Source organism: Hymenobacter sedentarius (genome assembly GCF_001507645.1).
GTDB lineage: Bacteria > Bacteroidota > Bacteroidia > Cytophagales > Hymenobacteraceae > Hymenobacter > Hymenobacter sedentarius.
This window is the reverse complement of sequence record NZ_CP013909.1, coordinates 2,004,911-2,234,021: the sequence shown is the minus strand read 5'-3', so window position 1 is coordinate 2,234,021 and position 229,111 is coordinate 2,004,911. Positions and strand designations below refer to the sequence as shown.

The window sequence follows — 229,111 nt, the reverse complement described above, 5'->3', positions numbered from 1 at the left end:
GCCCTCAACCGCTCGTCCAACTCCATTTCGCTGCACATTCCCTGGGACATTCCGCAGGACATTCCGGGCCTGCAGCAGCTGCTGAAAGAGCAAGGACTGGTGATTGACTCGGTGAACTCCAACACCTTTCAGGACCAGAAAGACCAGCCGCACTCCTATAAGTTCGGCTCGCTGAGCCACACCGACAAGGCCGTGCGCGAGCAGGCCATTCAGCACAACATCGACTGCGTGGGCTACGGCCGCCAGCTCGACGCCAAAACCCTGACCGTGTGGCTGGCCGACGGCTCCAACTTCCCCGGCCAGCAGCACCTGCGGCGCGCGTTTCTGCGCACCCAGGAGTCGCTGGCGGCCATCTACGAGGCCATGCCTTCGGACTGGACCATGTTGGTGGAGTACAAGCCCTACGAGCCCAACTTCTACTCGATGGTGATTCCGGACTGGGGCACCTCGCTGGCGCTGTGCCAGGCCATTGGCCAGAACGCGCAGGTGCTCGTGGACCTGGGCCACCACCTTCCCAATACCAACATCGAGCAGATTGTGGCCCGCCTGCGGCAGTTCGGCCGCCTCGGCGGCTTCCACTTCAACGGCTCGATGTACGGCGACGACGACCTGACCACGGGCAGCATTAAGCCCTTCCAGCTGTTTTTGATTTTCAATGAGCTGGTGGACAGCGCCGTCGACCAGTCGGTGCCGGCCGAAGCCGTAGCGTACATGATTGACGCCAGCCACAACGTCAAAGACCCGCTGGAAGACCTGCTCCAGTCCGTCGAGAACATCCTTTCGGCCTACGCCAAAGCCCTGCTCGTGGACCGCGAGACCCTCAACGAAGCCCAGGAAGCCAACGACGTAGTGCGCGCCGAGGAAATCCTGCGCGACGCCTTCCTCACCGACGTGCGCCCGCTGGTGGCCGAAGCCTACCGCCAGAGCGGCGGCGCCCTGAACCCCATCGCGGCCTACCGCGCCGCGGGCGTGCGCGAGCAACTCATTCGCCAGCGCGGCAAGCACAGCGTCTCAACCGGGTTATGAAAAAGGCCATGAAAAAGTCGGTTTATGCGGTATTCGACATTGGCAAGACCAACAAAAAGCTGATTCTTTTCGACGAAGACCAGCAGATAATTGACGAGGAGCAGCACGTGTGTACCGACGTGCTCGACGACGACGGTTTTGTGTGCGACCACCTGCCCCGGCTCACCGAGTGGGTGCTCGACCACTGGCGGCAGCTGCGCACGCATGAGCATTACACGGTGAAGGGCGTGAATTTCACGGCCTACGGCGCCAGCTTCGTGCACCTCGGCGCCGATGGCCAGCCCCTGCTGCCGCTCTACAACTACCTCAAGCCCTTGCCGGCCGAAATCGAGGAGAAGTTCTACGCCGAGCTGGGCCAGTCGCCCGAAGACTTTGCGGCCGACACCTGCTCGCCGCGGCTGGGCCTGCTGAATTCGGGTCTTCAGCTGTACTGGCTGAAATACGCCAAGCCCGAGCAGTACGCCAAGATTCACACCTCGCTGCACCTGCCCAACTACCTCTCCTACCTGATTTCGGGCGAGAAATTCAGCGACTACACCTCCGTGGGCTGCCACACCGCGCTCTGGGACTACAAGCGCAACCAATATCACGACTGGGTGCGCCGCGAGGGCATCGACGAGAAGCTGGCGCCCCTCACCCGCGATTCCATCGCCTCGGTGGTGGATGGCATTCTGGTGGGCGTGGGCATGCACGACAGCACCGCCGCTGTGATGCCTTACCTGGCCGAAAACGAGGAGCCCTTCGTGTTGGTGTCTACCGGCACGTGGTCGGTCACCATCAACCCGTTCAACAGCCGGCCCCTGACTCCGGAGCTGCTGCACCGCGACTGCCTGAGCTTCATGACGCCCCGCGGCGAAGCCACCCGCGCTGCCCGGGTTTTCCTGGGCCGCGAACACGACTTCCAGGTGGAGCGCATCGCCGCCCACTTCCACGTGAAGCCGGATTTCTACCGCTCCATCGTGCTGGCCCGGCCCTACGATGAGACATCTGCCGACTTCAAGCCCGGCTGCATGGCCGGCACCGGCCCCTTCCCCGACGAGCCCGCCGACGAGTGGGACCTCTCTGGCTTCCGAACCGCCTCCGATGCCTACCAGCACCTCATGCACGGGTTGATCAGCATCCTGCTTGAATCCATCCATCTCGTGTGGCAGGGTGAAAAAACCATCTTCGTCGACGGTGGCTTTGCCCGCAACCCGCTCTTCATGCAAACGTTGAGCTGGAACTTCCCGAAAGCGGAAATCCGCACGCTGGAGGTGCCGCAGGCCACTGCTTTGGGCGCCCTGGTGCATCTGGAGCAAGGCGAGGCGCTGAAGAAAACCCACCCGCTGTTTACAGATGAGAATGATTTGCCGCTGGTCACAGCGCAAGACCGCACGGTTTGAGATGTTGAGCTAAAACGTAGGAAGGTCATGCAGAATACGATTTAAAACTAGAATGAAAGTCGCCCTATTCGTCCCGTGCTACATCGACCAGTTCTACCCCCAGGTAGGCGTGGCCACGCTGCAGCTGCTCGAAAAGCTGGGCGTGCAGGCACACTTCCCGGCTCAACAAACCTGCTGCGGCCAGCCCCTGGCCAACAGCGGCTGCGAGCGCGAGGCGCTGCCCATTTATAAGCACTTCGTCAACACCTTTCAGGACTACGACTACATCGTGGCGCCCTCGGGCAGCTGCGTGTACCACGTGCGCAAGCACTTCGACAAGCTGGACCAAACCGACGAAGTCCAGCACGTGCGCGGCGCGGCCTATGACCTCATTGACTTTATCAGCACCGTGCTGAAGGTGGAAACCCTGCGGGGCGCCTTCCCCCACAAAGTGGGGCTGCACCTGAGCTGCCACGGCCAGCGCGGCCTGCACCAGGCCAACGAATCGGAGATGACGCCGGTGCGCGACGGCCAGCTGCGCCGCCTGCTGGCCTCGCTCGATGGCATTGAGCTGACCGAGCTCAGCCGCAACGACGAGTGCTGCGGCTTTGGGGGCACGTTCTGCGTGTCGGAAGCCGGCATTTCGGCCCGCATGGGCCAGGACCGCGTGGCCGACCACGTCCGCCACGGCACGCAGGTGCTCACCGGCAGCGACATGTCGTGCCTGATGCACCTGGAGGGCATTGTGCGCCGGGCCCAGCTGCCGATAAGGGTGATGCACGCCGCCGAAATTCTTAACGGACTCACCGCATGAACCACGCCATCCGCGCCGACAAGTTTTTGCTGGATGCCGACCGCACTACCTGGCACGACGAAACCCTGTGGTTTGTGCGCGAAAAGCGCGACCGCGCCGTGTACGCCGTGCCCGAGTTCCAGGAGCTGCGCGAACTGGCTTCCCAAATCAAAGACCACACCCTGAGCCGGCTCGACCTGTACTTGCAGGAGTTTGAGGCCGCCGCGCAGGCCAACGGCGTGCACGTGCACTGGGCCGCCGATGCCGCCGAGCACAACGCCATTATCCTCGACCTCATCCGGCAGCAGGGCGCCACGCGCATCGTCAAAAGCAAGTCGATGCTCACCGAGGAATGCCACCTGAACCCCTACCTCATCCAGCACGGCATCGAAGTGGTGGACACCGACCTGGGCGAGCGCATCATCCAGTTTCGGGAAGAAGCGCCCAGTCACATTGTGCTGCCCGCCATTCACCTGAAAAAGGAGGACGTGGGCGACACCTTCCACCTTCATTTGGGCACCGAGAAAGGCGAAAGCGACCCGCAGCTCCTCACCGAAGCGGCCCGCCAACACCTGCGGGCCAAGTTCCTGGCCGGGCAGGTGGCCATCTCGGGCGTCAACTTCGCGGTGGCCGAAACCGGCGGCGTGGTCGTGTGCACCAACGAGGGCAACGCTGATTTGGGTGTAAATCTGGCGGCGGTGCACATCGCCTGCATGGGCATCGAAAAGCTGATTCCGCGGCTCACCGACCTGGGCGTGTTTACGCGGCTGCTGGCCCGCAGCGCCACCGGCCAGCCGGTCACCACCTACACCTCGCACTTCACCAAGCCGGCGGCGGGCAAGGAAATGCACATTGTCATCGTGGACAATGGCCGCACGCAGCAACTGGGGCGGCCCGACTTCCGGGCTTCCCTCAAGTGCATCCGCTGCGGGGCCTGCATGAACACCTGCCCGGTGTACCGGCGCAGCGGCGGCCACAGTTATGACTTCACCGTGCCAGGCCCCATTGGGGCCATCCTGTCGCCGAACATTGACATGAAGAAACACCGCTCGCTGCCATTTGCCAGTACGCTCTGCGGCTCGTGCACGGACGTGTGCCCGGTGAAAATCGACATCCACACCCAGCTCTACAAGTGGCGGCAGGTGCTGGGCGAGGCGGGCGAAATTCCCGCTTCCAAGAAGTGGAGCATGAAGTTTATGGGCCGGCTGCTGGCCAGCGCCCGCGTGTACGGTCTTAGCGGGCAGTTTGCGCGCCAGGCCCTGCGCCTGCTGCCCCACGGCCTCACGCACGCGGCCTCGTTCAATGCCTGGGCCGTGGCCCGCGAGTTGCCCGAGCCGCCCAAGCAAAGCTTCCGCGAATGGTACCAGCAACAGCCGAAATCCGTCCCGCAACCCCAGACGCCCCAGGTTACGGTATGAGTAGTGCTTCTCGCAACCGCATTCTCCTGGCGGCCCAGGCCAACAAGCCGGCCGAAACGCCCCTGCCCACCGTACCCGATTTTGGCGGCGAGGCCACGGCCGAGCGGTTCACCGCGGTGCTGTCCAGCATCGGCGGCACCGTCGTGTGGCTCGATGGCTTGGGCCAGTTGGGCTCGACCCTCCAGCAGTTATTCCCGGAGGCACGCAATACAGCCTCTCCCCTATTCGATGCCACCGTGCCGATTCATGCCGACACGCCCACCCACGTGCTCGCCGAAATTGACCTGGCGGTATTGACGGGCGAAATCGGCGTGGCCGAGAACGGCGCCATCTGGTTGCCCGAAGCCAACATGCTGCACCGGGCGTTACCCACCATCACCCAGCACCTGGCGCTCGTGCTCGACCACCGGCGCATCGTGGCCACCATGCACCAAGCCTACGCCCAACTGCCCAGCACGGGCAGCTACGGCAAATTCGTGGCCGGCCCGTCCAAGACGGCCGATATCGAGCAGTCGCTCGTGATTGGGGCCCACGGTGCCCGCAGCTTAGTGGTTTTGCTTTATTGATTTTCAACCGCCAGCTTTCACATTTCGAGATATGGCATCAATTTCTTTGAAAATCAACGTATTAAACAGTAAATGTACGATGTCAAAAAGCGTGCTCACCCGTTTTTATTGCATACCTAACTCCACATCCCGAAGCTCAGTACATGAAATTACTCAAGCCGACCCTTATTATGCTGTGCCTGATTTGTGCAGGGGCATTGGGCTCTTTACGGGGCTATGGCGCGTCGCCTAAACGCGACTTATTCGCGCTAAAAATCTACCATCTGCAAACGAATGAGCAGGCCGACCGCCTGGACCACTACCTGCAGCAAGCCTACCTGCCCGCGCTGCACCGGGCGGGAGTGAGTAAAGTCGGGGTTTTCAAGCAAAATGCGCAGGCAGCAGGCGCGCCGGCTCCCACCGAGCAGCTGGTCTTTGTGCTTATTCCGTGCCGTTCTGCCCAGCATTACACGAAGCTTAATCTGGGGTTGGAGCAGGACAAAGCCTATCAAACCGACGCGCAGGACTATCTGAAGACCGCCTTCGATAATCCGGTGTATACCCGCTTCGAAACGGTGTTAATGCTCGCCTTCACGGGCATGCCCACTTTTCATTTGCCGGCTTTGAAAGCCAGCCCTGCAGAGCGGGTGTATGAGTTGCGCAGCTACGAAGGCGCATCGGAGGCATTGCATCAGAATAAAGTCGCTCAGTTCAACAACGGAGAAATCGGTATTTTCAAACGCCTGAATTTCAACACTGTTTTCTGTGGCCAGGTCATTGCAGGCGGCAAAATGCCCAACCTAATGTATCTGTCGACCTTTGAAAACCAGCAGGACCAGGAGGCGCATTGGCAGGCTTTCAAGAATGATGCGGAATGGAAGACGCTAAGCGCCATGCCAGCGTATGCGCACAACATGCTGCGCATGGATAAGTACATGCTGCACCCGGCTGCTTATTCGGAGATTTAATGGCACCTTCAATGCCCATGGGCTCAGCCCATGGGCATTGAAGGTGGTTCGCTCTACTGCGCGCTAGCTAAGGTTGTATTCCGGCCGCCACTTTTCGATGGTGTGGTTGTAGATGGCCTGGTTGGCTAGGTGGACGGTGCACGCGGCCCGGGCGCCGGTAATAACGTTGGAGTCGGGCATTTTCTTCTCGCTGACCGCCCGGTAAAAATCGTTCAGCGCGTACCAAGAGCCGTCCTTCAGGGGCTCGGCGCCGGTGGTGATGGGAATGCCGCCGTCTTTGTTCCAGGTGATTTTGGTGGCGCCGGTTACTCCGTCTACCGTGCCGTATTGTTTCACGGTCTCCTTCTCGGGGTAGTAGATGCCCTCGTTTACCAGCAGGGAAATGGTGCCCTTGGTGCCTTTCAGCTTAAACAGGTAGCCGTCGCGAGCATTGCCGCATGTAGCGCCAAAGTTGCCCACCATGCCTTCCTGCGCGTAGCGCGCCATTACCTGCACGTTGTCGTAGGTTTCGCGCCCGTCTTTGTAGTAGTCGATGCCGCCGGTCCCGAACACCTCGTCGGCGTGGGTGTCGAAGGCCCAGTTGATAAAATCCATCTGGTGGGAGAGTAGCTCGGCGGCCAGCCCGCCGGAGTACTCGCGGTACATGCGCCAATTGATTTTGCGCTCTAGGCCCGGCTCCGGCACGGGCCGCCGCCAGCTGCCGTTGCGGTCCCAGCGGCAGTCAATCTGCGTCACCTTGCCCAGGTAGCCCTGCTTAATCATCTCCTTGACCCGGTAGTACAGCGGCGAATAGCGGTATTGATGCCCCACTTGCAGCGTCTGGTTGGGCCGCCGCTGCGCCAGCCGCACGAGTTCCAGCGCCTGCGGGATGTCGTAGGTCATGGTTTTCTCGAGGTAAATCTGCTTACCCGCCGCCAAGGCGTCTTTGGCCACCTGGAAGTGCAGGTTCAGCGGCACCGAAATAATCACGGCCTCTACCGTGCGCGAGTCCAGCAGCGCCTGGTAGTCGGCGTAGGGTTTGGCCTTGCCGCCGGGCATGATTTTCTGGGCTTCCTGCAGCCGGAAGGGCAAATCGTCGCACAAGGCCACCACCTCAAACTTATCGGGGAGTTCCTGCAGCACCTTGAGCAGGCCCTTGCCCCGGTCGCCGCAGCCGATGATGCCGATTTTGAGCTTGCCCATGGCGGCCGGTGCCGCGAAGGCTTCGAGCAGCTCGTGGTGCAGCAGCAGGCCGCCGGTGAGCAGTCCCGTTTTCTTGATAAAGTCGCGTCTTGGGAAGTCCATCATTGGGGAGAAAATAACCGTTGAAATCCGGGGGTGGCCGTATCGGCAATGCTGCCGTCGGGGCGCTGATAAATCAAGTAGGCCTGCAAGTGCCGGTGGCGCCGCAGAAAAGATAGTGCTTTCGCGATGCCCATGCCCATGAGGGCGTTGTCGTACGCGTCGGCGGTCAGGGCATCGCGCGCGAGCACCGTCACGCTAATCATTTCATTCTGGAACGGATAGCCGGTTTGGGGGTCAATCAGGTGCGCGCTTTTTAGAGGGCCCCACTGCTTGAACTTGCGGTAGTTGCCGGATGTCGTGACGCCCCCGGCCCGAAGTCGAATAACCTGCTGAAAGCCGGAGGGCTGCACGGCGCTGGTGTCGGGGCGCTCAATACCAATTCGCATGAGTTCCCCACCGGGCCACTTGTGCCCCCGCACCCGGATTTCGCCGCCTAGCTCCACCATGTAATTGCGGATGTGATGGCGCTCCAACAGCGCGGCCAGCATGTCTACGGTGTAGCCCTGGGCAATGCCGTTCAGGTCGATGTGCACGCCGGGCCGGTCTTTCACCAGCGAGTCGCCGCGCAGGTGCAGCTTATCGGAGCCCACCTGCGCCAGCAATCCCTGAATAGTGGCCGGCGAGGGTGGCGCCTCGATGTGCTGGGTGCCGAAGCCCCAGGCCCGGACCAACGGCTCCACGGTCGCATCGAAGAGCCCTTGGGTGTCTTCACACACCTGCAAGGCTTTGCGGACGACCCGCTTTAAGTGCTTGTCGGCCACAATGCCTTTGGGCGAAAGATTAAACTGGTTAATCAGCGAGCCCGGCGCGTAGAGCGAAAGCGAAGCGTCAATCTCGGCGAGCTGCCGGGATACGCTTTCCCCGCTTACGGTGCTATCGGCAGCGTAGTAGGTGATGGCGTACGTGGTGCCCTGGGCATAGCCATTGAGGTGAAAAGGCCGTCGGGCCGCCTCCTGCGGGGGGGGCGATAACCACAGGCCAATGGTGGCGATTATTAAGAGTACGAAGGGCGAATACACGACGCGCTAGTTGCAAACAAAAATGTCTCCCGGCACCGCAGTACCGGGAGAATTAGCCCAGCGAGGCTGGTGGGGCCTGACATTACAGGCACGCAGCAGGCGGTTTAATAATAAAGCAATTTCGGCCATTTGGCGGGCGAACTCTCATGTACCTACCTGCCCGGCTCCAATCAGCCACAACTCTTTCAAACCACTCGACAGCCACTGGTTATCAGGGCGTGAAGGTTTTTTCTTTTTTGAATTCATCAATTATGAAAAGCCAACCCCTTCCGGGAACGTTCCCGGCAACGTTTGCGGAGATAATTCCGCGAGGCATTATCGCATTCGCCATCAGTTCCCCATACCTTCCGGCAAGCTAGCATATCCTTTAAGTAAATTATTTGCTTTGAGTTAAATGCTTAGCTCAAATATTGCGGCAAGCTATATAAGTATTGGCACTTCACTTTTCTTTCACCGGTCACCTTCCAGCCCATGATTAAAATTTACTCTGGCCACTTGCGCAACGTGGCATTTTTCATAATGCTGATGCTAGCCGGGGCCTCTACCGGGGCGTGGGGGCAGCAAGCCGGGTCCGAAATCACTGGCAAGGTGGTGGACGAAAAAGGCGCCGGGCTGCCCGGCGTCACCATTCAAGTGAAAGGCTCCACGGTGGGCACCAGCTCAGAATCCAACGGTAACTTCTCGCTGAAGGTGCCGGACGGGGCCAGCACCCTCGTGTTTTCGTTTGTAGGCATGGGGGCACAGACCGTAAGCATCGACGGGCGCCGTCAAATCAACATTACCCTGAAAGAAGATGTCCGCGCCCTAGGCGACGTGGTGGTGGTGGGCTACGGCACCCAGAAAAAGAGCCAGACCACCGGGGCCATTTCCTCGGTCACATCGAAGGAAATTGCGGAACTGCCGGTGTCTAACGCCCGACAGGCGCTGCAGGGCCGCGCCGCCGGGGTTGACGTAATCCAGACCGGCAGCGAGCCGGGCGGGGGCGTTACGGTGCGCATCCGGGGCCGCCGCTCCATCAACGCTTCCAACGACCCGCTCTATGTTGTAGATGGCATTCCCATTGCCGGGGGCATTGACGACATCAACTCGCAGGACATCGCCTCGATGGAGGTGCTCAAAGACGCCTCGGCTACGGGCATCTATGGCTCGCGTGGGGCCAACGGCGTGGTGCTGGTGACCACCAAACGCGGCAAAGCCGGCAAAACCGTAGTGAGCTACGACGGCTACTATGGCACCTCGAAGGCCCTGGGCCAGGTTGACGTGATGACCGGGCCGCAATACGCCGAGTACAAGCGCGAGGCCTACCGGACAGCCGGCATCTATGACGATGCCAACCCGACGGCTTCCGACAAGAAAATCTTTTCGGCCATTGAGCTCGACGGCATCGCGCAGGGGCGCAGCACCGACTACCAGGCCCTGCTACTACGCACGGGCACCATTCAGAGCCACCAGATTGGCATTCAGGGCGGCAGCGAGAAAACCCAGTTCGCCATCTCGGGCAACTATTTTCAGGACAAGGGCATCTTGAAGCAAACGGATTTCACCCGCTACACTTTCCGGGTAAACCTCGACCATCAAATCAACGACCGGATTCGGGTGGGCGCGTCCACGTTCGGCGTGTACAGCCTCAACAACGGCGCCGACAGCCCCATCAACAACCCGGCCTTCGACGGTTTCCCCAACCCGAGCTACACGGCCCGGGGCTTTCACCCGTTCGGCGGGGCGTTGTCGGAGAACCCGCTCGGCAAGCCGTTTGATGATCAGGGCAACCTGATTTTCCTGCCCACCCCCGACGGCCTGCGCTCCAACCCGGCCGCGGAAGTGGTGCCGGGCGCCAACATCGCCGAAACCAAAACCGTCCGCCTCTTCAACAGCATCTATGGCGAGTGGAAAATTGCCGATGGGCTGAAGTACCGCGTCAACTTCGGCCCCGACCTGACCAACCAGCGGTTCGGGCGCTTCACCGGCACTTACACCAACGCCCGGCGCCTGGGCGCGCCCACGGGCCGGACCGAGTTTGGCCAGCGCTTCAACTACACCCTTGAGAACATCGTCACCTACAACAAGACGTTCAACTCGGTGCACAACCTCGGGCTCACGGCTCTGCATTCCATCCAGCGCGACAACTATGAGACGGCCTTCATCGACGTAAACGCCGTCTCGGCCGAGTCGCAGCAGTTTTACAACCTCGGCCAGGCGGGCTCCTTCAACGCGCCCGGCACCGATTTACAGACCTGGACGCTGCAGTCGTTCATGGGGCGCGTCAACTACGACTACAAGGAAAAGTACCTGCTCACCCTCACGGGCCGCTACGACGGGTCTTCGCGCTTTGGGTCGAACAACAAGTACGGCTTCTTCCCCTCCGTGGCCGTGGGCTGGAATGCCGGCGATGAGGAGTTCTTCAAAGGGCTTTCCTGGCTCGACCAGCTGAAGCTGCGTGCCAGCTACGGCTCCATCGGCAACACGGGCATCTCGCCGTACCAGACGCAGAGCCTGCTGGCCCGCACCAGCTACGCCTTTGGCACCACGCCCGCCTATGGCTACCGCGTGGGCACGCTGGGCAACGACAACCTGAAGTGGGAAACCACCAGCACGGCCAACGTGGGCATGGATTTCAGCCTGCTGAAGGGCCGCGTGTACGGCTCGATTGAAGCCTACCAGGCCGACACGCGCGACTTGCTGCTCTACGACCAGCTGCCCATCTCCAACGGCTTTGACCGGGTGCTCCAAAACGTGGGCCATACCCGCAACCGGGGCGTGGAGGTGACGCTGACCACGGTGAACGTAAACACCGCCAGCGGCTTCAAATGGTCGACGGATTTGCAGTACACCCGCAACCGCGAGGCAATAGTTGAGCTGTTCAACGGCACCAAGGATGACGTGGGCAACAAGCGCTTTATCGGGCAGCCCCTGCAGGTGTACTATGACTACGAGAAAATCGGCATCTGGCAGCTGGGCCAGGAGTCGCAGGCGGCGGCCTTCGGGCAGAAAGTGGGCCAAATCCGCATTAAAGACCAGAACGGCGACGGCAAGATTGATGCGGTCAACGACCGGGTCATTCTGGGCTCAACCATTCCTAAGTGGGCGGGCGGCATCACCAACCGCTTCGAATTCAAAGGCTTCGACCTGTCGTTCTTCATCTACGCCCGCATTGGCAACATGATTCGAAGCGACTTCCACACCAGCACCAACCAGCTGGCCGGCCGCTACAACAACCTGGACATCAATTACTGGACCCCGACCAACCCCACCAACGACTTTCCGCGGCCCAATAAAGACCAGGAGTTCCCGATTTATAACACGACCCTGCAGTACTTCGACGGCTCTTTTGTGAAGGTGCGTAACATCAATTTCGGCTATAACTTCTCGCCGGCCTTTACGCATAACCTGAAAATCACGGGCCTGCGCGTGTACACCAGCATCCAGCAGCCGTTCATCTTCGCCCAGTTCCGCTCGAAGTACAAAGGCATTGACCCGGAAACCTCCGATGCCGTGAGCGCCAGCCAGATTCCTTCGGTCCGGCAGATTACGTTCGGCGTCAACGCAAAATTTTAAGGCCTGCCCCAGCACTTTCAACTCCCTCAGACATGAAGACTTTGAAATCCGGTAATGTATTGCTCGCCGCCGCGCTGCTGCTGCTGGCTACGCCCTCCTGCAAAGACCTGCTGAACGAAAACGTCGTTTCGCAGGTCAGCTCCGATTACATCACCACCGCGGCCGGTTTCGACGCGGGCGTGAAGGCGGTGTACTCCTCGCTGCGCGATTTCTACGGCCGCGAAAGTGGGATGGACGTGACCGTGTTCGGCACGGACACCTATACCTTTGGCTCCGACGGCACTTATAAGTATATGAATCAGTATACTACTCAGCTGGATAGCCGCACGCAGCCCATCGTGGACATCTGGAATGCCTTTTACGTGGGCATCAACACGGCCAACGCCGTGGTTGACCAGGCGCCCAACGTGACCGGCCTCGACGAGGCCACCAAGAAGCGCCGGGTGGCAGAAGTGAAGTTCCTGCGGGCCCACCACTATTTTGTGCTGGTGCAGATGTTCGGCCCAATTCCCCTGGTGCTCGCCCAGAGCACCACGGCCAACAAAGTGGCCACCCGTACCTCGGTGAAAGACGTGTACGCCGCCATTGTGAAGGACCTGGAATCGGCATTGCCGGACCTGACCGCTACCACTTCCGACTACGGCCGGGTAACCAAAGGGGCCTGCGAGCACCTGCTGGCCCGGGTCTACCTTACGAAGGCCACATCTGAAGCCGCCGCGCCCACCGACTACGACCAGGCCGCGACCTATGCCCAGAACGTCATCAAAAACTACACCTACAAGCTGCTGCCGGACTTTGCCAATGTGTTTGCGCAAGGCGCCGGCGAAGTGAACGACGAGGTGATTTTTGCCACCCAATACACCAGCGACCCCACCACCAACGGCATAGGCAACGAAACGCACCTGTACTATGTGATGGAGTACGATGCGCAGGCCGGCATGAAGCGCGACATCTTCTACGGTCGTCCCTTCCGGCGCTTCCGGCCCACCACCTACACACTGAACACCATTTTCGCCGACCGCGTGAACGACTCGCGCTACCTGAAGAGCTTCCGGACGGTGTACTATTCCAACAACCCCGGCACCTTCACCAACCTGTTTGATACATCCAAGCCCTCCATCACGGTGCAGACCGGCGACACGGCCATCTGGCTGCCCGGCGTGGAGCTGACCATGGCCCAGCGGGCTAAGAAGCGTTACCAAGTGCTGGTGCCCAGCCTGTACCGCCCCAACCTGTTTCCGACCCTGACCAAGTTTCTGGACCCGCTGCGGCCCGACCTGCAATACCAGCCCGGCAGCCGCGACTTCCTCATGTTCCGCCTAGCCGAAACCCACCTCATTGCCGCCGAGGCCTTATTCAAAATTGGCAAGACTGCTGAGGCACTGCCCTTCATCAACGCCGTGCGCCGCCGGGCTGCCTTCCCCGGCAAAGAGACGGCGATGCTGCTCACCGCCAGCCAGCTGACCATGGAAACCATCATGGAAGAGCGCGCCCGCGAGCTCCTCGGCGAGATGTTCCGCTGGTTTGACCTGAAGCGCTGGGGCGTGCTGATTGAGCGCGTGAAACTGTACAACCCCGACGCGGCCCCCAACATCAAGGCCGGCAAGCACGAGCTCCGCCCCATTCCGCAGGACCAGATAGACCGCACGGCCGGCGGCGTCGCCGCCTTCCCGCAGAACCCTGGGTATTAACGCTAGGGCAACAACTGGCCTTGCCCCAGGCAGCTTTCGCATTCAAACACCCCTTTTCCCCTAGTGCATTGAAAAAACTTACAGCAATGGCCACCGGAGCGGTGGTGGCTTCGATGGCTTTTATTTACCCCCGGCCGGCCAGGGCCCAGGCTGCCGACTCCTGGCAAAACCTGTTCGACGGCAAGACCCTGAACGGGTGGAAGCGCGTGGCAGGCACCGCCGATTATAAGGTCGAGAACGGCGTCATCGTCGGCACTACGGTAATGAACTCGGGCAATACGTTTCTGGTCACCGAAAAGGAGTACGGTGACTTCGTGCTTGAGCTCGATGCCATGGTGGAAAGCCCGGTGAGCAACTCAGGCGTGCAGACCCGCAGCCACTTCGACACCGAAGGCCACACCGGCAAGGTGTACGGCCGGCAGGTCGAGTTCGACCCCTCGGAACGGAGCTGGTCGGGCGGCATCTACGATGAGGCCCGCCGCCAGTGGCTCTATCCGCTCGACCTGCACCCGCAAGCCAAATCGGCTTTTAAAGTCGGCCAGTTCAACCACGTGAAGGTGGAGTGCATCGGCAACGAGATGAAGACCTGGGTTAACAACATGCCCATTGCTTACGTGGTCGACCCCATCGACCCCAGGGGCTTCATCGGCCTGCAGGTGCACGGGATCACCACCAAAGAGCAGGAAGGCAAGAAGGTCTATTTCAAGAACATCAAAATCAAAACCGCCAACCTGAAGCCCAGTCCCTTTCCGGCCGATGTGTACGTGGTCAACTTCGTGCCCAATTACCTGAATGGGTACGAGAAGCAGCACGGCTGGAAGCTGCTGTTCGACGGCAAAACCTCGGCCGGCTGGCGCAGCGCCAAGGGTACCGCTTTCCCGGCCAAAGGCTGGGAGATTGCCGACGGCACGCTCACGGTGCAGCCCTCGGCTGGCAAAGAGGCGGCCAACGGCGGCGACATCGTCACCAATGCCCAATACAAAGCCTTTGACCTCTCGTTTGAATTCCGGCTGACGCCCGGGGCCAACAGCGGCGTGAAGTACTTCGTGACGCTGAACGAAAAAACCGAGGGCTCGGCTATTGGCCTGGAGTACCAGGTGCTCGACGATGCCCTGCACCCCGACGCGAAGCTCGGGCGCGACGGTAACCGCACGCTGGCCTCGCTCTACGACCTGAAAAAGGCCGACAAGAACCCGCGCTTTATTCACCCCATCGGCGAGTGGAACGTGGGCCGCGTGGTGGTATTCCCCGACAACCGGGTGGAGCACTACCTCAACGGCGCGAAAGTGCTGGAATACACCCGTGGCTCCAAGGAATTTCTGGAGCTGGTGGCCCAGAGCAAGTACCACATCTGGCCCAACTTCGGCATGGCGCCGCAGGGCCACATCCTGCTGCAGGACCACGGCAACAACGTGTCGTTCCGCAGCATCAAAATCAAAGAGCTGAAATAACTAACCTTTCCACTCCTTCATTCTTATGTCAAACGAATCCTCCAATCCGCGTCGCCTTTTCCTCAAGCAAACGGCCCTGGCCAGCGCCGGGGTGATGCTCGCGCCCACCCTGGGCTGGTCGGCCAGCAGCTACCGGCGCATCGTCGGGGCAAACGACCGGGTGCGCGTGGGCGTGGTCGGCTTCTCCGACCGCCACCGCAGCTCGCACATCCCGTGCTTCATGAACCACTACAAAGAGCTCAACTTCGACGTGGTGGGCGTGTCCGACATCTGGAAGCGGCGGCGCGACGAAGGTGCCTCCATCTGGAAAGAGAAGATGGGGCACGACGTGGCGGCCTACCGCAACAACGAAGAAATGTATGACAAGAAGGGTATAGATGCCGTTTTCGTGAGCACCGCCGACTTTCAGCACGCCCTGCACGCCATTGAGGCAGTGAAGGCCGGCTGCGACGTGTACTGCGAAAAGCCCTTCGCCGAAACCATGGAGGACAACCGGGCGGCCCTGAAAGCCATCAAGGCCTCGAAGCAGATTGTGCAGATTGGCTCGCAGCGCCGCAGCGGGTCCAATTACCACGCCGCCGAAGCCTTCATCAAGTCCGGCAAATTTGGCGACATCAAAATGGTTGAGCTGACCTGGAACGTGAACCAGCCGGGCCGCTGGCGCCGCCCCGACGTGGTGCCTCTGCTCAAAGAAGCCGACACCGACTGGAAGCGCTACCTGATGAACCGGCCCGCCGAGGCGTTTGACGCGCGCAAATACCTGGAGTTCCGGCTATTCTGGCCCTATTCCTCGGGCCTGCCGGGCCAGTGGATGAGCCACCAGATTGATACCGTGCATTGGTTTACGGGCCTGCAGCACCCGCGCAGCGTGGTGGCCAACGGTGGCATCTACATGTGGAAAGACGGCCGCAAGAACTGGGACACCATCTCGGCGGTGTTTGATTACGGCCCCCAGAACGACCCGACCAACGGCTTTCAGGTCACGTTCGGCTCGCGCATGGACAACGGCGACGAGCATCCGGCTGAAATCTATTATTCCAACGGCGGCGAGCTGAACCTGAACACCAATACGGTGTCGTCGAAGGGCGGCCTCAACCAGAAGTTCGCCGACGCCATGCACATGAAGCCTTTCCTGCTGCCCGAGTCCAGCCTGTCGGAAGTGGAGCCGGTTATCGCCTCGGCCAATACCGGCGGCGATAAGCTCACCTCCAACCACATCCGCAACTGGATGGAGTGCGTACGCAGCCGCAAGCAGCCCAATGCGCCCGTGGAGGCCGGCTACAGCCACTCCATTGCCACCATCATGACCAACGCCGCCGTGCACACGGGCATGAAGGCCACCTTCGATGAGAAAACCCAGGAGGTAATGGTAGGCGGCAAGCCCTTCAAGTATTAATCCCTCTCCACTCCCACTCCATGAAAAGATTAACCATTCTCAGCGCCAGTGCCCTGCTACTGTTGCTGGCAAGCTTCTCCGAGGCTACGGCCCAAAAAGCGGAGCCGGTGCGCGTGACCAAAGACGCCAAAGCCAAGAAGGTTGACGTGTACGTGGGCAAGCGGCTGTTCACCAGCTTCTTATACCCCGATTCGCTGGAGAAGCCGGTGCTGTATCCGCTGCACGCCGCCGACGGTACCGTGGTGACGCGCGGCTTCCCGCTGAACCCTAAGACCGGGGACCCTACCGACCACCCGCACCACCTGGGCACGTGGTTTAACTTCGAGAACGTGAACGGGCTGGACTTCTGGAACAACTCCTACGCCATTCCGAAAGAGAAAAAGGCCACCTACGGTTGGATAAAGACGGATAAGATTCTGACCACCATCAGCGGTCCCACCGGCGTGCTGGCCTACCACGCCAACTGGACCAACCAGAAAAACGAGGTGCTGCTGGAAGAAACCACCCGCTTCGAGTTTAGCGGCACGGACCGGGAACGCACCATCGACCGGGTGACGACCCTCACCGGCGTGATGGACCTGGTCACCTTTGCCGATGCCAAAGACGGCCTGCTGGGCCTGCGTCTGGCCCACGAGCTGCAAATGCCCACCGACCAGGACCAGAAGTTTACCGACAGCAAAGGCATCGTGACGGTGGTGAAAGCCGGCACCGACAAAGTAGCCAACGGCAACTACCTGACCAGCGCCGGCAAGCGCGGCAACGACGCCTGGAGCACGCGCGGCAACTGGTGCAAGGTGTACGGCAAAATGGGCCGGGACTCGGTCAGTGTCACCATTATCGACCACCCCAAAAACCCGAACTACCCCACCTTCTGGCACGCCCGCGGCTACGGCCTGTTTGCGGCCAACCCACTGGGCGAGAAGATATTTACCAACGGTCAGTCGGCCAAGAACCTGCAGCTAAAAAAGGGGGAGTCGGTAACGTTCCGCTACCGGATTCTGATTGATGAAGGCAGCAAAACCCCCTCGCCGAAACAGCTGAACGCTGCTGCCGCCGAGTTTGCTAGGAAAAGCGTCGCATCCAAGTAGCGCAGGGCGCGGGCCGGCGGTGATTCCCTGGAAAACCTTTCAGCCACCGCCCCAGCTGGCCCGCAGCCCAACTGAAATGGCCCGATAAACGGAGGCTGCGCCACGGCCGTTTATCGGGCCATTTCAGTTGGGCTGCGGGCTGCTATTGCTATCCTCATCAGTGGCTTCAGGCATCGTGAATTTGCCACTTTGGGCATGAAAACCATTAAATCGCGCCGTTTTTGCCGGCAAGAATCAGAGCCCGAGCAAGGGGAATAACATGGGGCGCGGACAAACCGCCGCACCAAGCTAATATAATGCCACCCTTCCGCCGACCCGCAGATACTTTTTCAGCGGCTCCTAGCCATTTTTATGAAATCCTTGTTGGCGCTCCTGATGCTCATGCCCTTGCTGGGCGCTGCCCAGACGGTGCAGCAACAAGGGTATTGGGGGCGCCTGTATCTGAGGACGCGGCTGAGTTCCCGGCTCACGCTGCACACCGAAGTGGAAGAGCGGCGCTTTGCCTGGCCCGACAGGCAATGGCAATTCATCACCAACCACCATCTGCACTTCCGCGCCTCCCCGGTGTGGGATGCCGCCCTGGGGGGCACATACCTGCGGCAGCCCAAGAATGGCGTGAGCGTGCCCGAGCGGCGGGCTTATGAGGAAGTATCGGCCACGGTGCCCTTGCCTAACCACTTCCGCTTTCAAACGCGCCTGCGGGTGGAGCAACGCTGGCTGGGGCAGGTGGTCGCCGCTGAGCTGAGCAACGAGTGGGCTTATCTCACGCGCTACCGCGGCCGCCTGCAGCTGGAGTGGTTGCCCAATACTTCCTGGAGGTTACGGGCAACGAATGAACTGATGCTGAACGGTGGCGCCTTCGACCAAAACCAGACGTATGCCGGAGTAGAACGGCCAATCGGGGGAGGCTTTGCAACTGAGTTGGGCTACATTCACATCTGGCAGCGGCGGCCCGCAAATGCCGGCTACTACGCCCGCGACGCGCTACGCCTTACCCTGGTCAAAGACCTGTCGCTGCTGGCTGCCAAATAACCGGCATCCCCCCAATTGTGGCCACTCCCTTACTTCAACCCACAACCCGCGCCCGAATGAAACCCCTGCTACTGCTCCTTTTTCTCACCGGCTTCGCGGGGTTGCCGCGCTGCTATGGGCAATCAAAGCCTGGCACTGCCCCCATTTTTAATCACGCAGCCGTGTGCGTGCACGACCTGAAGGCGAGCACAGGCTTTTACCGAACGGTGCTTGAGCTTCAAGAAATTGCCAATCCCTTTAATGACGGCATTCACGCCTGGTTCAGCATTGGCCCAAATCTGCAGCTGCATGTCATTCAACGCGACTGTACCCCCATTGTCAACAAGAACATCCACCTGTGCTTCAGCGTGGCTTCGCTGCGTGCATTCATGGGTCACCTCGAAAAGCTAAGCGTGCCCTACACTAACCTAAAAGGCGACAGCAAAGAGCCCACGGCCCGGATAGACGGGGTAAAACAAATCTACCTCCAGGACCCCGATGGGTACTGGATTGAAATCAATGATGCCAAATAAGACTAAACATAGTATGGCATAGATATTTATAGACATTATAACGTCCTGCCAAGCGCATATTTAACAACGACTGGGTTCCTTTCCAGACGTCTTCGGTCGTTTGGCCTGCGCACTAATAATTAGGGTTTCGCAGTCGTGGGCACAGCTGTTTTAACCGTGCGCCATTTCAGGACGTGATACGTAGCCTGGGTAGTCCCCACGTTTCTGATGCTGTGCAACCTATTGGGCGCTTGGAAGATAAGGGAGCCGGGGCCCACGCGCTTGAATTCGCCATTGACCAGGGCTTCTACCGTGCCCTCTTTCACTATCATCAACTCCTCTTCCGGATGCTGATGGGCCGGATGCGCGAATTCGCCCGGATTTAAGGTGGTTGCGTGAATCTCCAGGTTTTCCAGCGTCTCCGTGGGCGAATCGAGGAATTGTCGTTTCTCCCCCACTTTCGTGGGCGTCGCTTTGCTGGCTTTCCACTCGTACACCGAAGAAGGAAGGGTGGCCAGAAGATGTTCGTTGTTGGCCATTATGGCCAGGGGAATGCTCATCAGCAGCGCGGTGAGGGCTACCAGGGTTAGTTCTCTTCTTGTCATCATCAGTATGGAAAATAGAGGATTTGGTACTTGGGCGACTACCAGGAACAGGTTAGCGCCTCGTGCCGACCGGAGGCAGGTGCTTGCTTTAGTCGGCACCATTTGCCCAACTGGCGTTTTCAAGTAAAAAGAAGCGGCCCCCAATGGAGGCCGCCTCTTGGAATTTGGGGTTCACAAAAAAATCTAAAACTTGATATTCTGGCTGTTTTGCACGGCCACGGGCTCCTGGTCCTGGGCGGTGATGTTCACGTCTTTGATGGTCCAGCCAGTGGCGTAGCTAATGCCGCCGGCGGTGGCGGCGGTCATGGTGATGTTGTTGAGGGAGATGCCTTCAAGCAGGGACTTGGGCTGGCCTTCAGCGGAGATGGCGGTTTTGGCGTTCGTCACCCGCACGTTGCTGATGTGCACGTTGCGGAAGTGGGGCATGCCTTTTTCGGCTGGCTCCACTTTAGTCAGCATGGCTTTCCAGTGGGCGGGCAGGGTTGCCTGGGTGTAGCCGGCGGGCAGCGTAGAATAGCTGTAGGCGGGGTTCCAGTTCATGGTCATGATGATGCCGAAGCCCACATCGGCCATTTCGATGTCGTCGACCCAGACGTCTTCCACGGTACCGCCGCGGGTGAGGGCCGACTTGATGCGGATGCCAGTTTTGGTGCCCTTGGCCTTGAGGCGGCGGGCAATGATGTGGCGGATGCCGCCCGAAGTTTCGGAGCCGCAGGTGAAGAGGCCGTCGCCGGCGCCGGCCACGCAGTCCTGAATGAGGACGTACTCGCAGGGGCGGTTCACGCGCAGGCCGTCGGCGTCGCGGCCGGCTTTCAGGCAGAAGTTGTCGTCGTTGCAGTCGATGTCACACTTCTGAATCAGCACGTAGCTGCTCGAGTCGATGTCGATGCCGTCGGTGCTGGGGCCGTGGCCGCCGAGGTTGTTGCGTACCACGATGCCTTCCACGGTCACGTTCTTGGAGTAGAGCACGTGCACCGTCCAGAAGCCCGAGCGCTGCAGGGTAATGTTCTTAATGGTAACGTTGGAAGCGTTGGACACGAGCAGCGCGCGCGGACGCTTGGCGTCGTAGTCGATAATCCAGCGCAGGCCCTTGGGGTCATATTCTTTGCGCATGGCCCAGTACTTGTCCCAGAACACTTTTCCCTGGCCGTCGATGGTGCCTTCGCCGGTGATGGCCACGTTGTCCTGGTCGAGCACGTTGAGCAGAGCAGCGGGCCACTTCATCTCGATGCCGGCCACGCGGGTCTGGATTTCGGGGTAGTCTTTCAGGTCCTGGCTGCCGAGCAGCGTCACGCCCTTATCGAGGCGCAACGTCACGCCTTTTTTCAGGAACAGCGAGCCGGTGAGGTACTGGCCGGGGGCCAGCGTCACGGTGCCGCCCTTTTTGGCCGCGGCGTCAATGGTTTTTTGGATGGCCTGGGTGGCGAGGGTTTTGCCATCGGCCACGGCGCCGTATTTCGAGGCCGAGAAAATGGTTTTTCCGGTCGGCAGGGTCTTGGCGCCTACCTGCTTGGTCCACTCGGGCGAGGTGTCGGCGGGCGCCGGGTTCAGCCACGCAAACAGGGAAATAAGCAGCGTAAGAAGCAGGTTCATAGAGTCGGGAGGCTAAGTCGGAAAGTAGGGAAAGTGACAACACTGACATGATGCGCGGCAGAAACAGATGAAAGAGGACTCCCACCCAATCTTTTTTCCATCCTGCTACGCATCAGTCAGGTTGTATTTCTCACTCACTACACAAAGCTGGCTTCCCCTCTAGCTCAAACCTTCCCGCACCCTCCTGTTATGGCGAAAGACTTTTTCATTCCGGCCCAACGAGTGGGAAGGCCTGCTTTTTAGTCCATGTGAAACACGCATTCCAGCGGCTGCACCACCGGCGAATGGTCGGGGTTGGTTTCCATCAAATCGGCCATGTAGGCCCACCAGCGCTGCATAATGGCGGTAGCCGGCAAGGCGGCCGTGGTGTGGCCTGCTTCCCGCTTCTGCACCGCAAACAAGGTCCTGCTGGCGGCATCGAGGTAAATGGAATAATCGCGGATGCCCGCCTGCTGCAAGGCGGCGGTGAGCTCGGGCCAGATTTCGGTGTGGCGGCGCTGGTACTCGGCAGCCACGCCGGGCTTGAGCTTCATGGTGAAGGCTACTTTATCCATGGCAGTACTTATTGAACGGGTGCGCCCAAGGAAGCGGGCGTGAGGGTGACGGGGCCCAGCAAGCCCGACTCCAGAGGCTCCCACTTTTCGGCCGTGAAGAGGCCGTCGGCGCTGCGGTTTTCCTTGAGCTTGGCGGGCATGTTGGTGTTGTAGAAAATCTTCCAGTCCACGTGGTTTCGGTCCAGGTCGGCAATGCGGTTGGCCATGAGGTTGCTCACCGTCACGGTCAGGGTATTGGTGGGCTGCAGCCGGGACTTGGGCAGGAACACCTGGTAGACCGGCCCAATCAGCGTGCCCATGGGCTGGCCGTTCACCAGCACGCGAGCGCTTTGGGCCACGCGGCCCAGGTCGAGCAGCCAGCCATCGGAAGTGCCCTGGGGCATGGCAAACGTGGTGGTGTAGGTGGCTGTGCCGGAGAACTTCTTGCCCGCCTCGCCGGCCAGCGTGGTCCAGGAGGCCAGCTCACGGGTTTGCAGCCGGGCCGGCAGCTCCGGACCACCCGAAAGGAAGGCCAGGTCCCAGGGGCCGGTGAGGGGCTGGGCCGCGGCGGCGGGGGTTAGGTAGGTGTAGGCGGGGCCTGTTACGGGGCCTTCGTTGGTATCCAGGATGCAGGTTTCACCGGGCGCCAGCTGCAGGTACACTTCGGGCGTGCCCTGGGCCGAGGTGCGCACCGAGGCCATGCCGGTTTGCTCGGTCATGGGGTTGTAGAGGGCCGCCGATTTGGCGGCTGTGTGCAGCGGCACCCAGCCTTTTATGGCCTTCTCGCCCCAGTTGGCCAGGAAGTAATAATGGCCTTTGGCGTGGCTGCGGCGCATAAACTGCAGGCCGTTGTCCACGAGGGTTTCGCGCTTCACGCCGGCTTGGGCCAGCAGCTGGCTTACGTCTTTGCCCAGGAGCACCCGCCCTTTGCCCACGGTGGCTTGCTGCACGCCGGCTTGCTTGGTGGCCGCGAAGTTGAGCTGAGCCAGCAGCTTTTTAAAGGCGGCGCGGCGCGTGGCCAGGCTGCCCAGGCCGGGAACGTCATCGGGCGCCTGGCTTTGCAGCACGATGGTAGCACCGTTTTGGGCCAGCTTCAGCAGCTGCTGCAGGGTGGGCAGCGGCATGAGGTGGGCCTCGGGCACCAGCAGGGTTTGGTAGGTGGCGCCGCCGCTGGTGGTCAGGCCCTTGCCGGCATTTACTACCTGCTGCACCTGCTTGTCGGAGATGAAGTCGTAGCCGTAGCCTTTGGCCAGCAGCATTTCGCTGGTGGCTTCGATGGGCATGCCTTTAAAGCCGTGCTCGATGCCATCGAAGTGCTGGAGCAGCACCTTGCCGGGCCGCGTGTAGGCATCGGAAATGGGCAAGTACAGCAGCACGTCGTTGCTGGGCTGGCCGGCTTGCAAAAACGACTGGCAGCGGGCGGCGTACTGGTTCAGCTTGCCGAAATCCGTCCAGAATGGGTTTTGGGGGTTGAACTCCACGGCGGCGTAAAACAGCCAGCCCGGCCATTTGGCCGCCTGCGGCGAATAGGCAGTGCCGTGGTAAAAGACGTGGTTGACGCCGCCCAGCAGCATGCGGTCGACGGCCTTTTTCACGTCGCTGAGCTTGCTCAGAAAATGGTCATTCTCCCAGGTTGCCGTTTCGGCCGACGTGAGCGGCTTGCCCGTGACGTGCGCGGCCGACGACGCAAACTTGATGCGCGTGAGGTCCTCCCCTTCCGTCTCGGGGATGTCGGTGGCGGCGTACAAATCCAGGATGTTGGCCGGCGAGCCGTGGGCCTGGTTGCGAATCAGCGCATCGTGGGTTTTGGCCCAGGCGCCCCAGGTTTTGGTGTAGTTCTCGAGCAGCAGCTCGGAAATCGTTTCGCGGTAGTCGGTGAGCACGCGCTTGTTTTCGTCCTCGGCGGCTTTGTTGAACAGCGCCGGCAGGTGCTGGCGCAAGTCGTAGCCGCGCCGCTTCTGAAACTCCGCAAACATCAGCGGCGTCCAGTTGGCCTCGCCCTGGGCATCGTCTACCTCGTACGAGTCGTTGAAAAACGCCCGGATTGGCTTCACGTCGTAGCCCTTGAAAGCCTTGTCGAAATACGCCAGGTAATGGTCGGTGGCGGTTTTAGAGAGGTGGTCGATGACGTCGCCCTCGCCGCCGGGGCCGGCCCGCTCCACCTGCTTGCCGTGCCAGCCCTGAAAAAGGGCGTACAGCGTCCAGGTGCCGGTCGGCGCCGTCCAGCTCAATTTGCCATCAGCGCCCACTTTGCTGGTCAGGTCCAGCGTCTGGCCTTTATCCGAATAGGCCATCAGCGTTTGCAGCGGCAGCGGCTTCTCGAAGCGCACCTGGTCCAGCGCCAGGGTTTGCAGGTTTTTATTGGTGGCCACGGGGTCCGAGAGCTGCTTGAGGTCCACTTTGTGCCCCACTGCATTGGCAATGGGCTTTTGCATGAAGCTGACCGGCTCCGGCAGGCTTTCGCCGCCTTTCACCGAGTAGGTGCTGTACGCCACGTACTTCGACGCATCTACCGGCGCCACCCACGGCCCGCCAAAAGGCCAGCCCGAAGCCTGCGCCATGTCGATGCCCAGCCCCAGGCGGGTGGCTTCCGTGAGCGTGTGCGTGAGCATGTCCATCCACTTCGGCGAAAGGAAATCGATGAACTGGCTTTCGGCGCCCTTCACGCCGTAGATGGTCGTGATTTCCATGCCGCCCAGCCCCGCCTGCTGGTACTGGGTGAGCAGGTGGGTGAGGTCGGCTTTGTTTACGGCGCTGCCCTCCCACCACCAGCGCGTCCAGGGCTTGGTTTGCTGGGTGATGGCCGGCCATTTGGGGGCCTGGGCCTGGGTGCTGAGCGAGGCCAGGGTCGCGAGGAAAAGCGAAGGAAGGAGTCGTTTCATACGGGTTGTTCTGGCGGGCGCCTCCCCCCCCGGCCCCCTCTCCGAACAGGAGAGGGGGGGGCCGAACGAAGGTGGACGCAGGATAATCTATATTTTAAAAGGTCGGCTGGCACCCCTCTCCTTTGGGAGAGCGGCCGGGGGTGAGGCGCCCGTGAGCACCACTATTTCAGCTTGTATACCTCGCTGCCCGCCAGCAGGAAGCAGCCCAGGCCGTAGTCTTCAAAGTCGGGTTTGCTGGTGTAGCTCACGGGCTGGCTGTCTTTGGGCTCCTTGCCGGTGCCCTGCACGTAGCCCAGGAAACCGTCTTTGTGGATGCAGTTGGTCACCATGCCTTTCCAGGCTTTGGCGATGATGGGCTCGTACTGCTGGCGGTTGAGCAGGCCGTTGTTGAGGCCCCAGGCCATGCCGTACACAAACAGCGCCGTACCGGTCATCTCCTTGCCGCCGAAGTGCGTGGGGTCGTGCAGGCTCACGTTCCAGAAGCCGTCGGGGCGCTGCAAAGGGGGCAGCGCCTGCATCATGGCCAGGTACATTTGCTCGTATTCGGCGCGGTGCGGGGCGTCTTTGGGCATCACGTCGAGCACGCGCACCATGGCCGCTACCACCCAGCCGTTGCCGCGGCTCCAGTAGCAATCTTCGCCGTTGGGCTCTTTATATGGGGGCACAAAGTCCTTGTCGCGCCACCAGAGTTTGTCCTGCGGGTTGTAGAGGCCGTTGGTGCCGTGCTTGGTTTTGGAGTAGTTGTAGATGCGGTACATCTTGCCGTAGTAAGCCGTGTCCTTGGTCAGCACGCCCAGCTTGGCAAACACGGGCATGGCCATTTGCAGGGCATCAATCCAGTTCCAGTCGTCCACCTTGTCGCTGCTCACCATGGCGTCCACGCTGGCCTTGATGTCGCGCAGGCGCTCGGGCCTAGGGTCTATCTGGTACAGCTCCAGGTAGGTCTGGCCGGCGCACTGGTCGTCGGCATTACGGTTGGTCACGCCGTTGCGGATGCCCCACTGGTGCTTTTCGCCCCAGTCCACGGCGTAGTCGTAGTAGCGCTTTTGCTTATCGGTCTGGTAGAGGGCCATCAGGCCTTCGTAGTACACGCCGCGCGTCCAGATGTGGCTGGGGCGGGCCTTATTCGTCACGATTTCCTTGCCGGTATCGGGCCACTTCTTCATGAAGTAGTCGTTGGTCCGGGTCATGGCTTTGAGCACGGCCCTTTTCTTGGGCAGCTTCTGCGCCTGGGCAGGCTGCAGCGCAAGCAGCAACAGGGCAAAAAGGCAGGCTTTCAGGGTGGGATTTAGCATTGAGTGGGGGTTCGGGTACTGGCCCGAGTTAATGGCCCGTCATGCCGAGCGAACTGACGGTCGATTTATTTCAAAAATTTATAGTGCCGCTTTCGCAATTTCCACGCCGTACACCTGCTCTTCGCCTTCAAAATTGGCCCGAAAAACCAGCCATTTGCCATCGGGCGTGAAGTGGATGTTGGGCTCCAGCTTGTAGCCGTGGTGCTGCATGTTCACCAGTCGCTCGGCCCGAAACTTGTCGCCTTCGGGCCGAAACAGGTTAATCCACATGCCGTCGGGGGCTTTGGCCACTTGCCCGGCGTCGCCGCCGTCGCCGGCAAAGAGCTTCTGGTCGGGCGAAATATTGAAATGAATGGACCACTCGTTGCGGTCCATTTGGTAGAGCTTTTCCTGGCCGGTTTTCACGTTGGCCCCGGCCAGATAAAAGGTCACGCTGCGGGGCTTTTGCAAATCAAACCAGATGGTTTGGCCATCGGGGCTGAAGAACTCGTGGCCGGCAATCTCGCCGTCTACGGTGCGCTTGTGCATCAGCCGCACGGCTTTGGTCTTGATATTGATGTGCCAGATGCGGTCTACCTTGCCCCAGGGGCCTTCGTGGCAGTACATCAGCAAATTGGGGTCGGTGGGCGAAAACTGCACGTGGCCGAGCCAAGTATTCTCCTTGTAGATTTCCTGCAGCTGCCGGGTCTTCGTATTTATCGTGAACAGCGCGTGCTCGACGTGGGCATCGTAGATGCGGTTGAAAAAGTCGGACTTCGCCGGGTATTTCTTGAGGATGTCGCGCGCTTCCTGCCCGGCCATGGAGCCCGCCAGCACGGTTTCATCGGCATTAAGCGAGGTGATGCTGGCCGGGTAATCCCTGGCAAACACGTACACCAGCCGCGTCTTGCGGGTGTCGACGTTGGTGGCGTACACCGTGTCGCGGGTCTGGTAAAACACCTCCCGGTGCCGGGGCGCCACAATCTCGCCGTGCACCTGGGCAAAGTAGCGGGTCACGGGCGTGGTCTGCCGGGTCTTGAGGTTGAGCACGCGCAGCTGGTGGCCCTTGGCGTCGGTGTGGTAATACACCATCAGGTCGCCCTCGCTGCCTTTGGCTTTCAGAAACGGGTTGTTGTGGAAGTAGAAGCCGGCGTTGCTGCCGTCCTGAGGGGTGAGGCGCATCACTGTGTGACCCGTGCTCTGGTCTATCCATTCAGCCGCCGGCATGGGTTTTTGCCCGCCCGTTTCGAGCTTGGCCTGGGCCAGTGCCGGGATACTCAGCAGCGCCAGGCTGCCGCAAAGGACGGTTGCAATTCCGATTCGGGTTTTCATAGCAGGCAGGACAAAGGCAAAAGTGGAACAACCCGGGCCAGCAGCCTTTGCTACCACCGCGCCGGTTCGCGGCCCTCCCCTTTTTCAGCCTGCGGGCAAGCCATGGAGCGAAGAATGCATGCAATAAACCACGCCCGCTATCCCAAACTCTCCTGTACTCTTCGGTGTGGCCCAAGCGTACCCCTTCCCGTTGAGGTGGTCTAGCTAGGCCGCACAGAGTTGGGACGTGGTTTGCAGGTGGGTTTCCAAGTGATTGGGGGCGAGATAGCCGAGGGCCGAATGCCGGCGCTCGGCGTCGTAATAGGCGAGATAATGGCTGATTTCCAGCTGCGCTTCCGTGAGATTGCGGAAGCTGCCGCCGTCGAGTAATTCGGTTTTGAGCCGACTCCAAAAGGATTCAGCGTGGGCATTATCGTAGCAATTTCCCCGGCGGCTCATGCTTTGCACCGCCTCGTGGCGCGCCACTAAGGCCTTGAAGTGGGTAGCGGAGTACTGGCTGCCCTGGTCGGAATGGACGATCAAGCCGGCCGCCGGCTGACGCACGGCCAGGGCGCGGCGGAGCGCCTTGCTGACCAGGGCTTCGGGCATGGATTCGCGCACGTCCCAGCCGACAACCTTGCGCGAGTAGCGGTCCAGCCAGGTGGCCAGGTACAGCCCACCGCCGCCCTGTTTAGGCAAGTAGGTGATGTCGCCCACCCACACCTGATTCGGGGCGGTGGGGGCCGGTTGGCCCAGCAAGCGGTTGGGAGCCGCCCGCACGTTTGGGTCGGAATCCGTGGTGCGGGGCACAAACGAGCGGGGCTGCTGGGCGCGCAGACCGGCGGCGGCCAGCGTCCGTCGAATGCGCCAGCGGCCCACCACGTGGCCTTGGGCCCGCAGTTCGGCCCGCAACCGACGGGTACCATAGCGGGCGGAATGCCACTTAACTGCTGTCCGGACAGCTCCTTGCCAAGCTGGTTCCGGTGCGGGCAGCTGGCGCCGCTGCCACGCGTAGTAGGCGCTGGGGGCCACGTGTAACACCTAGCAGAGCTGGCGCACTGGCACCTGGGCCTGGCGCTGGGCGATGTGCTGGTAGGCGCTCACCGGGTCGGCTGGGCGAAGATGACCAAGGCTTTTTTTAAAATGTCGAGCTCCTGCTCGGCCCGCTTCAGCCGGGCCCGCAGCGCGCGTACTTCCGGGTCACGCGCCACCTCGACACTGCCTACTTCGGCCACGAGCTGCGCTTGCTGCCACCGGTAAAGCAACTTGGGGCTAATGTCCAGTTGCGCCGCCGCCTGCGTGCTCCGGCTTTCGGTTGCCAAGCGAAAGGCTTCGGCCTTGAAGGCATCGTCGTATTTGCGCCGCTTATCCGGCGTGGTCTTGCTCTTTTTTGCGGTCATGACTCAGGAAAATATACGTCCTGCTTCTGTGCACCTCGACTAGACCACCTCACGCGGGGCTACGGCTACGCTGACGGGCACTACCGGGCTGTGCCCTTGCTGCCCATCTACCTGGGCGCGGCCGGCTCGATGAGTGCCTCGGCGGCCGACCTGAGGCAGTGGGTCCGGTTTTTTCTGCACGAGGGCCGCGCCCCCGACGGCCGCGCCCTCTTACAGCCCGCCAGCCTGCACGAGCTGGAAACGGCGCACTCGCCCCTCTCGGCGCGCGCCGGCCTGCGCACGGGCTATGGGTTGGCCAACTACCCCCTCGGTTTCCAGGGCAAGGCCCTGTTCCGGGGCCACGGCGGCGGCATCGGCGGGTTCGTCAGCGCCTTCGGCTACAACCGCGCGCTGGGCGTGGGCTATGCGTTCTCGAACAACGGCGAGCGGGGCGCCCCGAAACTGGAGCAGTTGGTGCAAGCGTTTTTGCTGCGGCAGCTGCCCGCGCCTGCGCCGCTGCCCCGCGTGCCGCTCGATGCCGCCGCCGTGGGGCCGTACCTGGGCCACTACTGTAGCGCCGCCCCGCGCAACGAGCTAAGCGGCTTTGCCGACTACCTGACGGGGGGCACGCACCTGCGCCGGGAAGGGGAGTTCTTGCTGAACGAGCCGCTGCTGGACCCCGCCGACACGCTGCTGCCCACCGGCCCGCTCACCTTCCGCCGCCCGGGGGTGCAAGCGGCCACCGCGGTGCTTACCCGGGACAAAGAAGGCCGGCGGGTGCTGATCGCCACCGGGGGCTCCGCGGGCGGCTACGCGCTGGCGGCCGGGTTCTGGTGGTGGCTGCCCCCGGCCCTGCTGGCGTTGTGCGGCTTGCTGGTTATCACCAGCAGCCTGGCCGCGCTGGTGGGCCTGGTGCGGGTGCTGCGCCGCCGGATTCCGCGGGCGCAGTTGCTGCCCCGCCTGCTGCCGCTGCTGGCGCTGGGCGCGCTGGCCACCACGGCCTGGGCGCTGATCAACTTCGTCGGCCACCTCTCGACGGACGGCTATCCGGGCCTGCCGACGGCCGCGGCCGCTTCGCTGGGGCCGTTGGTCTTCGTGGCCTTCGTCATCGCCGACGTGGGGCTCACGGTGCGGTATTTCGGGCAGTTCCGGCGCCCGGCCGTGGCCTGGTACCTGCTGCTGACCTATGGGGCGCTGGGCTGGCTGGCCGCCGTGCTCGGCACCTATGGCTGGATGAGCTTGCGGCTCTGGGGGGTATGATTACTAATTAAACCGTCATCATGGGCCTTGGCAGCTGGCACATGCGACTTCTGGACCAAACGTTTAACCAAGGCCCACAATGCCCAGCCGAGGGCCGAACTGCATCTTCTTTGATGGTTGTTCAAGTTTAAAAAAACGGTAGGTATAGTACCCAACCAATGAAACTAAGCGGGCGAAGCAAATGTACTTACATAGTACGTACATTTGAGTTATGAACACGCGCCTGATTCGGGTGGGCAATTCCCAGGGGATTGTGCTGCCCAAGAAGTTACTGCAGCAGTATCACTTGGCTGGGGAGGTCGACCTGCGGCCCACTCCCGAGGGCCTGCTCATCACCCCGGTGGCCCCGCCCCGCCGCCAAGATTGGGACGCGCGCTTTCAGCACGCCATTGCCCAAGGGCAAACGCCGGAGGGAGAGCTGCTGGAAGGCTTCGCCGACGACTTCGAGGAAAGCGAATGGCGGTGGTAGGCGTGCTGCGCTTCGAGGTGTGGCTCGTCAACCTCGACCCGACCCAGGGCAGCGAAATCAACAAGACCCGCCCCTGCGTGGTGGTCTCCCCCGACGAGATGAACCGCTACCTGCGCACGGTCACGATTGCCGCGCTCACCAGCACCCGGCGCGACTACCCCTCGCGGGTGGACTGCACCTTCCAGGGCCAGGAGGGCCAGGTCGCGCTCGACCACGTGCGGTCCGTGGACAAGACGCGGTTGGTGCGCCTCTTGGGCGTGCTGCCCAAGGCCACGGCCCAGGCTGTCTGCGAGCGCTTGCAGGAAATGTTTCAGTACTAACCCCTGGCCCGGTGGTGGGCCATTCTGGCACGGCCTGTTCAAAAATAGGAGGATTTGTGCTTGCAGCCAGGCATGGCGCACCTATATTGCCCGTATGATTGCTTCGTCAACCGCCCCCGCTGACCGAGGTTGCTTGCTACGCCCCGCTTTTATTATACGACTCACCTACACACCACTGCTCCATGAAATTCACACCCCTGCTGGTACTTTTCGGTGGGCTTACAGCATTGCTCAGCTTTGCCCCCCGCAAAGAGGACCTTCCGCAGCTCGGCGTGGTGGCCCCACTGAATCGGGACAGCCTGGTTTACGCCAGCGGTTTCCGGCTGCTCGGGGAAACCGTGAGCCGAACGATTTCGCCGGCCTTACCGGAGGAGCAGTTCCGGCGAAACCTGGCCCGGATAAAAAAGGCGAAGTGCAAAGTATACCTCTGCAATGTGCTCTTTACCGGCAACATGAAAATCGCGGGGCCGAACGTGAACGATGCCCGGGTGGTGGCCTATGCCGACAGTGTTTTTGCGAGAGCCCACCAAGCCCGGATCCCTCTCGTCGTTTTGGGCAGCGGGGGCGCACGCCGGATTCCGGACGGCTACGATGCGCAGAAGGCCCAAGCCGATTTTGTGGTCTTATGCCGCCAATTGGCGGTAGCGGCCCAAAAACACGGAATCATGATTGCCATTGAAAGCCTTGAAACGGCCGAAACGAATTTTCTGCTCACGCTCACGTCCACGGCGGCGGTCGTGCGGGCCGTCAACCATCCCAACTTCCGACTGAACGCGGACATCTTTCACATGATGCGCGAGGGCGAGTCGCCGCAAAGCATCATCGATGCCAAAGACTTACTGGTGCACTGCGAAATTGCAGAAAAAGAAAACCGCACCTACCCGGGCGTGCAGGGCGATGATTTTAAACCGTATCTCAGGGCGTTGAGAAAGGCGAAGTACCACGGCCCTATTTTTATTGAGGGCAATACCACCACCCCGGGTGCGGACCTTCCGCGTGCTTTTACGTATCTGACGAAGCAGCTAACGGAAGTGTACGCAGAGAAATAAGTCCGAAAGCCTATGCTTGGTGCAGAAGCCATTCGTCCATGTAAATGGCCTAAATGAAATAACGAGCGGACCGCATTGGCCCGCTTGTTTCCACCCTACACCTCAAAGTGCGGCCGGTCCTTGAACCCCAGCCAATGGCCACCCCAGTGTACCCGCGCATCCGCCGCGCAAATTCGCTCAGTAGCCCAGCTACCCCAGTTCGGCAGCATGGGCAAACCCGTTGCGCCCTGGCGGGGCCAGCAGCAGCTCCGCACCCCTGCTTCACCTCATGTCAAGTCGGGCCGTTCAGGGGCAGATTCACATAGAAGGTGGCGCCTTGGCCTTCTTGGCTCTCCACTGACAAATTACCGCCGTGTCCCTGGGCGACGATGTCATGGCTCAGGGAGAGTCCCAGGCCCGTGCCCTCGCCCGTGGGCTTGGTGGTGAAAAAGGGCTGGAAGATTTTCGCCTGCACGGCCTCACTCATGCCCATGCCGTTGTCCGTTACTTGAATCTGCACCTGTTGGTGCAGCAGTACGGTGCGCACGCCGACCTGGGGCTGGTAGCCGGGCTCGCCTTGCTGCTGGCGCTGGCGCACGGCATAAAAAGCGTTGGTGAACAGGTTGAGCAAGACCCGGCCCACGTCGGCCCCCACGACGGTCACGAACGGCAAGTCCGCTAAGAACTCGGTATTCAGGGTGGCGTTGAAGCTTTTGTCCTTGGCCCGCAGGCCCTGGTAAGCCAGGCGCAGGTATTCGTCGGCCAAACGATTCAAGTCGGTAGAGACGCGTTCGCCAGTGATGGTGCGACTGTGCTCGAGCATGCCCTTGACGATACCTGCGGCCCGGCGCCCGTGGGCGCCGATTTTGCCTAGGTTTTGCGTTAAGTCATCTAAAAGTTCTTCCTCCAAGCCGGCGTCCCCGGCCGTCCCTTTGGCTCGTTCCTCGCGCAGCTCGGCAACCAACTCGGCCGATACGTCGGCAAAGTTGTTGACGAAGTTGAGGGGGTTTTGAATCTCGTGGGCAATGCCGGCCGTTAGCTCGCCGAGAGCGGCCATTTTTTCGGATTGCACGAGTTGGTTTTGCGCCACCCGCAGTTCCTGCAGGGACCGGTGCAAGGCGGTGGTCCGCTGCGTGACCGTGGCTTCCAGCGCCGCATTTTCTGCCCGCAGGCGCCGGGACCGGTAGCTGACGCCGGACCACCTTAAGGCGCTCAGACCGAGCAGGTACAGCAGGTACGCCCCCCACGTGCGCCACCAAGGGGGCCGCACCGTGAACGCAAAGGCGGTGGGCGGACCCCAGGAACCGTGCAGGCCCTTGCTGCTGGCCCGGAACGTGTAGCGGCCCGGCGCCAAGTTGCGGTAATCGGCACTGGCCTGGTCGGTGATGTCGCTCCAGTGCTCGTCGTTGCCTTCCAGCAAGTAGCGGTAGCGGACTTTGGCCAGGTTGTCCAGCCGGTTGCTCACGAAATGGAACGTGACGTGGCTGCGGTTGAAGGGCAGCGACAGCTGGGTTGGCAGGGCGCCCCCCGCTTGCTGGCCTTCCCAACGCACCCCCTCGACGACCGGCCCCTTGGGCAGGCGGGGGCCAAAGTCTTGGGGCTGTTCCATCAAGTCCAACGCGGTGAGGCGGGTGGTGGGTGCGTGCAGGTCGGTTCGGGGCGTGCCCAGGGTTGCCAGTACGTCCGAGACGCCCCACCACAGCGTGCCGGTGCGGGCCAGCAGCACGCCCGGCGTAAAATCGACAAAGGCAAACTCCTCGGGCTTGTCGTAGGAAACCAAGCGCCATGCGGGCGTCGTGGCGCGCGCGTGCGCCACGACGGGCGTGACCACCGTCAGGCCTTTGGCCGTGCCCACATAGAGACAGCCGTCGCGCTCCTGGAGCGACGCGATGTGCAGGTCGGAAAGGCCGTTGGCTAGTGAAAACGAAGTCAGCCGGTCGGTGGCGGCGTTGAATCGGTGTAGGCCACGACCCGCTGTTCCCACCCACATGTTGCCGTCCGCGTCCTCCAGCAGGCAGGTAATCCAGTTTTTGCCAGGGCCGAAGGGGTTGGCAACCAAGCGCACGCTCCGGCCATCGGCACTGACGATGGCCAGCCCATTGTCGGAGCCGCACCACACCTGCCCGCGGTGGTCCTGCGCAAAGGCGAAGAAGAAGTTGGATATCAGACCGCGCCGAAAGTTGGTATACCGGACGGTGCCCTGCCGCTCGTCGAGTACCGTGGGGCCGGCCACCCCGCCCACCCACAGGCGCCCCTGCCGGTCTGCCATTAGGGCGGTGATGACTCCCAAGGTGTCGGTGAGGCGGGTGAGGCGGCCTTGGCGGGTGTCCACCACGTTGAGCTGGCGGCTGCCGCCCACCCACAAGCGGGCCCGGTGGTCGCGGCAGAGCACCCCCACGCTGGAGTCGGGCCATCCCTGGGCTTTGCCCAGGTGCCACTGCTGGCCGCGTGCCGGGTCCAGCACGTCGAGGCCGTCGCCTTGCGAGCCCGCCCAGACCCGACCCTGGCCGTCTTCGGCCAGGGCATAGTACGGGGCCCCGCGACCGGGCAGGCCCTGCTGCCGGCTGAGTTGCCGCGCGGAAAAAAAAGTCCGGTACAAGTTTATTCCTTTGCCGCTGGTGCCCACCCACAGCTGCCCGTCGCGGGCGAAATACATACTCGCCACCAGGTTGGAGCTGAGCCCCCCTTGGTCGACGCGCAGGGGCTTGAGGGTGTGGTGATCGCCGTCGTACTCGTCTACTCCGCCGCCGCCGGTGCCCAAGAACATTCGCTGACCCAGGCCCTGGGCCAGACTCGTTACCCAGTTGTGGCTCAGCCCCTGCCGGGTGGTCAACCGCTGGATAAGGCCCAGTTTTTCGTCGATGATGTACAGGCCTTGCCCGCCCGTGCCCAGCCACAAGCGCCCACGCGAGTCTTCCGCCACCTGCAGGATGTCGCTGGCGGGGGCGGGCAGCACCACTCGCTGGGCTGTGCCGCGGGCGGGGTCGAGTAGCAGCAGCCGGTTGCGGTTGCCGCCCAGCCACAGGCGTCCGTGGCGGTCGCGGTAGAGCGTGTTCACCGTGTGGGAGCCCCAGCCAATGGCCGGGGTCAGGTTTTGCACGGTGCCGGCCGCTAGGTTCACCACGTCGACCCCATTGTTGTGGGCAATCCATACGCGTCCCTGCGCATCTTCCAGAAAGGTACTGGCCCGGTTGCCCGTCAGGCCGTAGTAACCCGAGAGGTGATGCACGGTGCCGCGGCGCCGGTCCAGCACGTCCACCGCGAAACCCGAGTGGCTGACCCAGAGGCGCCCCTGGCTGTCGAGAAAGACCTGGGTGACTTGGTTGGTACTTAGGCCTTGGGTGACGGTGTACGTCTCACAGTAATGACCGTCGAAGCAGCTCAGGCCCTGGTCGGTGCCAATCCACATAGCGCCGGTCGTCGGGTCTGGGCACAGCGAGGACACCGTCGTGCCCGTCAACCCTTGTTCCTGCCCGACCCGCAGCACGTTGGCGGCCGCGGCCCCGGCCGCATCGGCAGGTTCGCCTTTATTTTGCGCGGCCGCCCCAGCGGGGAAATCGGGGCTCCCATTTTGATTTTCGGGATGTGGGCCAGCCGGTAGGTCGTAACCGGGAACCGGCCCAGGTCGAAGGACCATTGCGGCAGGGGAGCTCGGAGGGGGGCGGGCTGCCCACGTCCAGCGGAGTAGCCGGGAGTCGGGCCAGGTCGAAGCGGGAACTGGGGTGTGGCAGCGAGTCGAAACGGGTGGTCACCCAGGTCAGCGGCGTGGGCGTGGCCAGCCGGAAGGGGTGGGTTAGCGGGGGGCGGAACTCCAACTCATCCGCGGGCAGCGGCACGTTGGCCGGGGGCTCGTACAAGCGGTTAAGGCGAGAAGGAGCGCGGCCCAAAAAAGTGAACAACCGGTGGCCAGCAACAACAAGTAGCGCATGGGGACTGAACCACACCGCCAGCCCTGCGCGGAAGTGGAATTAATTAAAGGGAAAGTTGAGCTTTGAACGGGCAAACTACTTCGAAAATACGTTCCTCTGTGCCGTACCCGATGGACCTGCGGGGCGTGCACGTTAACAGGTCTTTCAGGCCACGCCGACGCCCGTCCGCGCCAGGTGACTTGCACTCACTCCCTGCGACAGTTCAGTCAAACGGTGCGAAAAGCGAACGGAGCGAATAGCTTACCCATGCGCAGTGAGCGAGCCGCAGGGATTTGTTGGTGCTTACCGGGAGAACAACCACGTAGGTGCGCCTGCTCACCTGGCCCTCCCTCGGGTCAGGGGGCGAACGCCGCCACGCCCGCGGCCGCGGGCGTGGCGGCGGTGCCGGGGTACTCTGGGTTCGCAATATGAGCGCCGGTGCGGCCGAAAAAACTTGCAATGCCGGAGGATTTATCTTAACTTATCATCCTGTTTTTCAGGCTGGCGCGCCCGAGTTCGTCTCCGTTTCGCTTACGTGGGGGCTTACGGGCATGCCGGCCGCCCAGCCTCGCCAGTTGGCGGGCCGAACCCGCACCCATCCCTTTAGGCCCTACCCCCATGACGCTCCATCGCATCGACCCGGGACTGGCAGCGCTGGCGCTGCTAACCGGCTGTTCCTCCCAGCCGCCGGCGGGCCGCCCGGCCGCGCCCCCCAGGGTCCAACCCCTGACCGTAACCAGCTGCGTGGCTCCCGTCACGGCCGATACCGCGTGGTACACCACGGGCCAAAAAGCCCCGCTGCTGCCCGGCCTTACGGGCCTGACGATGGCCATTAGCTCGCTGCAGCCGGCGGCCGTGGCTTACTTTCGGCAGGGCCTCATGCTGGCTTACGGCTTCAACCACGCCGAAGCCGCCCGCTCGTTTCACGAAGCCACGCGCCAGGATTCGACCTGTGCGATGGCCTACTGGGGCTTTGCCTACGTGCTGGGGCCCAATTACAACGCCGGCATGGAGGCCGATAACTTTGCCCGGGCCTACCGCGCCGTGCAGCGAGCCCAGCGCCTGGCCGCCCGGGCCACCCCCCGCGAGCAGGCGTTGATTGCGGCCTTGGCCCGGCGCTACCCGCCCACCCCGGTGCCCGACCGCGCCGCCTACGACCGCGCCTACGCCGCGGCGCTCGGCGGCGTCTACCGACAATTTCCCGAGGACCCCGACGTGGGCGTCCTCTACGCCGAGGCCCTGATGGACCTGCACCCCTGGGACCTCTGGCAGCAGAACGGCCAGCCCCGGCCGTGGACGGCGGAAATCATCACCACCTTGGAGCACGTGCTGCGGCGCAGCCCCCAGCACGCCGGGGCCAACCACTTCTACATCCACGCCACCGAGGCCTCGGCGCATCCCGAGGCGGCCAACGCCAGTGCCCAGCGCCTGATGCGTCTGGTGCCGGGCGCCGGCCACTTGCTGCACATGCCCTCGCACACCTACATCCGCACGGGGGCCTACCATCAGGGCACCTTGGCCAACCTGCGCGCCCTGCAAGCCGATAGCACCTACACCGCAGCCTGCCACGCCCAGGGCGCGTACCCGCTGGCCTACCACCCGCACAACTACCACTTTCTGACGGCCACCGCCACGCTCGAAGGCGCCAGCCGCCGTGCGCTGCAAAGCGCCGCCCAGCTGGCGGACCACGTGAGCAAGCCCTTGCTGAAAGACCCGGTGCTGGGCCCCTCGCTGCAGCACTTTTACACCATTCCCTACAACGTGGCCGTGAAGTTTGGGCGCTGGGACCAGGTGCTGGCTATGACCAACTTCGACACCACGCTGGTCTACCCGGAGGCCCTGCGCCGCTACGCCCGGGGCATGGCCTGGGCTGGCAAACAGGACTTGCCCCGGGCCCGGCGGGAACTGGCGCACCTGCGCCGGCTGGCGCGGGACACGGCGGCCCTGCGGGGCATTATCTTTGGCATCAACTCCATGCACGCCGTCCTGGCCATCGCTCAACGCGAGCTGGAAGGAACCATCCTGTATCGCCAGGGCCGCTACCCGCAGAGCATTGCGGTGCTGCGCGAAGCGGTCGCCTTGGAAGACCAGCTCAAGTACAACGAACCGCCGGACTGGTTCTTTTCGGTACGCCACCAGCTCGGGCCCGTCCTGCTCGCGGCCCGGCGCTACCCGGAGGCCATCGCCGTGTACGAGCAAGACCTGGCGCGCTTGCCGCGCAACGGCTGGGCCTTGTCCGGACTCTACCAAGCGCAGCTGGCGGCCGGCCAAACCACGCGGGCGCAACACACCAAGCAGGCGCTGGCGGTGGCCTGGCAGTGGGCCGATACCCCGTTGGCGGGGTCCGTCGTGCCGCCGCACTAGCGCCGCTCGTTTCCGAGCAGCAACGGGCACCTTGTGGCTTTTGCCTTCGTGGCTCGTCTACCTAAAGGGTCGAAATCACTCAATGGATGGTTGAAACAGACGAATGAGTTGTTCCTCAATCGCCGCCTCGGCTGCTTTCGACACCCTTACCGACCGGCAACTGCCTGCATGCGCTACAAAACCGGCGTAATGCGCCCCCAGATTCCGCGTGCCAAGGTAATGGAGCAAATACGACGGCCATACCCACTCGCCGTCGGTGTAATAGACGTGCGGAGCAATAATCTCCCCGGTCTGGGCGTCGGAAACGTAATGCATCCACCCGAACACGAGCACTGCCCGTTGCTGGTGGCAGGTAACCACGGCCAACTCTTCCTCTGCTCCCGGCGAGGGTGAGCCGCCGGGCAACGCCAGCAAGTCTTCCGCCACGAGGCAGGGGTCGTGCTGCTGAAGAAAGCCAACGTATTTCATCGCATTCGTGGGCGTAAGCACCTAGGAGCGTCGGAGGAGAGCAGCACAAAGAAGCGCACCAATGAGGTAAGGGGGTTGCGTCCGCTTTGGTTTAAGAAAACGGTCGTGGCTGTTGCAGAACTCGCCAACGGTGAATCTTAAGCGAGCCGACGGAGTCGAGCACGGCTAAAAAGGAGGCACCGCATGCTTTATAGAGGACTTGAGGCAGGACTAACCGGGCAGCGGAGCATCTTGGCGAGTTCTGCAACAGCCACGGTCGTGACGTGAACGCGCTCCGTTCATTCAATGGAGGGCTCACCCTATCCACACCTGAGATTCAACACCTTGGCGTCATGAAAACGTTACTCGCCCTGCTGCTGGGCTTTGGGTCCTTCGCGGGCCATGCCCAAGCGCCCGCCCCCGCCGTGTGGGCGGACAGCGCCATCCACCTGAACGTCGTGCCTAACGGCCGGTATTCCCGCGCGTTCTACACCGTCAACCAAGAACCCCTGACGACGGCCACGGTGACCCGGCTGTTGCGCCGCTACCCGCCCGCCGCCGAAGAGTTGCGTAAGGACCGGGCGCAACGGCGGCTCGCGCTGCTCGGGCTGCTGCCCGTGTTTGTGGCGTCGACCGTCGTGGGCGGCTTGCAAGTCGACCGGCAAAAAAACGTGTCTAGTTCCAACTTCAGCAAAGCTCCGGTCGCGTTTTCTTTTTCACTGGCCGCCCTTTTTGGCAGCCTTTATGTCGGAGCCGCCAACAACCACTATGCCAAGGCCATCGAAGCGTACAACCGGCAGTTTTACTAACGGCCCCGCCGTGTCGGCAACCCACAGGCCACGCAGAAACCCCCGTCGTTTACTCAACCGGTGGTGGCGTAAACGCGCTCCGTTCAGTTGAAGGAGCGACTACGGCTTATTGGAGTCAACTACCACACGGCGGTCGCGGTTGGCCAGCTCCCAGGCCGTGTGGAAGATGAGCTGGTCGCGGCGGGCCATGGCGGGGAAATCAATCAGGTCCACGTCGTCGGTGGGCTGATGGAACTGCGGGTGCCCGCCGGAGTAGTAAAAAATCACCGGCACCTGGTGCTTGGCAAACTGATAGTGGTCGGAGCGGTAGTAGATGCGCGCGGGATCGTTGGGGTCGTTGTACTTGTAGTCCAGGGCCACGGGGTTGTATTTCTGATTCGTGGCCTCGCTGAGCGTGTGCAGCACCGAGCTGAGCTTGTCGTCGCCGACCAGGTAGACGTAGTCGCCCTTGCCCCGGTGCACGCTATCGACGCGGCCCACCATGTCGATGTTGAGGTCAGCAACCGTGTTTTCGAGCGGAAAAACCGGGTGGCTGGTGTAGTACTGCGAGCCGAGCTGGCCTTCCTCTTCGCCGGTGTTGGCCAAGAACAGGATGCTGCGGCGCGGGCCGTGGCCGTCTTTCTTGGCCTGGGCGAAGGCCTGGGCCATTTCCAGCACGCTTACCGTGCCGGAGCCGTCTTCGTCGGCGCCGTTGAACACCTTGCCGTCTTTGATGCCCAGGTGGTCATAGTGGGCCGAGACGACCAGGATTTCATCCTTTTTGTCGCTGCCTTCCAGAAAGCCAAGCACGTTTTCGGTCGTGAAAGGTTCTTTCTTCTCAACCGTTTGCACAATGGCCGCGGCGGGCTTGAAGGACGAGACTATGGGCTTGCCCGCCGCGGCGACTGCCTGCTGGTAGTTGGCCAGGCCGGCGGCGTTGGTGCTCAGCAGCGCGGCGCCCATCTCGGGCGAGACGATGAACAGATTTGGAGGGCCCTTGCGGTCCGGCGCATCCGGGAAAGTCAGCTGTTCGAGGCCGAGCAGGTAAGAAAACGTTTTGGGTACTTGTTCGAATGCCTCCGCAGTGGGCTCAATACAGAATAAGCTCCGCGGCTTTAAGGGCCGAATGGCGACCATTCGGTCCACCACCCCCTGAAAACCCAGGTCACCAAACATCAGCCCGGTCTTATCGTCTTTGCGCAGGGGCTTGCCGTCTTTGCCCGTGGGTTCACCCAGCAGCAGCAAGTCCTTGCCGTGGAGGTCGCCGGCAGCGGCGAAATCAGTATAGCCCGCGGCCTGAATGCCATAGCCGGCAAACACGGGCTGCACGGGCGTGGCCGTGGCCAAGGTGCCATTCGCGACGGCGTAAAAATCCTTATTGAGCACGAACGTCTTGCCGCCGATTTTCACCGATGTGCTCGGGTCCAGGCGCAGTCGGTTCACCGTGAAATGCTGCAGGCACGGGCTGTCCGAATCCTTCACCGGCCCCGTCAGGCCCGGGGCCGTGAACTGCTTGCGGATGTATTCGGCCGCCATTTTCTGGCCCTTTTTGCCGGTTTCGCGGCCTTCGTACTCATCCGAAGCCAGGATGCTCAGGTGCTGGCGTAAATCCTCGGCCGTGATACCGGAAGCATAGCGCAGCGAAAAGTCGGTCGCCGGGGCGGGTGCGGAAGCCGGGGCTGGCGTATGGGCGGTGGCGGTCTTGCCCGGCTTCGCCTTCGTTTTGATTTTAATCGTCGGCTTGTCTTGTGCCATCGCCCAGTTGGCACAAGCCAAAACGAAAGCAGCGGCAAAAAATAGTTTTCGCAACATGAAAAGAGAAAAAAAGGATAACCAGGAAGTTGAAGCGGGCTAGCAAATAGGGGCTTTCATCGAACCTGTTTAGGGTTATGGCCAGGTAGTTGGTTAAATGGGGCCATCTCAGGAAACGGATAATATAGCACGTTAATCGTTTAAAAGCGGCCTCCAGAGCACCGAGAAGGCATCTTGAACGTGCGTTTAGTAAAACGGTCGTGGCTGTTGCACAACCCGGGCAGCAGCCACGCGGCTCGCGCTATTCCACCGAACGAGCACCAAAACGGCCGTTTTCGCCGCTTATCTACTCCCTAACTCCGCAACCAGCGGAGATTTCAGGCACAATGAGAGGTTCTGCAACAGCCACGATCATTTCGTCTTGGCACAATCTGATTCGTTAGCGGCCAAGACGTACATATGCATCGGGATTGGAATAGTAATAAAACAGATACCCTCTTCCCTACCGGTATGACCCAACCCTTACTCGACGCCCTGTCTGCTCTGCAGCGCCAGGAGCAACACCTGCTGGCCTTAACCAAAAAGATGGTGGTCCCGGTAGACGGCCGACCTGGGCTCTCGTTCATCGATATCTACTCCATGGCCATCGTCAACCGGTCGCTGGCGCTCATCGCCGGCTTCAATGGCATGGTTCGCAGTAACAACTACCTTGGCGCAGCGCACGTGGTTCGGCTGCACCTCGACTCGCTGCTCCGCTACGCGGCCTTGTGGATGGTCAGCGACCCGAACGACTTTGCGCGGTCCGTCATGAATGGCACGAAGGTGAATCAATTAAAAGACAAGCATGGCACCCTGTTGCGGGATGCCCACCTGCGCGACGTCGTGGCCGTGCAGTACCCGTGGGTGCTCGATGTTTACAACCAGACGTCGGGGTTCGTGCACTTCAGTCAGAAGCACATCTCGTTTTCCACCATGGCGACCAATCAGGAACTGGGCGTGGTTCAACACTCCATCGCCCGAGGGGACCGGTTCGTCCAGGATGAGTCGCGGATAGAAGGCACCGAGGCCATGACGGCAATTTTGGAGTGCATCGGGGCTCACCTCATTTGGTGGACGGAGTCAAAGCAGACCCCGTAGCAGCAGCCACGCAACAAGCTCAGCACAAGCACATGCCCCTCGTGCGCTCGGCTTCCCAACGTGCTTAAATCAGCCCTTAACACTCGTGTAGAATCAGGACTCTCCTGCAAGCTTGGCTTTGTAACGGGTGTCGAAATCGGCACCTGCGTCTTCCTTGATATCTGTCAAGCCAATGTATCGCGAAAAGGCCGCGAAGCTGCGATGGCCGCTCCAGGGCATGACCTGCTTCACGGAGTAACCCATATCCAAACACAAGGTGCAAAAACTCCGACGGCTGCTGTGGCTGGAGATGAGTTTCCACTTCGGCACCTGGGTAGTCTCCATCCGGTCTCGTTTTTTAGACTCAATGACGACCGGTTCGTGCAGGGCCGGCACCAACTGGCAAAGCTCCTTGATGTAGTCGTTGAACTTTTGGTTGCTGAGCTGGGGTAGCATAAGCTCGCCACCTTGGTCATCGTGCGTATATTTTTCGATGATTTCCCGCAGTTGACGAAAGATGGGCACCCGAACGGTCAGGCCGGTCTTCTGCATCATTATTACAATATGACCCTTTTGAACATGGTTTTTCCGCAGACGAACAAGGTCAGAAAAACGTAGACCCGAAAAAATCTGCGCCACCATCAAATCGCGAACGCGCTCCAATTTCCCAGTAAGCTGGAGGTCCTGCAAGGCCTCAATCTCGTGCAGGTAAAGCACCACCGGGGGTGTTAACAGCTGCGAGTATAAGGGTTTGATTTTTCCGGTTTGAACCCCTGGCGCGCCCTTCTCTTGCAAAAACTGCCGCAACAACCGGACCCGCTTCCCCAGGGTGGAGTTCTTGTAATCATACTTCTTCACCAGCCAGTGCTGCCACTTGATAATGTCTTCGTTCGTCAGGCCATCTAGGACCCAGGTGTATTTATGTGCGGCCTGGTAAGCCTCAATGTTAGCCTGCAGGGTGCGGAAGTTATCACGGGTGGACTTGGCCCAGCCGACATGCTCGTCGATGAACCCCTTCAATACCTCTAGTACCGTCACGGGCGGCACCGGTGCTCCGTTTTGTTGCCCTAGAGCAGCGGCCTGCTGTTGGTAGTTCGCATTCAACTGGTCAATGGTAGGCGGGACGTTTCCGTTCTGCACGTACAGGCTTTTGATCTGCTCTTCTAGGCCGCTCAGTACCTGGCGTAGGTGGATATTATCCTTACCGACGTTGTCGGTCCCATTGGCCCGGATGATCTTCTTGTCGACGTCCCAGTGCTTCTCGTGCACCTTGATACCCGTGGGCACCCGCTTACACTTATTTTGGTAGCGGTACTCAGCGTAGATGGTGACCTTTTTAGTTCGGGCGTCCGGGTTTCGGGTAACGAGTTGGGCCTTCATCAGAGAGGTTGGTTTTTAAAGCAAGTATACGGGCTAGTACCGTATTAGTACCGGAATCTAGCGGAAACGCCTGGAATATTAAGAAGCTCGGCCAATAATAATGCCCTAAAAATCGTAATTAAGGCATTTATCGAGAACCCAGGGCACAAAGGTTCGACTCCTTACACGACCACTTAGAGGCTCAACAACATGCTGTGAATCAGCGAGTTGTTGGGCCTCTTGCTTTTCACGGGACAGCTCACGGGACACCGCTCTTAGAATGCTGCTCCTTATGGTAGCTGTGCACGCTATGTGGCATGATGCGCCATAAGCGGGATGCCCGCCTACTCGGGCAGTGAAACCCTTCCTATTCTCTTTTTTGGATTGGGTGACTTGCTTAATTTCGTGAATGACTGAACGTCCATCCTCGATTCAAGAGAGAAAGGATTTAGCTAATCCTCTCACTCCACCAGTGTTCAAGGTTAGCAGCGAAGGCCACCTGCTGTTATCTCCCGCTTACCTAAAAAGTGCACCGGGGCCCTATAACCTCAGATTTCCAAGTTACTTGGTAACCAAACTCCGCAAGTGGTCACCCGAGGACGTAGCTGATAATTTACAACAGCATTTTCCTGACTGTGACGTTTTAGATTGTAATCTCTTGGACGGGTTGGTAGGAAATCTTCTATCAGAAAAAAGATGGGCAGCTGATAGGCAGGGCAACAGAATTGAACCAGGTGCGGGCAAACGCTTTATAGCAAATGTGGCTAAAGTCAACAAGTGGATTAAAGACCAACGCCAGAGATTAACTAAGGCAGAGGAGGCTCAAAATAGCCACATAACAGCAACGGCCCCATTCAGCGGTTCTGTATCGTCTTTGGCGCTGGCTTTATACATACTTGAGAGAAGAGGGGTCATAAGCCTACTGGCCTACCGTAAAAACAAAGGCAACATGGCAGCATTATGCCGGACCCTTTGCCATGTATTCCCTCCTCAAAATACGTCAAGTAAAGCCCCCTCATTAGCTCTTGAACTCGCATTATCGAAAATTCCGATTGAAAAGCTTGGAGTCGGAGAACTCGATTTTTTGGTATTTGCAGGTCTAGGAAAAAAGAACCAATACCATCACATTAACAGCCTTGTAGATGGTAGCTCAAACATAGAGCTTTCACTACCTATAGAGCTTTTACCTAAAGCTCTACGCCCTGCATAGACACTGTTTATCTTGCACTTACAGTTTATAGAGCGCTAGGTTTGCCCCATTGATTCACCTACCTGGTCCTACAATGGCACACCTTGTTATCCTGGCCGACAGCCCGGAAACCTTCGAAGTACTCCTCCGCAAGACTTTCGCCGAGATGATTCCTCCAGGGGCACCGAAAGTCGACAGCCCCGACTCACTCCTCACTAAAGCGGAGGCATGCCGTGAGTTCGGTATTTCCTTAACTACCCTCACGGAATGGCAGAAGAACGGAATCGTTCCCTTCGTGCGATTAGGGCGTAGGATTTACTTCGAACGCAGCAAAATGTTAGAGGCTGGTCGTAGCCATATTCGCTATCAGCATAGGAAGTAAGCGTCCGCCGGCTACAATCCAGTATTCGCCCCGGGCTTCCGACTGCTCATTTCAGAGTACCCTTGGACGACCTTCATGGGGTGGCCGCTGGCCGCTTCGTATAGCCAGTTCTTGTCCTCGGCCGCGAAGCGGACCTGTTTCCCATCGGACGAGAAGGTAAAGGTGCGGAACGGCAGGCGGGCCGCCTCGTAGCGTTTCCCGCTCGCCGTGCCCAGGGCCGCCGCCAGCTTGGCCGGGTCGAAGGCGGCCGTTTTGGTCTTGCGAACCGGGTCCACCAGAACAAACTCACTGCCCTGCGGCGTGAGCACCCGATACCAGAACCGGTCGCCTGCCAGCCAGGTGGGTGGGCTCGTGCTGCGGTCAACCAGCGGCAGCGCGTTGTACCCCATGAAGCGCTCGGCCCGGGCGTAGTCCTGCGCTGTGAGGGCGGGCAACTGCTGGGCGGATACCGCCGTCAAGAGTCCAATGCTAGCAAGAGGAAGCGAAAGTAAAGACTTGTGCACAGGCTTTGCAGATAATAGAGGTGAAAACAGTCTTTTTTCTGGGTGAAAGGTACTGGCGAAGAGGTCTGCTAGCTAATAGCGCAAGCATAAAACCATGCCCAGCCTACCCGGTCAATCGTGCTGTTGCGTGAGCACACTCAGCACGTGAGCACACTCAGCAGGTGCTTCCGGTAGCGTTTGACGCTCCTTTTGCTGTTCGAATCCTTTCCTTGAACGCAGCTGTATAACTTGCGGGCACCATGCAAATCCTCTTGAGTGGCCTGTTGATGTTCAATCTGCTGTGTTTCCTGCTCTTCGCTTGGGACAAACGCAAAGCACAACGGGGCCAGCGGCGCATTGCCGAAACCACACTGCACCTGGCCACGCTGCCGGGCGCCGCGCCCGGGGCGTGGGCGGCGATGTGGCTGCTGCACCATAAAAACCGCAAAGCTGCTTTCTGGAGCGTGACCCTGCTGCTGACGCTGCTGCAAGGCATGGTGCTCTATTGGACGTGGCCCTCCTTTGGCTGAACGGCGCGCAATTACCTGCGGACCGGTTTTCTGAACAGTGGGTGCTCATTAATTAAGAATACCATGCTGCTCAAAAAACAGAACCTAGCCGGCCGTCGGAGCAGGGACCATCGGGCGGGCCGGGAACCCGAAGGCGGTGAATAATCCCTGCCGGTTCTGGAGCGGGCGGTCCGGTAACAACTGGGCCGGTGCGGGTTGGGCGGATGCAGGGCTGCCCCCGAGGGCCCATTAGTCAACCGCGACCAGCGCTGGTACGGGCCGACGCAGGGGTTGCCAGTGCCCGTAGCTAAGCGAGCGCCACAACCACTCGGCCGGGCCAAAGCGGAAGCGCCGCATCCACCAGTGGCTAAACGCCAGCTGGGCCAGCACCTCGGCGGCACACACGCCCACGCTGGCGAAGGGCCCGATGTGGCCAATCAGCCCCAGCCCCCAGCCGTAGCCGTAGCACAGCCACAGGCCCACCAGGGTTTGCACCAGGTAGTTGGTGAGGGCCATTTGCCCCATCGGGGCCAGCACCCCAAGGGCGGTTGCCCAGCGGGCGCGCAGGGCCAACAGGCCAAACCCTGCGGCATACGCGACCGACAGGGCCAGGGCCGCGGGGTCGCGCAACCCCTTGCTCATCAACACAAGGTACCCGGCCAGGTTGGGGTGGTGGGCCAGCAACGGGAGGTCCACGGCCCGCCGCAGGAGCCCGCCGGCCAGCCCCACCGCCAGCGCCCAGCCAAAAAGCCGGCGCAGGGGCCGTGCGTAAGCGGCGGGCTGCTGGAAGAACCCGGTGCGCATGGCCCAGCGCCCGAAGCAGTAACCCAGCAGCAGCCGGGCGAGGATCCAGCACCCGGCTACCGGCGGCCCCCAGCCGAGCACTTGGTCTTCCCAAAACATGTCCCAGTTGGCCACCAGCGTGGCGCCGTACGAGGGGCCCGCGAAGATGCGAACGAAGTGGGCCATCTGGGCATCGTGGATGGCCGGCGGCAACGCGGGCACCAGCTGCTGCCAGCCCAGGTTCACCACCAAGCCCGTCAAGGATAGTCCCACGCCCCAGCGCAGCAGCGCCCGGTCGGAATAATGGCGGAAAAGCAGCAGGGCAAACCCCACCAGCGCGTACCACTGCAGGATGTCGCCGTACCACAGCAGCAGCGCGTGCACGGCCCCAAACAGGAGCAGAATGCCCAGGCGGCGGGCAAAAAAGCGGGCCCCGTCGGTGCCCCGCGCTTCGGACCGGTGCAGCTGCACGGCAAAGCCCACCCCAAACAAGAGCGAGAACAATCCGAAAGCCTTCCCGTCGACGAACAACTTCGAGAGCTGCACCGTCACTTTATCGACCAGCGGCCAGTGCGCGGCTAAGGCCTCCGGCACTAAGCGGTAGCCGGTAAACCATTCCAGGTTGGCGAAGCACACGCCCATCAGGGCCAGGGCCCGCAGCGCGTCGAGCAGCACAAACCGGTCGGAAGTAGTCACGGGGGCAAAACCACTGGCAACCTGAGGCGATGGCGTATTCATGTAAATCAACTGGTGCTCTAAAGAAGCCAAGCGGAAGCCGCCAGGGAAGGCAGTGCCCCTACGCCCGCGGGAACGACCCTCGGGAAATGCCCTCAAATATAGAATAAAATAACCCCATATAATATACAATGAATTATATTTACAGCCGGTGGTGCGGACCGGCCGTCCTCCTACGCACCTCTTCTCCTTCCATGGACCTGTCCAGGCTACACCGTCTACGAGGACGTGCCCTTGCCTACGCAGGGAGTGCCCCACCAGCAATCTTCTCCCTTTACTACTCCGACCGTTTCGCTGAACGCTATGGTTACCGTACTCGGGTTCCAATAAAGGCTTTGGAAATTTGGGCCGCGCTACCTGGCGTGGCTTGTTCGCTGTAATCAAAGCGAATTTTAGTGCGGTCCTGCAGGTCGATGTGCCCAACGCCATAAACCCCGTGGCAGACGGCATTGCCAACGCCTTGGTTAAACACCAGCCCTTGATAGCCCGCGCTGATGTCCATGCTCGTGCCAGGACACCCCTTGTTGAGATTGACCAAAAAGAGGGCGGGCTGGGAGGGGTAGAGCACGTCCCGCCCCACAAAAATGCGCACGGTGAACGTATCCCGAGGCGCGTCGGTGGTGGCCCCGAGAAATTTGCCTTCGATGGCGGCATGCGGGGCGTAGGGATTCAGCGGCATGACCGTCAGCACCTGGGTCACCGTGTCCACGCCGTCGTCATGCGGAAAACAACGGCGGTTGACTGGTCGGGTGCCGATGCATCGGATGGCCACGGTGCCCACGCTCGTGGGGGGAAACGTCACATTAAACGCCTTTTGCGTGTACACCCGCGGGTCGGTGCCAATCTGCCAGACGACGCTTGAATACGCTGGGGCAGCGGACAGGCGCACGACACTGGGAAAAATGGTGTCGCACGCAAAAAGGGTGTTGTTGATGTTGTTCTCAATCGTGAAGCCAGACGGGGCGGGGGATGCGCCACACGGAACCGGGGCGGGCTCTTCCCCTTTCCGGTGGCAGGCCGCCAAGACCATGCTGGGGATGGCCACGGCCATGAACCACCCGGTGGCACGTGGGGGCAAGAAGAACAGGTTAGCAACGCGCACGGGTAGAGGGGCAAGAATAAACGCCACAAGTATAGCGATTTACTCGCCTTGCTAACCGGCGGGTGCTTGCCTTCCAGCTGTTGGGTTGCGCAACATGCCCGTCATGTGGCCAAAAAACACCCTCGTAGGGAGTTTAGGAAACTCGTCCCCTCGGCGCATTTCGTAAACTTTGATTAGTAGACGGGTTTCTTAAACTCGACAACGGCAGCAAAGCCCCGTTCAAGGCCTTTGCCCAACGGGCCAGCCGTGTAGTTTAGCGGTTCACGAAATGGAGCGTTCGAATTATATGGCATATGGCCTATCTTTCCGCTCATTCCGGTTTACTTCAATTTTTTCTTTTCATGAAACAACGCTACGTCGCCACGTGCGCGGTCCTGTCCGTCCTTGTACTCGGGCTCTTGGCGGTCCCCGCCCGGGCCCAACCCACGTCCCTACGGAAGCCCGGTAACGCGCACCAGCAGGCGGCGGCGCCCACCGTGGCCGCTTCCCCCAGCACGCCGCCCGCCGCTTCGGCCCCGTTGGCCGCCTTGTTTCACGCCTATTCGGAGCAGCAGGCCCAGTGGTTTCCACTCATCGGGATATACGTGGGCGATAACCGCTACAACGACCAGCTGCCCAACGACCAGACCCGCGCCTTTCGCCAGCAGCAGCGGCAATCGTACGGGCAGTACCTGGCAGCGGTACACCAGCTGGACCGCACCACGCTCTCGGCCGACGACCGGGTGAGCTACGACATCTTCGAGTATCTACTGATGGACAAGCTCGATGGGCTCAAGCAAAACAGCTGGATGATGCCCTTCGCGCAGTTCTTTAGCTTGCCCAATACGCTGCCCCTACTGGGGGCAGGCACGGGCGCGCAGCCCTTCAAAACGGTGCACGACTACGACAACTGGCTGGGCCGGGCGCACGGCTTTCCGGTGTGGGCCGATTCGGCCATCGCCAATTTTCGAGCGGGCATGAAGGCGGGGGCGGTGCTGCCCAAGGTGCTGGTATTGAAAATCATTCCGCAGCTGGAGGCCCTGGCCGTGGCCGACCCCGCCAAAAGCCTGTTCTACGGCCCCATTGCCAAGCTGCCGGCCAGCTTCGCGGAAGCCGATAAAGCCCGCCTGACCACGGCCTACCAGCAAGCCATTGCCACCGACCTGGCGGCTACCTACCAGAAGCTCGCCGCCTTTCTCAAAACCGAGTACCTGCCCCAGGCCCGCACTACCGCCGGCCTGGGCGCCCTGCCGGGCGGCACGCAAGCCTACCCGTATTTTGTGCGGGATTACACCACGACCAGCAAAACGCCGGCGGAAATCTACCAGACCGGCCTGCGCGAGGTCAAGCGCATTCAAGCCGAAATAAATGCGGTCAAAAAGCAGGTTGGTTTTCAGGGCGACCTGCCGGCCTTTTTCACTTATATGAAGGATGAGCCGAAGTTTCGGCCCTTCAAAACCCCCGGGGACGTGCTGGCCGCTTACGAAGCCATTCACCAGCGCATGGCGCCCAACCTGACCAAGCTATTTGGCCGCACCCCCAACACGCCGTTTGAAGTGCGGCAGATTGAGGCGTTTCGCGCCGCTTCGGCCGCGGCGCAGTATTGGCCCGGTGCGCCCGATGGCTCTCGGCCCGGCATCTTCTACGTGCCCATCCTCGATGCCACGCAGTACAGCACCGTGGCGTCGAGGATGGAGGCGCTGTTTTTGCACGAGGCCATTCCGGGCCACCACTACCAGTTTTCGTTGCAGTTGGAAAACACCAGCTTGCCCACGTTTCGCCGGACGCCGGGCCAGTACAGCGCCTATTCCGAAGGCTGGGGCCTCTATACTGAAAGCCTGGGTAAGGAATTGGGCCTCTACACCGACCCCTACCAGTATGCCGGCGCGCTGGGCGGCGAGCTGCACCGCGCCATCCGGCTGGTGGTCGATGTGGGCCTGCACGCCAAGGGCATGACCCGCGAGCAGGCCATCCAGTACATGATGGCCAATGAGCTTATTAGTGAGCAGATGGCCACGGCCGAGATAGAGCGCTACATGGCCATGCCCGGCCAGGCGCTGAGCTACAAAATCGGCCAGCTCAAATTACGCGAGCTGCGCGCCAAGTATGAGAAGCAGTTGGGCAATAAGTTCGATTTACGCGCCTTTCATGACCAGCTGCTGGCCGGCGGCGCCATGCCCCTGGCCGTACTCGAGCGCACGATGGACGAGTGGGCAGCGGGGCAGCGGTAGGTCACTCCCAGGTCAATGCTTCCTGCTCGACCCTTCGGCCCCCGCTGCCCCAACCGCGCGCTAAAAGCTATTCGTGCCTGCTAGCAATGACCGCTCAATAAAGATAAGACGCGACCCTTCAGTGTTCACAAAAACGGTTGTGGCTGTTGCAGAACCTTCCGGGCAGCTCATAAACAGCGTAGGTGAACGACGACGGGTGCGAAAAAGGCCCGTGGAATGTACTTTCTGGCGTGATTCAGCACTTCGAGGCCGCGCTAAACAGAATCGCATGGAGTTCTGCAACAGCCACGGTCGTGGCCTAAACGCCCTCTGTTTCGGTAAAGGAGGAATACAATAGCTGATTGGACGCGCTGCCGCTACCTTCGCTCCGGCCTCTGCGTGGGGGCTAACACGCTCTTTCTATGAGGAAAACCATTTATTGTTCCGCCGTTTTGGCCTTATTGACGCTGGCCGGCGCCCCGGCCCGCGCCCAAACGCCCGCGCTGCCGCCCGATACGGTGTACGTAAGCGAAGCCGCGGCGCAGGCCCGGTTTTTGGCCGACACGCTCTACGCCCGCGCGCACTACAGCAAGCGGGAGTATCGCATCCCGATGCGCGACGGGGTGAAACTGCACACCGTGGTGTACGTGCCCAAGGATGCCGACCGGGTGCGCTACCCCATCCTGCTCAACCGCACGCCGTATTCGGCGGGTCCCTATGGGCTAGGACCCTACGCGTGGCGTGGCGTCAGCAGCCTCGTGCACAGCGTTAGCCAGAACACCTTCATGCTGCACGAGGGCTACATTTTTGCGTTCCAAGACGTACGCGGCACCTTTATGTCGGAAGGCGTGTTTGAAGACGTGCGGCCCGAAAAAGACCAGCACCGCGGCAAGCAGGACATCGACGAGAGCACCGATACGTTCGACACCATTGAGTACCTGCTGAAGAAAGGTCCCAAAAATAACGGCCGCGTGGGGCAGTGGGGCATTTCCTACCCCGGTTTCTACACCACGGTGGGGTTGCTCAGCCGCCACCCGGCCCTGAAAGCAGCCAGCCCGCAAGCGCCCGTCACCGACTGGTTCTGGGACGACGACCACCACAACGGCGCGTATTTCCTCGCGGCAGGCGTAGACTTTTGGACCCACTTTGGCCAGCCCCGGCCGCAGCTCACGGCCAAGTGGAACGAGGAATTGAAAGTGCCCGGCAACGACGGCTATGCGTTCTACCAGCGGCTGGGCCCGCTGAAAAATGTCAACGCCCAGCTCTTCCACGGCCAGGTCAAGCACTGGAACGACTTGGTGGCCCACCCCAACTACGACGCCTTCTGGCAAGCCCGCAACCCGCGTCCGTACCTGCACGACCTGAAAGCGGCCGTGCTTACCGTGGGCGGCTTCAACGATGCCGAAGACCTTTTCGGTACCCTGCACACGTACCAAGCCATCGAGCAGCAAAACCCCGGCCTGCCCAATCGCCTCGTGATGGGCCCCTGGGTGCACGGGGGCTGGGGCAGTAGCCGAACCGGGGAGATGGTGGGCAACGTCGCCTACGGCCCCTCGCCCACGCGGTGGTACCAGCAATACGTGGAAGCGCCCTTCTTCAAGGCGTATCTGAAAGACGCGAAGCCCACGGCCGCCGCCCAGCTGCCCGAGGCCATCGTGTTTGAAGGCGGCACTAATCAATGGCGCACCTTCGACGCCTGGCCGCCCAAAGCCGCGCAGGAGCGCACGCTCTACTTCCAGCCCGGCGGCAAAATCGGATTTGAGAAACCGGGTGCGGCCCCCGCGGGCACCGGCTTCGACCAGTTCCTGAGTGACCTCGCCCACCCCGTGCCCTACACCGAAGCCACCGCCCCGGCCATGACCCGCCCGTACATGACCGACGACCAGCGCTTCGCCAGCCGCCGCCCCGACGTGCTCACCTACCAGACTGACGTGCTCACCCAGCCCCTCACGCTGGCCGGCCCCATTCAGGCGTTGCTTCAGGTGGCCACCACCGGCACCGACGCCGACTGGGTGGTGAAAGTCATCGACGTGTATCCCGACAACACGCCCGACGACCCCCGGACCGCACCCGGCGTGCACCTGGGCGGCTACCAGCAAATGGTGCGCTCCGAAGTCATGCGCGGCCGTTTCCGCGAAAGCTTCAGCCAGCCCAAGCCCTTCGTGGCGGGCCAGGTCACCCCTGTACCCTTCACGTTGCAGGATTTGATGCACACCTTCCGCCCCGGCCACCGGCTCATGGTGCAGGTGCAAAGCACCTGGTTTCCCCTCGTCGACCGCAACCCGCAGCAGTACGTCGATAACATCTTCGAGGCCAATGAATCGGATTTTCAAGCCGCCACGCACCGCCTCTATCACAGCCTCGACCATGCCTCGCAGCTGACGGTGAAGGTGCTCTAACGCTCACCAATAACGACTTAATCCACGGAAGTAAAAAAGCAAAGAAGCGAACGAAAGGTCGCCTCTTTGCTTTCCAGGTTAGGGCGCCGCTTGGGTAACATTATTTTCTCATGTGCAGGGATTGTGGAGCGCCAGCCGGCTAGCGAAGCTGTTCACGAAAAGGGTCCGAAAGACAAAGGAGGGTATGTTTAACGCATTACCATTTCACGCTAGGCCCACAAGTTTTTGGGACTAAGCGGGCCGCCCGCGCCGCCGTGGGCTGTCAGCTACCTAATCAATTCGCCCGGTCGGGGGTTATGCATACCTGCCACCCGTCGAACGTCGCCCGATGGCGTCTGTCACGCTACGGCACCGGCAAGGACGTCTCGTTGCGACTTCCGGTAATCGCCCGCCAGGCAGCTGGTTCCAAGGGCTTGGCCCATCTTCCCGCACTTCATGTCACCCGACAATTTTTCTCCGCTCGCCTTTTCCGTTCTGGATTTGGCCCCCATTGCCGCCGACAGTACGCCGGCCGATACCTTCCGCCACAGCCTGGACCTGGCCCGACGGGTCGAACAGCTGGGCTACACGCGTTTCTGGTTGTCCGAACACCACAACATGGCCAGCGTGGCCAGCTCGGCGCCCGTGGTGCTCATCGGCCACATTGCCGGCGGCACGACCACGCTCCGGGTAGGCTCGGGCGGCGTGATGTTGCCCAACCACGCCCCGCTGGTGGTGGCCGAGCAGTTTGGCACGTTGGCCTCGCTGTATCCAGGACGTATCGACCTGGGCCTGGGCCGAGCGCCCGGCTCCGACCAGGTCACAGCCCAGGCCATCCGGGGCAGCCGCTTCGGCGGCGCGCAGGACTTCCCGCGCGACATCCAGCAGTTGCAAACCTACTTCTCCCCGGCCAACGCCACCAGCACGGTGCGCGCCATTCCCGGCGAAGGGCTGGACATCCCCCTCTACGTGCTGGGCTCGAGCACCGACAGCGCCTACCTGGCAGCCGCGCTGGGCCTGCCCTATGCCTTCGCCAGCCACTTTGCGCCGGGGCAGCTCTTCCCGGCCCTGGAGATATACCGCCAGAACTTCCGCCCCTCGGCCCAACTAGCGGCTCCGTACGTCATCGCCTGCGTCAACGTCGTAGCCGCCGACACCGACGCAGAGGCCCAGTGGCTCTCGACGTCGCTGCAGCAGTTCATGCTCGGCGTTATCAAGGGGCGGCCCGCGCCGTTGCAACCGCCCGTCGAGTCCATGCACGCGCTGTGGGAACCCGCCCAGCAACACGCCGTGGGGCAGATGCTGGCGTATTCGTTTATCGGCAGCAAAGCAACGCTCCAACGCGACCTGCAGGAGTTCGTGGACCAGACGCAGGCAGACGAACTCATGGCCGTTTCCACCATTTTCAGCTACGAGGCGCGGGTGTATTCCTACGAGCTGCTCCCCCAAGTACTGCGCAACATTGCCCACTCGCAGCCCGAAGCTGGGCTGGTTAGCAGGGAACAACCAAAGGGAAACAAACGGTAGGCGGTACCCTTGCCGTAAACAAAACGAGCGGACCAGTGAGCCCGCTCGTTTTGTTAATAGCTACCCTACCTGTTCAGCGAAAGGGTGGTGGCTGTTGCAGAACTCGGTGGGCAATTCAGAAATGGTGTTAGCGCGCTCCTCAACGCGTTTAAAAAGCACCTTTGCCTGCTTTTTCGACTTAGTTCGGCTGGTAGGAGCCTTGCTTACCGGTGTTGCCGGGAGTTCTGCAACAGCCACGGTGGTTGAGGCAAATGAGGGGTTAATTGCTAGTACCGTGCAAATTATGCTTTTCCGTATATACGCTTGTACATTTGGGTACTTAAACTCAACTCATTCTGCATGAAGCAACTTCTTCTCCTGTTATTATTGGTCGGCCCCGCACTGGCTCAGGCCCAAACGGTTAAAAACAACGCCATCGTCATTGGCCAAGTCGACAGCGTGACCTCCGCCGTGCTGAAGGAAACGCGCAGGGTGTGGGTGTCTGTGCCTCCCAGCGCCAGCGACCCGACGTTTGCTAAGCAACGCTACCCAGTGGTATACTTGCTCGACGGCGACCGCCATTTTGCTTACACCTCGGACATCATTCAACGCCTGAACGTCGGTACGAGCAGAGTATTTCCGGAGATGATTGTGGTGGGCATCCCCAACACGCTCCGCACGCGCGACCTTACCCCCTCGCGCCCAACGAGTGAAGAGGGCATGTCCCCCGAAGAGCTGAAAACAGCGGGCGGCGGCGAAAACTTTACCGTGTTTTTAGAAAAAGAGTTAATTCCCTACATCGAGGCCCACTACCCGGCCGCAGCCCACCGCACCCTCGTTGGCCACTCGTTTGGGGGGCTGCTGGTGATGAATACGCTGGTGCACCACGCCGCCTTGTTTGAGAATTACGTGGCCATTGACCCCAGCATGGAATGGGATGGCGAAAAGCTCCTCAAGCAGGCCCACGAGGCGTTCGCCCAGCCTCGTTTTAAAGGGCGCACGTTATTTGTTGCCTCCGCCAATAATGCTACCGGCCTGGATTCAGTGCTGGCGGCTAACGACTCAAGGTGGAAGCTGCGCGAAGAGTTGGCCCGCAACCCGAGCAACGGTCTACGGTCGGCCTTCCGTCATTACCCCAACGACACGCACAATTCGGTAACAGTACACGCGACCTACGATGCGCTGAGATACATTTTTCAGCCCTACACGCTATCGCCGGCTGCGTTCATGGCACTCTACACAAATAAGTCAATCGAGGATGGCCCGGCCACGCGGCTGGTGGCCCATTATAAGCGGTTATCGGCACAGGTAGGCTACTCGGTGCTGCCGCCCGAATTCTTCGTCAATAGATTGGCTTATGGGCGTCTGGCGCAGCCAGGGCAAGCCCCGCAGGCGCTGGCTCTTTTTCAGCTGAACCTGCAGAATTATCCCACCAGCCCCAGCGCGCACGCCGGCATGGGCGACTACTACGAAACCCAAAAGCAGCCGGACTTGGCAATTGCCTCTTACACCAAAGCCTTGCAGCTACGGGAAACCCCGTCTATCCGGAAGAAGCTCGCGCAGCTTCAGACTAAAAAGTAGCGGCCACCAGGGAACGCTCCGCTTCAGCGCGGGGCGGTTAGTTGGTCGTGCAATAGCCCCTAAACGCGTGTAACAGGATTTTACCCCCGCTGCGATAACTGGGCCATCCTTAGTATTACGAAGCTCAGCGAGTTCGGCCAAACGGTCCAAATAGCGGACAGGGAGGTTTTAGGGGACTAAATAACTGGATAAAAGAAACCCTATTAGCAACGCCAATAGGGTTTCTCAAGCGATTCAAGCTGTCTTGGAATTCAGGCAGAGAGCTGCAGCACTACTTCAGCTGGAATATGCAAGATGGTATGGAGGCGGCGGGCAAAGTCTAGGTTCATCTCGCGCTTGCCTTTCATTAACTCCGACAGCCGGGGTTCGGTCACGTCCAGGATTTCCGCCAGTTGGCGTTGCCGAATCCGGCGCTTGAACATTTCGACCTCCAAGATGCCCCGGAGCGTTTGGGGCGCGTCGGGCCGGTGGCCTGCGGCTTCTTCATACGCGGTCACGGCGTCCGCCAACGCGGCCAATGCCGGATTGTCGGCCGCATCAGGGGCTTGATTCCACGCAATCAGTTGGTTGATTGCCGCTTCGTGCTCTTGGGCATTGGTAACCCGAGGGGTGGCAGATGGTGCCGTGCGGCGTGCGGTTGGGGACATGAGGAGAGCGGCGATGACGCGGCCAGCGGTTCTAGCGGTAACAGAGGAAAGGCAGGGGCAGCAAGCACTATAACACGGCAATCTGCTTTTTCGATAGTTTGGAATATTGGGCGTGCGTATAGATGCCCCGGATGTAAACCTGTTTGGTCGGGAAGAAGATCATGGCGATCAAGCGGTAGTGGTTGCCTTTGATGTTGAATACATAGCGGTTGTCCGCGATGTAGTCGGTCGCGGGCATGTCGCGCTTCAAGTCGTTCAAGTTGGACCACTGCGCGAATTCCACCTGCGCAAACCAGATGTTCAGTTCTTCGCGTGCTTGGGCATTGGCATTTCCGTAGTCGGTAATGGTTTTCTTACTAAATACTCGCATCCAGGACAAGAGGTGGCCCCTGAACTCAGGGAGAAGAGCGGTGCTTTGTATACCAATGTACACACTGCATGCAGTGTATACACCAAAGGTAATGCTAAAGTTTACCAAATTCGAAATTTGTTTACCATAAACAGAAGCAATGTGGGTTAATACGGCATCTTAGCGACTACTCTCTATTGTAATAGGTGCCCGCGCAATCCTATTCACGACTTGGAAAATAGGCCAGCTAAAAACACAGAACCCCTCACTATCCAGACACCCTGCTCAGTTTAGCGAAAGGGTCCGAATCGCACAAGGAGCGAATTACTGGTGTATTTCGGAACGGGCCGAACGACTTGTTGTGCGCTGCGCTCTTTCCGCTTGATCAGGAGCCGGGAAACCAGCGGCGCATTGGGAGTTCAACCTTCCTCCTGTGGATGCTTGAGCTGAGCGGGTAGGCCGGTTCACGAAGCGGTCACCCCAGCAAGACGGGCGCGTCCTAGAGCGCCGCGGCGATGCGGCGCACGGAGGCCCGCTGCTTATAGTCCGGGTTGAAGTACACGTACCGGATGCGCCCGTTGCGGCCGATGACGTACGTGGCCGGCACCGGCAGCACGTCCTCCGGCGCGCCGTTGGCCTGCCGTAGGTCCACGCCGAAGCCGCGATATTTCTGCGCCGTGGCCGCGTCCACGGTAAAGGCCGTGTGGTAGGCCGTCATGATGGCGAAGCCCCGGTCGTGCACAATGGGAAACGCCGCCTGGGTCTTGGCCACCGTTTTGCCGATGTTCTCCGGGGTTTCGGGCGTGATCACCACCACCTGCGCCCCTTTGGCCGTGAGCAGCTGCAACGAGTCCTGCAGCTGGCTGAGCTGCTTGCTGCAGTACGGGCACCACTGGCCGCGGTAGAAATAGAGGACCACCGTGCCCTTTTTCAGCAGCTGCGGCAGCTCCACGGGGCGGCCGGTTGCATCCTTTGCTTTGAACGACGGGGCCGCCGTGCCCACCGCCAGGGGCTGCGCGGCGCGGGCCGGCGCGGTCTGGCCCCAGGCCGGCGCAACCGCCAGGACAAAAAGACTGATAACCAGCGGGAAGAAGGGGTTTTTCATGGGATGAAAGGAAATTAACAAGCGGGCGCCGCGCGCCGGGGGGCGGGTGTTGGGTCCTGCCCCGTGCCCGGTGCCTGGAAAAGCGCGTTACCCGAGCAGTTGTTTGGCCACGGCTTCCAACGTGGGCCCCACCAGGCTGGGCACCGGGGCCAGCGGGTACTGCGCCTGCCCGGGCCGGGCGATGAAGGCGGCCTGGAGCCCCGCGTGCCGGGCGCCGGCCACGTCCCAGCCGTGGGCCGCCAGCAGCATGGTGTCCGCGGGGGCCACCCGCAGCTGCCGGCAAGCGGCGGTGTAGGTGTCCGGGTGGGGCTTGTAGTGCTTTTGCGGGTCGATGCTCATTAACTGCTCAAAAAAGGGCGTCAGCTGGGCGTAGGCCATCTGCTGCTGTAGAGTGGGGCCGGGCGAGTTGGTGAGCGTCACCATCCGGAAGCCGGCGTGTTGCAGGGCCGTGAGGCCCGGGATGACGTCGGGATGGGGCGGCAGTTCGGCCAGGAGGCGCAGTAGTTCCTGTTTGCGGGCGGCGGGCCGGGCGGACTGGCCCAGGGCCTGGGCCAGCATGTCGAAGCCGGCGGCGCCAATGGCGGGAAAGTCGTGGTAGTGGCCCGTCACCGTGTCCACCAGGGAATACTGCAGCAAGAGGGCAAACCACTGCTGGAAGGCGAACGCGGACCGGAACTCCTGGTTGACGGCCTGCTGCAGCTCACTGAGGTCGAGCAGGGTTTCGTTGACGTCGAAAATCAACAGTTGGGGGCGAGCGGGCGCAAAGGCGGCCATGGCGGCGGGGGAATGGGGCAGGGCCGCGACCGCAGCGGCCCGTGCCAGGGTGGAAACGACCGTGCGGCGGGTTGGCATCTGCGTGCTTACGTAGGTGCGCGGCCCCAGGTCCACGGTTCGGCTATCACTAAAATGATAGTTCTAGTTTAACGTAACGGTCCAAATAGCAAAACAAACCAATTATTGAAAAATTCAAGAGCTATTTTACTACATAGTACTTCCCGAATAAATAAGACCAAAATGGTTACCGGCTGTCCAAATAGGACTCGGTTCATGAACAACTAGTTACCTTGGCTTTTAGGAAAGCGCCCTCCAATCCAAATGATGATGTCGCTTTGCCCCGCCGTTGACTCCTTTTTTGTCCGCATTCCATGAAAAAAGCGTTACTTCTGCTGTTTGCCTCGCTTGTTTTTCAGGGTGCTGCCGCGCAACCCTTCCCGGACACGCTGGCCCGTATAGAGGCCGTATTTGCCAACTACACCGCCCAGACGCCGGGCTGCCAGCTCACGGTGGCCCGCCACGGCAAGGTGCTGGTTTCCAGAGCCTGGGGCCGGGCCAACCTGGAGCACGGCATTCCCCTCACCACCAGCTCCGTTATCGAGGCCGGCTCGGTGTCGAAGCAGTTTACGGCGGCGGCGATTTTGCTGCTGGAACAGCAGGGCCGCTTGTCGCTGGAAGACGATGTGCGCAAGTACATTCCGGAGCTGCCCGCCTATGGCGGCCAGCCCATGCGGCTGCGCCACCTGCTGCACCACACCAGCGGCCTCAAAGACTGGGGCGCGGTGGCCTCCCTCGCGGGCTGGGGCCGGGGCAGCATGTTTTATGGCAACAACGAGGCGCTGGAGTTTATCACGCACCAGAAAACGCTCAATAACCAACCCGGCGACGAATTCATCTACAGCAACTCCAACTACAACCTGTTCGCCATCATCGTGGAGCGGGTGAGCGGGCAGAGCCTGGCCGATTTCACGCGCCAGCATATTTTCGGGCCGGCCGGCATGAGCCATACGCAGTGGCGCGACAACCCGCACCGCCTCGTGCCCAACCGGGCCATTGCTTACTCGAAAGGGAAGGAGGGCTACGAAACTACTATGCCCAACGAGTCCGCGTACGGCAATGGCGGCCTGCTCACCACCACCGAAGACCTGCTCAAATGGCAGCAATTTTACCTGAGCGGCAAGCTCGGCACCGCTCCCCTGCTGGCCCGGCAAACCCAGACCGAGCCGCTCACCAACGGCGCGCCCAATTCGTACGCCGCCGGATTGTTTGTTGAAAAAGTTTCGGGGCAGGACAATATCTCCCACGATGGCATTACAGCGGGCTACCAGGCTTCTTTGGAGATCTTTCCCCAATCGGGCCTTGCCATTGCCCTGCTCAGCAATACTTCGCAGTACAGCATCAGCGGGGTTGCCGCCGCGGTGCGCAACATCTTTGTGCCAACTCCACCGCCTGCAGCCGCAAAAACCACGACACCTTTCAAGCTGTCTGAGGCGAGCCTGACGGCTTACGCCGGCTGGTACCGGAACAGCCGCGATGGCGCCGGGCTGCAACTGGTGCTGAAAGACGGTGAGCTGCTGTCCAACGGCAAATACAAGCTTTTACCCGAAACCGCCACCCGCTTTGGCCTGGGGCGCGGTTTTCTGGAAATGCAGGGCGCCAAGGGGCTGCGCATCATCACCGCAGCGCAGGACACCATCAGCTTCAGCAAAGCGGCGCCGGCGCAGGCGTCCGCGCAGTTCGGCGCCTACGTGGGTCGTTATTTCTCGGAAGAAACGAATTCGTTTCTCCACATTTTTCAGAAAGACGGCAAGCTGTTCCTGAGCCTCAAGCCCCACCAGGAAACGGAGCTCATGCCAACCTACCAGGACGGTTTTGCCAATGCCAGCGGGTTCGCCACGCTGACCTTCGCCAAGCAGCGAAAAAACGGGATGAGCCTGAAGGTTTCGGTGCCCCGGGCCCGGAACGTCGAGTTTATAAAGGTAGCGGAGCCCAAGCAGCCACCCGCCGGCAAAGGACTAGCGGTTGCGGGCAGCTAAAACGCAAACGTAACAAGTAAAAAAAGGCGGCCCCGACCACTTCGGAGCCGCCTTTTTTTTCGCGGCTGTACCTGTTGCGAGGTGGAGGGTGGGGGTCCGACCCTTCTGCATATTCGCAAACCACCTCGGGATGAGTATAAACGCAACGTAGCGGCCATGTCCGTGACCGAACGCCGAGCGGCCGTGGTTGAATTCTCGTTGAGTTACGGGTATTTCGCCGATTACAGCGTGGACGCGCCCGCACGCGTTATCACGCACAAACGGGTGTCGAGTTCCATTCCTCCGTGTGGGGATCCAAGCCAAGCGGTCAGAGTAGCACAAATGCAGTTGGTCAGACACAGCTGGCTAATTCATAAGTTTACTCAAACGGTCGAAAGCGAAAAACGAGCGTTCAGGTTGCCGGTTGGTGAGCGGCGCCGTTCAGGGGCAGGCTCACCGAGAAGGTGGTGCCCTCCCCCTCTAAACTCTCGACCGTCAGGCCGCCGCCGTGGCCTTGGGCGATGATGTCGTGACTCAAGGACAAGCCTAGGCCCGTGCCCTCGCCCGTGGGCTTGGTAGTAAAAAAGGGCTGGAAGATTTTAGCCTGCACGGCCGCGCTCATGCCCGTGCCGTTGTCCCGCACCCGGATGGCGACGTGCCCGTTCACGCGCGCGGTCGTCAGGCTCACAGTGGGCCGGTAGCCGGCCTCGCCGGCTTGCTGGCGCTGCTGCACGGCGTAGAAGGCGTTGCTGAACAGGTTGAGCAACACCCGGCCCACGTCGCCGCTCACCACGCTGATCAGCGGCAGGTCCGGCGCTAGGTCGGTCCGGAGCTCGGCGTTGAAGCTTTTGTCTTTGGCCCGTAACCCGTGGTAGGCCAGGCGCAGGTACTCATCGGCCAGCGCGTTGAGGTCCGTGGGAGCGCGCTCTCCGGTGCTGGTGCGGCTGTGCTCTAACATGCCCTTAACAATGGCCGCCGCCCGTTTGCCGTGCTCGGTGATTTTGCCCAGGTTCTGGGCGACGTCACCCGCCAACTCGGCAGCCTCGACTGTATCACTCTTTGCCAGCGCTTCTTGGAGTTCCACCACCAGCTCGGTGCTCACTTCGGAGAAGTTGTTAACGAAGTTGAGTGGGTTCTGAATCTCGTGAGCAATGCCCGCCGTCAGCTCGCCCAGACTCGCCAGCTTCTCCTTTTGGATGAGCTGGGCCTGCGTGGTTTGCAAGTCAGTCAGGGAGCGCTGCAGCTCACTCGTACGCTGCTGCACCTGATGTTCCAGCGTTTCATTTTGCCGGGCCAGCAGGGCCTGTTTGTCCTGTTCCTGCGCCAGTGTTTGCGCGGAAAGCCTTTCCACTTCGCCCAGCTTCACCAGCAGCAGCTCGGCGCCGAGGGCAAACTCGCGGGCCAGAAACAGCGAGATGGCCAGCGCCGGCAGCAGGCTGGCCAAAATAATCAGCACGTTCCCAACCAGCCAAGCAGGTCCTAGAGTTATCCCCAGGACATTTAGCCCCAGGTTCAGCAGCACCAGCAGTAAGGCGCCGCCAAAACCGGCTCCCACCAGGCGCGCCCCTCGCCGCCGCTGGCGCAGGGCTAGCAGCGTCAGGCGCAGCATCTCGACGTAGCCCAGCGCCCCCAATGCCAGGTAGGCGACCACGTATCCGGGCACAGCGGAATGCGCCAGCTGCACGAGCAGCAGTAGGGCAGCGCCGCTCAGCAGCAGGCTCCCGTATATCCGGCCGGGCCGGAAGTCAAACAGGGCATACACCGACCGCACCAGCCAGCACAGGCTCGCGAAACTGCAGACAAACACAAGGCTCCGCACCCATACGCCCGTGCCGAGGGAGGCAAAGTCCTCTGCGTTGTCAAGGCAGGTAAAAAAACCGGCCGCGGCGCCGGTGAGGGTGTAGCGGGCAAAGTAGCGGTTGGTGCGCTGCGTGGGGTTATAGTAGGAGAAAACCAGATGCAGCAGCGTGAGCAGCACATAGGCGCTGCCCAACCCAAAATAAAGCAGTCGGAAATTCGCACTCTGAGCCTCCAGCTGGTGGTAATGTGGCACGGTGTAGAGACGCGGGCGCAGCAGCGGGACCTGCCCCGTAGTCAGCAGCGGCGACAGCGGCTGGGGCGCTAAGCGCAGAGCCAGCACTTGCTCGGTGAGGCCGCTGCCGGGCAATGCCACAGGCGTGTGGGTGTTGCCGGCCGCCCGCACCAGGGCCGGGTTGGTGCTCAGCGTGCCCCGGCGCCGCAGCAGCTGCCCGTTAAGGTAGATTTCGACGGCGCCTAGCTGCGAGGTAACGAGCTGTAGTTCCCGTCGGCGCAACGAGTCGCTGAACCGAAAGCGCAGCCGCAGCCAGCCGATGCCGGAGCCCAGGCGCGGCGGCAACTCCCGCCGGGGCCGGGTGGGGTTAAGGGTGTCCCAGGCGCTATCATCAAATTCCGGACGGGCCCAGGCCGGATTGTCGCCGGGGTGGTAGCGCCAGCCCTGAGTCAACAACAAGCCGGCAGCGGGCAGTCGGGTTACCCGCAGCACGGTGGTATCGGGGGCGACGGGCATGGCCCGGGCGGGCAAGGCCAGCAGCCAGACGGCGACCAGCAAAAAAACGAAACGCATAAGGACGGGGGCCACGCCGCAAGCCCGGCACGGAAGTGGAAATAAGCATAGTAAAACAGGAAGCTTTCAGTGGGCAAGATACGCCCCAATACGGCGCATGTAATCACCCACTGGGCTGACAACCAAAGGGTCGGAAATACCAGTAATGACCGAGAGCGTGAGTTTACAAAAACGGTGGCAAGGTAAACGCGTAGCGTTTCGGAAAAGGAGCGTTACCGTACCCCCGGTAGCATCTCCTATTGGTTGTTGCGGGCATCAGGCGTTCGCGGCATCTGTTCTGGATTAAGCGTCACGTCCACGTAAAGCGTCGCGCTCACGGCATGGCCCGCGAGTTGGCCGGCCTGCCAGGGCCCCGCCGTGCGGATTAGGCGACGGATTTCCCGTTGGATGGCGGGGAGGAAGCGGCGGTTGGTGGCTTTGACATTGCCGGGCCTGTCGGCGGGAAAGCGGATGCTTCCCAGCTGGCCGGTACGGTCCACGGTGAGGGTGGCGAATAGGTACTGGCGCTCGGCAAGCTCACCGAAGAGCCCGAGTTCGGGGCGCGTGTCCCACCCCCGGGGACGCGGCAAGTGGGCCGTTACGTAGGCCTCCACGTCTTCGACGCGGCCTCGCGGCGGAACGTCCAGGTCCCAGTACCAGTAGTTACGCGTCGGCCACGCCGAGAGAAACCGTTGGTCGGCTTTCTGTTTGAGGCGGTCCAGAAAGGCCGGGCCGTGCCCCCGGGCGATGACGCTGTCCATGTAGTGGGCGTAGCAGAGGTCCTCCAGCGTGCAGTTCATGGGGTTGTAGCGAAACCGGAGGCCGTACCTGCGAAGGAACGTGTCCAAGTCGTCGGCGTACCGGGCCCGCCGGAAGAGGAAGTAGGTGAGCTGCCCGCGCTGGGCATCGGCGTGCGCGCGCCGGAGCTCGGCGCGGCAGGTGGAGTCGGTGCGGTCAATCGAACCGGGAGGGGGAGGGGGAGCCGAGGGCACCGCGCTCACCTCTGCGGGCGGTTGTTGGGAACACGCGCTCAGAAGAAAGAAACACAGCAGCCGAGCAAGGAAGCACAGGGGTTTCATCTCTGCAAGAAAGGGAAAGCGCAGTTGTTTATTCAAACAGTCTGAGTGCTACCCCCAACCACGCCGTACCTTGCCGCCAGGTCATCGACCCGCATCCTGCTGCTCGGGGCCGCGGCCCTGCTGCTCTACTTGGCCTTGCCCTCCGCGCTCCGGGCCGGCTTCGCCTGCCGCGCCGTCGGCTACGAGACAGCCGTCACGGGCCGCGTCAGCGGGCACTGGCAGAGCCGGCACGCGCACGGGTTCTTCCTCGACGGCCGGCGCCGCCCCTCCTACGACTTCCGCGCCTTCGTCCCCGCGCCCGCCGCGGCCCCGGCGGACGAGCAGGACCTGAACCAGTACCTTCGCCCCGGCGACCTGATCCGCAAACCGGCCCACGCCCGCGCGCTCACCGTTCGCCGGGGCGACCGCCTTTCGCACTGGGTGTGTCCCCCGGCCGAAGCGACCCCCTAGATCGCCCGTTCAGGAAAACGGTGGGTTTGCTTCTATTGGATATTGGATACGAATGAAATCCCCAACCCTGCACTTGACTTGCTCCTCATCAACAACGGGTTGAAAACCCCTGGACAACCCCTACCCTGCTATCCGCATCAACGGACTGGCCTGCCGCTCCAGGTACTGAGCAAACTCATCCTGCACCACGGAATCGGTGATTTTCAAGTAGCGGTGAAGCATCTTGTAGTCCTTGTGTCCGGTAATGCGCATGAGTGTTTCCGGTCGCATCCCTCCTTCCAAGGCCAGGGTAACGAAGGTGCGACGGGCCGTGTGGGTGCCCATTAGTTCGTACTTGGGCCGGGTGGTGGCCACCCGCTCGCAGCCCTTGTGTTGACTGGTCGTGGTCGGGGCGTCGATGCGCGCCAGCTTGCCCAAGGTCTTGAGGTGGGCATTAGTTTTTTGGTTGCTTATCACGGGCAGGGCCCGACCATCCGCTCGCCCGGCGTAGCGCGCAATAATGCCTTGGGCAACCGGAGAAAGGGGCACCTTCAACAAATCACCCGTTTTCCGGGTGGTGAGGACCAGCGAATCCTTGGTGACTTGTTCTGCCCGCAAGGCCTGTACGTCGGAGAAGCGCAGCCCCGTCTCGCACTCGAACAGAAAGATGTCGCGGGTCTGTTCCAAGTACGGAATGTGGGCCAGGGGAAGAGCAAAAAGGCGGGCTTTCTCGGCAGCCGTGAGGTACACGACCTCCGGCGCAACGGCCTCCATTTTGCGGAAGCGTTTGAAGTGGGCGTACTCGTGCAACTCTTGCTCGAAGGTTTGTCCCAGAAACACCTTCAGGTTCTTCACTTGGTTGTTGACGGACGCATTGCCCATGCTCATGGTCTTGAGCAAGTAACTTTTAAATGCTTCGCAAAACGGGACGTCCAACGAGGCGAATTCCAAGCGAAGCCGCCGCAGCTTTGAATAAGCAATCAGGTGCTGCCGCAGGGTGTTATAGGACTTGATGGTGGACGGGGCCCGGTCGCGTTTCGCCGACTCAATCCACGTATCCAAATGCTCCAGCAGCCCCGCCGGCGGCTGGGCTTGCTTGCCGGACGTGAAGCGCGCCGCCACGGCGCGCAGGTCCTCCACCGTGGTCACTTTCCCTTTTGCCGTGTGTAGCAGATGGGCCGCTTCGAGTCCTTCGGCCAGTTTCTTCAGCAGGTGGTTGGCATCGGAAAAGCCAGCGTAGTTGCGCCGGTACTTTTGGGCTTTTGCGTCCCATTGTTCGGGCTTCACCGTTAGGGTAGGCAAATAGATTTTTTTTGCGCTGCCCTTCCAGGTAACAAGCGGCATACAGCGCCGTTTCACCCGCTGATTTGGCATCGGTTAGATAGTACTTGGTCCGCAGCATTTGCTATATAGGAAAGTGAGTCGACGAAGGTAGTCGCGGTGTTGCCACGGGACAAGTCACGGGACAAAACTTCCGACTATAACTAGTCATTCCTGATTCTAACCGCACCCAAAAATGCCATTACAGGCAATAGGAGAGCATTATATGGCGTAAGGCAACAGGTGACAACCGGAAGTGGGCAGTCCTTACACGACCACCAAAAAGGCCCTTCACGCTAGCGTGAAGGGCCTTTTGCATTTCAAGGATACCCGTGTAGTAAACGAGCTTTTTGTGGGGGTTCAGATAAGACTTGGCAGGAGTGAATCAATCGGCCCGGTTGGGATGGCCGTTTAACACTAGGTAGAACGCCCCTGCTACCTCATTACCGCCGTCTATTAAAGCCTAATAAGATTAGCTTATCGGCAAGGGAATTGTCTGTTACCCACGCACCCCATCGAGACTATCTGAGCGGTTGGGCAGAGCCTTCGAAGAACAGACCCGCGGCCAATGCCTTTTAGGCAGACAAGAAGGGAGTTATGTCCTTCGAATACGTCAGCGTGAGCTGGTGCATGGCGCGGGTGCAGGCGACGTAGAGCATGCTCTTATCCACCTCCGTTTTATAAGTATGAGCGGAGGCAAAGGGCACGATGACCTCATCAAACTCCAGCCCCTTCGCCAAATGGGCCGTGGTGATGACCACCCCCTCTTTGAAGGTTGTAGACTCCTCCGTGAGCAGATGAACGCCAGGGGCTTTAAGCGCCTCATGCACCTGCCTGGCCTGCCGGAGGGTTTTGCAGATGATGCCCAGGGAATTGTTTCCCGAGCGCTGGAAGGTCGCAATCAGCTCCTGGATAGCCTTTAATTCCTCGTCTTTGCTGCCAAAGCGCGCTATTACGGGCGCCTGCCCGTGCCGTTCCAGCGGGATGATGTGGGGATTCGGCGTGATGCGCTGCGCAAAGGCCGTAATCTCGACGGTGGAGCGGTAGCTGCGGTAGAGCCGGACCACCTCGGCTTGCGGGAAGACGCGTTCGATGGCCTCGGCGGAGGAAGCGCTGTACGGGTTCACCGTCTGGCTTACGTCGCCGAGGATGGTCTTCCGGCACCCGAACACGCGGGACAACACGGCGTATTGCACGGGGGTGTAATCCTGCATCTCGTCCACCAGCAGGTGCTTCACGTGCTCGTAGGCGGTGAGGCCTTCCAGCCGGATGCGCAGGTAGATGAAAGCGAAGACGTCCGCGTATTCCAAGTGCATGCGGTGGTCGATGCGGAAGAGCCCGGGCTTCCCAATCCAGCGGTAAAAGTCCCGGTAGAGGTCCAGCACCTGGTGGAACTTGAACATACGGGGAACAGCTTCCCCAATCGTGGCCTTCTCCTGCCCGGTCAGCTTGCGGCGAGTGGCGTCGCGCACGTAGGTCCGCACGTCCTCGGCCACCAGCGGCAAGCGTTTCAAGAGCGGCACCCGGTGGTAGGCCTTGAACCGCTCCAGCAGGAACGCCGCGGGAATGCGCAGGGGGCCCACCCGCAGCTCGGCCGCGGTGAAGTAGTGGTTCTCCACGTGCAGCAGGTACTGGTTGAGCTGGCTCAGAAACTCAAACGAGGACTTGAACCGGATGCGCTCAATAAACGCGGGTTCGTGGTTTTCCAGCAGCGCCGACACCTGCTCGAAGAAGGTCTGGAAGGGGTACTGGTTGCCGAGCAGGTCGGCCGCCAGCTCGTCCATGCCTAGCTCGGGAATGTGTTCTTCGCCCAGTTCGGGCAAGACGTTGGAGATGTAGTCGGCGAAGACTTTATTGGGCGAGATAATGAGCAGGTCCTTGGCCGCAATGGTATCCCGGTAGCGGTACAAGAGGAACGCCAGGCGATGCAGGGCAATGGAGGTTTTGCCCGACCCGGCCACGCCCTGGATGACCATCACCGAGGCGGTTTCGTTGCGAATCACCGCGTTCTGGTCCCGTTGGATGGTCGCGACGATGTTCTTCATCTTGTCGTCGCTGGACTTGGCCAGCTCGCGCTGCAGCACGTCGTCGTGAATGTTCACGTCATTCTCAATCAGGAACTCCATGCGCCCGTCCCGGATTTTGTATTGCCGTTTGAGGTCGATGGTGCCCTGCACCTCCCCCGAAGGAGTGGTGAAGGCGGCATCCCCCAGCTCGAAGTCGTAGAACATGGACGAAATGGGTGCCCGCCAATCGTAAATCAGGCCCTGGCGCTGCCGCTCGTCCGTAAAGGAATGCACGCCGATGTACACCGGCATGGTGGCCTGGCCCTGGGGCGTGAAATCAATGCGGCCAAAGTAGGGGGATTGCGCCAGCTTGAGGAGCTTGCGTTTCCGGGCCACGGCGGCCTCGCCCGTAAAGGCCATGCGGTTAATCGATTGGCCGGCGGCCACCATGTCGGCGTCGTCCATGCCGGACTGATGCTCGTGGATGTACTCCTTTTTCTGCCGGAGCTCGTCGGAAAACTGCTTGACGGCGTCGTCTCCCCGCCGGATAGCCAGCGCCAGTTTCTCCTTGATTACTTCCAGGTATTCTCTCTCTTCTTGCTCCGTTGCATTCATTCCCGTCAACTCTTGTAATTAGATAACAAAGGTGCCCTCAAATTCCGGGCCGCCGGAGCGTTTGCGTTTTTTCGGGCAGCTGGCACCTCCGGCAACCCGGCGGGGAGCGAGCAGTGTATTACAGTTTCCGCGGTTCCTTAACGATTCATTTATGCGCCCTGCCGACACCCGCCACCGCGGCCCGCACCCGGCCGATGCTCAGTTGTTTGCGCCCCAGTGGCTACCGGTGCTGAGGCGCGCCGTGGAGGAGTTGTCGTGGCTGCTCACGCGCGGGTACCCACGCGGCAGTACCATCAAGCTGGTGGGCGACCGCTACGCCCTGACCGAGCGCCAGCGCTGGGCCGTGGGCCGCGCCGCCTGTACCGACGAGCAATGCCAACGGCGCAAAGCCACGCAGCTGCCGCCCGCGGCCCTACGCGGCCGGCCCGTGTCCATCGATGGCTTCAACCTGATTATCCTGCTCGAAACGGCCCTGAGTGGCGGCGTGGTGCTGCGGGGCCGCGACGGGGCGCTGCGCGACCTGGCGAGCATCCACGGCACCTACCGGGCCGTGCAGGAAACCGACCGGGCCATTCGGCTGACGGCCGCTGTGCTGCTCCCACTCGCGCCCGGCCCCGTGCGGTGGCTGCTCGACCAGCCCGTGTCCAACAGCGGCCGGCTCGCCGCGCGCCTCCGGGAGCTGGGGCCCGAGCTTGGGCTGCCCTGGAGAGTGGAGGTCGTGATGAACCCCGACGTCGAGCTAAGCGAAACCCCAGATGTCGTCGTGACCGCCGACTCGGCCGTACTCGACCGCACCGGAGCCTGGCTGAACCTGGGGGCATTGGTGCTGGAGCGCGAGCCTCCCCGCTGGCTGCTCAACTTAGCCCCAGGCTGTCTGGACTGAGAAGATGTTTAGCCATTCTAAGCACCTGGTTAAGGATGCGTCGATGCCTTATTTTAGTTGATTTATTATCCCAAGCAGAATGAGGGAACAGACAGAAGACCCGTCAGAGGACCTATGGCTCAACTCTCCTATATCAGGCCTTATCAGACTAGAAACTATTATGCCTCAAACAGTCAAAGAGGCCAAAGAAACCGGGTTAAGTAGTCGTGCATAAGTAACCGTAGGGTCATGCTGAGCGCAGCCGAAGCATCTCTACCGCTTCGTTGAGCTAGCATTGATTACTGCTGCGGTAGAGATGCTTCGACAAGCTCAGCATGACCGTCTTTTTCTATATATTTTACTTGTGCGTGAGTACTTAAAGCTTGCTCAATAAGTGATTTTCGGGCCTAACACGACCACAAGAAAGCCTCTAGCATTGTGCTAGAGGCTTCTTTGTGTGTTGGGGATGCGGCTTATCGGGCATTGAACCGCTGAATGGCCTGCCGGGTAAAGTCCGACAGGACCAGCCGCCCGCTGATGGCGGCGCGCGCTACCAGGAGTGTATCCCAGTGTTCAGTGCCTTCCCAGATGACGCGCTTTAGGTCGGTTAGGGCCTCGGGATTGTAGGCCGTGAGCTTGGTGGCGAATGCCTGCACGGCGGCGTCCAGCGCCTCTTCGGTGTCTAGAACGTCCTGGTACAGGCCCTGCTCTTTGGCCCACTGCGCCGAGCGAAATTCGGCCGCATCCAGGGCCAGCTGCGAGTAGGCCGACACGCCTATTTTCCGCTCCACGGCGGGCCCTACCACAAACGGGCCGATGCCAACCACCAACTCGCTTAGCTTCACCGACGCCTGGGCGGTGGCAAAGCAGTAGTCGGTGGCCGCGGCCACCCCTACCCCACCGCCAATGGCTTTGCCCTGCACGCGGCCAATGATGACTTTGGGGCAGGTGCGGCAGGCGTTAATCACTTGGGCAAAGCCAGAAAAGAACGCCAGCCCCTGCGCTTCGTTCTCAATGGCCACCAGCTCGTCGAAGCTGGCGCCGGCGCAGAAGGTTTTGTCGCCCTCGCTGCGCAGGATGATGACCTTCGTTTTGGCATCTTGCCCAACGGCCGTGATGGTCTGGGCCAGCTCAGTGAGCAGGGACCCGGGCAAGGAGTTGTGCGCGGGATGAAAAAAGGAAATGGTGGCCACGCCCTCGGCGTTGGCTGATGCGGTGACCCGGCCAGTGGCGGGAGTAGCTAATGTGGACATGCGGAGTTTCAGTGGATGGGACCAATAGAGCGAGCCGTGCAACTGTTAGTCGGCACGTCCCGCTCCATTAGAAAAGCTATTCCTGGTTCTTTTTCTTAACCATGGTCATAATGGTGGCGACGGCCACGGTTTCCCCGGTTTGGTCAGTCACCGTGACGAGCCAGCGCACGATGCCTTTGGCTACGTCGGTTTCGTCGCGCTTTTCCTGGCCCACTTTCTCCTTCACCGTGAGCGTCACGCCGATGGTGGTGCCGGGGTACACGGGCTTGGTAAAGCGGCATTCGTCCAGACCGTAGTTGAGCAGCACGGGCCCCTTGCGCGGGTCCACGAACATGCCGGCGGCCTTGCTCAGTATGTAGTAGCCATGGGCCACGCGCCCGGTGAAGAGCGTGCCTTCCAGCGAAGTGGCGTCGACGTGGGCGTAGAAATTATCGCCCGACACCTGCGCGAAGTTGGTGATGTCGGCTTCCGTCACGGTGTGCTTGTGGGTGGTGTAGGTCTGGCCGATTTCCAGTTCCTCGAAGTAATGCTGGAAGGGGTGCTTGTCTTTCTCGATTTGCTTGGCACCGGTCTGGTATACCTCCGTGATGGCCGTAATCATGCTCGGCGAGCCCTGCAGGGCCACGCGCTGCATAAAATGCTCCACCCCACGGATGCCGCCCATCTCCTGCCCACCGCCGGCCCGCCCGGGGCCGCCGTGGATGAGCTGAGGCAGCGGCGAGCCGTGCCCGGTGCTTTCCTTGGCCATCTCGCCGTTCAGCACCAGGATGCGGCCGTGGTGGGTGGCGGCGCCCAGCACGAAATCCTGCGCCGTGCGCGGGTCGTTGGTGGCCAGCGAGCACACCAGCGAACCTTTGCCCATGTTGGCCAGGGTCACGGCCTCGTCGGTATCGCGGTACGGCATGAGCGTCACCACCGGGCCGAAGGCTTCGATTTCGTGGCTGTCGAGGTGGCGGAAGGGCTCCTTATTTAGAAGCACGATGGGCGAGGTGAAGGCGCCCTTGGCGTAGTCGGCGCCGCGCTCCTTGCCCAGCACTTCCACATTTTCGAGGTCGCCGTACACGATGGGCGTGTGTTGGGCTAAGTGCCGCACCCGCTCGCGGAATATCTCGGCCTGGGCCCGCCCCGCCAGCGCGCCCATGCGCACGCCCTCTGCCTGCGGGTGGCCGACGGTGGTCTGGGCCAGGGCCTTGCCTAAGGCAATCTGCACGTCTTCAAGCAGGCTCTCCGGCACAATGGCGCGGCGAATGGCGGTGCATTTTTGCCCGCACTTGGCCGTCATTTCCTTGCGCACTTCCTTAATAAACAAGTCGAATTCGGGCGTACCCGGCCGGGCATCTACTCCGAGCACGGCGGCATTGAGCGAATCGGCTTCCATGGTGAAAGGCACGGCCTCCTCAATGATGCGCGGGTGGGTGCGCAGCTTGCGCCCGGTGGCCGCCGAGCCGGTGAAAGTCACCACGTCCTGGTACGTGACGTGGTCCAGAATGCCCTGGCCGGAGCCTACCACCAGCTGCAACGCGCCTTCGGGCAGGATGCCGGAGGCGATGATTTCGCGCACCACGGCCTCGGTGAGGTAGGCCGAGGGCACGGCCGGCTTCACCACGGCGGGCATGCCGGCCAAGAGGTTCACGGCAATTTTCTCCAGCATGCCCCAGATGGGGAAGTTGTAGGCGTTGATGTGCACGGCCACGCCTTCGCGGGGCACCAGCAGGTGCTGCGCCATGAAGGTGTCGCCCTTCGACAACCCTACCGGCTCGCCCTCCACGTAAAACGGCTTGTCGGGAAACTTGCGGCGCAGCGAGGCATTGGCAAACAGGTTGCCGATGCCGCCTTCGATGTCAATCCAGGAGTCGGCGCGCGTGGCGCCGGAGCGGTAGCTCAACTCGTAGAAAATCTCCTTCTTTTCCTGCAAGTGGAAGGCCAGCGCCTTGAGCATCCGGCCGCGCTCGTGGAACGTCATTTTGCGCAGCTTGGGGTTGCCCACGCGCCGTCCATAATTCAGGATGGAAGCGAAGTCGAAACCTTCGGTATTGGCCAGGGCAATGACCTCGCCGGTGCTGGCGTCGAGCAGTTCCTGGGGGGCGCTGCCGCCGGGCGTCCAGCGGCCGAGGGTATAGTTTTCGAGAGTGGGAGTCATAATTGGTGGTGGGAATTTCAGTAAAGGTCCATCATGCCGAGCGCAGCCGAAGCATCTCTACCGCTTCGTTGTAATGGCGCACATCACTTCCGACACAGTGATGCTTCGGCTGCGCTCGGCATGACGGTCATGATTTGGCGTTGCAAGTTTGCACGCGTTCGATAATCACGGCGTAGCGCAGCTGCTGACACTGCAGCACTGGGCCGCTGTGGCCCCTTGCCAGGATAAGGGCAGCCCGCGCTTACTTTTAGCCCAGCAGGTAACGTCCGGAGAAACCCGTTTCGTTGCGACCCGGCCTCCCCACGCTGGACTTTCACCGGCTTTTCCCCAACTCCTCTGTCTCTCATGCATCTCTCACTGTTTTGGCTCCGTGTCGCCACTTTAATGACTCTGGCCTCCTGTTCTGTGAAATTGGCTGCGGTGGCCGACAAAACCCCTGAGCAAGTCCAGGCAGCCTACACCATCACCAAAGACGTTGCCTACGGGGCAGATAAAGCGCAAACCTTCGACCTCTACCTGTTCGCGGACGCCCCGAAACGGCACACCAAAAACTACACCATCGTGTTTCTGCACGGCGGAGGATATTACCTCAGCGACAAGGCCCAGGAAGAACGCTACATCCGGCCCTATTTGAAGAAAGGAGTCACCGTCGTCAACCTCAACTACCGCCTCAAAAAGGGCATTCCCGTGGCCACGGAAGACCTAACGCTGGCCCTCAACTTCCTCCGGGCGCACTCCGACGCTTACCCCCTGAACCTGGAGCGGGTCGTGCTCACGGGCTTTTCTGCGGGCGCCCACATTGGCAGCCTGGTGGCGGTGACCGCCAACGACCCCACGTACCCCCACCCGTTGGCGGCGGGCATTCGCATTGCTGGCGTGGTCAACTTCTCCGGCCCGGTGGGCGGGCTCGACGTGGTCGAAACGGTATTCATGAACCACCCGGTGCCGGTCATGAAGGCCATTGGCCTGGCGCTGTTCCCCGAAACCACTGGGTACGCGCCGAAAGAAGTGACCCGGCAGTACGAGCCCCTCACCTATTTCGACCCGCAGGACCCGCCCTTTTTTATCTGGCACGGCGGCCAGGACGACCAGGTTCCGCCAGTCACCTTTGAACGGTTTGTGGGCCTGCTCCAGCAAAACCAGCATAAAAATACCGTGCTGTTTGTGCCGGAAGGACACCACAGCCCTACCGCCAGCGAGCTGGAAGAGGCATACAAAAGGATATTCCAGTTTCTGGATAAGAAGTAGGGCCTTGGGTTGTTTATAGGACCTTTCCGCGAACAGTTTATGGCTACTTTGCTAATGCAATGCCTACTCCTCTTGTTTCCGTGTTAACGTGGTTGCGTTCTTCGGTAACGGGGCAGATAGTTCGTTGGGGCCTCGGCCTGTTGCTAACGGTCAGCGGCTACTTTCTATGGCAAGTGGTGGGGGCCGTTGTCCACTTTTTTGCCTTTGGTTCTGGGGAAGGCCACCGGGACCAGGGGCTGGTGGTGGCCGCCAGCTGCGCGCTGCTGCACCTCGGGGTATTGAGTGGCCTAGCGTGGCGCCGGGTCCTCTACCCAAGCGGATGGGCGTGGGCCCTGAACGCTGCGGTGGTCGTCAGCTTGTTTGTCCATTACGTATTCCAACCCTGGCAAGGGTCTCCTCCGGATGCGGCGTACCAGCGCTACTCCTTTGCGCAGGGGGAACAGCGCTACGAAATCACGCTCGAACACCCCGGCCACTGGTTTAATTTGTCGGATGTCATCAATCACATAAACGGCAGCACGACCTCGCTGCTGATGGGCGATTATCAAGTGCGCCACGATACCATCTTCTTCCGAGAGTGGGCCGGGCCCCGAAAGGGCTTCATTTATCAGCGCACGCTGGTGGGCTTCATGAACAGTAGCCAGCCCATCCTGCTCACATGTGAAGCGGACATCACCCCCTGGAGCCTGCGGTAGCAACGACAACCGCTCGTTTTGCAGTTCAGACCGCTTGCTGAGCCCCCTATCGGGGGCAACCAAACTGTGCAGGTACCGCTCCAAGGGCTTTATTGCGCCATTGGGGAATCAGTGTCCGTCTGTCAACATCACCAGCCGATGCTTCCAGCAGTGTGGCTCTACACCAGCAGGTACGCGAGGCGCTGAGAGGCCTTATCGCAACACGACTTCGTTCGGTTAGGGCAGGCGGACCAGCCACTGGTGGGCGGCGGCCAGGCCACGTTCCGAGATTTCGTGCCCGCCGGCAACGGCTTCGTAGTGCGGGGCAATGCCCAGGGTTTTGAGAAACACCACCGCTTCGTCAGCATAAAACGCGGGTAGCTTGTCGTCGTGGTAGCCATGGCTGATAAAGAACCGGACCTGCTGCACCTCCGCTGTCGGGGCGTGGCGCTGGCGCGTTTCCTCCAGCAGGCGCCCGCTGAAAGCCAGCACGCCGCGTACCCGGGCCGGGTGGGTCAGGGCCACGTCGTAGGCCATGATGGCGCCCTGGCTGAAGCCCAGCAGGTACACCTGGCCGGCAGGGATGCCGTAGCGGGCTGCCGCCTCCTCAATGAAGCGCAGCAGCAGTTGCTGCCCGGCTTGCTGCTGCGCGTGGTTGAAGACGGCCTTGCCCGAGGAAAAATCAACCTGGTAGAAACCGAAGCCCATGGGGCCCAGCACCAGCGGGGCGCGCACCGACAGCACCAGGGTGCGGCTGTCGGCCAGCTGCGCGCCCACGGGCAGCAGGTTCAGTTCGTTGCCGCCCACGCCGTGCAGGAGCAGCAACAGGCGCTGGGCGCCGGGATTCTGAGCTGGGTTTACGAGCCGGTAGGCCAGGGACAAATCGGTGAGCAGCGGGGGCTGCGTTGCGGTAGCTTGAGTCATGGGAATAGTCAAGAGAATAGCGAGAAGAAGGAACAGCCACGGCTAGCCCCGATAACAACTCCCGGCCGGAGCTACGCCTCCGCACGCAGCAGCAGGCGAATGCCCCACGGGTCCGTCACCATCGGCCCTTCGGGGGTGGCGGCCGCTGGGTAGCCGGCCTGCTGCAGGCGCTGCGCGGCGGCGTCGCGGCTGCCGGCATCGGGCAGCCACAGCTCCCAATGGAGCAGGCGCGCATCCTCGTCGGTCGCGGCGGGCGAGCCGGCGGCCCACACGTTCAGGCCCAGGTGGTGGTGGTAGCCGCCGGCCGACACGAACAACGCGCCCGGCAGGCTCCAGGTCACAATGTCCAGGCCCAGCGCCTGGTGGTAGAAGGCCGCGGCTTCCGGCAGGCTGCCGGTGTAGAAGTGCAGGTGGCCGATGGTGGTGCCCGCCGGCAGGCCCTGCCAGGGGGTGTCGCCGGCGGCCTGCAGCACTCCGCGCACGTCGAGCGGGTCGAGGGCTGATTGAATTTCGCCTTCGTCCGTTACGCGCCACTCGCTGCGGGGCCGGTCGCGGTACACTTCCACCGTGAAGCCGTCGGGGTCAGTGAGGTAGGTGGCTTCGCTGTAGAGGTGGTCGGAGGAGCCCACGTGCACGCCTTGCGCCTGGGCATGCCGCAGAAAGCGGCCGAGGTCGGCGCGGGTAGGCAGCAGCACGGCGAAGTGGTAGATGCCCAGGCGGCCCCGCCGCGGCACCGGTCGCGCCCCCGGCTGCTCGTACAGGGCCACTAGTACCTGGCCGCTGCCAGCCACGCCGAGCTCGGCTCCGGCGGCCTGCCCATCGGCGGCCGGAACGCGGCGCAGCAGCTGGAATCCCAGCACGTCCTGGTAAAAGGCCAAGGACCGGCTGAGGTCGGCCACGACCAAGTGCACCGTGCCAATGCGAATGGCAGCCGGCAGCTGCTGGGCGGGGTGCTGGCCGATGCGCTCAGCCGGCAGCGAAGAATAAGGAAGTGAGGTCGTTTGCATGGTATGGTCTATCGAAAAACTGCCTCATGATGTCGAGGCATGCTTCTGGATAACTACGATGCAAAGGTCTGACCTGCCGGTACGCTCGCGCATTATCCTAGGATAAGAAAGCAGCGGCAGGCGAGCTGGTTACCAAGTACCCGGAGCCCGTCTGGGCGCCCTCACCGGCCGAGCCGGGTTTGCCGGCGCACGCGGCTCAACGACTCGGGCGTAATGCCCAGGTAGGAGGCAATAAAATGCTGGGGCACGCGCCGGGCGATGCCGGGGTACTTGCGCAGAAAGTGCTGGTATTTTTCGCTGGCGGTTTGGCTCAACGAGGCGTTGACACGCTCCTGCAGGGCAACGTAGCGGCTTTGCATCAACAGCCGGAAATAGCGCTCGAACACGGGAAACCGCGTGTAGATGGTTTCCATGTCGGCCTGGGCAAGCAACAGCACCTGCGAGTCTTCCAGCGCGTCGATGCTCATGCTGCTCGGCTGCTGGGTCAGCCAGCTGTAGATGTCCGAAATCCACCAGTCTTCCGGCGCAAACTGCAGCGTGTGCTCCTGGCCTTGCGCCGTAAGCGAGTAGCTGCGCAGGCAGCCCTGGGTCACGAAGGCCAGGTGCGTGCAGGGCTCGCCGGCTTGCAGCAGGTGCTGCCGCTTGCCCAGCGCCAGGGGGCGCAGGTAGCCCTGGAAGTCGGCAAAATCGTCGTCGGACAAGGACACGCGCGCCTGCAAGTGGGCTTTCAGGACAGAGTACGCAGCTGGTAACGTCATGCGTTGAAGGTACTGGAATCGGCGGGTTTGCCCCTGCGCTAAGCCAGCATCGTTAGCACGCTGGGCTATCTTGCTCAACAGTTGGGCTCGCCTGGGAAGGCACCGAGGCAGCACGTTAACGGCCTGACCGGGTATTCGCATAGGGGAGATTTTCAATGAACGTAATCTGTTGGACGGATTTAATCGGAACCGGGGTATTCGCCATCTCCGGTACGCTAGCCGCTTTGCACAAGCAAAAAGTCCACGACATTCTCACGCTTTTCATCTTTGCGTTTGTAACCGCCACGGGAGGCGGCACCCTGCGCGATGTCGTCATTCACGCGTACCCGGTGGCCTGGATAAGCGATGCCAATTACCTGATTGTCATCATTACCGTCGTGGTCATCGCCATCGCCTGCCGCCGCTGGTGGCTGGGAATTCTGCGGCGGCCCTTGCTGGTATTCGACACACTGGGCATCGGGATTTTCACTATCCTGGGCCTGGAGAAAGCACTGATTCTGGGCGTAAATGCCTTGGCGGCCATATTGCTGGGCATCGTTTCGGCGCTGTTTGGCGGCGTTATCCGCGATACTTTGGCCAACGAGGTACCCCTGGTATTCGAGCGGCAACTGTATGCTACCCCCTGCCTCACGGGCGCTATTGTTTACGTCCTGGCCCTTCGCCGTGGGCGCTGAGGGGATTTCGCAGGCCCAGTTCTGGCCGCAGCACCCGCTGTCCGGCTACGGCGACGGCCAGGTAAAGGGCCTGATTTCGGTGGACGTGAGCAACTAGTTTGAGAAGAGCCTGAACGGCAAAAAAGCGTCTGACTGCACCCTGCCCGAAGTGGTGGCAGAAGTGTGGGCCCAGCTGAAAAAGAGCCTCGTGCAAGCCAGCGGCGAATGCCTGCTGACCAATGCGATGCGCGTGGGCTACTACGTCGATTCCGACATTGAGCCCGACACCCACCGCCCCACCCCTCCGCCGCTAAAGAGCCGCTTTGCCACCATGCACAACACCGAGCCGCTGCTGGTGAACACGGCCAACTCCTGGGGTTTGCGCCCGGAAAGCTTTTGCGGCATCGAAAACCTGTTTCTGGCGTCCGACTACGTGCGCACCAACACCGACCTGGCCACCATGGAAGGCGCCAACGAGGCCGCGCGCCGGGCCGTGAACGGCATTATTGCGGCCAGCGGCAGCAGCGCGCCGCTCTGCAAAATCTGGCCCCTGCACGAGCCCGACGTGCTGGCCGTGCTGCGCTGGGAAGACCGCCGCCGCTTCGCCAAGGGCCTGCCCTGGACCGATAAGGTGAGTTGGCTGGGCCAGGTCTTGCACGAGGCCAACCACTTCTACCATAAAATCCGAGGTTTCCGTTGGGCGCTGGGCGGCGGGCATCGTCAAGGGCATGCTCGAGCACAGCCGCACCAGCACGGGCGAGCGCACGCCTACCGACTTAAATAGCCTCTGCGACGAATACCTGCGCCTGGCCTACCACGGCCTGCGCGCCAAAGACAAAAGCTTCAACGCCACGCTGAACACCGACTTTACGGCCGACCTGCCGACGGTGAAAGTAGTGGGCCCGGACGTGGGCCGGGTGCTGCTCAATTTGTTCAATAACGCCTTCTATGCCGTGCGCCAGCGCCAGCAGCAGGGCGACGCCAACTACCGCCCGGTGGTGGAGGTGACCACCCGCCTAGTCAATCAGCAGGCGGTGATTCAGGTGCGCGAAAATGGCACGGGCATGAGCAACACCGTGCGGGAAAAGGTCTTTCAGCCCTTCTTTACCACCAAGCCGCCGGGCGAGGGCACGGGGTTGGGGTTATCGCTCTCGCACGACATCATTGCCCAGGGCCACGGCGGCTCGCTCGCGGTCGAAAGCCATGAGGGCCAGGGCACGACCTTCTCCCTGAGCTTGCCCGTGACCAGCCCGGCCTAAGGCGCGCTCCGGTCAACCCCGATTTTGCTATTCAGATGGTTTGCCTACGGCTGCAGTTCGCTCAGGATGGGGTGGGCCAGGCTAGGCAGCGTGGCTTGCTGCGGCTTGAGCAGCTCCAGTACCGTGATGTCGTTGGCGCCTTTTTTCAGCCACTCGGCGGGCACGTACAGCGTTTGCTGCGGCCCAATGGCCCAGTAGCGGCCCAGGTGGTGGCCATTGACCCAGACGCAGCCTTTGCCCCAGGCCCGCATGTCCAGGTACGTGTCGGCTGGGGTGGCGAGCGTGAACGTGGCCGAACGCAGCACCGGGGCCGCCGTGGCCGCCGACGTTGGAGCCGTGCCCTGGGCCACCACCGGCGCCGTATCGAAAGGCAGGCGATACATACGCCAGTCTTTCACCTCCCGGCCATCGAGGCGCACATTCTGAGTGATGCCTTTGGTGTTCTCCAGCAGGTACTTGCCAAAATTGATGCGCCCCATGTTCTCCACTAATATATCCAGCTGGACCGGGCCCTTCGGCAGGGCGAGGCGCAGGCTGTCCTGGTTTAGGCGGCGGTCGAGGGTGCCCACGCGCTGGCCGTTCACCAGCACCACGGCGTAGTCGCGCAGCTCGGTAATTTTCAGCAGCTGCGTGCGGCCACCCCGCACGGTGGCGCGGTACAGCACAAAGCCATACGCCTGCCTGAGTCCTTCGAAGGTGAGCGGCGTGCTGCTGACCACGGGCGCGGGCAAGCGGCTGAGCAGGCTGGCAACCCGGGTGAGCTGCAGGGTGGGCAATGCGGCGGCCGGGCGGGCCGCCGGCACCGGCGGCAGGGGCTGCCCGGCGGGCCGGTACTTGGCAATGACCTGGCGGAAGGCCAGAAACTTGGGGGTGGCGTTGCCGGCTTCGTCGAGCGGCGCGTCGTAGTCGTAGCTGCTCACCTGCGGCTCGTAGCGGGTGGTGCCGCCCTTGTAGTTGGCCCCGTTCATGAAGCCGCGGGTGCTGCCGCCGTGAAACATGTACAGGTTGATGGATAGGCCGGCTTTCAGCACCGAATCCAGCCGCGCCGTGTACTTCTCGGCCGGCACGGTGTGGTGAGGGGCGCCCCACCAGTCGAACCAGGCCGGGTACCATTCGGCGATGAAGTACGGACCCTGTCCGTTGTGATTGGCGCGCACCAGCGCCTTCACCTCCCGGGGCTGGTCGAGGCCGTTTACGGCGGGCAGCAGGCCGGGCAGGTGGCCCGCGGCTACGTCATTGGCTGGGTCGCAGGTGTAGAGCAGGCCGTCGAAGCCGGCCTGCTGAAACAGCTGCTGGTTGAGGGCCAGGTACTGCTTGTCGCTGCCGTAGGAGCCGTATTCGTTTTCTACCTGCACCATCAGCACCGGGCCGCCGTGGTTTACTTGCAGCGGGGCCAGCTGCTGACCCACGGCCTGAATGTAGCGCCGGTAGGCGGCCACGTACTGTGGCTCCTGGCTGCGCACTTTCAGGCCGGGCACGTTCTGCAGCCAATACGGGTAGCCGCCAAATTCCCACTCGGCGCACACGTAGGGGCTGGGCCGTAGCACCACCCACAGGCCTTCTTCCTGGGCCATGCGCACGAAGGCGGCCACGTCATTATTGCCCTTGAAATCGTACTGGCCCGGCTGGGGCTCGTGCGCGTTCCAAAAGACGTAGGTGCCAATGGTGTTCAGCCCCATGGCCTTGGCCATTTTCAACCGCGAGCGCCAGGCTTCCCGCGGGATGCGGGGGTAGTGCAGCTCGCCCGAAATCATCTGAAAGGGCTGGCCATCGAGCAGGAAGCTCTCGGCCCCCAACGCAAATGTGTGCCGGGGAGCTTGTGCCTGGGCTACCAGACAGCAGGCGCTCAGGATACTTAGCAGCAAGAAGTGGCGAAACCTTTTGCGGAGTGAGAAGTCCATTTTAGAATTTTGATGGATTTTTAGAACTGGTAAGGCTGGTACTGCGAAGCCGTGGTTTAGCCATTGCAGAAAGCCGAGCAGCAAAGAAGGCTACTGCCGCCCTCACAACCCTTATGCACTCTCCTGACAGCCGACCGGCGGATTCGGATTTTGCAACGGCCACGGTTTATAAAGAGAAACAAGCGTGGCTTTCGGCACCAAGCGGCAGCAGTAAAAACAACCTACTGCTGGCCGGCTGGGCGGGTTCGGCTACCTGCGTTTCCGTCCTTACCTTCAAGGGGCAAACTGCTGCGGTGCCACTCCTGCTAACTGCCTGGCCAGGCAATAGGGCAACATCGCGGCACGCGCACTTGCCTACTTCGCTCCGGCTATGCCCTACCGCCACACCATCGACAGCCGCACTTACGTTTTCGATGACCTGAAAACGCTGCTGGCGCGGGCCTCCCCGCTGCGCTCAGGCGACGTGCTGGCTGGGCTGGCTGCGACAACTGCGGCCGAGCGGGTAGCAGCTCAATTTGCCCTGGCCGACGTGCCCCTGCGGCAATTCCTGACCGAGGCGCTGGTGCCCTACGAGCAGGACGAAGTCACCCGCCTGATTGTAGACACCCACAACGCGGGCGCGTTTGCCAGCATCGCCCATTTCACCGTGGGGCAATTGCGCGACTGGCTGGTGTCGGACGCAGCCGATGCTGCCACGTTGCACGCGCTGGCCCCGGGCCTGACGCCGGAGATGGTGGCCGCCGTTTCGAAGCTGCTGCGCAACCAGGAGCTGATTGCCGTGGCCCGGCGCTGCGAAGTAGTAACGCGCTTTCGCAACACGCTGGGGCTGCGCGGGCACCTGGCCACGCGCCTGCAGCCCAACCATCCTACCGACGATTTGCGCGGCATCGCGGCCAGCCTCGTCGATGGCCTGCTCTACGGCAGCGGCGACGCCGTTATCGGCATCAACCCCGCCACCGACAGCCCCCGGGTGGTGCACCAACTGCTGCAGATGCTCGACGAGGTGCGCGAGCAATACGCCATCCCCACCCAGACCTGCGTGCTCTGCCACGTCACGACCACGCTGGGCCTCATCGAGCAGGGGGCGCCCGTGGACCTCACGTTTCAATCCATCGGCGGCACCGAGGCGGCCAACCAGAGCTTCGGGGTGAGCTTGGCGCTGCTGCAGGAAGCCTGGGAAGCCACGCTGGCGCTGCGGCGCGGCACCCTGGGCCAGCACGTGATGTACTTCGAAACCGGCCAGGGCAGCGCCTTGTCGGCCAATGCCCACCACGGCGTCGACCAGCAAACCTGCGAGGCCCGGGCTTACGCCGTGGCGCGCCGGTTTTCGCCCTTGCTGGTCAATTCGGTGGTCGGCTTCATCGGCCCGGAGTACCTCTACGACGGCAAGCAAATCATTCGGGCGGCGCTGGAAGACCATTTCTGCGGCAAGCTGCTGGGCCTGCCCATGGGTGTAGACGTGTGCTACACCAACCACGCCGAAGCCGACCAGGACGACATGGACACGCTGCTCACCCTGCTCGGCGTGGCCGGCTGCAACTACATCATGGGCGTGCCCGGCGCCGATGACATCCTGCTCCACTACCAGTCCACGTCGTTCCACGATGCGCTCTACCTGCGGCAGGTGCTGGGCCTGCGCCCGGCCCCGGAATTTGCGGCCTGGCTCGAGCAGCAGGGCATTTTCACGGCTCACGGCCAGCTGCTGCCGGCGGCGGCCGCCTCCCGGCGGCTGGGCCCCCTGCCCTCCGTGCTACGCTAGCCCAATCTGTCCTCCGCCTGATGCACCGTCCCCATGTCCAGCCCAATTAACCTGCCGACTAGCCCCACGCCGGAACCCGACCCCTGGGCTGCGCTGCGGGCCTTTACCGCTGCACGCATTGCGCTGGGGCGCAGCGGTACCAGCGTGCCGCTGCGGGAGTCGCTGGCCTTCCGGCTGGCCCATGCCCACGCCCGCGACGCGGTGTACTCTGCCCTGGCCCTGAAGCCACTGCGGGCCGGCTTGGAGCAGTTGCAGCTCACCTTCTGCGCGGTGCAGAGCCGCGCCCAAACCCGCGAGCAGTACCTGCAGCGCCCGGACTGGGGCCGGCAGCTAACCGAAACCTCCCAAGCGCAACTGGAGGAGCTGGCCGTCGGTGAGTCCGACATTGCCATTGTCCTGGCCGATGGCCTGTCGGCCACGGCCGTAAACGACCACTCCCTGCCGCTCCTGCGCCAGCTGTTGCCGATGCTGAAAGCGGCCGGCTTCCGGCTGGCCCCGATTACGCTGGCGGAGCAGGCCCGCGTGGCCCTCGGCGATGAAATTGGCCAGTTGCTGCGGGCCCGGCTGGTGCTGATGCTCATTGGCGAGCGACCGGGACTGAGTGCGCCCAACAGCCTGGGCGCCTACTTCACCTACGGCCCCCGGCCCGGCCTCACCGACGAGGCGCGCAACTGCGTGTCCAACATCCGCCCCGAAGGGCTGACCTATCCAGCCGCGGCGGCCACGCTTTTTTACCTGCTGCAGGAGGCGCTGCGGCGGCAGCTTTCCGGAGTTGGTCTGAAAGATGAGTCGGACTTGCGGTTGGGCTAAACCATAGCGGCGGGATTTTAAAGCAGCCCAAGCGACAGAAGCAGCTAGCTCAACTCCAGTTGTGGAGCAGGCGCCGCACCAGAATGATTTGTCCGGTGTGGTAGGCGGTATGGTCGGCGATGAGCACCGCTTCCCGAAACAGCGACTGGCCCGTGCCCTGCGGCAGGGGCGCAAATAGGTCCTGCGCCGGCTCGTCGAGCGCGGCCAGAAACCGGTCCCGGTCGTGCGCAATCTGCTTGAGCGTGGTCTGCAAGCCCTCGGCCGTGCCGGGCGCCTCCGGGCCGGGCCAATACTCAGCCGGCCACGAGGGCGAGACGTGCGCCGGGTTCAGGCAGAACTCGACAATGTCCCACTGCGTGATGCGAATGTGCTCCACCAGCTGCCAGAGGGTGTAAGGCAGGTCCGGCACGGCGTGGTTGAGCAGGTGCGCGGGGAGCTTGGCACAGGCCTCGGCCAAGGGCACGTGGGCATTGCCGTGGCGAAGCAGCTGCCGGAGTTCATCGACGAGGCGGGCGCGGGTGGTCGGGTCCATGGGTGGGCGGGGTTGTGGTGAAGCCTGGAAGTTAGCCATCTGCGCGGGTTGGGCGGGCGCACAGGCGGCTATTCAGCGCTTGCACCGGGCCTGCCCGCTGCGGGAGGCTTTGACAGGCAGGCCACTGCATGGCGCCGTGGTCGTACTTCAAAAACAATGAATTCAGAATCAGGCATTAAAAGATGCTTTCAGGACCTTTTAAAGGGCATTTTAATGTACTAGCAAAGTACCGCCCGTTTGTGACAGCGCCTTTCCACGCCACAAAACGCCCGCCCCCTTCTGCTCCAAGTCATGCGTCTTCGCTACCGTTGGTTGTTGCTCCTGCTGCCCATCGGCTGCGGGCCCACGGACCCGCCCCTCACGCAGGCCCCGCCCGCAGAAGCCGTGGCGCCCGCGCCCGCCGCCACGCCCGCTCGGGCCGTCAGGCCCGTGTTTGACGTGCCCGCCCTGGCGCGCCTCAACATCGACCAGCTTCGCACCGCCCTGGGTCCCGTGGCGGGCCCGGACACCGAACCCACGGCGGCCGAACGCAAAGAGGGCATCGTGGAGTGGGCCAAGCAATTCAAGCACGACACCACTACGCTGCGGGTCAGCTACGACGTAAACACCCGCCAGGTAATCGACTTTTTCATCACCAGCGCCCACGGCCGCGCCACCAATTATGGCCCGTGGCTGCAGCTGGCCCACATTTCGCCCCAGGACCCGCGCTGGAGCATCGAGCCTTTTGCCATGCCTGGTCGGCCCGGGGTTTACCTCGGGGTGCGGGTAGCGCCCAAGTAGCTTAACTCTTCACGCGGCGGCCGTTGAGCTAAACCACCCACCTGCCAAACCATGGTTGCACTAACCCCCGGCTTGTTTGTGGTGCCCGTCAGCGCATTGGCGGGGGTGCTGGGGCTGTACGCCTATTTCCTGAAGCAGGCCACGGATAAACCGGTATTCCGGCGGTTTACCGGGACGGGAGCGGCGCTGGCTTTTCTGCTCAATTATGCCTGGGAACTAAGCCACTGCACGCTATACCAGGGCGTGGGCTACGACCTGCCGCACGTGGCCTTCCTGGCTCTGGCCGCGCTGGCCGATGCCATCATGGTTGGGTTGCTCTACTTCGGCTTTGCCCTCGTGTATCGAAATGGCCTTTGGGCCCGGCACCTGTCGGCCGAACGCATTTTCTGGCTGATGGCAGCGGGCGGCACCGGTGCTACCTTATCGGAAGTTGCCCATCTGGCGGCGGGAAACTGGGCCTACACCGCGCAGATGCCCATCATTCCGGGCATTGGAGTTGGCCTGACTCCGGTGTTGCAGTTCATGGTTCTTCCCGCTGTGATTTATAGCCTGAGTGCCCGCTTCACGGCGCCCAGCGCAGTGCCCACATCCCGTACCAGCTGACGGCCGCCAAGCTCCTTAGTTGTCGTTGCGGCGGCGATGGTTCTCAGTTACGGCGCCCACTAGAAGCCGCCCGGCAGCAACGTCTGACAAACCTCATCCTTTTCGATGAGCTTGGTCAAGGCGTAGCGTTAAACGAGGCCCGACCTTTGCAGTGCCCCGCCAACTGCCCGGCCTGCCCCTCCCGGAACGCTTAAGCGACCGGCTGGAGCAAATAATGCGGTGCGCGCCTCGCAGCCTCTTTCGATTCCCATGAAAACTGCCCTGCTTCTATGTGCCATCCTGCTGCGGGCCGGTGCCGGCCTGGGGCAGCAAATCACGCCCGACCTGGTGCCGCCGCTGGCTTTCGTGGAGCTGCAAAAGCAGTACCCGCTGGCCGCCAACGTGCGCTGGGCCAAAACCCACGGCCTCTACGAGGCCCGCTTTGTTCTCGACCAGGCGCCGCACGTCATCCGCTACCGCCCCAACGGCGATGTGGAAGCCACCGTGACCGACCTGGCGGGCACGAGCGCCCTGCCCGCCCCGGTGCAGCGCATGCTTGGCCTCCGCTACCCGGACCTTACCTTTTGCAAAGTGGCCAAAATCGAGAACGTGAAAACCGGGGACGTTACCTACGAAACCGAATCCTGCGACGCCGACAACCCCGACGTCATCACCTTCACCCCCGATGGCCGCGAGGTGCATCGGCCCCGCCCCCGGCGGCGCCCGCAGTAGGTCGCTGGCATTTCCGGGCCGCACCTCGGCACGCAGCTATAGGGACATATGGGTGTAATACGGGCCTGGGCCGGTGCTCAGACCAACTAAAACCGTTGGGCCAATTGAGCTAACCAGTTGGCTGATAAACAGCAACCGGGCGCGCTCTTTTTCAACCACCGAAAGCTGGAGGGTGAATACCGGGGCCGGGGTGCTACCGGCAAGCAAATCTCGCTTAATATTGGGCTTGAGAATGGCCTTTGCCATGACGTTGCGTAGCCGGGCACGGCCCAGGGGAGCGTGCCGGCAACGCAATGAAAACCCAAACCCGCAAACAGCTAACATGGCAAAAATTAAAGTAGCGAACCCGGTGGTTGAGCTGGATGGCGACGAAATGACGCGCATCATCTGGAAGTTCATCAAGGACAAGTTGATTACGCCGTATCTGGACCTGGATATCAAGTACTTCGATTTGGGCATTGAGCACCGGGACGAAACCAACGACCAGGTAACCATCGACTCGGCCAACGCCATCCGCCAGTACGGCGTGGGCATCAAGTGCGCCACCATCACCCCCGACGAGGAGCGGGTGAAGGAGTTCAACCTGAAGCAGATGTGGAAGTCGCCGAACGGCACCATCCGCAACATTCTGGACGGCACCGTGTTCCGCGAGCCCATTGTGATGAGCAACGTGCCTCGCCTCGTGCCCAACTGGACCGCGCCCATCTGCATCGGCCGCCACGCCTTCGGCGACCAGTACCGCGCCACCGATTTCGTGACCAAGGGCAAGGGCAAGCTCACCATCACCTTCACCCCCGAAGACGGCGGCGAAGTGCAGTCCTTCAACGTGTTCGACTTCAAGAGCGACGGCGTGGCCCTGGCCATGTACAACACCGACGAGTCCATCCGCGGCTTTGCGCACGCCTGCTTCAACCAGGCCCTGATGAAAGGCTGGCCGCTGTACCTGAGCACCAAAAACACCATCCTGAAAAAGTACGATGGCCGCTTCAAGGACATCTTCCAGGAGATTTACGAGCAGGATTACCTGGCCAAGTTCAAGGAAGCCGGCATCACCTACGAGCACCGGCTGATTGACGACATGGTGGCCTCGGCCCTGAAATGGAACGGCAACTTTGTGTGGGCCTGCAAAAACTACGACGGCGACGTGCAGAGCGACACCGTGGCGCAGGGCTTCGGCTCGCTGGGTCTGATGACCTCCACGCTGGTAACGCCCGACGGCAAGACCATGGAAGCCGAAGCCGCCCACGGCACCGTGACGCGCCACTACCGCGACCACCAGGCCGGTAAACCGACCTCCACCAACCCCATTGCCAGCATCTTTGCCTGGACGCGCGGCCTGGAGTTCCGCGGCATCTTGGACGGCAACCAGGAGCTCATTGACTTCTGCAAAGCCCTGGAAACCGTGTGCATCGAAACCGTGGAAAGCGGTAAGATGACCAAGGACCTCGCCGTCTGCATCCACGGCAACAAAGTGGAGCACGGCCGCGACTACCTCTACACCGAGGAATTCCTCGCTGCGCTGGACGAAAACCTGAAAATCAAATTGGGCTAATAAGCCTCTCGCTGCCTCAATAAAAAAGCCCACCCGGTAATTCGGGCGGGCTTTTTTATTGGGTAATTATCTTGAATCAATGGGTAAACCGCCAACCATGCTGCTCCAGCGAAATTGAGCTAAACGCCCAGGCTACAAGCGCTGGCTAAAGGCTTGTAGCAGCGCCGCCACTTGCTCCGGGGCCTCGTAGGGCAGCAGGTGGCCCGCCCCGGCGATGACTTCCAGGGGCGTGCGGGCCGGCAGCAGTGGCAGGGTGTGGTGCAGGTGCACGTGGAGCGGCAGCACGCCGTCGCGCTCGCCGGCCATGACTAAACAGGGCACCTCCAACCGGCCCATCCGGGCGCGGATGTCTTCCTGGCTGCCCAGCAGCAGCCAGGCATCCCAGGCGGGCCGGGAGCTGCGCAGGTTGTCGTGTAGGATTTGCTGGTGCTGGGCTTCGCGCAGGGGGCGAGCCGTGATGCGCCGGAAGGTTTTTTCGGCCTCGGCGGCTTTGCCATAGGCCTGCTGGCTGTGCTGGCGGTCGGCGGCCGTCATGGGCTCGGGGCCGGGCGGGGAAGGGCTCAGCAGGGCCATTCCCACCAGGCCGGGCGGCTGCCGGGCGGCCAGGGCCAGCCCAATTTTTCCGCCCATGCTGTGCCCAATCAGCGCGTAGCGCTCCACGTGCTGCGCGGCAATAAACTGCGCCACGTGGTCGGCATAAGCGTCCAGGGAATAGTCGACTTGCGGGGCCGGAGCGGCCCCGAAGCCGGGCAGGTCGGGCGCCAGCACGCGGTGGTGCGGCGCCAGCAATTGGGCCAGGGCCTGGAATTCGTTGCCGGAGCCGGCCCAGTAGTGCAGGCCGATGAAGGTGAGGGGAGCGGGCATGGGGCAATTCGTACGCAAAGCAGCGGCGCACGACTCAGCTTAGTGCACCCGGTAGCCTTATCAGGTAGGTGAAAGTGAATTAACCACGGAGCCGTCCGCGGTGTTGAGCATACACGTAGTGAATGTGTTGGTGAGGTAGCTCACCCGTAACTCAACCGTCCTTTCCCTTTCCCCCATGACTCTCAAGAAACCCGCTGCCCCGAAACCTACCGCCAAGGCCAAAGCATCCCCCAAACCGGCCGGCAACGCCCCGCCCGAATACCGCCCCACGGCCGCCGAGATGCAAGCCGAGAAGCTGCCCTACCCGGCCAAGCAGTCGGACATGCGGCAGCAGCCCGACACGGACCTGGCCGGCTACCGCGCGGCCGGCAAGCTCCAGGGCAAGGTCGCCCTCATCACCGGGGCCGACTCCGGCATTGGGCGGGCCGTGGCCATTGCCTATGCCATGGAAGGTGCCGACGTGGCCGTGCTCTACAACCACAACACCTCCGATGCCGAGGAAACCAAGCGGCAGGTAGAAAAGCAGGGGCAGCGCTGCCTGCTGCTGCAGCTCGACGTGCGCGAACGCGAGCAGTGCCGCCAGGCCGTGCGCCGCACCCTGGCCGAGCTCGGGGGCCTGAACGTTCTGGTGAACAACGCGGCCTACCAGATGAGCCAAGAGAAGTTTGAGGACATCACCGAGGAGCAAATCCGGCGCACCTTCGACACCAACATTCTGGGCTACATCTGGATGGCTCAGGCGGCCATTCCGCACCTGCAAAAGGGCGACTGCATCATCAACACGGGCAGCATCGTGGGCGAATCGGGCATCCCCATTCTGGTGGACTACTCGGCCAGCAAGGCCGCCATTCATGCCTTCACCAAGTCGCTGGCTTTGTACCTGGGCGAGAAAGGCATCCGGGTAAACTGCGTGGTGCCGGGCCCCGTCTGGACCCCGAACATTCCCGCGACCATGCCCGCCAGCGAGATTAAAAACTTCGGCCACGAAGTAGCCCTCAAACGCCCCGGCCAACCGGAAGAGCTGGCCCCCGCCTACGTGCTGCTGGCCTCGCAGGACGGCTCGTTTATGACCGGGTCCTTGGTGCACGTTACGGGCGGGAGGCTGTAGCTCAATTTCTGCTGTTTATGAAGATTCCCACCACTTACCCACCCGGCACGGTGCGGGCGCTGCTCGACACGCCAGCCGTGAGCCCGGCCACGCGCACGGCCTTGCAGCAGCGGCTGCACGCCTCGCAGCAGCCGTATGAGCCGCGCTTTTTTGAGCCCGCGGCGTATGCGCGGCTGCGCGCGGTGTGCCAGCGGCTGCTCGGCCAAGACGACCCGCCGCTGGTGGAGGTGGCGTACTGCATCGACACCCGCCTGCACCTGCAGCAAGCCGACGGCTGGCGCTACGACGCCCTACCGCCCGACGCCGAGGCGTACCAGCTGAGTTTGCGCGGCCTGCAGCAAACCGCCCAGGCGCGCCACGGCCAGGACTTTGTGGCGCTGCCCGGCCCGGCCCAGGATGCGTTGCTTACCGCCTTCCAGCAGGGCACCATCGAAGGCGAAGCCTGGCAGGGCTTTGATGCCGCTCTGTTTTTCCAGGATTTGCTGGCCGAGATTACCAGCCTGTTTTATGCCCATCCGCTGGCGCAGGAGGAAATCGGCTACGTGGGCATGGCCGACCAGCCCAATTGGACCCACATCGGCCTGAACCAGCGCGACCCCCGCGAGCCCGAAGCGACGGAGTAAAAAACGCAGCTCAACCGACTCCATTTTCAACTTCTTTCCTTGCTCGCCCGGCTTATGCCTGATGCAGAACTGCCCTCCCCTTCCGCGAACCTAAAGCCGCTGCCCCATATGGCCCGCTCCCAGCCCACCAACACTGCCGAAATAGTGGACTGCGTAGTGATAGGCACCGGGGCCGGGGGGGCACCCCTACTGGCCCGCCTGGCCATGGCGGGCCTGAAAGTGGTGGCCTTGGAAGCCGGGCCGCGCCACGACGCCCGCCGCGATTTTGCCACCGACGAGAAAGCCCAGGAGTTCCTGTTTTGGAACGACGAACGGCTGTCGGCGGGCCGCACGCCGACTTCTTTTGGCAACAACAACTCGGGCACCGGCGTGGGCGGCTCTACGCTGCACTACACCGCGTATACGCCGCGCCCCCAGCCCGACGACCTGCGGCTGCGCACCGAGTTTGGCGTGGGCCAGGACTGGCCGCTAGCTTTTGAAGACCTGGAGCCATACTATGACGAGCTGGAGCAACTGCTGGGCATTTCGGGGCCGGCCGAGTACCCCTGGGGGCCGCCGCGCCGCCGCGGCTACCCGCTGGCGCCACTGCCGCTGAACGGGGCCGCCCTACTTATGCAGCGGGCCTGCGCGAAGCTGGGCATCCGCACCTCGCCGGCCGCCAACGCCGCGCTATCGGCGCGCTACTACCAGGAAGGCATTGGCTGGCGCGAGGCCTGCACCAACCGGGGCTTTTGCCAGGCCGGCTGCTCCGTGGGCGCCAAGGCCAGCATGGACGTCACCTTCATTCCGCTGGCCGAGGCCCACGGGGCCGAAGTGCGGGCCGGCTGCTTCGTGACGGAAATCGAGCGCGACGCCCGGGGCCACATGACCGGCGTGGTGTACGAGCAGGACGGCCAGCGGCACCGCCAGCGCTGCCGCCACCTGTTTCTGTGCGCCGGGGCCATCGAAACGCCGCGCCTGCTGCTGCTCAACCGCCTGGCGCTGGGCAGCGGGCAGGTGGGCCAGAACTTTATGGCCCACCCGGGCATGCAGGTGTGGGGCACGTTTGCCGAAGAAATCCACCCCTTCAAGGCCATTCCCGGCGCGCTGATTTCGGAAGACACGCACCGGCCCGCCGACGCCGATTTTGCCGGTGGCTACCTGCTGCAAAGCATTGGGGTGATGCCCGTCACGTTTGCCACTCAGGTCGCGCGCGGGCGCGGGCTGTGGGGCCCGGCGCTGCGCGACTACCTGCGGCAGTACAACCACATTGCGGGCATCAACATTCTGGGCGACTGCCTCCCCCACCCCGACAACTACCTGGAGCTCTCCGGCGAGCCCGACAGCCGCGGCCTGCCCAAGCCCCGGGTTCACTTCTCCTTCCACGAAAACGAGGAGCGCATGACCCGCCACGCCGAGGACGTGATGCGCCGGATTTGGGCGGCGGCCGGGGCCGAAGACGTGTGGGCTTTTTCCCGCTCGGCCCACATCATTGGCACCTGCCGCATGGGCCACTCAGCCGAGGCGGCCGTGGTGAACTCCGAGGGCCGCTCCTTTGAGGTGCCCAACCTGTACATCTGCGACAACAGCGTATTTCCCAGTGCCCTGAGCGTGAACCCCGCCCTGACCATCATGGCGCTGAGCCTGCGCACGGCCGATGCCTTTCTGGCCCGACAGCGGCGCCGTGACCAATAAGAAACCGTAGGATTTTGCATTCAGCACAGGTGTAGAGACGCAATACTTTGCGTCTCGTCGTCCGCGCCGTTAGCAAATCGTTCAATGAAGAGACACAAAGTATTGCGTCTCTACCTCGTGCATGCTGTCTCCTAAATAGCGCCAACAGCATCTAATGTACAGCCTCACGGCGTGCTCGAACAAAATCCGTTTTCTCCGCCTTCTGTAGGCAAATAAGCCCTGCTATCCCATGCCAAAAGACTTTCTGAGCCTGATAAAGGAGAAGTACAACGATGGCCACTACGAAGGCGACCAGTACGGCGGGGCGGCCGGACGCGACGGCAGCGGCCTGCCCACCGGCGCGCCCAACAACTTTATGTTTGCCACCGGCATCGAGTGCTCGTACCCCACCATCGACCACGGCCGCACCCGCCGCGACCTGCTGGCCGAAACCGGGCACTACGACCGCTACAAAGAAGACCTGGGCCTGGTGAAAGACCTGGGACTGAAGTCGCTGCGCTATGGGCTGCCTTATTATGCCATCCACAAGGGGCCCGGCAAGTACGACTGGGATTTTGCCGATGCGGCGATGGCCGAAATCAAGCGGCTGGGCATCACCCCCATTCTCGACCTACTGCACTTTGGGGTGCCCGACTGGCTCGGCAATTTCCAGAACCCCGAGCTGCCCATTCACTTTGCCCAATACGCCGGGGCCGTGGCCAAGCGCTTCCCATGGGTGCGGTTTTTCACGCCCATCAACGAAATCTACGTCACGGCCAAGCTCAGCGCCCGCGAAGGCGTCTGGAACGAGCAGCTCCGGGACGACCGCAGCTTTGTGACGGCCCTCAAGCACCTGGTGGCGGCCAGCATCATGGCCACGCAGCAGATTGCCACGCACCGGCCCGACTGCATCATTGTGCAAAGCGAGTCGGCGGAGTTCCTGCACGAGCTGCGCTCGGACCCCAGCCCGGAAATCATTCTGCAGAACAAGCTGCGCTTTCTGGCCCTGGACCTGCTCTACGCGCGCCACCCCGACGCCGACGTGCTCAACTTTCTTTACGACAACGGCCTGACCCGCACCGAATACGACTGGTTTATGGCCGGCGAGCCGCCCGGCTACCAAGTGATGGGCAACGACTACTACGGCCGCAACGAATGGATAGTGCTGCCCAACGGCGAGCGCCAAACGAGCATGGACGTGCTGGGCTGGTACAACATCACCAAGGAGTACTACAACCGCTACCGCAAGCCCGTGATGCACACCGAAACCAACGTGTTTGAAGCCGAGCAGGCGCCGGGCTGGCTCTGGAAGCAGTGGGTCAACATCATGCAGATGCGCCAGGACGGCGTGCCCGTGCTCGGCTTTACCTGGTACTCGCTCATCGACCAAGTGGACTGGGACATTGCCCTGAGCCGGAAGGTGGGCAAGGTCAACGCCTGCGGCCTCTACGACCTCGACCGCAGGCCCCGCCCCGTGGCCGACGCCTATCGCCTGCTGCTGAAGGAGTACGGCCAGATTACCATTGTGCCCCACGGCGAGCTGTTCGAAGTAACCAACGAGCCCGCCACCCTGAAGGTGGAAGTGTAGCCTGCGCAGGGCCGCCCGCGTCACGCGCTTCAGCCGTAAGCAAATTAAGTTTGCGGCGTCCTGACCATTGGCATAACTTACTGCGAGTCGATAACTCGTCACTGGGCCGGGCCACCGCCCCACTGGGCACGCCCCAGGGCAAGGCGCTGCCGGGCCAGCAACCCGGGCCATGCCTCCATTTTAACAACACACCTGATTTGTAGGGCTACATTTCCTGGGCTACCCTAGGCAAAACATAGAAAGGAACCTTTACTTTTAAATAAGAATTTGTACATTCAACCTGTTGTTTTACAGATTTTTACCCACCCAAATGAAGCTCCTGAAAGCCATTGTTTCCTGCCTGGCCATTCTGGTAATGACCACCTTGCCCGCCACCACGGTTCTGGCTCAGAAGGCGCCCACAGTCATTGCCATTGTGAACCGCGCCGACTGGTGCGGTACCTGCAAGGCCCACGGCCCGCGCGTGATGGCCCTGATGCCTAACTATGCCCGCAAGCCCATCGTTTTCGCGCTCAACGACCTGAGCAACCCCACCACCGTGGCCGCGTCGAAAGAGCGGTTGACCAAGCTCGGCGTGGAGAACGTGCAGGGCCCCATGATTTACACCGGCGTCATCCTGCTGGTCGACGCCGGCACGCACCAGGTCCTCAAAACCGTGAGCATGGCCGAGCCCAACGCCCGGATTGAGGCCGAAATAACGCAGGCCCTGGCCCGGAAATAACGGGCGGGCTGCTCTAGTAACTTGACGCCTGCAGCCTCATCAGGGCAATTTTGCAGGCCCTACCCTACGAAATCAGCCCTTCGCTAATGGCAAAGCGGATGAGCGAAGCGGTGTTCTTGGCCCCGGTTTTGGTGATGATGTTCTGCCGATGGGTTTCAATGGTGCGCTTGCTGGTAAAGAGCAGGTCGGCCATTTCCTGGTTGGTAAAGCCATCGGCCACGAGGCGCAATACCTCCAGCTCGCGCTTGGAAAGCGTCACCCGCGGGTCGGTGGGCGTGAGCCGATGGCCGGCGGGCAGGCCGTCAAGCTGCCTGGCCATCGTTTCGGCTCCTTCATGCAGCTTGAGCAAGGTGGCCAGCCCAACTTCCGAGCACAGAAACGTGCGGCCCGCGGCCACCGTCTGAATGCCGTACACCGTCTCCTTCAGCCCGGCCGACTTCAGCAAATAGCCGTGGGCGCCGGCGCTGAGCATCTGGCAAACCCGCTCCTCACCGGCCGTCACGGTCAGGACCAGCACCTGCACCGCCGGGTGGTGGGCGCGGAGCTGGCGGATGATTTCGATGCCTTCCATGCCGGGCATGTTCAGGTCCAGCAGCACCACGTCGGCGGGCGTGGTGGGCAGCAGCTGCAGCAGCTGTTCGCCGCTGCCCGCTTCGCCCACCACTTCCAGCCCGGGCTGGTCGGCCAGCAAGGACCGCAAGCCGCTGCGCAGAATGGCATGGTCGTCGACTAATAAAACACGAATCATGGTCAGAAAACGAGAAGGTAAGCGTTGCTCATTCCCGGCACTGCTTCGGCGAAGCAGCCCGGATACAACTGACACAGGAGCAAGCTAAACAACTCCAGCCAACAAGTGGTTTACAAACCCGGTTTCAATGCATTAAAGCCGAAATTTTCGGCCAGCCGCTCGCTTAACCAGCTCACTCACCGGCCCGCGCCAGCCGCGGGACTCCGGCTCCTGGTAGCGGGGCACTGCCCCGGGCATGGGCTCCGGAAGCTCCGGCGGGCGCCACCCTATTCCACACTATTCCAGCGCGGGCAGCAACTTAAAATTCGAAGCATCGACCAGCGAATCGACTAGCGCCGGGCCGGGCTTGGACCGCGGGCCTACCAGGCACTGCCGTAGCTCCGGGCTGGCGTGGGCCACCACCATCTCGATGCCCCGCGCGGCAAAGGCCTCGTGGTAGGCCCGCAGCAGCAAGCCCGTGTCGGGTGTGGCATCGGCCAGCGCGAGCAGGCTGCAGTCGACCCATACGCTGGTCTTGCCGCTGCGCCCGGCCCGGCCGAGGGCGCGGGCCAGCGCATGCGGGTCCGTGGCCTGCCGCTCAGAGGCCAGAATCAGCAAATAGCTATTGGGCAACTGGTCGCAATAAACGGTAAGCATATGGAAAAGTGGCGCGCTGCTCCCAAGCCTGAGAGTGCGGCTTTGGCTCTCTAACCCGGTATACGCACAGACCGTTCCGCTTGATTTTCTGAACAATACTGATTCTGGCCGCGGTAACTACGGATTTCCTTACTGCGGGCCGAAACCAGCCCAAGCCGCTGGCCCCGGGGCCCTTAGAAAAGGTGGGTGGGCTTTTCAGACGATGGCAGCGAAGGCGGAAGCGGAGTATGTTTGGGGAGAAGTTGGCCCCCGCGGCATCGATTCAAAAGCCGCCAGCTGGCATCTTCCGCACCACTTCCCTGTTTCAGACCGAACACTTCTTCCTCCCGCATGAGCCAAGCCGCCGTACCCAACCGCAACAGCTGGGCCGAAGCCGTCAAAGAGCTGATGCTCCGGCACGACGCCTTCAGTAAGTTGCTGGGGCTGCAGGTGGAGGAGGTGGGGCCGGGCTATTGCTGGTTGCGTTTCACGGTGCGCCCCGACATGCTCAACGGCTTTCGGGTGTTGCACGGCGGGGTCACGTTTTCTGCCGCCGATTCGGCCTTTGCGTTTGCCTGCAACAGCCACAGCCGCCAAAGCGTGGGCCTCAGCGCGACAATGGGCTACGTGGCGGCCGGCCAGCTGGGCGACGTGATAACCGTGGAAGCGCGGGAAGAAAGCCTCAAGCACAAAATCGGCGTGTACCAGCTGTGCGTCACCAATCAGCACGGCACCCTGCTGGCCATGTTCAAAGGCACGGCCTACCGCACCAGCCACGAGATTTTGCCGGCTCCGCTATAAGATTTCGGAGTATTGCCCTCCCGCTCCCATTTTTAACAGCTAAAAGAAACCGCGCTGCTCCAATTAGGAGCAGCGCGGTTTTCATTTTACCCCTTCCAAAGTTGAAATACAGAGGCCCTCTACCTACGGAATTTTTGCAGGAAATTGAATTCAATCCACTGATAAGCAACCATGTGGACAGTAAAAAAAGTTGAAGTGGTCATAAGCTGATTGTCAATGCTTTTTATGAGATACGCATGAGTCATACTAATCAATATATTGCATATATCTAACAATTATTTGAAAGTAAATTATTTTTCTTTTAAATTCAACTATTCCCCCTTTAATAATCTCAACACTAAAAACCCATATAATATATGAAAAAGCTCATACTATCTTGTCTACTACTGGTAATCATTAGTGGTTTGCTTCCATTAAGGGTAATGGCTCAGTGTGTATATACATACACAGCAAACCGGACGGGCAATTTCTATGACCCAAGTACCTTAAGCCCTGTCTTTAATAAAACGGAAACCTCAACGTGTAGCACTTCTACTCCTGGAACCATTATTTCTGTCTTTAATATTAATGGGTTTGCCATCACTCTTGATGCTAGTTTTACTGTCACACCAGGCAGTTCATTCAACATAACAAATGGCGGTTCGTTGACTGTTGCAAATGGAAGCACCCTCACCATAAGCGACGGTGGACAAGTAAATGTGGGTGATAATGGAGACTTATATGTTTCCTCGGGTGGTATTGTAAAAGGTACTGACAACGTCCTTGTGAACTCACTTGTAGTAGACAGTAGAGGCGGTATTGCCGTCGCAGCAGGCGGGGTTATTGATGGCGGCAACATCCTGCTAGGAAATGGGAAAGACAGTTTCAGGGCTACTAATTTAATTGTTGATATTCAGCCTACTGCTGCTAGTAGCCTATCTGCAGCCGGCAACGTGAAACCGAACCAAATTACTGTTGATAAAGCTACTGTGACAGTTGGCGCTGGAGCTTATCTCAACACAAAATGTAATTTGATATTGAAAAATGCAGTTTTAAAGATTGAAGGAACTATATTGGTTAATGGTAATCTCGACCTTATTCCGGGTGCCAATGTTGCCGATTGCGGTACGGGGCTACTTGCTGTAAGGGGCTGTGTTTTCGCGGCACAAGGCGAGATAAACCAGCTCACAGCAACATGCAACGGCAGCGCAGCCCCCCCCAAAATATGTGTGGCGCAGACCAGCGTAACTTGTCCGGGCTCACAAGTGGCAGGTGCAACATGCGCTCCAGCCAGTAGCCAGCTCGCTAACGCTGCGGCCTGCCGCGCCTTGCCCGTGGAGCTTATATCGTTTACTGCTTTGCCTACTACCCGTCAGACTGTACAGTTGCGCTGGGCAACGGCATCGGAGAAAAACAATGCCAGCTTTACTGTGGAACATTCAGCAAATGGCAAAGCCTTTAGCAGCGTCCGCACCGTGCCTGGAGCCGGCAATACGCAGGCTAGAACCGATTACGAGCTAGCAGATGAGCATCCGATGCCGGGTATGAGCTACTACCGCCTCCGCCAGACCGACATCGACGGCACCACCAGCTACTCGCCCGTGCGGTCGGTGAAGCTCAGCAGTACAGTTGGGGCAATGGAAGTGTACCCCGGCCACTCGGCGCAGGAGTGGGTAGTGAGTAGCACGCTGCCAGCCGAATTACTAGCCAGCAAGGCTGCTGCGGTGCAGGTATTCGATGCTCTAGGTCGCGTTCAGAAAGTAGAAGGTACGGCTGATGACTCCGCAACCGGCCGTTGGGCACTGGATTTGCACACGCTGCCAGCTGGAATTTACATTGTGCGGCTCCTCACCAGTTCGGGTGCGTACAGCCAGCGCATCGCCAAGTAAGCCAGTTAGCTCACAATAGCCGAGTTGTTAACGTTGCCGGGTGCGCAATCCTACAAATGGATTGCGCGCCCGGCAACTTACGTTTTGCGGAAGGTTTTTACGCTAGTTCTTGCCCCGGCTTATAATCTTGGGCAAGCCAACTAAAATGAGGCCACTGGACCCAAAACCTGCTTACACGGTGTGCAGAATCACGTATAGCGAAGCCGTAGAAATCACCGCCCACAGCAGCAGGCCCAGCACAAATGGCCGCGCGCCCACGGTCTTGAGCACCTTGCCCGATAGCCCCGCGCCGATAAAGAAGAGCGTCACGGTTAGCCCAATTTTGGCGGCGCCTACCAATACCGGGCCCACGGGCTTAGCGGCGGGCACAAACGTATTGATGAGCATGGCGGCGACGAAGCCCAGAATGAAGTAGGGGATTTTGATTTTCACGCCTTTCTGCTTGAAAATCAGGGCGGTTACTATCGACACGGGGATAATCCAGAGGGCGCGGGCCAGCTTCACGGTGGTAGCCACTTGCAGGGCCTGGTCGCCGTAAGCCGTGGCGGCGCCTACTACCGACGAGGTGTCGTGGATGGCAATGGCACACCAGAGGCCGAACTGGCTCTGCGTCATGGCCAGGGCGCGGCCGATGGGTGGAAAGGCGAATAGCGCAATGGCGTTGAGCACGAACACCGTGCCCAGCGCCACCGACATTTCTTCGTCCTTGGCGCGCAGCACGGGCCCAACGGCCGCAATGGCGCTGCCGCCGCAGATGGCAGTGCCACAGGAAATCAGGTGCGTAACGTGGCGCGTGAGCCCCAGCCAGCGTCCGGCCACGTAGCCCAGCACCAGCGTACCCAGTATGGACACGACCGTGAACACGATGCCGGTTTTACCGGCCTGCACCGCCGCGTGGGCATTCATGCCAAACCCCAGCCCAATAACCGAGTACTGCAGCAGCTTGGCCGTGGCCAGCTTAGTTTGGCGGGCAAAGGGGTTGCCCAGGGTTTGGGCCAGTGCCAGCCCCAGCGCCAAGGCAATGGGCGGCGAAGCCCAGGGCGTGAGGCAGTAGATAAGCAGCAAGCCAAAGACTACCGCCCGAAGCGTGAACCCGAAGCCGAAAACGGTGTGCGTAGCATGGAAATGACGCAAGGGCCCCGTGGGCTCAGGCGTAGTTGAGCCGGTGTCGGCAACGGTTGCGCGAGCCGCCCTGGTAGCACTTTGGTCTGGGCTTGGGCTGGCGTTGGGTTTGGCTGGATTTATAACTGGATGTGGCATGGGACAGGACGTACTTCCTGCCGCAAATTTACGGCGCTCCCCAACCAGCGGGTACTTCCAAATAGTTATTCGAAATTACTTTTGGTTATACAGTCTCCTTCAAGTGGCTGTGGGCAAAGCTCAAAAACCGCTGCGCCGGGCGGGGCAGCGGCTGCCCTTGCACCCACACGGCCTCAAACTGCCGGTGCAGGTGCAGCCCCGCAATAGGCACCACTTCCAACAACCCGGCCGACAGCTCGCGGGCCAGGGCCCGGCGCGACACGAAGCCCAGGGCCTCGGGTGCCGCTTCCAGGTAGGCCTTGATGGCTTCGGTGTTGTCGAAGTAAAAAGCCACCGGCAAGCTGCTGAGCCGCACTTTGAGCCCCCGCAACGCAAACTCCAGCACCTCCAGCGTGCCGGAGCCCCGCTCCCGCAGCACCAGCGGGCAAGCCAGCGCCTCGGCCAGCGGCATAGGCTGCGATGGCGGCCCGGCCGCGGTGGCCCCGCGCACGGCCACCAGCTCATCGGTCAGCAGCAGCTCGTAGTGCAGGTCGCGGCTTTTGGAGCGGCCTTCCACAAAGCCGAGGTCCAGCTCACCGCGCAACAGGGCCTCGGCAATCTGCTCGGAATTAGCGTTGAGCAGGGTGAGCTGCACGTTAGGGTAGCGGGCCTGAAACGCGGGCAGCAGCCCGGGCAGCACGTATTGAGCCAGCGTGGTGCTGGCCCCCAGGCGCAGGCGGCCGGCGGCTTCTTCGGGGTCGTGCAGGGCGTGGAGCTGGTCTTCCAGCTGCTGGTGCGAGCGGGCCACGGCTTCGGCGTGGGCGAGCAGCAGGCTGCCGGCTTCGGTGAGCGACACGCGGTTGCCGCGGCGCTCCAGCAGCCGCTGCCCGTATTGGCGCTCCAGCTCGCGAATGTGCTTGGTTACGGCCGGCTGCGTGATGAACAACCCCTGGGCTGCTTTGGTAAAGCTCAGGTGCTGGGCCACGGCCTGGAACACGCGAAGGCGGAAATCGGACATGGCCCCAAGGTAGATTTATTTGCCCTAACCCTACTGCCGGCAAATACCCCCGGCGACGCGGCGGCAAAGTTGAGCTGAAACGCCAAGCTTTACCTTGCTCATGAAGCCTGGTGCAACAAGTCATTAGTAACGAATACTACTTTTCGGGCAGCTGGCGGTCGAAGTAGCTTTTCAACACCTGGTTGAGCTTCTCTTCGGTCAGGGGCTTATTCAGGAAACCGGAAATATTGAGCTGCTTGACCCGCTCCACATCCTGGGGGTGCAGCGAGGTGGTCAGCATCACGATGATGATGGCGTACTTCCGCTCAAGCTGCAGCTTTTCGTAGGCCGCCAGAAATGCGAAGCCGTCCATGACGGGCATCTTCACGTCGAGCAGAATCAGGGCCGGGTTATCGGGGGTGGCTTCGTGGCAGTGGCTTTGCACCAGCTCCAGGGCTTCCTGGCCGTTGAGGGCCACGAGCAGCTTATCCGTCACGCCGAGGCGCTTCAGCAGCAATTGGTTGAGGTAATTGGTCGTCTGGTCGTCGTCGACCAGCATTACGCAGGTTAACTTTTGCATGGGGGGGCCGGCGGCAAAATTTGCCCCGAAGCAGGACACTGTTTAGCGCGTATCAGCGGCTAAAGTAAACCAAAAACGTGGAGCCCACGCCCAGTTCCGAGCGCACGGCGATGCGCCCCCCGGCGTTTTCCACCATCTTTTTCACCATGTAAAGGCCAATGCCGGAGCCCTCGACGTGGTCGTGAAAGCGCTGGAACATGCCGAACATTTTCTGTTCGCTGGCCGCGTCCAGCCCCAGGCCGTTGTCCTGCACTTCGAGCACCACGCCGCTGGCTTCGGGCCGGGCCCGGAGGCGCACGTGCGGCGCGCGGTCGGGCGCGCGGTACTTGAGGGCATTGCTGAGCAGGTTGAACACCACGCTGCGCAGGTTTTTCTCGGAAAAGGACACCGAGGGGGCGGCCTGCACGTCCACTTCCAGCCGGGCGGTGGCCGCCTGAATGAGCGGCTCCAAATCGAGGAGCACGTCCTGGACCACGGTGGCCAGGTCCACGGGCTCGGTGGGGTGGCCGTGCTCTTTCTGCAGCTTGCTCACGTCGGTGAGGTGCTCGATGGTGCGCTTGAAACGGTTTACCGAGTCCTGCATCAGCCCCAGAATGGGCTGCACCGGGTCGGCCTGCACGGTTTCGGCGGGCAGCTCCACCAGCAGGGCGTGCAGCAGGCCCTCGATGTTGGAGATGGGCGCCTTGAGGTCGTGCGAGGCGGTGTAGATGAAGTTGTCGAGGTCGACGTTGACGCGGGTGAGCTGCTCGTTGTTGTCGCGCAGCTCGCGCTGGCCCTGGTCGATGCGCTCGAGCGCCAGCTTGTGCTCGTGGATGTCGGTGTAGGTGCCAATCCACTGGATAATCTCGCCCTGCTCGTTGCGCGAGGGCAGCGCCCGACCCAGCATCCAGCGGTAGGCCCCGGCGTGGTTGCGGATGCGGCACTCCACCTCGTAGGGCTGGCCGGTGTGCAGGCTGTGCTGCCAGTGCGCCAGCGTGGGCGCCACATCGTCTGGGTGCAGGCGCTCGCGCCAGGAGCGGCTGGCGGGGGCGCCCTGGCCCTGGCCCTGCCCAATGTAGTCGTACCAGCGGCGGTTGCGGTAGGTGTGGTCGCCCAGTGCGTTGGTGGTCCAGGCAATCTGGGAGATGCCCTCGAGCAGGCGGCTGGCTTCGGCGGCGGCGCGCTCGCCCACCAGGCGGCCGGCTTCTTCGCGCTTGAGCTCCTCGGTTTTGCGGTCGAGCAGGGCGTTTTGTTCCAGCACCTGGGCCTGAATGGCGCTGATTTCGCGCTGCGCCGACAAGTCCGTCACTATCACGGCCAGCGTGGGCGTCTCGTTGAACATCAGCACGTTCATCGACACCGAAAACGGCACCAGCGCGCCCGCTTTGGTTTGCAGGGGCAGCTCGCCCTTGCTTTTGCCCGCCCAGCCCCGCTGCATCAGGCTGGCCCAGTAGTCCTGAAACACCAAGGGCACAAACGCATCGAAGGAACTGCCCATCAGCTCGCCCAGGGCGTGGCCCAGCAGGCCGGCCAGGCAGGCGTTGCAGTAGAGCACGGTGGCGTCTTCGCTGAGCAGCAAGGCGCCCTCGTTCATCTGCTCAATCAGGGTGCGGTAGCCTTGGTCGGCGCCTTGCAGCGTGAAGATGCGCGGCCCCTGGGCGCTTTGCACAGCCAGCGCATCGATGGCCCCGGTCCGGATGGCATGTATCAGCTCCTGCGCTTCCTCCAGCTGGTAGCGCAGCTCCTCGTTCTCACGGGTCAGGTCAACCTTGGGGGGCAGCGGCTCACTCATTGCCGATGACAGTGGCGGGCGGAATCACGCCCAAGGCCTTCAGCACCCGTTCGCGGTCCGAGAAGTCGCCCACCATGCGGCGCACCAAGCCGGGGCGCAGCTTAATGAGCGTGGGCACGCCAATCAGGTCTTTTTCCTGGGCCAGCTCCGGCTGCTGGTACACGTCCACTATCAGCAGCTCGTAGCGCCCTTTCAGGTGCTCTTCGCAGATTTCCTTGATGTTGCGCACGGCGCGCGTCGAGTTATTCGTGGCCCCCGTAATGTACAGGTGCAGCAAATATTCGGGGCCGGCAGCCTCCTCGGGGCCGTCCGCGGGGTCCAGTAGTGGTTCCATCGAGCAGCCTATTGTTTGGTGAAGGGACGCACGTCCAAGCCCACCAGCACCCGCTCTTCGTTGGAGAGGTCGCCGATGATTTTGCGAATGGGCTCGGGCACTTTGCGCACCAGCGTCGGAATGGCCAGTATCTGGTCGCCCTCGGCCAGCTGGGGGTTCACCAGCAGGTCGATGACTTCTATCTTATAGCGGCCCTTGAGGTGCTGCTCGCAGTGTCTCTTGAGGTTGGCCAGGGCCGTTACCGATTTGGGGGTTTGGCCGGCCACGTACAGGCGCAACTCCCAGGTTTCTTCGTCGTTTTCTTCAGCCATGGAAAGGGTGTGGGGCGGTTGCTGGGGGCAACTGGGGTATACGGGCTACTTGGGGTTTTCGCCGGCAGTGGGGGCGTTGCGCCGCGGCGGATTGGCGGCGGCAATGCGCTGATGGCCGCTGGCCAGGGTTTGCTGGCGCGTTTGTTCGTGCGAATTGATTTGGCGCAGTTCCTCCTCCACCGACTCAAACTCGGTGCGCAGGTTGGCAATGTTGGCTTCGAGCACGCGGCGGCGTCGCTCCAGCTCGCGGTCGCGGCGGTCGGCTTCCTGCTGGGCGGCCAGGGTCTGGGCGTGCTCCTGCAGCTGCTGGGTGAGGCGGCTGGCGCCGGTCACAATGCCGGTGGGGCCCACCACCACCTCGAGCAGCTCCACGCCACGGTCGGTCACGAGGAACTCGCGCACCTGGTTGGAGTGGGCCATGCCGCGCGATTTGAGAATGCTCAGGCCGCGGTTGCGCTCGCCAATGCCTTCGAGGTCGCGCACGCTAATCCAGGTATCGACCAACGACGACACGCCCTCGTCGGTCATTTCCTGCTGCTGCCCGCGCCCGCTCACCAGGGCCGTGAAGTAGGCTGTGATGCCGCTCACCTTCAGAAAGTCGATGAGGCGCGTGAGCATGCTGCGCACTTCGGCAATGTTGCCCACCGTGATGAGGTTGGTGATGGGGTCGATAATCACCGCATCGGGCTTAAACTCCTTCACCAGCCGGTGCAGCGTGACGAGGTGCTGCTCGAGGCCGTTGATGGTGGGCCGCGACGCTTCGATGCGCAGCAGCCCGGACGCCACGTGCGACTTCAAGTCCACGCTCACCGACTGCATGTTGCGCAGCAGCTGCTGCGGCGATTCTTCGAAAGCAAAAAACAGGCAGCGCTGCCCCTGCTCGCAGGTTTTTTCGGCAAAGGAGGCGGCCAGGGTGGTTTTGGCGGTGCCGGCCGTGCCGGTAATGAGCACGCTGCTGCCCTGGTAAAAGCCGCCCATGCCAAACATGTCGTCGAGGGCAGGCACGCCGGACGACATGATGTTGTTCGACACCTGGTGGTCGAGCCGCAGCGACGTCACGGGCAGCACCGAAATGCCGTCTTCCGTGATGAGGTAGGGGTACTCGTTGGTGCCGTGGGTGCTGCCGCGGTACTTCACAATGCGCAGGCGGCGGGTGGTAATCTGGTCAATCACCCGGTTGTCGAGCAGAATCACGCAGTCCGACACGTACTCCTCCAACCCTTGGCGCGTCAAGGTGCCGTCGCCGCGCTCGGCCGTGATGACGGTAGTGACGCCCTTGTCCTTGAGCCACCGAAACAGCCGGCGGATTTCCGAGCGCAGCACAGCCTGATTCGGAAAGCCCGAAAACAGCGCCTCAATCGTGTCGAGCACCACGCGCTTGGCCCCAATGGAATCGATGGCGTAACCCAGGCGTATAAACAGCCCTTCGAGGTCGTATTCGCCAGTTTCTTCAATCTCCGACCGGTCGACGTGCACGTGGTCGAGGCGCAGCATCTTGCTGTCCTGCAGGGCTTTCAGGTCGAAACCCAGAGAGGCCACGTTAGCGGCCAGCTCTTCGCCGGTTTCCTCGAAGGCCATGAGCACGCCGGGCTCGTTGTATTCCTGAATGCCGCGCACCAGAAACTCAATGCCCATCAAGGTTTTGCCGCAGCCCGCGCTGCCGCAAATCAGGGTGGGGCGCCCCTGCGGCAAGCCGCCATCGGTGATTTCATCAAGGCCCTCAATACCCGTTAAGGCTTTGGGGAGTTGGGGCAATGCGGGGGCAACCGACGAGTTATACTCTTGCATGAAGGAGGGCATAGGTTAAGCCAAAGTTAAAGCACAGCAATGCACTTTAGTTCCTTATATGCCAACCGGCAGGCTATTTGGCTCAATCTGATGCCAGCTCAAATGCTACGTCGGCCCTTGAGAAGCCCAAAAACAGCGAGTGGAGCTGGTTGGGACAGGGCAATGGGACGGGCGCTTTCGCCCCAATATGTAGGAGTGGACTGCTAGCGGCTGCCGGCCTCGAAATCGAGCCAGCCGGCGCGGTGCTGCTCCATTTCTCCGGCGCTGATGCCGTAGGCGGTGCACGCTTCTTCGGTGCTCATCAGGCCTTGGTCCACGGCGTTGAGCACGGCCCACACCTTCAGCTTGCGCTCGGCTTCGGCGCTGGCGCCGTCGGCAGGTTCGGGGCGGCCGTCGGTATCAAAGAAGTCTGGCATGGCGTGGCTCATGAGTCCTGCAAGGTAGCCATTGAAAGGTTAAGCCGAAATGAATTTTCGATGTTTTTTCGGGTCTCAACCGGGCTATTTTCGTGGGGCGCCGGGCGGGGCATTGTGCCCCCAACTGCTGAGTTTGGCCCTTTTCGACGTCGCTGCCAACCGATTTTTTTTCATTAGCCTATATTTTACAGTAAAGTATAGGTGCTGAGTAGGTTTTCAACAATAGAATAATGATATTTGAAATGTCTTCGGCGCCCGCACCGAGGGAATTACACAGCATTATGCTGGTCGCATCTTTCGTTTTTACCTGCGCAGTTGCAAGTAATTATCAGGCAGATGAGACCGGCTCAACCCCATTTCGATTTGCCTATGGCCCCCACCAATACCCTGAGTGATTTGCTGAGTCCGACTTACAGAACCGCCGAGGCTGCTTTGCCTGCCGGCGCGGGGGTGGCGGTCGAGTCTAGAGCCCTTTCCACCACCTTGGCGTACGACCCCGCCTCCCGTAGCACCCCGGAGCCTGAGGTAGCACCCAAACGAGTGGCTGTGCCCCCGCGTGTGCTGGACCGGGAAACGGGCGGGCAGTTTGTGCTGGGCCAAAACCATCCCAACCCCTATTGGGGCGAAACCACGGTGCCCTTCACGCTCACCAACGGCGGCGACGTTCGCTTGGACCTCTTCGACCTGGCGGGCCGCAAGGTGGCCGGCATCAACCGCAAGGGCATGCGCGCCGGCGAGCATACCATTGCCCTGAATCTGAGCGGCCTGGGCCTGGCCGCCGGCCAGTACGTGTACCAATTGCAAGTCACGAATAGCTACGGCGTGTACCGGCAGTCTAAGACAATGACGGCCGGCTAGAAAACGAAAGTGAAGGAGAGGTGAGTGCAGCCCGGGGGCTGACCGCTGCAACGGTCAGCCCCCTTTTTTATGGTAATTTCAGCAGGCTTGGGTTTGGTACGCCCCCCAGGGGCCAATCGGTGGGCCCGCACTTTCAGGTTAGGCACCGCCGACCGTACTTTGCTGTCCCGGCGCTTTTTGGGCGGCCGGGGTTTGCCTGCTTTCTTTATTCACCGCGGCGCTGCCGCTTAATTCATTTTTATGGCTGACCAAACCCTTACCGGCCTGCGGGCGGGCGTCCTGCACGGCGACGAAGTCCAGGCTCTGTTTCAATACGCCAAGGCCAACGGCTTTGCCCTCCCGGCCGTGAACGTGACCGGCACCAACACCGTGAACGGCGTGCTGGAAGCCGCCAAGGCAGTGAACTCGCCGGTTATGATTCAGTTCTCGAACGGCGGCGCCCAGTTCTATGCCGGCAAGTCGGTGAGCAACGACGGCCAGCGCGCCAGCATTGCGGGCGGCATCTCGGGCGCCCACCACGTGCACCTGATGGCCGACCTCTACGACGTGCCCGTGGTGCTGCACACCGACCACGCCGCCAAAAAGCTCCTGCCCTGGATTGACGGCCTGCTCGACGCCGGCGAGAAATACTACGCCCAGCACGGCCAGCCGCTGTTCAGTTCGCACATGCTCGACCTATCGGAAGAGCCGATTGAGGAGAACATCGAAATCTGCAAGCGTTACCTCGAGCGCATGGCCAAAATCGGCATGACGCTGGAAATTGAACTGGGCGTGACCGGCGGCGAAGAAGACGGCGTGGACAACTCCGACGTGGACAGCTCCAAGCTTTACACCCAGCCCGAGGAAGTGGCCTACGCCTACGAGCAGCTGAGCGAAATCAGCCCGCGTTTCACCATCGCTGCCGCGTTCGGCAACGTGCACGGGGTATACAAGCCCGGCAACGTGAAGCTGCAGCCCAAGATTCTGCACAACTCGCAGGAGCATCTGCGCCAAAAGCACAACATCACCGAGGCGCTGCCCATCGACTTCGTGTTTCACGGCGGCTCGGGCTCGAGCCAGGAGGAAATCCGCGAGGCCATCAGCTACGGCGCCATCAAGATGAACATCGACACCGACCTGCAGTGGGCACTGTGGGAAGGCATCAAGGACTACTACGTGAAAAACGAAGGCTTCCTGCAGGGCCAGATTGGCAACCCCAGCGGCGCCGACTCGCCCAACAAGAAGTACTACGACCCCCGCGTGTGGCTGCGCAAAGGCGAAGAAACCTTCGTGGCACGCCTCAAGCAGGCATTTGAGGACCTGAACTGCATCAACCGCCGCTACTAGCCAGCGCAACGGCCCCTCCCCTCCTTACCAAGGAGGGGGTGTTTTCGCGATGCGAAAATTGGGGTGGTTGAATCGTTGCACGAGGTAAGAACGACACCCGAACGAGGCCCTTGTGCTATGTTCGGGTGTCTTTTGTATTTGGGGCCCTGACGCGAGTCGTTCGTCGCCCCAACCACCCCCGTTTCCGCTTCGCGAAAACATCCCCCTTGGTAAGGAGGGGAGTTTATCGTTCATCTCTCTCAAAAATGCCCTACCTCCCCCACCCCACCCGCTACCAGCACATGACGTACCGCCGCTGCGGGCTCAGCGGCCTGAAATTGCCGGCGCTCTCGCTGGGGCTGTGGCACAATTTCGGCGACGTGGACGCGCTGGCCAACGGCCGCGCCATCCTGCGCCGGGCCTTCGATAATGGCATCACCCACTTTGACCTGGCCAACAACTACGGCCCACCGCCCGGCTCGGCCGAGGAGAACTTTGGCCGCGTGCTGCGCGAAGATTTTGCGGGCTACCGCGACGAGCTGATTATCTCCACGAAAGCCGGCTACCTCATGTGGCCCGGCCCCTACGGCGAGTGGGGCTCGAAGAAATACCTCGTATCGAGCCTCGACCAGAGCCTGAAGCGCATGGGCCTGGAGTACGTCGACATTTTCTACCACCACCGCCCCGACCCCGACACGCCCCTGGCCGAAACCATGGCCGCTCTCGACCTCATCGTGCGCCAGGGCAAGGCCCTGTACATCGGCCTGAGCAACTACCAGCCCACCGAAGCGGCCGAGGCCTTCCGCTTGCTGCGCGAGCTCGGCACACCCTGCCTCATTCATCAGCCCAAGTATTCGATGTTTGAGCGCTGGGTAGAAGGCGGGCTGCTCGACCTCTTGGAACAGGAAGGTGTGGGCTGCATCCCCTTCTCGCCGCTGGCCCAAGGCCTGCTCACCGACAAGTACCTGCGCGGAATCCCGGACGATTCGCGCGTGGCCAAAGGCGTCGGCTTCCTGACCGAGAACAACCTCACTCCCGAGCGACTCGACAAAATCCGCCATCTCAACAACCTCGCCCTCACCCGCCAGCAAAGCCTGGCCCAAATGGCCCTCTCATGGCTACTGAAAGACGAGCGGGTAACCTCTGTGCTCATCGGCGCCAGCAAACCTGAGCAACTCGACGACTCGCTCCGCTGCTTGGAGAATCTGGCGTTCAGCCCGGAGGAACTGGCGGCGATTGAGCTGATTTTGCAGGGGTAGAACGAGTAAACCTGACCGTCATGCAGAGCGCAGCGAAGCATCTTTACCGCTTCGTGGAACCTCACCCCCGGCCCCTCTCCAAAAGAGAGGGGAGCTACAACATAAGGTTTTAGCTCAATTCCTGAAAACAGAAAAGCCCCAGCTAACTTGAGCCGGGGCATTTGTTGTTTAATGTCCGGCTCCCCTCTCATTTGGAGAGGGGCCGGGGGTTAGGCTCCACGAAGCATGACGCTCTGTATTACTCACTGTTCCTACTTCCCAATTGAGCCAATCTTGGGCTGAATCTGAATGATAAACCGTTTATTCAGCGCCTCCTGGCTGCCGGTGTAACGGCCGGCGCCGCGGAAGCCACTGCCAGCGGCCACTACTTCCAGGTTATTGGGGAAGCGCAGCCCGGCCTGTTCCCAGAGCCGGATTACGGCCAAGGCGCGGCTGTAGCTGAGCTGGCGCACGGCTGGGCCGTCGAGGTTGTGCAGGTCGTTGGCAGGGTAGCGGAGGTCTTTGGCAGCACGACCCTCTACCACGATGAGGTACTGCACGTTTTCGTCGTTTTTGATGGACTGCATCTGGTTGAGCAGAAAGCGGCCGGCTTTCACCAGGGGCGCCTGGGCTTCGTAGGGCAGCACGTCGCTTTTGGGAGCAAACGTGACCGGGAATTTCAGCTCGTAGCGCTTATAGGTGGGGTTGTATTCGAAATAATTGCTTTCCAGGCGCTTGAGAGCCGCTTTTATTTCGTCTAGCTTGCGCTTTTCCTGCACCTGCACTTTCAGGTCGTAGATGAGCTTGTCGTTATCGCGCGCCTTGTCTTTGAAAAGCTTGTAACTGAGCACGAACATAACGAGCATGGTCAGGAACAAGGCCGTCATGAGGTCCACGTAGCTGGGCCAGAAGAAGTCCTTGCTCTCTTTCATGGGGTGGGAGTATGTAAATTATTCAATGTAATAAAACCGTCATGCTGAGCGCAGCCGAAGCATCTCGCGTGCAACCACTAATCCCAGCGATTGGATTACTATCCCATGCGAGATGCTTCGGCTGCGCTCAGCATGAAGTTCTTCTGAATTGTCTGCCTTACTTCTTGCCTAGCACCGTGCGCTGGAACCAGTTGGGCTTGGTGAGTTCCTCGAGCACTTTGTTGGTGCGTTCTACCTGCTGCAGGAGTTGCTGCTGCAGCTGCGCGTCGGCCAGCAGTCGGGCTTCCATGCGCTGCATGGCTTGGGCGGCGAGGGCGGCCTGGCGCTCCTGCAGGGCGTTGAGCTGCTGCTGCTGGGCCGGGAGCTGCGTGAAGGGGTTGAGGTACTCGGTGATTTTCTGGTAGATGTTGTTGTTGTTCAGCTCGCGGAAGTGGCGCTGCCACTGCTCGTGGGCTTCGGTGGCTTCCTGCTGCAGCTCTTGCAGGCGGCCGTCGAGCTCCTGGTCCATGCGGTGCACGCCTTCGCTCACGCCCTGGCGGATTTGGGACCCAATATCGGCCAGCAGCTTGCCGTGCTGGCTGAAGAAGGCCACTTGCTGGCGCAGGGCATCGTCGTGCTGCTGCAGGTACTGCGGCACGCTGGCTAGGCCTTGCTCCAGGGCCATGAGGCGGTTGAGCAGCGCGCCAATGGTCTGGGCGGCTTCGTTGCTGTGCGTCACGGTGGTGTTCAGCGCCTGCTGGTAGCCCAGGAATTTCTCGAAGGTCTGGGCACTCTCATCCACCCTATCAAACACCTTGATGGTGGCGTTGGCCAGCTCCGAATAGCCAATTTTCTCCAGCTGCTCCAGGAAACGCTTCTGCACGCTCACGTTGTCCGTGATGCTGGCGATGAGCGGCGTAAACTCGTGGATTTTGCTAAAGAAGTCGTTCTGAATCTGGCTGAAGAATTCGGTATTGAACGTATCCAGCACCGATTTCAGATTGCTCATGCCGGCTTGCATGTCCGAGTTGAGCTTGGGCAGCAACGCCTTCTGCAAGAAGGTGTAGTAGGCGTTCTTGTGGCGGTCGCGCACGGCCCGCGCCTGCTTCAGCAGCTGGTTGCCGGCCAGCGTGAACGCCAGGCCAAATAGGCTACCAATCATGGCGATAAGCACGCCCCCCAGGAAGTGCTGCACGTCGCCGTTGCTGAACGACGTGTCCGTGTGCGGGTTATCCGATACCTCCGAAAAGGGATTGCCCACCAGCGCCACCAAGCCCAGGATGGCCCCTGTGAAGGTGCCCAGCAGGCCCAGGTACAGCGGCGTGGCAATCTGGGCCTGAATCTCCTCGTCCAGCGCCTCGGCGTGGCGCTCGGAGATGTCTTTTAGAATGCCGAAATCGGCCGCGGCGCCGCGGTTATTCAGCAGGTATTCGTTGGTGTCGGTGATGATTTGGCCAAACTCGGGCGAGGCATCGCGGGTGATGAGGGCATCGTATTGCACCGCGAAATTCTTCTCCGGCTGAGCGGCCGTGAAGGGAATGGGCTGTACGGCTACCGCGCCCGCCACGGGGTACATGGCCTGCACCCGCTCGGTGAGCTGGCGGTTGCGCCAGAACACGAAGGCCTGCCAGGCGACCAGCGCCAGCACCAATACAATTTCAATTAAGAGCATAACCGCTTCGTCAAATAATTGCCGAAGTTACTGCGGCGCCTTTGGGTGTAGAGACGCGACCCTTCGCGTCTCAGCGTTGAACGGTACTAGTTGAACGATGATAGCCCAAGGGCGCGACCATAATCATTAAACGGCAAGACGCGAAGGGTCGCGTCTCTACATCTTTTCTCCCTCAACTCAATGCAATCCCAGCTTTTTGCACCACGTGCCAGGCATCGTCGCGGCGTTCCAGCTTTCCGTCCGCCAGGTTCTTAATGGTGGTAAATTGCTCGGTTGGCGGCAGTTCAAACGCAAAAAATTCTTTCAGCTCCCGCACGCCGTTGCCGATGATGCGCGACTGGTCGGCCTGCGGGCTGAATGAAAATTGGGCTATAGTAGCCTCCGCGTGCGTGAGGGTGATGAGCAGTGGCATCTGCGGCAGCGGATTGGGGCTGAGCTTGCGGTGCTCAATGCTGGGCACGTCGGGGGCCGGGGCGTAATAGTGCACGGGGCCATTCGAAGCAGCCGGCGTGGGCGCCGCGGCTTGGGCGGGAGCGGCCGGGGCCTCAGGCGCCTCATTGCCCGTGGTTTCGATTAGCTCCTGAATGTAAGGCGGCGTGGTCCACTCAATGGTTTGGCCGGTTTCCAGGGGCTGCGAGTCGCCATCCGTGGGAGGCGTGGGTGGCGGAGTTTGATTCATGGCAGGACGGGGAGGAACAGCGGGCCAGGACGACGCGCGGCCGGAAGGCTGGTTGGGCTTGGGTTTGTTTTTTGATTTCGCCCCGGTTCCGGCGGCCTTGGGCGCCGGCTTGGGCGCGGGTGGCGAGGTGGGCGGGCTTCCTTGCACCTGGCGCAATGACTGCACCACGGGCGTGCGGGGCACGTTTTCAGCGGGTTTCTTTCGTACGGGCTCGGGTTCGGACGGCGCCATTGTGGTGCGGTCTTCGCGGCTATCGGCCGCCGGCCGGGACGAGCGCGCCCACATACGCGCCCCAAGCACGCCTAGCGCAATGCCGCCCAGCACGCCCAATATCCACGGCCAGTTGGAAGACGGCGCAACGGCCGGAGCGCTAGTAGTGGCGGCCGCGGTCGAATCTGGCTGCGGCACCGAGGCTACGGGGCCTTCCCGCAGCGAATCGGCAGTGGACTGGGCACGGGCCGCCTGCTCACCCCCAAGGGCCAGCAAGAGCAGCAAGGCGCCCAGCCCAATCCGGCTAGTTAAGCGGCTGCGCGTCATAAAGCACCTTGGATAGCTCATACAGGGCGTTTTTGAACGGCAGGAAGAACAGCGTTTCGGGAACGGTATCGCCGTCGCGCAGCACGTCGGCGTACTGCTGCCGGTACAGATTGAACGAGTCGCCGAGGTGGCGGTCCAGGGTGGCCATCACCAGGCCGGGGTCGTTTTTCACGCCCAGGTCGGTTTGCAGGCGCTTCAGCTCCGGGTCTTCGAGCAGCAACTTCAGGCAGGCGCGGGCATTGGCCAGCACGGCTTGCTTGATTTCGTCGGTCACGCCGGTGGCTTCCAGGTGGTGCTCGCCTTTGTCTAGCTCGTCGCCGGTGCCCACGGGGCGCACCAGCGGCGGGTCCTGCGGCATCTGGCCGGTGGCCATCACGCCGCCGTTGGCCGTGGTTTGCTTGGGGTCGTCGGCCAGCTTGATGCGGAAGTCCGTCGGCACCGATTGGCCGGTGGCTTTCTCCATGATGAGGCGCGCCAGCTTCTCCACCGGCTGCAGGTTGGCACCGGCAGCCAGCAGGCGCACGTAGAGGCTGCCGCGGCCCGTGAAGCAGAGGTAGCGCGGCAGCTGCTGGCCGTTGGCCACCGTCACCTGCGCCACGTGGTAAATCAGGGTGCCGAAGTGCAGGTAGAACAGCACGCGCAGGTGCTCGGCCCGCAGCAGCCGCTCGCTAAAGCCCAGCAGCTGGTCGTAGTTGAACAGGAAGCTGGCCACGTCCTCAGAGCCGAAATTGTCGGTTCCTTCGGCTACCAGCACGTATTCGCGGGCCCGCCGAGCGGCCGGCGACAGCACCGCGCTCTGCACGCCGGCCACGCCGAAACGCACGAGGCCGTTGTCTTTCGAGCCGCGCACTTCGGCGCCGCCGTCGCCCCACAGGTCGTTGCCGGCAAAGCGAAACGAGGTGCTCAGCACCGGCTTGCGGTCGGCGTACAGCAGCACGTCGGTGGTGCCGCCGCCGATGTCGATGAAGGCCGCGTTTTCGCCCGGGCCCAGTGTCACAATGTTGCGCCGGGTGAGGTAGTAGTACGGCGCCGTGCTTTCCACCATGCACGGCATGGAGTGGCTGGTGTGAAACACCTGGTGGAACAGCGTGTCCCACTCGCGCTGGTACAGGTTGCGCTGGTAGGTCGAGAAGCTCAGCGGAGCAAACCAGGTGATTTGCGTGGCCGCCAGGTTGCCGCCGTTCAGGGCCACTTTGGCGCGGCATAGCAGCAGGATTTCCTGGAAGAAAGCCCGTACGCGGTTGGTGCTGGCCTGGTTCAGGCTATTGTCCCACTTCAGGTTGGTGTGGTAGTTGGGCCGGCGCTGTTCTTCGGTGATGATGCCGAAAGCCACGTTGATGTTGCCCAACACGCTCAGCTCCTGGGTAGCGTAGTTCGGGGCCTCGTAGGTAGCCGTGCGGGCCGGGAAGGCGTACGGGGAGCTGTCCTGCCCGATGATGGGCGGCACGAACTCGCGCTCCTGGTACTGCTGCCAGCGCTTGATTTGCACGAAGTTGGCCGGGTCGTCGTCGATGCCGCGGTACAGGCGCTCGTAAGCAGTGCGGTCGGGCTCACCGGTCGACTTTTTCAGCAGCGCCACCGGCGTATCGGTCAGGCCAAAGCTGAAGGGCTTGGGCTCCTGGCCGGGGTTGTCCTGCATGGCCACGTGGGTGTTCGTGGTGCCAAAGTCGATGGCAAAGCGATACTCCTTGGTGCCCTGCCGAATCTCGGGCCAGCGCGGAATAACCAGGGCTGAACCAGCGGCAGGGGCCGGGTTCAGCACTTCGAGGTAGTCGAAATGGGTGCCGCGCACCTCGTAGTAGGTGCTGCCTTCGTCCTGGCCGGTTTTGGGGGTGCGCTCGTAGCGCGTGGCGCTCTGGCCGGTGCCGGTTTCGCCCAGCGGGCGGCCGTCGACCCAGAATTTCAGGTCAACTTTCTTGGTCACCATGCTCGGGTCGATGTTGTTGGCATCCACCAGCATGACTTTGTAGAAGTCGTTGTACTGCGGCGCGTCAATCACCTTTACGAAGGGGAACACCGACAGCGCCACGTTGGTCACCAGCAGGCGGCCCAGGTTGTCGCCCTGCGGGTTGGGGTAGTAAGCCCGCTCAAAATCCACAAAATCGCCGCCGCTCACGGGCACGCGCAGCTTCACCCGTACGCAGGCCGGGTCGAGCTCCATGCTCAGGTGCTCGGCCAGGTCGTGGGCGGTGAAGTAGTCGAAGTAAGCCGGCTTGATGGGCAGCAGCGGCCAGGTGCTGGGCTTGAAGCCCGGCGCAATCTTCAGGTAGCCGCAGTAGAAGCGCGCCTCGTCCACCTCGTAGGGCACGGTGAGCAGCGTTTCTTCCAGCAGGTCGTTCACCGTGAGGTACGGGTACGGCAGCTCCGGGCCAGGCAGCGTGCGCTCCTTCAGCGGGCGAGGGTCGGCCGCGGGGATAATGGCGCCGCTGTCGGCAAACATCGTCTCGTTGAAGTAGCGCTTGCCTATGGCTTTGAGGCCGGGACGCAGCACAATGGGCAACGGGCCCGCCACGCCAGCCCGGGTGGGCCGGATAAACAGGTCGGAGTTGCGCACGGTGCCCTCGTCGGGGCGCACGCGCAGCAGCACGCCGGAAACGTCAATCTGGTTGTTGGAAGCGTCGGTAAGCACCGGGAAGTTGCTCAGGTTGGCGCTACCTTCCATGGCCCACTTCTGCAGGATGCCACGGTCCAGGGTGTCGCGCACCAGCGGCGCCAGGGCCATCAGGGCTGGGTCGCCCACGAATTGCTGGTATACGAAGTCGCGGAACGCGGCCTCGCGGTTGGCCAGCGACACGTACTGGTTATCGAAATAATAGCCGCCGCCCTGGGGCCGCTGCACCGGCAGGGGCCGCACGTTGGGCGCCGGGAAAAACAGCGTGAGCGGCGAGGTGCCGCCAATGAGCTGCGGCACGCCATTGGCTCCCGGGAAGTAGATGAGGTGCATCTCGGTGAGCTTGGCAAAGCGGCCGTCGAGGTACAGGCTCAGCACGTCGGCCAGCGGCCGGGTGGCGGGGTTGGCCCGCAGCTTGGCCAGTTCCTCGTCCTTGCGCCAAGCCCGAATTTGGAGGCGCTGGCTGGCCAGCTTGCGTTGGTGGTAGTTGAACACCATTTCCCACACGTCCCAGAAATGGCTCACCAGCTGGTGGTACACCGAGTCCTGGTGGCCCCCACCCTGCCCCACAAAGCGCAACGCGGTTTCGACCAGGTGCATCCGGGCAAAGGGCGACGGAATGGATACCGCCACCTTGGCGGCGCGGCCGCCTTGCGGGTCGAGCAGGCGCTCCACTTCGTGGGGGCCAATTTTACCAGTCGGGCCCCAACCCTCGTGGGTGCTGGAACCGGTATCGTGCAAACGCAGGATTTTAGCCATTTTTGGTTTTTACAAACGAACTAGAACGTCATGCTGAGCGCAGTCGAAGCATCTCGCGTGCTTCGTTGAGCTAGCTTGATTACTACCACACGCGAGATGCTTCGACTGCGCTCAGCATGACGTCATTATTATTTTGAATTTAAGTTGTTTCCGGCGCTACGAATACTGGAGCTTCTTATCCAGAATCTCGCCCGTGGCCTCTTCAAACGCCTTCACTACCCAGCGCAGGGCCTCGTTTTCGGTGGGGTTCTTCAACGTGTCTTTGCCCACGGCCTTGGTCAGCTCGTCGCGGAAGTAGCCCGGAGTGATGCCTTTGCTGAAAATGCCGGTCTCGACGGTTTTGTCGGCCACCATTTTATTGAAGTCCATTTCCTCGGGGCGGATGGCCGTGTAGCGGCGCTGGTTTACGCCCAGCTCCCGAATCCATTCGTTGTATTCGCCAAAGAAGTCGTTCAGCTCGCGCAGGGCGCGGTTGTTGCGCAGTTGAGCTGAGAGGTCGCCGGCCTCGTAGTAGGGCGCCTTCGCATCCTCGGGGGTGTGCTTGAGAAAGTAGCGGGCGAAGTAGTGGAGCTGAATGAGCGGGCGGGCCACCTCCTGGCGCATGTCGGCGGGCAGCTGGCCGAAGTCTACCTCGGGTGCGTCCGACTTCAGGCCGTACTCGTGGTAGAGCGGCTGGCCGCTGTCGAGCTGGTTGTCGGGCACCTCCATGAAGTGCACCACCGACAGGGCGCCAAGCATTTCCAGCAAGTGGGCTTGGTTGCGCTGCTCGGCGCGGCCGGGGTGGTTGGCCAGCGGTTGGCCGGGCTGGTCGCCAAGGTAGTACATGGCCTCGAGGCCCTGCAGGTTGTCGGCGTAGTACGAGAGGGCCGTTTTGGTCTTCGTAATGAAGGTATTCGAGTCGATGAAATCCTGACCGGCGGCCTTTTCATCCTGCGAAGGCTCCTGCAGCTTGAAGTACGGCAGCATCACCAGAGCGCCGGCTTTCATGCGGCGGCGCACTTCGGGGTGGGCCAGCGCGGAGTTTGAATCGCGCAGGTTCTTCACCAGCAGCGGGAAGCCGGCTGCGCCAGTTCCGCCAAAAATTGAGCTGATGAAGAAGGCCCGGTCGCCCTCTTGCAGGCTCTGGGCGAGGTAGCGCATTTCCTTGGACTGCACCACCGCGTTGAGCACCACCGAGCCTACGTTGGGCGAGCCGCGGAAGCCCACATCGAGGTTCGCAGCGAGGCTGTCCTGCGTGAACAGCAAATCCACCAAGCCCTGGCTTTCGACCGAGAGGTCGTTGTACTTCAAGTAGTCGCGGAAGGGCTGGCTGATGCCGCCAAAGTCGTACACGAACGAGTCGCGCAGTTCTTCCGAGCCGCCGGTGTTCAGGTGGGCCAGCGTGTTCATGGGCTGGCTAAAGAAGCCGGTTTTCTCTTTCTGGCCATCGCCGTACAGCGCTTCGTGGATGCGGGCGTAGCGCTTGAGCAGGGCCACGGTGCGGGTCACGTCGCCGTTTTGGGTGTCGGGGTCGATGAGGACGGGTACCACTTGGTCGCAATTGGGGATGCGCACCCCGGCGGCCAGCAGCATGGTGAGGGAGCGCAGCACGCGGGCCCCGGTGCCGCCCACGGCAAAGATGAATAGTTTGGACATAGCTTTTTCTGACGTGAGAACCTCACCCCCGGCCCCTCTCCAAAAGAGAGGGGAGCCACAGTGGCGCGGTTATTTCTGTAGATAATTTCAAAATCCCTACCTGAAACCCACCAGGCTCCCCTCTCTTTTGGAGAGGGGCCGGGGGTAAGGTTCTGCCTTAAAACGGCCCCACAAACGGGGTAGTGCGGGCGTAGGTGCTCCAGCGCTTGAGCAGCACCGAAAACAGCAGAAACCACAGCGAGGCCACCACCATGTTTACCACCATAAAGTAGCCCAGGTAGCTGCTGCTTTCGGCGCCGTGGCTTTTGCTGAGCGTGTTGGCCAGCAGGGTGCCCAGGCCAGCCGCCAGGGCCAGGGTGAGCACCCAGTGCGTGGTGCGAAACATACCCGTGCGCAGGGCCGAATTAAACAGATAATAAAACGCTACTACCAACAACAAAGCCACGCCCAAAGTGCTCCAGCCCACGAGCGAAAACAAATCGGTTTTATACAAGCCATAGTCGGCCGGCCGCTGGCTTTGAAAGATGGAAATCAGGGACGAGTACAGGCTGGTGAAGAAAGTTTGCATGAAATGGTTGGGTTGGCAGTTGTTCGTTGTCAATTGTCAGTTGCTGGTTTTCCGTTGTCAGAACGTACTAATAACTGACAACGAGCAACGGATAACTAATCTTTCTTGAGCGGAAGCTGAACCGTGAATACGGCCGGTAGCGGGGTTGGATACGATTGGCGCACGCCGGCCAGGATTTGGTCGAGGCCGAAGGTGCGCGGCGCCGGGGCGTTGTCGTTGGTGGTCGACCAGGCAGTCACCCATTCCGGCGTTTCCGGGGCGGGCAGCGTGAGGCTGAGCGTGGCGGTGGGCGCCGCCAGTTTGCTCACCCGCAGGCGCAACACGTGGGTGAAGGGCGCCAGCACCGGCTGGCCGCTCTGCTCGTCGTCGGTGAGCAGGCGCACCGAGTTGGGCAGCAAAGAAGCCTGGCCGTTGGGCAGGCGTACCCGCACATGTTGGGCCAAAAACTCCGGTTTTTGCCACGCGGCCGGCAATTCGTTCAAATTCAGCGCCAGCGAAAAGTCCACGGGGTCGTCGGATGGGTTCAGGGTCAAGCCGTTGTTTTCGGCGTAGACCGTGCCGCCGCTCGGTTTTAATTTGGGGTCGGTAAGCTTGGTGAGGAGCGGCGCGAAGGCCGGGGTGTCGGTTTTCAGCCCAAAGAAGGCCTGCTGGGCGGGCGGGTTCTTAAATACCTCGGCCGTGTAGCGGGCCACCAACGCGGGCGGCCCAATCACCCACACGTAGTAGGGCACCTTCTCGCCGTTGAGGGTGCGCTTCTGCACGGGCGTCTTCACGGCCGGGAAGTAGCTGCCGTAGAAGTGGGAAGCCTCACCGAACACGGCTACGGCCAGCTGCTTCTGGCTCACCGGCGCGATGGACGTGCGAATCAGGTTGGGCAGCTGCGAAAAGTCGGATTTGCGGGCCGGGCCGTAGATGAAGTCGGAAATTACCACGCTCACCTGCTGGGTGGCCTGCGGCATGTTGAGAATGCCTTCGAGCATCTGCGGCAGTTCGGTGCCGAGGGCGGCCTGATTGACCTCGCCCTGCACCACGTCGCGCAACTGCTGAAACGGCACGGCTTTGGGCGCGGCGTTTTCGCAGAGGTAGTACTTGCGGTCGGCGATGGCGCCGCTCACCTGGGTTTCGGTGATGAGCGCGCCGATGCGCTGCTGGAATTCCGTGGGCGGCTTATCGGCGCCGCCGCGGGGCACGAAGCCCTTCATGCCGCCCGAATACTCTAGAAAAACGCTGACCCGCAACGGGGCCGCTTCGGGGGCGGCGGGGGCCGTGGCCGCGGGTTTGGTTCCTTTGGTGGAACTAGCCGATTTGGTTTCGGTGGGCTCGGAGCCGCAGCTGCTCAGCAGTGAAATCGTCCCAAAAAGCACTCCGGCGAGCCGGAAACAACGAAAAAAACGTGAAGCGGGCAGCCCCACGGAAACGGATATCGGCATAGGTCAGGCGCTAGGCAAGGTTTTGGGGCGAAGTATAGGCATTACGCAGCGAAATGCCCCGCGGCCGAAAACCTAAACGCTAAACGCGCCGCCGCGGCTTCTAGTACAAAGCCGGCTCCCCCAGCCGCATATTTTTGCTTGTAATGTGTGGCGGGATGCCGGCGGATAAGTAGCACGTAAAACCTGCCACCTTTGTCGCCCCATGAAACACCTTCTACTCCCCTTTCTACTGGCACTGGCAGCAGCGGCCCAGGGCCAAACCTCCCCCGCGCCCGACACGGCCCGCACCACGCCCGCCCAGACGCCCGCGGCGGCAGCACCCAATCCGCTGAGCTATTACGGCGCCGTGGATGCGTACTACGGCTACGACTTCGGGAACGACGGGTCCAATTTCCGGCCTGACTTCCTATACTCCCACAACCGCCAAAACGAGTTCAGCGTGAACCAAGCCGTGGTGGGCGTACGCTACAACAACGACCGGGTGCGCGGCGCCATCGGCCTGCACGCCGGCTCCTATGTGGATGCCAACTACGGCAGCGAAGACCTGACCATGCGCCACCTCTACGAGGCGTACGCCGGCTTCCGGCCCTTCAAAAAAGCGTGGCTCGACGCAGGCATTTTCACCTCGCACATCGGGTTTGAATCGGCCATCAGCAAAGAAAACTGGACGCTCACCCGCTCCCTTATGGCCGACAACTCGCCCTACTACGAGGCCGGCGCCCGCTTCACCTACGAGCCGGACCCCAAGCTGACCCTCACGGCGCTGGTGCTCAACGGCTGGCAGATTATCCGCGAAAGCAACGAAAACAAGGCCCTGGGCACCCAGATTCAGTGGAAGCCCAGCGCCAAGCTACTCCTCAACAGCAGCACGTTTGTTGGCATAGAGGGGCCCACGGGCACGGCCCAGTACCGCCGCTATTTCCACGACTTCTACCTGACCTATGCTGCAACTGACCGGCTGAGCGTGGCCGGCGTTTTCGACGTGGGCAAGCAGGCAACCGCCGTGTACGGCAAGCACGACACGTGGCACACCGGCGCGGCCTTTGTGCGCTACAAGCTGGCCGACCGCTGGGCCGCCACGGCCCGTGCCGAATATTATTACGCCGAGCGGGGCGTCGTCATCCGCGGCATTACGCCGAACCCCGGGAGCCCCGACTTCCGGGCGGGCGGCGGCTCGCTCAACCTCGACTATGCCCCCGCGCCCAACGTGCTGCTGCGGCTGGAGGGCCGCTACCTGCGCGGCCGCGCGCCGGTGTTTCAGCGCGCCGACGACCCCACGGCCGACAGCTACGGCAACCTCACCTCGAGCCTGGCCATTTCGTTTTGAGGGCCAGCGCGCAGATATTAGTGGGGGCAAGCTCATCTATATGTAACTTTCCACCTTCGCACTGCTCTACCCTCCTATTGCCACTATGAATCAAATTGCCTTTCGCTCTGAATACCAGCTTACCGTAGAACAAGAAAAAAACCGGCTCTTCTACCAGAATTTCGACCAAATGCAGCAGGCTCAGAGCCTGCCCAACTACCGCAGCGACTGGGCTGCCGCGCTGGCGCAAGTAAGCCCGGGCTTCAGCATTCTCAGCGATATGCAGGTCGTGAACCAGGTCAACCAAGACCTGCTGGCCGAGTTTCAGGCCGTGGAGCAGCTCATTGTGCAGCGCGGCGTGAGCATGGTGGCCGAAGTGCACGTACCCGGCCTGCCCACCCGCCGCTGCACCGACGAAATAACCACCAGCCAGGCCATGCCCGTGCGGCAGTTTTTGAACCTCTGGGAAGCCGAGCAGTTCCTCGACGAACTCACGCTGGAGCTGGCGCCGCACACGCCCGGCCGATAGAATTTTGGGAGTAACCGGCCGGCCTCAGCCAACGTTTTGGGCGGTCCCGTTGTTATAAAACGGGCTGCCGTTGGCGGCCCCGGCTGCGGGCCGTACCTTTGCGGCCGCTTTTCACCAGGCGCCTATTCAGGCACTTATTGCTATTATGCCCAACGTCATTTCCACGGATATCTGTATTGTCGGGGCCGGCCCGGTCGGTCTGTTTGCCGTATTTGAAGCCGGTTTGCTCAAGCTCCGCTGCCACGTGGTGGATGCCCTGCCCCAGCCCGGCGGCCAGCTCTCCGAGATTTACCCCAAGAAACCGATTTACGACATCCCGGGTTTCCCCGAAATCCTGGCCGGTGACCTCGTCACCAACCTGATTAAGCAGATTGAGCCCTTCCACCCCACCTTCACGCTGGGCGAGCGGGTGGAGCGGTTTGCCAAGCTCGACGACGGCTCCTTTCAGCTCTACACCACCGACGGCACCGAGATTCAGTGCAAGGCCGTGGCCATTGCCGGCGGCCTAGGCTCGTTTGAACCGCGCAAGCCCGCCGTCGAAAACCTCGAGCAGTTTGAGGGCGGCAAAGGCGTGCACTACATGGTGCGCGACCCCGAGCACTTCCGCGACCAGAAAATTGTCATCGCCGGCGGCGGCGACTCCGCCCTGGACTGGACCAACTTCCTCGCCAACGTGGCCGCTGATGTAACGCTGGTGCACCGCGGCACCACCTTCCGCGGCGCCGCCGACTCGGCCGAGAAAGTAAAAACCCTGGCCGAAGCCGGCAAAATCAAGCTCGTGCTCAGCTCCAACGTGACGCACCTGCACGGCAACGGTAAGCTGGCCCAAGTGACCATCACCGGCAACGACGGCACCGCCGAGACCGTACCGCTCGACCACTTCATCCCGCTGTTTGGCCTCACGCCCAAGCTTGGCCCCATCGGCGAGTGGGGCCTGGAGCTGACCGACGACGCCATTGTGGTCGACACCCTGGACTACAGCACTTCGCTGCCCGGCGTGTTTGCCATCGGCGACATCAACACCTACCCTGGCAAGCTCAAGCTCATTCTCTGCGGCTTCCACGAGGCCGCGCTCATGTGCCAAGGCGCGTTCAAATACATCTACCCCGACAAAAAGTATACCCTGAAGTACACCACCGTTAACGGAGTACCCACGCTGTAAAATCCGGGAATTAAAAGGGAGGAATGAAGAATTAGCTCGTCGCTTATTCTTCATTCCTCTTTCTTTGTCCTTTCAACTCAACTCATGGAAGAAGATATCCGCATTTACGTCGAAGAAGCGCCTGGCCAGCGCCGCGAAATTATAGCCCCCACCGACATGGGCCTGAGCTTAATGGAAGTGCTGAAAGCCAGCGGCTACGACATCATGGCTACCTGCGGCGGCATGGCCCTGTGCGCCACCTGCCACGTGGAAGTGCTGGCCGGCCCCGCCCTGTTTGAGCCGAACGATGACGAACTGGACATGCTCGAAACCCTGCCCGTAATACACCCTGGAAGCCGGCTCAGCTGCCAGATTCGCCTCACCCCGCAAACCGATGGCCTGGTGGTCCGCCTCGCTCCTACCGGCGCGTAACCGTCCATCATTGCGAGGCCAGAGGCCGCGGCAATCCGTCCTGGTCTCAGCGACTACCCTTCTACTGTGAAAAGCCCCAGCTCTACTGCAGAGTCGGGGCTTTTTCCGTTTTAGCTAAAACAACAGCTTATCACTTCTCAGGGCTGGTCGCTTTCAGAGGACGGATTGCTTCGCTACGCCCGCAATGACAGCTCAATTTCCTACCCTGCTGCGGCCAACAGCTCCCGCATCCGCTCTTTTGCGGCCTCGGGCAAGGCCGGGCCGGCACTGGCGCGGGCGGCGACCGCAGCCCTGGCCCACTCCGCTATTTTCACCGTTTGCTTGGCGTACCGGTTGCAATAGGGGCAGTAGCGCAGGTGCAGCCATAGGCTGGTGCGGGCTCCTCTGGGCACGGGCTGGTCGGCCTGCTGGTCGAGGAGCATCGTTGCGGTTTGGCAGGTAATAAGACGAAGCATAGCAGATAATTAATTTTTGCTTAAGCCGTGCTTTTCCAGGCAGCGGCGCAACTGCAGCTTGGCCCGGTGCACGATAACCCAATAGTTGGCAGCGGTTAAGCCCAATTCCTGACAAATTTCCTCGGCCGATAATTCCTCCACGAACCGCAGGGCAAATACCGCACGTTGCTGCGTGGGCAGCCGCTGCTGGCACCGTTGCAGGATGTCGTGAAGCTCTTGCTGCTCCAGGGCAGCATCGGCATTGAGCCAGCTCACGGGGGCTTGCTGCGCGTTCCAATGGCCGTTTTCGGGGTTAAAGAAACCGGCCTCGGTGGGGCCGGCCTCGCCTAGCTCGTCGAGGCCGACGTGGTTGGTCCGCGCCTGCCGGCGGTAGTAGTCGATGATTTTGCGGCGCAGAATAACGAACAGCCACGTGCGCTCCGACGCCTCGGCCCTGAACGTGGCCAAACCGCCGAGGGCACTCAGAAACGTGTCTTGCACCAGCTCCTCGGCCGCATCCGCATCGGAAACGCGGCTCAGGGCAAAGCGGTACAGCTCATCGCCGTAGCGGTCGGGCCACTGCGCCGGCACTGGGGTGGTGGGAGTCATGCGGGACGGGAGCTAAGCCAGAAAAGGTCGCCCCGCAAGATTACGTCGGCAGCAGGCAAGTGTAACAACTAAAGCGCCGCTTGTTTTCACGGATTACAGCGCCGCGGTGGCCGCTCCCACAATCCGGTGCGAGGCTGTTTCCTGCACCAGGGCCACGGCCCGCAGGTTGGGCCGCTTCCAGCCAGCGTTCAGCTTCAGCTCGGTAGTGCCGGTGAAGGTGCCCGCCGACCCCATTTTGCCCAACGAAATGAGCTGGCGCACCACGGGGGCGTGGCGCAGCAGGCGGCCCGAATTCTCGCCCCCGCCCACCTGCGAAGCCAGCCCACTTTCGGTAACGACGAGCAGCACCTCGGCCGCCGCAGTGCCGGCTGGCACACTGGCTACGTGGACGCGGGCGGTGCTGCCCGCGGTGGTAAGCGCAACCGTGGCCCGCGGGGCCGTGGCGGCTTTGGCCACGGTTTGGGCCAGCTCGGCGGCGTGGCTGCCCACAAATTCGTAGCGGCCATTCACCACCGCTTGCGGCGTGTAGGCGCCCGAGCCAAAGCCCGCTGCATACTGCCGCTGGCGCGCGGTAAAAGCGGCGGAGGAAAAGCCGTCTTTCCAGCCCAGGCGATTCCAGTAGTCGACGTGTTCGCCAAGGGCAATAACTTCCACGCCGGGCACGGATTGAGCTGTTTCCAGCTGCCGCAGGGCCGCATCAGCAGCCGGACAGCTCGAACACCCTTCCGAGGTGAACAGCTCCACTACCACCGGCACCCGAGCCGCGGGACCACCGGGATTTACGGCAGGCTGGGCCAGGGCCAGCACGGCCATGGCACCAAGGAGCGGCAACGTCAGCAGAACAGCGTTTTTCATAGGGTGGGCGAAGAAGTTGGCAAAACCAATAGGTAAAGCGGCAGACGGCCCCCGCATCACCCCCTTACACGTGGGGGCAACTCTGCTGAACTACCCGCCAAGCCCCATCAAGTTAGCTCAATTTTATTGGGCCAAAAAAGCCCCGGCTAGCAGTAGCCGGGGCCGTTTCAAAACCAATGGCGAAGCCGCAATCAGCGCCCGAACTACTGCGGGCGCTTGCTGGTAGCGCCCGCAGCGCCATCAGCGGCGGGAGTCACTGCGGGAGCCTCGCCCGCGGCAGTTGGGCCGGGTGCAAAGTTGAACACCTCCAGCACCAGGCGCCAGCCGGCCACGGCTTCGCGCCGCCAGATGCGCAGGTAGCTGCCGTTTTCCTCGGGGTGCTTGGCACCTTTGGAGCGCTGCAGGGTGCCCACCACGTAGCCCAAGTCGCCGGCAGCGGCCAGGTAGCCATCCACGGGCACAAACTGATAGCCGCCGTCCAGGTTTTTCATGTTGGCCGCCGCGGCGGCGCCCTGCATCATCGAGAGGCCGGGGCGGTAGAGCCGGGCCTCGGTGCTGAGGTGTTGCTGGTAGGCCGCGCCGGCCTTGAGCAGCTGGGCGGCGGCAAACTTGCGGTCCACTTCGAGCACGATGTTGGACGGGGCCGTGCTGGGCGTGGCCGCCGCTGCGAGCAGGCGCGGCTGGGGCACGGTGGTCGCCTTGGCGGGGGCGGTGCCAATGCGCTCTACGCCCATGTCCACCACAAATTTCCACTTGCCATCGGGCTGCTTGCGCCACACAGTTACGTACTCCCCGGAGGCCTGCGGCTTGTCGTTCAGCAGGGCCGTCCAGGGGCCGGTGGTGTAGCCCAGGTCACCGGATTGGGCGGCATCGGCCAGCACCGGGTACCAGGTAAGGCGGCTGCCGGGCCGGGCCGGGCGGGCCCGCCACACGTCCTGGGCATTGGCCAATTTGCCGCTTTCGGTCACCCATGCCTTCGGGGCGCTATTGGCCAGAAAGGCGGCCGGCGTGCTTTCCTGCATGGCCTGCGCCGCAAACGCCGTTTCGGCGGCTACCACAGCATCGTGCGGCGTTTGCGCCTGGGAAGTAAAAGGTAGCAACGAGGCAACCAATGCCCCCATAGTAAAAATATTCTTCATAAGATACAAATCTAATAGTTTCGCTATGCTAATATACGCTTGCCGGGATAATCACAATTGCCGCAAAACCCACATGTGCGCTGCAGTGCCGTTCTTGCGGCCGAATTGCACCTTGCCGGCCGGTTTCGGCGGCTCCCTCGTTTTGCCGTTACTGTTATTATGAAACTAGCCGACCTCACCGCCCGCGCCCGCCGCATTCGCCTGGTGCTCACCGACTGCGACGGGGTGCTCACCGACGGCGGCGTGTACTACTCGGAGCGGGGCGAAGAAATGAAGCGCTTCAGCATCCGCGACGGCATGGGCGTGGTGCGCCTGCGCGAGTTCGGCATCGCCACGGGCATCGTCACCGGCGAAACCTCGCCTTCGGTGCGCACGCGGGCCGCCAAGCTTCAGATTGAAGAGCTCCACCTGGGCATCAAGGACAAGCCGGCCTGCCTGCACAGCATTCTGGCCCGCACCGGCTTGGCCGCCGACGAAGTTGCCTTCATCGGCGACGACACCAACGACCTGGATATCCTGAGCCTGGTGGGCCTGTCGGCGTGCCCCGGTGATGCCACGTCCTTCGCCCGGGCCGTCGTCGACTTTCATTGCCAGACGCCCGGCGGCCACGGTTGCTTCCGCGAACTGGCCGAATTTATCATTGCGGCGCAGCAGTAACGCTGTTGCGGAATAGAGAGTGACTGAGTGAATAGTTAGGACTTCACTCAGTCACTCTCCCACTCAGTCACTCTCTATTCCGGCAGCAGGCCCTGGCGGGCGGCGAGCTTGATGAGGGCGGCAGTGTTCTTGGCCTGGGTTTTGGCGATGATGTTCTGGCGGTGCGTTTCCACGGTCCGCTTGCTGGTGAAGAGCTTGTCGGCAATTTCGGCGTTGGTCATGCCCTCGGCCACCAGGCCCAAAACCTCCATTTCGCGCTTGCTCAGGCCCAGGGCCTCGCGGGCCGCATCGCTGACCACCGGGCTGTGAACAAACAGCCGGGTCAGGAGGGCCAGGCCGATGGACGAGCACAGGAAGGGCCGGCCCGCGGCCACGGTTTTTACGCCCTGCACCAGCTCCGCAGGCCGCGAGCTTTTCAGGACGTACCCGTGCGCGCCCAGGTCAAAAGCGCGCGTCACGTAGTGCTCATTGGTCAGCTCGCCCCGGGCCAGCACGCGCAGCTGGGGGTACTGGCGCCGCAGCGCCGGCAGCAGCGCAAAGGCGTCGGGGCCGGGCAGATTCAGGTCGAGCAGCACCACGGCGGGCGTAGCAGCGGCCAGCTCGGCCAGCAGTTCGTCGCCGGTACTTGCTTCGCCCACTATCTTTATTTCGGCTGCCGGCGCTATCCCGATACGCAAGGCCTCACGCGCAGGAGGATGGCCGTCGGTGAGTAGTAGGCGAATCATAAAACAGGGAGCAGACCAGTGAGAAACCTAATTAATTTACTGGTTGCTTTCCATTAAATCGGTGTTGAACCCCCAAAATTAAAGGCACCGGCAATCTTAGCGGGGAGCTCCACAGTAAAAGCCGTATAAATCCCTCCAAAAGCTGGGACAAATAGAAGCATCCCCGTATAAATACGGATAGGGCTTTGCCGTATAACGGGATTAGCCCAACTTTGCGGGCCGCCATTCGTTCTCGATGCTCCTAACTCCTTATTTGCTATGACCCGTATTTTGCTAGCCGATGACCACACCATTTTGCGCGACGGCATCCGGGCGCTGCTCTCTGCCGATGCCGACCTTGACGTAGTGGGCGAAGCCAGCAACGGCGCCGAAGTCCTGTCCATCCTCGAAAACACTCCCGTCGACGTCGTCCTGATGGACGTGCAGATGCCCGTCCTCGACGGTTTTGCCACGGTGCCCGAGCTGCGCCGCCGCTTCCCCGACGTAAAAGTGCTGGTGCTCACCATGCTCGACCACGAAAACTACGTGACCCGCATGCTGGAAGCCGGCGCCCAAGGCTACGTGCTCAAGAATGCGGCCATCAGCGAAATCACCTACGCCATTCGCACGGTGGCCCAAGGCAACCCCTTCCTGTGCACCGAAATCGGCCTGAGCATGCTCTACAAAGCAGTGGCGCAGTCTACTACCCCCAATATCGCCGGCCTCACCGACGACTCCGGCGACCACCACGGCGCCGACCTCACGGCCCGCGAGCTGGAAGTGCTCAAGCTCATTGCCGAAGGCCTCACCAACGGCGAGATTTCCGACAAGCTCTTCACCAGCAAGCGCACCATCGAAACCCACCGCCAGAACATCATCGCCAAAACCCAGGCCAAGAACACCGCCGCCCTTATCAAGCTCGCCGTGAGCCGGGGCCTGATTTCTTAGTCAGTTATCAATTAACATTTAACAGCCGTTCTATCTGCCCTAATTGAGGTGATAGAACGGCTGTTAAATGTTAATTGATAACTGTTAAATGTGTTAAATGAGCGACAGCAGGCCACCCAGGGCGCTGATGCTCAGGGCCACGATGGCGGTGTTGAAGCCAAACGAAATGATGGCGTGCACCAAGGCCGTGCGGCGCTGCCGCTTGCCGGTGATGGTGACGTCGGCGGTTTGGGCAGCCATGCCGATGGTGAAAGCAAAATAGGCGAAGTCGAGGTAATCGGGCTCGGGGTCGTCGCCGGGAAAGCCCAGGCCGCCCCGGTCGCTGCCCTTGGCCTTGTCCATGTCGTAGTAGTTGTGGGCGTAGTGCAGCGTGAACACGGTATGCACCAGCATCCAGGACTGCAGCACCGCCGCGGCGCTGAGGAAAACGTGCCGGCTCACGAGGCCCGGCGGCAACGATTTCATGGTGCCCAACAAGGCCACCACTGCCAGCAGGCTGGCCAGCGAGGCCAGCACCAGAAAGGCGAAAGCCAGGGGCCGGCTCGGGTCCTCGTAGTTGGCCACCTTGCGGATGGTGGCGGCATCGGCCGTAAACACCGCCATGCCCACGAGCACCAGCGTAGTGGCCGCACAGGCATCCCAAGCGGCCACCCAGCGGCTGGCACTGTCGATGCCGGCCGGGGCCAGCAGCCAGGCCGTAGCCCCCAGCGCAAGGCCCAGCAGCACCCGGTACCGGGCATGCATCTGGCCCACGCGGTGTGCAAAGCGAAAAAAGGCGGAGGTTTGTGGCACGGCTGGCAAAGTAAGCGGGTAAACCCCGACCGCTGGCCAATGGCACCCGCTCAGCACCCGGCGTTGCGTTGCGGGTTTCAAATTGAGCCAAATGTTGTTTTATCCGTAAGCAGGCCCTTACCCCTTTGCCACGCTCATGAACGCTGCTCCCCTCTCCGGGCTTTACGCTCCCTCGCTCGCCCTCGTCACCGACCTATATCAGCTCGCCATGGCCTACGGCTATTGGCAGCAGGGCATGCAGGACCGCGAGGCGGTGTTTCACCTGTACTTCCGCAAAGCGCCGTTCGCAGGCGGCTACGCCGTGGCGGCAGGCCTGGCGCTGGCCGTCGATTGGGTCGAAAACCTGCGCTTTTCCGACGAGGACTTGACCTATTTGGGCAGCCTCACCGGCAGCAAGGGCGCCGCGCTATTTCCGCCCGAATTCCTGGAGTACCTGCGCAACCTGAAGTTCAGCTGCGACATCGACGCCATTGCAGAAGGCACCGTGGTGTTCGGCAACGAGCCGCTGCTGCGGGTGCGCGGCCCCCTGCTACAAGCCCAACTGCTGGAAACGGCCTTGCTCACGCTCATCAACTTCCAGACCCTTGTGGCCACCAAAGCCGCCCGCATCCGCGAAGCCACCGGGCCCAACGACCGGGTGCTGGAGTTTGGCCTGCGCCGCGCGCAGGGGTTCGATGGCGGCCTGGGAGCCAGCCGGGCGGCTTACCTGGGCGGCGCCGATGCCACGTCCAACCTGCTGGCCGGGCAGCGCTACGGCATCCCGGTGCGCGGCACCCACGCCCACAGCTGGGTGCAGGCGTTTCCCGACGAGACGCAGGCATTTTCGGCCTACGCGCAGGCCTTTCCCGATGATTCCGTGTTTCTGGTTGATACCTACGACACCATCGAGGGCGTGCGCCAGGCCATTAAAGTGGCCCGCGCCATGCGCGCCAACGGCCACGAGCTGGCCGGCATCCGCCTCGATTCGGGTGACCTGGCCTACCTAAGCCGCGAGGCCCGCGCCGTGCTCGACGAGGCCGGCTTCACCGATACGCACATCGTGGCCAGCAACGATTTGGAGGAAAACCTCATCACCAGCCTCAAACAGCAAGGCGCCCGCATCGACACCTGGGGCGTGGGCACCCAGCTAATCACTGCTTATAACCAGGCTGCCCTCGGCGGGGTCTACAAACTGGCCGCCCTGCGCAAAGCCGACGATTCGGGCTGGGACTTCACGCTCAAGCTCTCGGAGCAAGTGGCCAAAACCAGCATTCCCGGCATCCTGCAGGTGCGCCGCTACCTCAACGAGTACGGCAAGCCCCGCGCCGACATGCTCTACAACACCGCCGAGCCCCTCCCCGACCAGCTCACCATCATCGACCCAGCCGACATCACCCGCCGCTTAGCCATCAAGCCCGAAACCAAGTTTCGCGAACTGCTGGAGCCCGTATTCCGCCAGGGCAAACGGGTATTGGACCTGCCCACGCTGGCCGAAAGCCGCGCCCACGCCCAGCGCGAAGTGCAAAGCCTGGACCCCAGCGTCCGCCGCTTCCTCAACCCCCACACCTTCCCGGTCGGGCTGGAAATGGGGCTGAATGACTACCGCACCAAGCTGATTCTGGAGAAGCGGCCGGTGCGTGGGGCGTGAGCAACGTCAAATTAATTGAAGTTCCATTCGCACCAAAAGTCGAAGCCTTGGCTATTTAGCTCAGTCCTGTCTTTTTCATCGAGCCGCATCACCACATAATCTTCATGGGTTATTGTCCCGAGAAGAAGCACATCTTCCTGATAAAAAGCAGGGTCTTCTGAATCGTAGTTATCCCAGTCTTTGTAAGTTTTTCTTTTCACCTCAGCAATCACCTCTGGCGTCAATAAGAAGCGGTTTGTAGCCGCATACGTCCTATTGATATTCTCAGGCAAAGGCACTTCTGCAGCAGTGAATGCTGCTGGAAACGGAGCTTTTGAGAATGTCCGGCTTACCTCGAAATGGGTTGCACTCTCTATAACTCTATCCACCAATAACTGCCACGCCTTTTCAGGGAGGTCATCGAAATTGTCGTTACAATAATATTTCATTCTCTGGGAATGTTTAAGTAACTCACCAAACGGTCATGCTGAGCGTAGCCGAAGCATCTCGCGTGCAGCCACTAATCCTTACGATTGGTTTGCTACCCCACGCGAGATGCTTCGGCTACGCTCAGCATGACCGTTCTGTGTTTCTCAGTTAATCCGAAGTCTACGCGTACCGCAACTCCCCCGAGCCCACGCGCAGCGTCACGCCGCTTTCGGCGGTGAGGTAGCCGGCTACTTGGGCATCGTACCCGCTGGCTTGCAGCGACGCCACTACCGCAGCCGCTGATGCTTCTTCAGTCACCAGCAGCATGCCGGTGCCCATATTCCAATAGAGGTAAGCGGTTTCGGGGGTGATGTCGCCGATTTCGCAGAGGCGACGCATGGCAGGCAGGGGCTCAAACAGGTTATCCAATACCGCGCCAAGGCCGTTTTTAAGCACGCGCTGGAAGTTATCGGCCAGGCCGCCGCCAGTGATGTGGGCCACGCCGTGCAGCGGCAGGCCGGCATCGAGCAGGGCCGCCACGCCGGGCGCGTAGATGAGCGAGGGCGCGAGCATGGCATCGCCCCAGGTCGGGTACTCACCGGCGTCGAGGCCGTCGTAGTCGGCTTCGTGCCAGTTGTCGCCGAAGGCTTTATGCAGGGTTTTGCGGGCCAGCGAGTAGCCGTTGGAGCGGAACGAAGGCGAGCGCAGGGCCACTACCACGTGGCCGGCTTGGGCGGTTTTGCCGCTCAGGGGCTGGGCCAGGCTGGGGTGCAGCACCCCGATGGCGGTGGAGCACCAGTTGAAGTTCATCTTGGCGCCCGGCCAGCCGCCGATGCGGTTGCCCAACTCGGCAATTTCGCCGCCGGTGATGGCGATTTGGGAGAAGTTGGCGGCGTCGTGCAGGCCGCGCATCATCTGGTCTACCACGTCGTAGTTGAGGTGGTTCACGTCGATGATATTGGAAAGGTTGGTGGGCACGAAGCCGGCGGCGATGAGGTCGTCGGCCGTCATGGCGATGAGGTCGTAGCCGAGGGTGTCGTACTTGTTCAGGCGCTCGGCCACTTCAATCTTGGTCCCAATGCCGTCGGAGCTGATGCCCAGCCGTTCCGCGCCGAAGCGGATTTCGTTGGAGAAGCCGCCGTCGAGGTCTTGAGCTGGCTCGCCGGGCTTGCCTTTGCGGTTCTGGAAGGTTTTTTTCGACCAGTTGTAGGCGTTGCGCGAGGCGGCGTTGCCTTCTTCGATGGAGTAGCCGGCGGGGTTTTCGGGGGATGCAGACATTGTGATTTGGGGCGAGAAAAACTCGTAAAAACTGCTTAAAAGCCCGTCATGCTGAGCGCAGCCGAAGCATCTCTACTGCGCAACTAGCTCCATCAAGTGGATTAGCATTGCGGTAGAGATGCTTCGGCTGCGCTCAGCATGACGGGCTCGGAATTCAATTAAAGTTTAGTGTTCCGTAGGCTCGGGTGCTTTGGCGCTCACCGACAGGTTTTTCTTGCCTTTTTCGGGGCGGTGGCTGGCGCGCTCTTCCTGCACGTGGCGCAGGTAGTGGGTTACGTCGCCGGTGGGGTACTTGCCCGAGAAGCAGGCGAAGCAGCTGCCGCCGTGGCCTTTTTCTTCCGCAAACAGCTCCTGCAAATCCTCCAAATCCTGATAGATGACTTTGTCGGCTTCGATGTAGCGGCAGATTTCGTCTTCGGTGTAGTTGGCCGCAATCAGCTCGGTGCTCATGGCCATGTCGATGCCGTAGATGCAGGGCGACACGATGGGCGGCGCGCTGGAAATGAAGTACACCTCGGTAGCGCCAGCGTCGCGCAGCAGGCGCACGATGCGGCGCGAGGTGGTGCCGCGCACAATGCTGTCGTCGACTACGGCCACTTTCTTGCCTTCCACAAACTCACGGATGGGGTTGAGCTTCTTCTTCACCACATCTTCGCGGCCGGCCTGGGTGGCCACGATGAAGGAGCGGCCCATGTGGTTGTTCTTCACCAGCGCGCGGCGGTAGGGCACGCCAATGGCCTCGGCTAGGCCAGAGGCCGAGAAGTAGCCGCTGCTGGGCACGTCAATCACCATGTCGGGCTTGATGCCGGCATTGGCCACTTTGCGGGCCAGCACCTTGCCCAGGCGCACCCGCTCGCGGGCCACCAGGCGGCCGTGAATAACGGAGTCTTCCCGGGCAAAATAGATTTGCTCGAAGGCGCAGAAGTTCTTGGGCAGCTCGTAGGGGTTCTTGTAGTGAACCTGGAAGTTATTGTCGATGAAAATGGCCTGGCCCGGGCCCACGTTCTCAACAAACTCAAACCCCAGAAAATCAAAACAGGTGCTTTCGGAGGCGAACGCATAAACGGGGCCGCCCTCGGTATTGCGCCTACCCAGCACCAGGGGCCGGATGGCCAGCGGGTCGGTGAAGGCCAGCAGGCCGTGGCCGGCAATGAGCGTGATGGTGGCGTAGGCGCCTTTCACCAAATCCTGCGTGGTTTCCACGGCGTCGAAAATATCGACAACGGACAGGTTAGCCAGGTTTTTCACGCGCAGCTCCGACGCGAAGGTGTACATGATGAGCTCCAGGTCGTTGGTGGTTTTGGGCAGCACGTGGTATTCCTCGTGCAGGCGCTTGGCCACGTCGCGGAAGTTGATGACGTTGCCGTTGTGCACCATCGCCAGGCCAAACGGGTAGCTCGTGGTGAAGGGCTGGGCCAGGTTCGAGTCGTTGGCACCCTGGGTGGTGTAACGCACGTGGCCAATGCCGCTGTTGCCCTTCAGCTTCTTCACGTGCTTCTTCTTGAACACGTCATTCACCAAGCCCTGGCCCTTGTGCAGGTGGAACGAGGAGCCGTCGAACGTGGCAATGCCGGCCGCGTCCTGCCCCCGGTGCTGCAGGGCGGTGAGGCCAACCACCATATCAGCCACTACGTCGTCGGGGCCATGAAAACCTACTATTCCACACATTAGATTGGGGGATTAAGTCTTACTAAATATTGTATGTCATGCAGAGCGCAGCGAAGCATCTTGCTCGATTCGTTGAGTTAGCTTGGTTACGGCTGCATGCGAGATGCTTCGCTGCGCTCTGCATGACGTTCTTTTTTGATTAATTCTGCCAGGGTTTCAGCATAAAGCCGGTGCTCCACGGCCAGCCCGCGGCGCTCCACTTCGGCCAGGGTTTCGGCCCCGCGCAAGTCCACTGGTTCTTGAGCCAGAATGGGCCCAGTGTCGAGACCTTCGTCAACCAAATGCACGGTTATTTTGGTTTCAGTCAATTTGTTATCGAAGGCCCACTCGTAGGCGTGCAGGCCCTGGTGTTGGTGCGTATCAGCGGGATGAATGTTGAGAATACGCCCCGCAAACGGCTGAATAAACGCCGGCGACAGGATGCGCATGTAGCCCGCCAGCACCACAAAATCGGGCTGATACTGCTGCAGCATCGCGGCCGCCTCGGCATCAAACGTTTCGCGCTTGCGGCCCTGACTGGGCAAAGAAGCTATTGGACACCCCTGGGCCGCAGCTAGTTCCAAACCCGGCGCATCGGGCTTGTTGCTGAACACCACCGCCACTTCGGCCAAGTCTTGTAATACGCCGCTTTTGGCGGCTTGCACCAAAGACAGCATGTTGGAGCCGCGCCCCGAAATCAGGATGGCCAGGCGGGCTCTCCGATGCCCTTCGCCGAGCGTCCCCGCGCTTGCGCCGCCCATGAACTGGGATGCCTGATGGTTCGCTTCGGTGGGAGTAAGATTGCTCATGGCTGAGTTTTCAACTTCAATTTACGGCGCTCGCGCTTAGCACGGGCGCCGGACGCTGGGCAATGTCGGGGCGGTAGTAGGCATCCTGGAAGGTGACGCGGGCGCAGGCCTCGTAGGCAAGGGCGGTGGCCGCTTCCAAATCGGGGCCGTGGGCGGTGAGCACCAGCACGCGGCCGCCGTTGGTCACGAGCCGGCCCTCGGCATCGAGCCGGGTGGCGCCGTGGTAAGCCCGCACGTGCGCCGGCAAATTATCCAGCCCGATAATTGGGAAACCGGTGGGAAATTTCGGCGCCGGGTAGCCACCGGAAGCCAGCACCACGCCCACGAACGCGCCGGGCCGCTGCCGCACGGTTTGCTTGGCCAGCGTGCCATCCAATGTGGCTTCAATCAACTTGAGCAGGCTGCTGTCCAGAGCGGGCAGCAGCACTTCGGCTTCGGGGTCGCCGAGGCGCACGTTGTATTCCAGCAGCTTGGGGCCGCTGGGCGTGAGCATGATGCCGAAATACAGGAAGCCGTGAAACGCGAACTGCTCGTTTTGCAGGCCGCGCAGCGTGGGGTCGATGATGTCGCGCCGGATGGCGGCCAGCACGTTGTCGTTGGCGAAGGGCACGGGGCAGTAGGCACCCATGCCGCCGGTGTTAGGGCCCTGGTCGCCGGCCAGCAGCTGCTTGTGGTCCTGGGAGGTGGCCAGCAGCTTGATTTCGCGCCCATCGGTGAGGCCGATGATGCTGATTTCGGGGCCGGTCAGCTTTTCTTCCAGCAGGAAGGAAAACCAGCCCGTAAACTGCGTTTGCAGCTCGCTCAGGGCCGCTTCGGCTTCTTCCAGCGACGAGCACACGTACACGCCTTTGCCGGCGGCCAGGCCGTCGTACTTCACCACCACGTGCCCGCCTAGCTCGGCGGCTTTGGCGCGGGCCGCCGCGATGCTGTCGCTCCGGTACTGCCAGGACTGGGCCGTAGCCACGCCATGGCGGCGCATGAAGTCCTTGCTCCACACCTTGGAGCTTTCCAGCCGGGCCGCGGCGCGGGTTGGGCCAAACACCTTGATGTCGGAGCCGGCAAAGAAATCGGTGATGCCGGCCGCCAGCGGCGCCTCGGGGCCCACCACAATCAGCTTGGCTTCGTGCGCTTGGGCAAAGGCTTTCACCGCTTCAAATTCCAGCGGGTTGACGTCGGGGTGGCTGTTCGGAATGCCGGCGTTGCCAGGCAGCACGTGCACCGTGGCCCCGTCGCGGGTCAGCTTTTCGGCTAGCGCGTGCTCGCGGGCGCCGGAGCCCAGGAGTAGAAGGGTATAAATTGGTGGGGTCATATTGGGTAAGACAATCACTTAGCTGATGTCTTGAATGGAAGTAATGAGCCCGTCTTGGAAATTAAAAACGGATTGACCAGTGAGTTGAAACATGGTGCCGGCTTTCAAACCGTTGGGCCAGTCAACAGCAGTAATGGCAGAATAGTCAATATCAACTCTAGCGCATTCGGCATGCAAGCGAAAAGCCAAAATATGCTGGTGCCGCTCCATAAATAACTCCGTTGCCTGTGCCGCCTGTGTTTGAAAAGCAGCTTTTCCTTCGGTTCGGAGCGTCACGATACCATCGGCGACATTCTCAAATACTACGTTTGGATGCAGGCACGAGAGCATTCCGGCCACATCGAAGAGATTGTAGGCTTCGAGGTAGTTTTCGATAAGCTCTCGTGCTTGCTGTTCCGTCATGATAATTACTACAGCACGCGCAGCTCCGCGTCGGCGGCTTTCAGCTTGGCTTTGGTGGCTTTGATGTCCTGGTTGAGCCGTTCGCGCAGGCGGGGCAGGTTCAGGGCGCGCAGGGCGGCCTGGGCGGCGTTATCGGGGCGCACCACCGTGAGGTTGGGCGTGCCGCTGGGCATGATAACCGACGAATTGAGGTTCATGGCCAGCTCGGCGTAGTCTTTCCACGACGGGCAGCTAATGACGGGTACGTTTACGTTGGCCGCCAGCGCGCCGCCAAGGCTATTGGAGAAGCCAGCCACGGCGATGATGACGCCGGGCTCGATGCTGTTGTTCCAAATTTCGGCCATGTCGGCAATGACTTCACCGTTTTTATGAGCCGACGTAACGCGCAGCTGCGTGAAGATGCCGTAGCCCTCAAACTGGTCTCGGATTTTCAGGCAGTGCTCCTTATCTGCGGGCGAACTCATCACGATGTTCACCCAGGCGTCCTTCACCAGGCCGGCCTGCACCAGGTTGGCGAGCAGGCGGGCGCGGGAGTCGTGGCGGCCGGTGTGGGGCGCGTCGGTGGCTTCGGTTTCGGCGGTGGGCAGGGCCGAGCCGGTGATGCGCTGGTAGATGTCGAGGTAGCGGCGGCTGGCTTCTTGGGCCACTTCCGGCGTGAGGGCGCGGGGGTACTGGCCGTCCTGCTTGTTGGCGATGAGCCATTGGCGGACGTACTCCTTGTCCATCTGCTCAGCCGTTTCGGGGTTCTGGGCGTAGTCTTTGGCGCTCCAGAACCGGGACGAGTCCGGCGTGTGCATCTCGTCGATGAGAATCAGCTTGCCGTTGAGCAGGCCAAACTCATACTTGGTATCCACCAGAATAATGCCCTTTTCGGCCAGCAGCTGCGAGCCCACGGCAAACAGCATCTGGGACTTCACCGCCATCTGGTCGTAGAGCTCTTTGGTTACCCAGCCTTCGCTCACCAGGTTTTCGGGGGTGATTTCGCGGTCCGATTCCTCCTTGGTCGTGGGCGTCACGATGGAGTGCGGGAAGGGCTGGTTTTTGGTCAGCCCGTCGGGCACCGTCACGCCCGAAAACGTGCGCTGCCCGGCTTGGTAGCCGCGCCACATCGACCCGGTCAGGTACTGCCGCACTACCATCTCTACCTTGATGGGCTCGGCCTCCTTCACCAGCATAGCGTTGGCATCCACGAGCTTGATAACGTGGTTCGGGATGATGTGCTGGGTTTTGTCAAACCAGAAATTGGCCAGGCCGTTGAGCACCGCGCCTTTGTGCGGAATGGCCGTTTCCAGCACCGAATCAAACGCCGAAAGACGGTCGGTGACGATGATGAGCCGGTCGCCGGAGGGTGCGCGCAGGCTGTCGCGGACTTTGCCGCGGTGCAGCAGCGGGAGTTGGGGAGAAGCGAAGTGGGTGAGCGTGTTCATTGGCGACTGAACAGAAGACTAGTTCTGAGTGGCAAATTCGTTTTCCGCTGCCGTAGCGGCGGTACGCGAGTGGGCAATGTGCGCCACGATGTTCTTAAAAATCTGGAGCCCCTCCCCTTCCTCGGAAGCTGAAGGATTCAACCGCCGGCGCCGGGCCCAGTCCGGGTGGTTGTAGGCCGAGAGAAAGGCCTCCGGGTGTGGCATCAGGCCAAATACCTGGCCGGTGGGGTCGGTAAGGCCGGCGCAGTTCAGGGCCGCGCCGTTGGGGTTGAATGGGTACACGCCCGTGCCGTCGCCAGCGGCGTCGAGGTAGCTCAGGCAGTTGAGGCCCGCGGCTTCGATGCGCTGCTGGATGGCCGCGTCGGAAATCACGAGGCGGCCTTCGCCGTGGCGCACGGGCACTTCCAGCGTGTCGATGCCTTTGAGGAAGGGCGTTTGGGCGAGGGGGTTCACACGGAGCGTCACCCACCGGTCTTCGTAGCGGCCGCTGGCGTTGTGGGTCAGCGTGACTTCGGGCGTCACATGGCCGCTCAGGTTGGGCAGCAGACCCAGCTTCACCAGCACCTGAAAGCCGTTGCAGATGCCGAGTACAAACTTGCCGGCGGCGATGAACTCCTTAATGTCTTCGAGCAGCGTGCGGCCGCCGGCGCCGGTCTGGCGGTAGCGCAGCTTATTGGCCAGCACCACCCCCGAGCCTAGGTCGTCGCCGAAGGAAAAGCCGCCGGGGAAGTTCAGAATGTCGAAATCGTGGATGCTCACTTGCCCGTGCAGCACCTGGTTAAGGTGCACGATGGTAGCCTCCGCGCCCGCCAAACGGTAGGCCGCCGCGAATTCTTCTTCGCAGTTGATACCGAAGCCAGTCAGAATCAGTGCCTGCACCGCGCCGACCCGTTTGGGCTCATCAGCTTGTGCCTGGAATTGAACTTTATGTGCTACCCTAGTGGCATCTTGTACCATCTCAAAAGGCTTTTGGGCCGGAGGAAATGAGTCTTGTGCCATTACAATGAAGTTGAATGTGAAACATTAGCCACGTCGCCAACGCCTAGCAATTGATTAACAGGGCCATTAGTCCATATACTCCGAAGTACATCGGAGTCGGCCGAAATCACCTCGCGGCCGCCGTGGCGCACCACCAGGCGCGGCTCTTTGGTAACTGTGCCGAGGCGCGTGGCGCGGCTGCTGAGCAGTTGCTCAAAGGCCACCACGTCCTCCGGTGCCACCGTGGCCAGGAAGCGGGAATGCGACTCCGAAAACAGCTGCACTGGCAGCGGCAAGCCATTTTCCGGCAGCTCAACCGTGGCCCCGCAGTCGTAGCCAAAGGTGCATTCGGCTAGCGCTACGGACAGGCCGCCGTCGCTCAGGTCGTGGCAGGACTGAATCAGGTGTTGGTCGTTGGCCTGGCCCACGAGGGTATAAAGCGCCTTGGCCCGCTCGAAATCGACCTTGGGCACGTTGGCGCCGAGTTGGCCGTGCAGGGCGTAGAATTCGGAGCCGCCCAGTTCGTCGTGGGTTTCGCCGAGCAGGTACACTACGTCGTCGGCCTGCTTGAAGTCGCTGGTGATGGCGCGGCGCACGTCTTCCATCTTGGCCGTCATGGAGTAGAGCACGGTGGGCGGCACCGAAATCTTCACGCCGTCGGCCTTGAAGTCATTTTTCATGCTGTCCTTCCCGCTGGTGAGCGGGATGCAGTAGGCGGCTGTGGCATCGCGCAGGGCCTCGCACATGCGTACCAACTTGGCCAGCTTTTGCTTGCCATCGGGGTTAATGACGGGGTCGTACACCGAATCGGGCACGCAGAAGTTGTCGTTAACTGACCAAAAAATCCCGTCGCCGGGCGTCAGGTTGGGCAGCTTCCCTCCTACTGCGATAATCTGTCGCACGGCCTCATCGAATGCGCCGGCCGACATGTGGTAGGCGTCCAAATCGCCGTAGCGCGGCAGGATGCCGTTGCTCACGGCCACGCCTTCCCAACTCTCGAAATTGAAGCGCACCACGGCCGCGTCCTGCGGCGCCTGGCCCGTCGCGCCCATCAAGGGCTTCACAATGGTGCGGCCCTTCACCTCGTGGTCGTACTGACGAATGACTGACTCGCGCGAACAGATGTTGAGCGAGCCCAGCAACTGGCCCAGCGTGGCCGTGTAGTCGAATGAAGAATGAGGAATGAGGAATGAAGAACTGGCAGCCGCCATGGCTAATTCTTCATTCTTCATTCTTAATTCTTCATTCATTCCCGTCCACTCGGCTTCCAGAATTTTACGCGGCACGCCTTCGTGCAGGAACTCCATGTTGAGCCGCGCCACCGGCGCGCCATCGAAGCGCACGTCCAGGAAGCCATCGGCGGTGAAGTAGCCGATGTCGGTTAGCTCAACTTCCATTTCCTGGCCCAGGGCCAGCAGTTCGTTCATTTTGCCGGGCTCCACCACCAGCGTAAACCGTTCCTGCGATTCGCTCACGAAAATTTCCCAGGGCCGCAGCCCCGGGTACTTCAGCGGAACGCGTTCCAGTTCAACTACCGCGCCGCCGCTGATGCCGGCCAGCTCGCCCACGGAGGACGAGAGGCCACCCGCGCCGTTGTCGGTGCTGCACTTGAGCAGGCCGCGGCGGGCCGCCAGCAGCAGGAAATCCATCGCCAGCTTTTGGGTGATGGGCGAGCCGATTTGCACGGCCGTGGCGGGCGCGGTTTCGTCCAGCTCAATGCTGGAGAATGTGGCGCCGTGGATACCGTCTTTGCCCACCCGGCCACCGGCCATGATGATGCGGTCGCCGGCGTCGATGATTTTTTCCCAGGAATCCTTGCCCGCAAACTGCATTGGCATCACGGCGCCGGTGCCGCAGTACACCAGCGGCTTGCCGGCGTAGCGGTCGTCGAAGACGATGGCGCCGTTCACCGTGGGCACGCCCGACTTGTTGCCGCCGTCCTCAATGCCCTTGCGCACGCCTTCCAGAATGCGGCGCGGGTGCAGCTGCCCGGTGAGCAGCGGCCCGTCGTACTCAGGGTTGCCGAAGCACAGCACGTTGGTATTGAACAGCAGCTGCGCGCCGCCGATACCGGTGGCCAGCGGGTCGCGGTTGTTGCCCAAAATACCGGTGATGGCCCCGCCGTAGGGGTCAATGGCCGAGGGCGAGTTATGCGTTTCCACCTTCCACACAAACAGCGAGTCGGCGTTGATGCGCACGGCGCCGGCATTATCGGAGAACACCTTCACCAGCCAGTCGTTGCCGTTGGCGCGGAGCTGGCGGTCTACCTCGGAGGTGGCGTTTTTGATGTAGGTTTTGAACAGCGAATCGACCTGCTTCTCCTCGCCCGTTTCCAGGTCTTTGTAGTTGATGAGCGCCGAAAACTCCTTGTGCTTGCAGTGCTCCGACCAAGTTTGGGCGATGATTTCCAGTTCGCAATCCGTGGGGTCGGCGGGCAGGCCAGCGGCCCGGCGTTCGGCCTGCGTTTCAGCAGCGGCGAAGTAGTCGCGCACGGCCCGCATTTCTTCCAGGTTCAGCGCGTAGATGTTCTCTTTCGAGAGCTGTACCAAATCAGCATCGCTGCGGCCGGTTAGGGTAATGATTTCGGTGATGGCTTCGGCGCCGCCGCCGGGGCGCGGCGTGTAGTCGCGAATACCATCGGCCACGCGGCCCACTTCCAGCCAGTTGATGAGCTTGTTGCCGAGCAACTCTTCCGCAATGCGGCGCAGGTCAGCGGCCGGCAGGTCGTTTTCGAGCAGGTAGAGGCGCTTGCTGAAGATGTGCTGGGTGTGGGTGTCCAGCGGCTCGTTGAGCAGGTCGGCCAGCGCGTTTTGGGCCGAGGTGCCTTCGTCGTCGGTCACGCCGGGGCGGCGGGCCACCAGAATGTAAGTGGAAAAGCCGGGCGCGGCGGTCAGCTCGTTCAGGCGCACGTCGTGCAGCACCGGGTCGGCGAGGCAGCGGGTGGCGAAGTCGTTGAGCTGATTCTCGGTGAGCGGGTAGCGCACCGTGTAGAGGGCGGCGCTGCGCACGCGGCCAGTGGCCAGGCCTAGGTGGCGGGCGGCGGCCTCGGCCACGCGCTGGCCGTCGCCGTCGTGCTGGCCGGGTTTCAGCGTGAGCTGGATGGTGTGGGTGGTGTTGTCAGACATTAATAATATCGGAACGTCATGCTAAGCTTGCCGAAGCATCTCTACTGCACAACTAATTATTTACTATCACAACGAAGCGGTAGAGATGCTTCGGCAAGCTCAGCATGACGTTCAGGCTGGCGTATGAACAAAGCATCAAAACGCTTTTTCCGGCCGACTGCCGGGTTTCACCACCGGCACGCCGGCGGCGCACAGGGGGCAGGTATCGGGTGCAAAGGTCGCGGCTGTAACCGAAAGCAGAGCGAAATGTGGAAAATTCAGCCCACCTTTTCCGCCCGTCCGGTCGATTAGCGAGGCCACGGCCAGCACTTCGGCGCCCAGCTCGCGCAGCACCCGGGCGACTTCCAGCGTGCTTTTGCCAGTCGTTACCACGTCTTCGGCGATGATGACTTTCTCGCCCGGCTCGATGGTGAAACCGCGGCGCAGGGTCATCTGGCCTTCAGTGTCACGCTCGGTAAAAATGCCGGGCGTGCCCAGCTGCCGGGCCAGCTCGTAGCCTATCACCACGCCGCCCATGGCCGGGCCCACCACCACATCGGGCTGCAGGCCGGCTTCCTGAATCTGAGCGGCCAGCGCGGCCGCGGCCGGCGCGGCTAAATTGGGCCGGCGCAGGAAGCGGGCGCACTGCACGTAGGTATCGGAGTGCAGGCCCGACGACAGCCGGAAGTGCCCGCTTAGCAGCGCGTCTTCCTGCCGCAGCTGCCGCTCCAGCAAGCCGGCGTCGAGCGTAGCGGAAGAATGAATTTTGGGAGTTGGAGTCATTTCTTACAGAAAATCTAAGATGCAAAAAGCCGCTTCACAGCGGCTTTTTGGTCAGGTGTGGGCCGGGCTGGCTACCGTCCGGAATTGGTTGATTTCTTGCTGCAATTCCCGGGCAGCGGCGCCGGCATCGGCGGCCTGCCAGATGCCCCGCGAGGAGTTTATCAGCAAGCCGCTGCCGTCGGCCCGCAAGCCGGCGCGCAGCGTGGCCGACAAGTCGCCGCCCTGCGCCCCGATGCCGGGCACCAGGAACCATTGGTTCGGGCACGTGGCCCGCAGCTTGGCCACCGTTTCGGGCTCCGACGCGCCCACCACCAAGCCGATGGTGGCCTCGGTGAGCTCTTCGTCCATGAGCTTGGCCAGGCGGGCCGCCCAGTCGCTGATGGAGCCGCCGCGGGTCATGGCCGCGTCCTGCAGGCCGTGCTGGGGCTTGTTGGAGGTTTTCGCCAAGGTAAACACCAGCTTGCCGGGCCGGGCAAACGGCCGGATGGTGTCGTCGCCCATGTAGGGGTTCACCGTCACGCCATCGGCCCCCACAATGTCGTAGGCAAAGCGCGCGTACTGCTCGGCGGTGTTGGCGATGTCGCCGAATTTGCCGTCCAGAATCACCGGAATGTCGGTGGGGATGCTGCGCACGGTTTGCTGGAGCAGGGCCACGCCGTTTTCACGGCTCAGAAAAAACGCCAGGTTGGGCTTGAACGCCGCGGCGTAGGGCGCGGCTTGAGCTACTACTTCTTGGAGGCGCTGGGTTGCCGTGGCGTCGTCGCCGGTAGGGTCCAGGCCTACACAGAGCAGGGAATTGGCGGTTTGAACACGGGCGAGGAGCTTTTGCATCGGGACGGGTGGGAAGAATTGATAAAACAGAAGCGCGAGTTTAGCGAGAAATAGATGCTAGTTGAGCCACCTCAGAAGCAAGTCGTGCTGTGAGGCCCGGCGACAACCATTCGCCGCTGGCCACTTGCACGGCCTGAGCGCCCACGCGCAGGTAGTCCTGCACGTCACGAAGGGTGAAAATGCCCCCCGTACCAAAAATGGGAAGCTGCAGTTTCTCGTCGTTGGCCAGCTCCCACACGCAGCGCAGGGCCAGCGGCCGCAGCGCCTCGCCCGAGAGGCCGCCCACTAGCGGCGCGGCGTTGAGGTCAGCGGGCAGGTGCAGCACTTTGAGGGTGTTGGTGGCGGCCAGCGCGGTGGCGCCGCCTTCCTGCGCGCCCAGGGCCAGGCCCCGGATGTGGTCGGGCCACGGCGGCAGCTTCACTATCACGGCGGCATCGTCGCGCAGCTCGTTGCGCACCGCCTCGGTGGCTTCGCGCACGTGGCGCGCCGTGATGTCGGCCCCGGCTCCCGAATTGGGAGCGGTGATGTACACTTCCACGCCCGCCAGCTGCTCGCCGGCCTCGCGCTGCAGGTAGCGCGCAATTTTGCGAAAGCCCGGCACACCGGGCGCGGTGATGCTCACAAACACGGGCACGCCAAAGCGCCGCAGCCGCGGCAGGTGCTCTTGCACCAGCAGTTCAGCCCCCTCGGTGCGGAGGTCGGTGCGGTTGAGCAGGGTTTGGTCGGCCACTTGCAGGATGCCTTCGTCGCCGGGCAGGCCGGCGCGCGGCTCCATGGTCACGGTCTTGGTAAAAATGGCACCCAGCTGCTCGTAGCCCGGGCCATCGAGGTCCCAGGGCGCGGTGGCCAGGCAAACGGAATTTTGTAACGTAATGGCGCCGAGTTTCATAGCTTGTTTTTAAATAACAAAAACGAACTTTCACCCGCAATTGCCTAGGGGCCGCTGCGGGTGATGTTCGGCTGGCGCACCAGCTAAGTATTTCCTTAAATTACGTTGTCGCGTTTAATCAGGCAGGTTTCGCACTCGCGGATGTCGGCTTGGCCGCGGCCACAGTGGGAGTCAAGATCTTGCTATCCGTTTTTCTTTTGTGTGGACGTTAAAAGAGGTTTGAGATTAGATGAAGTAAACCGAACCGATTGGACATAAAAAAAACCGTTTCGAATCACGAAACGGCGGCGGGGCAACAACCAGAAAAAACGGAAGACAAATCGGCGAAACCGATGGCGGCGAAGACCTTTTGGTCCTCTCGCGGGCCGCTGTGGAGCAGGGTTCCGCGCTTCATCAACGGGTGTTTGGGTTGAAGCACGATGCAAAATTACGGAATCGTGTCGAGCTGTAATTCATCGGTAATGTTAAGTTTTTATTGGGCTGTTTTTTGGCAAAAGTTTATGGCCTGCTTTTTCTGCGATTGCAAAGAGATAGCCGGGATTGATTGAGCCAAATGGTTGAAAATCTTTTTTTAAGCTCCGGCCACCGATTGCGCTGCATTTGCTTTGCGCCGTACCTTTGGCTCTTTATTCCGCTACAATTCGCACTTTTTAGTAGGGCGCCAATTATCAGGCATTTAAAAGCCCGTGACCCCCAGCCGGGGTCACGGGCTTTTTTATCCAGCGAAGCAGCCCGCCGCTAACGCGGCACTAATCAGCTCGTGGGGCCGGTGTCTACTTTCGACTCGATGGTGGCCTGCACCGTGCTCGACACGGCCGACAGAATGTCGTAGCCCGTGGCCGACTCAATGGCGTCTACCGTGGTGCGGTATGCGCCCCAGGCCGTGCCGATGGAGTTGGTGTTGGGCATGTCCACGGCGATGACGCGCGTGCTGGTGGTCACGCGGCTGGCGTCGGAGCTGCCTTCGGGCAGCACCACCAGCACCTTCCAGCAGTTGCTGGGCACGGTGATGTGGCCGCTGTTGATGGTGGTGGCGTAGCCCGCCGAGCCGGTGCCGCCGCTGCCGTAGCTGCCGCAGATGATGTAGCACTCATAGCCCTGGCCTACCAGGGTGCGGGCGTAGTTCTCGAGGCCGGCCCAGGTTTGCTGGTTGTTGGTGGGGGCCTGGGGCATCATGTTGGTCATGAGGAACGTGGCCGTGTTGTCGGCCACAGAGCCGGTGCGGTCAGCCGAGGGGCAGTTGTGGCCTCGGTCGAAACCCGAGCCGCTGTAGCTGGTGCTGCCCACGTGGTACCAGGTGCTGGGCAGGGTATTATCGGCGGCAAAGTTGTCCTGGCGCGGGGTGCTGCCCAGCCAGGCGCTGCTCAGGTGCCAGCTTACCCAGTTGGGCTTGCCCTTGTCGCGGCTGTACGACATGGTGTACTGGGTTTTGGTCATCAGGTAGTTGTTGGGGTAGTTGGTGGCATCCGTCACGGCCCCGCTGGGGTTGCCCATGGCCAGGTTATTGTCGCGGGTAGCATCCTGGCTTACCACCGCGGCGGTGGGGGTAGCGGGAGTAGTTAGCTCTTCTTTGGAGCAAGAAGTGGCCAGGGCCGCGAGCAGCGCGAGGCTGCCGAGGCGAGTAAAAGTTAGTTTCATGAATTGAGAAAGAGAAAATGGTGAAGGTGGACAGTAGCCGCAAAAGTTCTCCGCTGGAATTGCCTCACTGTTAAAGCAATGTTACGGTTACACCACCCAGTTGCCAATTAATATTCTAATAAGATTATGTGTTTTTTACTCTTCCGATTTTAGCCTTCGCCGCTACCCTTCCTGGCTGTTTTTAGGGGTATGCTTAGCCGGACCTGGGCCGCCCACCAGCCATAGTTCCACAGCAGCAGGGCCCCGCCGGCAATGCCAGCGGGGCCCTGCTCTATAAAAGCTCGTAAGACCGGTCTTTACCGGTAAAATCCTACCTACCTACCTACCTACCTACCTACCTACCTACCTACCTACCTACCTACCTACCTACCTACCTACCTACCTACCTACCTACCTACCTACCTACCTACCTACCTACCACCAGCCGTTGGGCAGCCAGGGTTTGGCCGGCCGCACTGCGCAGCACCACGTGATAGAGGCCCGGCGCCAGTCCCGGCAGCGCGAGGCTGGCCGCCCCTTCCGCGACGGGCATCTGGCTCACGACCTGGCCCAGCTGCGAGTAAACCTGCACCAAGCCACCGGCCGCCGGCAGGTTGGGGCATTGCACCGTCACCGCGTTGGCATCGGCGGCGGGGTTGGGGTATACCTCCAGCCGGGGAGCCGCTGCCGTGCGCGCACCCACCACCACCGACACCACCGGCGAATACACCTGCTGGCCATCCAAATCCACCTGCCGCAGGCGGTAGTACAGAATGGTCACGCCCTGGGCGGCGGCTTCGGCATCGCGCAGCCGGTAGCGCTGGAGGCTGGTGCTGTTGCCCGCCGATTTTACCTGGCCCACGGCCTGGAAAGCGGCCTCGCGGCCGGTGGAGCGCTCCACCACAAAATGGCTGCTGTTCTTTTCCGACGCAGTAGCCCAATTTAGCTCGGCGCCGCCATTGGCCCACCGGCCGCTGAAGGCGGTTAGCTCAACGGGCAGCGGCACGATAAGCGAGGGCAGGCCCCCGCTGCGGTCGTCGGCAAAGGCATAGCTGACGGGGATATTAACCAGGGCCGACACGCCCCCGGCCACGCTGAGCTGTACGGAAGCGAAGTTCTGAGTGGTGAGGAACGACAGCTCCTGGCGGCCGTCGGGCAGCAGGTTCAGCGCGAGCAGCGACTGGCCCGAGGCGCTTTCCAGCACCTTGCCGGCGGCGTCGTAGGTAGTGAGGGTAATGCGGTCCAGCAGCGTCACATCGAGCAGATTACTGCCGTCGCCAATCACCATGCCGGCGCGGTTGCCGGCCTGCCCCACGTTGGTATCGGTACCGTTGAGGTCCAGCTTTAGTTCCACCTTGGATAGCACCGAGGTTGGGACGGTGATGACGGCTTGGGTGCTGGGGTCATTGTCGGCCGCGCCGGCGGGATTCAGGACGCCGCAGCTGGTGAGGCACACCACCGAATTGCTTTTCACTTCGTAATGCCCCGCGGTTTGGTTGGGGGTAAAGTTGGAGAGCACCTGCGTCGTGCCCTCAAACGCCTTGGGCTCCACGCCAAAACCGTAGTAGATTTCCAGGTTGTCGAGCACCGATAGCAGCCCCACCCGCTCAATCTTTACGGCATCAAACGGGAAGTCGGTGGGGAAGCTCACCTGCGTTTTGCCATTGGGCAGCACGCGCAGCTCCAGCACGCCGGCGCCGGTGTACGACTCCTGCGGCACGCCGTTGAGGTAAGTCGTCACGCGCAGGCCCGACAACACGCTGGCATCGAGCAGGCCGTCGCTGCCAATCACAAAGCCAGCGTAGTAGCCGGCCGGCGCCGGCCGGGCCCCTTCCAGTTTCACGGTCAGGGCCGAAGGACACGCAACCGTAGCCAGGCTGTTGAAGGTCGCATAGTTGCTCAGGTCATTATCCACCGCATTTTCGGGGTTGGATATGCCCGTCCCCACGCACGCACTTACCACGCCGACTCCGCCCGTGCCCGTGCCGTAGTACGGAGCCAGTGCGCTGCCGGCCCCCGAGAACCGCGAAATCAACCCGCGCGCCTGTTGCTGCATCAGCGAAGGCACGGCGTAGGCATAGTACACCTTCAGCTTGTAGGACACCCCCACCACGCCGCCAACTTCCAGGTCGATGCGGTCGAAGGCCTTGGCGGCGATGAATTCGAGTTGGGTGGGCCGGTCGCCGCTCAGCAGGATGTCGCGGGCCACGGCGGCCGACACCACCTGGGTTTCCTGCAAGGTCCCGGCTTTGTAGGTGCGCAGCCGGATAACGCCGAGCCCATTGAAATTGACCAAGTTGTCGTTGGTGGCCACGTTGCCCACCAGCACGCCCGCGCGGTCGCCGGCCCTGCCGCCCGGGCTGCTGGCATTCAGCCCAAGCTGCAGCTTCGTGAAAGCGAGTATGCCGAGGCCGGTGTTTATCGTGGCAAAGTTAGTGAGGTTGGCATCGGCAGCGCGCTCGGGGTGTTCGATGCCGTTTTCGGAAACTACCACCGGTCCCACCTTCACGACACTATATGTATCGGATGTGCTGGCCTGCCCGTCGTTCGAATAAATGGCCCCGGCGCGGGCGGCGCTGGTGCCGGTCAAGATGATAAGGGCCGTAATCAGCCAGGCCCGGAACTGGGTGCGTGCGAGTGGAGGTAGCGTAAAGACTTGCATAGCGGATAAAAAAATATTCAGGGAGTTGGCACGGTGCCGCGTCATTTCCTGCAATTCCGCGGCCATGCCAAGCCCCCTTGTTCCAACAACTCAGAATCAAACAGATACAGGTAGCACCCCAATGCTCAGTATTCCCATTATGGGACTTTGTTCCTAAACCGGGAATAAACTATTTAACCTACCTTGATCCACTCAAGCATACACTTCGTATGTGCCTCATTTTGCAACTACTTTTTCGCCAAACAGGGATATTAGTGGTTGTTTTTACGATATAACATTTCATGTAAGGGTGCTATCTTAAGGCTCTACTTACAATTGGTAGTAATATGATTCCTGGTCCGGGGGGCCTTTACTTGCGCATTGTACATGGCATCCTTTCTACCCTTCAAAATTTTCGTAGTCGAAGACAATCAGTGGTACGGGGAGCTCCTGCTGCACCGCTTGGGCCAAAACCCCAACAACAGCGTGCAGCGCTTTACCACGGCGCGCGCTTGCCTGGAGCAGCTGGGCCAGCAGCCGGATTTTATCACCCTGGACTATTCCCTGCCCGACGCCAAAGGCGAGCAGGTGCTGCGGCAGATTAAAGAGCGGCTGCCCGGCACGGAAGTCGTGGTGATTTCGGGCCAGGAAGACGTGAGCACCGCCGTGAGCATGCTGCGCCAGGGCGCCTACGACTATTTAGTAAAAGACGACAACACCCTCGACCGCCTCTGGAACCTGGTGGGCAAGGTGGAGCAGCAAGTGCGCCTGCGCCGCGAAAACACCCAGCTGCGCAAGCAAATCGGCAGCCGCTACAGCCCCGGCCAAGCCATCCTGGGCGAGCACGCCTCGGTGCAGCTGGTGCAAGCGCTCATCGCCAAAGCCGCCCGCACCGCCATCACGGTGAGCGTAAGCGGCGAAACCGGCACCGGCAAGGAGCTGGTGGCCAAAGCCATTCATTACCAATCCAGCCGGGCCGGGCAGCCGCTAGTGGCCGTGAACATGGCCGCCATCCCGCGCGAACTGGTGGAAAGTGAGCTGTTTGGGCACGAGAAAGGCGCCTTCACCGGGGCCGTGGCGCGGCGCGTGGGCCGGCTGGAAGAAGCCCACGGCGGCACCCTGTTTCTGGACGAAATCGCCGACCTCGAGCCCAGCCTGCAGGCCAAGCTGCTGCGCGTGCTGCAGGAGCGCGAAGTCACCCGCGTGGGCGGCAGCCACACAGTAGCCTTCGACGTGCGCCTGATAGTGGCCACCCACCGCGACCTGCTGGCCGAAGTGCAGGCCGGCCGCTTCCGCGAAGACCTGTACTACCGCCTGCTGGGCCTGCCCATTGTGCTGCCGCCGCTGCGCCAGCGCGGAAACGATATCCTGCTGCTGGCCGAGGCCTTCATCGCCGAGTTTTGCGCCCTCAACAACCTGCCGCCGCGGCAGCTCACCAATGGCGCCCGCGCCCGCCTGCTGGAACACCCCTTCCCCGGCAACGTGCGCGAGCTGAAAGCTGTGGTGGAGCTGGCCGCCGTGCTGGCCGATGGCGAGCAGATTCAGGCCGCCGACCTGCCCCTGCGCGCGGGGCCGGCCGCGGTGGGCCCCGGCAGCCAGCTCTCGCTGCGCGACCAAACCACGGCCATTGTGCAGGCCTGTCTGGATGAGATGGGCGGCGACGTGCTGGCCGTGGCCGCCCGGCTGCGCATCGGCAAGTCCACGATTTACCGCATGCTTCAGCAACGGGAGCTGACCCTGGGTTAACCCGTTGCGGCGGCATCCAAAAACCACAACGGTAGTAGCTTGCCTTTCGCCTGCCCCGTTCTACCGTTCTGCTTTCCGCCATGATGCGCCGCTCCCGTTTACCCCGCCAACCCCGCCGGCCGGCCGTACCCGCCGGGCGGCGCACCGCCCAACCAACCCGCCACTCCGCGCCCGCCCGGCCTAGCACTGGGCCCAACGGCGCCGGCGTGCCGCTCTTTGGCCAGGGCCTGGCTGATAAGGTGCCGCTGATCTTGTTCAGCTACGACGTGCAGCACCAGCGGCTGCTGCACTGCAACCGGCATTGCCACACGGTGCTGGGCTACAGCAGCCAGGAGCTGCTGGCGTTGGGCTCGGCCTTGGGCACCAAAATGCTGCACGCCGAATCCTTGGCTCAATTTCACCGCAGCGACATCAATGCCCTGCTCACCGAAGACCGGCCCCTGAGCTGGGATTGCCGCCTGCACCACCGCGACGGCAGCTGGCGGTGGCTGCGCATCCGGCTGCGGGCCAGCGTGGTGGGCCCCGACGGCCAGGTGCAGGAACTGATGGGCAGCGCCGAAGACGTGACCCGCCACCGCGCCGCCGTGGAGGAATTGCGCCAGAACCGCCACCTGCTGCGCCAGGTAGTCGACCTGGTGCCCAACCTCATCTACATCTACGACCTGGCCGAGGAGCGCAACACCTACGCCAACCGCCGCATCGAGCAGCTGCTGGGCTATACCAGCGAGGAGCTCCTGGCTTTTCCCAACGGCTATCTGCTCCCCAACCTCATGCCCGCCGAGGAGCTGGCCCGGCTGCAAGCCCACTTCGCCGCCGTGGCCCGCCTGCCCGAAGGGGAAACCCTGACTTTGGAATTTTGCGTGCAGCACCGCTCCGGCTTCATGCGCTGGCTGCGCAGTGCCCACACTCCCTTTGCCCGCGATGCCAACGGCCAGGTCACCAGTCTGATTGGGGTGGCCGAAGACGTGACCGAACGCCGGGCCATGGACCAGCGCAGCCGCGCGGCCACGGCCCACATCGCCGAGCAGCACCGCCTGTTCCGACAGGTTATCGACGCCCTGCCCCACCCCATTTACCTGAAAGACGGCCAGGGCAACTACCTGCTGGCCAACGTGGCCATGGCCGCTCTGTTCGGCCTCACGCCCGATGAGCTGGTGCACTACGGCGAAGACAACGCGCCCGCCATTGCCACCGCTGAAACCGACCGCTACCGTACCCAGGACCAGGAAGTGCTGGCCACCGGCCAGGACCTGACCCTGCAGGAATCCTACACCTACCCCGATGGCCAGATGGCCTGGTTCAGCAGCGTCAAACGGCTGTTTACCCGCTCCGACGGCACGGCGCAGGTCTTGGGCATCGACAGCAACATCACCGAACTAAAACGAACCCAGCAGGCCCTGGAAGCCGCCATTGCCGCCGCTGAAGTTGACGCCCAGGCCAAGCAGGACTTTCTGGCCAACATGAGCCATGAAATCCGCACGCCGCTCCATGGCATTCTGGGCCTGACGGGGGTGCTGGCCAAAACCAACCTCAGCACCAGCCAGCACGACTACCTGCGCCTGCTGGGCGAGTCGGCCGAGCACCTGCTCACGGTGCTCAACGACGTGCTGACCACTGCCCGCCTAGGGGCTGGCAAGCTGCGCCCCGAAAGCACTGCCTTCAACCCCGAGGAGCTGCTCACGGGTTGCGCGGCCCTGCTCCGGCCCCGGGCCCGCGAAAAAGGACTGCGCCTGCGTGTGGAAAAACCTGCCGACCTGCCCCTGGTGCTCGGTGACGCGTACCGGCTCCGGCAGGTGCTGCTCAACCTGGTAAGCAATGCCATCAAATTTACCGAGACTGGTTCGGTCCGGCTGCGCTGCCGGCCCCTGCCCCCACCGCGGCAGCACACCGAACCTGAGGGCACGGTATGGCTGCAGTTCACGGTGAGCGACACCGGTGTGGGCATCGCGCCCGAAACCCTGGACAAAATATTTGAGCCCTTCACGCAGGCTGCTGCCAGCACCAACCGCGAATACGGCGGCTCGGGGCTGGGCCTGAGCATTTCGGAAGGCCTCGTGCGGCTGATGGGCGGCGAGCTGCGTGTGAGCAGCGAGGTAGGACAGGGCAGCACGTTTGCCTTCTGCCTGGCTTTTCCGCCCGTGCCCCCGGCTCCGGCCCGCGCCCCCGAAAGCCCCGCCGGCAGTGCCGTGCCGCCGGTCACCGGGCGCATTCTGCTGGTCGAAGACAACCTGGTGAACAGCCTGCTGGCCGAAACCGTGCTGCGCAACTGGGGCTGGCAAGTGACCACGGCCGCCAGCGGGCCGGCCGCCATTCAGCTGTTCGAGAACCGCCCGTTCGACCTCGTGCTCATGGACATCCAAATGCCTGGCATGGACGGCGAGACCGCCGCCCGGGCCCTGCGCCAGCACCCCAACCCAAGCCGGGCCGCTACGCCCATCATCGCCCTGACTGCCCGGGCACAAGCGGGCGAAGCCGAACGCCTGCAAACTGCTGGTTTCAATGGCTACCTTGCCAAACCCTATCGCGAAGAACAACTCCTCGACATCATGCAAACCGTGCTGGCCGAGCATCAGCACCGCACCCAACCCGCCCTCCCCGCCTCTACTTCCGACCTGATGCCTGCTGCAAATCCTCTTTACGACTTGAGCAACGTGCGCCAGCTGGTGCGCGAAGACGAAGCTGTGGTCCGGCGCCTCGCCTGGGCCTTTATTCAAACCACGCCCGCCATCCTCACTGCCCTCGACGAAGCCCTGACGCGCGCCGACTGGGAAGCCGTGGGCGACGCCGCCCATCACCTCAAAAGCTCGCTCGACGGCCTGCAGGTCGAGAGCCTGCGCCACCTCATCCGCGAAATCGAAGCCTACGGCGACGACGCTCCGGAACCCGACCACGCCGCCCGGCAAGTGGCCCAGGTGCGCGCCACCACCGAGCAGGTGATGGCCGACCTGCGCAGCGAATTTCCCGAGTAGCCCCCGCCGTGACCCCGCACCAGCCTGACCCGCTTTCCCCGCCCACGCCGGCGCTCATTCGCACCAATACGGTGGTGATTGGGGCGGGCCAGGCGGGGCTGGCGGCCGCGTATTACCTACAGCAGCACCAGGTCGATTTCCGTGTGCTGGACGCGGCCACGCAGGCCGGCGCCGCCTGGAGCGCCCGCTACGATTCGCTGCGGCTGTTTTCGCCGGCCTGGGTGAGTGGGCTGCCGGGCCGGCCCTGGCCCGGCAGCCCGCTGCATTACCCCACGCGGGACGAAACCGCCGCGTACCTGCGCGACTATGCCGCGCACTTCCGCTTCCCGCTCGAGCCCAACCGGCGCGTCACCCGCGTGGCCCCCGCGCCGGACGGCGTGGGCTACCTGGTGCACACCGAAGCGGGCCGGACCTACGCGGCCCAGCGAGTGATAATAGCCACGGGCCCCTACACCATGCCCAACATTCCGGCCTGGGCCCCGCAACTGCCGGCCAGCGTGGCCCAACTGCCCAGCCGCGACTACCAACGCCCCGCCCAGCTGCCCGGCACCGGCCCGGTGGCCGTGGTGGGCAGCGGCAACTCGGCCCTGCAAATCGCGGCCGACGTAGCCGCCACCGGCCGGCCCGTGTTCGTAGCTTTCGACGAGCAAACGCCCGCCATGCCCAACAACCACTTTATGTGGGCCTTCCTGATGCTGACGCGGCTGCTGGGCGTGTCCCGCCACACGGCGCTGGGCCGTAAGATGTTCCGCAGCCCCGAGCCGGTGGTCAGCGGCGACCTGGCCAGGCTGCGACGCTTTGCCAATGCCCACTTCATTGGCCGGGCCGAGGCGGCGCTGCCGTCGGGCGGCATTCAGGGGCGCCGGGCGGCCACGCCGCCGCTCGACGCCGTGGTGTGGGCCACCGGCTACCGGCCCGACTATGCGTGGCTGGATTTGCCCGTGCTGGAGCCCGATGGCAGCCCCCGGCACCACCGGGGTCTGACAGAGGCCCCCGGCGTGGCCTTTCTTGGGCTGAACTGGCTCGACAGCCGCCGCTCGGCCCTGCTCAACGGCGCCGGGGCCGATGCCCGGCGCGTGGTGGCCGCGCTGCTCAGAATGCCCAAATCTTATTGAAACCCGGCTTGGCTTTTGCAGGTTGAATACATCAGAAGCAGGTCCTTGCCAGGAGCCGCTTGTTATTCACCCGAAATTTCTTTAGACCTATGTTTATCTTCATGATTGGCCTGTTAGTGGCCACCGCTTTCCTCGCACTCAATACGGCTTCGAATCTAAAAAAACTGCTTGCGCCCGTTCCCGTTCGCGTGAAGTAGCCTTCGCCGTTTTGTCCATAAAAAAGCAGCCCGAAAGCTGCTTTTTTTGTTGGGTAATGTCGAGAAGCAAATCGGGGTTACCGAATTACCAGCTTGCACATCTGGCTGGTGTTGTCGGCTTCGAGCCGCACGTAGTAGAGGCCGTTGGCGAACTTGCTCAGGTCGAGCATCTTGGTGTAGCGGTCGTTCATTTCAGTGAGCGTTTCCCGGTACATTACAGACCCAATGACGTTCAGAATGCTCAGCTCCACTTTCTTGCCCTGCAAGTTGTTGATGGTTAAGTGCACGATGCCAGTGCTGGGGTTTGGATACACCAGCAGGGTCTTGTCGTCGCCGGGCTTGGGCTGCTGGCCGGGGCGCTCGGCAGGAGCTGCGGCAGCCGCGGGAAGCGTATTGAACAGCGGCCCGAAACTGAGGCTAAGACAGATAAATAATAACAGTGGTAAAAGTAAGCGTTGCATCATAGTACTAATTAAGGCCGGCAGAAAAGAGAACAGGAAGTAAGGGCTTAACGTCAAGCGTTAATTTTAGTTGGCAAAGGTACAACGGTCTGTCCACCACGCCTAGTGCAATATACAGAAACCTCAATTAATTACGCTATTTTGCTTGAAATTGTTTTAATTTTGTACGCCGAATAAGTGGATATTTTGATGATTGGCGGCGGGCTGGCTGGCTTGGCCGCTGCCCTGGACCTGGCCGGCCGTGGGCACCGCGTGGCGGTGGTCGAGCGCAAGCAGTATCCCTTTCACAAAGTGTGCGGCGAATACGTGAGCAACGAGGTGCTGCCGTACCTGCGCCGGCTCGGCGCCGACCCGGCCGCGCTGGCCCCGGCGGCCATCAATACATTTCTGCTGTCGTCGCCGGGTGGGCGCTGCCTCACGGCGCCACTCGACCTGGGCGGCTTTGGCGTGAGCCGCTACCTGCTCGATGATTTTCTGTACCGGCTAGCCGTGGCCCGGGGCGTCACGTTTTACCTGAAGAACACGGTGACGGACGTAACCTACGACCCAGCCGCCGACCAGCACCGCGTGACCCTAGCCGATGGCCGCGAGCTGACGGCCCGCGTGGTGCTGGGCACCTACGGCAAGCGCACCAACCTCGACCGGCAGCTGCAGCGGGCGTTTTTCACCCAGCGCTCGCCCTACCTTGGCGTGAAGTACCACCTGCGCATGCCCGGCTTCCCGCGCGACCTGATTGCGCTGCACAACTTTGCCGACGGCTACGCGGGTATCTCGGCCATTGAGGACGACAAGCTGTGCTTCTGCTACCTCACCACTCGCCAGAACCTCAAGCGCCACGGCACCATTCCGGCCATGGAGCAAGCGGTATTGGCCCAAAACCCGCGCCTGCGGGAGATTCTGGCGTCGGCCGAAGTGCTGTACCCGCAGCCCGAGGTCATCAACGAAATTTCCTTTGCGCCCAAGCAGCCCGTAGAGCAGCACGTGCTGATGTGCGGCGATGCAGCCGGCCTAATCACGCCGCTGTGCGGCAACGGCATGGCCATGGCGCTGCACGGCGCGGCCCTGGCGGCCGCGGCGGCGCACGATTTCCTGAGGGCTACCACTACCCGGGCAGCCATGGAAGCGGCTTATTCCCGCGCCTGGCACGCCCAGTTCGGGACCCGGCTGCGCGTGGGCCGGGCGGTGCAGCGGCTGTTTGGCGGGCCGGTACTGAGCGAACTCGTAGTGGGTGGCCTGCGGCACTGGCCCGGCGCGGTGCAGGCGCTGATGCGCCGCACGCATGGCCAGGCGTTTTAATTGAGCTGATTAATTGGGCTGAATGAATCCAGCCTGTCATGAATAGAGGCCGCGCCTTTTGTCATGCTGACGAAGGAAGCATCCTCTCATGCCTGGTTCGTTCTGCGGTGATAAGAGGCTTCGCTGCGCTCTGCATGACAGACGATTGGGTTAGCTAGCCACGCGAGATGCCTCGCTGCGCTCAGCATAACGGGCTTTTTTCGGCGTGATGGTCTTTTAACAATCGGAAATAAACTCCTCCCCCGCCCCAACGCCAGAATGTTGTTGCCATTATTTTATCCAAGCAAAGCGCGAAACTGTTTGTTGTACCGTAAGTGAAGGTGCGAATGAGTGCGTATCCGTACATTCATTAACTGAGATACTTGTTTCCCAAGCTTCGTTTCAAATCCGTAATCATTCCCGGAATGCCGAGTTATTTAGGTGCCATCGGCACTGCTAACCCCATTCACCGCATCGCCCAGCCCGAAATTGCCAATTTTATGGCCCAGGCCCTGGGGTTTGGCGAAAACGATGCGCGCAAGCTGCGGGCGCTGTATCGGGTGTCGGGCATCGAGCACCGCTACTCGGTATTGCCCGACTACGGACGGGCTAATGGCGATTACACCTTCTTCCCCAACACGCCCACCCTGGAGCCGTTTCCGAGCGTGGGCCAGCGCATGGCTGTGTACCGCCGCGAGGCCCTGCCCCTGGCCACCGAGGCCGTGCGCGACTGCCTGCGGCAGGTGCCCGACGTAGCGCCGGGTAGCATCACCCACCTCGTCACGGTGAGCTGCACGGGTATGTACGCGCCGGGGCTGGATATTGAGCTGGTACAGGCTCTGGGCTTGCGGCCCGATGTGCGCCGCACCTGCGTGAATTTTATGGGGTGCTATGCCGCGGTGAACGCCGTGAAGCTGGCCGATGCCTTTTGCCTGGCCGATGCCACGGCCCGCGTGCTCATAGTGAGCGTGGAGCTGTGCACCCTGCATTTTCAGAAAAGCCCCGAGGAGGACCACCTCATCAGCAATGCCCTGTTTGGCGATGGTGCGGCCGCGTGCTTGGTGCAGGCCGAGCCCCTGCCCAACGGCGCACCCAGCCTGGCGCTGCAGGCCTTCCACTGCGGCCTGGAGCCCGATGGCCACGACGACATGGCCTGGCACATTAATGACTTCGGGTTTGAGATGACCTTGTCCAGCTACGTGCCCAAGCTGATTCAGCGCGGCATCCGGCACCTCACCGATGGGCTGCTGGAGAGCCTGCCGGTGCAGCTGGCCGACATCCGGCACTTTGCCATCCACCCCGGCGGGCGCAAGATTCTCGAAACCATCGAAGTTGAGCTGGGCCTGACGCGCGACGACAACCGCCACGCCTACCGCGTGCTGCGTGACTACGGCAACATGTCGTCGGCCACGGTGCTGTTTGTGCTGCGCGACGTGCTGGCCCACGCCTCCCCCGCCGACCACGGCGCGCCGGTGCTCAGCTTTGCCTTTGGGCCCGGCCTCACCATGGAAGCCATGCTGCTGGAAATTTCAACTAACAAGTATCATTTACCATTTAATAATTCGGCCGAAAATACCGCGACGGAAACCCTAATGGCGGAGACCACCTCCTCTAAAGCCGTTCTGGTTGATAAATGATAATTGGTAAATGTTAAATGAAAGAGCTTCCGGCCCCGAGCTGATGGACGACCTGACGCTGGCCACCAATGCCCTGCGCCAGAACCTCGACGAGTTGGAAACCATCAACACCTGGCTGGGCGGCTACAAGCCGGTGCTCAACGCCTTGGCGCGGCTAAAAAGCCGGTTTGCCAGCGGCCGAGCCCTGCGCCTGGCCGACCTGGGCAGCGGCGGCGGCGACACCCTGCGCCAGGTGGCCCGCTGGGCCCGCAAACACCGCATTCCCGTGGAGCTGACCGGCATCGATGCCAACCAATTCATGCTGGAATACGCCGCGGCCAAAAGCCAGGACTACCCCGAAATCAGCTACCGGCAGCTCGACATCTTCTCGCCCGAATTTCAGGCGCAGCCTTACGACATCCTCACCTGCAGCCTGTTTTGCCATCATTTCACCGACGAGGAGCTGGTGACGCTGCTGCGGCAATGGCAGCGGCAGGCGGGCATTGGCGTCGTCATCAACGACCTGCACCGGCACTGGCTGGCCTACCACAGCATCAAGTGGCTCACGCGGCTGCTGGGCGGCTCGTACCTGGTGCAGCACGACGCGCCGCTGTCGGTCGCCCGGGCCTTTCGGCGGCAGGACTGGGTGGCGCTGTTGGCACGTGCTGGAATTGAGCGGTATGAGTTGCGCTGGCGCTGGGCCTTCCGCTGGCAGGTGATTATCAATTAGCATTTATCAATTAACATTTAACAGCTGTTCTGGCTGTCAATATCAAGCCCGACTTATAGGACTAGATTTTACAGCGGCCTGGGTGTCCTTTGGCTCGACCGGCTGGTTGTTAAATGTTAATTGATAAATGCTAATTGAAAAGCCCCGCGGCTACTCGGAACGTGTTGGCGTGGGCTTCCACGATGTCGGCAATGCGCTCGGAGTAGCCGCCGCCCATGCACACCACTACGGGCAGCTGGTGGCGCTGGCAGAGGTTGAGCACCAGCTCGTCGCGCTGCCGACAGCCGGCGCGGGTGAGCGCCAGGTGGCCCAACTTGTCGGTGGCCAGCACGTCGACGCCGGCCAGGTAAAACACAAAATTGGGCTGAACTTCGTCGAGCAGGCGCGGCAGCGTGCTGGCCAGCAGCTGCAGGTACTGCGCGTCGTCGGTGCCGTCGGGCAGCGGCAGGTCCAGGTTGGAGGCTTCTTTGCGGGCCGGGTAATTGCGGGCGCCATGCATGGAAAATGTGAACACCCGCGGCTCGTGCTGGAAAATGGCGGCCGTACCGTTGCCCTGGTGCACGTCGAGGTCAATGATAAGTACCTTATTAACGGTGGGCTCATGCGCCAGCAGCCAGGCGGCCGCCGCGGCCTGGTCGTTGAGCAGGCAAAAGCCTTCGCCCCGCGCCCGAAACGCGTGGTGGGTACCGCCCGCAATGTTGAAGGCCACACCGTGTTTCAGCGCCAGCCGCGCCGCCTCAATGGTACCGCCCAAGATGGTGACTTCGCGCTCAAACAGCGCCGCCGACCACGGAAATCCCGTGGCGCGCTCTTCCTGCCGCGTGAGCTGGCCCAGGCGCAGCCGCTCGTAGTATTCGGCATCGTGCACCAGCAGGATATCCGCAGCTGAAGGCGGGGTGGCCACAAAAAAGTCGGCCGGCGATGTGGTGCCTTCCCGAAGCAATTGCTCGGGCAGCAACTCGTATTTCAGCATCGGGAAGCGGTGCCCAGCAGGCAGTGGATGGGCGTAGCTGGGCGCGAAAGCAATGGGAAGCATTTTCTACTAACAGTTGAGCCGCCTACTGGTCTGCTTCGGCTTGGCAATGATGCCCGCACCGCTAGGAATAGCTGCGCGGATACTGCTGTCCCGGTAACAAACCACCGCACCTTAGCCCATGGCGCCGCGGCTACAGGGTGACGGTGAGCGTGGCGGTGAAGTAGGACCGGCCGGCGGAGTCGTCTTCGGGCAGCACGTTCACGGGCTGCAGGTAGCGGTAGGCCACTTCGGCCGAAACCTTGCCCAGGGTGTAGGCCACGGGCAGGCGCAGGCCGTAGCTGAGCAGGGTGAAGCGGGAGGCATCGGTGGTAGTTGCGGCAGTGCCGGTCTTGGTTTTGGGCTTTTTGTTGCCCCGCAGAATCTGCTGCTCGGCGCTGGTCGAGCTGAAGGCCTGCGTGCCCGCGGTAAGGCTCAACTTGGGCGTGATGGCGATGTAATCCTTGGCCGTGAACACGCCATCCAGGTCGAAGGCCCGGGAGTTGTCGAGCACCAGGAAGGTGTCGTGGTCGTTGGGGCCAAAGAGGTAGGAACCATTGAGGCGGGTGTAGACGTAGCCCCAATCGTAGCCCAGGGCCGCGTCGAGGGAATTGTTGACGGCCGACTTAACCAGGGGGCTGTTGGCGGCAAACAGGAAATGCGAGTAGCCCAACGACAGGTCCACCTTCGTGGTCAGGTCCCGGTCGTAGCCCACCGAGAAGTCGGTTTCGTCGAAGTGGGAATTGGTGTTGAGCAGGTCGTAGTTGTAGACCGAGCCCCACACGCCGTACGGGCTGGTATAGGTGAGTTCCTGGGTGAAGTACGGGTACGTAGTGGCCTGGGTGCGGCCAAAGAAGGCGGAGTTGTTGCCGTAGCCAAGGGCGGCGCTTAGCGAGCCGGTGGCCTGGTCTTGCTCCTGCACGGGCGGGGCGGTGGCGGGGTGCGTACTGCTGGCCTGAGTGTGGGGCTTGGACTGAGCCCACGCCGCCGAGCCGGCGAGGCAACAGGCACTGGCCAGGGTTAGCCGCGCAAGAAAAAGGAGCATAAGGGAAATAGTAAAGAGCGAAAAGCAAACCAGCCGCTACCGGAAAGGCAGCGGCTGGCAAAGATGGCAGACAGGAGCAGCTTATTTCATTTTATGCTCTTTGGGGGCTTTCGCATGGCCCAGGCCGTGGTCGTTGTGCGCGTGTTCGCCCCGGGCGCTGCGCTCGTGCTTCTCTACTTTGTCGGCGTCTTTGGCAGCCTCGTGCTGGGCTTTGTAGGTCTCCTTGCGAGCGGTTTCCTGAGCTTTGTAGGCGTCTTTCTGCTGCTGGGTCTGGGCCTTATAAGCTTCTTTGCGGGCTTCCTGTTGGGCGTTGTACGCGGCTTTCTGCTCCTCGGTATAGGGCTTGGCCAGCTTCTCGGGCTTGGCGAGCTTCGCCGGCTTGGGGGCTTTGCTGTACTTATCGTTTTTGGCGCGGGCGGCGGTGGACACGGCCTGGCCGTAGGTACGGCCATCGGCGGGCGTCTGGCCGGCCACGGTGGGAGCGCCGGTTTGGGCAGCAGCGGCAAACGAGAACAGGGCAGCGGTAGCCGCGAGCACGAGGTTTTTCATAAAAAGCAAATGAGTTTTTGGGTTTATTGTGGTGGAAAGGTATAGTGCGAAGATGATGCCAACATGATGACTGGATATAAGGCCTTCTGCTGGCGAAACACTCCTTTCAGTGAACTACTAAACGACAGGCTATTGCATCCCCAATACTGGAGCGACGTGGTACTTTTTGCCATGGTCGAGTTTAAGAAACCCGTATACGAATCAAAGTTTACGAAATGCGCCGTGGGGATGAGTTTCGTAAACTCCCATTGGCACAGAATCCCCGCGTCAGTGTCGAAGGCAAACCCTGCTTTATGCGGTTGTTCCAACAGCCCGTTTGTCAGCCCGAAAGCCTTCCAGGATGAAGATGGAAGCGACGAATTGGACCAGAAAATGGGTCACGTATCGCAGCGTAGCCCACGGGGTCGCAAAGAGCGTGGCATAGGTGAGGGGAAGCGTGAGCACGCCGAGGACAAACAAGGCCACGTACAGGATTTTTGCCCACCGGTACCCCTTGCGCATGCAGAGCAGTAAGGCGAGCAACAGGGCCGCCGTGGTAACCCCAATCCCGATGGCGGAACTACTTGCCGCTGGAGCGTACAGGCCCTGATGTGCCATGAAGCTACCAAGGTGGCCTAGAACCAAGTCCACGAACAGCAAGGTGGAAGCCCAGAGGTCGTATCGACGGGATGGGAGTAATTTCATTCCATAAAGAAAGAGGCTTCTAGCAAAACGAGCGTTTTCCAAGACGACAAGAAGGCTATTGTGTTCGTCGCTCAGGGAACCTCCTGCCGGAATAAAAGGCCTCACGGGGTGGCCGTTTACGCATCATTTCTTTTTTGCCAGACGGATTTTTACTTGTTAGATAAAAGGCTAGCTTGCAGGAGCAAACGACCAGAATAGCTGGCACACAGTTATTCTCCTCCATCAACCCATCCACATGACCACCAAAGCTTGTCAACTCCTGCCTCTTGCCTTCCTGTTGCTGTGCGGCGCGGTTCCCGCTTACGCGCAGACTAACCCCGCGAAACTACGGGAGGAAATTGTCGCCCTGGCTGGCATGGGGTATTGCCGCGGAGGCGACTATCTGGCGAATGGGAAAGACGTGGTGTTTATCTCCAACCGGAGCGGGTCGCCCCAAATCTGGAAAGTTGCCGCGGGGGGCGGAAAGCCCGTGCAGCTGACGACCTTCCCGGACCCGGTGACGGACCTGGCGCCGTCGCCTACCCGGGACCTGATTGCGTTTGAGCTCGCCCCAGGGGGCGGACTGAATGCCCAGCTTTACGTGATGAAGGGCGATGGCAGTGGGGTCAAGCAACTGACCAAAGGTGGTAAGACTAACAACTTTCTGGGTCCCTGGAGCGAGGACGGCGCCCGGCTCGGTTTTGGCTCCAACGAACAAAACCCCACCGGGGTGGACTTTTTCATCTACGAGGTGAGCCAAGGCACCGCGGCCTTGGCGGTCAAGAACAACGGAATCGGGAGCATCGCGGACTTCTCGCGCGACCAGCAGCAGGTATTGGTCACCCGCCTGGCCAGCCGGGGCAACAACAATTTATCCCTGTATAACCTGGCGACCAAAGAGGAAAAACTCCTCACCCCGCACGAGGGCCCCGGCACCTTCTTCGGCCAAATTGCCCCTTCCGGCGACGTGTACCTGGGCTATAACAAGGACCGTGACTTGCTGGCTTTTGGCAGAATCAGCAACGGAGGCCCGCAGCTGCTGGCGGAGCGAAAAGACGCGGAATTAGCTGATTTTACTATAAATCACGCGGGCACCATGGCCGTCCTGGTGTGGAACGAAAAGGGGCGCAGCAAGCTGAGCCTGTTCGATTTGAAAACCAATAAGGAAACCCGGCAGCTGGCGTTGCCGGTCGAATTGGTGGCGGGCGTAGCCTTTTCTCCTGACGACCAAACCGTGGTATTTACAGGCTCGGGGTCCCGGGAACCGGCCAATATCTGGGCGTACGCCGTGGGCCGCAATCAATTCAAAAAAATCACCGACAGCCCCCACGCCGGTGTGGACTTAGCCGCGCTCGTGGCCCCGGCGCTGGTGGCGTTTCCCTCCTTTGACGGGGTGCCCCTCAGCGGCTGGCTTTACAAACCAACGGGCGGCAAGGGCCCGTTCCCCACGGTCATCAGCTACCACGGCGGCCCCGAAGGCCAGTCGGTTCCCAGCCTGAATCCGACGGCCCAAGCCCTGGTAAAACAGGGCGTCGCCTTTTTCCTGCCCAACGTGCGGGGCTCCAGCGGCTTCGGCAAGGCGTTTTTGAACCTGGACAACGGCGCGCTCCGGGTGAACGGGGTCAAAGACATCAAAGCCGTTTCCGACTATTTAATTCAGGCCGGCATTGCCAAGCCCGGCGCCTTGGGCATCATGGGCGGCTCTTACGGGGGCTACATGGTGATGGCGGGCGTCACGCAATACCCCGACATGTTTGCCGCCGGGGCCAACTTATTCGGGGTCGTCAACTTCGAAACGTTCTTTCAGCACACCGAACCTTGGATGGCCGCTATTTCCACGGTGGAATACGGCGACCCCGCCACGCAGGCAGCGATGTTGCGGGAGCTGTCGCCGATTCACAAAGCCGACCTGATCAAAACGCCCTTGCTGGTGGAGCACGGCGCCAACGACACCAACGTGCCGGTGGTGGAGGCGGAACAGGTAGTGGCAGCGCTCAAAAAGAACAACATCCCGGTGAAGTACACCCTGTTTCCGGACGAAGGGCACGGCTGGCAAAAGACGAATAACCGCATCACCTCCACGGTGGAAATTGTGGATTGGTTTACCACCCGGCTTAAATGAGAGGGGATGACCCCGGCCGGGCCCAAATTTGAAAAGGCAGGTAAAACCAACACGAGCGGGCCAGAGGGTCCGCTCGTGTTGGTTCACGAAGTGCCGTGGTCCGTTTTGGACAGGTGCTGTAGTGGAGTTATTAACCTGTGTTTACGATAACGGTCGTGGCTGTTGCAGAACTCCGAGTGACGGCCTGAAAAGCGAACAAACCGGACGTCAAGCAGACAAGAAGGTCCATGAAGGGCTCTTTTCGAGCTGATTCGAGCTCGTCCAACCGATGCTCAAGGGCTTGGCCGCGAGTTCTGCAACAGCCACAGTGGTATTTATTAATAAGCATTGCCATCTACAACTATGCTCACCAATGCAAACCGGAGGCATCACAATAAAAAACCCCCATCACATTAAGCAATGAGGGTTTTCGTGAGGCGTATTGGGCTCGAACCAACGACCTCCACCGTGTCAGGGTGGCGCTCTGAACCAACTGAGCTAACACCCCGTATCTGGCCCCGCCTTTCCGCGGAGCCGCGCCAAAGGTAATACCCTGCGGTGTTCGGGGCACAGGCGGCGGCCTCTTTTTTTGACCCTTACTGCCGTGTTGGGCAACTTTCTATTGCCGGAAAAGTATAGGGGCACAGGGGAATAGTAATCTTCCTCACTAGCGACCTCATTTTCCTCACCTTCTTTCACCCATGAAAAAGACTCTTCTGTTTTTATTGCTCGCGGTGGGCTCTTCTACGGCGGCATTTGCACAGGCTCGGCCGGGCGGCAGCCTTTCTTCTAAAGACTACACTGGCGGCGGCGTTACCGAATCGCGCAACACGGGCTTCGGCATTAAAGGGGGCTACAACTACAACAAGCTGCGCGGCGACGATATCAAGGGCATCAACCGCGACTCGCACAGCGATTTCCACGCGGGCGTTTACGGTCAGTTCGGCTTCAACGAGTTTTCGTCGGTGCAGGCGGAGCTGCTCTACTCGCGCCAGGGCTTCACGGCCAACACCGGCGCCAGCGGTGCCCAGCAGACTTACAACATGGACTACATCTCGCTGCCCATCATGTACGTGGGCAACGTGACCGAAACCATCAGCTTCCACGTGGGCCCGCAGGTGTCGCTGCTCACCAACCTGAAGCAGGGCGATACGCCCATCGACATTTCCGCCAACGGCTTCAACTCCCTTGATTACGGCGGCGTGGCCGGCCTTGAAGCCCGCATCGGGCCCGCCCGCCTCGGCGCCCGCTACAACCTGAGCCTGGGCAAAGTCTTTGAAGACGGCCCCAGCACCACTGGCCTGATTGCGAACCGCTTCGGCAACGCTAAAATCTACAACAACCTGTTCCAGGTTTACCTCGGCATCGGTTTCACGCAATAACAACCCTTTCCTTCCTCCACAATTCCGCAGCCCGAAAAGGAGACCCAATGGGTCTCCTTTTTTGCTTTCGCGTCCGGGTTGAGCGGGGCGGGGCGCGGCTTATTGCGCACGGCTGCGCCTAAACTTTCTGCGGCCTGGGCGGGTATTAAAACCAAGTCCCAGCTCAATCACAACGGTGGCGAAGGACTTAGGCGTACCACTACTAACTTACGGATAATCAGCCATGAAAACAACCTTACTGTTGCTGCTGCTGGCCGCTGGTGCGGCTCCGGCGGCCCACGCCCAGGGCGGCGCTCTTTCATCGAAAGACTACGGCGATAGCGGCACCGGCTACGCGTCGGGCAATACCGGCTTCGGCATCAAGGGCGGCTACAACGTGTCGGACCTGAGGGGCAGCGGCTCGGGCATCTTTCCCAACAAGAACTCGCTCAAGGCCTTCAACGCCGGCGTGTACGGCCAAATGGGCTTCAGCAACTTTGCCTCGCTGCAGGTGGAGCTGCTCTACATCCGCAAGGGCTTCCATACCGACCAAGCCACCGTGACCACCGGCGGCACCACCACTACCGTGGGCGCCCGCGACAACCGCCTCGACTACCTGGAGCTGCCCATCCTCTTCGTGGGCAACGTGACCGAAACCATCAGCTTCCACGTGGGCCCGCAGGTGTCATTGCTCACCAAGGTGAAGAGCGGTGACGAAGACCTGTCGCTCAAGGCCAATGGCTACAACAGCGTCGACTACGGCGCCATTGGCGGCGTGGAGGCCCGCCTGGGGCCCGCTCGCCTGGGCGTGCGCTACGACCTGGGGCTGGGCAAGATTTACAAAAACGGCACCGTGGTGAAGTACAACAACACGGCCCTCTTCGCCAACGGCATCACCGACAACAACATCCACAACCAGACCTTCCAGGTGTACCTCGGCATCGGCGTGCGCCGGTAGGCGGCCGTGCTCTGTGCGCTGCTAGCTCTCCGCCATGGCCCCATTTGCGTCCGAAGAAATAAACCGCCTGTACCTGGCCAGCGAGCGGCTGGTGGGCGGGGGCCTGGCGGTGCTCTCGGCCTGGGCGCTGCTCAACCTCATCGTGAGCGGGTACTTCGTGGCGCGCGCCGACCGCCGCTACGAAGCCTACACGTTCCACGGCATGAACGTGGGCTGGGGCATGGTAAACGCGGGCCTGGCGTGCTGGGGCGTGCTGCACCTGCACTTCACGGCCCCGGCCGGCCTGCGGCTGGCCGACCTGGTGCAGGCGCAGCTGGCCAACGAAAACGTGTTTTTGCTCAACGCCGGGCTGGACGTGGCTTACGTGATGACCGGCTTCTTCCTGCGGGCGCTGGCGAGCCTGCCCGCCCAGCCCAGGCCCGTGCGGCTGCTGGGCTTTGGCCGCTCGCTGTGGGTGCAGGGCGGCTTTCTGCTGGTGTTTGATGTGGCCATGTGGAGCCTGCTGCACGGGCACGGCAAGAGCTGGCTGCCGCTGCTGGGGTAGCGGCCGCGGCTCCGTGTAGGGCATTGAGATGAACCCCGACCAACGCATTAAAACCAGACGCTAAAGGTCGAGTTGAGCTAAACACTTAGCTTAACTTGCAGCCATACAAAAAGCCCCGTCCTAAATCAGGACGGGGCTTTTTGCAGTCTTCCTAACTGGGAATTAGGCTACTGCCTGCTTGCGGCCGCCGTGCTGGGGCTCGAGCATTTCTTCCACAATCTTCTTGTTGAAAGCGGGGATATCGGCGGGCTTGCGGCTAGTGATGAGGCCTTTGTCGCACACCACTTCGGAGTCTTCCCACTGGGCGCCGGCGTTGCGCAGGTCGGTTTGCAGGCTGGGCCAGCTCGTTACGCGCTTGCCGCGCACCACATCGGCCTCTACCAGCGTCCAGGGGCCGTGGCAGATGGCGGCGATTACCTTGCCGGTGCCGGCAAACTGCTTCACGAAGGCCACCACGTCTTTGTTCATGCGCAGCACGTCGGGGTTCATCTGGCCGCCGGGCAGCACCAGGGCGTCGTAGTCGGAGGGCTTCACGTCGGTAATCACCTTGTCGACGTCGACTTTGCTGCCCCAGTCTTTGGCCGGGCCGTCCCAGCCTTTGATGGAGCCGCTTTTGAGGGAAATGACGTGGGTTTCGGCGCCCTCGCCTTCCAGGTATTTCTTGGGCTCGTCGAGCTCGGACTGCTCGAAGCCGTCGGTGGCAATGATGGCAATTTTTCTGCCCTTGAGTTTGTCGCTGCTGAAGATGCTCATCGGTAGTAGGGTTTTGGAAAGGAAACACCGGAGATATGCCCGGTCGCATTCCTTTACGCTCGCCAGTCCCTTTCGTTCTTAAATAAACCACTCAAATAAACCACTCGATGCAGCTGGCCCCTACACTTCAACCCAATGGATGGTGAAGGTGGTGCCCTGGCCCACGGTGCTGGCTACCTCCAGGCACCCGCCGCGGCTCGTGATGATGCGCTGCACCAGGTACATGCCCACGCCGGCGCCGCCAATGTGCGGGTGCTGGCGCGTAAACGGCTGAAAAACGGCGGCCTGGTTTTCGGGCACCACCATGCCCAGGCCGTTGTCCTGCACCGTGAGGATGGGGTGGCCGTCGTCGGCCAGGGTGCTGCGCACCCGCACCACGGGCGACCGCTCGGGGTCGGCAAACTTGAGGGCGTTGCTGAGCAGGTTGTGCAGAATCGAGCGCAGGTTGGCCCGTGAAGTAGTACCACTGCGGGCTCACGTATTCCAGCTTGCCGGCTGCATCGGTTGTGAGGGTGATTTGGGGCACCGTTTCGGTGAGTACCCGCAGGCGCGTGTCGAGGCGCCGGGTTTCGATGGCCAGCTCGTGGGCCCGCTGGCGGGTTTCTTCCTGCTCCGTCACGTCCACGGCAAACAGCAGCAAGCCGCTCACCGGCCCGCCGCCTTCGCGCACGGGCTCCAGAGCCACGTCGAAGTAGCGGGTGGTGGGCGCCCGACCTTCAGCCGCGGGCGGCGGCACGCGGTAGGCCTTGGCCACGTACGGCCGGCCCGACTGATACACCTGCTGCATCACCTCCAGCAAATCGGCCAGGATGATGCCCGGGAATTCGGCCACGGGCCGGCCTTCCTGCGCGGCCTCGCCAAGCACGGCGCGCATGGCGTCGTTCACAAAGCCGTACCGCAGCTCGGGGCCCTGCAAGGTGGCCACGCCGGCCGGCATGTGCTGAAGTGTGTCTTGAAGTTGGTGCTCACGCATGGCCCATCTGCTCAATTGGGCATGCTTGCCCGCGGCGGGAGGCGCGCCGGGCGGCCGCCTCTCCCCTACCCGAATGTTGTTTTTTACGCTTGTACCGGCTCGGCGGTCTCCGTGGGCACGGCGTCGGGACCGAAGACGGCCAGGGCCCGCGTGTGGTGTTCACCACCGGCTTCAACCAGTACGCCGTGGAAGGCTACAAAGTGGATGCGCTCGACTACCTGCTCAAGCCGTTTGCCTACGAGGACTTTTTGCGGGTGGCCCAAAAAGCCTACGCCTACGCCCAGCTCAACCAGCCTACCGCCGCTCCTGCCGAAGCCGCGCCGGCCGCGCCCCCGGCCGAGGACTATATCTACCTGAAAGTGGAGTACCAGCTGGTGCGGGATGATTTCAATGACATCCTGTACGTGGAAGGCCTGAAGGACTACGTGAAGGTGTACCGGCGCAGCGAGACCCGGCCGCTGCTTTCGCTCACCACGCTCAAAAGCATGGAGGAGCGGCTGCCGGCGCGGCAGTTCATGCGCATTCACCGCTCCTACATTGTGGGGCTGCAGCACATCACGTCCATCGGCCGCGGCACAGTCCAAATCGGGGACGAAACCATTCCCGTGAGCGACGGTTACCGCGAGGCCTTCGAGCAGTTCATCAGCCGCTGGAAGTAGCTCAAGGGCAGCGCTTACCGGGGTCAAGTTGAGCTAAGCCGCCAGCGCACCAGCAAAGCATTGGTCTCCTGAAACGGGCGAATGGGCGACGCGCGGCGGCAATCCGACGATTGCAGGAAAAAAGCGGCTGGAAGCCCAAGCACCTTTGAAGCAAGCCCAAACGGCTGGCTAGTCCTTCGGCCGGCCGCAATCGGGCAGCTCAACCATCTTTTTCACCGTTTTTAGCTCAACTATGCGTATTTCTTCCATTCTTCGTCTCGCCAGCGGCGCGGTGCTGCTGTGCTCCATGAGCAGCTTCTCGGGCTGCGACAAAGAGAACGTCGGCCCCACGTCCCGCAAGGACTTCAAGCAGCCGACCACGACCACCCCGACGACCACTACAACCACCGGCAGCAACTAAGCAGCGCCTTGCCCTCCGGTGCTCCCGATTGCCATGCGGCCCGGCTCAGAATTTTTTCAAATTGGGCCGGGCCGCACCCGTAAAATCTTTATTTTTTCGGCTATCTTACTAGCGATGAATCGCATTTGGCTGGCTCTCCTTATTTCCCGCCCCTGGCTCCTGGTGCTGGCAATGCTGGCCCCGCTGTCGGCTTCGGCCACGCACATTGTGGGCGGCGAGCTGGACCTGCAGCACAAGACCGGCAGCCTCTATACCCTTACGCTCAACCTGTATTTTGACGCCATCAACGGCGACCCCGGCGCCCTCGACCAGCAGCTCACGGCCAGCATCTTCGCCAAGGGCTCCAATGCCCGCATGGCCAACGTGGTGCTGACCCTCACCAGCAACACCTTCGTTAACTACACCAACCCGGCCTGCACCGTGGGCTCGCTGAGCACCCGCAAGCTGGTGTACACCAACGACATCACCCTCAACGCGGCCACGTATACCAATACCACCGGCTATTACGTGGCGGTGGAGCGCTGCTGCCGCAACGTCACCATCGGCAACATTGTGGCGCCCGGTGCGGCGGCCCAAACCTTCTACCTGGAGTTTCCGGCCGTGGCGCGCAACGGCGCGGCTTTCATCGATTCGACGCCGCGCATCTTCCCGCCGCTGGGCGACTACGCCTGCCGGGGCGAGCTGTTCTACTACGATTTCGGCGGCCAGGACCCCGACGGCGACTCACTGGCCTACGACATGGTGACGCCCCTCAACGGCCACACCACCACGGCGCAGCCGCTCGTGGCGCAGGCCGCCCCGGCGCCCTACGCCCTCATCACCTGGAACGCCGGCCTGGGCACCACCAATCAGATTCCGGGCAGCCCGGCCTTGGGCATCGATGCCCGCACCGGCCGGCTCACCGTGCGGCCCAGCAGCCTGGGCTTGTTTGTGTTTGGGGTGCGCTGCTCGGAGTACCGCAAGGGCGTCAAAATCGGGGAGACGCGGCGCGACTTCCAGCTCTACGTGCTCAACTGCCCCACCAATACGCCGCCGAAGCTGCAAGTCTGGGCCACGGGCGCCAAGGCCGTGTACCGCCCCGGGCGCGACACGCTGCGGCTGGTGCCCGGCGGCAACCGCTGCCTGACCATTCGCTACACCGACCCCGACCCCAACTCGGTGCTCACCATGAGCTCGCGGCCGGTCAACTTTACGGAGCCCGCGCCGCTATTTACCACCGTGCGCAGCGGCACGGTGCGCGCCGCCGGCGCGCCGGATACGCTCACGGCCACGCTCTGCTTTCCCGACTGCACCGACACCAAGGGCAAGGTTTACCTGCTCGACCTCATCGTAGCCGACAACGGCTGCAGCCTGCCCAAGCGCGATACCGTGCGCGTGGCCTTCACGGCCACGCAGGCGCCCAACACGGCGCCCGTGCTCACCAGCACCTTTCCGCCGGCGCCGCTGCCCCTATCCAGTGCCAACCCCGCCGTGGTGCGCGTGGTGCTGGGCCAGCGCTACACCGCCACCCTCGCCGGCACCGACATCGACCGCAACGCCCTGGCCCTGAGCGCCGCCGGCGACGGCTTCGACCTGGAAGCCGTGAAAATGACCTTTGCGGCGCAAAACGGTACGGGCCAGGCCAACGCCACCTTTACCTGGGAGCCCACCTGCGAGGCGGTGAGCGTGGGCGCCACCAGTGGGCTCACCGTGCACTTCCGGCTCACGGAAACGGGCCCGTGCACGCCCCTGCCCCAGGAGCGGGTTATCCGGTTTGAAATAGCACCGCCGCGAGACTCCGTCGCGTTCCACCCCCCCAACATCATCACGCCCAACGGGGACGCCAAGAACGACTTTTTCACCATGCCCGACCTGCCGGTCGATTTCTGCGACCACCGGTTTGCGGGCATCAAAATCTTCTCGCGCTGGGGCCAGCTGGTGTACCAGTCGCCCGACCGCGGCTTCCGCTGGGGCGGCGCCGGGTCGGCGGGCACCTACTACTACCTCGTTACCTACACCGACGGCCGCAAGTACAAAGGCTGGGTGGAGGTGATTCCGTAGGGATGCAAGCCCCAAGCCGGCGAGCATCCGGCAAGCCCCATCAACAGCCGCACCGTGCTCAAGTCGCTTGAGCAACTACAGACACAAAAGCCCCGCTTAGGTGACTAGGCGGGGCTTTTGTGTCTGTATAATCGCCGCTTACAGCAAAGCGCTAAGCTCCGCTACGTGACCGGCTAAGGCAGCGGCTTCTCGCGCAGCTTAATAAAAACCTTCACACGGCTACTTTTACCTCCGCAATGCAGCGCTGCCCGCTGCATTCGCGTCTGTAGCTTCTTATGATTAGACTTTTTCTTGCCCTGCTCCTGCTGGCCGGCGCCCTGCGGCCCGCGGCCGCACAATCCCTCTACATGCCGCGCGACATCAAGGCGGCCTTTGCCAAAGGCACCCGCGCGCCCGACGGCCGCCCCGGCCCCAACTACTGGCAGAACCGCGCCCGCTACGACATTTCGGTGCAAGCCGCGCCGCCGGCCCGCGACATCCGCGGCCACGAAACCATCACCTACTTCAACAACAGCCCCGACACGCTGAACCAGGTGGTAATGCGCCTCATCATGAATATTCACCGGCCCGGCGCTGCCCGCGACGCCGACGCCGCGCCCGACTACCTCACCTCCGGGCTGGTCATCGACACCTTTAAGGTAAACGGCCAGGGCCGGCCCGCCCCTTTCGCCGATGGCGGCACCGCCCGGAGCCTTCCCCTGTCCCGCCCGCTCGCCCCGCATGATTCTATCAAGTTCGGCATTGCCTGGCACTTCCCGGTATCGGTGGAAAGTGGCCGCGAGGGCACCATCGCCCCCACCACGTTCTTCCTGGCCTACTTCTACCCGCGCATCGCCGTTTATGACGACTACGCCGGCTGGGACCGGCTGCCGTTCGTCGACAGCAAGGAGTTCTACAACGATTTCAACGACTACAACCTGCGCGTGAGCGTGCCGGCCAACTACATCGTGTGGGCCACCGGCACCCTCCAAAACCCCAAGCAGGTGCTGCAGCCGGCCTTCGCCAAGCGCCTGCAGCAGTCCATGACCAGCGACAAGGTCATTCACGTGGCCACCGCCGCCGACCTGGCCAAAAACAACATCACGGCCCAGAAGCCCACCAACACCTGGGTCTGGACCGCCCGCGACATCTCAGACGTGACCGTGGGCCTGAGCAACCACTACGTGTGGGACGCCGCCAGCGTGGTGGTGGACGCCCGCACCAAGCGCCGCGCCAGCATGCAGGCCGCCTTTGCCGACTCCACGGCCGATTTTCATGATTCGGTGAAGAACGGTCAGTACGCGTTGGGCTGGTTTTCGAACCCCGCCAACTGGCCTGGTGTGGCCTACCCCTTCCCCAAAATGACGGCCTTCCAGGGCTTTGCTGACATGGAATACCCCATGATGGTGAACGACAGCCCCCAGAAAGACCCCAAGTTCGGCCAGTTTGTGCAGGACCACGAAATAGCCCACACGTACTTCCCCTTCTACATGGGCATCAACGAGAGCCGCTATGCTTTCATGGACGAAGGCTGGGCCACTACGTTTGAGCGCCTCATCAACACCAGCGAAAACGGCGCGGCTGCGGCCGATGAATTCTATAAGAAATTTCGCGTCAACCGCTGGATAAACGACCCGTCCTCGGCTCAAGACCTGCCCATCATCACGCCCAGCAGCGAGCTGCGCAGCGGCTACGGCAACAACGCCTATGGCAAGCCCTCGTTGAGCTACTTCGCGCTGAAGGACATGCTCGGCGATGCGCTGTTCAAGAAATGCCTGCACACCTACATGGACCGCTGGCACGGCAAGCACCCCATTCCGTGGGACTACTTCAACTCGATGAGCAGCGCCGCCGGCCAGGACCTGAGTTGGTTTTTCAACAACTGGTTTTTCTCGAACAACTACATCGACCTGGCCGTAGCGCCGGTCAGCGGCACCACCATCACCGTGCAGAACATCGGCGGCTTTGCCGTGCCGTTTGATGTGGCCGTGGAATACGCCGACGGCAGCAAGGAGACGCTGCACCAGTCGCCGGCCGTGTGGCAAGCCAACCCCAAGCAAGCCACGCTGACCGTTGCCAAAGCAGTAAAATGGGTGACCGTGCAAGGCGGCATCTTCATGGATGCCAACGAGAAGGACAACACCTGGGCGCAGCGCTAGCGACGAGCCTGCCTTGGCAGCCCCCAGCTTCTGCCGGCACGTAACAATTTCTTAATACAGCCAAACCGACCGAGCGAAAACCGCCGTAAGTTGCGCACCAAAGCCCCACGCTGAAGGTCATCGTGGGGCTTTTTGCATCTCACCGTTTTCCCCTTTGCTATGCTACTAGTTCTCCTCTTCCTGGCCGTGGTGCTGCTCACCTATTCCAACGGCGCCAACGACAACTTCAAGGGCGTGGCGACCCTGTGGGGCAGTGGCACGCTGGCTTACAAGCCGGCCCTGGTGCTGGCCACGGCCTCCACGTTTGCGGGCTCGGTTTGCTCGTATTTTTTCGCCGCCGAGCTGATAAAGAACTTTTCCGGCAAAGGGCTGGTGCCGGATGAAATCATCGGGTCGGCGGCCTTTGTGCTGGCGGTGGCGCTGGCGGCGGGCATCACGGTGCTGCTGGCCACGCGGTTGGGCTTTCCCATTTCGACCACGCACGGCCTGGTGGGCGCGCTGGTGGGCGCCGGCCTGGTGGCGGTGGGCACGGGCGTGAATTTTGCCAAACTGGGCACCACGTTTTTCCTGCCCCTCATGCTGGGCCCGGTGCTGGCCGTGGGGATGGGCGCCTTGGTCTACGTGCTATTACGCCAGGGGCGCAAGGCGGCCGGCATCACCGAAGAATCCTGCGTGTGCGTGGGCAACACCTGGGTGCCCGTGTCCTCGGCGCCCACGGCGGCCTTCACGGCCTTGCCCACCTTGCAGGCCGGCGTGGCCACCCAGGCCGAGTGCCAGAACCTGTACCAGGGCACGTTCCTGGGCATCAATTTCCAACCCCTCATCAACAACCTGCACTACCTGAGCGCGGCCACCATGAGCTTTGCCCGCGGCCTGAACGACACGCCGAAACTGATAGGCCTGCTCCTGGTGTGCAAGTTCTTCGCCATGCCCGTCAACGTGCTGATTCTGGCCGCGGCCATGGCCATCGGGGGCTTGCTAAACGCCAGAAAAGTAGCCAACACCATGAGCAAGAAGATTTCCAAGCTTAACCACGGCCAGGGCTTCACCGCCAACTTCATCACCAGCGTGCTCGTGATTGTGGCCAGCAAATTCGGCCTGCCGGTGTCCACCACGCACGTATCGGTGGGCAGCATCTACGGCATTGGGCTGGTGAACAAAACGGCCAATTCCAAGGAGATTGCCAGGATTGGCTTGTCGTGGCTGCTCACGCTGCCGGTGGCGGCGGCGCTGAGCGCGCTGCTGTATGCCGGCATTCGCGCCGTTAGCTAGCCGGCGCGCTCCCTTTGCAGTGGCTAACTTGCCGCCGGTCTGTCATCCGTGCGGGTTCGCCTCTTTACAGGGCGTGGCTCTGCGGGCCGCTCGTAGCCTGGGGTCACGGCGCGGCGACTTGGGCTACCAAAGCACCAGACGGCTCCTGAGCTCGAAACCATTGGTTGAGTAACCACTTGTTGTTCATTTATTTGCTACGTTAATGTTGTCTTTTTTACGTGTCTGCGCCCGGCCTACCGGGGGCATTTTGAAATCTTTCGCTGCAGTGGCTGCCCTGGTGGTGAGCGCGCAAGCGGCCTCTGCTCAGGTTACTCTTCCCACGCCTGCCCCTCCCGCGGGGCCGCAGTCGCAGCCCAGCACCGGCACCCCCACCGGCATTCCAGCCGCGCTGAAGGATGGCCTGAAAACCTACCTTTCGCCCGACAGCACCCTGTTCATCAAATTCAACTTTTTGGCCCAGACCTGGGCGCGGTACAACGAAAGCAACCCGGGCACCACGGTGAACGGCGAGCTCGAGCCGCATACCACCGACGTGGGCATCCGGCGGGTGCGGGTGGTGATGAGCGGGCAGATTCTGCCGCGGGTGTTTGTGTTTGTGCAGTTTGGACAGAACAGCTTTTCCTACCTCTCGCCCCGCAAAGCCGGCTCCTTCTTCCACGATGTTACGGCCGACTACGCCATCATCAAGAAAAAGCTGAGCCTGGGGGCGGGCCTCAACGGCTGGAACGGCCCCTCGCGGTTTGGCAACTCCTCCGCCTCCTCCATCCTAGGCGTCGACCTGCCCTTGTACCAGGAAGTCACCAACGACGTGAACGACCAGAACCTGCGCAAGCTGGGCGTGTACGCCAAAGGCAAGCTGGGCAAGGTGGACTACCGCCTGGCCGTGGGCAAGCCGTTTGCGACGCAAACGGCGGCCTCGCCGGAAGTACTGGGCCGCAACTCCACGTTTTCGACCCGCTACCCGCACGCCGAAACGCACGGCTACGCCTCCTACCAGTTCTGGGACCAGGAAGGCAACGCCGGCGCGGGCCAGGTGGGCTCGTACCTGGGCAAAAAGAGAGTGTTTAACATCGGGGCGGGCTTTGTGCACCAGGACAAGGCCATGTGGAACACCACGGCCGCTGGCGACACGCTGACCCACGACCTGCAGCTGTTTGCCGCCGACGTATTTTACGACGCCCCGGTAAACGCCGCCACGGGCGCCGCCATCACGGCCTACGCCTGCTATTCTCACTACGATTTCGGGCCCAATTACCTGAAGAACGCGGGGGCCATGAACCCGGCCAACGGCGTGAAGGCCAGCCAGGGCTCTTTCAACGGCCCGGGCAACAACTTCGCGCTGCTGGGCACGGGCAACGTGCTCTACGGGCAGGCGGGCTACCTCTTCAAGCGTGACCTACTCGGCCGCCTGGGCACGCTTCAGCCCTACGCGGCCACCCAGTATGCCCGCTACAACCGCCTGGCCGACCCCATGGTGCTGGTGAACGCCGGCGTGAACTGGCTGCTGGCCGGCAATGCCAGCAAGCTCACGCTCGGCTACCAGAACCGGCCCGTGTTTACGGCTCAGGCCAACGGCGACCTCAAGTCCACCGCCCGCCGCGGGGAGTACATCCTGCAGTACCAGGTGGCTTTCTAGGGCAGACCCCGGCCCCGACTGTCTGCAGTAGAACGGCCTGTCGAGCAGGCCGTTCTACTGCAGACAACCCGATTATTCGTCGTTTCCGACCCCGCGCCGCAGTTTCTTGAGCTGCTGGCGCACCTCTTTCACGCGGTCGTCAAACCCGTCGGGGTCGTAGCTCACCTCCTCCACATCAAGCTGGTCGAGCAGGTCCATCATGCCGTTGGCGTGGTCGGTGCGCGTGCCGGCGGGCATGGTTACGAAGGTCATTTCGGACCACAGCAGCGCCAGCAGGCGCGCGCCGGCTTCGTCGCGCATCTGCATTTCCAGCACCAGATTGGAGTTGTCGAAATGGATGAGCTGGCTGGAAATGCGCACCTGCGCGCCCTGCCGGGCCGGCTTGAGGTAGCTGATGTGGTGCTTGGTGATAACCCAGGCAGCGCTTTGCTCGCGGGCCAGCTCGCCCATGTTCAGGGAGTAGTGCGCGGTGGTGTGCTCTTCGCGGGCGTTGAGAAAGTAATCGAGGTAGCGGGCGTTGTTGAGGTGGCCCAGCATGTCGCAGTCCTGGAAATAAACGCGGTGCGTGGTTTCGGGTGTTTTGATGAGGTGGGGCATGGCGGGCAGGGTGGGTGGCGGAGCGCAAAGGTCAGCAAGTAGTACGGCATACGGCGCGTAGCGGCGTATTCTCACGCGGTAAGTAAACCCAATCGGCTGTCATGCAGAGCGCAGCGAAGCATCTTATCCGGTCAGTACGAATCGTTCGACTGTGATAAGATGCTTCGCTGCGCTCTGCAGGACAAGCGGCGCGGTGCATCACGTCCCTTTCCCCTACCCAACAAGCCCAAACTAGTCGGCACGCCTAACACTTTGCGGAAAAATTCCTACCTTTTCGAGGCTAAAATTCCCACCTCATGTTTACGCTCACGCCCGACCGTTCTGTCGTTCTTAAAGCCCTGGCCGACACCATCATTCCGGCCCTGCCCGATGGCAGTCCGCCCGGCTCCACGGGCCTGAACCTGGAGAAGTTGGAGGCGGCCATCCGGGAGCAGCCGCTTGGGGCCCAGGCCGAATTCGGCAAGCTGCTCGACCTGATGGACAAGCCCCTGCTCGGCCTCACTTGGTTTGGGCCGCTGAAGCCTTTCTGCAAGCTGGACCCCGCGCAGCGCGAGCAATTGCTGCAAAGCTGGGCGGCCTCCAACGTGCCGCAGCTGCGCAAAGGCTTCCAGGCGGTACGCAAGCTGTGCACGCTGCTCTACTACGGCGGCAGCATGGCCGAGGTACCGGCCGCCTGGGGCTTCCTGGGCTACCCCGGGCCCGACGAAAAGCCCGTAGACACCCCCAAGCCCATCAAAACCCTGCACCCGACCCAGGACGCCGAGTACGACTGCGACGTGCTGGTGATTGGCAGCGGCGCGGGCGGTGGCGTGGTGGCCGGCGAGCTGGCCGAGGCCGGGCACGACGTGCTGGTCATCGAAAAAGGCCCGTACTGCCACGGCTGCGACTTTACCCAGCGCGAAGTAGACATGCTGGGTACCCTCTACGACGCCAAAGGCACGCTCTCGACCCAGGACGGCAGCATTGGCATCCTGGCGGGCTCCTGCCTGGGCGGCGGCACCACCGTGAACTGGGCCGGCGCCTTCCGCACGCCCGACTACGTGCTGCAGGAATGGGCCCGCGAGCACGACGCGCCCCAGTTCACCACCCTCGAGTTCAAAGAGAGCCTTAACGCCGTGGCCCGCGCCATCAGCGTGAACACCAACTACACCCGGCACAACGGCCAGAACCAGGCCCTGTGGGACGGCTCCACGAAATTGGGCCAGGAAGTGCGGCTGATTCCGCGCAACGAAAAAGGCCTGACGGATTCCGACACGCATTTTCGGGCCCTGGGCTACACTACCCTGGGCGACGCCCACGGCATCAAGCAGGGCACCCTAAACACCTACTTGCTCACCGCGTTCGAGCACGGCGCCCGCATTTTGGCCGATACCAAAGTGGAGCGCGTGACCATTGCCCACGGCCGCGCTACCGGCGCCGAGGCCGTGCACACCACGGCCGATGGCCGCCCGGTGCGCGTCACGGTGCGAGCCCGCCGCGTGGTGGTGGCCGGCGGCGCTATCCAGACGCCCGCCCTGCTGCTGCGCTCCGGCCTGAAGCACCCGCACCTGGGCCGGCACCTGCACCTGCACCCCACCGTGGTGGTGGGCGCCCGCTACCCCCACCCCATGAACTCCTGGCACGGCCCCAGCATGAGCGTGGTAAACGACACCTACACCATGCTGCATGGCACCAACTTCGGCGCCAAGCTCGAAACGCCCCCCACCCACCCCGGCCTGCTGAGCATGGTGCTGCCCTGGCTTTCGGGCCGGCAGCACCACGAGCTGATGCGCGACGCCAACCACCTGGGCTCGTTCATTGTGCTCACCCGCGACCGCGACGGCGGTCGCGTGAGCATCGACAAGCACGGCGCCCCGCTGATTGACTACACGCTGTCGGACTTTGACCGGGCCAACATGCTGGAGGGCGTGCGCGCAGCCGCCCAAATCCACATCGCGGCGGGGGCCACCACCGTGTACCTGCCCCACGGCACCCTGCCCACCCTGCACGCCCAGAACGGTGTGCTCCAAAACCCCGAGGTGCTCGACAAGCTCCCGCATCTGAGCTGGAAGCCCAACCAGTTTGGCCTCTACAGCGCCCACCAGATGAGCACCTGCCGCATGGGCGGCGACGTTGCCACCCACCCGCTCAAGCTCAACGGCGAAACCGTGGAGGTGCAGAACCTCTTCGTGGCCGATGGCTCGGCCTTTCCGGCGTGCAGCGGCGTCAACCCCATGCTCACCATCATGGCCCTGGCCCACTTCACGGCCCAGGGCATGAAGAGCGGGGAAGCGCGCCCCGGCCGCGCCCTACCTTTGGCCCCGACTTTGGGCCAACATGCTACTACTTAAAAACGTGATTACTCCGCGCCGGATATTCACCACGCTGTTCTTTGGCGGCTTGCTGCTGCTGGGGCTGCTTCTCACCCGCAGCTATGGCATGGGCTGGGACGAGCCCACCGACCGGGAAGCCGGGTACATCAGCCTCCGCTACCTGGCCCAGCTTTTATATCCCGCAGCACTCAACACCGATTACCTCCAAGGCCTGCAGGAGCTGCGCACCTATCGGGAAGCCGACCACGGCGTGGCTTTTCAGCTGCCGCTGGCCGTGCTGGAGGCCGCCTTTTTTCCCCACGACATTCGGCGTGCTTACTGGATGCGGCATTTCCTGTGCTTCTCGACCCTGGTGCTGGGGGCCTGGGCTGTGTACCGGCTCGGGGCCGAGCGGTTTGGCAGTTGGCGCTGGGGGCTGGTGGGCGCGGGCATGCTGGTGCTCTCGCCCCGCATTTTTTCTGAGGCCTTTTACAACCACAAAGACCTGGTATTCATGAACCTGTTCGCCCTGGGCGGGTTCACACTATCGCGGGTGTTACGGCGCCCTACCTGGGGCCGCGCAGCCGCGCACGCGCTGGTTACTGCCCTGGCGGTGGATGTGCGCATCATGGGCCTGCTGCTGCCGGCCCTCACGGTGGGCTTCGGCGCGCTGGAAATGTGGGCCCGCCCGGTGCGGCGGTCTGCCCTGGTGCGCACGCTGGCCGCGTACATGGCGGGAGCCGGGGTACTCATTGTGCTGTTTTGGCCCTACCTCTGGGAGGCCCCCGTGCAGCGGCTGTGGGAGTGCTTTGGCAACTTCCGGCGCTTCCGCCAGACCATGCAGGTGTTTTACCTGGGCCAGATGGAATCGTGCCAGCGCCTGCCCTGGCACTATCTCTCGGTGTGGCTGCTCGTGACTACGCCCGTGGTGTACACTGTGCTATTTATAGGTGGCGCGGGTGCGGTGCTGCGTGCGTTTTTCCGGCGCCCGCTGGAGTTCTTAAGCCGGGTGGCGGGGCGGCGCGACCTGCTTTTCGGGGTGTGGTGCGTGGGGCCGCTGGTGCTCATTGCCTTGATAAACTCGGTGGTGTATGATGGCTGGCGGCACGTGTATTTCATCTACCCGGCCTTTGTGCTGCTGGCCGTGCGGGGCCTGCGGGCAGGTGTGCTGGCTTGGCAAGCCACGGCTCCTGCTTCGGCCGGGCGACGGCTGGGGATGGCGGCCGGCGCCCTGCTGGCGGTGGGCGTGGCCCACACGGCCTACCGCCAAGCGGCCGACCATCCTTACCAGTACACCTACTTCAGCTTTCTGCCGGGCCCGGCAGCCGGCCGGCTCTTCGAGCGCGACTACTGGGGCATCTCGGCGCGGCAGGGATTGAGTTGGGTGCTGGCCCACGACAGTAGCCCAACCGTGGCGATCAGCGATACGCTTTATTACAAAGACTTCGTGGGCAACAACGCGCTGCTGCTCGTGCCCGCCGACCGGGCCCGCCTCCGGCTGGTGCCGCACCACCGGGCGAAGTACTTCTTCGGCATGTACCGCTGGCACCCGACGCCCTACGATGCTTCTTATGGCACGCCCATCCACGAAATCCGTGTGGCAGGCCTGCCCATTCTCACCGTTTTTCGGCGCTAGGGCCTAAGGCAGCAAAAGCCTTGAAGCTGTTCGACAACATGCAACACACCTACCCCCTCTCCCTCGGCTATGCCCAAATTTTTGCTTCAGTTACTTATGGCGCTGTGGCTGAATAGCTGCGTCGGAGGAGGGCGTGACTTTGTGCTTCATATGCACCGCGACGACCGCAAGCAGCTGCAAACCTTCATTCGGGAGCAGCGGGCGCAGCGGGAAGTGGCCCGGCAACGCCTGCAAGGCCAGGCGCGGGCCGCCGAGTACCAACGCATCGAGGCCAGCAGCAATGCCCGCATCGACAGCTTGCTGAACACGCGCTACCAAACGCCGCGTTTTCACCAGAGCCGCCACGGGGTAGAGCGCCAACTGGGTTTTGGCACCAAGCACCAGGTTGAGCCAAACCCTGAGGCCTTGGAGGCGCTGGAAAAGTTTTAGCGCGGGCCAGGCCGAATCTGCGGCCTGAAAAATCGCTAGCCGCCGCCAGCGGGCTTAGCGCCAGTTGCTGCGCCGCTTTAGCCCAACTGCCCGGCACACGCTGAGCAAGGAATAAAGCGCTACTAGCAGCTGCCGTTTTTGCACCCATGTGCACCCAATTACGTGTTTTTGCGTACTCGTAGGAATATTGCTATTCCCACACCTTATGCGCTTTGCCTCTTTTTCTGCGCTTTTGCTAGCCTCCGGATTAGCATTGGGCAGTTGCTCCCTATTTCGTCACCGGGAGAAAACCCCGGTCGTTGAAACGGTGCGCACCCCCGACTCGCCCACGCCGCCCACCGCCGCCCGCGACCTGGCCGACGTGATGACCACCGAGCTCAAGCTCACCCCCGACCAGACGCTGCGGGTCCGCACCATTCTCAACGGTACCGTGGCCCAAGCCAATGCGGCCAAGGAGAAATTCCCGTCCCAGTCGCCCCAGCTCATGGCCGAGCTGAAACGCATCAACATCGAGTCGCAGAAAGAGCTACGCGTGGTGCTGGGGCCCGCAAAGTTCAAGCAACTGCAAGTCAACCAGCGCAAGATGGCAGCCGAGATGCAGCAGCGCCAGAAGTAGCGCCACGTCGCAGGTCTGCGTTACAAATGCTTTACCAACAAGGATATTAGCTGACGAACCCGCGGGGTGTAGGGCGGGTACATGGCCTTGATGCCCGTGAAGCCCACGCGCTGGCGCATCACCCCTTTTTCGTTGCTGAACGCCAAGAAGCCCGAGTGGCCGTGGGCCTTGCCCAGGCCGCTGTTGCCCACGCCGCCGGTGGGCAGCTCAGGGTGCGCGAAGTGGAGCACGGTTTCGTTGACGCCCGCGCCACCGGCGGATATATTTTCCAGCAGGTAGCGGCGGTTTTCGGCGTTGCCCGAGAATACGTATTGGGCCAGGGGCTTGAGCCGGGCGTTGATGTACTCGGCCGTTTCGCTTAGGTTCCGGAAGGTGAGCACGGGCAAGAGCGGGCCGAAAATCTCCTCTTCCAGAATGCGTGCGCCAGCCGGCACGTTTGTCAGAATAGTGGGCTCGATGTAGTTCTGCGAGGCATCGACGGTGCCGCCGGCCACCACCGTGGCGCCGCGGGTCTGGGCGTCTTCGAGCAGGCCGGCCAGGCGGGCGAAGTGGTGCTGGTTCACCACCCGGGCCAGCGAGTCCGACTGCTGAATCCCGGCGCCGTTCGGGTTGTAGGCCCGCTGAATGGCGGCGGCGAGCTCCGTGAGCAGGGCCGGCTGCACGCTTTCCTGCACCAGCAGGTAGTCGGGCGCTACGCAGGTCTGGCCGTTGTTCAAGAACTTGCCCCACACGATTTTCTCGGCCGCGTCGCGCAGGTTGGCCGTTTCGTCGACCACGGCGGGGTTCTTGCCGCCCAGCTCCAGGGTGAGGCCGCTGAGGTGGCGGGCGGCGGCGCGCATCACAATCTTGCCCACCTCGGGGCTGCCGGTGAAGAAAATGTGGTCCCAGGGCAGCTTGAGCAGCTCGGTGGCCACTTCCTTGTCGCCCTGCAGCAGCAGCACCTCGTTGGGCTGAAACAAGTCTTCACACAGCCGCTGCAGCAGCGCCGAGGTGGCGGGCGTTTGCTCGGCGGGCTTGATGACCACCGCGTTGCCGGCCGCAATGGCGGATATCAGCGGCCCCACAGCCAGGTAAAACGGGTAGTTCCAGGGCGAGATGATGAGCACCACGCCCTTGGGCTCCACCTGCACCCACGAGCGGGTGCCCAGCAGCGCGAGCGATACGCCCACCCGGCGCGGCGCCATCCACTTTTTCAGGTGCTTCACGGTGTGCTTCAGCTCCACCAGCGACGTCCAGATTTCGGTCATGTCGGCTTCGGCCGCCGGCTTGCGGAAATCGGCGTACAGGGCGTCCTGAATGGCCGTGCGGTTGGCGTGCAGCCAGTTGCTGAGCTGCTGCAGGCGGGCCCGGCGGGCGGCCACGTCTTGGCGGCGCAGCGCGGGCGCCTGCTGCCGCAGGGCATCAAACTGGGCTTGGAATGCGTTGGCCGGCTCCGGCGAAGCCGCCGCGGCGGGAACAGAGTAGGGCAGTGAAACAGCAGGTTGCATAGGCAGAAAAGAGCAGCTGGCCAACCACCGCGGTACTGGCTCGCTTAAAGATACGCCGGGCTTGCAATATTCCGGGTCGTGGGCCGTCTGCGCGCGTGGCAGTGGCGGGGCATTCGGCCAGCGCCGTGCCGGTGTTACCTTTGTGTCTTGCCCTGCGAGCACCGGCTCGCCATCTTAACCCTTTTGCTACCCCTCGCCCCACGTTTTATCCCGGGGCAGCCTGCTGTATTTACCGTTACTTTTTCCGTGAACTGTTATTATCCTCGCTGCGCCATGCGGCTGTTTGTTGCGCTTTTTTTCAGTCTGCTTTCTATCTCCCCCAGTTTTGCCAGCTCAACCCGCCTGACCACCGGCGACCCGGACACCACCTGCACCAGCACTACCTCGGCCTCTGCTCCTGCGGATACCACCCTGGCCAAGGCCCACCGCCCCGGCGCGCCGGCCGCGTCTGCCGTGCCGCTGGCCGCAGCCGATACGCTGGGGCCGCATACTCGGAACGCGCAGGGCCGCATCTCTGACTACACGGTGGCGCCCGGCGTGACGTGGCACTACGAGAAGCCCCGCCCGTTTAGCTGGCTGCTGCACATCCCGCGCGACCTGGGCCAGTTCCCCGGCTATGCGTTCCGCAAAGACAACGCCCGCACGTTCATGGGCCTGGCCGTGAGCTCCCTGGTGCTGTGGACGGCTGACCAGGCCATTACGGATGCCGCGCAGCAGTTCGGCCGCTATGTGGGGCTGAAGGAAGCCAGCACCCAGAAGACGCTGGTGTACATCCCCTTCCACATCGGCACCGCCAACCTGCCGTTCGAATTCAACGTGCCCGACAACCTGAACAGCTCGTTTTACTTTCTCGGCGACGGCTGGACGCACCTCACCGTGGCCAGCAGCTTCTGGATCTACGGCGGCATTAAGAAAGACAACCGCGCCCTGCGCACGTCCAGCGAGCTCGGCGAGGCCATCTTCAGCACCGGCCTGGTCATCCAGACGCTCAAGCGCCTCACCGGCCGCCAGAGCCCCTACGTGGCCACCAAAGACCGCGGCGAGTGGCACCTGTTTCCGTCGTACGACCGCTACCAGCACTTCGTGCCCAACTACGATGCCTTCCCCACCGGCCATCTGGCCACGGCCATGGCCACAATCACGGTCATCGCCGACAATTACCCCGAGTACCACTTCATTCGCCCCCTGGGCTACTCACTGATGGGCCTGTTGGGCTACTCCATGCTCAACAACGGCGTGCACTGGGCCAGCGACTACCCCATCGGCATTGCCCTGGGCTACGCGTTTGCCAAAATTGCCGTGCGCAACGGCCGCACCCGCGTGGAGGCACCGCTGGACCCCGCCGCCCACGGCTCCGGCTTCCAAACCATGCCGCGGCGCAAGCCCTGGTACCGGCAGGGCAACTTCTCACCTTACAACTACGGCCCCTTCACGGGCGCCTCGTGGTCGCTGCGCTGGTAGCCGGAAATAAGGCGGGTAGGCGCCAGCCGGCCGAGGCCCGGCAGGCGCCGCGCCGGCTGGATTTTTCCTGGGATAATCAGCGGCGGCGCGTAACTTCAGGGTGCCCGCGGACCGCCGGCCAGGCGAGCCTGGGCGGATTTTGCCCTGCCCCGTTATGCCCCGCGCCTCTTCGGCCGCCTACAGGCCCGCCCTGCCCGGACGCCTGGGCCGACACGCGCGAATCCCTGCACCGGTGGACCCAGATAGTGTAGTGGGCAAAACCTGCTTGGTCCTCTGCCCTGCTGAACCACTGGTAGCAGGTGCCGCTCTCCGTAACGCCCCGTGGCCCTACCACCCGCTCCATGTCCTACACTGCAGATTTGCGCGAGGTCATTTCTATGGCAGCTGTGTTTTGGCAGTGACGCTATGTTTCGTCTACCTGGTGCCTCCATATCCGGGGGCATCCGGCACCTAGCCATTTGGGGCAAGCCCGAGTCTTACGCTGCCGAGCAGAGCGCGGCCGGCTGGTGGCCCGGTGGCAATGGCCAGGAAGCTGCCTTCTACAGCTACGCCTACTCCGGCAACCCTGCCCTACGAAGCCGCACGCCGGGTGGCCAACCCACCCGCTGCCGTGCTCGATTTCCTGCAAACCACCTACGCCGCCGCGGCCGACCTAATGTGCTGGGACCGCCCCGCCCTGGAGCGGGCCACCGTTCCGGACCCAGCTAGTTAGAACACAAAAAAGGCCCGTTCCTATTCAGGAACGGGCCTTTTTCAATGCTAAACACGGGCTTACTTGAACAGGCCCTTCTTCACGGTCCGGTGGCCGTTTTCGTCGATTTTCACCTTCGTGCCGTCGGCCATTTTGATTTTGCGGGAGCCGTCGTCGTTCACTTTCACTTTGGCGCCGTTGAGGTACTTGGTCTTGCGGTCGCCGTCGTTCTGGTTCTCCAGTTTTTTGATGCCCGAGCCCTGCCCGACGCTGCCCGTGCGCACGCCCGTGCCCGTGCGGATGGGAGCCACCCGAGCCGGCGCCAACGAATACGGGCCTTCGCCATAGGTGGCGCGGTTGGCGGAGTAGGTGTTGTAATACGTGGGATTGTTCAGCGCCGTGCGCACCTCCTCGTCGGCCTGGTCGTTTACCTGGCGCACGGCGGTGTAGCGGCCCAGGGTGTCGTTGGCGTAGCGGGTTTGCAGTTCGCCGAGGCGGCGGCCGCGGGTATAGTAGGTCCTTTCAATGCGGGTCACCACCACGGTATCGGTGAGCTTGAGGTCTTCGGCGACCCGGGCGGCCATGCGGCGGGCATCGTCGTGCGCGGCCATGGTGTCGGCCGTCATGCCGCCGCTATTGGCATCGGTGACGGGTGCGGTCGTGGTGGTTTCCACTTTTTTCTCTTGGCGGCAAGCGGCGGTGCCGAGGGTGGCAGCTACCAGCAGCAGGCCGAGGAATTTGATATTCATGATGAACTGCAAAAAAAGTAAGCGGGCAAACACCGCTATGTTGCAGTGCTTGCCCGCTGATACGGCTGGGTTTAGGCCGGGGTTATAAGCAGCGTGATGATGCGGCCTTAGGTGTTCACGGTTTCGCCGCCGTTGGGGTGCAGGGTTTGGCCTGTGAAGTACGAGGCGTCTTCGCTGGCCAGAAACACGTAGGCCGGGGCCACTTCGCTGGGCTGGCCGGGGCGCTTCATGGTGGTGTCTTTGCCGAAGGTGCCCACTTTCTCGGGCGGGAAGCTGGCCGGGATGAGCGGCGTCCAGATGGGGCCGGGCGCCACGGAATTGACGCGGATTTTCTTCTCGGCCAGCTGCTGGGCCAGCGAGCGCACAAACACCGTGATGGCGCCCTTGGTGGCCGAGTAGTCGAGCAGTTGCTGGTTGCCGCGGTAGGCGTTGATGCTGGACGTGCAGATGATGGAGTCGTCCGCTTTCAGGTGCTTGAGCGCAGCCCGGCTCACGCGCACAAACGAGAAGAAGTTGACGTCGAACGTATCGCGCCACTGTTGGTCGGATATCTCGGCCAGGTCGGCGCTGGGGAATTGCTCGGCGGCGTTGTTCACCACGATATTGAGCCGGCCCAACTCCTGCACGGTGCGCTCCACAATGTCCTGGCAGAAGCCGGGGTCGCGCAGGTCGCCGGGCAGCGTGAGGCAGCGGCGGCCTTCGGCTTCCAACAGCTGGCGGGTGTCGTAGGCGTCCTGCTCTTCCTGGGGCAGGTAGGTGATGGCCACGTCGGCCCCCTCGCGGGCGTAGTGCACGGCCACGGCCCGGCCTATGCCGGAGTCGCCGCCCGTGATGAGTGCTACTTTACCCAGGAGCTTGTCGCTGCCCCGGTAGCTGGGGCGAATGTAGATGGGCATGGGCGTCATTTCGGCCTCGACGCCAGGTTGCTGGTTTTGGTGCTCCGGGGGCAGGGTGGTGGGTTGGTTTGCCATAGCGAGGGTTAGCAATAAGGATGGGAAGGGGTGTCTTGGGCTAACGGGCCGGGTGGGGCGGGGTTATTGTCGAGCCGGGCCCGGGCAGTGCCCGCGGTGGAGTTTCTAACTTGCGGGCCGAAGCCCGTTATGCTAGCCTTATCCCCGTCCGCCGATGCCCCTTGCCTCCTCCACCCGCCTCAATAAATTCATCAGCGAAAGCGGCCTGTGCTCGCGCCGCGAAGCCGACCGCTTCATCGAGCAGGGCTTGGTGCTCATCAACGGCAAGCCAGCCGGGGTGGGCGACCAAGTGCGCGCCCGCGACCGCGTGACCGTGAACGGCCACAAGCTGGAGCCCAAGCAGGCCGAAGACGCCGTGTACCTGGCCTTCAACAAGCCGGTGGGCATCACCAGCACCTCAGAGCCCGGCGTGCGCGGCAATATTGTAGACTACGTGAACCATGCGGCCCGCGTGTTCCCCATCGGCCGGCTCGACAAGGACTCCTCGGGCCTGATATTTCTGACCAGCGACGGCGACATCGTGAACAAAATCCTGCGCGCCGGCAACAAGCACGAGAAGGAATATGTGGTGACCGTGAACCGCATCCTCTCCGACCAGATGCTGGACGAGATGGCCCACGGCATTCCCATGCTGGGCACCGTCACCAAGCCCTGCCTCATTCAGAAAGAGACGCCCTACATCTTCCGCATCACGCTGGTGCAGGGCCTCAACCGCCAGATTCGCCGCATGGTGGAGCACTTCGGCTACGAAGTAACCAAGCTAGAGCGCGTGCGCATCATGAACGTGACGCTGAAGGGCCTGCCTGTGGGCGACTGGCGCGAGCTCACCCCAACCGAGTTGGCCGGCATCATGAAAATGGTGGAAAAATCGAGCGGCACCGAAGATGCCTCGGGCGTGAAGCGCGCCCCCAAGACCCCGGCCGTCGACCGGCGCCCCAAGTCCGGCCCGCCCACGCAAAAGAACCCCTCCGCCAACGGCTGGTGGGGCCCCCGCCCCGACAAAGCGGCGGCCCCTGGCTCCGGCAAGCGCCCGGCTAAGGCTAGCCCCGGCGGCGCGGCCCGGCCCAAGAGCAAGGGCCCCAGCGCCACCGGCAGCCGTCCCGCCTCCACAGGCAAAACCGGCGCCGGCGGGCGCAGCAAAGGACCCGCGCCCCGGCGCAGAGGGGGTTGAGTTTACTCGTAAGGGTGTAAGGACGCCCCCACCGGGTCGCGTTGTTGAACGAGGAGGGTTTCACGATTCCCAAACGGCGCGGACACCGAGACGCGAAGGCCGCACCACTACGGTCATACCGCGTGCGGCCGGAATCAAACCGGCGCGTATTGGGGTTAGGTTTACTTATGAAGCACTTTTTCCTGGTCCTGTGTTTGTGGCTGCCGCAAGTGGTTCTCGGCAATTGGGTGCCGCTCGAGCCCCTGCAGATTGCCGAGCAGTTTGTGGCCCCGGCCGGCTGGCCCGACATGAAGGACTACCTCTGCTGCGAAGCCGCCGGCCAGGCCAAGCACGAAACCCTGGGCCAGCAGATTCCGGCGCGGCTGCAGCGCGTGTGCCAGTTGGTGCAGCAGGGCCCCACTACCGCGGTGGTGGCCGTGGAGCTACGCGACTCACTGGACCGCAAAGACTTTTACCTGCATTTCGGCAAAGAAGCCGGGGCCTGGAAGCTGCTGGCCATTCGCAGCCTGGCCATGACGCACCTCGGGCCGCCCATGGTGGAGCTGCTCGCGGCCATGCCCCCGGCCGCCGTAGCCGAGTACGACCAGAAGCACCCCGACGCCAGCCACGCCTTCACCCTGGGCAACCTCCGGCTCTGGACCAGTGCCGACGCCGACATTGCCGCGCATTTTGCCCGCAACCGGGCTGATTTCCAGAAAGTCCTGCGCCTCGTGCAAGCCGGCAAGTACTTCGCTCCCACCGCGCCGGCTGCCACCGCCGAGCAAGCCGCCAACGCCGACCCAGCCGTACACGCCCTGCTCCGCAAGCTGTACCTGGCCCAGGTAACGCGCCGCCAAACCGGCTGCGAGCGCTGCCTGGAGTTCGTCATCGGCGGCAAAGTGAGCAGCACCGTGGGCCTGCTCTACCAGCCGCAAGCCGCCCTGCTCCCGGCCATGAGCCCTGACCGCCTCATCGTGCTCAAGTCGCTGGGCGACGGGTGGTACTTGTATAAAACCATTTGAGAAACACCGGCCCACCCATGCGGCGGCCCGGGCCGGTACCTTTGCGGTCCCAACGCCCCGCCCTATGAAGCCCCCGCTCCCCGCTCCTGCTCCCGAAAAAGACCAACTGCACCCGCGCAACCCGCACCGCGCGCCCTACGATTTCCCGCAGCTGACCCAGCGCAGCCCCGAGCTCGCCGCTTTCGTGCAGCCCAACCACTACGGCAACCTCTCCATTGATTTTGCCAACCCCGCCGCCGTCAAGGCCCTGAACCGGGCCCTGCTGCGGCAGTTCTACGGCATCGAGTACTGGGACATTCCCAAGGGCTACCTATGCCCGCCCATCCCCGGCCGGGCCGACTACGTGCATTACCTGGCCGATTTACTGGCCGAAAGCAACGGCGGCACCCTGCCACCCGGCGAAGAAATCACGGTGCTCGACGTGGGCGTGGGCGCCAACTGCATTTACCCCATCATCGGGCGGCGCGAGTACGGCTGGCACTTCGTGGGTTCCGATGTGGACGGCGTGGCCGTGCGCGCCGCCCAGCAGATTGAGGCAGCCAACCCCGGCCTGGCTGGCGCCATCGAGTGCCGGCTGCAACCCGCCCGCACCCGCATTTTCGATGGCCTCATCCAAGCCGGCGAGTTGTTTGACCTCACCATGTGCAACCCGCCGTTTCATGCCTCGGCCGCGGCGGCGGCAGCCGGCAGCCAACGCAAAACCAGCAACCTGGGCACCGCGCGCGGGCCCCGGCCGGCCCTGAACTTTGGCGGGCAAAACAACGAGCTGTGGTGCGAAGGCGGCGAGGCTTCCTTCATTCGGCGCATGGTGCAGGAAAGCGGCCGGCGGCCCCGCTCCTGCTACTGGTACACGTCATTGGTTTCGAAAAAAGAAACGTTGCCGGGCGTGTACCGGGCCCTAAAAACGGCCGGCGCCACCGCCGTGCGCACCATCGACATGGCCCAGGGGCAGAAAAAAAGCCGGCTCGTGGCCTGGACTTTTCTCACGCCGGCGCAACAAGCCGCGTGGCAAGCGGAACGGTGGGCGAATATTAGCTAGCTGGGCCGGTGAAGGCGCCTTAATATTGCGTATCTTCGTCGCAATCCACTCCTCTGTTTTGTCCGTCTACTTCGATTAGGAAAAACAGATACAACGATTTAGCAGCACAAAACTATGGGTAGGTCACAAGAGACTTTTGGTAAAAAGGACAACGAGAAAAAGCGGGCCAAGAAGAAGACCGAGAAGGAAGAGCGCAAAGCGGAGCGCCAGGCCAACGCCAAATCGGGCCAGCCGCTGGAAGACATGTTGGCGTACGTAGACGAAGATGGCAACATCTCCGCTACTCCGCCCGACCCCAAGAAGAAGCGCATCATCAAAGACGAGGATATTCAGATTGGGGTGGCCCGGCGCACGGCCGAAGACGACGTGGACCCGGTGCGTACCGGCATCGTGAGCTTCTTCAACGAATCGAAAGGCTACGGCTTTATCAAGGACCAGCAGACGCAGGAGAGCATTTTCGTGCACGCCAACGGCCTGGCCGGCGGCCCCATCGGCGAAAACGACAAAGTAACGTTTGAAGTGGAGATGGGCCCCAAAGGCCCCAACGCCGTGCGCGTGAAAATTGCCAGCGCGACGCCGCCCCCGGCGCCGGCCGCGCCCGCTGCCTAGTTCGCCCTACATAAAACTGAAAAAGCGGCGGATGCTCAATGAGCATCCGCCGCTTTTCGTTTTCAATCAACCCACTGCAGGAGCTTACCTTGCACTAGGCCTGGTTCTCTTCGTTTCCGTCCATCGCATTCAGGTGCATCTCGGCGGCGGTCGCATTGGCATTGGTGGTCTTCTTGTTGCGGCGCTTGCTGAGGTAGTTCCAGCCCAGGGCCAGCAGGGCCGCGCCGCCAACTATTTTCTTGGTCGTGCTGAGCCCGCCAATGCCGTTGGCCGTGCCTTTGCCCAATTTTTTGAGGGATTTGGTAGCGCCGCCCAGCAAGGTGCGCTTCTTCGCCGCTTTGGCTTTTTTAGTCTTTTTCATGGCGTTTTGTTGAAGTGAAAGATGACGGGTTATGAAGTGCGCATCGGGGCCCAATGCCCGGTGCGCGGGGCTGGTGAAACGGCAAAGCGCAGGCGATGGAGTTTAAAAGGGTTAGCTTTCGTGCTTGGCCGCGATGCTTTTTCTGGTTTTTCGGGGGGCATGGCCTGCCTCATCGGACGCCGCATGCTCTTCTACCGCGAAGGGCTTGTCTTTGTGGTGGTGGGCTAGCGCGTGGTCGTGGCCATGAGCTTCCGGAGCCGGGGTTTCGTCGGCGTCGAAGTCCTGCTTGGCCAGATAGGTAAGGCCCGCGGCAATCAGCACAATGCCACCCACAATCTTCTGGCCAGTGCTCAGCTTGGTTATCTGCTTCGTGACCTTGCGAAACTTCTTGACCGACAGGGCCGCGGCGTCCAGCAAATCGTCCGCAACCTGGTCTTTTTTCGAGTTCTTCTTTTTGCCTTTGCCCATAGTCGTGGAGAGTGAAGTACAGTGCCAAGTGAAGTAAAGATCTAATGCGCTGGGCAATGCAGCACCCGTGGGCACTTGGGCCCGGCGCACCATGGTATTCGCAAGGCGTGCGCAGAAGGTTTTGCTTTTGTCAGGGCACCTCCTTTCAAAAGCACCGTTAGGGTGGCTACTGTTCAGTTGCTTGGGCTGGGTTTTCCAGATAAAATACCCCACGGTTGCTGCACCGAGGTTGGTCACCACCAGATTCCGGACACCAAAGCAGCGGGTGCTACAACAGCAGCACGTCTATCCGGTGGGCGTGCACCATTTGCAGGGCTTCGGACCACGCGAACACGGTAAAAAAGCCGTCTTGGGAAGCCACCAGGGCCAGGGAGTCGTGCTGGTCATGCACGAACTGGGCCGCGGCCAGGTGCCGGGTGCCGCCGTATTGGGCCGGGTGCAGGTGCACGGGCTCGCGGCCCACCACGGGCCTGGTCAGCACCAGCTTGTCGACGGTGCTGCTGCCCTTGGCCCGGGTTACCTTGGCGCCGAACGCCAGCAGGTGGTACTCCTGCGTAATCACCGTGGCCCCGTCGATGGCCGTGAAGCCGCCCACCACCCCGATGTTGGGGCGCGGCTGGTCGGGCCGCCGCCTGGCGGGCCCCGGGCGCCCGGCCCGGATGCTTTTGTAGGCGGGGTCGACGAGGTAGGTAATGGGTTGCACCACCGACTCCTGCCACTGGCTTGAGCCGGGCGGCACCACCAGCACCAGGCCGCCACGGCCGTGGGCGCGCATGGCGGCCGCCAGCCCCAGCAGCACGTGGTCGATTTCGCCGCTGCCGGTGGGCAGGCTGCGGCCGGGCAAGAAAGCCTGCAGGGCGGGGCAGTCGCTCAGGCCCACGTTGCCTTCGTCCACGAGCTGCAGCCGGTCGCCGCGCAGCACGGCCACGTTCACGTACTTGCCAAGCCCGCCGGCGCGGGAGTGCTTCACCACCAGCAGGCCGGCTTCTACCACTTCCAGCACAAAGCACAGCGGCGGAATGCTGGTGGCCGTGCCCCAGACGTGAAGCCCCTCGGCGTCGTGCCACACGCCCAGGTGGATGCCGGGCTGCTCGACGGCGGGCGCCAGCTTCAGCAGGTTGTAGGGCGTGAGGCGGCGGCGCTGGCCCAGCATCAGCGGCTGCCGGGCGTGCTCGGGCGGCAGCAGCGCCAACGATATGCGGGGCAGGTGCCCCTCTTCCCGGCGCAAGCTGGCCCAGAAAGCCACGTCGATGATGGCTTCCACGCAATGGCTTTCGGGTGGCGGCGCCAGCCGGTGTACCTTTTCCGAAATAGCCGCCCGGTGCCGCGCAAAGTGGGCTTCAATCATGGGCGCGGCCATGCGCGCCGTCAGATAAGTGGGTTCGGAGTGCATTGCTAGCATGAATTATAGGCTTAATAGGCTTTCATTCATTACGTTACCAAGCGGGGCCCGGCGGCCGTTTGGGCCACTGGCCGTTTCTACTGCTTCTGTCAGGAAAGTCGCCCTGGCTTCGTCCGAAACAACTTTTTTCGTGGATAATGCCAAGCAAATAGTATCAGTTACCGCGATTTTTTAAGCAATAGGTAAATATTGAAATCAAGCTCTATCTTGCCCGCTGTTTAGTCGCCAGTTTAAAGCACTACCCCTTTTGCCAGCGCTATTGAACGGTGACAGCCAGTGGAGCCCAGACCCCACTCAAAAAAACGGGGCGTCGCCGAAAAGCCTCACGAGTAGGAACGTTAGCCCAATTTGTGAATGGAATACTTTTTACAAGCCCTAAGAAACTACGCCGTCTTTAGCGGCCGCGCTCGCCGGAGAGAGTACTGGATGTTTGTCTTGTTTAACATTCTTTTTTCCCTGGTAGCTGGAGTAGCCGACTACGTGTTTGCTGGCGCTGGCAGCGGCGCTATCTCTGGTCTGTACGCTCTCGCTTTGCTCATTCCCAGTCTGGCTGTGGGCATTAGAAGGCTGCACGATGTGGGCAAGAGCGGCTGGTTTATGTTCATCGCGCTGGTGCCGCTGGTCGGCGCTATCTGGTTGCTGGTGCTTTTCTGCACCGAAGGCACCCGCGACGATAACGAATACGGCCCCGACCCCAAAGAAGGAGTTTTGGCCTTCTAAGCCGGTAGCTCAATATCAGAAGAGGCAGCAGCTCCAGCAGGAGTTGCTGCCTCTTTTTAGTTTGTAGCAATCAACCGTTGAATGGCCCATTCATCACATTCAACAGTTTGGGGGAAACGGATGGTGTATGCAGTCGGGTGCAGTGGTTTTCGAATGAAGTACCTATCCTGTGGGTATACTATTATCTTTCATTACTACTCCGTTCACCCCTTATGGAGCCAGTTATTCAGCTCAACCACTAGTCTTGACCTTTTTTATGCGAAGCACAATCGTAGCCTTTTTGCTGCTTTTTGCCTGTGCCAGCGGCACAGTTTACGGCCAAAGCAGCCGGCATAAGAAGGGGACTGCCCAGCCACCCCAGCCAACGGTAGCTCCGGCTCCACAGCCAGTGGCCAAAGATGAGCTGTACCAACAAGTAGCCAAGCTCGACGTAGAGATGTTTGCCGCCTTCAATGCCAAGGACGTCGACAAGCTCATGTCCTACTTTGCCGAAAACCTAGAATTCTACCACGACAAAGGCGGCCTCAGCAACTTCAGCCAAACCAAGGAAGGGTTTGTGCGCATGTTTGCCCAACCCCCCGACATTACCCGCACGCTGGTGCCAGGCAGCCTGGAGGTTTATCCTATCAAAGACTACGGGGCCATACACATTGGAATCCACCGGTTTTGCCACGTTGAAAATGGCTGCGACGATTGCGGCAATTTCAAATTCGTGATGCTGTGGCAGCGCCAGGAAGACACGTGGAAGATTACGCGCGTGGTGAGCTATGGCCACTAGTTAGCGTCGCTAAGGCGGAAACGCAAAAAGGCTGCCGCAGGGCAGTGAACTACATATGCATGGACTGATTCTGCGGAGCTGGCCCCCACTCGCCTACCACGATGCCGGTGCGCAAAATTTCCTGCACAAACGGGTTCCAGTCGGTGAACTGTTCTGGTGAGAATGTGTGCGGCTCGATATCCACAAACTGCTTTTGAATAATGGCGTTGCTGATTAGCCCAACGTCTTGAAACCCGAATCCGGTGAACTCATCGGCTACTAAGGCCACATCGATATCCGAAAATTGGCGCTGCTCGTTGCGGGCGTAAGAGCCGAATAAAATCACTTTCCGCAGCGAGATATGCTGGCCGCGGATGCTTTCGGCAAATGCTTTGACCCGTTCTAGGACAGCTGATTGAGTAAACATTGGCGGAGGTCGGTTACGTCTTGCAGTACCGATTGGGTAAAGTCTTTGGTAGCTTGCTGGCGCAGATTGGCCGTGTAGCTCTCATAACGTCCTTCTAATTGGAAAGTATTCAATTGCTGCGCAAACGTGGCCTGGGTCGGCGTCAATACCAAGGTCGTATCTGCCAGTAGCCGAGCAATATTATGCGTAAAGGGCGGCGTATCACCGGCGTTGTCCTTCACCCACAGTGCCTTGGCCAGCTTTTCGATGGTCAGGTGCGCCCAGAACAGACAAGGCACATAGGTGCCGGCCGTGAACATGGTGCCAACCTCCTGCCAGTTCTGGTCGGCGGCATTCATCCAATAGGCTATGTGGTCGGCTTTCGTCACTGGGCTAAGGTACTGGAGAAGGTGGCTAGCGCCTAAAAGTACAGGCCCGTACTTAAGCAGCTTATTGGCATCGACCCTAAGTTTTAGAGGAGTATCAAAAGCATCTCCTTTTACAAGCTACTTCCCCAATGCCCCGATGGGTTCGAATAGCTTTGCGGTACTTGTCAACTAAAGCCCTTTGATATGTCCAGGAAAAATGAGTTACTAATTAGTGGAGTGCGTTTGTCGGCTGAAGACATCGAGGAACTTCAGGGGTTAGTGATATCTGATGAAACCGAAGTAGTTCAACTAGAGACCAAGAGTGCTTTCAATGACTTGGTACAGGTAGTATTTAACGACTTCTCCCTTGTTACACTTGTGCGTGACTATGTTGTTACTGAAGCTATTACTAGTTCTTATAACTATATCAAGCCGGTTATTCAATCCCTCAAAAAAAAGGGGATAGGTGTTACGAATGTCTGCATTAACAAGGACATGACATCCAAAGACGGCGTGGCATTTAATCTATATGTAGTAACCAGGGCACAGAAGTTTGAAATCATCATTAAGGAGCTCGAAGAAGTGCCGATAGACAAACTCACTTCTCGCAGTCGGAACAATACCATTGTAGTTCGTCATGATAAAGAGGGCAAACTTGATATATTCATTATAGGAGACTAGACACTCATACTTTAAGCAAACGAATCCAATATAGAAATATTTATCAGAATCTTGTAAAGTAACACATGATAGGATATGCATAAACGCAAAAGAGGCTGAAGCTCCGGGAGCTTCAGCCTCTTTTGCGTTTATGCCGCAGGGCAGGACATAATTACATGTGAATGGCCCGGTTCTCCGTAGCTGCCAAACACGCTTCTTTCATGGCCTCGGCGTAGGTGGGGTGCGAGTGGCTCATGCGGGCCACGTCCTCGGCGGAGGCGCGGAACTCCATGGCGGTCACGGCTTCGGCGATGAGGTCGGCGATGCGCGGGCCAATCATGTGCACGCCCAGGATTTCGTCGGTGGTTTTGTCGGCCAGCACCTTCACGAAGCCGTCGGTGTCGCCACTGGCGCGGGCGCGGCCGCTGGCTTTGAAGGGGAAGGAGCCCACCTTGTAGGCCTTACCCTGCTCCTTGAGCTGCTCCTCGGTGTAGCCCACGCCCGCCACTTCGGGCCAGGTGTACACCACGCCGGGGATGAGCAGGTAGTTGATGTGCGGCTTCTGGCCCACGATAGTTTCGGCCACAAACACGCCTTCTTCCTCGGCCTTGTGGGCCAGCATGGCGCCCCGAATCACGTCCCCGATGGCGTAGATGCCGGGCACGTTGGTTTGCAGGTGCTCGTCGACCTTGATGCGGCCGCGCTCTTCCATCTGCACGCCGGCAGCTTCCAGGTTGAGGCCGGCGGTGTAAGGCACGCGGCCCACGGCCACGAGGCAGTAGTCGCCTTCAAACTTCACCTCCTCCCCTTTCGGGTTGGTGGCGGTCACGGTCACGGTGTCGCCTTCGCGGGTGGCGCCGGTCACTTTGTGGCTCAGGAAAAACTCGATGCCGATTTTGCCCAGCACGCGCTTCAGCTCCTTGCCTAGGCCGCGGTCCATGGTCGGGATGAGCGAATCGAGGAATTCAATGACCGATACTTTGGCGCCGAGGCGGGCGTACACGGAGGCCATTTCCAGCCCAATCACGCCGCCGCCAATCACAATCATGTGCTTGGGCACTTCGCGGATGTTCAGGGCCTCGGTGCTGGTGATGATGCGCTCCTTGTCCTGGGCGATGAACGGCAGCACCGTGGGCTTGGAGCCGGTGGCGATGATGACGTTTTTGGTTTCAATCTGCTGGGCCTCGCCGCCCGCGGTGGGGGCGATGCTGAGGTGCGTTTTATCCACGAACGAGCCGACGCCGGTGAGGACGTCGATTTTGTTCTTCTTCATCAGGTAGGCGATGCCATCGACGTTGGCCTTCACCACGCCGGCCTTGCGGTCAATCATGCGGTTCATGTCCACCGTCAGGTTGTCGAGGCCAATGCCGTGCTCCGCAAACACCGAATGGGCATTGTGGTAGTGCTCCGACGAGTCGAGCAGCGCCTTGCTGGGAATGCAGCCCACGTTGAGGCAGGTGCCGCCCAGGGTGGAGTATTTCTCAATGATGGCCGTTTTGAGGCCAAGTTGGGCGCAGCGGATGGCGGCCACGTAGCCCCCCGGGCCGGAGCCGATGACGGTGACGTCGTATTGATTCATAGAGCCAGATATTCGGTGATTGTTCGCGGCGCGAAGGTACGGCACAGCCGGTGCGGGAAAGGTAGGTTTTATCTGAGTTATTGAATTGAAAGAACGGTCATGCAGAGCGCAGCGAAGCATCTTTACCGCTTCGTTGCCTCGGCTGCCCACGATTCCAAATCAATAGCCTGCCAGGTTGGATTGAATGCCAACACCAGTGCATCTTTTTTGGCGCGGCTCCATCCTTTCAGGACTTTTTCACGAGCTATGGCTTGCGTTGCGTCAGGCAAGAGTTCGAAATAGACCAGCAAATCGGCCTGATACCGGCCCGTGAATTTGCTTGCGTCGCCCCGGCCAGTGCTGTGTTCATACATGCGGCGCGGTAAATCATTGGTTACGCCAATGTATAGGACCGTACGGCCGGTATTGGTGAGGATGTAGACGTACATAGGATAGCACAGTGAGCTGGCCCAACGAAGCGGTAAAGATGCTTCGCTGCGCTCTGCATGACCGTTCTTATGGTTATTTCAACTTACTCCACCAGCACGCCGATGTAGTAGTTGAACGTGTCCACTTCCAGGTTCTCCTTGGTGGCGCCGGGGAGCTGCTTGATAACCTCAAACTTCGTGGTGAGCGGCACAACCTGGTACTCGCCGCCCTTTAAGCGCATGCGAACCGGCATGTCGAATTTCGGCACTTCGGATACCCAGCGGGCCAGGGCCTGGTTGTTTTCAAAGCGAATTTCCAGGGTGGGAAGACTGGCATGGCGCAGGTACTGGTCGAATATTTTGCTGAGGTCCTTGCCGCTTTCGCGGTTGAGGTAGTCGATAACCTGCTGGCCGGCCACGGTCTGGTGGTAGAAGGTGCTGGAGAGGCCGCGCAGCATCTGCCGCCACTTTTCGTCGTCGTTGACGATGGCACGCAGCGTGTTGAGCAGGTTGCTACCCTTGTCGTACATGTCGCCGGAGCCTTCCTTGTTCACGCCGTAGGGACCGATAATTGGGCCGTCGTTCTGGATGTTGCGCCGCTGGCCGTGGATGTATTCCTGGCCGGCTGGCTTGCCAAACTGACTTTCCACAAACAGCGCCTCGGAGTAGGTGGTGAAGCTTTCGTGCACCCACATGTCGGCAATGTCCTTGGTGGTGATGTTGTTGCCGAACCACTCGTGGCCGCTTTCGTGGATGATGATGAAGTCCCATTTCAGGCCCCAGCCGGTGTTGCTGCGGTCGCGGCCCAGGTAGCCGTTCAGGTACTTGTTGCCGTAGGCAACGGCGCTCTGGTGCTCCATGCCCAGGTGCGGAGCATCCACCAGCTTGTAGCCGTCCTGGTAAAACGGGTACGGGCCGAACCAGTGCTCCATGCTTTTGAGCATGGGCTTCACGTTGGCATCAAACTGCATTTTGGCCTTGATGAGGTTTTCGGGCAGCACCCAGTAGTCGAGGGTGAGCGGGCCTTTCTCGCCCTGGTACACGTCGCCGAAGCGCTGGTAGTTGCCCACGTTCAGGGCCACGTCGTAGTTGTTGATGGGGTTGCGCACGGCCCAGTCGAAGCGGGTGAAACCGCCCTTCAGCTTGGTGATTTTGCGCAGGCGGCCGTTCGAAACGTCCTTGAGGCCCTTGGGCACCGTCACGCTGATGAGCATGCTGTCAACTTCGTCGGCCTGCTGGTCTTTGTTGGGCCACCAGATGCTGGCCCCCGTGCCCTGGCAGGCCGTGGCCACCCAGGGCTGACCGGCGGCATCCTGCGCGAAGACCACGCCGCCGTCCCAGGGCGCTTTTTTAGCTACGGTGGGGTTGCCGGAATAGTACACCGTAAACTCGTCGCGGCTGCCAGCCGCAATAGCCTTCGGGAAGGTGACAAATACCGCGTTGGCTTCGCGGGCGAAGGGCACTTCCTTGCCCTTGTACAGCACTTTATCGACCTGCAGGTTGGCAAAAAGGTCGAATTGCAGCCGGTTGAACTCCTCCGTGGCGGTGAAGCGAAACAGGTTCGAGCCGCTGAGGTAGCGCTGGGCCGGGTCCAGCTTCACGTCGAGGTGGTAGTAGTTGATGTCGTAGCAGGTACGAAGCGGCGACTGGCCCCCGCGCAACGAATCGGCACGGGTGAAGGCAGCGGGCGCGGGCTGAAGAAGCTGCGCGGCGGCGCGGGGCGCGTACCCGGCCAGCAGGCCGAGCAGCAAGGAAAGGGGCAGGAATTTCACAGCGGCAAAGATGGGCGGGCGGGGCGGTTCGCGCTAGCGGCCCGGCGCCCAAACGGCAAAAGGCCGGAGCGAATGCCCCGGCCTTTCTATTCATACCAACTACCCAAGCGGAAGCAGCGAGCCACCGTTGGGCTAACTGGTTGGGCTAACTCAACGCGGCTTACGCACCCACCAGCAGCTTTTCCTCGTGCTGGCTGATGTCCAGGCCCTGCAATTCCTCTTCCTCCGAAACGCGCAGCGGCGTAATCAGGTCGGTGATTTTCAGGAGCACAAAGGAGGCGCCGAACGCGAAGGCCGATACCAGCACCAGCGACAACAGGTGCTTCAGGAACAAGGTGGTGCCGCCGTACGCCAGGCCATCCACGGCGGCCGAGTTAACGGCTTTGCTGGCGAAAATGCCCGTCATAATCAGGCCCACCATGCCACCGACGCCGTGGCAGGGGAATACGTCGAGGGTATCGTCGAGGCGCGACTTGGAGCGGATGTGCGCGAAGAAGTTGCTGGTAATGCCGGCAATGACCCCGATGAAGATGCTAACCGGCACCGTGACAAAGCCCGAGGCCGGCGTGATGGCCACCAGCCCCACCACGGCCCCAATGCAGAAGCCCAGCGCCGAGAGCTTTTTGCCCCGGGCCACGTCGAACAGAATCCAGGCCAGGCCGGCCGCCGAAGCGGCCACGTTGGTAGTAGCGAAGGCACTTACGGCCAATGCATTGGCGGCCGTGGCCGAACCGGCGTTGAAGCCGAACCAGCCGAACCACAACAGGCCCGTGCCCAGCAGCACAAACGGGATATTAGCCGGCTGCACCACTTCCGAAGAGCCGTGCGCCTTGCGGGGCTTCAGGTACAGGGCCGAGGCCAGCGCGGCCCAGCCCGCCGACATGTGCACCACCGTGCCCCCGGCAAAGTCCAGCACGCCCAGCTTGAACAGGAAGCCCTCGGGGTGCCACACCCAGTGCGCCAGCGGGGCATATACCACCAGGCTAAACAGCACGATGAACACGATGTAGGACTTGAAGTTGATGCGTTCGGCAATGGAGCCGGTGATGAGGGCCGGCGTGATGATGGCAAACTTCATCTGAAAGAAGGCGAACAGCATCAGCGGAATGGTGGGCGCCAGCGCCCAGGGCTTGCCATCCAGCACGCCTTTGAAGAGGAAGAACGTGCGCGGGTCGCCCACAAAGCCCCCCAGCGAGGTGCCAAACGCCAGGCTGAAGCCTACCACCACCCACAGCAGGCTGATGATGCCCATGGCCACGAAGCTCTGCAGCATGGTCGAAATCACGTTTTTGGAGTTCACCATGCCGCCGTAGAAAAAGGCCAGGCCGGGGGTCATCAGCAGCACCAGGGCGGTGGCGCAGAGCATCCAGGCCGTGTCGCCGGTGTTGATTCCTTCGGTGACAATGGTGGTGGGCAGCGCCGGCATGAACGTGGCCAGCAGGCCAAGCGCCAGCAGTAGCAGCAGCGGAATAAAATTGGGCTTTTGCATCGGAGGGAAGCGGTTAAAAAATTAAAGGTTGAGGAGTTGAATGCAGGGGTTGAGCTACCAGTCGGCGGCCCGCGAAACGGGAAGGGCTTTGGGCTTGGGCACGTTGAGCATGGCCGTTTTCAGCTCGTCGGCCAGGCTGGTCACGGTGAGCAACGCATCGTGGCGGTGCGTTTCCCACAGTTTTTGCCAGCCGGGGGCGGTGGCGTCTTCTAGGGGCTTGGTCTGGCCGGTGGGCAGGGCGTGGGCGGTGCGGTCTTCGCGGTAGTAGGCAAAGGAAAAATCGGTGAACTGCGAGCGGTAGCGGCCGTCCTTCACCTCCACCGTGAGGCGGTAGTGCACCTTCCCGTGCAGCCGCTTGGTGATGTAGCCGCGGTCGTACACCCCAAAGGCGTGAGCGCCCACCAGCCGGCCGGCCACGGAGTCGGCCTCGGCCAGCTCGTAGCCGCGCCGCCGCAGCCAGGTTTTGGCGTGGGCGTAGAGCGTGGCGGCCCGCAGCGAGTCGGCTAGCACTACTTCGGCAAAGCCCACCCGGCCCTGCTCGTCGAGCGGCAAGGCCTGCGCCCCGGCCGCCGAGGCCGCCAGCAGCAGCCAGGCCAGCAGGCCCAGCAGCCACGGCACGGCATAAGAAGAATGCGTGAATGACATGGGTGTGGGCTAGTATTTGTAGATAAAGGCCACGCCCAGCGTGGTTTGGGTAGTTATTCCCTGCCCGAGCGCGTTCTCGTAGTAGCGGCTGGGCGAGGAGTCGAAGCGCAGCTCCGGCTTCACCAGCAGCTTAGCGGCGGCCAGCGTGATGGGGGCCGTCACGGTCAGGGAGCGGTTGGTGGCCTGCAGGTAGCGCACGGCGTGTTTGTCTTCGAAATACTCGTAGCGCACGCCCACGCCCACCACGTCGCTGAAGGCATAGTTGGTGTAGAGCGCGGCCCCGCCCCACCCGGGCGAAGTGCTGCCATATTGGTCGTTGACGGCATTCGTTTCCTGGTCCGATTCGGTGTCGAAATTGTAGCGACCGTAGGCGGCGTTCAGGCCGAGGTAGAACTTGGGCGTGACCTGGTAATTGGTGGTCAGGTCGAACAGCTGGCGGTTGTAGTGGCCAAAGCCCGGGGCCAGCGTGCCGGCCGATACCAGCGAGTTGAGGTAGGTGTCGTCGCCGTGGCCGCCAATCCAGTTCAGGTACACCGTCCAGGTGGGCAGGGGCTTGTAGGTGAACTGACTAACGAGCGACTTCTGCTTGTTGTCGTCGGTGAGGTTGTCCCAGTTGTTCACCACGCCCACCATCAGCGAAGTGCGGTCGCTCAAGGCGTAAGCCGCTTTCAGGCCGACGTGATAAAAGGGGCCGTTGTTGAAGAGGTTCGAGAGCGAATAGTGGTAGTTGAGCGGCGCGTCGATTACCTCGTAGCCGATGTGCGTGCCGAACTGCCCCACCGTGAAGCTGAGCTTGGGTGTGGCCCGGTACGTGAAATACGCCTGCTTGATGGCCGCCGAGGTGCCATACAGCGCCGCCCCGTAGGGCGACTGCGGCCGGTAGGAGTTGAACGCCCCGGTGGTGTTGCCGAAGTTGCCCATCTCCGCATTGGGCCCAAAGGTGAGGTCCACCACCACATCGGATTTGCGGGCGCTGTAGCCCAACTTGAGCTGCACCAGGCCCAGGGCAAACTGGTCGGTGAGGCGGTCGAAGGCCCGGCCGGCCAGTTGGTCCACCCCCAGCAGGTTACCCGATTTGGGCCGGTTGAGCGCCGTGAGGTAGTAGGAATCGAGGTAGCCCGACAGGGTAAGCTTGCCAGTATCGGTGGAATCGGCCTGGCCATGAGCCAACAGACTTGCGGAAGTCAGCAGTAAAAGGAGTAGGATGTGCTTCATGCTCGCAGGACGTTAGAAAAGGTGAATACTCAATTTGTATTTGTATCATAAAACCCCCAATAGCTCGGCAAAAACCGCCCCCTATTATTCAATGCATTTTTAACAATTTTTACTGATATTTCGAAATACCCCCTTGCCTTTAAGGGTCAATATTTCAAATGTAAAGCAATAATCTGAAAAACAACCTTAAAATTTAAGGTGTATTTCTAAAAATTTATTATTTATGAGCACGCATGGCATCAATAACTCCCACAATCGATTTGGCTTGAGCAATGGGGTATAGTTTTAGGATACTTTAGCCCATCTGCGCATGCCCAGCGGCTGTTTATCGCCTCCAATCCTGCCCCCATGCGTTAGCCAGACCACTCAGGGAGCAAATGAGCAATGCCGCCACGCGCAGCTACCAGGCGCAGCCGGCCAAATAGCTGTCAGCCCCGGGAAAGCTGTTTTATCTTTGCCTGACCGTTGTAGGGTGGCCAATCGCGCACTTAGCGTGCATTGTAGGTAAGCGGCGCCAGGCCCACATTCCATTAAAATCGGTCTGCCCGAAGCCTGGTTCGGCGGCTCCCTTTGCTTTCTTATGTCTGATACTGGTTCTGCCACGCCGTCGCGAGTGGCGATGCTCACGGCCTTTGCCGCGGTTTATCTTATCTGGGGCTCCACCTACCTGGTGATGAAATTTGCCGTGGCCAGCATGCCGCCGCTGCTCATGGCCGGCACGCGCTACGGCCTGGCGGGGGGCCTGCTCTACGCCTTCATGCGGCTGCGCGGCGAGCCGCGTCCGAGCTGGCGCGGCTGGGGCCATGCCTTTGTGATTGGCATTTGCCTGCTGGGCTTTGGCAATGGCGGCACCACGATTGGCGTGCTGTATTTGCCCAGCGGCACTACTTCGCTGCTGGTGGCCACGGTGCCCATGTTTCTGGCGTTGTTGGGCTGGCTGAGCGGCGTGACGCCCCGGCCCACGCGCTGGGTGACGGTGGGGCTGGCGGCGGGCATGCTGGGCATGTATTTGCTGGCCGCGCACCCCAGCTCGGCGGGTGTGCCGCGGCCGGGCCACCCGGGCATCGGCGTGGCGGCAGTACTGCTGGCGGCCCTGCTGTGGTCGGTGGGCTCGCTGTATTCCAAGAAAAACCAGCCGGCTCCCTCCCCGTTCCTCTCGGGCGGCATGCAGATGCTGTGCGGCGGCGCGGCCATGCTCGTGGTAGGACTGGTGCGCGGCGAGGCGTCCGGGTTTGAGCTGGCCCAGGTCACGACCAAGTCGTGGATGGCGTACGCCTACCTGGTCACGTTTGGCTCCATTGTGGCCTTCACGGCTTATATCTGGCTGCTGCGCGTAGTGGAGCCGGCCTTGGCGGGCACGTATGCGTTTGTAAACCCCGTGGTGGCCGTGCTGCTGGGTTGGGCTTTCGCCGGCGAAGTGCTGAACCCGCAAATGCTGGGCGGGGCGGCCCTCATCGTATTGGCCGTGGTGCTGGTGGTGCTGGGCGGGCGGCGCAAAACAACAGCCAAAGCAGTAGAGCCCGAACTTGCTATAGAAGCCTGATTTTCGTCGTTTCAGGCACCGGCAACCGGCCTGAGCTGTTCATTTAATGCTGCCTGCCCGCTCAGTTGAAGCGAGGCGGAAACGCACCCACTTAAGCAGCACTGCTGCCCCCACCCATGCCTGCCTCCCTCCCCGACCTGAGTACTGAAGCCGACATCGTGAAGCTGGTGGATACTTTCTACGCCCGGGTGAACGAGGATGCGCTGCTGCGGCCCGTGTTCAACGACGTGGCGCAAGTGGACTGGGCCACACACCTGCCCACCATGTACGACTTCTGGAGCAGTGTGCTGCTGGGAACCAGCCGCTACAAGGGCCGGCCCTTTGCCAAGCACTTTCCGCTGCCCATCAATTCGGCTCACTTCCAGCAGTGGCTGGCACTGTTCCATGCCAGCGTCGACGAGCTGTTTGCCGGCCCCAAAGCCACCGATGCCAAAGCCCGCGCGCAGAGCATCGGCGCCATGTTTGAGCACCGCATGACGCTCAACCCGCTCTCGCTGCTGTAGTAGCGCAGACTTTATGAGATTACATGGGCCGCCACTCGCCGTGGGCTGGCTGCTGCGCGCGCAGCAGGGCCGCGCCGCTGGCCAGCACCAGGGCATCTTCGCCCACGCCCACCAGCGCCACGGGCGCCCCCGACTTTTCACTGATGCCCGTGCGCAGCGCGTAGCTCACAATGGTGGAGGCCACGGCCACAAGGCCACCCAGCAACCCGCCGGCCAGGGCGCTGCCGTGGCGCGAACGGTACCACGCCGCGCCCACCAACGCCCCCGATACCAGGCGGCCCAGCACCACCTCGGGCGCAATTCGGTTGGGCATAAAAGGCATTTTGTCGGCCACCATTTCCCCGGCGGCCACTGCTTTTAATATTGTGGCTGTGGCCGGTTTCTGGATGAAGCGCAGCGGCGAACCATCCAGGCCCGCGTGAGGCTGCCGCGAGAGGTAATGGCTCAGAAATGCCGGGGCGCTCATGCTGCGCATGCCGGCCAGGGTGGCAAAGCCCAGCACGGGCCAGAATTTGGCGGGGCGGGGGCGATTGTTCGATTGCTTCATAGAAAGGGCGAATGAGCCTTTTTAAACGCCATCGGAGAAAATTGGGCTACTCCGGCGCACAAAAAAAGCGGCCGACAGTAACTGCCGGCCGCTTCTCTATTACGAATTGAGCTAAACTACACGCCCAGCAGCAGGCGCGTGGGGTCTTCGAGCAGCTCCTTCACCCGCACCAGGAAGCTCACCGACTCGCGACCGTCGATGATGCGGTGGTCGTAGCTCAGGGCCAGGTACATCATGGGGCGGATTACCACCTGGCCGTTTTCGGCGATGGGGCGCTGCACAATGTTGTGCATGCCCAGGATGGCCGACTGCGGGGCGTTGATAATCGGGGTGCTCATCATGGAGCCAAACACGCCGCCGTTGGTGATGGTGAACGTGCCGCCGGTCATCTGCTCGATGGTGAGCTTGTTGTCGCGGGCCAGCACGGCCAGGCGCACCACTTCTTTCTCGATGCCGTCGAACGACAGCTGCTCGGCGTTGCGAATCACGGGCACCACCAGGCCTTTGGGGGCCGATACCGCGATGCTGATGTCACAGAAATCGTTGAACACGATGTCGGTGCCGTCAATCTGGGCATTCACCGAGGGCCACTCTTTCAGGGCCACGCACACGGCCTTGGTGAAGAAGGACATGAAGCCGAGGCCCACACCGTTTTTCTCCTTGAACTTGTCCTTGAACTTGGTGCGCAAATCCATGATGGGCTGCATGTTCACCTCGTTGAAGGTGGTGAGCATGGCCGTCTCGTTCTTCACCGACACCAAGCGGCGGGCGACCGTCTTGCGCAGGTTGCTCATGCGCTCGCGGCGCTGGTTGCGGCTGCCCGTGGCAGCGGGTGCGCTGCTGGCAGCCAGCGCGGCTGGCGTTGTTGCAGCAGGAGCCGCTTGCGGGGCCGGAGCAGCCGGACGAGCCTGGGCATTCTGCGCGTCTTCCTTGGTGATGCGACCGTCGCGGCCGGTGCCGACTACGTCGGTGGCCGAGATGCCTTTTTCACCCAGAATCTTACCAGCAGCCGGCGAAGGCACACCGGTAGCGTACGTAGCCGCGCTGCCACCGGCGGGCGCCGAGGCCAGCGCCGCAACGGGTGCGGCCTGCGCGGCCGGGGCTGCCGCGGCCGGAGCACCAGCGCCACTGCCGCCTTCAATCCGCGCAATGACGGTGCCGATGGCGATGGTTTCGCCTTCTTTCACGGCGTGGCGCAAGGTGCCGCTGCCCTCAGCGGGCAGTTCAAAGGTGGCCTTATCCGACTCCAGCTCAGCAATCACCTCGTCGCGGCTCACTTGCGCGCCGTCGGGCTTGAGCCACTTGGCTACGGTCACTTCGGTGATGGACTCCCCCACGGTGGGAATTTTCATTTCGATGGTACCGCCACCGCTAGCAGCCGGAGCCGCTGGCGAGGCCGGCGCGGCACCGCCCTCGGGCTTGCCGCCGTAGCCGGCCTGGTCGCTGGCGGCGGGGTTTTGCTCGCCTTTATCTATAGGGTCGGCCGAGGCAGTGGGTGCGGCAGCTGCGGCCGGAGCCGGGGCAGCCGCGGCGGGAGCGGCACTGCCCCCAGCCGCGCCGTTTAGGTCGGCGATGATGGTACCGATGCCAATGGTTTCCCCCTCAGCTACGCGAATGGTCAACACACCGTCGGCTTCGGCGGGCAGCTCAAACGTGGCCTTATCCGATTCCAGCTCGGCAATGACTTCGTCGCGCTTCACGGCCTCGCCGTCTTTCTTGAGCCACTTGGCAATCGTGACTTCGGTGATGGATTCGCCAACGGCGGGAATTTTGATTTCGAGGGCCATGAACAGAAGGATTGAGGTCGGTTAGGCTGGAAAACTTGCCAGCTGATTTACAAAAGAGCAGTTTGAATAAAAGGGCGCAGCCGGCCCTGAAAATAGCGGGCTATTCGCACAGCCTCCTGCATTTCGGCAGGGGTAATGCGCGTGTGCGGTGGATAACGAGTTTCTACCGCATAATCGGCCAGCTTGTCGGCATCGTCCAACTCAACCGATGAGAAGGCAAAGCCAGGCGTGAGACGGTTCAATAATTCGGGCAAATCATGTACCCGCGGAAAGCTGTTTCCTTGGGCTAACAAGACGCCTTTGCAATACTTTTCTACTGCCTGCTGGCAAGCAAAAGGCAAATGATACCCGTATGCCACGGGGTCGTCGGCGAGCATTCGTTCGGCCGCACGCAGGTCCAAGTCGGCTACGTCAAGCCATTCTTGCAAGTACGCTTTTTCAGCTTGATTAAGCGGCTGCATAAAGAATCCGGCCTTCGTTCAGGGCCTGCGCTTCAATCGTAAAACGCACGGCGGCCGCTGTCGCGACCTCCGTGGGTGTGCGAACCAATATGTCCATGGGCGCGCCCGCGCCCCGCAGTAAGCGGCGCACGGCTATTGCCCGCTCTGCCCTTTCCGGGCCAATTCCGGCCTTAATAACCAGCAAATCCAAGTCACTGTCCTCCGTGGGCGTGCCGTAGGCATACGAGCCGAACAGAATGATTCTGTCGGGCTGGTAGCCGGCTACGATTCGCTGCACAATGGCTTGGATTTGCTCTTCGGTTATCATCGCACGCTACGCTATTCCGCCTTTTTGGCGATTTCCGCCGTGGCTTCAATGTTATTGTCGGCCACGGCTTCTTTGGGCTTGTCGAAGGCGCGGGCCACCAGCTCCTTCTGCTCCTTCACGTGGATTTTGTTGTAGCCCGTGGCCGGCGAGGCCGACGGCTTGCGGGCTACAACGTCCTCCAGTTCACGGCGCATATAGCGGAGCATGTAGTTCCAGTAGCCCATGTTTTCGGGCTCTTCCTGCACCCAGTAAAGCTTGGCCTTGGGGTACTTGGCCAGCTCTTCGGCGAGCTGCTTTTTGGGGAAGGGGTGCAGCTGCTCGAGGCGTACAATGGCCACGTCGGTGCGGTTGGAGGTGCGCTGCTCTTCCAGCAGGTCGAAATAGACTTTGCCCGAGCACAGCAGCACGCGCTTCACCTTCTTGGCTTCGGCAAAGGTGTCGCCGAGTACCTCGCGGAAGTGCCCGCTGGTGAACTCCTCCACCGGCGACACGCACAGCGGGTGGCGCAGCATCGACTTGGGCGACATCACCACCAGCGGCTTGCGGAAGCTCCAGGTGAGCTGCCGGCGCAGGGCATGGAAGAAGTTGGCCGGCGTGGTCATGTTGGCCACCACGATGTTGTACTCGGCCGCCAGCTGCAGGAAGCGTTCGGGGCGGGCGTTGGAGTGCTCCGGGCCCTGGCCTTCGTAGCCGTGGGGCAAGAGCATCACCACGCCGTTCATGCGCTGCCACTTGCTTTCGGAGCTCACCACAAACTGGTCAATCATGGTCTGGGCGCCGTTGGCGAAGTCGCCGAACTGAGCTTCCCACACCACCAGGGCCGTAGGGTTGGCCATGGCGTAGCCGAATTCAAAGCCCAGCACTGCGTACTCGCTCAGCAGGGAGTTGAAGATGCTGAGCTGCTCGTGCTCGCCGTCCAGGAAGTTCAGCGAGTTGTACGGAGCCGATGTTTCGGCGTCGTGCAATACGGCGTGGCGGTGCGAGAACGTACCGCGCTGCACGTCCTGGCCGCTCACACGGACAATGTGCTTCTCGGCCAGCAGCGAGCCGTAGGCGAGCAGCTCGCCGGCGGCCCAGTTCAGCACGCGGGTGTCGTAGAACATCTTGCGGCGTTCCTTCAGCAGGTTATCAATCTGCTTGATGGGCTTGAAGCCTTCCGGAATCGTGGTCAGGGCCTTGGCCACGCGCTGCACCGTGTCTTCGCTGATGCCGGTTTCGGGCGATTGGTCGAAGTCTTCGGGCGTGGAGCGGCGCAGGCTGCGCCACTCGTTTTCCAGCGCCTGGTACTTATACGGCAGGGGCTGCTGCTTTACCATATCCAGGCGGGCCTGCAGGGTGTCGCGGAACTCCTTGTCCATCTGGTTGGCCAGTTCGGCGTCCACGTCGCCGCGCTGCACCAGCGTGGCGTTGTACACCTCGCGCGGGTTCTGGTGCTTCGAGATGAGGTTGTAGAGCGTGGGCTGCGTGAACTTGGGCTCGTCCGACTCGTTGTGGCCATGGCGGCGGTAGCATACCATGTCTATGAAGATATCGGCGTGGAACTGCTGGCGGTACTCGGTGGCCAGCTGCACGGCAAATACCACGGCTTCGGGGTTGTCGCCGTTCACGTGCACCACGGGCGCGTCGATGATTTTGGCCAAATCCGTGGAGTAAATCGACGAACGCGCGTCCTCAAAGTCGGTGGTAAAACCAACCTGGTTGTTAATCACGAAGTGGATGGTGCCGCCTGTCTTGTAGCCTTCCAGCAAGGACATTTGGGTCAACTCGTACCCGATGCCCTGACCCGCCAACGCAGCGTCGCCGTGGATGAGGATGGGCAGAATCTGGTGGTAGTCGCCTTCGTACTGGTGCTCAATTTTGGCCCGCACGAAGCCTTCCACCACGGGGTTCACCGCCTCGAGGTGCGAGGGGTTTGGGGCGAGCTTTAGGTTTACTTTCTGACCGCCGCTGGCTTCCACTTCCGAGCTGTAGCCCATGTGGTACTTCACATCGCCATCGCCCATGGTCAGGTCGGGCACGGCCGTGCCTTCAAACTCCGAGAAAATTTGCTCGTAGGTCTTGCCCATGATGTTGGCCAGCACGTTCAGGCGGCCGCGGTGGGCCATGCCAATCATCACTTCCTTCACGCCCAGCTCAGCGCCCTTGCCGATGATGGCATCGAGCGCGGGAATAGTCGTTTCGCCGCCTTCGAGCGAGAACCGCTTTTGGCCCAGGAATTTGGTGTGCAGGAAGTTCTCGAAGACTACGGCTTCGTTGAGCTTCTTGAGAATGCGCTTCTTATACTCCACGCCGGGGTTGAAGGCCAGCGAGTCGTGCTCCACCTTGGCACGGAACCAGTCCAGCACCTGCGGGTCGCGGATGTACATGTACTCGAAGCCGATGGGGCCGGTGTAGATTTTCTCCAGCGCCGCCACGATGTCGCGCAGCGTGGCTCGGGCACCCAGGCCCAGGCCTTCGCCGTTCCGAAACACCGTGTCCATGTCGGCTTCGCTCAGGCCGAAGTCGGTGAGGTCGAGGCGGGCCTTGCGGTCTTTGCGCTCGCGCACCGGGTTGGTTTTGGCGCGCAGGTGGCCACGGCTGCGGTAGGCGTGGATGAGGTTGCGCACGGCCGTTTCCTTGTCGCCGGCTATTTCACCGTTCGCAAACGCGGGGGCGTTGTTGGTCGAAGCGTCGGTATTGAGAACACCGTAGTCGTCGGGCTGCGGCTGGGGGCCGGGGGCCGCCGAAGCCTTGGCCGCACCGGCGGCACCGTTACCGGTGGTTACCGTGGCGGTGCTGCCATTGGCCCCGGGCACCAGCGGCGCCCCTTCCGGGAACTGCTGCGAGAAGTCGAAGCCTTCAAAAAACTTGCGCCAGCCGAAGTCCACCGACTCCGGGTTCTGCTGGTAGGCTTGGTATAAGGTTTCAATGGCCGCCGCGTCGGCGTTGGCGATATACGAGTATGCGTCCATGAGAAAAGCAGCTTAAGTAAGGCTGCGTAAAAGTAAGCCGCTTAGCACACAGGCAAAAACCTGAATTCGGGTAAACGAATTTACTTGATTTGCAGCGCAATATTCATCCGACGTAAAGTAAGCTCAGCAGGTTGGCTGGCCAATTTATCAAAATTCGCGGGGATAGTTGGGTCAACTTTGCGATGGGTCCGGCCGGGCCTGGCCCGCGGCCGAGTTTACAACCTATCAAGTACGTAGCAAGCTCCTGTTTGGGCCATTGCTTCTGGTATAAACTTTCGACTATTCGGGCGACATATAAGGCCTCAGGGGCCTTTCAATTGGATAATTTATTTTTAAAGAACTTATGTATGTGTCTCATCGTTAATACTTTTCCCGTTTTAAAAAACGGAGAAAAGCCTATCCTGCCGGGCGTGAAATGGCAGCCATCGAAACCATATTAAATGAATAATGTACGGCTATTAATTGACTTCCTCCTAGCAGCTTCGGCGTTGACATCGCCGCTTTTCTACTCCGCACCAGCCACCCCCAAAGCAACCGGCCTGGTTAAGCTCATTTCACCGCTAGAGGCGACCCGCCGGCCCACCACCACGCGCCGCGAGAAAAAAACCAAATCATTCATTCCGCACAGCCTAAAGTATACGGTGACCGCCACCATATACGAGGCCGTACCGGGCCAAACCGACGACGAGCCGTTCGTAACGGCTGATAACTCACACATAAAACCACACTACGGGACCAAAAAGCGCTGGATGGCACTGTCGCGCGATTTGCTCAAACCCTGGGGCGGAGAATTTCAGTTTGGCGATACGGTGCGCGTCACCGGCATCTCGGCCAAGCTCGACGGCGTGTATACCATACACGACACCATGAATAAACGGCACCACCACTGCATGGATGTGCTGGCACACCCCAGCGAAAACCTGGACATATTTACCAAAGGCGTAAAAATCCAGAAGGTTACGCTCGAATAATCAGCTCACCCTCTTATCTTATTGCTACTTAATAAAAAAGCCCCGCCAGTTGAAGGCGCGGCTTTTTTTGATGTCTATAATTTCCCGTTGGGCTACTTCGGCAGCGGCATTTTGAAGATGCGGAACGGCTCGTGGGGCTGTTCGACGCCCTTGTTCCAGCTGGCCATCTTGTGAATGGCCGAGTTGGCCACGTACAGGTTGCCATCGGCGGCAAAGCTGTAGGTATCCGGCCACTGCAGGCGGACGTCGGCGGCCACGGTTTCAATTTTACCGGCCGGGGTGCGGCGCAGCAGGGCACTACGCTCGAAAGACGTGATGTACACGTTGTTGGCCGCATCTATCTCCAGGCCGTCGGAGGCGGGGATTTCGCCTACCGTTTCGACCTGCTGGCCCAGCTGGGCTTCGCTGAGGGAAGCATTGCGCAGGGCCACGGTTTTGATGCGGTAGAGGGTATGGCCGGTGAGGGGGCAGTAGTACAGGTAGGTGTTGTCGGTGCTCAGGGCAATGCCGTCGGCGTTGAATTGAGCTGGCTTGCCTTGGGCGTCAATCATGGGATGGCCTTCGGCTTTTATCACCAGGCCTTTCACAGCCTTGGTGGAGGGATGGCTGGCCAGCAGGCGGCGCGATTTGTTGGTTTTTAAGTCGACCACGACCAGGCCGCCAATGCCGGACTCGGTGATGTAGGCGTAGTTGTTCTGCAAATCAATTCGCACGTCGTTAAGGTAAGACTTGCGGGGGGCCACGCTTTCGGGGAAGGAAATATTGAGCAGAACGCGGCCGGTTTGGGGGTCGGTTTTTACCAGCTTGGGGCCACCGGGCACGGTGCCTTTCAGGCCAGGGGAGGCGGGGTCGAGCACCCACACCATGCCGGCTTTGTCGGCGAACACGCTCTGGGGGCAAATCCAGTGCTTCTGGGGTTCGTTTTTCACGGAGTCGGTCCAGGTGCACCAACTGGCGTTGGGATAGGGCGTGAGGGTATTGTTGGGCCCCACGGCGGCAATTGGATACACGGGGTTGTAGTCCCAGCGCGGAAAGCAGGCGAATATCTTGCCGCCGGGGGCCACGGCCACGCCCACCATTTGCGGGCCCGAAAATTGGGCCACTACCCGCAGCGGCGAGTTGGCGCCGGCCTTGGTGGAGTCGGGCCCGGCGGCCACGGCAATGCTTTGCGATTCGTTGTTGGCGGGCGACGAGCAGCTGCCCAGCTGCAGGCCGGTAGCCGCCAGCACGGCCAGCCCCACGGGCCGAAGGAGGTGAGTGAATGCCATAGTTGCGGGTGTTGAGGATAGAAAAAGAAAACCTCCGCCAGTGATGACGGAGGTTTAGCATACGGCCGCAAGGCCAGCGTGTTGAGATTGAGCACCCAGCTGCATCGGTGGGGGGCTGCTCGGGCGCTACGGGGTAGCGGCCGAATCGGCCGGGGCGGTAGCGGCGGGCGGCACCACCACGGCCGAGTCGCGAACGGGCGCGGCGGGGCGGCGCTGCACCGGCGGCGCTGGGTTGGTGGGCCGCACGCGGATGGTTTCGGGCGCGGCCGTATTCTGCGGGGCCATCGGGGCCGCTTGGGGCCCGGTTTCCACCGCCGGGGCTGCCAAAGAATCGGCCGCGGTCTGGCTGGTGCTGGAGATGCGCTCCGAAGGGTGCCGGCTAGACGACAGGTACATCACCAGCCCCAGAAAGGCGAGCAAGCCGCCAATTGACAAAATCAGCGCCAGCGGACTGCGGGGCGCCCGCGCTTCAGCCTCCGGGATTTCATTGGCCACCCAGCGCGCGTCGGCATCGACCCGTGGCTCAATGGGAGGAAAGGGCTCGGGAGCAATAGGCTGCGGCTTCGGCGGTATGGCCGCGTGGCTGGCCGGCTCGGCTCGGGCCGAAACCGGCAAGCCGGCACTCAGCGTCGAGTTCAGCGGGACGTCTTCGTAGCGCGGGAGCTGCGTGGCCGCTGGTGGAGACGGCGGCGCGGCGGGTGGGGAAGGCGGAGCCGTGGGCTGATACAACGGGGGAACAACCGGGGCTATGGGAGCGGCGGGCACTGGCGCCGGCGCCACCGGCTCAGTTGCGGTGGGGGCCGGGGGCGAAACACTGGGCGCGGTGAAAACCAGCCGCTGCTTCAGGGCCTCAAATTCGGAGGGCGTGAGGGCACCCGCATCCAGCATCTCCTTGAGCTGGCGCAGGGTGTCGAGGGGAGAAGATGGGTTTTCCATGACCTGAGTACGGGCCGCGCCGGGGCTAGTTTTTCCGGTCCAGGGCCGAGAGGCGGTCGCGGCGCTGCTGCAGCCGCATCCGGCTCTGCTCCAGCACCTGGGAGTTCTTAATCAGCGAAACCGAGTCGGCGCGCGACTGCAGCAGGTTTTCGGCGTTTTTCTTCTTCAATTCCTCGATGCGGGCCAGGTTCGAAGTCGTGTTGTTTTGCAGAAACACGCGGTTCTTTTCGAGCTTCTCTTTTTCCTTTTCCGCGGTTTTAACCTTCTTTTCGGCGTCCGCAATCATGGTGCGGTAGGCGTTGAGGCGGGCCGCGCTGGCAAAGTTCTGGGCCATGGTGCGCAGGGCACCGTACTCGGTGGCGGTTTTGTCGGGGTCGAAGAACGTGTGGTCGTCGAAGCCGCCGAACAGGGCCACTTCCGACACCGAATCGGCGGGCGCCACCACGGAAGCGTAGATGTCGACAAGCTTGCCGGAAATTGAGCTGGCCGGGGTTTGGCGGGCTACCAGCACGTCGTTTTTGCCAATGCCCAGCACGCCGCCGCTCTTGAACCGGATGTTGTAGTTGCTCTTCATCCAGCTTTGAAGAAAATCGCGCACGTCGGAGGCTTTGCCGTCCACCTGCACCTTCAGGGCCGGCCGGGCGCCTTTGTTGTAGTTCACTTCGCCGGCGCGCACGTCGTAGAGCTGGGCCGTGGCTGGGGCGGCGGTGAGCAGGCCCGCGAGGGCCAGCAGCAGGGCACATAGTTTTTGCATGGGAAGGGTAGCGTAAAAGTGACCTTAGCGCAATTCGTGGCGTTCGAAGGCGGCCTGCAAATCGGCGCGCATGGCCTGGAAGCGGGCAATGGCCACCGTGAGAAACTCTTCGTCCAGCAACTCGCGCACTTCGGCATCGGTGCCCGTGAGCAGGTCCAGTTCCGCCACCTTGTAGGTCTGCTCCAGGTTGCCCTGCTCCAGCTTGAGCAGGAACTTGCCGTTCCACGCCAAAAGCGTGATTTTGACACTGGGATGGGGTATGTCGGCGACGTGGCGCATAGTAAAATAGAAAGGCCCGGACCGGGGACGAAGATAATTAGCTCAACCGAACCGCTCCCCCACCGTGCGCGTAAAAATACGGCGGTTCGGCGCCCCGGGCCGCGTTCCTTTCACTTTTCAATCATCTACTGCCATGCCTCAGGGAGATAAGTCGAAGTACACCGACAAGCAGAAGCGTCAGGCCGAACACATCGAAGAAGGCTACGAGAACCGCGGCATTCCCAAGGACGAAGCCGAGGCCCGCGCCTGGGCTACCGTCAATAAAAAGGACGGCGGCGGGAAACAGCCCGGCGGCTCCGGACGCAAAAAACCAAGCAAATAATATCGGCTGGCGGTCAAGCACCAGCCAGTTGAGCTAATCTATTTCAAAAGGAGAAGCCTCGTCAATTGAATTGACGAGGCTTTTTGTTGGCCACTGCGGTAATGATAGAACGTCATGCTGAGCTCGCGTCTGTCATGCAGAGCGCAGCGAAGCATCTCGCTCGCGCCATTTGTCATGCTGACGAAGGAAGCATCTTATCAGGTCAGCACGACTCGTTCTAAGGTGATAAGATGCTTCCTTCGTCAGCATGACAGCCGATTAAACAGGCGATTGGATTAGTACTGAGGTAAAGATGCTTCGCGGCGCTCAGCGTTACAGGAGGCGCGGAAATGCGGGTCAATGTTCATTCCGCGGCGCGGCTTAATTTTCGGGCATGAACAAGCTCGTCTCCGCTGCCTTGGCCTTGCTGCCGCTGGTGGCTCACTCCTAAAAATCCCACCGTACTGACCCCCGAAAAACTCTGGCAGCTGGGCCGGCTGGGCGAGATGCACGTCTCGCCCGATGGCAAGACCGTGGCCTACACCGTGACCAAGTACAACCTGGCCGAGAACAAGGGCAACGCCGACATCTACACCGTGCCCGTGGCCGGCGGGCCAGCCCAAAAGCTCACCGACACGCCCGGCTCGGAAAGCACCCTGAACTGGCGCCCCGACGGCAAGCTGACCTACCTCTCCGGCGAAAGCGGCACCGACCAGCTCTACGTGATAAACGCCGACGGCTCGGGCAAAGCCAAGCTCAGCGAGTTTCCGGAGCAAGGCCTCGGCAACCTCAAGTATGCGTCCAAGGCGAATTTCATCCTCTACACTCAGGACGTAAAATCGGGCCCCACTACGCTGGACCTGTTCCCGGACCTGCCTAAGGCCGACGCCAAAATCATCGACGACCTGAACTACCGCCACTGGAACGTGTGGGACGACCACCTGGCCAGCCACGTGTTTTTCCAGCCGCTGGGCCCCGACGGCAAGCCCACCGGCTACGGCAAGGACGTGATGGCCGGCGAGAAGTTCGACTCGCCGCTGATGCCCGACGGCGGCGCCGAGCAGCTGGCCTTCGCGTCCGACGGCTACCGCCTGGCCTACACCAGCCGCAAGCTCACGGGCAAGGCCGAAGCCGAAAGCACCAACTCGGATATTTACCTCTACGACATCCACGACGGCAAAACCGTGAACCTGAGCGAGGGCTTGGGCGGCTACGACACCGAGCCTAATTTCTCGCCCGACGGCCGCCAGGTGGCTTGGCTGAGCATGGCCACGCCCGGCTTCGAAAGCGACCGCAACGGCATTGTGGTCTATGATTTTGCCAGCAAGAAGCGGGTTGACATCACCAAAGGCTCGGAGTTGAGCGCGGCCAACGTGCGCTGGAGTGCCGACGGCAAAACCCTCTACTTCGTGGCTGTGGTGACGGGCACCGAGCAGCTGTTTTCGATACCGAGCAAGGGCGGCAAAATCCGCCAGATTACCAGTGGGCCGCAGAACTACAACACCTTCGAGCTGGTGGGCAAGGACCGGGCCGTGGCCAACCGCACCACCCTCTCAGCCTTCGCCGACCTCGTGCGGCTCGACCTGAAAACCGGCAAGGAAACCCCGCTCACCACCATCAACCAGCAGGAACTAGCCGGCATCAAATTGGGCAAGGTGGAAGACCGCCGCGTGACCACCACCGACGGCAAGCAGATGCAGGTGTACGTCATTTACCCGCCCGATTTCGACCCCAGCAAGAAGTACCCCACCCTGCTCTACTGCCAGGGCGGCCCGCAAAGTCCCATCACCCAGAGCCAGAGCTACCGCTGGAATTTCCAGCTGATGGCCGCCAACGGCTACATCGTGGTGGCGCCTAACCGGCGCGGCCTGCCCGGCTTCGGGCGCGAGTGGAACGACGCCATTTCGGGCGACTGGGGCGGCCAAGCCATTCGGGACTACTTCTCGGCCATCGATGCCATCAGCAAGGAGCCGTTTGTCGACAAGGACCGGCGCGGCTGCGTGGGGGCCAGCTACGGCGGCTTTGCGGTGTACTACATGGCCGGTCACCACGAGGGCCGCTTCAAGACCTTCATTGCCCACGACGGCCTCTACAACCTCACCAGCTGGTACCCTAGCACCGAGGAAATGTTTTTTGCCAAGCACGACATGGGCGGCGCCCCCTGGGACGTGCCCACGCCCAAATCCTACCAGGAATTCAACCCCCAGCTGTTCGCCAAAAACTGGGACACGCCCATTCTGGTCATTCAGGGCGGCAAGGACTTCCGGGTGCCCGAGGGTCAGGCCATGGAAGCCTTCGGCACGGCGCAGCTGCGGGGCATCCCGAGCCGCTTTCTGTACCTGCCCAACGAGGGCCACTGGGTGCTCAAGCCTCAGAACTCGGTGCTCTGGCAGCGGGTGTTTTTCGACTGGCTGGGCCGCACCCTCAAACCCGAAAGTGGGAAAGCGGCCAGGTAACCGACGGTGCAATCAACGGACGCCCGCTCTGTATGCAGAGCGGGCGTTTTATTTTCATATTTTTATAAGAACGTCTATAAACTTTCTAATTCAACCGACCATAATTTTTCGGTGTTTTTTTCATGAGAAAAACAGCCCCAGACTATCCGCGATAGAGTAACTTCATGCAAAATTCATCTCTCTCAATAAGTTACAAATTATATCGCACTCTTCATAAGTTCAAGAGTAGTGATGCTGACGCAGCAGAACTGGTTTGCTCAACGTAAATTGCTGTGCTGCATGCTAAAACCACGCGCGATTCTACTTCGTATGCAAAGAATTAACCCATCACTTTCATAACCCTCATTTCCTTACGCATGAAGAAAATACTACTTCTGGCGCTGTTCTTTGCAAGCAGCACCATATCCGTATTGGCGCAGGCCCTTGTGGACCCCGAATTGCAATCTGCCGTGGCCAGCGGCGTGGGGATTTATCAGGTTATTGTAACTTTCAAGGGCACGGGGGCACCTTCGGCCGCTGCGCTGCAAACACTGCGCGGCCTGGGCATCGTACAAGGCCGGACGCTGCGGGAGCTGCCAATAGCCGGAGTATTGGCCACGGAGACGCAGATTGCGCAGCTGGCCGCCGACCCCAGCGTGGAGTCGCTGTACCTCAACCGTTCGCTCTCGCTGGACAACGACGGCGCTACCGCCCTCACGGGGGTACAGCGGGTGCGCGGCGAAGCCAGCTTTACGCAGCGCAACGGCGGCCTGCCCATCGCCGGCAACGGCATCGGCCTGCTTGTGAACGACAGCGGCATCGACGGCACCCACCCCGACCTGAAGCTGGGCGCTAATCTGAAGCAGAACGTGCTGGGCACCACCAACCTGCATGCCCAGAGCGACCTGCTGCCCATCACCTACCTCGAAGACATCCCCAACACCGACCAGACCGGCGGCCACGGCACCCACGTGGCCGGCATCGCGGCCGGAACCGGCGCAGCCTCCAATGGCCTGTATGCCGGCGTGGCCCCGGGCGCCAACCTAGTGGGCTACGGCACCGGCGCCGGCCTTTTCATTCTCGACGTAATCGGGGCGTTTGACTACGCCTTGGTGAACCAGTTCCGCTACAACATCCGCGTCATCACCAACTCGTTTGGTACGACCAGCGACATCGCCACCGACGTGGACCCGCGCGACCCCATCACCATCGCCACCAAGCGCTGCACCGACCGCAACATCGTCATCGTATTTTCGGCTGGCAACTCGGGCTCGGGCTCGGGTACTATCACGGGCAAGTACAAGAAAGCGCCCTGGGTAATTGCCGTCGCCAACGCCGATAAGGCCGGGGTGCTGGCGCCGTCGTCGTCGCGCGGCCGCAAGGGCGTGGGCGGTACCTTCTCCACCGACGGCCAGACCTTCACGTGGCGCGACGAGCCCACCGTGACGGCCCCCGGCACCGACATCGTCTCGACCCGGACCGTGTCGCCGGTGGGCGTGCTCAGCACCCAGCAGGACGCCGCTACCATTTCGCCGGCCTACCTGCCCTACTACACCACCCTGACCGGCACGTCGATGGCCGCGCCCCACGTGGCCGGCATCGTGGCGCTGATGCTGGACGCCAACCCGGCCCTAACGCCTTATCAGGTGAAGGCCATTCTGGAAGAAACCGCCACCAACCTGCCCAACCGCGAGTCGTGGGAAGTGGGCCACGGCATGGTGAATGCCTACGCCGCCGTGGACCGCGCTTTCCGCGCCGCGCCCGGCTACGGCGCTTTCCTCAACGCTACCCGCGCCTTTAACAGCAGCGTGAACACCAACACGGTTCGCAGCAGCTTTACCATTGACTACAACCCCGCCACTACGGCCACCAACTCCCGCACCTTTGCCGTGCCCAGCGGCACTTCGTCGCTGGAAGTGAGCTGCAAGGTGACGGGCCTGCTGGGCGAAACCGGCAACCCCGTGAACCTGGTGGTGTTCTCGCCCTCGGGCAAACGCTACGCTTCGGGCATCTCGGTGCTGTTTGCCATCAGCCCCGGCCGCTCGGTGGCGGTGGTATCACCCGAGCCCGGCACCTGGACGGTGCGCCTCGACGGCCTGCAGGGCACGGCTTTCCCGGAAACGGTAGAGGGCAACATTGCGCTCAACCAAGCCACCGGCACCACAGGCCTAAACGATGTGGTGGGCCACCCGGCCGAAGCGTCCATCAAGCTGGCCGTGAGCAAGCGCCTGGTTGATGGCTTGCCTTCGGGCTATGCTCCTGACCGCGACCTGACCCGCATTCAGCTGGCCGACTACCTGGTAATGGGCCAGGCCGTGCGCCAGTTCCTGCCGCTGGACGGCTCCGTTACCTTCGGCGACGTGAACAACAAGGACCGGCTGCTGGCCGAGTCGGTTACGGCGCAAGGTGCCGCGCTGCGCGACCGCAACCAGAGCAAAAACGGCGTCATGCTGCCGGTATCGGCGGGCGTGTTCTCGCCCAATGCCTCGGTGATACGGGCCAGCCTGGCGTACTCGCTGGTGCAGAGCCTGGGGCTGCAAACCACCGCCCAGAAAGCCACCTCCCCGGTAACGGTGCTGGTGAACGGCCAGCGCATCCCCGTGGAAGACGCCGCCCAGATTCCGGCCGGCCTGGCCGGCTACGTGCAGGTGGCCCTGGACATGAACATCATGAACGCCTACTACACCCTCAGCCAGGGCCCAACGGACTTGCAGCCCGTGCTGCACGCCACCTTCAAGCCCCTGCAAGTGGTGAAGCGGGCCGAGTTTGCCGTGCTGGTGACCCGCACCCACGACCAGTGGAACATGCCCACCGCCGCCTCCAACAGCGCGCAGGCAGCAGCCCCGGGCAGCACGCCGCAGCCAGCCGAAATGGCGCTATCCGCCGCCCCCAACCCCTTCCAGAGCCAGACCGTGCTCACCTACAGCCTGCCGCAGGAGAGCGCCGTGCGCCTGGAAGTATTCAACCTGCTGGGCCAGCGCGTGAAGACCCTGCGTAGCGAAGTTCAGGCAGCCGGCCCGCACACGCAGGTGTTCGACGGCTCGCAGCTGGCCGCCGGCACCTACATCTACAAGCTCACCACCGGCGACAAATCGACCAGCGGCCGGGTGGTGCTGACGCGCTAGCCGTGGCGTTAAGCTCCCTCACGGGCTGTAAAGAAATTCGTCGGCTTGAAAAAACACGGTCCTGCTGAGTATTTATTCCGACTGACTAATCCGCCTTTTTTATAAAAAACCAGCTCAGCCAACTGAGCTGGTTTTTTTGTGCGTATGTCACAGGTAGGGCAGCTGAATTCGTCGGCCCGCCTCTCGCAGTTCCACCTAAGGATATAAATTTAAAAATATGATGACTTTTTAGTTATTTGCCGCCCGAGCACCTTGGTTCCATTCGCTACTGCCTATGCGGGTTCACTTCTTCACGGTGTTGATGTTGGGGTGCTGGCTGTGGGGTGCGGGGGCCGTGCAGGCCGCCGACGCACCCCACAGCCTCCGCGACACCCTACTGCTGAAAGACCCCAAGGGCGTGCATATTTCGGAGGCGTACCGCTACTACACCGAGCCGTTTGGAGTGCCGGCTAGCCCGGAGCAGGCCGAAGCCCAATGGCGGGCGGGCAAATTTCGGCCCGGCCCCTGGCACAAGACCCTGAACTTGGGCATCATGCACCGGCGGGTGTGGATGCGGCTGCCCGTGCGCAACACCGAGCCCCAACGCCTGCGCTTTCTGTGGAGCATCTTCAATTTCACCGACAGCGCCGCGCTCTATTGCCGGCGGCAGGGCGAAACCACGTTTACCCGCCTGGGCGCGGCCAGTTCCTGGGTGCCCGCCACCGAGCGCCTGTTTCCGGCCCGCTCGCTCAGCTTTCCCTTTACCCTGAACCCCGGCGAGGCGGCGGTGCTGTACCTGCGCGCCGACGTGCACACCGGCGGCGTGTACCTGCCCACCTACATCGAAACCGCCGAGCACTTTCTGAGCTGGGAAATGCACTTTCCGTTTGAGCGGCACTGGGTGTGGCTGCTGGGCTTTTACCTGGGCAGTGCCCTGTTCAATCTGGTGCTTTTCGCGTTCCTGCGCGACCGGATTCACTTGTGGTACGGGGCCTACGTGGTGTGCGTCACGCTGTTTTTGATGATGGAAGACGGGCTGGATGCCATGCTCCTGCCCGCGGGGCTGTACCGGCTCATCTGGTCGGTGGGGCAGTACAATTTTATTGTGCTGGCGGGTGCGGCGGGCATTCGCATCATGCAGCTGTTTTTGCGGCTGCGCAGCGGCTGGCGCGGGCTGTACCGGGCCGGCAACTGGTTGGCCGGCTCGGCGGTGGCCTTTGTGGCGGTATACGCGGTGCTATTCCCCTGGGCCGTGAAGCACAACCTGGGCCTGGTGGAAGTGCTGAACGGGGCGCGGGAGCTGCTCGTGCTGCTTGTGTTTGGGTACGGCTGGGTGACGCTGTTGACGGTGCTAATTGGCCGGCGCCGCCGGCGGCTGGCGGCTTACTACGCCCTCACGTACTTCTTCTTTTTCACGGGCTACGCCGTATTCTGGCTCAACCACCTGGGCCTGACCAGCTACAACCCCGTCTACCCCAATACGCTGGCCTGGGGCCTGTTTGTGGAGCTGCTGGTGCTGAGCGCGCTGCTCACGGGCCGCTTCCGCCATACGCTGCGGCAAAATGCCCGGCTGCGCATCCAGGAGCTGCAGCAGCGCAACGAGGTGGGCCGCCGCCTAATAGCCGCCCAGGACGCCGAGCGCGAGCAGCTGGCCCGCGAGCTGCACGATGCCATGGGCCCCAACTTGGCGGCGCTGCACATGGCCTGGCAAAGCGAAGCCGTGCGCGAGGCCCTGGCCGCCGCGCCCAAGGCCCGCTCCATCGGCCAGCTCACGGAAGAAATACTGGGTCAGCTCTACGAGCAGGTGCGCCAACTGAGCCACGCCCTGCTGCCCGCCGAGCCCGGCACCAACCGCCTCACCCGTTCCGTGGCGTCGCTTTGCGAAGCTCTTAACCTCAACGGCACCCCGCGGGTAATCACGCATTTCGATGCCGGCATAGACCAGCTTCCCCAAGCCGTGCAGTCGGCCGCCTACCGCATTGTGGCCGAGCTAGTAAACAACGCCGTGCGTCACGCCCAAGCCCAGCAAGTAGAGGTGCAGCTGCGCCTCCACCCCGAGGTACTGGAGCTGTGCGTGGAAGACGACGGCCGCGGCTTCGGGCGCGGCGAAGATGCCCCCATCACTGGCATTGGGCTGCGCGGCGTGCGCACCCGCACCGCCTACCTGGGCGGCACCGTCAACATTGAGTCGCCGGGGTCCGGCACTCGCGTAGTGGTGCGCCTACCCTACTGAATAATTAAGAATTAAGAATTAAGAATGAGGAATTAGCGCAACGCCCCCAATTCTTCATTTCTCATTATTAATTCTTAATTATTTACCTACCAGCACTTCGGTCACCTTGCCGATGTCGCCGCTCACTTTTTGTAGGAAGGTAAGTTGCTCCAGCAGGGATTTATCCTCGGCGGCGACAGGCACGGCGGGTTCGGCGCGGCCCAGCTCTGGGGCGGCGGTAGCGGTGGTGGCGGGGGCTATCCGGGCGAGGCTTTTGTGGAGCGTGGCCAGAGCGCTGGTGAGGGCCCGCCGGCTCTCGGCGGGGAAGGGCGGCACGGCGGGCGCGGCCTCCCGCAGGGTAGCGGTGAGGGCAGCGATGTTGGACGACAGAATGTGGTTCAGCACCACAAATTCGTGGGTTTCGATGGGGCGGTGCTGCTTGCGCTTGGGCTCGGTGAGCATGCGCTGGAAGGCCGCGGCCAGGTTGGCGCCGGTCACGTACACCTGCTTGCGCAGCAGGCGGTACTCGTTGGGCGGCAGGGGGCGGCCGGCGAGGCGGTTGGCCAGCTGGCGCAGGTAGTCCAGGTTGGCGCGCAGCGCCGCGGCCATGTAGTCGGTCAGCTGCTCCGACTCCCAATTGGGAAACAGGAAGTAGCCGGCCAAGAAGGCAATGGCGCAGCCAATAAGCGTATCAGCAATGCGCTCTTCGACCACCCCGATGTAGCTCAACCCTAGGAAGCTGAACAGAATGAGCAGGTAGGCTGTGAGGAACACCACCGTGAGCAGGTATTTGGTGCGCTGAAAGCTGTAGGCCAGCACCATAAACGCCACCAGCACGCCAAACTGTGCCGGAGGCCAGTGCACCAGCCACAGCACCGCACTGCCCAGCGCGCCCCCGGCCAGCGTGCCAATGATGCGCTCGGTGTTGCGCTGGCGCGTCAGGCTGAAGCCGGGCTTGAGCATGATGGTCACCGTCATCAGAATCCAGTAGTTGTGCTGGCCGTGCCACAGCCCCTCACCTACCGCGAATGCCACGATGCAGGCCAGCATCATGCGCACGGCATGCCGGAACACCGCCGATTTGAGGGTGAGGTTCTGGCTCAGGGCCTGCACCTCTACTTCCTGATGGGCCACGAAGCGGGCGTGCTCGGCCGCGCGGCTGGGAACGGGCGCGGCCGTTGCCCGGCTTTCGTCGAAGTAGCGCCGGATGTTGCCCACCCGGCGAATGATATCACGCAGATTGACCAGGATTTTCTTGAGCACCAGCGTGCTGCCGCCGGTGCTGGGGTCGGCGTCGAGGGCGCTGATGTGGGCTTGCAGCTGGGCCAGTTGGGCGTTGAGGTCGGGGGCGCGGCCCGCATCGGGGCGGTTAGCCTGGATGGCTACCCCGAGCTGGTCGAGCTCGGTGGCGATGTCGCGAATGAGGGCGGCCACCAGGGGCAGCACACCGCTGTTGCCAAAGGCGGCGCGCACGGTAGCGTAGTCGTAGTAGCTGGCCGTGATGCGCTCGTACAAATCCACCGTTTCCACGAAGGTGAGCACCAGGCGGCGGCCGATGCTGGTGGTTTCGTTTACAATCTGACGGGTGCGGAACAGGAAGTCGCGCGCAGCTTCCTGCTTTTCATTCACCACCACCTGCTGGGCCACCAGCTGCCGGTAGTCGGCATCGAGGGCGGTTTCGGGGTTGTAGAAGTCCGCTTTCAGCTCCATAAACCGCGCCAGGGCATGGATGCATTCGCCCAGTGCCTGCTGGGCCGGCCGGTAGGGCCGCACCCGGTGCACCAGCAGCGCCAGCCCGGCATACCAGAGCCCGCCCGCCAGCAGCAGCCCCGCGTGGGGCAGCAGCTGGGCCAGCGTGGGCGGGTGCGCCAGCAGCAGCACCACGTTGAGCAGCCCGGCCGTGCCCACCGCGGCCGCCCGGCTGCCCCAAATCAGGAACATGGTGAACAGGAAGCTGAGCGCGGCCACTTCCAGGCCCAGCAACCACACGCTGGTGGCCGCCACGCCGGTGAGCAGGGCCGTGATGCCCACCAGGGCCAGCGCCGCCAGCATGCCGTTGCGCCGGTGCCCGGGCGGGCCCGGCGTGTCGGTCACGCTCACGCACACGGCCCCGGTCGAGACGGTGAGGCCCGCGTCGAAGTGGCCCAATTGCGCCAGTAGCAGAGCGGGCAGCAAAATGGCCACCGTGGTGCGCACGCCATCCGAGAAATTCTGCCCGAAAAAGAAATACTGCAGGCTTCGCGTTTGGGTGTTCATGCCGCGCAAAGAAACAAGCGGAGCGGAATCGAAGGCAACTTCAGGTTCCTATTCATTGGCGGGCGGGGGCAGGCGGCGGTGCGTGGTATTTAGCGCTGCCATACCAGGTAGCCATACGCGGGCAGGGCCACTACCGATGCCCCGGGCACGGCAATTTTCGTGAGCGCATCCGTCCAGGCGGCCCCCTGCAGGGCCGTGGGCAGCGCCACCGAGACCGGACCGTTGCTCAGGTTGACGAGCACGGCCACTTCCTGGCCGTTGAGCCGGTGGCGCACCACCACGGCATTAGGGCTTTGGTCGAAGTACTCGGCGGGGCCGGCCCGCAGCGCCGGCAGGTGGTTGTAGGCCGCCAGCAGTTCGCGGTAAAACCGGCCGGCGCTGGGGTCGTAGCTCCAGCGAATGGGCTGGCGGGTGGGGCTGTTGAGTTGGGCTGGGTCGCCGGCTTCCTGGCCGTTGTAGAGCAGCGGGGCGGCCCCAAATGCCAGCGTGGCTACGTAGGCGGCGCGGGCGGCTGCCTCGCTGCCAAAGCGAACCGCTGGCGGTGCGGCCTGCACTTCGTCGTGGTTGGTGGTGAAGCGCAGGCGATAGGCGCCGGCCGGCACGCTTTGCATCTCCTGGGCGTGGGCCGCGGCCAGGCTGGCGGCCGGGGCCCGGCGGACGACCACGTTTTGCAAGGCACTGTAGAAATCCCAGCCAAACGTGAGCTGGAAGCCCGAGGCGTAGTGGGCCGTCCGGCGGCCTTCGGCCAAAAAAAACAGGTTGGGGTTGGCCTGGCGCAGCTCGCTCAGGGCCGGCAGCCAGAAGTCGTCGGGCACCAGGTCGGCGGCATCGCAGCGGAAGCCGTCGATGGCGTGCTGGGTCACCCAAGATTTAATGGCCGCCACCATAGCCTGGCGCAGGGCCGGTTCGCGGTAGTTGAGGTCGGCCACGTCGGTCCACTGCGGGTCGGGGTGCACGATTTGGCCGGTGGCGTCACGGGTGTACCAGTCCGGATGGGCCAGAATCCAGGGGTGGTAATAGGAAGTGTGGTTGGCCACCCAATCGAGCATCACGCGCAGGCCGCGCTGGTGG

Annotated in this window: 197 protein-coding genes, 1 tRNA gene and 2 pseudogenes (2 of these 200 cut by a window edge); 95 read left to right on the top strand and 105 right to left on the bottom strand. The window is 61.8% G+C overall.

All coding sequences use genetic code 11. The features are described from left to right. The 6 genes from AUC43_RS09345 to AUC43_RS09320 all read left to right on the top strand — a co-directional run. On the top strand, positions 1 to 1,026 hold the 3' portion of the coding sequence (locus tag AUC43_RS09345; RefSeq protein WP_068192246.1) for a sugar isomerase. Its footprint begins 255 nt before the window's first position; only the last 1,026 of its 1,281 coding nucleotides appear in the window; its start codon lies beyond the left edge, outside the window; the stop codon is at positions 1,024 to 1,026. A gap of 8 nt (positions 1,027 to 1,034) precedes the next feature. Beyond that, positions 1,035 to 2,408 (top strand): FGGY-family carbohydrate kinase, encoded by a 1,374-nt coding sequence (locus AUC43_RS09340; protein ID WP_071886070.1) that lies wholly within the window; start codon positions 1,035 to 1,037, stop codon positions 2,406 to 2,408. A gap of 52 nt (positions 2,409 to 2,460) precedes the next feature. Then, entirely contained in the window at positions 2,461 to 3,201 is a 741-nt protein-coding gene (locus AUC43_RS09335; protein WP_068192243.1) for a (Fe-S)-binding protein, read from the top strand. Next, positions 3,198 to 4,598 (top strand): lactate utilization protein B, encoded by a 1,401-nt coding sequence (locus AUC43_RS09330; RefSeq protein WP_068192241.1) that lies wholly within the window; start codon positions 3,198 to 3,200, stop codon positions 4,596 to 4,598. The genes AUC43_RS09335 and AUC43_RS09330 overlap by 4 nt, the downstream gene beginning before the upstream one ends. Next, positions 4,595 to 5,164 carry a LutC/YkgG family protein gene (locus AUC43_RS09325; protein WP_068192239.1) on the top strand — a complete coding sequence of 190 codons (570 nt, stop codon included), beginning with the start codon at positions 4,595 to 4,597 and terminating at the stop codon, positions 5,162 to 5,164. Before AUC43_RS09330 ends, AUC43_RS09325 begins: the two co-directional genes overlap by 4 nt. 143 nt (positions 5,165 to 5,307) lie before the next feature. Continuing rightward, positions 5,308 to 6,111, top strand: coding sequence for an NIPSNAP family protein (locus tag AUC43_RS09320; protein WP_068192234.1), 804 nt, complete (start codon positions 5,308 to 5,310; stop codon positions 6,109 to 6,111). 63 nt (positions 6,112 to 6,174) lie between these two features. Here the strand turns inward: AUC43_RS09320 and AUC43_RS09315 are convergent, their stop codons facing one another. Further along, positions 6,175 to 7,398, bottom strand: coding sequence for a Gfo/Idh/MocA family protein (locus AUC43_RS09315; protein ID WP_233254141.1), 1,224 nt, complete (start codon positions 7,396 to 7,398; stop codon positions 6,175 to 6,177). After that, the gene (locus AUC43_RS09310) at positions 7,395 to 8,414 is read right to left on the bottom strand and encodes an FAD:protein FMN transferase (protein WP_199243525.1); all 1,020 of its coding nucleotides are present in this window, start codon (positions 8,412 to 8,414) and stop codon (positions 7,395 to 7,397) included. The genes AUC43_RS09315 and AUC43_RS09310 overlap by 4 nt, the downstream gene beginning before the upstream one ends. A gap of 22 nt (positions 8,415 to 8,436) precedes the next feature. Between AUC43_RS09310 and AUC43_RS20925 the strand changes: the two genes are divergently transcribed. The 8 genes from AUC43_RS20925 (at position 8,437) to AUC43_RS09275 (ending at position 19,139) form a co-directional block, all read left to right on the top strand. Continuing rightward, on the top strand, positions 8,437 to 8,808 hold the full coding sequence (locus tag AUC43_RS20925; protein ID WP_157781014.1) for a hypothetical protein: 372 nt from the start codon (positions 8,437 to 8,439) through the stop codon (positions 8,806 to 8,808). Between the two features lie 77 nt (positions 8,809 to 8,885). Then, on the top strand, positions 8,886 to 11,969 hold the full coding sequence (locus AUC43_RS09305) for a SusC/RagA family TonB-linked outer membrane protein (RefSeq protein ID WP_068192229.1): 3,084 nt from the start codon (positions 8,886 to 8,888) through the stop codon (positions 11,967 to 11,969). 32 nt (positions 11,970 to 12,001) lie between these two features. Continuing rightward, positions 12,002 to 13,660: a RagB/SusD family nutrient uptake outer membrane protein gene (locus AUC43_RS09300; protein ID WP_068192226.1), complete on the top strand. Its 1,659-nt coding sequence runs from the start codon at positions 12,002 to 12,004 to the stop codon at positions 13,658 to 13,660. A 68-nt stretch (positions 13,661 to 13,728) separates the two neighbouring features. Then, entirely contained in the window at positions 13,729 to 15,111 is a 1,383-nt protein-coding gene (locus AUC43_RS09295; protein ID WP_335340915.1) for a 3-keto-disaccharide hydrolase, read from the top strand. Between the two features lie 25 nt (positions 15,112 to 15,136). Further along, positions 15,137 to 16,507, top strand: coding sequence for a Gfo/Idh/MocA family protein (locus AUC43_RS09290; protein WP_068192223.1), 1,371 nt, complete (start codon positions 15,137 to 15,139; stop codon positions 16,505 to 16,507). 20 nt (positions 16,508 to 16,527) lie between these two features. Further along, positions 16,528 to 17,595, top strand: coding sequence for a DUF6807 domain-containing protein (locus AUC43_RS09285; protein WP_068192220.1), 1,068 nt, complete (start codon positions 16,528 to 16,530; stop codon positions 17,593 to 17,595). A 351-nt stretch (positions 17,596 to 17,946) separates the two neighbouring features. Beyond that, on the top strand, positions 17,947 to 18,627 hold the full coding sequence (locus AUC43_RS09280) for a DUF2490 domain-containing protein (RefSeq protein ID WP_068192219.1): 681 nt from the start codon (positions 17,947 to 17,949) through the stop codon (positions 18,625 to 18,627). Between the two features lie 56 nt (positions 18,628 to 18,683). After that, positions 18,684 to 19,139 carry a VOC family protein gene (locus AUC43_RS09275; protein ID WP_071885857.1) on the top strand — a complete coding sequence of 152 codons (456 nt, stop codon included), beginning with the start codon at positions 18,684 to 18,686 and terminating at the stop codon, positions 19,137 to 19,139. 119 nt (positions 19,140 to 19,258) lie between these two features. Here the strand turns inward: AUC43_RS09275 and AUC43_RS09270 are convergent, their stop codons facing one another. From AUC43_RS09270 to AUC43_RS09235, 8 genes are all read right to left on the bottom strand, one after another. Continuing rightward, entirely contained in the window at positions 19,259 to 19,726 is a 468-nt protein-coding gene (locus AUC43_RS09270) for a cupin domain-containing protein (RefSeq protein WP_199243524.1), read from the bottom strand. A gap of 180 nt (positions 19,727 to 19,906) precedes the next feature. Beyond that, a complete protein-coding gene (locus AUC43_RS09265; protein ID WP_068192217.1) occupies positions 19,907 to 21,316 on the bottom strand; it encodes a glycoside hydrolase family 28 protein in 1,410 nt (469 codons plus the stop codon). A gap of 239 nt (positions 21,317 to 21,555) precedes the next feature. Beyond that, entirely contained in the window at positions 21,556 to 21,870 is a 315-nt protein-coding gene (rhaM, locus tag AUC43_RS09260; RefSeq protein WP_068192215.1) for an L-rhamnose mutarotase, read from the bottom strand. An 8-nt stretch (positions 21,871 to 21,878) separates the two neighbouring features. Next, on the bottom strand, positions 21,879 to 24,731 hold the full coding sequence (locus tag AUC43_RS09255) for a glycosyl hydrolase (protein WP_068192213.1): 2,853 nt from the start codon (positions 24,729 to 24,731) through the stop codon (positions 21,879 to 21,881). 161 nt (positions 24,732 to 24,892) lie between these two features. After that, positions 24,893 to 26,026, bottom strand: coding sequence for a glycoside hydrolase family 88/105 protein (locus tag AUC43_RS09250; RefSeq protein WP_068192211.1), 1,134 nt, complete (start codon positions 26,024 to 26,026; stop codon positions 24,893 to 24,895). A 78-nt stretch (positions 26,027 to 26,104) separates the two neighbouring features. Further along, entirely contained in the window at positions 26,105 to 27,337 is a 1,233-nt protein-coding gene (locus tag AUC43_RS09245) for an oligogalacturonate lyase family protein (RefSeq protein WP_068192209.1), read from the bottom strand. A gap of 204 nt (positions 27,338 to 27,541) precedes the next feature. Next, positions 27,542 to 28,348, bottom strand: a complete 807-nt coding sequence (locus AUC43_RS09240) for an IS3 family transposase (RefSeq protein WP_157781013.1) — start codon at positions 28,346 to 28,348, stop codon at positions 27,542 to 27,544. A gap of 68 nt (positions 28,349 to 28,416) precedes the next feature. Continuing rightward, positions 28,417 to 28,716, bottom strand: coding sequence for a transposase (locus AUC43_RS09235; RefSeq protein ID WP_068192205.1), 300 nt, complete (start codon positions 28,714 to 28,716; stop codon positions 28,417 to 28,419). A gap of 90 nt (positions 28,717 to 28,806) precedes the next feature. Here AUC43_RS09235 and AUC43_RS09230 point away from each other — a divergent pair, with 90 nt between their 5' ends. From AUC43_RS09230 to AUC43_RS09215, 4 genes are all read left to right on the top strand, one after another. Then, complete coding sequence (locus AUC43_RS09230) at positions 28,807 to 29,955, top strand: serine hydrolase (protein WP_071885855.1); 1,149 nt, start codon at positions 28,807 to 28,809, stop codon at positions 29,953 to 29,955. Positions 29,956 to 30,166: 211 nt separating this feature from the next. Continuing rightward, positions 30,167 to 30,424: an AbrB/MazE/SpoVT family DNA-binding domain-containing protein gene (locus AUC43_RS09225; RefSeq protein WP_068192200.1), complete on the top strand. Its 258-nt coding sequence runs from the start codon at positions 30,167 to 30,169 to the stop codon at positions 30,422 to 30,424. Beyond that, a complete protein-coding gene (locus AUC43_RS09220; RefSeq protein ID WP_068192198.1) occupies positions 30,412 to 30,744 on the top strand; it encodes a type II toxin-antitoxin system PemK/MazF family toxin in 333 nt (110 codons plus the stop codon). Before AUC43_RS09225 ends, AUC43_RS09220 begins: the two co-directional genes overlap by 13 nt. Before the next feature lie 182 nt (positions 30,745 to 30,926). After that, a complete protein-coding gene (locus AUC43_RS09215; RefSeq protein WP_082685009.1) occupies positions 30,927 to 31,793 on the top strand; it encodes a sugar phosphate isomerase/epimerase family protein in 867 nt (288 codons plus the stop codon). Positions 31,794 to 32,064: 271 nt separating this feature from the next. On the opposite strand, the gene AUC43_RS09210 is transcribed toward AUC43_RS09215, so the two are convergent. Next, positions 32,065 to 35,409 (bottom strand): sensor histidine kinase, encoded by a 3,345-nt coding sequence (locus AUC43_RS09210; RefSeq protein WP_099092888.1) that lies wholly within the window; start codon positions 35,407 to 35,409, stop codon positions 32,065 to 32,067. 889 nt (positions 35,410 to 36,298) lie between these two features. Between AUC43_RS09210 and AUC43_RS09205 the strand changes: the two genes are divergently transcribed. Further along, a complete protein-coding gene (locus tag AUC43_RS09205; RefSeq protein WP_233254140.1) occupies positions 36,299 to 38,044 on the top strand; it encodes a tetratricopeptide repeat protein in 1,746 nt (581 codons plus the stop codon). Positions 38,045 to 38,119: 75 nt separating this feature from the next. On the opposite strand, the gene AUC43_RS09200 is transcribed toward AUC43_RS09205, so the two are convergent. Further along, positions 38,120 to 38,512 (bottom strand): hypothetical protein, encoded by a 393-nt coding sequence (locus AUC43_RS09200; protein WP_068192193.1) that lies wholly within the window; start codon positions 38,510 to 38,512, stop codon positions 38,120 to 38,122. Between the two features lie 332 nt (positions 38,513 to 38,844). On the opposite strand from AUC43_RS09200, the gene AUC43_RS09195 reads away from it, so the two are divergent. Beyond that, entirely contained in the window at positions 38,845 to 39,300 is a 456-nt protein-coding gene (locus AUC43_RS09195) for a hypothetical protein (protein WP_068192192.1), read from the top strand. Between the two features lie 99 nt (positions 39,301 to 39,399). On the opposite strand, the gene AUC43_RS09190 is transcribed toward AUC43_RS09195, so the two are convergent. Next, complete coding sequence (locus tag AUC43_RS09190; RefSeq protein ID WP_233254139.1) at positions 39,400 to 41,091, bottom strand: M28 family peptidase; 1,692 nt, start codon at positions 41,089 to 41,091, stop codon at positions 39,400 to 39,402. 450 nt (positions 41,092 to 41,541) lie between these two features. On the opposite strand from AUC43_RS09190, the gene AUC43_RS09185 reads away from it, so the two are divergent. Next, positions 41,542 to 42,168 carry a hypothetical protein gene (locus AUC43_RS09185; RefSeq protein ID WP_068192186.1) on the top strand — a complete coding sequence of 209 codons (627 nt, stop codon included), beginning with the start codon at positions 41,542 to 41,544 and terminating at the stop codon, positions 42,166 to 42,168. A 93-nt stretch (positions 42,169 to 42,261) separates the two neighbouring features. On the opposite strand, the gene AUC43_RS09180 is transcribed toward AUC43_RS09185, so the two are convergent. Further along, positions 42,262 to 43,527, bottom strand: a complete 1,266-nt coding sequence (locus tag AUC43_RS09180; protein WP_068192182.1) for a tyrosine-type recombinase/integrase — start codon at positions 43,525 to 43,527, stop codon at positions 42,262 to 42,264. Between the two features lie 388 nt (positions 43,528 to 43,915). On the opposite strand from AUC43_RS09180, the gene AUC43_RS20915 reads away from it, so the two are divergent. Further along, entirely contained in the window at positions 43,916 to 44,716 is an 801-nt protein-coding gene (locus AUC43_RS20915; RefSeq protein WP_157781010.1) for a hypothetical protein, read from the top strand. Positions 44,717 to 44,789: 73 nt separating this feature from the next. Next, complete coding sequence (locus AUC43_RS09175) at positions 44,790 to 45,077, top strand: helix-turn-helix domain-containing protein (RefSeq protein WP_068192179.1); 288 nt, start codon at positions 44,790 to 44,792, stop codon at positions 45,075 to 45,077. 11 nt (positions 45,078 to 45,088) lie between these two features. On the opposite strand, the gene AUC43_RS09170 is transcribed toward AUC43_RS09175, so the two are convergent. Further along, a complete protein-coding gene (locus tag AUC43_RS09170) occupies positions 45,089 to 45,535 on the bottom strand; it encodes a hypothetical protein (RefSeq protein ID WP_068192177.1) in 447 nt (148 codons plus the stop codon). A gap of 284 nt (positions 45,536 to 45,819) precedes the next feature. On the opposite strand from AUC43_RS09170, the gene AUC43_RS09165 reads away from it, so the two are divergent. Continuing rightward, positions 45,820 to 46,089, top strand: coding sequence for a DUF1294 domain-containing protein (locus tag AUC43_RS09165; protein WP_068192175.1), 270 nt, complete (start codon positions 45,820 to 45,822; stop codon positions 46,087 to 46,089). Between the two features lie 228 nt (positions 46,090 to 46,317). Here AUC43_RS09165 and AUC43_RS20910 read toward each other — a convergent pair whose 3' ends face one another. After that, positions 46,318 to 47,547 carry a DUF418 domain-containing protein gene (locus tag AUC43_RS20910; RefSeq protein ID WP_157781009.1) on the bottom strand — a complete coding sequence of 410 codons (1,230 nt, stop codon included), beginning with the start codon at positions 47,545 to 47,547 and terminating at the stop codon, positions 46,318 to 46,320. A gap of 346 nt (positions 47,548 to 47,893) precedes the next feature. Beyond that, on the bottom strand, positions 47,894 to 48,688 hold the full coding sequence (locus AUC43_RS20905; RefSeq protein WP_157781008.1) for a hypothetical protein: 795 nt from the start codon (positions 48,686 to 48,688) through the stop codon (positions 47,894 to 47,896). A gap of 341 nt (positions 48,689 to 49,029) precedes the next feature. On the opposite strand from AUC43_RS20905, the gene AUC43_RS09150 reads away from it, so the two are divergent. The 4 genes from AUC43_RS09150 (at position 49,030) to AUC43_RS09135 (ending at position 56,342) form a co-directional block, all read left to right on the top strand. Further along, entirely contained in the window at positions 49,030 to 50,898 is a 1,869-nt protein-coding gene (locus tag AUC43_RS09150; RefSeq protein WP_068192169.1) for a DUF885 domain-containing protein, read from the top strand. A 431-nt stretch (positions 50,899 to 51,329) separates the two neighbouring features. Next, entirely contained in the window at positions 51,330 to 53,276 is a 1,947-nt protein-coding gene (locus AUC43_RS09145) for a CocE/NonD family hydrolase (RefSeq protein ID WP_233254138.1), read from the top strand. Positions 53,277 to 53,711: 435 nt separating this feature from the next. After that, positions 53,712 to 54,782 carry an LLM class flavin-dependent oxidoreductase gene (locus AUC43_RS09140; RefSeq protein ID WP_068192161.1) on the top strand — a complete coding sequence of 357 codons (1,071 nt, stop codon included), beginning with the start codon at positions 53,712 to 53,714 and terminating at the stop codon, positions 54,780 to 54,782. A gap of 339 nt (positions 54,783 to 55,121) precedes the next feature. After that, the gene (locus tag AUC43_RS09135) at positions 55,122 to 56,342 is read left to right on the top strand and encodes an alpha/beta hydrolase (protein WP_071885854.1); all 1,221 of its coding nucleotides are present in this window, start codon (positions 55,122 to 55,124) and stop codon (positions 56,340 to 56,342) included. Positions 56,343 to 56,593: 251 nt separating this feature from the next. Here AUC43_RS09135 and AUC43_RS09130 read toward each other — a convergent pair whose 3' ends face one another. From AUC43_RS09130 to AUC43_RS09115, 4 genes are all read right to left on the bottom strand, one after another. Continuing rightward, a complete protein-coding gene (locus AUC43_RS09130) occupies positions 56,594 to 56,989 on the bottom strand; it encodes a helix-turn-helix domain-containing protein (RefSeq protein ID WP_071885853.1) in 396 nt (131 codons plus the stop codon). A gap of 67 nt (positions 56,990 to 57,056) precedes the next feature. Further along, positions 57,057 to 57,359, bottom strand: a complete 303-nt coding sequence (locus AUC43_RS09125; RefSeq protein ID WP_068192154.1) for a type II toxin-antitoxin system HigB family toxin — start codon at positions 57,357 to 57,359, stop codon at positions 57,057 to 57,059. A gap of 478 nt (positions 57,360 to 57,837) precedes the next feature. Continuing rightward, positions 57,838 to 58,443, bottom strand: coding sequence for a peroxiredoxin-like family protein (locus tag AUC43_RS09120; RefSeq protein WP_068192152.1), 606 nt, complete (start codon positions 58,441 to 58,443; stop codon positions 57,838 to 57,840). Positions 58,444 to 58,530: 87 nt separating this feature from the next. Beyond that, positions 58,531 to 59,295, bottom strand: coding sequence for a haloacid dehalogenase type II (locus tag AUC43_RS09115; RefSeq protein WP_233254137.1), 765 nt, complete (start codon positions 59,293 to 59,295; stop codon positions 58,531 to 58,533). Positions 59,296 to 59,588: 293 nt separating this feature from the next. On the opposite strand from AUC43_RS09115, the gene AUC43_RS09110 reads away from it, so the two are divergent. Then, on the top strand, positions 59,589 to 61,253 hold the full coding sequence (locus tag AUC43_RS09110) for a serine hydrolase domain-containing protein (RefSeq protein WP_068192150.1): 1,665 nt from the start codon (positions 59,589 to 59,591) through the stop codon (positions 61,251 to 61,253). 391 nt (positions 61,254 to 61,644) lie between these two features. Here the strand turns inward: AUC43_RS09110 and AUC43_RS09105 are convergent, their stop codons facing one another. Then, positions 61,645 to 63,837 (bottom strand): sensor histidine kinase, encoded by a 2,193-nt coding sequence (locus AUC43_RS09105; RefSeq protein WP_068192145.1) that lies wholly within the window; start codon positions 63,835 to 63,837, stop codon positions 61,645 to 61,647. 236 nt (positions 63,838 to 64,073) lie between these two features. Then, on the bottom strand, positions 64,074 to 64,808 hold the full coding sequence (locus AUC43_RS09100; protein WP_157781007.1) for a hypothetical protein: 735 nt from the start codon (positions 64,806 to 64,808) through the stop codon (positions 64,074 to 64,076). 132 nt (positions 64,809 to 64,940) lie between these two features. Between AUC43_RS09100 and AUC43_RS09095 the strand changes: the two genes are divergently transcribed. After that, positions 64,941 to 65,345: a hypothetical protein gene (locus AUC43_RS09095; RefSeq protein WP_068192135.1), complete on the top strand. Its 405-nt coding sequence runs from the start codon at positions 64,941 to 64,943 to the stop codon at positions 65,343 to 65,345. A gap of 120 nt (positions 65,346 to 65,465) precedes the next feature. Here the strand turns inward: AUC43_RS09095 and AUC43_RS09090 are convergent, their stop codons facing one another. Then, a complete protein-coding gene (locus tag AUC43_RS09090; RefSeq protein WP_068192133.1) occupies positions 65,466 to 66,611 on the bottom strand; it encodes a site-specific integrase in 1,146 nt (381 codons plus the stop codon). Positions 66,612 to 67,219: 608 nt separating this feature from the next. Beyond that, positions 67,220 to 69,265 carry a HelD family protein gene (locus AUC43_RS09085; protein ID WP_068192131.1) on the bottom strand — a complete coding sequence of 682 codons (2,046 nt, stop codon included), beginning with the start codon at positions 69,263 to 69,265 and terminating at the stop codon, positions 67,220 to 67,222. Positions 69,266 to 69,416: 151 nt separating this feature from the next. Here AUC43_RS09085 and AUC43_RS09080 point away from each other — a divergent pair, with 151 nt between their 5' ends. After that, on the top strand, positions 69,417 to 70,148 hold the full coding sequence (locus tag AUC43_RS09080; RefSeq protein ID WP_068192129.1) for a DUF434 domain-containing protein: 732 nt from the start codon (positions 69,417 to 69,419) through the stop codon (positions 70,146 to 70,148). 452 nt (positions 70,149 to 70,600) lie between these two features. On the opposite strand, the gene AUC43_RS09075 is transcribed toward AUC43_RS09080, so the two are convergent. Then, positions 70,601 to 71,380, bottom strand: coding sequence for an enoyl-CoA hydratase/isomerase family protein (locus AUC43_RS09075; protein ID WP_068192127.1), 780 nt, complete (start codon positions 71,378 to 71,380; stop codon positions 70,601 to 70,603). Positions 71,381 to 71,456: 76 nt separating this feature from the next. Beyond that, positions 71,457 to 73,520 carry a phenylacetic acid degradation bifunctional protein PaaZ gene (gene paaZ / locus AUC43_RS09070; RefSeq protein ID WP_068192125.1) on the bottom strand — a complete coding sequence of 688 codons (2,064 nt, stop codon included), beginning with the start codon at positions 73,518 to 73,520 and terminating at the stop codon, positions 71,457 to 71,459. A gap of 405 nt (positions 73,521 to 73,925) precedes the next feature. Between paaZ and AUC43_RS09065 the strand changes: the two genes are divergently transcribed. Beyond that, positions 73,926 to 74,768: an alpha/beta hydrolase gene (locus AUC43_RS09065; RefSeq protein ID WP_068192123.1), complete on the top strand. Its 843-nt coding sequence runs from the start codon at positions 73,926 to 73,928 to the stop codon at positions 74,766 to 74,768. Positions 74,769 to 74,848: 80 nt separating this feature from the next. Continuing rightward, a complete protein-coding gene (locus tag AUC43_RS09060) occupies positions 74,849 to 75,463 on the top strand; it encodes a hypothetical protein (RefSeq protein WP_157781006.1) in 615 nt (204 codons plus the stop codon). 216 nt (positions 75,464 to 75,679) lie between these two features. Here AUC43_RS09060 and AUC43_RS09055 read toward each other — a convergent pair whose 3' ends face one another. From AUC43_RS09055 to AUC43_RS09045, 3 genes are all read right to left on the bottom strand, one after another. Then, on the bottom strand, positions 75,680 to 76,366 hold the full coding sequence (locus tag AUC43_RS09055; protein WP_068192119.1) for an alpha/beta hydrolase: 687 nt from the start codon (positions 76,364 to 76,366) through the stop codon (positions 75,680 to 75,682). Between the two features lie 71 nt (positions 76,367 to 76,437). Further along, positions 76,438 to 77,373, bottom strand: coding sequence for a VOC family protein (locus tag AUC43_RS09050; protein WP_068192116.1), 936 nt, complete (start codon positions 77,371 to 77,373; stop codon positions 76,438 to 76,440). Between the two features lie 161 nt (positions 77,374 to 77,534). Next, positions 77,535 to 78,131 (bottom strand): Crp/Fnr family transcriptional regulator, encoded by a 597-nt coding sequence (locus AUC43_RS09045; RefSeq protein WP_071885851.1) that lies wholly within the window; start codon positions 78,129 to 78,131, stop codon positions 77,535 to 77,537. A gap of 155 nt (positions 78,132 to 78,286) precedes the next feature. Between AUC43_RS09045 and AUC43_RS09040 the strand changes: the two genes are divergently transcribed. From AUC43_RS09040 to AUC43_RS09030, 3 genes are all read left to right on the top strand, one after another. Next, positions 78,287 to 78,805 carry a trimeric intracellular cation channel family protein gene (locus AUC43_RS09040; RefSeq protein WP_082685006.1) on the top strand — a complete coding sequence of 173 codons (519 nt, stop codon included), beginning with the start codon at positions 78,287 to 78,289 and terminating at the stop codon, positions 78,803 to 78,805. A 151-nt stretch (positions 78,806 to 78,956) separates the two neighbouring features. Then, positions 78,957 to 79,568 (top strand): hypothetical protein, encoded by a 612-nt coding sequence (locus AUC43_RS09035; RefSeq protein ID WP_157781005.1) that lies wholly within the window; start codon positions 78,957 to 78,959, stop codon positions 79,566 to 79,568. After that, on the top strand, positions 79,513 to 80,043 hold the full coding sequence (locus tag AUC43_RS09030; protein WP_068192111.1) for a sensor histidine kinase: 531 nt from the start codon (positions 79,513 to 79,515) through the stop codon (positions 80,041 to 80,043). Before AUC43_RS09035 ends, AUC43_RS09030 begins: the two co-directional genes overlap by 56 nt. Before the next feature lie 44 nt (positions 80,044 to 80,087). Here the strand turns inward: AUC43_RS09030 and AUC43_RS09025 are convergent, their stop codons facing one another. Continuing rightward, positions 80,088 to 81,908, bottom strand: coding sequence for a glycoside hydrolase family 35 protein (locus AUC43_RS09025; RefSeq protein ID WP_199243523.1), 1,821 nt, complete (start codon positions 81,906 to 81,908; stop codon positions 80,088 to 80,090). Between the two features lie 406 nt (positions 81,909 to 82,314). Here AUC43_RS09025 and AUC43_RS09020 point away from each other — a divergent pair, with 406 nt between their 5' ends. Further along, positions 82,315 to 83,703, top strand: coding sequence for an ethanolamine ammonia-lyase subunit EutB (locus tag AUC43_RS09020; protein WP_068192103.1), 1,389 nt, complete (start codon positions 82,315 to 82,317; stop codon positions 83,701 to 83,703). Positions 83,704 to 83,736: 33 nt separating this feature from the next. After that, the gene (eutC, locus tag AUC43_RS09015; protein WP_068192102.1) at positions 83,737 to 84,513 is read left to right on the top strand and encodes an ethanolamine ammonia-lyase subunit EutC; all 777 of its coding nucleotides are present in this window, start codon (positions 83,737 to 83,739) and stop codon (positions 84,511 to 84,513) included. A 49-nt stretch (positions 84,514 to 84,562) separates the two neighbouring features. Here eutC and AUC43_RS09010 read toward each other — a convergent pair whose 3' ends face one another. After that, entirely contained in the window at positions 84,563 to 85,045 is a 483-nt protein-coding gene (locus AUC43_RS09010) for a DinB family protein (RefSeq protein WP_068192101.1), read from the bottom strand. Between the two features lie 291 nt (positions 85,046 to 85,336). Here AUC43_RS09010 and AUC43_RS09005 point away from each other — a divergent pair, with 291 nt between their 5' ends. The 4 genes from AUC43_RS09005 (at position 85,337) to AUC43_RS08985 (ending at position 88,691) form a co-directional block, all read left to right on the top strand. Further along, entirely contained in the window at positions 85,337 to 85,825 is a 489-nt protein-coding gene (locus AUC43_RS09005) for a hypothetical protein (RefSeq protein ID WP_157781004.1), read from the top strand. 51 nt (positions 85,826 to 85,876) lie between these two features. After that, the gene (locus AUC43_RS09000; RefSeq protein WP_071885850.1) at positions 85,877 to 86,428 is read left to right on the top strand and encodes a hypothetical protein; all 552 of its coding nucleotides are present in this window, start codon (positions 85,877 to 85,879) and stop codon (positions 86,426 to 86,428) included. Between the two features lie 249 nt (positions 86,429 to 86,677). After that, a complete protein-coding gene (locus tag AUC43_RS08995) occupies positions 86,678 to 87,139 on the top strand; it encodes a hypothetical protein (RefSeq protein WP_068192091.1) in 462 nt (153 codons plus the stop codon). 322 nt (positions 87,140 to 87,461) lie between these two features. Further along, on the top strand, positions 87,462 to 88,691 hold the full coding sequence (locus tag AUC43_RS08985; RefSeq protein ID WP_068192078.1) for an NADP-dependent isocitrate dehydrogenase: 1,230 nt from the start codon (positions 87,462 to 87,464) through the stop codon (positions 88,689 to 88,691). Positions 88,692 to 88,823: 132 nt separating this feature from the next. Here AUC43_RS08985 and AUC43_RS08980 read toward each other — a convergent pair whose 3' ends face one another. Beyond that, the gene (locus AUC43_RS08980; RefSeq protein WP_068192076.1) at positions 88,824 to 89,555 is read right to left on the bottom strand and encodes an alpha/beta fold hydrolase; all 732 of its coding nucleotides are present in this window, start codon (positions 89,553 to 89,555) and stop codon (positions 88,824 to 88,826) included. Positions 89,556 to 89,835: 280 nt separating this feature from the next. Here AUC43_RS08980 and AUC43_RS08975 point away from each other — a divergent pair, with 280 nt between their 5' ends. The 5 genes from AUC43_RS08975 (at position 89,836) to AUC43_RS08955 (ending at position 95,248) form a co-directional block, all read left to right on the top strand. Beyond that, positions 89,836 to 90,663 carry an SDR family oxidoreductase gene (locus AUC43_RS08975; protein WP_068198411.1) on the top strand — a complete coding sequence of 276 codons (828 nt, stop codon included), beginning with the start codon at positions 89,836 to 89,838 and terminating at the stop codon, positions 90,661 to 90,663. A 17-nt stretch (positions 90,664 to 90,680) separates the two neighbouring features. After that, positions 90,681 to 91,286, top strand: a complete 606-nt coding sequence (locus tag AUC43_RS08970; RefSeq protein ID WP_068192074.1) for a gluconate 2-dehydrogenase subunit 3 family protein — start codon at positions 90,681 to 90,683, stop codon at positions 91,284 to 91,286. Between the two features lie 108 nt (positions 91,287 to 91,394). Then, positions 91,395 to 92,960 (top strand): GMC family oxidoreductase, encoded by a 1,566-nt coding sequence (locus AUC43_RS08965; RefSeq protein ID WP_068192072.1) that lies wholly within the window; start codon positions 91,395 to 91,397, stop codon positions 92,958 to 92,960. Positions 92,961 to 93,189: 229 nt separating this feature from the next. After that, positions 93,190 to 94,527, top strand: a complete 1,338-nt coding sequence (locus tag AUC43_RS08960; RefSeq protein ID WP_068192069.1) for a family 1 glycosylhydrolase — start codon at positions 93,190 to 93,192, stop codon at positions 94,525 to 94,527. 310 nt (positions 94,528 to 94,837) lie between these two features. After that, complete coding sequence (locus AUC43_RS08955; protein ID WP_068192068.1) at positions 94,838 to 95,248, top strand: hypothetical protein; 411 nt, start codon at positions 94,838 to 94,840, stop codon at positions 95,246 to 95,248. Between the two features lie 64 nt (positions 95,249 to 95,312). Here AUC43_RS08955 and AUC43_RS08950 read toward each other — a convergent pair whose 3' ends face one another. Beyond that, a complete protein-coding gene (locus AUC43_RS08950) occupies positions 95,313 to 95,996 on the bottom strand; it encodes a response regulator (protein ID WP_068192066.1) in 684 nt (227 codons plus the stop codon). Between the two features lie 276 nt (positions 95,997 to 96,272). Then, positions 96,273 to 96,632, bottom strand: a complete 360-nt coding sequence (locus AUC43_RS08945) for a hypothetical protein (RefSeq protein ID WP_068192064.1) — start codon at positions 96,630 to 96,632, stop codon at positions 96,273 to 96,275. 330 nt (positions 96,633 to 96,962) lie between these two features. On the opposite strand from AUC43_RS08945, the gene AUC43_RS08940 reads away from it, so the two are divergent. Continuing rightward, entirely contained in the window at positions 96,963 to 97,412 is a 450-nt protein-coding gene (locus AUC43_RS08940) for a hotdog fold thioesterase (protein ID WP_068192062.1), read from the top strand. Positions 97,413 to 97,768: 356 nt separating this feature from the next. Then, on the top strand, positions 97,769 to 99,280 hold the full coding sequence (locus AUC43_RS20410) for a T9SS type A sorting domain-containing protein (RefSeq protein ID WP_082685004.1): 1,512 nt from the start codon (positions 97,769 to 97,771) through the stop codon (positions 99,278 to 99,280). Positions 99,281 to 99,451: 171 nt separating this feature from the next. Here the strand turns inward: AUC43_RS20410 and AUC43_RS08930 are convergent, their stop codons facing one another. The 8 genes from AUC43_RS08930 to AUC43_RS08895 all read right to left on the bottom strand — a co-directional run bounded on the left by AUC43_RS08930 (position 99,452) and on the right by AUC43_RS08895 (position 106,728). Then, entirely contained in the window at positions 99,452 to 100,414 is a 963-nt protein-coding gene (locus tag AUC43_RS08930; RefSeq protein ID WP_068192058.1) for a YeiH family protein, read from the bottom strand. Positions 100,415 to 100,625: 211 nt separating this feature from the next. Next, positions 100,626 to 101,537 (bottom strand): LysR substrate-binding domain-containing protein, encoded by a 912-nt coding sequence (locus tag AUC43_RS08925; protein WP_068192056.1) that lies wholly within the window; start codon positions 101,535 to 101,537, stop codon positions 100,626 to 100,628. Positions 101,538 to 101,673: 136 nt separating this feature from the next. Beyond that, on the bottom strand, positions 101,674 to 102,096 hold the full coding sequence (locus AUC43_RS08920) for a response regulator (RefSeq protein ID WP_068192055.1): 423 nt from the start codon (positions 102,094 to 102,096) through the stop codon (positions 101,674 to 101,676). Positions 102,097 to 102,148: 52 nt separating this feature from the next. Then, the gene (locus AUC43_RS08915; protein WP_068192054.1) at positions 102,149 to 103,867 is read right to left on the bottom strand and encodes a PAS domain-containing sensor histidine kinase; all 1,719 of its coding nucleotides are present in this window, start codon (positions 103,865 to 103,867) and stop codon (positions 102,149 to 102,151) included. Continuing rightward, positions 103,860 to 104,201: a circadian clock KaiB family protein gene (locus AUC43_RS08910; RefSeq protein ID WP_068192052.1), complete on the bottom strand. Its 342-nt coding sequence runs from the start codon at positions 104,199 to 104,201 to the stop codon at positions 103,860 to 103,862. The genes AUC43_RS08915 and AUC43_RS08910 overlap by 8 nt, the downstream gene beginning before the upstream one ends. Positions 104,202 to 104,209: 8 nt before the next feature. Next, positions 104,210 to 104,512, bottom strand: a complete 303-nt coding sequence (gene kaiB / locus AUC43_RS08905; RefSeq protein WP_068192051.1) for a circadian clock protein KaiB — start codon at positions 104,510 to 104,512, stop codon at positions 104,210 to 104,212. A gap of 45 nt (positions 104,513 to 104,557) precedes the next feature. Beyond that, positions 104,558 to 106,300, bottom strand: a complete 1,743-nt coding sequence (gene kaiC / locus AUC43_RS08900) for a circadian clock protein KaiC (protein WP_233254136.1) — start codon at positions 106,298 to 106,300, stop codon at positions 104,558 to 104,560. A 203-nt stretch (positions 106,301 to 106,503) separates the two neighbouring features. Next, complete coding sequence (locus AUC43_RS08895; RefSeq protein WP_068192046.1) at positions 106,504 to 106,728, bottom strand: DUF1153 domain-containing protein; 225 nt, start codon at positions 106,726 to 106,728, stop codon at positions 106,504 to 106,506. A gap of 357 nt (positions 106,729 to 107,085) precedes the next feature. On the opposite strand from AUC43_RS08895, the gene AUC43_RS20900 reads away from it, so the two are divergent. The 3 genes from AUC43_RS20900 (at position 107,086) to mgrA (ending at position 110,138) form a co-directional block, all read left to right on the top strand. Then, positions 107,086 to 107,574 (top strand): T9SS type A sorting domain-containing protein, encoded by a 489-nt coding sequence (locus AUC43_RS20900; RefSeq protein ID WP_157781002.1) that lies wholly within the window; start codon positions 107,086 to 107,088, stop codon positions 107,572 to 107,574. Positions 107,575 to 107,814: 240 nt separating this feature from the next. Then, positions 107,815 to 108,900, top strand: a complete 1,086-nt coding sequence (fbaA, locus tag AUC43_RS08885; protein WP_068192042.1) for a class II fructose-bisphosphate aldolase — start codon at positions 107,815 to 107,817, stop codon at positions 108,898 to 108,900. Between the two features lie 245 nt (positions 108,901 to 109,145). Then, positions 109,146 to 110,138, top strand: coding sequence for an L-glyceraldehyde 3-phosphate reductase (gene mgrA, locus AUC43_RS08880; protein ID WP_068192040.1), 993 nt, complete (start codon positions 109,146 to 109,148; stop codon positions 110,136 to 110,138). A gap of 251 nt (positions 110,139 to 110,389) precedes the next feature. Here mgrA and AUC43_RS08875 read toward each other — a convergent pair whose 3' ends face one another. From AUC43_RS08875 to AUC43_RS08845, 7 genes are all read right to left on the bottom strand, one after another. Continuing rightward, a complete protein-coding gene (locus tag AUC43_RS08875; RefSeq protein WP_068192038.1) occupies positions 110,390 to 111,049 on the bottom strand; it encodes a hypothetical protein in 660 nt (219 codons plus the stop codon). Positions 111,050 to 111,206: 157 nt separating this feature from the next. Continuing rightward, complete coding sequence (locus AUC43_RS08870) at positions 111,207 to 112,700, bottom strand: hypothetical protein (RefSeq protein ID WP_068192036.1); 1,494 nt, start codon at positions 112,698 to 112,700, stop codon at positions 111,207 to 111,209. A gap of 172 nt (positions 112,701 to 112,872) precedes the next feature. Continuing rightward, positions 112,873 to 113,916, bottom strand: a complete 1,044-nt coding sequence (locus AUC43_RS08865; RefSeq protein ID WP_068192035.1) for a hypothetical protein — start codon at positions 113,914 to 113,916, stop codon at positions 112,873 to 112,875. Continuing rightward, on the bottom strand, positions 113,894 to 117,286 hold the full coding sequence (locus AUC43_RS08860; protein ID WP_068192033.1) for an acetate and sugar kinases/Hsc70/actin family protein: 3,393 nt from the start codon (positions 117,284 to 117,286) through the stop codon (positions 113,894 to 113,896). The genes AUC43_RS08865 and AUC43_RS08860 overlap by 23 nt, the downstream gene beginning before the upstream one ends. Positions 117,287 to 117,442: 156 nt before the next feature. Further along, positions 117,443 to 118,921: a hypothetical protein gene (locus AUC43_RS08855; RefSeq protein ID WP_068192031.1), complete on the bottom strand. Its 1,479-nt coding sequence runs from the start codon at positions 118,919 to 118,921 to the stop codon at positions 117,443 to 117,445. Between the two features lie 157 nt (positions 118,922 to 119,078). Continuing rightward, a complete protein-coding gene (locus tag AUC43_RS08850) occupies positions 119,079 to 119,489 on the bottom strand; it encodes a hypothetical protein (protein ID WP_068192029.1) in 411 nt (136 codons plus the stop codon). 95 nt (positions 119,490 to 119,584) lie between these two features. After that, positions 119,585 to 120,919: a hypothetical protein gene (locus AUC43_RS08845; protein ID WP_157781001.1), complete on the bottom strand. Its 1,335-nt coding sequence runs from the start codon at positions 120,917 to 120,919 to the stop codon at positions 119,585 to 119,587. A 202-nt stretch (positions 120,920 to 121,121) separates the two neighbouring features. Between AUC43_RS08845 and AUC43_RS08840 the strand changes: the two genes are divergently transcribed. The 4 genes from AUC43_RS08840 to AUC43_RS08825 all read left to right on the top strand — a co-directional run bounded on the left by AUC43_RS08840 (position 121,122) and on the right by AUC43_RS08825 (position 124,327). Further along, on the top strand, positions 121,122 to 122,246 hold the full coding sequence (locus tag AUC43_RS08840) for a porin (protein ID WP_068192025.1): 1,125 nt from the start codon (positions 121,122 to 121,124) through the stop codon (positions 122,244 to 122,246). 85 nt (positions 122,247 to 122,331) lie between these two features. Continuing rightward, positions 122,332 to 122,754, top strand: a complete 423-nt coding sequence (locus tag AUC43_RS08835) for a hypothetical protein (protein ID WP_068192022.1) — start codon at positions 122,332 to 122,334, stop codon at positions 122,752 to 122,754. Positions 122,755 to 122,899: 145 nt separating this feature from the next. Further along, a complete protein-coding gene (locus AUC43_RS08830) occupies positions 122,900 to 123,916 on the top strand; it encodes an NAD(P)/FAD-dependent oxidoreductase (protein ID WP_068198407.1) in 1,017 nt (338 codons plus the stop codon). Between the two features lie 84 nt (positions 123,917 to 124,000). Then, positions 124,001 to 124,327: a 2Fe-2S iron-sulfur cluster-binding protein gene (locus tag AUC43_RS08825; RefSeq protein WP_068192017.1), complete on the top strand. Its 327-nt coding sequence runs from the start codon at positions 124,001 to 124,003 to the stop codon at positions 124,325 to 124,327. A gap of 200 nt (positions 124,328 to 124,527) precedes the next feature. On the opposite strand, the gene AUC43_RS08820 is transcribed toward AUC43_RS08825, so the two are convergent. From AUC43_RS08820 to AUC43_RS08805, 4 genes are all read right to left on the bottom strand, one after another. Continuing rightward, a complete protein-coding gene (locus tag AUC43_RS08820; protein ID WP_068192015.1) occupies positions 124,528 to 124,782 on the bottom strand; it encodes an anti-sigma factor family protein in 255 nt (84 codons plus the stop codon). A 9-nt stretch (positions 124,783 to 124,791) separates the two neighbouring features. Further along, positions 124,792 to 125,370 (bottom strand): sigma-70 family RNA polymerase sigma factor, encoded by a 579-nt coding sequence (locus AUC43_RS08815; protein ID WP_068192013.1) that lies wholly within the window; start codon positions 125,368 to 125,370, stop codon positions 124,792 to 124,794. 93 nt (positions 125,371 to 125,463) lie between these two features. Then, positions 125,464 to 126,225, bottom strand: coding sequence for a DUF1223 domain-containing protein (locus AUC43_RS08810; RefSeq protein WP_068192012.1), 762 nt, complete (start codon positions 126,223 to 126,225; stop codon positions 125,464 to 125,466). A 203-nt stretch (positions 126,226 to 126,428) separates the two neighbouring features. After that, positions 126,429 to 127,364, bottom strand: a complete 936-nt coding sequence (locus AUC43_RS08805) for a DUF4440 domain-containing protein (RefSeq protein WP_068192010.1) — start codon at positions 127,362 to 127,364, stop codon at positions 126,429 to 126,431. 159 nt (positions 127,365 to 127,523) lie between these two features. On the opposite strand from AUC43_RS08805, the gene AUC43_RS08800 reads away from it, so the two are divergent. After that, on the top strand, positions 127,524 to 128,021 hold the full coding sequence (locus tag AUC43_RS08800; protein ID WP_068192008.1) for a KdsC family phosphatase: 498 nt from the start codon (positions 127,524 to 127,526) through the stop codon (positions 128,019 to 128,021). 74 nt (positions 128,022 to 128,095) lie between these two features. Here AUC43_RS08800 and AUC43_RS08795 read toward each other — a convergent pair whose 3' ends face one another. Next, positions 128,096 to 128,746, bottom strand: a complete 651-nt coding sequence (locus AUC43_RS08795; RefSeq protein ID WP_071885849.1) for a LuxR C-terminal-related transcriptional regulator — start codon at positions 128,744 to 128,746, stop codon at positions 128,096 to 128,098. 258 nt (positions 128,747 to 129,004) lie between these two features. Here AUC43_RS08795 and AUC43_RS08790 point away from each other — a divergent pair, with 258 nt between their 5' ends. After that, positions 129,005 to 129,673: a response regulator gene (locus tag AUC43_RS08790; protein WP_068192004.1), complete on the top strand. Its 669-nt coding sequence runs from the start codon at positions 129,005 to 129,007 to the stop codon at positions 129,671 to 129,673. Between the two features lie 93 nt (positions 129,674 to 129,766). Here AUC43_RS08790 and AUC43_RS08785 read toward each other — a convergent pair whose 3' ends face one another. Further along, entirely contained in the window at positions 129,767 to 130,465 is a 699-nt protein-coding gene (locus tag AUC43_RS08785) for a DUF1345 domain-containing protein (RefSeq protein ID WP_157781000.1), read from the bottom strand. Between the two features lie 136 nt (positions 130,466 to 130,601). Between AUC43_RS08785 and AUC43_RS08780 the strand changes: the two genes are divergently transcribed. Then, complete coding sequence (locus AUC43_RS08780; protein ID WP_068192000.1) at positions 130,602 to 132,092, top strand: nicotinate phosphoribosyltransferase; 1,491 nt, start codon at positions 130,602 to 130,604, stop codon at positions 132,090 to 132,092. An 11-nt stretch (positions 132,093 to 132,103) separates the two neighbouring features. On the opposite strand, the gene AUC43_RS08775 is transcribed toward AUC43_RS08780, so the two are convergent. The 14 genes from AUC43_RS08775 to AUC43_RS08710 all read right to left on the bottom strand — a co-directional run bounded on the left by AUC43_RS08775 (position 132,104) and on the right by AUC43_RS08710 (position 150,236). Next, complete coding sequence (locus tag AUC43_RS08775) at positions 132,104 to 132,520, bottom strand: hypothetical protein (protein WP_068191998.1); 417 nt, start codon at positions 132,518 to 132,520, stop codon at positions 132,104 to 132,106. A gap of 160 nt (positions 132,521 to 132,680) precedes the next feature. Further along, a complete protein-coding gene (locus AUC43_RS08770; RefSeq protein WP_068191995.1) occupies positions 132,681 to 133,778 on the bottom strand; it encodes an AIR synthase-related protein in 1,098 nt (365 codons plus the stop codon). Between the two features lie 165 nt (positions 133,779 to 133,943). Beyond that, the gene (gene purF / locus AUC43_RS08765; protein WP_068191993.1) at positions 133,944 to 135,446 is read right to left on the bottom strand and encodes an amidophosphoribosyltransferase; all 1,503 of its coding nucleotides are present in this window, start codon (positions 135,444 to 135,446) and stop codon (positions 133,944 to 133,946) included. Positions 135,447 to 135,532: 86 nt separating this feature from the next. Beyond that, a complete protein-coding gene (gene purN, locus AUC43_RS08760; protein ID WP_233254135.1) occupies positions 135,533 to 136,234 on the bottom strand; it encodes a phosphoribosylglycinamide formyltransferase in 702 nt (233 codons plus the stop codon). Between the two features lie 16 nt (positions 136,235 to 136,250). Beyond that, positions 136,251 to 137,543 carry a phosphoribosylamine--glycine ligase gene (purD, locus tag AUC43_RS08755; protein ID WP_068191991.1) on the bottom strand — a complete coding sequence of 431 codons (1,293 nt, stop codon included), beginning with the start codon at positions 137,541 to 137,543 and terminating at the stop codon, positions 136,251 to 136,253. Between the two features lie 18 nt (positions 137,544 to 137,561). Further along, positions 137,562 to 137,945: a nuclear transport factor 2 family protein gene (locus AUC43_RS08750; RefSeq protein WP_068191990.1), complete on the bottom strand. Its 384-nt coding sequence runs from the start codon at positions 137,943 to 137,945 to the stop codon at positions 137,562 to 137,564. 8 nt (positions 137,946 to 137,953) lie between these two features. Continuing rightward, on the bottom strand, positions 137,954 to 139,372 hold the full coding sequence (locus AUC43_RS21775; protein WP_071885848.1) for a phosphoribosylaminoimidazolesuccinocarboxamide synthase: 1,419 nt from the start codon (positions 139,370 to 139,372) through the stop codon (positions 137,954 to 137,956). An 18-nt stretch (positions 139,373 to 139,390) separates the two neighbouring features. After that, complete coding sequence (locus AUC43_RS08740) at positions 139,391 to 140,371, bottom strand: phosphoribosylformylglycinamidine synthase subunit PurQ (RefSeq protein ID WP_199243522.1); 981 nt, start codon at positions 140,369 to 140,371, stop codon at positions 139,391 to 139,393. Further along, entirely contained in the window at positions 140,371 to 143,475 is a 3,105-nt protein-coding gene (locus AUC43_RS08735; protein WP_068191988.1) for an AIR synthase-related protein, read from the bottom strand. The genes AUC43_RS08740 and AUC43_RS08735 overlap by 1 nt, the downstream gene beginning before the upstream one ends. A 135-nt stretch (positions 143,476 to 143,610) precedes the next feature. Beyond that, the gene (pyrE, locus tag AUC43_RS08730) at positions 143,611 to 144,237 is read right to left on the bottom strand and encodes an orotate phosphoribosyltransferase (protein ID WP_068191987.1); all 627 of its coding nucleotides are present in this window, start codon (positions 144,235 to 144,237) and stop codon (positions 143,611 to 143,613) included. Positions 144,238 to 144,288: 51 nt separating this feature from the next. Beyond that, positions 144,289 to 145,068: an orotidine-5'-phosphate decarboxylase gene (pyrF, locus tag AUC43_RS08725; RefSeq protein ID WP_068191986.1), complete on the bottom strand. Its 780-nt coding sequence runs from the start codon at positions 145,066 to 145,068 to the stop codon at positions 144,289 to 144,291. Between the two features lie 40 nt (positions 145,069 to 145,108). Then, entirely contained in the window at positions 145,109 to 145,957 is an 849-nt protein-coding gene (locus AUC43_RS08720; protein ID WP_068191985.1) for a dihydroorotate dehydrogenase, read from the bottom strand. Positions 145,958 to 146,710: 753 nt separating this feature from the next. Then, the gene (locus AUC43_RS08715) at positions 146,711 to 147,595 is read right to left on the bottom strand and encodes a DNA/RNA non-specific endonuclease (protein WP_068191984.1); all 885 of its coding nucleotides are present in this window, start codon (positions 147,593 to 147,595) and stop codon (positions 146,711 to 146,713) included. A gap of 406 nt (positions 147,596 to 148,001) precedes the next feature. Then, positions 148,002 to 150,236 carry a T9SS type A sorting domain-containing protein gene (locus tag AUC43_RS08710; RefSeq protein WP_157780999.1) on the bottom strand — a complete coding sequence of 745 codons (2,235 nt, stop codon included), beginning with the start codon at positions 150,234 to 150,236 and terminating at the stop codon, positions 148,002 to 148,004. Positions 150,237 to 150,602: 366 nt separating this feature from the next. On the opposite strand from AUC43_RS08710, the gene AUC43_RS08705 reads away from it, so the two are divergent. The 3 genes from AUC43_RS08705 to AUC43_RS08695 all read left to right on the top strand — a co-directional run bounded on the left by AUC43_RS08705 (position 150,603) and on the right by AUC43_RS08695 (position 156,045). Beyond that, entirely contained in the window at positions 150,603 to 151,961 is a 1,359-nt protein-coding gene (locus tag AUC43_RS08705; RefSeq protein WP_068198404.1) for a sigma-54-dependent transcriptional regulator, read from the top strand. 80 nt (positions 151,962 to 152,041) lie between these two features. After that, positions 152,042 to 154,930: a PAS domain-containing hybrid sensor histidine kinase/response regulator gene (locus AUC43_RS08700; protein ID WP_068191980.1), complete on the top strand. Its 2,889-nt coding sequence runs from the start codon at positions 152,042 to 152,044 to the stop codon at positions 154,928 to 154,930. A gap of 8 nt (positions 154,931 to 154,938) precedes the next feature. Beyond that, positions 154,939 to 156,045 carry a flavin-containing monooxygenase gene (locus AUC43_RS08695; protein ID WP_068191978.1) on the top strand — a complete coding sequence of 369 codons (1,107 nt, stop codon included), beginning with the start codon at positions 154,939 to 154,941 and terminating at the stop codon, positions 156,043 to 156,045. A 274-nt stretch (positions 156,046 to 156,319) separates the two neighbouring features. Here AUC43_RS08695 and AUC43_RS08690 read toward each other — a convergent pair whose 3' ends face one another. Further along, positions 156,320 to 156,706: a T9SS type A sorting domain-containing protein gene (locus AUC43_RS08690; RefSeq protein WP_068191976.1), complete on the bottom strand. Its 387-nt coding sequence runs from the start codon at positions 156,704 to 156,706 to the stop codon at positions 156,320 to 156,322. Between the two features lie 174 nt (positions 156,707 to 156,880). On the opposite strand from AUC43_RS08690, the gene AUC43_RS08685 reads away from it, so the two are divergent. The 3 genes from AUC43_RS08685 (at position 156,881) to AUC43_RS08675 (ending at position 160,324) form a co-directional block, all read left to right on the top strand. Beyond that, a complete protein-coding gene (locus tag AUC43_RS08685; RefSeq protein WP_082685000.1) occupies positions 156,881 to 157,999 on the top strand; it encodes an NAD(P)/FAD-dependent oxidoreductase in 1,119 nt (372 codons plus the stop codon). Between the two features lie 404 nt (positions 158,000 to 158,403). Further along, entirely contained in the window at positions 158,404 to 159,615 is a 1,212-nt protein-coding gene (locus AUC43_RS08680; RefSeq protein WP_082685269.1) for a type III polyketide synthase, read from the top strand. A gap of 10 nt (positions 159,616 to 159,625) precedes the next feature. Next, positions 159,626 to 160,324, top strand: coding sequence for a methyltransferase domain-containing protein (locus AUC43_RS08675; protein WP_068191971.1), 699 nt, complete (start codon positions 159,626 to 159,628; stop codon positions 160,322 to 160,324). 130 nt (positions 160,325 to 160,454) lie between these two features. Here the strand turns inward: AUC43_RS08675 and AUC43_RS08670 are convergent, their stop codons facing one another. From AUC43_RS08670 to AUC43_RS08655, 4 genes are all read right to left on the bottom strand, one after another. Then, positions 160,455 to 161,360 carry a histone deacetylase family protein gene (locus tag AUC43_RS08670; RefSeq protein WP_068191969.1) on the bottom strand — a complete coding sequence of 302 codons (906 nt, stop codon included), beginning with the start codon at positions 161,358 to 161,360 and terminating at the stop codon, positions 160,455 to 160,457. A 130-nt stretch (positions 161,361 to 161,490) separates the two neighbouring features. After that, positions 161,491 to 162,381 carry a hypothetical protein gene (locus AUC43_RS08665; RefSeq protein WP_068191965.1) on the bottom strand — a complete coding sequence of 297 codons (891 nt, stop codon included), beginning with the start codon at positions 162,379 to 162,381 and terminating at the stop codon, positions 161,491 to 161,493. Positions 162,382 to 162,462: 81 nt separating this feature from the next. Then, on the bottom strand, positions 162,463 to 162,930 hold the full coding sequence (locus tag AUC43_RS08660; RefSeq protein WP_068191963.1) for a hypothetical protein: 468 nt from the start codon (positions 162,928 to 162,930) through the stop codon (positions 162,463 to 162,465). 291 nt (positions 162,931 to 163,221) lie between these two features. Further along, on the bottom strand, positions 163,222 to 163,656 hold the full coding sequence (locus AUC43_RS08655; RefSeq protein WP_157780998.1) for a hypothetical protein: 435 nt from the start codon (positions 163,654 to 163,656) through the stop codon (positions 163,222 to 163,224). 193 nt (positions 163,657 to 163,849) lie between these two features. Between AUC43_RS08655 and AUC43_RS08650 the strand changes: the two genes are divergently transcribed. Next, positions 163,850 to 165,715, top strand: coding sequence for a S9 family peptidase (locus tag AUC43_RS08650; RefSeq protein WP_082684999.1), 1,866 nt, complete (start codon positions 163,850 to 163,852; stop codon positions 165,713 to 165,715). 412 nt (positions 165,716 to 166,127) lie between these two features. Here the strand turns inward: AUC43_RS08650 and AUC43_RS08645 are convergent. Continuing rightward, positions 166,128 to 166,202 (bottom strand) — tRNA-Val (locus AUC43_RS08645). Between the two features lie 193 nt (positions 166,203 to 166,395). Here AUC43_RS08645 and AUC43_RS08640 point away from each other — a divergent pair. From AUC43_RS08640 to AUC43_RS08630, 3 genes are all read left to right on the top strand, one after another. Further along, positions 166,396 to 167,076 carry a porin family protein gene (locus AUC43_RS08640; RefSeq protein ID WP_068191953.1) on the top strand — a complete coding sequence of 227 codons (681 nt, stop codon included), beginning with the start codon at positions 166,396 to 166,398 and terminating at the stop codon, positions 167,074 to 167,076. A 223-nt stretch (positions 167,077 to 167,299) separates the two neighbouring features. Further along, entirely contained in the window at positions 167,300 to 168,013 is a 714-nt protein-coding gene (locus AUC43_RS08635; RefSeq protein WP_068191950.1) for an outer membrane beta-barrel protein, read from the top strand. A 34-nt stretch (positions 168,014 to 168,047) separates the two neighbouring features. Beyond that, the gene (locus AUC43_RS08630) at positions 168,048 to 168,557 is read left to right on the top strand and encodes a DUF6992 family protein (protein WP_068191948.1); all 510 of its coding nucleotides are present in this window, start codon (positions 168,048 to 168,050) and stop codon (positions 168,555 to 168,557) included. A 162-nt stretch (positions 168,558 to 168,719) separates the two neighbouring features. Here AUC43_RS08630 and AUC43_RS08625 read toward each other — a convergent pair whose 3' ends face one another. The 3 genes and pseudogenes from AUC43_RS08625 to AUC43_RS21935 form a co-directional block, all read right to left on the bottom strand. After that, entirely contained in the window at positions 168,720 to 169,310 is a 591-nt protein-coding gene (locus AUC43_RS08625; RefSeq protein ID WP_068191946.1) for a type 1 glutamine amidotransferase domain-containing protein, read from the bottom strand. A gap of 120 nt (positions 169,311 to 169,430) precedes the next feature. Beyond that, on the bottom strand, positions 169,431 to 169,754 hold the full coding sequence (locus AUC43_RS21545; RefSeq protein ID WP_082684998.1) for an ATP-binding protein: 324 nt from the start codon (positions 169,752 to 169,754) through the stop codon (positions 169,431 to 169,433). 172 nt (positions 169,755 to 169,926) lie between these two features. After that, positions 169,927 to 170,247 (bottom strand): annotated as a pseudogene (locus AUC43_RS21935) (PAS domain-containing protein); the annotation flags it as partial. A gap of 125 nt (positions 170,248 to 170,372) precedes the next feature. Between AUC43_RS21935 and AUC43_RS08615 the strand changes: the two are divergent. The 6 genes from AUC43_RS08615 (at position 170,373) to AUC43_RS08590 (ending at position 178,428) form a co-directional block, all read left to right on the top strand. Beyond that, entirely contained in the window at positions 170,373 to 170,942 is a 570-nt protein-coding gene (locus tag AUC43_RS08615) for a LytR/AlgR family response regulator transcription factor (protein WP_068191943.1), read from the top strand. 232 nt (positions 170,943 to 171,174) lie between these two features. Next, positions 171,175 to 171,342: a hypothetical protein gene (locus tag AUC43_RS20890; RefSeq protein WP_157780996.1), complete on the top strand. Its 168-nt coding sequence runs from the start codon at positions 171,175 to 171,177 to the stop codon at positions 171,340 to 171,342. Between the two features lie 114 nt (positions 171,343 to 171,456). After that, entirely contained in the window at positions 171,457 to 173,382 is a 1,926-nt protein-coding gene (locus tag AUC43_RS08605) for a gliding motility-associated C-terminal domain-containing protein (protein ID WP_157780995.1), read from the top strand. A gap of 275 nt (positions 173,383 to 173,657) precedes the next feature. Next, on the top strand, positions 173,658 to 175,520 hold the full coding sequence (locus AUC43_RS08600; RefSeq protein ID WP_068191940.1) for a M1 family metallopeptidase: 1,863 nt from the start codon (positions 173,658 to 173,660) through the stop codon (positions 175,518 to 175,520). Positions 175,521 to 175,679: 159 nt separating this feature from the next. Continuing rightward, positions 175,680 to 176,792 (top strand): inorganic phosphate transporter, encoded by a 1,113-nt coding sequence (locus AUC43_RS08595; protein WP_068191937.1) that lies wholly within the window; start codon positions 175,680 to 175,682, stop codon positions 176,790 to 176,792. A 247-nt stretch (positions 176,793 to 177,039) separates the two neighbouring features. Next, the gene (locus tag AUC43_RS08590; RefSeq protein WP_068191934.1) at positions 177,040 to 178,428 is read left to right on the top strand and encodes a hypothetical protein; all 1,389 of its coding nucleotides are present in this window, start codon (positions 177,040 to 177,042) and stop codon (positions 178,426 to 178,428) included. Positions 178,429 to 178,500: 72 nt separating this feature from the next. Here the strand turns inward: AUC43_RS08590 and AUC43_RS08585 are convergent, their stop codons facing one another. Further along, a complete protein-coding gene (locus AUC43_RS08585) occupies positions 178,501 to 179,025 on the bottom strand; it encodes an acyl-CoA thioesterase (protein WP_068191930.1) in 525 nt (174 codons plus the stop codon). A gap of 296 nt (positions 179,026 to 179,321) precedes the next feature. On the opposite strand from AUC43_RS08585, the gene AUC43_RS08580 reads away from it, so the two are divergent. From AUC43_RS08580 to AUC43_RS08565, 4 genes are all read left to right on the top strand, one after another. After that, positions 179,322 to 181,355, top strand: coding sequence for an FAD-dependent oxidoreductase (locus AUC43_RS08580; protein WP_068191928.1), 2,034 nt, complete (start codon positions 179,322 to 179,324; stop codon positions 181,353 to 181,355). Next, complete coding sequence (locus AUC43_RS08575; protein ID WP_157780994.1) at positions 181,342 to 182,952, top strand: hypothetical protein; 1,611 nt, start codon at positions 181,342 to 181,344, stop codon at positions 182,950 to 182,952. Before AUC43_RS08580 ends, AUC43_RS08575 begins: the two co-directional genes overlap by 14 nt. Before the next feature lie 150 nt (positions 182,953 to 183,102). Then, positions 183,103 to 183,381, top strand: coding sequence for a hypothetical protein (locus AUC43_RS08570; protein ID WP_068191925.1), 279 nt, complete (start codon positions 183,103 to 183,105; stop codon positions 183,379 to 183,381). Positions 183,382 to 183,688: 307 nt separating this feature from the next. Beyond that, on the top strand, positions 183,689 to 183,997 hold the full coding sequence (locus tag AUC43_RS08565; RefSeq protein WP_068191924.1) for a hypothetical protein: 309 nt from the start codon (positions 183,689 to 183,691) through the stop codon (positions 183,995 to 183,997). A 20-nt stretch (positions 183,998 to 184,017) separates the two neighbouring features. On the opposite strand, the gene AUC43_RS08560 is transcribed toward AUC43_RS08565, so the two are convergent. Next, entirely contained in the window at positions 184,018 to 185,484 is a 1,467-nt protein-coding gene (locus AUC43_RS08560; RefSeq protein ID WP_071885847.1) for an aldehyde dehydrogenase family protein, read from the bottom strand. Positions 185,485 to 185,757: 273 nt separating this feature from the next. Here AUC43_RS08560 and AUC43_RS08555 point away from each other — a divergent pair, with 273 nt between their 5' ends. Both AUC43_RS08555 and AUC43_RS21930 read left to right on the top strand, forming a co-directional pair. Further along, complete coding sequence (locus AUC43_RS08555) at positions 185,758 to 186,945, top strand: phosphatase PAP2 family protein (RefSeq protein WP_068191922.1); 1,188 nt, start codon at positions 185,758 to 185,760, stop codon at positions 186,943 to 186,945. 405 nt (positions 186,946 to 187,350) lie between these two features. Further along, positions 187,351 to 187,657: pseudogene (locus AUC43_RS21930) on the top strand (DUF5996 family protein). A gap of 59 nt (positions 187,658 to 187,716) precedes the next feature. On the opposite strand, the gene AUC43_RS08545 reads toward AUC43_RS21930, so the two are convergent. Together AUC43_RS08545 and AUC43_RS08540 are read right to left on the bottom strand one after the other, a co-directional pair. Continuing rightward, positions 187,717 to 188,385, bottom strand: coding sequence for a hypothetical protein (locus AUC43_RS08545; RefSeq protein WP_157780993.1), 669 nt, complete (start codon positions 188,383 to 188,385; stop codon positions 187,717 to 187,719). A 107-nt stretch (positions 188,386 to 188,492) separates the two neighbouring features. Continuing rightward, positions 188,493 to 189,356 (bottom strand): SDR family oxidoreductase, encoded by an 864-nt coding sequence (locus tag AUC43_RS08540; RefSeq protein ID WP_068191916.1) that lies wholly within the window; start codon positions 189,354 to 189,356, stop codon positions 188,493 to 188,495. Positions 189,357 to 189,510: 154 nt separating this feature from the next. Here AUC43_RS08540 and rluF point away from each other — a divergent pair, with 154 nt between their 5' ends. From rluF to AUC43_RS08520, 4 genes are all read left to right on the top strand, one after another. After that, positions 189,511 to 190,527, top strand: coding sequence for a 23S rRNA pseudouridine(2604) synthase RluF (rluF, locus tag AUC43_RS08535; protein ID WP_068191914.1), 1,017 nt, complete (start codon positions 189,511 to 189,513; stop codon positions 190,525 to 190,527). A gap of 167 nt (positions 190,528 to 190,694) precedes the next feature. Beyond that, positions 190,695 to 191,528 carry a hypothetical protein gene (locus AUC43_RS08530; RefSeq protein ID WP_068191912.1) on the top strand — a complete coding sequence of 278 codons (834 nt, stop codon included), beginning with the start codon at positions 190,695 to 190,697 and terminating at the stop codon, positions 191,526 to 191,528. 64 nt (positions 191,529 to 191,592) lie between these two features. After that, complete coding sequence (gene rlmF, locus AUC43_RS08525; protein ID WP_068191910.1) at positions 191,593 to 192,567, top strand: 23S rRNA (adenine(1618)-N(6))-methyltransferase RlmF; 975 nt, start codon at positions 191,593 to 191,595, stop codon at positions 192,565 to 192,567. 114 nt (positions 192,568 to 192,681) lie between these two features. Next, a complete protein-coding gene (locus AUC43_RS08520) occupies positions 192,682 to 193,176 on the top strand; it encodes a cold-shock protein (RefSeq protein WP_068191908.1) in 495 nt (164 codons plus the stop codon). A gap of 94 nt (positions 193,177 to 193,270) precedes the next feature. Here the strand turns inward: AUC43_RS08520 and AUC43_RS08515 are convergent, their stop codons facing one another. From AUC43_RS08515 to AUC43_RS08505, 3 genes are all read right to left on the bottom strand, one after another. Continuing rightward, the gene (locus AUC43_RS08515) at positions 193,271 to 193,537 is read right to left on the bottom strand and encodes a hypothetical protein (RefSeq protein ID WP_068191906.1); all 267 of its coding nucleotides are present in this window, start codon (positions 193,535 to 193,537) and stop codon (positions 193,271 to 193,273) included. A 111-nt stretch (positions 193,538 to 193,648) separates the two neighbouring features. After that, complete coding sequence (locus AUC43_RS08510) at positions 193,649 to 194,005, bottom strand: hypothetical protein (protein WP_068191904.1); 357 nt, start codon at positions 194,003 to 194,005, stop codon at positions 193,649 to 193,651. 268 nt (positions 194,006 to 194,273) lie between these two features. After that, entirely contained in the window at positions 194,274 to 195,398 is a 1,125-nt protein-coding gene (locus AUC43_RS08505; RefSeq protein ID WP_068191902.1) for a putative sensor domain DACNV-containing protein, read from the bottom strand. Between the two features lie 363 nt (positions 195,399 to 195,761). On the opposite strand from AUC43_RS08505, the gene AUC43_RS08500 reads away from it, so the two are divergent. Both AUC43_RS08500 and AUC43_RS08495 read left to right on the top strand, forming a co-directional pair. After that, a complete protein-coding gene (locus AUC43_RS08500) occupies positions 195,762 to 196,127 on the top strand; it encodes a DUF805 domain-containing protein (protein ID WP_068191900.1) in 366 nt (121 codons plus the stop codon). Between the two features lie 388 nt (positions 196,128 to 196,515). Then, a complete protein-coding gene (locus AUC43_RS08495; RefSeq protein ID WP_071886061.1) occupies positions 196,516 to 196,905 on the top strand; it encodes a nuclear transport factor 2 family protein in 390 nt (129 codons plus the stop codon). Positions 196,906 to 196,954: 49 nt separating this feature from the next. On the opposite strand, the gene AUC43_RS08490 is transcribed toward AUC43_RS08495, so the two are convergent. Next, the gene (locus AUC43_RS08490; protein WP_071885846.1) at positions 196,955 to 197,311 is read right to left on the bottom strand and encodes a nucleotidyltransferase domain-containing protein; all 357 of its coding nucleotides are present in this window, start codon (positions 197,309 to 197,311) and stop codon (positions 196,955 to 196,957) included. Then, positions 197,287 to 197,679 (bottom strand): HEPN domain-containing protein, encoded by a 393-nt coding sequence (locus AUC43_RS08485; RefSeq protein ID WP_068191894.1) that lies wholly within the window; start codon positions 197,677 to 197,679, stop codon positions 197,287 to 197,289. Before AUC43_RS08485 ends, AUC43_RS08490 begins: the two co-directional genes overlap by 25 nt. Positions 197,680 to 197,862: 183 nt before the next feature. Between AUC43_RS08485 and AUC43_RS08480 the strand changes: the two genes are divergently transcribed. After that, the gene (locus AUC43_RS08480) at positions 197,863 to 198,339 is read left to right on the top strand and encodes a hypothetical protein (RefSeq protein WP_068191892.1); all 477 of its coding nucleotides are present in this window, start codon (positions 197,863 to 197,865) and stop codon (positions 198,337 to 198,339) included. A gap of 151 nt (positions 198,340 to 198,490) precedes the next feature. On the opposite strand, the gene lpdA is transcribed toward AUC43_RS08480, so the two are convergent. From lpdA to AUC43_RS08450, 6 genes are all read right to left on the bottom strand, one after another. Continuing rightward, positions 198,491 to 199,897 carry a dihydrolipoyl dehydrogenase gene (gene lpdA / locus AUC43_RS08475; protein WP_068191888.1) on the bottom strand — a complete coding sequence of 469 codons (1,407 nt, stop codon included), beginning with the start codon at positions 199,895 to 199,897 and terminating at the stop codon, positions 198,491 to 198,493. A 122-nt stretch (positions 199,898 to 200,019) separates the two neighbouring features. Beyond that, complete coding sequence (locus AUC43_RS08470; protein ID WP_068191887.1) at positions 200,020 to 200,325, bottom strand: GIY-YIG nuclease family protein; 306 nt, start codon at positions 200,323 to 200,325, stop codon at positions 200,020 to 200,022. 83 nt (positions 200,326 to 200,408) lie between these two features. Beyond that, positions 200,409 to 202,076: a M1 family metallopeptidase gene (locus AUC43_RS08465; protein WP_233254134.1), complete on the bottom strand. Its 1,668-nt coding sequence runs from the start codon at positions 202,074 to 202,076 to the stop codon at positions 200,409 to 200,411. A 160-nt stretch (positions 202,077 to 202,236) separates the two neighbouring features. After that, a complete protein-coding gene (locus AUC43_RS08460; RefSeq protein WP_068191886.1) occupies positions 202,237 to 203,565 on the bottom strand; it encodes an ammonium transporter in 1,329 nt (442 codons plus the stop codon). Between the two features lie 54 nt (positions 203,566 to 203,619). Further along, positions 203,620 to 204,210, bottom strand: coding sequence for a DUF4468 domain-containing protein (locus AUC43_RS08455; protein WP_082684996.1), 591 nt, complete (start codon positions 204,208 to 204,210; stop codon positions 203,620 to 203,622). A 9-nt stretch (positions 204,211 to 204,219) separates the two neighbouring features. Next, a complete protein-coding gene (locus tag AUC43_RS08450; protein ID WP_068191882.1) occupies positions 204,220 to 205,425 on the bottom strand; it encodes an outer membrane beta-barrel protein in 1,206 nt (401 codons plus the stop codon). Between the two features lie 580 nt (positions 205,426 to 206,005). Here AUC43_RS08450 and AUC43_RS08445 point away from each other — a divergent pair. Together AUC43_RS08445 and AUC43_RS08440 are read left to right on the top strand one after the other, a co-directional pair. Beyond that, positions 206,006 to 206,968: an EamA family transporter gene (locus tag AUC43_RS08445; protein ID WP_068191880.1), complete on the top strand. Its 963-nt coding sequence runs from the start codon at positions 206,006 to 206,008 to the stop codon at positions 206,966 to 206,968. A gap of 116 nt (positions 206,969 to 207,084) precedes the next feature. Then, positions 207,085 to 207,471, top strand: coding sequence for a group III truncated hemoglobin (locus tag AUC43_RS08440; protein WP_068191878.1), 387 nt, complete (start codon positions 207,085 to 207,087; stop codon positions 207,469 to 207,471). Positions 207,472 to 207,490: 19 nt separating this feature from the next. Here AUC43_RS08440 and AUC43_RS08435 read toward each other — a convergent pair whose 3' ends face one another. The 5 genes from AUC43_RS08435 to AUC43_RS08415 form a co-directional block, all read right to left on the bottom strand. Next, positions 207,491 to 208,018 carry a DUF4126 family protein gene (locus tag AUC43_RS08435; protein WP_068191875.1) on the bottom strand — a complete coding sequence of 176 codons (528 nt, stop codon included), beginning with the start codon at positions 208,016 to 208,018 and terminating at the stop codon, positions 207,491 to 207,493. Between the two features lie 116 nt (positions 208,019 to 208,134). Beyond that, the gene (gene odhB, locus AUC43_RS08430) at positions 208,135 to 209,805 is read right to left on the bottom strand and encodes a 2-oxoglutarate dehydrogenase complex dihydrolipoyllysine-residue succinyltransferase (RefSeq protein ID WP_068191873.1); all 1,671 of its coding nucleotides are present in this window, start codon (positions 209,803 to 209,805) and stop codon (positions 208,135 to 208,137) included. 47 nt (positions 209,806 to 209,852) lie between these two features. After that, positions 209,853 to 210,266, bottom strand: a complete 414-nt coding sequence (locus AUC43_RS08425; RefSeq protein ID WP_068191871.1) for a HEPN domain-containing protein — start codon at positions 210,264 to 210,266, stop codon at positions 209,853 to 209,855. Continuing rightward, positions 210,253 to 210,573 (bottom strand): nucleotidyltransferase domain-containing protein, encoded by a 321-nt coding sequence (locus AUC43_RS08420; RefSeq protein WP_068191869.1) that lies wholly within the window; start codon positions 210,571 to 210,573, stop codon positions 210,253 to 210,255. The genes AUC43_RS08425 and AUC43_RS08420 overlap by 14 nt, the downstream gene beginning before the upstream one ends. Positions 210,574 to 210,584: 11 nt before the next feature. Continuing rightward, positions 210,585 to 213,524, bottom strand: coding sequence for a 2-oxoglutarate dehydrogenase E1 component (locus tag AUC43_RS08415; protein ID WP_068191867.1), 2,940 nt, complete (start codon positions 213,522 to 213,524; stop codon positions 210,585 to 210,587). 440 nt (positions 213,525 to 213,964) lie between these two features. On the opposite strand from AUC43_RS08415, the gene AUC43_RS08410 reads away from it, so the two are divergent. Continuing rightward, positions 213,965 to 214,495: an RlpA-like double-psi beta-barrel domain-containing protein gene (locus AUC43_RS08410; protein ID WP_157780992.1), complete on the top strand. Its 531-nt coding sequence runs from the start codon at positions 213,965 to 213,967 to the stop codon at positions 214,493 to 214,495. Positions 214,496 to 214,587: 92 nt separating this feature from the next. Here AUC43_RS08410 and AUC43_RS08405 read toward each other — a convergent pair whose 3' ends face one another. The 4 genes from AUC43_RS08405 to AUC43_RS08390 form a co-directional block, all read right to left on the bottom strand. Next, a complete protein-coding gene (locus tag AUC43_RS08405) occupies positions 214,588 to 215,763 on the bottom strand; it encodes an L-dopachrome tautomerase-related protein (protein WP_082684995.1) in 1,176 nt (391 codons plus the stop codon). Positions 215,764 to 215,889: 126 nt separating this feature from the next. Then, positions 215,890 to 216,699 carry an SHOCT domain-containing protein gene (locus AUC43_RS08400; protein WP_068191862.1) on the bottom strand — a complete coding sequence of 270 codons (810 nt, stop codon included), beginning with the start codon at positions 216,697 to 216,699 and terminating at the stop codon, positions 215,890 to 215,892. 25 nt (positions 216,700 to 216,724) lie between these two features. After that, on the bottom strand, positions 216,725 to 217,453 hold the full coding sequence (locus AUC43_RS08395; RefSeq protein WP_068191860.1) for a hypothetical protein: 729 nt from the start codon (positions 217,451 to 217,453) through the stop codon (positions 216,725 to 216,727). A gap of 24 nt (positions 217,454 to 217,477) precedes the next feature. Beyond that, positions 217,478 to 217,732, bottom strand: a complete 255-nt coding sequence (locus AUC43_RS08390; protein ID WP_068191858.1) for a hypothetical protein — start codon at positions 217,730 to 217,732, stop codon at positions 217,478 to 217,480. Between the two features lie 133 nt (positions 217,733 to 217,865). On the opposite strand from AUC43_RS08390, the gene AUC43_RS08385 reads away from it, so the two are divergent. From AUC43_RS08385 to AUC43_RS08370, 4 genes are all read left to right on the top strand, one after another. After that, the gene (locus tag AUC43_RS08385) at positions 217,866 to 218,054 is read left to right on the top strand and encodes a transcriptional regulator (protein ID WP_068191856.1); all 189 of its coding nucleotides are present in this window, start codon (positions 217,866 to 217,868) and stop codon (positions 218,052 to 218,054) included. 485 nt (positions 218,055 to 218,539) lie between these two features. Next, positions 218,540 to 220,489, top strand: a complete 1,950-nt coding sequence (locus tag AUC43_RS08380; protein ID WP_068191854.1) for a S9 family peptidase — start codon at positions 218,540 to 218,542, stop codon at positions 220,487 to 220,489. Between the two features lie 356 nt (positions 220,490 to 220,845). Continuing rightward, the gene (locus AUC43_RS08375) at positions 220,846 to 223,593 is read left to right on the top strand and encodes a S8 family peptidase (protein ID WP_068191852.1); all 2,748 of its coding nucleotides are present in this window, start codon (positions 220,846 to 220,848) and stop codon (positions 223,591 to 223,593) included. 274 nt (positions 223,594 to 223,867) lie between these two features. Next, positions 223,868 to 225,805 (top strand): sensor histidine kinase, encoded by a 1,938-nt coding sequence (locus AUC43_RS08370; RefSeq protein ID WP_068191849.1) that lies wholly within the window; start codon positions 223,868 to 223,870, stop codon positions 225,803 to 225,805. 78 nt (positions 225,806 to 225,883) lie between these two features. Here the strand turns inward: AUC43_RS08370 and AUC43_RS08365 are convergent, their stop codons facing one another. After that, entirely contained in the window at positions 225,884 to 228,040 is a 2,157-nt protein-coding gene (locus tag AUC43_RS08365; protein ID WP_068191847.1) for an FUSC family membrane protein, read from the bottom strand. Between the two features lie 89 nt (positions 228,041 to 228,129). Continuing rightward, positions 228,130 to 229,111: the 3' portion of an alpha-amylase family glycosyl hydrolase gene (locus AUC43_RS08360; protein ID WP_199243519.1), read on the bottom strand. The gene runs 380 nt beyond the window's last position; 982 of the gene's 1,362 nt are visible here — the last part of the coding sequence; its start codon lies beyond the right edge, outside the window; the stop codon is at positions 228,130 to 228,132.

Bases quoted from the DNA above. Each gene is read 5' to 3' on its own strand.
- AUC43_RS09185 (WP_068192186.1), top strand. From the start codon at position 41,542: ATGACCCAACCCTTACTCGACGCCCTGTCTGCTCTGCAGCGCCAGGAG.
- AUC43_RS09040 (WP_082685006.1), top strand. From the start codon at position 78,287: ATGAACGTAATCTGTTGGACGGATTTAATCGGAACCGGGGTATTCGCC.
- AUC43_RS08870 (WP_068192036.1), bottom strand. From the start codon at position 112,700: ATGCTCTTAATTGAAATTGTATTGGTGCTGGCGCTGGTCGCCTGGCAG.
- AUC43_RS09325 (WP_068192239.1), top strand. From the start codon at position 4,595: ATGAGTAGTGCTTCTCGCAACCGCATTCTCCTGGCGGCCCAGGCCAAC.
- AUC43_RS09200 (WP_068192193.1), bottom strand. From the start codon at position 38,512: ATGAAATACGTTGGCTTTCTTCAGCAGCACGACCCCTGCCTCGTGGCG.
- AUC43_RS08575 (WP_157780994.1), top strand. From the start codon at position 181,342: ATGCTACTACTTAAAAACGTGATTACTCCGCGCCGGATATTCACCACG.
- AUC43_RS20915 (WP_157781010.1), top strand. From the start codon at position 43,916: ATGACTGAACGTCCATCCTCGATTCAAGAGAGAAAGGATTTAGCTAAT.
- AUC43_RS08795 (WP_071885849.1), bottom strand. From the start codon at position 128,746: ATGATTCGCCTACTACTCACCGACGGCCATCCTCCTGCGCGTGAGGCC.
- AUC43_RS09265 (WP_068192217.1), bottom strand. From the start codon at position 21,316: ATGAACCTGCTTCTTACGCTGCTTATTTCCCTGTTTGCGTGGCTGAAC.
- AUC43_RS08825 (WP_068192017.1), top strand. From the start codon at position 124,001: ATGGAAGAAGATATCCGCATTTACGTCGAAGAAGCGCCTGGCCAGCGC.
- AUC43_RS08530 (WP_068191912.1), top strand. From the start codon at position 190,695: ATGAAGCACTTTTTCCTGGTCCTGTGTTTGTGGCTGCCGCAAGTGGTT.
- AUC43_RS08680 (WP_082685269.1), top strand. From the start codon at position 158,404: ATGCCGAGTTATTTAGGTGCCATCGGCACTGCTAACCCCATTCACCGC.
- AUC43_RS09305 (WP_068192229.1), top strand. From the start codon at position 8,886: ATGATTAAAATTTACTCTGGCCACTTGCGCAACGTGGCATTTTTCATA.
- AUC43_RS09085 (WP_068192131.1), bottom strand. From the start codon at position 69,265: ATGAATGCAACGGAGCAAGAAGAGAGAGAATACCTGGAAGTAATCAAG.
- AUC43_RS08710 (WP_157780999.1), bottom strand. From the start codon at position 150,236: ATGCAAGTCTTTACGCTACCTCCACTCGCACGCACCCAGTTCCGGGCC.
- AUC43_RS08560 (WP_071885847.1), bottom strand. From the start codon at position 185,484: ATGCAACCTGCTGTTTCACTGCCCTACTCTGTTCCCGCCGCGGCGGCT.
- AUC43_RS08405 (WP_082684995.1), bottom strand. From the start codon at position 215,763: ATGGCATTCACTCACCTCCTTCGGCCCGTGGGGCTGGCCGTGCTGGCG.
- AUC43_RS09315 (WP_233254141.1), bottom strand. From the start codon at position 7,398: ATGATGGACTTCCCAAGACGCGACTTTATCAAGAAAACGGGACTGCTC.
- AUC43_RS08970 (WP_068192074.1), top strand. From the start codon at position 90,681: ATGAAGATTCCCACCACTTACCCACCCGGCACGGTGCGGGCGCTGCTC.
- AUC43_RS09005 (WP_157781004.1), top strand. From the start codon at position 85,337: ATGCGTCTTCGCTACCGTTGGTTGTTGCTCCTGCTGCCCATCGGCTGC.
- AUC43_RS08840 (WP_068192025.1), top strand. From the start codon at position 121,122: ATGAAACACCTTCTACTCCCCTTTCTACTGGCACTGGCAGCAGCGGCC.
- AUC43_RS09130 (WP_071885853.1), bottom strand. From the start codon at position 56,989: ATGTCCCCAACCGCACGCCGCACGGCACCATCTGCCACCCCTCGGGTT.
- AUC43_RS08500 (WP_068191900.1), top strand. From the start codon at position 195,762: ATGGAATACTTTTTACAAGCCCTAAGAAACTACGCCGTCTTTAGCGGC.
- AUC43_RS08965 (WP_068192072.1), top strand. From the start codon at position 91,395: ATGGCCCGCTCCCAGCCCACCAACACTGCCGAAATAGTGGACTGCGTA.
- AUC43_RS08445 (WP_068191880.1), top strand. From the start codon at position 206,006: ATGTCTGATACTGGTTCTGCCACGCCGTCGCGAGTGGCGATGCTCACG.
- AUC43_RS08690 (WP_068191976.1), bottom strand. From the start codon at position 156,706: ATGATGCAACGCTTACTTTTACCACTGTTATTATTTATCTGTCTTAGC.
- AUC43_RS09195 (WP_068192192.1), top strand. From the start codon at position 38,845: ATGAAAACGTTACTCGCCCTGCTGCTGGGCTTTGGGTCCTTCGCGGGC.
- AUC43_RS08955 (WP_068192068.1), top strand. From the start codon at position 94,838: ATGAAGCTCCTGAAAGCCATTGTTTCCTGCCTGGCCATTCTGGTAATG.
- AUC43_RS09205 (WP_233254140.1), top strand. From the start codon at position 36,299: ATGACGCTCCATCGCATCGACCCGGGACTGGCAGCGCTGGCGCTGCTA.
- AUC43_RS09275 (WP_071885857.1), top strand. From the start codon at position 18,684: ATGAAACCCCTGCTACTGCTCCTTTTTCTCACCGGCTTCGCGGGGTTG.
- AUC43_RS08455 (WP_082684996.1), bottom strand. From the start codon at position 204,210: ATGTCATTCACGCATTCTTCTTATGCCGTGCCGTGGCTGCTGGGCCTG.
- AUC43_RS08595 (WP_068191937.1), top strand. From the start codon at position 175,680: ATGCTACTAGTTCTCCTCTTCCTGGCCGTGGTGCTGCTCACCTATTCC.
- AUC43_RS08395 (WP_068191860.1), bottom strand. From the start codon at position 217,453: ATGCAAAAACTATGTGCCCTGCTGCTGGCCCTCGCGGGCCTGCTCACC.
- AUC43_RS08960 (WP_068192069.1), top strand. From the start codon at position 93,190: ATGCCAAAAGACTTTCTGAGCCTGATAAAGGAGAAGTACAACGATGGC.
- AUC43_RS08815 (WP_068192013.1), bottom strand. From the start codon at position 125,370: ATGACTCCCACCACCCCAGTGCCGGCGCAGTGGCCCGACCGCTACGGC.
- AUC43_RS08625 (WP_068191946.1), bottom strand. From the start codon at position 169,310: ATGAGCATCTTCAGCAGCGACAAACTCAAGGGCAGAAAAATTGCCATC.
- paaZ (WP_068192125.1), bottom strand. From the start codon at position 73,520: ATGACTCCCACTCTCGAAAACTATACCCTCGGCCGCTGGACGCCCGGC.
- AUC43_RS08555 (WP_068191922.1), top strand. From the start codon at position 185,758: ATGCGGCTGTTTGTTGCGCTTTTTTTCAGTCTGCTTTCTATCTCCCCC.
- AUC43_RS08480 (WP_068191892.1), top strand. From the start codon at position 197,863: ATGTCCAGGAAAAATGAGTTACTAATTAGTGGAGTGCGTTTGTCGGCT.
- AUC43_RS09030 (WP_068192111.1), top strand. From the start codon at position 79,513: ATGCTCGAGCACAGCCGCACCAGCACGGGCGAGCGCACGCCTACCGAC.
- AUC43_RS08700 (WP_068191980.1), top strand. From the start codon at position 152,042: ATGATGCGCCGCTCCCGTTTACCCCGCCAACCCCGCCGGCCGGCCGTA.
- AUC43_RS08950 (WP_068192066.1), bottom strand. From the start codon at position 95,996: ATGATTCGTGTTTTATTAGTCGACGACCATGCCATTCTGCGCAGCGGC.
- AUC43_RS09285 (WP_068192220.1), top strand. From the start codon at position 16,528: ATGAAAAGATTAACCATTCTCAGCGCCAGTGCCCTGCTACTGTTGCTG.
- AUC43_RS08875 (WP_068192038.1), bottom strand. From the start codon at position 111,049: ATGAAAGAGAGCAAGGACTTCTTCTGGCCCAGCTACGTGGACCTCATG.
- AUC43_RS09020 (WP_068192103.1), top strand. From the start codon at position 82,315: ATGCCCTACCGCCACACCATCGACAGCCGCACTTACGTTTTCGATGAC.
- pyrE (WP_068191987.1), bottom strand. From the start codon at position 144,237: ATGACTCCAACTCCCAAAATTCATTCTTCCGCTACGCTCGACGCCGGC.
- AUC43_RS21775 (WP_071885848.1), bottom strand. From the start codon at position 139,372: ATGAACACGCTCACCCACTTCGCTTCTCCCCAACTCCCGCTGCTGCAC.
- AUC43_RS09225 (WP_068192200.1), top strand. From the start codon at position 30,167: ATGAACACGCGCCTGATTCGGGTGGGCAATTCCCAGGGGATTGTGCTG.
- AUC43_RS08810 (WP_068192012.1), bottom strand. From the start codon at position 126,225: ATGAAAAACGCTGTTCTGCTGACGTTGCCGCTCCTTGGTGCCATGGCC.
- AUC43_RS08775 (WP_068191998.1), bottom strand. From the start codon at position 132,520: ATGAAATATTATTGTAACGACAATTTCGATGACCTCCCTGAAAAGGCG.
- purN (WP_233254135.1), bottom strand. From the start codon at position 136,234: ATGAGCAATCTTACTCCCACCGAAGCGAACCATCAGGCATCCCAGTTC.
- AUC43_RS09140 (WP_068192161.1), top strand. From the start codon at position 53,712: ATGTCACCCGACAATTTTTCTCCGCTCGCCTTTTCCGTTCTGGATTTG.
- AUC43_RS08945 (WP_068192064.1), bottom strand. From the start codon at position 96,632: ATGCTTACCGTTTATTGCGACCAGTTGCCCAATAGCTATTTGCTGATT.
- pyrF (WP_068191986.1), bottom strand. From the start codon at position 145,068: ATGCAAAAGCTCCTCGCCCGTGTTCAAACCGCCAATTCCCTGCTCTGT.
- AUC43_RS08705 (WP_068198404.1), top strand. From the start codon at position 150,603: ATGGCATCCTTTCTACCCTTCAAAATTTTCGTAGTCGAAGACAATCAG.
- AUC43_RS09340 (WP_071886070.1), top strand. From the start codon at position 1,035: ATGAAAAAGTCGGTTTATGCGGTATTCGACATTGGCAAGACCAACAAA.
- AUC43_RS08915 (WP_068192054.1), bottom strand. From the start codon at position 103,867: ATGAGTGAGCCGCTGCCCCCCAAGGTTGACCTGACCCGTGAGAACGAG.
- AUC43_RS08820 (WP_068192015.1), bottom strand. From the start codon at position 124,782: ATGCTTCGTCTTATTACCTGCCAAACCGCAACGATGCTCCTCGACCAG.
- AUC43_RS08835 (WP_068192022.1), top strand. From the start codon at position 122,332: ATGAATCAAATTGCCTTTCGCTCTGAATACCAGCTTACCGTAGAACAA.
- AUC43_RS08520 (WP_068191908.1), top strand. From the start codon at position 192,682: ATGGGTAGGTCACAAGAGACTTTTGGTAAAAAGGACAACGAGAAAAAG.
- AUC43_RS08715 (WP_068191984.1), bottom strand. From the start codon at position 147,595: ATGAAACTAACTTTTACTCGCCTCGGCAGCCTCGCGCTGCTCGCGGCC.
- AUC43_RS09050 (WP_068192116.1), bottom strand. From the start codon at position 77,373: ATGCAAACGACCTCACTTCCTTATTCTTCGCTGCCGGCTGAGCGCATC.
- AUC43_RS08790 (WP_068192004.1), top strand. From the start codon at position 129,005: ATGACCCGTATTTTGCTAGCCGATGACCACACCATTTTGCGCGACGGC.
- AUC43_RS20925 (WP_157781014.1), top strand. From the start codon at position 8,437: ATGTCTCCCGGCACCGCAGTACCGGGAGAATTAGCCCAGCGAGGCTGG.
- rhaM (WP_068192215.1), bottom strand. From the start codon at position 21,870: ATGGATAAAGTAGCCTTCACCATGAAGCTCAAGCCCGGCGTGGCTGCC.
- AUC43_RS08375 (WP_068191852.1), top strand. From the start codon at position 220,846: ATGAAGAAAATACTACTTCTGGCGCTGTTCTTTGCAAGCAGCACCATA.
- kaiB (WP_068192051.1), bottom strand. From the start codon at position 104,512: ATGGCTGAAGAAAACGACGAAGAAACCTGGGAGTTGCGCCTGTACGTG.
- AUC43_RS08400 (WP_068191862.1), bottom strand. From the start codon at position 216,699: ATGGAAAACCCATCTTCTCCCCTCGACACCCTGCGCCAGCTCAAGGAG.
- AUC43_RS09320 (WP_068192234.1), top strand. From the start codon at position 5,308: ATGAAATTACTCAAGCCGACCCTTATTATGCTGTGCCTGATTTGTGCA.
- AUC43_RS09335 (WP_068192243.1), top strand. From the start codon at position 2,461: ATGAAAGTCGCCCTATTCGTCCCGTGCTACATCGACCAGTTCTACCCC.
- AUC43_RS08470 (WP_068191887.1), bottom strand. From the start codon at position 200,325: ATGTACGTCTACATCCTCACCAATACCGGCCGTACGGTCCTATACATT.
- AUC43_RS08370 (WP_068191849.1), top strand. From the start codon at position 223,868: ATGCGGGTTCACTTCTTCACGGTGTTGATGTTGGGGTGCTGGCTGTGG.
- AUC43_RS08660 (WP_068191963.1), bottom strand. From the start codon at position 162,930: ATGAAAAACCTCGTGCTCGCGGCTACCGCTGCCCTGTTCTCGTTTGCC.
- AUC43_RS08505 (WP_068191902.1), bottom strand. From the start codon at position 195,398: ATGCACTCCGAACCCACTTATCTGACGGCGCGCATGGCCGCGCCCATG.
- AUC43_RS08855 (WP_068192031.1), bottom strand. From the start codon at position 118,921: ATGTCCAAACTATTCATCTTTGCCGTGGGCGGCACCGGGGCCCGCGTG.
- fbaA (WP_068192042.1), top strand. From the start codon at position 107,815: ATGGCTGACCAAACCCTTACCGGCCTGCGGGCGGGCGTCCTGCACGGC.
- AUC43_RS08380 (WP_068191854.1), top strand. From the start codon at position 218,540: ATGCACGTCTCGCCCGATGGCAAGACCGTGGCCTACACCGTGACCAAG.
- AUC43_RS08515 (WP_068191906.1), bottom strand. From the start codon at position 193,537: ATGAAAAAGACTAAAAAAGCCAAAGCGGCGAAGAAGCGCACCTTGCTG.
- AUC43_RS08385 (WP_068191856.1), top strand. From the start codon at position 217,866: ATGCCTCAGGGAGATAAGTCGAAGTACACCGACAAGCAGAAGCGTCAG.
- AUC43_RS09330 (WP_068192241.1), top strand. From the start codon at position 3,198: ATGAACCACGCCATCCGCGCCGACAAGTTTTTGCTGGATGCCGACCGC.
- AUC43_RS08570 (WP_068191925.1), top strand. From the start codon at position 183,103: ATGCACCGCGACGACCGCAAGCAGCTGCAAACCTTCATTCGGGAGCAG.
- AUC43_RS09290 (WP_068192223.1), top strand. From the start codon at position 15,137: ATGTCAAACGAATCCTCCAATCCGCGTCGCCTTTTCCTCAAGCAAACG.
- rlmF (WP_068191910.1), top strand. From the start codon at position 191,593: ATGAAGCCCCCGCTCCCCGCTCCTGCTCCCGAAAAAGACCAACTGCAC.
- AUC43_RS08910 (WP_068192052.1), bottom strand. From the start codon at position 104,201: ATGGAACCACTACTGGACCCCGCGGACGGCCCCGAGGAGGCTGCCGGC.
- AUC43_RS09255 (WP_068192213.1), bottom strand. From the start codon at position 24,731: ATGAAACGACTCCTTCCTTCGCTTTTCCTCGCGACCCTGGCCTCGCTC.
- AUC43_RS09055 (WP_068192119.1), bottom strand. From the start codon at position 76,366: ATGACTCAAGCTACCGCAACGCAGCCCCCGCTGCTCACCGATTTGTCC.
- AUC43_RS08770 (WP_068191995.1), bottom strand. From the start codon at position 133,778: ATGTCTGCATCCCCCGAAAACCCCGCCGGCTACTCCATCGAAGAAGGC.
- AUC43_RS08865 (WP_068192035.1), bottom strand. From the start codon at position 113,916: ATGACGCGCAGCCGCTTAACTAGCCGGATTGGGCTGGGCGCCTTGCTG.
- AUC43_RS08665 (WP_068191965.1), bottom strand. From the start codon at position 162,381: ATGCTCCTTTTTCTTGCGCGGCTAACCCTGGCCAGTGCCTGTTGCCTC.
- AUC43_RS09300 (WP_068192226.1), top strand. From the start codon at position 12,002: ATGAAGACTTTGAAATCCGGTAATGTATTGCTCGCCGCCGCGCTGCTG.
- AUC43_RS20410 (WP_082685004.1), top strand. From the start codon at position 97,769: ATGAAAAAGCTCATACTATCTTGTCTACTACTGGTAATCATTAGTGGT.
- AUC43_RS09135 (WP_071885854.1), top strand. From the start codon at position 55,122: ATGAAGCAACTTCTTCTCCTGTTATTATTGGTCGGCCCCGCACTGGCT.
- AUC43_RS09125 (WP_068192154.1), bottom strand. From the start codon at position 57,359: ATGCGAGTATTTAGTAAGAAAACCATTACCGACTACGGAAATGCCAAT.
- AUC43_RS08720 (WP_068191985.1), bottom strand. From the start codon at position 145,957: ATGAAACTCGGCGCCATTACGTTACAAAATTCCGTTTGCCTGGCCACC.
- AUC43_RS09045 (WP_071885851.1), bottom strand. From the start codon at position 78,131: ATGACGTTACCAGCTGCGTACTCTGTCCTGAAAGCCCACTTGCAGGCG.
- AUC43_RS08425 (WP_068191871.1), bottom strand. From the start codon at position 210,266: ATGCAGCCGCTTAATCAAGCTGAAAAAGCGTACTTGCAAGAATGGCTT.
- AUC43_RS09105 (WP_068192145.1), bottom strand. From the start codon at position 63,837: ATGCGTTTCGTTTTTTTGCTGGTCGCCGTCTGGCTGCTGGCCTTGCCC.
- AUC43_RS08605 (WP_157780995.1), top strand. From the start codon at position 171,457: ATGAATCGCATTTGGCTGGCTCTCCTTATTTCCCGCCCCTGGCTCCTG.
- eutC (WP_068192102.1), top strand. From the start codon at position 83,737: ATGTCCAGCCCAATTAACCTGCCGACTAGCCCCACGCCGGAACCCGAC.
- AUC43_RS09210 (WP_099092888.1), bottom strand. From the start codon at position 35,409: ATGGTCCTTCGACCTGGGCCGGTTCCCGGTTACGACCTACCGGCTGGC.
- AUC43_RS08670 (WP_068191969.1), bottom strand. From the start codon at position 161,360: ATGCTTCCCATTGCTTTCGCGCCCAGCTACGCCCATCCACTGCCTGCT.
- AUC43_RS08650 (WP_082684999.1), top strand. From the start codon at position 163,850: ATGACCACCAAAGCTTGTCAACTCCTGCCTCTTGCCTTCCTGTTGCTG.
- AUC43_RS09000 (WP_071885850.1), top strand. From the start codon at position 85,877: ATGGTTGCACTAACCCCCGGCTTGTTTGTGGTGCCCGTCAGCGCATTG.
- AUC43_RS08985 (WP_068192078.1), top strand. From the start codon at position 87,462: ATGGCAAAAATTAAAGTAGCGAACCCGGTGGTTGAGCTGGATGGCGAC.
- AUC43_RS08580 (WP_068191928.1), top strand. From the start codon at position 179,322: ATGTTTACGCTCACGCCCGACCGTTCTGTCGTTCTTAAAGCCCTGGCC.
- purD (WP_068191991.1), bottom strand. From the start codon at position 137,543: ATGACCCCACCAATTTATACCCTTCTACTCCTGGGCTCCGGCGCCCGC.
- AUC43_RS08920 (WP_068192055.1), bottom strand. From the start codon at position 102,096: ATGCAAAAGTTAACCTGCGTAATGCTGGTCGACGACGACCAGACGACC.
- AUC43_RS08925 (WP_068192056.1), bottom strand. From the start codon at position 101,537: ATGTCCGATTTCCGCCTTCGCGTGTTCCAGGCCGTGGCCCAGCACCTG.
- AUC43_RS08830 (WP_068198407.1), top strand. From the start codon at position 122,900: ATGCCCAACGTCATTTCCACGGATATCTGTATTGTCGGGGCCGGCCCG.
- AUC43_RS08415 (WP_068191867.1), bottom strand. From the start codon at position 213,524: ATGGACGCATACTCGTATATCGCCAACGCCGACGCGGCGGCCATTGAA.
- AUC43_RS09120 (WP_068192152.1), bottom strand. From the start codon at position 58,443: ATGAAAAACCCCTTCTTCCCGCTGGTTATCAGTCTTTTTGTCCTGGCG.
- AUC43_RS08995 (WP_068192091.1), top strand. From the start codon at position 86,678: ATGAAAACTGCCCTGCTTCTATGTGCCATCCTGCTGCGGGCCGGTGCC.
- AUC43_RS08805 (WP_068192010.1), bottom strand. From the start codon at position 127,364: ATGAAGAATATTTTTACTATGGGGGCATTGGTTGCCTCGTTGCTACCT.
- AUC43_RS08435 (WP_068191875.1), bottom strand. From the start codon at position 208,018: ATGAAGCAATCGAACAATCGCCCCCGCCCCGCCAAATTCTGGCCCGTG.
- AUC43_RS08420 (WP_068191869.1), bottom strand. From the start codon at position 210,573: ATGATAACCGAAGAGCAAATCCAAGCCATTGTGCAGCGAATCGTAGCC.
- lpdA (WP_068191888.1), bottom strand. From the start codon at position 199,897: ATGAATCAATACGACGTCACCGTCATCGGCTCCGGCCCGGGGGGCTAC.
- rluF (WP_068191914.1), top strand. From the start codon at position 189,511: ATGCCCCTTGCCTCCTCCACCCGCCTCAATAAATTCATCAGCGAAAGC.
- AUC43_RS08750 (WP_068191990.1), bottom strand. From the start codon at position 137,945: ATGACGGAACAGCAAGCACGAGAGCTTATCGAAAACTACCTCGAAGCC.
- AUC43_RS09150 (WP_068192169.1), top strand. From the start codon at position 49,030: ATGAAACAACGCTACGTCGCCACGTGCGCGGTCCTGTCCGTCCTTGTA.
- AUC43_RS08940 (WP_068192062.1), top strand. From the start codon at position 96,963: ATGAGCCAAGCCGCCGTACCCAACCGCAACAGCTGGGCCGAAGCCGTC.
- AUC43_RS08895 (WP_068192046.1), bottom strand. From the start codon at position 106,728: ATGAGCCACGCCATGCCAGACTTCTTTGATACCGACGGCCGCCCCGAA.
- AUC43_RS08490 (WP_071885846.1), bottom strand. From the start codon at position 197,311: ATGTTTACTCAATCAGCTGTCCTAGAACGGGTCAAAGCATTTGCCGAA.
- AUC43_RS08600 (WP_068191940.1), top strand. From the start codon at position 173,658: ATGATTAGACTTTTTCTTGCCCTGCTCCTGCTGGCCGGCGCCCTGCGG.
- AUC43_RS09075 (WP_068192127.1), bottom strand. From the start codon at position 71,380: ATGTCCACATTAGCTACTCCCGCCACTGGCCGGGTCACCGCATCAGCC.
- AUC43_RS08545 (WP_157780993.1), bottom strand. From the start codon at position 188,385: ATGAATATCAAATTCCTCGGCCTGCTGCTGGTAGCTGCCACCCTCGGC.
- AUC43_RS09280 (WP_068192219.1), top strand. From the start codon at position 17,947: ATGAAATCCTTGTTGGCGCTCCTGATGCTCATGCCCTTGCTGGGCGCT.
- AUC43_RS08780 (WP_068192000.1), top strand. From the start codon at position 130,602: ATGAACGCTGCTCCCCTCTCCGGGCTTTACGCTCCCTCGCTCGCCCTC.
- AUC43_RS09250 (WP_068192211.1), bottom strand. From the start codon at position 26,026: ATGCTAAATCCCACCCTGAAAGCCTGCCTTTTTGCCCTGTTGCTGCTT.
- AUC43_RS09080 (WP_068192129.1), top strand. From the start codon at position 69,417: ATGCGCCCTGCCGACACCCGCCACCGCGGCCCGCACCCGGCCGATGCT.
- AUC43_RS08800 (WP_068192008.1), top strand. From the start codon at position 127,524: ATGAAACTAGCCGACCTCACCGCCCGCGCCCGCCGCATTCGCCTGGTG.
- AUC43_RS09220 (WP_068192198.1), top strand. From the start codon at position 30,412: ATGGCGGTGGTAGGCGTGCTGCGCTTCGAGGTGTGGCTCGTCAACCTC.
- AUC43_RS09245 (WP_068192209.1), bottom strand. From the start codon at position 27,337: ATGAAAACCCGAATCGGAATTGCAACCGTCCTTTGCGGCAGCCTGGCG.
- AUC43_RS09215 (WP_082685009.1), top strand. From the start codon at position 30,927: ATGAAATTCACACCCCTGCTGGTACTTTTCGGTGGGCTTACAGCATTG.
- mgrA (WP_068192040.1), top strand. From the start codon at position 109,146: ATGCCCTACCTCCCCCACCCCACCCGCTACCAGCACATGACGTACCGC.
- AUC43_RS08740 (WP_199243522.1), bottom strand. From the start codon at position 140,371: ATGGCACAAGACTCATTTCCTCCGGCCCAAAAGCCTTTTGAGATGGTA.
- AUC43_RS08975 (WP_068198411.1), top strand. From the start codon at position 89,836: ATGCAAGCCGAGAAGCTGCCCTACCCGGCCAAGCAGTCGGACATGCGG.
- AUC43_RS20890 (WP_157780996.1), top strand. From the start codon at position 171,175: ATGCGTATTTCTTCCATTCTTCGTCTCGCCAGCGGCGCGGTGCTGCTG.
- AUC43_RS08390 (WP_068191858.1), bottom strand. From the start codon at position 217,732: ATGCGCCACGTCGCCGACATACCCCATCCCAGTGTCAAAATCACGCTT.
- AUC43_RS08585 (WP_068191930.1), bottom strand. From the start codon at position 179,025: ATGCCCCACCTCATCAAAACACCCGAAACCACGCACCGCGTTTATTTC.
- AUC43_RS08365 (WP_068191847.1), bottom strand. From the start codon at position 228,040: ATGAACACCCAAACGCGAAGCCTGCAGTATTTCTTTTTCGGGCAGAAT.
- AUC43_RS09175 (WP_068192179.1), top strand. From the start codon at position 44,790: ATGGCACACCTTGTTATCCTGGCCGACAGCCCGGAAACCTTCGAAGTA.
- AUC43_RS09180 (WP_068192182.1), bottom strand. From the start codon at position 43,527: ATGAAGGCCCAACTCGTTACCCGAAACCCGGACGCCCGAACTAAAAAG.
- odhB (WP_068191873.1), bottom strand. From the start codon at position 209,805: ATGGCCCTCGAAATCAAAATTCCCGCCGTTGGCGAATCCATCACCGAA.
- AUC43_RS09270 (WP_199243524.1), bottom strand. From the start codon at position 19,726: ATGATGACAAGAAGAGAACTAACCCTGGTAGCCCTCACCGCGCTGCTG.
- AUC43_RS08980 (WP_068192076.1), bottom strand. From the start codon at position 89,555: ATGCCCGCTCCCCTCACCTTCATCGGCCTGCACTACTGGGCCGGCTCC.
- AUC43_RS09115 (WP_233254137.1), bottom strand. From the start codon at position 59,295: ATGCCAACCCGCCGCACGGTCGTTTCCACCCTGGCACGGGCCGCTGCG.
- AUC43_RS08460 (WP_068191886.1), bottom strand. From the start codon at position 203,565: ATGCAAAAGCCCAATTTTATTCCGCTGCTGCTACTGCTGGCGCTTGGC.
- AUC43_RS08410 (WP_157780992.1), top strand. From the start codon at position 213,965: ATGAATAATGTACGGCTATTAATTGACTTCCTCCTAGCAGCTTCGGCG.
- AUC43_RS09235 (WP_068192205.1), bottom strand. From the start codon at position 28,716: ATGACCGCAAAAAAGAGCAAGACCACGCCGGATAAGCGGCGCAAATAC.
- AUC43_RS08845 (WP_157781001.1), bottom strand. From the start codon at position 120,919: ATGCCGATATCCGTTTCCGTGGGGCTGCCCGCTTCACGTTTTTTTCGT.
- AUC43_RS08850 (WP_068192029.1), bottom strand. From the start codon at position 119,489: ATGCAAACTTTCTTCACCAGCCTGTACTCGTCCCTGATTTCCATCTTT.
- AUC43_RS08450 (WP_068191882.1), bottom strand. From the start codon at position 205,425: ATGAAGCACATCCTACTCCTTTTACTGCTGACTTCCGCAAGTCTGTTG.
- AUC43_RS08440 (WP_068191878.1), top strand. From the start codon at position 207,085: ATGCCTGCCTCCCTCCCCGACCTGAGTACTGAAGCCGACATCGTGAAG.
- AUC43_RS08640 (WP_068191953.1), top strand. From the start codon at position 166,396: ATGAAAAAGACTCTTCTGTTTTTATTGCTCGCGGTGGGCTCTTCTACG.
- AUC43_RS08510 (WP_068191904.1), bottom strand. From the start codon at position 194,005: ATGGGCAAAGGCAAAAAGAAGAACTCGAAAAAAGACCAGGTTGCGGAC.
- AUC43_RS08635 (WP_068191950.1), top strand. From the start codon at position 167,300: ATGAAAACAACCTTACTGTTGCTGCTGCTGGCCGCTGGTGCGGCTCCG.
- AUC43_RS20900 (WP_157781002.1), top strand. From the start codon at position 107,086: ATGGCCCCCACCAATACCCTGAGTGATTTGCTGAGTCCGACTTACAGA.
- AUC43_RS08860 (WP_068192033.1), bottom strand. From the start codon at position 117,286: ATGGCTAAAATCCTGCGTTTGCACGATACCGGTTCCAGCACCCACGAG.
- AUC43_RS09110 (WP_068192150.1), top strand. From the start codon at position 59,589: ATGAAAAAAGCGTTACTTCTGCTGTTTGCCTCGCTTGTTTTTCAGGGT.
- AUC43_RS09165 (WP_068192175.1), top strand. From the start codon at position 45,820: ATGCAAATCCTCTTGAGTGGCCTGTTGATGTTCAATCTGCTGTGTTTC.
- AUC43_RS09190 (WP_233254139.1), bottom strand. From the start codon at position 41,091: ATGTTGCGAAAACTATTTTTTGCCGCTGCTTTCGTTTTGGCTTGTGCC.
- AUC43_RS08630 (WP_068191948.1), top strand. From the start codon at position 168,048: ATGGCCCCATTTGCGTCCGAAGAAATAAACCGCCTGTACCTGGCCAGC.
- purF (WP_068191993.1), bottom strand. From the start codon at position 135,446: ATGTGTGGAATAGTAGGTTTTCATGGCCCCGACGACGTAGTGGCTGAT.
- AUC43_RS08735 (WP_068191988.1), bottom strand. From the start codon at position 143,475: ATGTCTGACAACACCACCCACACCATCCAGCTCACGCTGAAACCCGGC.
- AUC43_RS09010 (WP_068192101.1), bottom strand. From the start codon at position 85,045: ATGGACCCGACCACCCGCGCCCGCCTCGTCGATGAACTCCGGCAGCTG.
- kaiC (WP_233254136.1), bottom strand. From the start codon at position 106,300: ATGCAAGAGTATAACTCGTCGGTTGCCCCCGCATTGCCCCAACTCCCC.
- AUC43_RS08540 (WP_068191916.1), bottom strand. From the start codon at position 189,356: ATGGCAAACCAACCCACCACCCTGCCCCCGGAGCACCAAAACCAGCAA.
- AUC43_RS08675 (WP_068191971.1), top strand. From the start codon at position 159,626: ATGTTAAATGAAAGAGCTTCCGGCCCCGAGCTGATGGACGACCTGACG.